The following is a 180,793-nucleotide window of genomic DNA, read 5'->3' on the forward strand; positions in this document are numbered from 1 at the left end:
GACGCCAATTAAACATAAGCTCTCATTGGCGTGGGCTGCGTATACTACGCTTTTAGCCCGAAGAGTCAAGCATTTATTTTTCAACAAACTGCATAACTCATTAAATCTTCTTACTGGCCAAGCGATGTTTGCATCGTTATTCCCGGTCAGTGGTGGCGCATTATAGGGACTTCTCAGCAGGTGACAAGTGTTTATTTCATAAAACCTTCTGAATGCATAATATTTCAACATTAAGCTTAAAAAACGTAAAATACGCGCCACTTTTAACCGAATAAAGACATTGCAGTTAGGTTTTGTAGGATAAAATAAGAGTGAAACAAGGGTAATTATGCCAGATAGGACCTAAAGCCATGCAACTCAATGCACAACAACAAGCTGCACAACGCAACCTTTCTTATCTATTAGCAGAAAAGATCGGTCAGCGTATTCTCTCTGGAGAATATAAGGCAGGCAGCATCCTGCCAGGGGAGCTCGAGCTTGGAGATATTTATGGTGTCAGCCGTACTGCCGTTCGCGAAGCAGTAAAAATGCTGGCCGCTAAAGGGATGGTATTACCTCGCCCAAGAATTGGTACTCGCGTTATGCCAAGCAGTAACTGGAACTTCTTAGATCAGGAGTTATTAACTTGGTGGCTAACCCGTGAGAACTTCGAGCATGTAAAGGAACACTTTTTAGTTTTACGCAATGCACTGGAACCACAGGCCTGCCTATTAGCGGCGCTCCATGCCTCAGAAGAGCAGAAAGCTGAACTCAATGCATTAATGGAAGAGATGCGCGAATTGAATAACCGCTTTGACCGCGAGCGCTGGATCAAAGTTGACGTTCAATTCCACCAGCTTATCTATAAGGCCAGTGCGAATCCTTTCCTAACATCATTCGCTAACCTATTCAGTTCCGTTTACCAAAGCTATTTCCGCGCAATTACCGGTGATGAAGTGATAAAGCTCAGTCTTCATCAGGCTATTGTTGATGCAATTTTGACAGGAAACAGTATGGATGCATTTATTTCCTGTCAGGCTCTGCTAGGACAAAAACACGACTAACCGGTATACCTATGACAAAAACTGCCCGTAGTATGGCTGGCTTACCTTGGATTGCCGCCATGGCTTTTTTCATGCAAGCCTTAGACGCAACCATTCTGAATACAGCTATTCCCTCTATTGCGCGTAGTTTGGATCGCTCCCCGCTGGTCATGCAATCTGCCATTATCAGCTATACGCTGACGGTTGCGATGTTAATCCCCGTCAGCGGGTGGGTTGCAGATAGATTTGGTACCCGCAAAGTTTTTATCTTCGCGGTTTCTCTGTTCTCACTTGGTTCTCTATCGTGTGCATTATCAGGCTCCCTAGCGATGCTGGTCTGCTCACGCGTGCTTCAAGGTATTGGCGGCGCAATGATGATGCCGGTTGCGCGATTAGCATTACTACGCGCCTACCCTCGCAGTGAGTTATTGCCAGTCTTAAACTTTGTCACGATGCCAGGGCTTATCGGGCCGGTAGTCGGGCCGATGCTCGGTGGCTGGCTAGTCACCGTAGCGACTTGGCATTGGATATTCCTAATCAATATTCCTATTGGTATCGCCGGTATTTTTTACGCCCGCCGCTATATGCCTGACTTCAAGACCCCAACTCGACGCTTTGATTATATTGGCTTCTTAATTTTTGGGCTAAGTCTGGTTTGTCTCTCTACCGGTATGGAGCTTTTTGGCGAAAACGTACTGCCGGTCATCTATGCGTGGCTGATTCTATTTGCTGGTGTTGCTCTACTATTTACCTATGTTCTACATGCTCGCCGCCATCCGCAGCCGCTGATTGATTTACCACTCTTTAAAACTCGGACATTCTCCATTGGCATCGTGGGTAACGTTGCTTCCCGACTGGGTACGGGATGTATCCCGTTCTTAATGCCATTAATGTTGCAGGTTGGTTTTGGGTATTCAGCCATTATTGCTGGCTGCATGATGGCGCCAACGGCGATAGGTTCGATAATTGCTAAATCAACCGTAAACGGTGTATTACGTCGATTTGGCTATCGTAAAACGTTGGTCTGCGTATCGATGATTATTGGGGTGATGATTGCTCAGTTTTCACTGCAAGATCCTGACATGCCATTATGGATGCTGGTTTTGCCGTTATTCTTACTAGGGATGGTGATGTCGACGCAGTTCACATCAATGAACACTATTTCATTGGGCGATTTAACAGATAAAAATGCCAGTGCGGGCAATAGTGTTCTCGCGGTAACCCAACAACTATCAATTAGCTTTGGGGTTGCACTCAGCGCCGCCGTATTGAGATTCTATGACTCTCTATCATTTGGTTCACTCGTCGATCACTTCCACTACACCTTTATTACCATGGGCGTAGTGACTATTCTCTCTGCGCTGATCTTCTTAATGCTGCGCCCTACCGATGGTGATTCCCTTATAAAGGGGCGTAAAGCGCAGCTGCGTAGAAAAAACCGTGACGCTAAATCTGCCCAACAGAATCCCTAACCATTAACTCGGGTGTTAAAACCAGAGTTTGCGGCTCAAGATCAAGATTCATAAGGCGATACAAAAGCGTATCAACTGCTAATTCACCTAGTTCATCTTTGGGCTGGTGAATGGTGGTTAACGGCGGAGAAAGGTATTGCGACATCTCAATATCGTCGTAACCGACCACGGCCACATCGCACCCCACTTTAAGCCCGGCTCGATACAATGCCTGATAGACCCCAACCGCCATGGCATCATTACCCGTGAATACGGCATGTGGCGGTTCTGGTAGAGCAAGCAGTTGATTCATTGCATCAACACCGCCAGAAAATTCAAAATCACTAAATATTACGTACTCATCAGGGATCGCAATGCCTGCCTGCTGCATTTCATAACGATAACCTTCCAAACGCTCCCAAGCCGGCGTTTTATCTTTTGGCCCCGCAATACAAGCAATCTTGGTATATCCACGCTCTAGTAGATGACGTGTCGCAATTTTCCCGCCAAGGAACGAGTTATCTTGGATAACATCATTAGGACCATCAAAAACGGCCCAATCCATCATTACGGTGGGCAGCGATGGATATCGGCTCAGCATTTCGCGCGCCGGACGATAGCTTTCAGTACACATCATCAATAGCCCATCAACTCGCTTTTGTAGCAGAGTTTCAAGACTCTGATTCATACGGGCCAAATCGCCTTCGGTATTACATAAAATCAAACTATAACCGCGCTCGTAACAGCTGCGCTCAACGCCGCGTACAACTTCAGCAAAAAATGGGTTATTGCTGGTTGTCACCAGCATGCCGATGGTTCGAGTTTGATTAAGCTTCAAACTGCGCGCCAATGCAGAAGGGGCGTAGTTAAGCTCTTGTACCGCAGACAACACTTTGTCGCGCACGCTGTCGCTGACAAAGCGGTTGTTATTGATGACATGAGAAACTGTTGAGGTTGATACGCCCGCTAAGCGGGCGACGTCTTTCATGGTGGTCACTCAGAGCTACTCCTAATACCGCGACTCTTAGTGTGACTGGAGAAAAGAATCGATCTCTTTGCGCCAAGGAACGGAAGGTTGAGCACCTTCACGCGTCACAGCGATAGCAGCCGCCGCATGAGCAAAACGCACCGCGGCGTTAATTTCAGTGCCTTCCAGCAAAGCAGTTACTAAAGCACCATTAAATGTATCGCCCGCGGCGATAGTATCAACGGCTTTTACTTTAAACCCTGGAATAGTTTTACCTTGTTGATTTTGGCTTAAAAATACGCCTCGACTGCCCAAGGTAATCAACACGGTCTTAATACCTTTTTGGTGTAGAACTTCGGCGGCCTGCTGAGCGCTCGCATCGTCTTTAATCGCGATACCCGTTAACTTTTCAGCTTCTGTCTCATTGGGCGTGATGACATCGATATTAGAAAGTAAGTCATCAGGCAGTTCGCGAGCAGGTGCCGGATTCAAAATAACCTGCGTATTATGCTTACGCGCTAATTGAGCCGCTGCCATAACCGTTTCCAGTGGCGACTCTAGCTGCATAAGCAATGCATCGGCATCTTCAATCAGCTTTTGATGCTTAGATAAGTAATCAGGCGTTACCGCGGCGTTAGCGCCCGCGCTGATCCCAATCACGTTCTCTCCTTCCTGATTAACAAAAATCAGCGCGACGCCGGTGGTTTCACCGTCAATAGCTTCAATCGCTTGAGTATTGATGCTATCGCTAGAGAGCTGCTGGCGAATACGTTCACCAATGTCATCCTGACCGACGCAGGCAATAAAGGAAATATCGGCACCGCTACGACCGGCAGCTACCGCTTGGTTCGCCCCTTTACCACCAAAAGCCACTTTATACTGCTGACCTAAAACGGTTTCTCCCGGGCGCGGGAAATGCTCGGTATTTAGGATATGATCAGCATTAATACTGCCCAATACCACCAATTTGCCTTTTTGCATCTTGCTCAATCCCTTAAATGTGCGCCACCGCAGGATTGCCTGCAGCGGCGCTATTGTATTACTCGGTAACCAGTTTCAGCTCAACAGGAATATTGGCTGGCACTTTTTCGCCTTTCAATACTTTATCCGCTGTTTCTACGCCAATTACGCCAATTTGCTCAGGCTGTTGGGCAACAGTTGCGCCTAGTTTGCCACGCTGAACCGCTTTGACGCCGTCTGCGGTGCCGTCAAAACCAACCACCAACACATCAGCTTTACCTGCCGTTTGTAGCGCACGCAGTGCGCCTAAGGCCATTTCATCGTTCTGTGCAAACACCGCTTGTACCTGTGGGTGTGCCGTTAGCAAATTCTGCATAACGTTCAGGCCCTTGGTACGGTCAAAGTCAGCAGGCTGACTGGCCAGCATGTTGAATTTGTGTTCTTCCTGAGCTTGTTTGAAGCCTTCGCCACGCTCACGTGCGGCAGACGTTCCTGCAATGCCTTCTAACTGAATAACTTTGGCATTATCACCTAGTTTCTTCGCGATAAACTCACCCGCAGCCTTACCGCCAGCGGTGTTATCAGAAGCGATATGGCTTACCACAACGCCTTTATTCGCAGCACGGTCCAGAGTAATAACCGGAATTTTGGCCTGATTAGCCATCAGAATCGCATTGCCTACCGCATCAGAGTCAGTTGGGTTAATCAGCATCAGCTTGGTGCCACGTACGGTTAAGTCCTGCACGTTAGCCAGTTCTTTCGCCGGGTTATTCTGAGAATCCAAAATCACCAGCTTATAACCTAACTTATCAGCTTCTTTTTGCGCGCCGTCTTTCATGGAAACAAAGAACGGGTTATTCAGCGTGGATACCACCAGCGCGATAGTGTCTTGCGCCATCGCATTTGCGCTCAGAGTTGCACTTAAAGCCGCAGCGGAGATCAGTGTTGCCAGTTTTTTCATATTCATTATCGTCGTTTCCTGTAGGGGAGATTATTTGTTGCTTTTGTTGTCTACCAGAACCGCCAGCAAGATAACCACTGCTTTAACGATCATTTGGTAGTAAGACGAAACACCCAGTAAATTCAGACCATTATTCAGGAAACCTAAGATCAATGCGCCGATCAATGTCCCCATAATGCGGCCTTTACCACCCGCTAAACTGGTTCCTCCCAGCACAACGGCGGCAATAGCATCCAACTCATAGCCTGTACCCGCCGTTGGCTGTGCAGAGGAAAGACGAGCAACCTCGATAACACCGGCCAGAGCAGAGAGCAAACCACACAGCGAATAAACAATAATTTTTACACGGTCAACGCTAATACCTGACAGGCGGGTTGCCGACTCATTGCCACCCAACGCATAGATATAGCGGCCAAGGCGCGTGTGATGCAGCATGTACCATGCCAGAGCGAACACGATCACCATCAACCAGATTGGGGTTGGGATCCCAAGCGGGCGGCCAATACCGAACCAACCAAACAGCTCAGCCGCATCCGAGAAGCCCGTATTTATCGGGCTACCGTTGGTATAGACCATGGTCACACCGCGCAGCAGCAACATCATGACTAACGTCGCGATAAAGGCCTGCACTTTACCTTTGGCGACAATAACGCCCGTGCATCCACCGATAGCGGCGCCAAGCGCTAGGGCAGCAAACACGGCAACAAAGGCATTAACTTCAAGCCCTACGATCGACGCTGCAACGGCACCGGTGATCGCCAGTAACGATCCAACCGATAAATCAATGCCTGATGTCAGGATCACCAGCGTCATCCCCACCGCCATAATGGCGTTGACCGATGTTTGCTGCAAAATGTTGAAGAGGTTATTGAGCGTAAAGAAATTCGGGCTCATTGAGGATACAACCGCAATCAGCACCAGCAGGGCGATCAGCGACTTTTGCTCCAGCAATAATGTTTTTAACTGATCTTTACTAAACCCACCTTGTTTCTGGGTTGTCTGGCTGTTCATCTGCGATTACTCCTGCTTCACGCCGTATTGCTTGCCAACGGCGGCTGCCATCAGCACTTCTTGGGTTGCCTGTTCAATTGAGAATTCTCCACTGAGATGGCCATCATGCATCACCAAAATGCGGTCACTCATACCAAGCACTTCTGGCATTTCAGAGGAGACCAAAATGATGCTTAGCCCTTCTTGTTTGAACTGGTTAATAAGTTGGTAAATCTCTTTCTTAGCCCCGACATCGACGCCACGCGTTGGCTCATCAAGAATCAGCACTTTCGGACGCGTCATCAGCCCGCGAGCAATCGCCACTTTTTGCTGATTACCGCCAGAGAGCAAACCAATTGGCTGATCCATCGACGGCGTTTTCACATTAAACAGGCGCATAAAATCGCTAACGGCTTCTTGCTCTTCAGCATGCTTTAGAGAACCATTAGCTCGGCTGAAATAGCGCAATGCGGTAAGAGACATGTTCTCTTTCACCGACATTCCCAGCACTAAACCATCTCGTTTACGGTCTTCAGAAATATAAACAATGCCGTTTGCCAAACCATCCTGCGGGGAGTGAGTTACCACCTCACGTCCATCAAGCGTGACAAAACCCTGTTTGCGCGGTAATGCACCGTACAGGATTTTCATTAATTCAGTACGCCCTGCGCCCATCAGGCCAGAAACACCGAGAATTTCACCGCGATATAGATCGAAACTGACATTTTCAACGCCAGGCCCATACAGGCTTTTTACCTGCAAACGTAATTCACCGCGTGGCTGATTCAAGCGCGGATACTGTTCTTCTAATTTGCGGCCAACCATCATCTCAATCAGTGAATCTTCTTGTAGCTCACTAACTGGACGCTCGGCAATGAACTGCCCGTCACGGAAAATCGTGACGTCATCGCAAATCTCAAAGATTTCTTTTAGACGATGGGAGATATAGACGATGCCACGACCTTCTGCCTTCAGTTCCCTAATGACTTTAAACAGGGACTCGGTTTCTGTGTCAGTCAGCGCATCGGTAGGCTCATCCATGATGATGACTTTAGATTCAAAGCTCAGCACCTTAGCAATTTCGACCATTTGCTGATCGCCAATGGATAAATCACCCACCAGCCGATGGCTGCTGTAGCTGATATTGAGGCGAGCCAGCAGCTTATCCGCTTCGGCATACATTTTTTTCCAATCAATACAGCCCAAACGATTCACAAACTCACGCCCCAAGAAAATATTCTCGGCAATGGTGAGTTGTGGAATGAGATTGAGCTCCTGATGGATAATGCCGATACCCGCTTCCTGAGAAGATTTAGGGCCGTTAAACGTGACTTCTTTTCCGAGGAAGTTTTGGGTGCCCGCATCTTTTTGATAGATACCGGTGAGAATCTTCATCATGGTGGACTTCCCCGCACCGTTTTCGCCCACTAGCGCCATGACACGCCCGGGATAAACATTTAGCGCAGCGCCTGATAGGGCTTTGACGCCGGGAAAGCTTTTATCAATGCCTTTTAAGGCTAATAACGGTTGCATAGCGGCCTCAGAAGGTTACGCCAGAATAAAGCAGTACATTCGCATACGGAGAACACTCTCCGCTGCGAATCACGGCCTTACTGGTGGAGCTCAGCACTTTAAATTGCTCATGGCTGACATACTCCACCGTGATGGTATTTCCCTGGTGTTGTTCGAGTTGTTTTAAATTAGCTAATAGCTGCTGATGGATTTCGGCGTTTTTGCCCGGCATCTCTTGCGCAATAACCGCTTTTCAACCTGCATTTCTTGTGTAATCACCCCCACAACCTGAAGAAAACTAGGAACACCGTGGGTTAACGCCAAATCGATACGTTGGGTTGAATCAGGGATAGGAAGCCCCGCATCTCCCACCACAATGGCGTCGGTATGACCTAAACGAGAGATGAGATAAGAAATCTCGGAATTGAGTAAGGTGCCTTTTTTCATTTTTTGCTCCACAAGCGAAACGTTTCGCTTGTAAGAATTCTAGGTACAAATGAATGACTGGCAACTAATAAAGTTGATATTTGTGATCGCTATCGAAACGTTTCGATAGCAGAAGCGTTTCAGCGGATTTTGATAATTTATATAAGAAAGGACGGGGAATAAATATGCTGAGATTCGTAGATATTTCGAACGCCTACAATCTTAGCATCTCTATGAAGCTTCTAAAGTAGGCGTCCGATAAGGGGGAACCAGAGCGTTCCCCCTTAACCCGCGCTCTTTATCCGAGATGGCATTTTCGCGCCGGGTCGGCATGCGCCATTCCTTGGCGCCTCCTCCCCTAGCGGCAACGTCCTGTTGCCGCTGCTCTGTCTACGATTTTATTCAAAGACATTTCACTAATCTGCCTAAATTTCCACCTGCGTTCCAAGCTCAATAACTCGGTTTGGCGGGATCTCAAATTGGTCAGCAGCCTGAAGCGCATTTCGGCTTAATGCCATAAACAGTTTGCCACGCGCTTTCAGATACCAAGGTCGTTTGCCTAAGATCAGCGACTCATGTGACATGAAGAACGATGTTTCCATCATCCGACATGGCAGACCTTCGAGCCCGCAACGATGGAAGATTTCCTCCACGTTTGGCGTTTCTTTAAAACCATAGCTAGCAACGACGCGCCAGAAAGTAGGGGAAAGCTGTTCAATGGTGACACGACGAACGTTGTGTACATAAGGCGCATCTTCCGTGCGAAGCGTCAGCAAGATCACTCGCTCATGTAGCACCTTGTTATGCTTCAAGTTATGTAGCAATGCGAAAGGAATAACGTTCATCGCACGCGACATATATACCGCCGTTCCCTGCACGCGTACCGGTGGTGATTTCTCTAACGATGCGATCATCGCTTCCAGAGAATTACCATGTTCATGCAAACGGCGTAGCAGACGGAAACGCTCACTTTTCCATGTTGTCATGATGATAAACATCACCAGTCCAAGGGCTAGTGGCAGCCAACCACCGGAGAAGAACTTCAGGGCATTGGCGGTAAATAGCGGTATATCCATGCATAGCAATCCAACAATCAGGATCATCACCACGAAGCGGTTCCAGTGCCAGTTTTTTACCGCCACGGTACAGCTGAGAATACTGGTTAATACCATGGTTCCGGTTACCGCAATACCGTAGGCTGCAGCCAGATTGCTGGAGTGTTCAAAGCTGGCAATCACAATCACCACAGAGATATACAACGCCCAGTTAATCGCAGGAATATATATCTGCCCAGCTTCCATATCCGACGTATGAATGATTCGCATAGGCGGCAGATAACCTAAACGAACAGCTTGGCGAGTTAATGAGAATACGCCAGAAATAACGGCCTGTGAGGCAATAACTGTCGCAAAAGTTGCCAAGACAAGAAGCGGAATCAGTGCCCAATCTGGTGCTAACAAGAAGAACGGGTTTTTGATCGCTTCTGGGTTTTTCAGCAGTAATGCGCCTTGCCCAAAATAATTCAGGATCAGTGATGGAATAACAAAGAAAAACCATGCCAAACGGATAGGCTTCTTACCGAAGTGGCCCATATCGGCATACAGCGCTTCAACGCCGGTAATCGACAGCACGACCGCCCCCAGCGCAAAGAACGCCATGGAACGATGTTCAACGAAGAACCCAATCGCCCATTTAGGGTTTAATGCTGTCAACACTGCAGGATTATCCATGATGCTGCGCGCACCAAGAATGGCTAGTGTCAGGAACCACAGCACCATCACCGGCGCAAACAGTTTGCCGATGCTTCCCGTTCCATGTTTTTGAATGAAAAACAGGATGGTAAGAACGAATATAGAGAGAGGGACGATGTAAGGATCAAGCGACGGCGCCGCTATCTCGAGGCCTTCTATCGCTGACATCACTGAAATTGCAGGCGTAATAACCACTTCCCCATAGAAGAAGCTGCCGCCTATTAACCCCAAGATCACTAAAATCGCAGTCACTTTAGGCGCAGTATTACGCCCGGCTAATGACATCAGGGTTAATATCCCACCTTCACCTGCGTTATCTGCTCGCATGACGAAAGTCAGGTATTTAAGGGATACAATGAGGATCTGCATCCAGAAAATCAGTGAGAGAAAACCAAATACAATTTCTGGTTCAACATTAAAACCGTAGTGACCAGAAAAACACTCGCGTAAGGTATATAAAGGACTTGTACCTATATCGCCATACACCACGCCGATAGCGGCTAGTGTAACTGTCGTTAATGAACGTTTATGCTCTGAACTCATAACTTGTTTCTTTTGCTGGAACATCTATAAGCGATGCGCGTACTGACAGACCGAGCGCTCATAAAAAACGCACAGTATGCATAAATCAGCACAATTTCCTACTATTTAGATTAAAGGAAATATGACTGAGCCTTTGAAAACCGGCGTATAACAAGCTTAGAAAGCTTTAAAAAAATCAACAAGCTAAGCTATGAAATAAAGCTGGTCAACGCTCCAAGAAGTCGATAAAACAAAACAATCCTTGTTATGAATGGGACTATTATGACGCAATCTAGCCAATTGGCCGAACGTATTTCGCGACTAAGCCATGCTTTGGAAAACGGACTTTACGAACGACAAGAAGCCATCCGGCTCTGTTTACTCGCCGCCCTATGCGGTGAAAGCGTATTTTTACTCGGCCCCCCGGGGATTGCAAAAAGCCTTATTGCTCGCCGTTTAAAATTTGCATTTCGCCATGCACGCGCCTTCGAATATCTCATGACCCGCTTCTCCACCCCTGAAGAGGTGTTTGGTCCATTGTCGATTCAGGCTCTGAAAGACGAGGGTCGTTACCTACGCTTAACCCATGGTTATTTACCCGAAGCTGAAATTGTTTTCTTGGATGAAATTTGGAAAGCAGGCCCAGCTATCCTAAACACGCTTCTAACCGCCATTAACGAGCGCCGTTTTAGAAATGGCGACAGTGAAGACGCGATTCCAATGCGCCTGTTAGTCACAGCTTCGAATGAATTACCTGAATCAGATAGTAGCCTAGAAGCGCTCTATGACCGTATGCTTATTCGTTTATGGCTAGATAAGGTACAAGAGAAACAGAACTTCCGTGCCTTAATCACCAGCAGCCAAGACGAAAACGCAAACCCAGTACCTGAAGCATTAAGCATTTCAGACGAAGAGTTTCATGCTTGGCAGCCACAAATCGGCAAAATCGCACTCTCGACCCACTGCTTTGAGCTCATTTATCAACTGCGCCAACGAATCAATATATTAGACGATGCACCATACATCTCTGATCGTCGTTGGAAAAAAGCGCTACGTCTTCTTCAAGCCTGCGCCTTCTTTAGTGGTCGCACCGAACTGGCACCGCTTGACCTAATTTTGCTGAAAGATTGCTTATGGCATGATTTCGCCTCTCGCCAAATGCTTAACCAGCAGATTCAACAAATGTTGACCGATCAGGCTTATCAACAACAAAGCCTGCTGCTACAGCTACAGCAAACGGAAGCAAGCTGGCTTCAGTCTCAACAAGAACAAAGCCAGCAACAGGCCATGACGCTACCGGTGAAAACGGGGTTATTTAACCGCAAACAGGCGCACTCTCTGCCGGATGATTTCCCCGTCGGCAAAGTCACCTTAATGCTGTTCAAGCCGTTAAAAATTCATGACATGTTGGTAACCCATATCGTCACCGACTCAGGGGATCTCTCTCGCTGGTTGCAAAAAGGTGGAGAGTTCCGCGCCAAACTTAACGGCATTGGTTTTGCTTTACCGATTGATATCACTCTTGATGATAAACACCAGCTACAAATACGGGATGTTAGCTATCAAACCACCATGCTTTCATTGCCAGGTAAAAAGAATGGAGATATTCCTGCCGATATTCAGGAGAAAATCCAACAGATCGAAAATACGTTGAGCGAGCAGCGACGCCTTTTTGCCTCTCACCAGCCTTGCCTATTTGTAAGCAGCGATTGGCTAGCCCAGATTGAAGCTAGTCTGGCGAGCATTGATGAAAAACTGCGTACGCTGAAAGCGACACTGAAAGGCGGGTAATATGCCAACTCTTGAAGCAGTTGAAGCCTTTTTGGTGGTCAATGAAAACGAACTGATGCAGGATTTTCTCATTGGTTTGATGGCCGCCCCACAGCTGGCAGTTTTCTTTGAGAAATTCCCGCGCTTACGTTCGATCCTTGAAGGTGAGCTCCCAAGTTGGCGTAATCGGCTAGAAAGGAGGATCAAAGAAACCTCCGTGCCGGAAGATCTCGCGCATGAGTTCACGCTTTATCAGCATCAGTTAGGTCTTCAGAGCGCAGATTTTTTTCAGCAGCTCTCCGAGACGCTAGCCATATTGCGTGACCATGAATCCCCTTTTATCTATGAGGCTGAAGCACTTTGCCCCGATGGCGCTACGCCGCGCAGCATTAGTTTTCAAACGCTGTTCTTGCAGCGTTGGCGATTAAGCCTGATAGCCAGAACCCTAACGCTTCATCATCAGGTTTTAGATGAGGAACGTGAGCTGTTGCAGGCCGAATTACAGCAGCGTATGCAAATCAGCGGGGCGCTGGAACCGGTGTTAGTCGATAACGAAAACGCGGCCGGCAAGCTATGGGACTTAAGTAAAGGGGAGTTACACCACGGCGATTATCAGCTCATGGTGCAATATGGCGATTTCTTAGCTCAGCAGCCTGAATTGAAAAAACTGGCTGAGCAGCTCGGCCGCAGCCGCGCATCAACCGCTGAAGATAACCAAAGCACCGAGCAAGAAGTGGCTCGAGTGATGGTACGTGAGCCCGCCATCATGCCTGAAGAAGTCAGCGGAATTCACCAAAGCGATGATATTTTGCGTCTCCTACCGACTGAGCTCTCGATGTTAGATATGGAAGAGCTGGAATTTGAGTTCTACCGTCGATTGCTGGAGAAACGCCTACTCAGCTACCGTTTACAAGGTGATGTTTGGCGTGAACAAGAATTTCAGCGTCCGATCACCTATCAAAAAACCCATCAGCAACCGCGTGGCCCTTTTATCGTCTGTGTGGACACATCGGGATCTATGGGAGGGTTTAACGAACAGTGTGCCAAAGCCTTCTGTTTGGCGCTGCTGCGAGTGGCGCTTGCCGACAATCGCCGCTGCTACATCATGCTATTTTCCAGCAGCGTGGTGCAGTATGAACTCACCGCAGATTCAGGCATCGATCAGGCTATCCGATTCTTATCACAGCGCTTTCGTGGCGGGACTGATTTAGCCCAATGTTTATCGTACACAGTGGCGATGATGAAACAATCGGCGTGGAAACAGGCTGATGCAGTGGTTATCTCTGATTTTATCGCTCAACGATTGCCAGAGGATATGGTGAAACAGGTTCGCCAACTGCAGCAAAACAATAGCCACTGTTTTCACGCAGTGGCTATGTCTGAGCACGGAAAACCCGGCATTATGAAGATCTTTGATCATATCTGGCGCTTTAACACCGGGATCAAAGGGCGCCTGTTACGGCGCTGGAAGCGTTAATGCTTAGAGAAGCGAGTCAATTTGATCGCGAACTTCTGGTGCCCAAACACCGCACTGTACCTGACCGATATGCTGCTGTTTTAGCATCAGCATCACCAAGCGAGACTGACCAATGCCGCCGCCGATAGTCTGTGGCATTTCACCGCGAACCAGCGACTGATGCCATTCAAGCTTCATACGCTCTTCATCATCGGTCAGTGCCAGCTGGCGCTTCAGAGTTTCCGCGTCAACACGGATGCCCATAGAAGAAAGCTCGAACGCATCTTCTAACACTGGGTTCCACACCACGATATCGCCGTTCAAACCAGCAAAACCTTCTTCGCCAATCGACGTCCAGTCATCATAGTCTGGAGCACGAACATCATGCGCTTTGCCGTGCGATAGCTTTCCACCGATACCAATCAAGAATACCGCCCCTAATTCTTTCGCAATGGCACGTTCACGGCCTTTTGCATCCAGATCGGGGAAACGGCGCAGCAGCGTTTCGCTGTGGATAAAATGGATCTCTTCTGGCAAAGAAGGTTCGATACCAAATTCAGCGGCAACTTCTGCCTCAGTTGCTTTCATTGCGGCGTAAATTTTACGTACGGTTTCTTTTAAAAACTCAGGTGTACGCTGGCCATCGCCCATAACGCGTTCCCAATCCCACTGGTCAACGAAAACCGAGTGAATTGGCGTCAGACGGTCTTCATCTGGGCGCAGCGCTTTCATGTGGGTGTATAAGCCTTCACCTGGGCCAAAATCATGCATACCCAAGGTTTTGCGTTTCCACTTAGCCAGAGAATGCACAACTTCAAAAGTATCTTGCGGTAACGTCTTCACTTTTACCTGTACCGCTTTTTCGCTGCCAGACAGGTTATCCTGAGTACCATCACCTAAGCGGCTCAGAATCGGTGCTTGAACTTCAATTAAACCAAGCTGCTTTTCCAGCTGGCGAGAGAAGGAAGATTTCACGAAGCTGATTTGTTGTTGTTTTTGTATAAATTGTTTTTTCATTGCCGTTCTCACATTAACCTGTCTTTGTTAAAACAGATTAAGCAACAGAATGGCATCAAGATTCAATATCCAACAATAAATATTGCCCTTTAGGTTTTATTCCATCATTTTTAACCCGTTTAAAATAACTAATCGCTAAAAAAGAGGTGATAAATTGGCAGAAATTTACCAGATCGATAATCTCGATCGCGGCATTCTTAACGCTTTAATGGAAAATGCGCGCACGCCATACGCTGAATTAGCCAAAGTCTTCAACGTGAGTCCAGGCACTATTCATGTTCGCGTAGAGAAAATGAAGCAGGCGGGAATTATTACCGGAGCCTGTATACAGGTGAGCCCAAAGAAGCTGGGTTACGATGTTTGCTGCTTTATAGGCATCATTTTGAAAAGTGCCAAAGACTATCCGTCGGCATTAGCGCGCTTAGAGAGTTTAGAAGAAGTCGTTGAAGCTTATTACACCACCGGGCACTACAGCATCTTTATTAAGGTCATGACACGATCAATTGATGCACTCCAGCATGTACTTATCAACAAGATCCAGACCATCGACGAGATCCAATCCACAGAAACGCTGATCTCCTTACAGAATCCCATCATGCGCGATATTACGCCCTAAGTTATTTTCTTTCATACCCACATTATCCACAGGTAGATCCCAGCCCTTTCCCGGCGTACAATAGCCGCCTTTATAAAGGTTGGGATCATTATGGCTGATATAACTCTCATCAGTGGCAGCACCTTAGGTAGCGCCGAATATGTTGCTGAGCACCTGGCTGAAAAGCTGGAAGAACAGGGCTATTCAGCAGAGATACTGCACGGTCCTGAACTCGATGAAGTTCCCTTGCAAGGTATTTGGCTGGTGGTAACGTCAACACATGGTGCCGGAGACCTTCCCGATAACCTCCAACCTTTATTCGAACAAATTGAAACTCAGCAACCCGATCTTACTCAGGTTCGCTTTGGTGCTATTGGTCTCGGTAGTAGTGAATACGACACCTTCTGTGGAGGGATCAAAACCGTCGATCGTATATTGATCGCTTTTGGTGCTCAACGGATCGGCGATACGCTGGAGATCGATATTACCAAACACGATATTCCTGAGGATCCCGCTGAGATTTGGCTCACGAAATGGGTCAAAGTTATCAATTAAGCGTACAAATTGTGCGATCGGTATGTGGATAAGTATGCTTAAAAGGGTCTGATAACCGGTAGTTATCCCAATAACAACCGGAGTACGTTTTTCAGCCTGTGTATAAAGTGCCATTTAGATCCCAGCTTATACGGAATGGGATCACCGATCATCCACAACCAATGATCCTCTATAGGATATTGATCTCAATGTCGAAATTAGGCTTATCCACAGAGGATCGCGATCCTAGTAGTAAGATCTAATAAAGAGATCCTTAAATAAAAAGATCTTTTTAATACTTAGTGATTCTCCTACCCGTTTGACCTTCCTCTAAACTTGAGTAGAATCCCCACCCCAAGGCAAAAACGATCGTTCATAGCCTTCCGGTCTTCGCGAGGTGCAGTACCATGTTCTATCCAGATATCTTTGACGTCATCATTATCGGTGGTGGCCATGCAGGCACAGAAGCTGCAATGGCGTCCGCTCGAATGGGGCGACAAACTTTATTATTAACGCATAACATTGATACGCTTGGACAAATGTCTTGTAACCCAGCGATCGGTGGTATCGGAAAGGGACATCTGGTTAAAGAAGTCGATGCGTTAGGCGGCTTAATGGCAACCGCAATTGACCACGGCGGCATTCAGTTTAGGATACTAAACAGCAGCAAAGGACCAGCCGTTAGAGCCACTCGTGCTCAGGCTGACCGTGTTCTGTATCGCCAAGCGGTACGCACTGCGTTGGAAAACCAGCCTAATCTGATGATCTTCCAGCAAGCGGTTGAAGATCTGATTGTCGAGAACGATCGTGTTGTAGGTGCTGTAACCCAAATGGGGTTGAAATTCCGTGCCAAAGCCGTTGTGTTGACCGTCGGAACCTTCCTCGATGGCAAGATTCACATTGGTCTGGAAAATTACAGCGGTGGCCGTGCAGGGGATCCTCCTGCTATCGCCCTTTCTCGTCGTCTACGCGAATTGCCACTGCGCGTTAACCGTTTAAAAACGGGAACACCGCCGCGTATTGATGCCAGAACTATCGATTTCAGCGTATTAGCACCACAGTATGGTGATAATCCATCTCCGGTATTCTCGTTTATGGGGAATGCTTCTCAGCACCCAGAGCAAATGCCGTGTTACATCACGCACACCAACGAACGAACTCATGACGTGATCCGTAATAATTTGGATCGTAGTCCGATGTATGCCGGGATCATTGAAGGGATCGGGCCACGATACTGCCCGTCGATCGAAGACAAAGTTATGCGCTTTGCCGATCGTAATGCTCATCAGATCTTCCTTGAACCTGAAGGACTAACCAGTAACGAAATATATCCAAACGGCATCTCAACCAGTTTGCCATTTGACGTTCAGATGCAAATCGTTCGTTCAATGGAGGGGATGGAAAATGCGCGGATTGTTCGCCCAGGCTATGCCATTGAGTACGATTTCTTCGATCCACGTGATTTGAAACCAACGCTGGAAAGCAAACATATCCAAGGTTTGTTCTTCGCTGGGCAAATCAACGGCACAACCGGCTATGAAGAGGCTGCCGCTCAAGGGCTATTGGCGGGTCTGAATGCGGGACGCTTTGCTAACGAAGATGAAGGTTGGTCACCACGTCGCGATCAGGCGTATCTGGGCGTGCTGGTGGACGACCTGTGTACTTTGGGTACCAAAGAACCGTATCGAATGTTTACCTCGCGCGCGGAGTATCGCTTGATGCTGCGTGAAGATAACGCGGATTTACGTTTAACCGCCATCGGCCGCGAACTTGGTTTAGTGGATGATGCTCGTTGGGCCCACTTCAATCAGAAACTTGAAAATATTGAGCGTGAACGCCAGCGCTTACGTGACATTTGGGTTCATCCAAATGCTGAACACGTTGCTCAACTAAATGAAATCCTAAAAGCGCCTCTTTCTCGTGAAGCTAACGGTGAAGATCTACTGCGTCGTCCTGAGATCGATTATGTCAAACTGACGAAACTTGCTCAGTTTGCGCCTGGATTGGAAGATGAAAAAGCGTCCGAACAGGTTGAGATCCAAGTGAAATACGAAGGCTACATTGCTCGTCAGCAGGAAGAAATTGAAAAACACCTGCGTAACGAAAATACGCTTTTGCCGGCTGACTTAGATTATTCGCTGGTTTCTGGGCTGTCTAATGAAGTCATTGCGAAGCTTAACGATCACAAACCAAGCTCAATTGGTCAGGCATCACGTATTTCAGGAATAACGCCTGCTGCCATCTCAATTTTGCTGATTTGGCTGAAAAAGCAGGGCTTACTGCGACGTAGTGCTTAAATCTGTCTAAAACCGCACCGAACAGTGCGGTTTTTTTATTGCTATGCTTCACTCTGTTCCGATTTAACTGCATCATACTGGGCTTGGCCTTTTAAGGCTGATGCCCATGTCTGACCGAGGATTCTTCAGTGCAAAAACAACTCGATACTCTGCTAGCTAAAGCTGGAATTTCGCTAACCGATCAGCAAAAACAACAGCTATTAGGGTATGTTGGTTTGTTGGATAAGTGGAATAAGGCTTATAACCTGACTTCTGTCCGCGATCCTAAAGAGATGTTAGTACGTCATATTCTCGACAGTATCGTGGTTAACCCTTTCCTGAAAGGCGACCGCTTTATTGATGTTGGGACTGGCCCGGGTCTTCCTGGTATCCCGTTGGCCATCGTTCGTCCTGAGTCTCATTTCACACTTCTCGACAGCTTGGGTAAGCGCGTGCGTTTTCTGCGTCAGGTACAGCATGAGCTGAAGCTGACCAACATCGAACCAGTACAAAGTCGAGTTGAAGAGTTCCCCGCTGAGCCACCGTTTGACGGCGTTATTAGCCGCGCATTTGCCTCACTTCAGGATATGATTTCTTGGTGTCATCATTTGCCAAAGGCAGAGACTGGCCGCTTTTATGCGTTGAAAGGGGTTCGCCCTGATGACGAACTGGCGCAGTTACCTTCTGGGATTGAGCTGGTGTCCGTGGAACGGCTACATGTACCGACTCTTGATGGTGAAAGGCATTTGGTTATTCTTAAGGCAAACTAATTTTGTCTTTTGTCAAAAAAAGTTAAAAAAGTTACGGTTGAGAACTAATCATTGAATAGCTAAATAATTAGCCTGATTTGTTTTTAGTTTTTACTTTTTTTTCACAAATTGCGCGATGAAAAGACGATGTTCTTACCGACCGCACTGTCTGTTTAGCAAACAAATTAATTAAATGCGCTATTTTTAGTTGGATTAAAGGTAGAAATAAACAATTAAAGATGTCTGGTTTGTCAATAATATGTTTATTTCTGGTTTGATAAATGAAACCTAAAGTTTTAAATTTTAACTTTATGATTTTAAATAAATTAAAGCGCTCATTTAGCTAAAACAGAGTAAAGACCACATGGTATATAAGACTTCTCTGTTTTTACTTTTGTGATCTGTGATCGCTCATATATTGTAACGGTGGAATTGTCGGACAAAGTAATGAGATATGATATTCTGACAATTCTTAGCGATTGTCGTAAAAGGTGAAAGTATTTAATTTATTATTCACTTTTTCGCTACTTATCCATTGAATTTGTTGGTGTGCACCGTATAATTTGCTCGTTTTTCTAGCTTGACTCGGCTTCGTAAAGGCAGTTTTATTACGTCACTCAATCAGCATACCCCCAGAGGGGTACGGAGAGAGCAAACGTCATGTCTGTAACGCTTTATAGCGGCAAGGCAGCGCGAAAATTACTGGCTCTGCAGTTACTGACTTTTGTTCTGTTCGGCATCGGCTTTTCGGTTAAAGAGATAAGCTGGGGTTTTTCAGCCGTTCTCGGTGGCTTGTCAGCGTGGTTGCCTAGCGTCGTTTTCATGCTGTTTGCTTTGCGTCATCAAGCTCATACTCCAGCAGGAGGCCGAGTTGCATGGTCTTTTGCTATAGGTGAGGCGTTAAAGGTCGTCAGCACGATTGTTCTTATGATCGTGTCACTGGGGTGGTTTAAGGCGGCGTTATTCCCGCTTGGCCTGACTTATATCGCTGTGTTGGTTGTTCAGATCGTGGCACCAGCAATAATAGGTCGCAATAGCTGATCTGTTGTAAAACGGCCTTAAATTAAAACAGTTACCGTACTTAACTACTTAAAGGGTAAGAGGCATCATGTCTGCAGGAGAAATCTCTACGCCACAAGAGTATATCGGTCACCATCTGACACAGCTTCAGATCGGGACGGGATTCTGGTCGATCAACATTGACTCAATGTTTTTCTCCGTTGTCCTCGGCCTACTCTTCTTGGTTATCTTCCGCAAAGTGGCTAAAAACGCGACTAGCGGTGTTCCGGGTAAATTACAGTGTGCGGTTGAACTGGTTGTCGGCTTCGTCGATAGCAGCGTGCGCGACATGTATCACGGTAAAAGCAAGGTTATTGCCCCTCTGGCTCTGACCGTGTTTGTTTGGGTTTTCCTGATGAACCTGATGGACTTGCTACCAATCGATTTCTTGCCTTACATCGGCGAGCATATCCTTGGTTTACCAGCGCTACGTGTAGTTCCAACGGCTGACGTAAACATTACGTTGTCGATGGCGCTGGGCGTATTTATCCTGATTCTGTTCTACAGCATTAAGATGAAAGGTGTTGGTGGGTTCGTTAAAGAACTGACCATGCAGCCATTCAATCATCCTGTATTTATTCCAATCAACCTTATTCTGGAAGGCGTCAGCCTGTTGTCTAAGCCAGTTTCACTGGGTTTGCGACTGTTCGGTAACATGTATGCCGGCGAGCTGATTTTCATCCTGATTGCCGGTCTGTTGCCGTGGTGGTCACAGTGGGTGCTCAATGTTCCATGGGCTATTTTCCACATCCTGATTATTACGCTGCAAGCCTTTATCTTCATGGTTCTGACGATCGTCTATCTCTCGATGGCGTCTGAAGAGCACTGATATTTTTAATAACACTACTGCGTTTAAACTGAAAGAAACTGGAGACTGTCATGGAAAACCTGAGTATGGATCTGCTGTACATGGCTGCCGCTGTGATGATGGGTTTAGCGGCAATCGGTGCTGCGATCGGTATCGGCATCCTGGGTGGTAAATTCCTGGAAGGCGCTGCACGCCAACCTGACCTGATTCCTCTGCTGCGTACACAGTTCTTTATCGTTATGGGTCTGGTGGATGCTATCCCAATGATCGCTGTTGGTCTGGGTCTGTACGTCATGTTTGCTGTCGCGTAAAAGAGCCTTGGCTCTTCTACCGTAAAGAAACACATACCAATTAACTATTTAAGAGGCATTGTGCTGTGAATCTTAACGCAACAATCCTCGGCCAGGCCATCGCGTTCATTTTGTTCGTGTGGTTCTGCATGAAGTTTGTATGGCCTCCAATTATGGATGCCATCGAGAAGCGTCAAAAAGAAATTGCTGATGGCCTCTCAAGTGCAGAACGTGCGAAGAAAGATTTGGACTTAGCTCAAGCCAATGCGACCGACCAGCTGAAAAAAGCTAAAGCCGACGCTCAGGTGATTATTGAACAAGCGAACAAACGCAAAGCTCAAATCATCGACGAAGCTAAAGTTGAAGCTGAGCAGGAACGTAACAAAATCGTGGCGCAGGCGCAGGCTGAAATCGACGCAGAACGTAAACGCGCTCGTGAAGAGCTGCGTAAGCAAGTTGCTACGTTGGCTATTGCTGGTGCCGAGAAAATTATCGAACGTTCCGTGGATGAAGCTGCTAACAGCGACATCGTTGATAAACTGGTCGCTGAACTGTAAGGAGGGAGGGGCTGATGTCTGAATTTATCACGGTAGCTCGCCCCTACGCCAAAGCAGCTTTTGACTTTGCCGTTGAGCACCAGAACGTAGACCGTTGGCAGCAAATGCTAGCGTTCTGCGCTGAGGTGACCCGCAACGAGAACGTGGCTGAAATGCTTTCTGGTGCATTAGCACCGGAAACATTATCAAACCTGTTCATTGAATTGTGTGGTGATCAGCTCGATGAATCCGGCCAGAACTTTATTAAAGTGATGGCTGAGAACGGACGTTTATTAGTTCTTCCTGAGGTGTTGCAGCAATTTAATACGCTGCGCGATGCGCTGGAGGCCACGGTTGACGTGGAAGTTACTTCAGCAGCAACTTTAAGCGATGAGCAGCTGAATAAAATCAGTGCCGCGATGGAAAAACGTCTGTCACGTAAAGTGAAGCTGAATTGCAAAATTGATAAGTCTGTCATGGCTGGCGTGGTTATTCGCGCTGGCGACCTAGTGATCGACGGCAGTATTCGCAGTCGTCTGGAACGCTTGGCAGACGTCTTGCAGTCTTAAGGGGACTGGAGCATGCAACTGAATTCCACCGAAATCAGCGAACTGATCAAGCAGCGCATTGCTCAGTTCAATGTGGTGAGCGAAGCTCACAACGAAGGTACTATTGTGTCCGTGAGCGACGGTATTATCCGTGTTCATGGTCTGGCGGATGTTATGCAGGGCGAGATGATCGCGCTGCCAGGCAACCGCTACGCTATCGCACTGAACCTAGAGCGCGACTCTGTTGGTGCGGTAGTTATGGGTCCATACGCTGACTTAGCCGAAGGCATGAAAGTTAAGTGTACAGGCCGTATTCTGGAAGTACCGGTTGGTCGTGGCCTGTTGGGCCGCGTGGTTAACACCTTGGGTGAACCTATCGATGGTAAAGGTCCTGTAGACAACGACGGCTTCTCTGCCGTTGAAGCTATCGCACCGGGCGTTATCGAACGTCAATCCGTTGATCAGCCTGTACAGACTGGTTATAAGTCCGTTGATGCCATGATCCCAATCGGTCGTGGTCAGCGTGAACTGGTGATCGGTGACCGTCAGACCGGTAAAACCGCTCTGGCTGTTGACGCCATCATTAACCAGCGTGATTCCGGCATCAAATGTATTTATGTCGCTATCGGTCAGAAAGCTTCGACTATCGCAAACGTGGTTCGCAAACTGGAAGAGCACGGCGCATTGGCTAACACCATTGTTGTTGTTGCATCTGCTTCTGAGTCTGCTGCGCTGCAATATCTGGCTCCGTATGCCGGTTGTGCGATGGGCGAATACTTCCGTGACCGTGGTGAAGACTCGCTCATCATTTATGATGACCTGTCTAAACAAGCGGTTGCTTACCGTCAGATTTCCCTGCTGCTTCGTCGTCCACCAGGTCGTGAAGCATTCCCAGGCGACGTCTTCTACCTCCACTCCCGTTTGCTGGAACGTGCTGCGCGTGTTAACGCCGAGTACGTAGAAGCTTTCACTAAGGGTGAAGTAAAAGGCGCTACCGGTTCACTGACGGCTCTGCCGATCATTGAAACTCAGGCGGGTGACGTTTCTGCGTTCGTTCCGACCAACGTAATTTCGATTACCGATGGTCAGATCTTCTTGGAATCTAACCTGTTTAACGCCGGTATTCGTCCTGCGGTAAACCCGGGTATCTCTGTATCCCGTGTTGGTGGTGCTGCTCAGACCAAGATCATGAAAAAACTGTCCGGTGGTATTCGTACCGCGTTGGCACAGTATCGTGAACTGGCTGCGTTCTCTCAGTTCGCATCCGATCTGGATGATGCAACCCGTAAACAGCTGAACCACGGTCAGAAAGTGACCGAGTTACTGAAACAGAAACAGTATGCACCGATGTCGGTTGCAGAACAGTCTCTGGTTCTGTTTGCAGCTGAACGTGGCTATCTGGAAGACGTTGAACTGGCTAAGATCGGTAGCTTTGAAGCTGCTCTGATGGCTTACGTTGAACGTGAGCACGCTGACCTGATGCAACAAATCAACCAAACTGGTGCTTACAATGACGAGATCGAGGGCAAGCTGAAAGGCATCCTCGATACCTTCAAGGCAACCCAGTCCTGGTAATACCGTTACGGCCTGATGGCTTTCGTTAAAGAATGCTGTCGGGCCGTAAGGTCTTGAGGAGAAGCAGAGATGGCCGGCGCAAAAGAGATACGTAGTAAGATCGCAAGCGTCCAAAACACGCAAAAGATCACTAAAGCGATGGAAATGGTCGCCGCCTCCAAAATGCGTAAAACGCAGGATCGCATGGCGGCCAGCCGTCCTTATGCAGAAACCATGCGCAAAGTGATTGGTCACCTTGCCCTTGGTAATCTGGAATATAAACACCCGTACCTGGAAGAGCGCGATGTTAAGCGCGTTGGGTATCTGGTGGTTTCTACCGACCGTGGTCTGTGTGGTGGCTTGAACATTAACCTGTTCAAAAAACTGCTGACGGATATGAAAAGCTGGAACGAAAAAAGCGTTGAAGTTGATCTTGCGCTGATTGGTTCCAAAGCAGCATCTTTCTTTGGTTCTGTGGGCGGTAATATCGTTGCACAGGTAACCGGTATGGGTGACCACCCTTCCCTTTCTGAATTGATTGGGCCGGTAAAAGTGATGTTGCAGGCTTATGATGAAGGGCGTCTGGACAAACTGTATGTGGTGAGCAACAAGTTCATCAATACCATGTCTCAAGAACCTCAAATCCTTCAGCTGTTGCCGCTGCCACCGTCTGATGATAGCGAGTTGAAGAAGAAATCATGGGATTACCTGTACGAACCCGATCCTAAGGCGCTGCTGGATACCTTGCTGCGTCGTTATGTGGAATCTCAGGTTTATCAGGGCGTCGTGGAAAACCTGGCCAGTGAGCAGGCCGCTCGAATGGTTGCGATGAAAGCCGCAACTGATAACGGCGGTAGCCTGATCAAAGAGCTGCAGTTGGTATACAACAAAGCTCGTCAGGCCAGCATTACCCAAGAGCTCACCGAGATCGTCGGTGGGGCCTCCGCGGTTTAAGCTAGGTTTTACGAATTACGTAGAGGATTCAAGATGGCTACTGGAAAGATTATCCAGGTTATCGGCGCTGTGGTGGACGTCGAGTTCCCGCAAGATGCCGTGCCTAAAGTGTATAACGCACTTGAGGTGAAAGGCGGTGCCACTAAACTGGTACTGGAAGTTCAGCAGCAGCTAGGCGGCGGCGTTGTACGCTGTATCGCTATGGGTACTTCTGACGGTCTGCGTCGCGGACTGGACGTTGTTGACCTGGAGCACCCGATTGAAGTCCCAGTAGGTAAAGCGACCTTAGGCCGCATTATGAACGTACTGGGTGAGCCAATTGATATGAAGGGTGATATCGGCGAAGAAGATCGCTGGGCTATTCACCGTGAAGCTCCAAGCTACGAAGAACTGTCTAACTCGCAAGAACTGCTGGAAACCGGTATCAAGGTAATGGACTTGATTTGTCCGTTCGCTAAGGGCGGTAAAGTCGGTCTGTTCGGTGGTGCGGGTGTTGGTAAAACAGTAAACATGATGGAGCTGATCCGTAACATCGCGATCGAGCACTCAGGTTACTCTGTATTTGCCGGCGTGGGTGAACGTACTCGTGAGGGTAACGACTTCTACCACGAAATGACCGACTCCAACGTATTGGACAAAGTATCACTGGTTTATGGCCAGATGAATGAGCCACCAGGAAACCGTCTGCGCGTTGCGCTGACCGGTCTGACTATGGCTGAGAAGTTCCGTGACGAAGGTCGTGACGTACTGCTGTTCATCGATAACATCTACCGTTATACCTTGGCCGGTACCGAAGTATCTGCACTGCTGGGTCGTATGCCTTCTGCGGTAGGTTATCAGCCAACGCTGGCGGAAGAGATGGGTGTTCTGCAAGAACGTATCACCTCTACCAAAACGGGTTCAATCACCTCTGTTCAGGCCGTTTACGTACCTGCGGATGACTTGACTGACCCATCACCAGCAACCACCTTTGCTCACTTGGATGCAACCGTGGTACTGAGCCGTCAGATCGCTTCTCTGGGTATCTACCCAGCCGTTGACCCGCTGGATTCCACCAGCCGTCAGCTGGATCCACTGGTTGTGGGTCAGGAACACTACGACGTGGCACGTGGCGTGCAGTCTATTCTGCAACGTTATCAGGAACTGAAAGATATCATCGCGATTCTGGGTATGGACGAATTGTCTGAAGAAGACAAATTGGTCGTTGCTCGTGCGCGTAAAATCCAACGTTTCCTGTCACAGCCATTCTTCGTTGCTGAAGTCTTTACCGGTTCTCCGGGCAAGTTCGTCTCGCTGAAAGATACCATTCGTGGTTTCAAAGGCATTCTGGATGGTGATTACGATCATCTGCCAGAGCAGGCGTTCTACATGGTTGGCACCATTGAAGAAGCAGTGGAAAAAGCCAAGAAACTGTAACGCCTTGAGAGGAGGTTGATATGGCTATGACTTACCATCTGGACGTTGTCAGCGCAGAGCAGAAAATGTTTTCTGGGCTGGTACAGAAAATCCAGGTGACAGGTAGTGAAGGTGAGCTAGGGGTTTTCCCTGGTCACGCCCCGCTGCTTACTGCCATTAAGCCTGGCATGGTGCGTATTGTTAAACAGCATGGTGAAGAAGAGTTCATCTACCTGTCCGGCGGTATCCTTGAGGTACAGCCGAGCTCGGTAACCGTGTTGGCAGATACCGCCATTCGTGGTCAAGACCTCGACGAGGCGCGAGCGATGGAATCTAAGCGTAAAGCGGAAGAACACATCAATAACTCGCACGGCGATGTCGACTATGCTCAGGCATCAGCGGAATTGTCCAAAGCGATCGCGAAACTTCGCGTTATCGAATTGACCAAGAAAGCGATGTAAGCAGACTCCAAATAAAAAGCGGCTGAAAAGCCGCTTTTTTTTATTCTGAAAATAAGACTTTCCCCAGAGCAAATCTCGCCTAAACGTTGTGCAATTAACCTATTATTTGTCTCTGTTCGCAGACATATTTTCCCATTCTGCCCGCTGTTATTTATTATGTGTCTATTCCGCAGCCAGCGCGGCTTGCGAAAGTTTTGTGCTGAGAAATATGTAGTAATTCTGTTATCAAACAGGTTTACTTTGCCCATCAATTTGAATGAATCAGGTTGCTTATGTCTAACAGTTCTTTAAGCGTTGTTATTCTTGCCGCAGGCAAGGGTACTCGTATGTATTCCGATCTTCCTAAAGTGCTTCATCCTCTGGCTGGAAAGCCAATGGTTCAGCATGTCATTGATACGGCTTTAAAGTTGGGCGCACAGAACGTGCATCTGGTTTATGGCCACTGTGGGGATCTGCTAAAAGAAAAACTGTCAGACCAACCGCTGAACTGGGTATTACAGGCCGAGCAGCTGGGGACTGGGCATGCGATGCAACAAGCGGCGCCACATTTTTCTGATGATGAAGATGTGCTGATGCTGTATGGCGATGTGCCGCTTATTTCCGGTGAAACGCTGCAACGTCTGTTAGCTGCTAAACCGCAGGGCGGTATTGGTTTGCTGACCGTTAAGCTTGCTAATCCTACTGGCTATGGCCGCATAGTGCGTGAAAACGACAACGTTGTGGGCATCGTTGAACATAAAGATGCCACGGCTGAGCAGCATAAAATCAATGAAATCAACACTGGAATTCTGGTTGCTAGTGGTCGCGATCTAAAACGTTGGCTAGGCAAACTTAACAACAATAATGTTCAGGGTGAATATTACATTACTGACATTATCGCCTTGGCGCATCAGGAAGGTAATCGTATCGAAGCCGTTCATCCTGATCGCTTGAGTGAGGTTGAGGGCGTTAACAACCGTCTGCAGCTGTCTGCTCTGGAGCGTGAATACCAGTCTGAACAGGCACAGAAGCTGTTGTTAGCTGGCGTAATGTTGCTTGATCCTGCCCGTTTCGATCTGCGCGGTGAACTGATCCACGGTCGCGACATCTCCATTGATACCAACGTGATTATCGAAGGTACCGTTAAGCTGGGCGATCGCGTACGTATCGGTACCGGCTGTGTGCTGAAAGACTGCGTTATCGGTGATGATTGCGAAATTAGCCCTTATACCGTGATTGAAAACTCCACTTTAGCGACGGAATGTACCGTGGGGCCATTCGCTCGCCTGCGTCCAGGCGCTGATTTGGCTGAGAAGGCGCATGTTGGCAACTTTGTTGAGATGAAGAAAGCGCGCTTGGGTAAAGGCTCCAAAGCAGGACACCTTTCCTATTTGGGCGATGCGGAAATTGGCGAAAACGTGAACATTGGTGCGGGTACGATTACCTGTAACTACGATGGCGCAAATAAATTTAAGACAATTATCGGCGACGATGTGTTTGTGGGGTCCGATACTCAACTGGTGGCTCCAGTCACCATTGGCAACGGTGTCACTATTGCTGCGGGCACAACCGTAACGAAAAACGTGGCGGAAAACGAGCTGGTTTTAAGCCGCGTTAAGCAAACGCATATCCAAGGCTGGAAGCGCCCGGTAAAGAAATAGTCGCCGAATAATATAGGTTATCCCCGTTAAACACGGTTGATGATTACAACGGTAATCTATTTTGCACTGTGTCTTGTTTACCAAGGCACAGAACAAAATAAGCAGTAAAAAATAATATCCCCACAGGGGAATCGCCCCAATCTCTACAGGCTCGGGGCACCAAATCAGATCGTACGGACATCGACAGAACAGCAAACGAAATGCTGTTCTTGTTATAGGAATCAAACACTATGTGTGGAATTGTTGGCGCAGTTGCGCAGCGTGATATTGCAGAAATCCTGTTAGAAGGTCTGCGTCGTTTAGAATACCGTGGTTATGATTCTGCGGGTCTGGCGGTCGTTGATCATCAGGGGCATATGCAGCGTATCCGCCGCGTCGGAAAGGTGCAGGCTCTCAGTGATGCCGTAGCGGAAAGCCCAATGACCGGGGGAACCGGTATTGCGCATACTCGCTGGGCAACGCACGGTGAACCTACCGAGCACAATGCGCACCCGCATGTTTCTGAACATATTGCCGTGGTACACAACGGTATTATCGAAAACTACGAATCCCTGCGTGCGTTGTTGATTGAGCGTGGCTATCACTTTACGTCTGAAACCGACACCGAAGTGATCGCGCATCTCACCCATTGGGAGCAGCAGCAGGCTGGTGGTTCTCTATTAGAAGTGGTTCAACGCGTTATTCCACAGCTGCGTGGCGCTTACGGCACCGTAGTGATGGATGCACGCCATCCAGATGTGCTGGTCACCGCCCGCTCAGGTAGTCCGCTGGTGATTGGTTGCGGGATGGGAGAAAACTTTATTGCCTCCGATCAGCTGGCACTGCTGCCTGTTACTCGCCGCTTCATCTTTTTGGAAGAGGGCGATATAGCCGAAGTGACGCGCCGTACGGTGAAGATCTTTGATAAAGAAGGCAATGCTGTTGAACGCGCAGAAATTGAATCCAACGTGCAATATGACGCGGGTGACAAAGGTGCATACCGCCACTACATGCAAAAAGAGATCTACGAGCAGCCGTTAGCCATCAAAAATACCCTCGAGGGGCGTTTTAGCCACGGTAAAGTTGATCTGAGCGAACTCGGCGAGAAAGCTGATGCGCTGCTGGCGAAGGTGGAGCACATCCAGATTATCGCCTGTGGGACTTCATACCACTCGGGTATGGTGGCGCGCTATTGGTTTGAATCTCTGGCCGGTGTGCCTTGCGACGTGGAGATTGCTTCTGAATTCCGCTATCGCAAGTCTGCGGTACGTAAAAACAGCCTGATTATTACGTTATCTCAGTCGGGTGAAACTGCGGATACGTTAGCGGCTTTACGTCTGTCTAAAGAGATTGGCTATTTAGGCTCGTTGGCTATCTGTAACGTAGCGAGCTCGTCGCTGGTGCGTGAATCTGATTTGGCTCTGATGACCAAAGCAGGAACGGAAATCGGCGTAGCATCAACCAAAGCGTTTACCACTCAGTTAACCGTTTTGCTGATGCTGGTGGCGCGTATTGGTCGCCTGCATGCGATGCCTGAACAGGTTGAACACGATATCGTTCACGCCCTGCAAGCTCTGCCTGCGCGTATTGAGCAGATGTTATCAATGGATCAAGGCATTGAAGAATTAGCCGAAGATTTCATGGATAAGCAGCATGCGTTGTTCCTTGGCCGTGGCGATCAGTACCCAATTGCAATGGAAGGTGCTCTGAAGCTTAAAGAGATCTCCTATATCCACGCAGAAGCCTATGCGGCAGGTGAACTCAAACACGGACCACTGGCGCTGATTGATGCCGATATGCCGGTGGTTGTGATTGCGCCAAACAACGAACTGTTGGAAAAATTAAAATCCAATATTGAAGAAGTTCGCGCGCGCGGCGGTTTACTGTATGTCTTCGCTGATAAAGACGCAGGCTTCACCGATAGCGAAGGTATGCGCATTATTTCTCTGCCGCACGTAGAAGAGGTGATTGCGCCAATCTTCTATACCGTTCCGCTTCAGCTGCTTTCGTATCACGTGGCGCTGATCAAAGGTACTGATGTCGATCAGCCGCGAAATCTGGCTAAATCGGTAACCGTTGAGTAAAACCGTCTCTAAGCCCCGTTCGCGGGGCTTTTTCATTTTTCCCCGCCAACAAACATTTCATCTGTAATAAAACTGTCATATTCCATACATTTTACTGTCATCAAACTGCCTTATTTTCCCTCCTGCACCATACTTAAACTTGATTGTTCACACTGATGCTGATGAATAACACTCCCCGTGGAGGGAATATGAAGCCGATGCGTTCCTTGGTTGTCACTAAAAAAATGGTTACCTCTAAGACTGTTGCTGCCATTGTTGCTGCAACTTGCTCTCTGACTACAATGTCTGCATTTGCCGCGACCAGCTTGACCGGTGCCGGTGCGACTTTCCCCGCGCCTGTTTATGCTAAGTGGGCAGATACCTATCAGAAAGAAACCGGTAACAAAGTTAACTATCAAGGTATTGGTTCTTCCGGCGGCGTTAAGCAAATTATTGCTAACACCGTTGATTTCGGTGCTTCTGATGCGCCTCTTACCGATGAAAAACTGGCCGCAGACGGCCTGTTCCAGTTCCCAACCGTTATCGGTGGTGTGGTGCTGGCGGTCAATATTCCGGGTTTGAAATCTGGCGAACTAACGCTGGATGGCAAAACTCTGGGTGATATCTATTTGGGCAACATCAAAAAATGGAATGACCCAGCGATCACCAAATTAAATCCAGGCTTAAAACTGCCCGATACCAACATTGCCGTGGTTCGCCGCGCTGATGGCTCTGGTACTTCTTATGTCTTCACCAACTATCTGGCGAAAGTGAACCCAGATTGGAAATCTAAAGTTGGCGCAGGATCTACCGTTAATTGGCCAACCGGTTTGGGCGGCAAGGGTAACGACGGCGTAGCCGCGTTTATCCAGCGTCTGCCAGGTTCCATTGGCTATGTTGAGTATGCTTACGTTAAGCAAAGCAAGCTGGCTTATACCAAGCTGATCTCTGCTGATGGCGACGCTGTTCTGCCAACGGAAGAGAGCTTTAGCAACGCTGCTAAAGGCGCTGACTGGAGCAAATCCTTCGCCCAAGACCTGACCAACCAGAAAGGCGCTAATGCATGGCCTATCAGCTCCACCACCTTCATTCTGGTGCATAAAGATCAGCAGAAACCAGAGCAGGGTGCTGCGGTACTGAAATTCTTTGACTGGGCCTATAAAAATGGCGGCAAAGAAGCCAGCGCTTTGGACTATGCACCACTGCCTAACGCTGTCGTTGAGCAGATCCGTGCAGCATGGAAGACCAACGTAAAAGATAGTTCAGGTAAAGCGCTGTACTAATGTTTCATCCGCTTCCAGAGCTGATGCTTTGGAAGCGGAACACTAGTTTAAGAAGAGAATCACATGGCTGAACATCCGTTACCTAAGCCTTCGTTGCCCAAGAAAGAATCAAAAATAAAACCACCGAGTAAAAACGGTGACGTTATCTTTGGTGCTCTAGTCAAACTAGCAGCGCTGATTACTCTATTGTTGCTGGGCGGCATTATTGTTTCGCTGTTTATCGCGTCGCTGCCGAGCATCCAGAAGTTTGGCTTCGCCTTCCTGTGGTCCAAAGAGTGGGACGCACCAGCGGAGCAGTTCGGTGCCTTAGTACCCATTTACGGCACGATCGTCACCTCAATCATTGCCTTAGTGATTGCCGTACCGGTGAGTTTTGGGATCGCGTTGTTCCTCACTGAACTCGCACCAACTTGGCTGCGCCGCCCGCTGGGTGTTGCGATTGAACTGTTGGCCGCTATTCCGAGCATTGTTTATGGCATGTGGGGGCTGTTTGTTTTTGCTCCGCTGTTTGCCGAATATTTCCAAACGCCGGTGGGCGATGTGCTTTCCGGTATTCCGATTGTGGGTGACCTATTTGCTGGCCCTGCGTTTGGTATCGGTATTTTGGCAGCCGGCGTGATTCTTGCCATCATGATCATTCCTTATATTGCCGCCGTAATGCGTGACGTGTTTGAGCAAACGCCGGTGATGATGAAAGAATCCGCCTACGGCATTGGCTGTACGACGTGGGAAGTGATGAGCCGCATCGTTCTGCCATTTACCAAAAATGGAGTGATTGGCGGCATCATGCTGGGCTTAGGGCGTGCGCTGGGCGAAACCATGGCGGTAACCTTCGTTATTGGTAATACCTACCAGCTCGACAGCGCTTCGCTGTTTATGCCGGGGAACAGTATTACTTCTGCTTTGGCGAACGAGTTTGCTGAGGCTGAGTCAGGACTACATACGGCGGCGTTGATGGAATTAGGCCTGATCCTGTTTGTTATCACGTTCATTGTGTTGGCGTTGTCCAAGCTGATGATTTTACGTCTTGATAAGAATGAGGGACGTTAAGATGGCGATGATTGATATGAATGACGCTCAGGCTTTAGCCAGTTCACGCCGAAAAATGCAGGCATGGCGTCGTCAGAAAAACCGCATTGCGCTGTTTTTGTCGATGGTTACGATGGCCTTTGGGCTGTTCTGGCTAGTGTGGATTTTATTTTCGACGATCACGAAAGGCGTTGATGGCATGTCCATCGCGCTGTTTACCGAAATGACGCCCCCGCCAAACAGTGAGGGCGGTGGTTTGGCTAACGCCATTGCCGGTTCTGGCTTGCTAATCCTGTGGGCTACGGTGATTGGTACTCCGCTAGGCATTATGGCTGGTATCTATTTAGCCGAGTATGGCCGCAAAGGATGGTTGGCGAATTTTATCCGCTTTATTAATGACATCTTGCTCTCTGCGCCGTCTATTGTGGTTGGGCTGTTTGTTTACACCATCGTTGTTGCCAAGGTGCAGCATTTCTCCGGGTGGGCGGGTGTGATTGCGCTAGCGCTGTTGCAGATCCCTATCGTTATTCGTACCACCGAAAACATGCTGAAACTGGTACCTGATAGCCTGCGTGAAGCGGCCTATGCGCTGGGAACACCAAAATGGAAGATGATCTCTGCCATCACGTTAAAAGCATCGGTTTCCGGCATTATCACCGGCGTGCTGTTGGCGATTGCGCGTATTGCTGGTGAAACCGCACCGCTGCTGTTTACATCGCTCTCCAACCAGTTTTGGAGCACCGATATGTCGCAGCCGATTGCCAACCTCCCGGTCACCATATTTAAGTTTGCAATGAGCCCGTTCGCCGAATGGCAAGAGCTGGCTTGGGCTGGGGTGTTACTGATAACCCTATGTGTTCTGCTGCTGAACATTCTGGCGCGCGTCGTTTTTGCTCAGAAGAAGCGCTAAGAAAAAGCATTAATTATTGCAGGCGTTGCTTATCTCTAAGAAAAGCAGCGTCGTGAAAAAGAGAGATTAGAGATGAGTATTGTTACAGACACGACCAACAGCAAAATCCAGGTTCGCGATCTTAACTTCTACTACGGCAAGTTCCACGCGCTGAAGAATATTTCGCTGGATATCGAAAAGAACAAGGTGACGGCGTTTATCGGCCCGTCAGGCTGTGGTAAGTCCACATTGCTGCGTACCTTTAACAAAATGTTCCAGCTCTATCCTGAGCAGCGCGCAGAGGGTGAAATCCTGCTCGATGGGCACAATATTCTGACTGATAACTCAGATATCGCTCTGCTGCGTGCCAAAGTGGGTATGGTATTCCAAAAGCCAACGCCTTTCCCGATGTCAATTTATGACAACATTGCTTTTGGCGTGCGTTTGTTTGAAAAGCTGTCGCGTGCCGAGATGGATGAGCGCGTTCAGTGGGCATTAACCAAAGCGGCGCTGTGGAACGAATCAAAAGATAAGCTTCATCAGAGCGGCTACAGCCTATCTGGTGGACAGCAGCAGCGTTTGTGTATAGCGCGTGGAATCGCTATTCGGCCTGAGGTTTTATTGCTCGATGAGCCTTGTTCTGCGCTGGATCCGATTTCCACCAGCAAAATTGAAGAGCTGATCACTGAACTGAAAGAAGACTACACGGTAGTGATCGTAACGCATAACATGCAGCAGGCTGCCCGTTGCTCAGACCATACTGCGTTTATGTATCTGGGCGAACTGATTGAATTTAGCGATACCGACACCCTGTTTACTTCTCCGGCGCAGAAGCAAACGGAAGATTACATTACTGGCCGTTACGGCTGATTACGGGACTTATCATGGATAATTTAAACCTAAACAAACATATTTCCGGTCAGTTTAACGCCGAGCTGGAGCACATCCGTACTCAGGTGATGACCATGGGTGGGATGGTTGAGCAGCAGCTTTCAGACGCGATTACCGCCATGCACAACCAAGACGGCGAGCTGGCTAAACGCGTTATTGAAGGCGATAAAAAAGTTAACATGATGGAAGTGGCGATCGATGAGGCCTGTGTGAAGATCATCGCTAAGCGCCAGCCCACTGCCAGTGACTTACGTTTGGTTATGGCGATCATCAAAACGATCTCCGAATTAGAACGTATTGGCGACGTAGCCGATAAAATCTGCCGTACGGCGTTAGAGAAATTCTCTCATCAACATCAACCGCTGTTGGTTAGCCTAGAGTCTCTGGGCCGCCATACTGTACAGATGCTGCATGACGTGCTGGATGCGTTCGCCCGCATGGATCTGGACGAAGCAGTACGTATTTATCGTGAAGATAAAAAAGTCGACCAGGAATATGAAGGCATTGTGCGTCAGCTGATGACCTACATGATGGAAGATACGCGCACCATTCCAAGCGTTCTCACCGCGCTGTTCTGTGCGCGCTCCATCGAGCGTATTGGTGACCGCTGTCAGAATATCTGTGAGTTTATTTTCTACTTCGTTAAAGGGCAGGATTTCCGCCACCTTGGCGGTGATGAGTTGGATCAGCTCTTGGCGAAGGATGGGAATAAGCCGACTTGATGTAAGTGAGTGTGTAGATCGTACATATAAATGCGGTATATGGTTTCGTTCGCCATTCTATAAGTAAGTTTCCATGAAACCACTGTTGTAGGCGAACGAGTTGGGTGCGCCAGCGCGCGCACCCAACACCCGCGCGCTCTTATCCGAGATGCCATTTCCGCTCCGGTTTGGTATCGCCCATCCAGGGCGCCCCAAACTCCGCCGGTACATCCCTGTACCGGCGGCTCTCCCTACCAAAACTTAAACAATATAAAAGATAGGCAGGCAAAAATGTCTTTGTCTTGTTAGATGAAATGCATTTTAGAGCCGCCAGCAGGGATGCTGGTGGCAGGTCGAGGGCGTACAGGATGTACGCTCTGAGACCGGTCGGGCAAACGGCTCGGTAAAAAGCGCGTGAGTTGAGAGTCCCCGCGCAACGGGACTCTCATCGGACGCCTACGCCAGTGGCTTCATGGAGACGTCTATGCAGATAGGCGTACGAAACCTTTCACTGTTTGAACATAGAAGGTTTCTTCGCCAGATCAAAATTCCACCCTCTTAAAACAAATTCATCTATCCATATCCTCTAATAGTATTTCCAGTTCTATGTGGGTTAAGCGTAATTTAATCCTGTCGCTAAAAATAAAGCCGCCAAAACATACTTCTGGGCACAATACCTTTAGGAGCTTTTCCATGAAGCAACGCGTTCTCGTTCTGTCCTTGTTAGCCAGCCTTTCCGCTGTTTCTGGTTTGGCTCACGCCGATAAACTCGATGATATTCAAAAAGCTGGCGTTGTACGTATCGCCGTTTTTGATAGCAATCCACCGTTTGGTTATGTCGATCCCCAAACCAAAAAGCTGGTGGGTTATGACGTAGACGTTGCCGATGCCATTGGTAAAGCGTTGGGGGTGAAAGTTGAACTGAGAGCCACTAACCCTGCTAACCGAATTCCACTGTTAGCGTCTAAAAAAGTCGATTTAATCGCTGCGAACTTCACCATTACGCCAGAACGTGCCAAAGAGGTGAATTTCAGCGTGCCGTATTTCCGTACGGGGCAAAAATTCATTGCCCACAAAGGCGTGCTGAAACAGCCTGACGATATTGCCAAGCTGCGTATCGGCGCTGATAAAGGCACCGTGCAGGAAATTACGCTACGCGATAAATACCCAACCGCTAAAGTGATCTCCTACGATGACACGCCGTTGGCGTTTGCTGCGCTGAGAAACGGCAACGTTCAGGCTATTACGCAAGACGATGCCAAATTGGTTGGGTTGTTAGCCAATGTGCCGGAAGCAGCAAAAGCTGATTTTGAAATATCACCTTTCAGCATCACCAAAGAGTATCAAGGCATTGGCTTGCCAAAAGGCGAAGATCGTCTGACGACTAAAGTGAATACCGTGCTGGAAGGTCTGGAGAAAGATGGTCAGGCCGAGAAGATTTACGATCGCTGGTTTGGCCCAGAAACAAAATCTGCCCAGCCACGTGGTGATTTTAAAATTGGCCCTGTTGATATCAGCAAGTCCTAATCAATTCTGAATAAGTGCGGCCGCGCTGCTGTGTCTAGGCGTGGTCGCATTTCCCGTATGACTTGGAATAGCTGTTATCGAGGCAGCTATTCCAAGTGGTTTGGGAATATCGCGATCGGTGAGCATGATGAACGGACAATCTTTTTACGATGTAATTCTGGCACCGCAGTATCTGCATTGGCTGTGGTCTGGGTTTCTGATTACGCTGGTTATTTCTGCGTGTACGGTTGTTCTTGCTACCCTTCTTGGCCTGATATTAGCGGCGTTGCGTGATAGCCCACAGCGCTGGCTGAGTTTGCCCGTTGTGGCCTACAGCTCGGTTTTCCGCAACACGCCGCTGCTAGTTCAGCTCTTTTTCTGGTACTTCGGTGCAGGACAGCTTCTACCTTCCGCTGTGATGCAGTGGCTAAATACGCAGCATGAATGGACGATAGGTGGATGGACTCTCGCATGGCCGTCGTTCGAGTTTTTGGCCGGTTTAGTTGGCCTAACGCTGTATTCCGCAGCGTTTATTTCTGAAGAGATCCGCGCAGGAATTCGCGGTGTGGCAAGCGGGCAAAAACAGGCCTCGCAGGCGCTAGGACTAAGCCTCTGGCAAAGCATGCGTTATGTCGTGCTGCCGCAGGCGGTGAAGATTGCTCTGCCACCGTTGTTAGGCCAGTACATGAATATCATCAAGAACTCGTCATTAACCATGGCCATCGGTGTGGCTGAGCTTTCGTATGCTTCACGGCAGGTGGAGACTGAAACGCTAAAAACATTCCAAGCGTTTGGCGTAGCGACCCTGTTGTACGTTTTAATTATTGCGCTGATGGAAGGCTGGGGAATGTGGTATCAGCAGCGTCGACGGATGCAGGAGCGCTATTAGAATGGATTTCACCGTTATTCACGATAACCTCAGCTATCTGCTGTGGGGGCAGTTTCCTGATGGTCCCTTAGGGGGTGCCGCGTTAACGCTGGTGATAAGCCTGATTGCAGGGTTGATTTCTGCCGTGTTGGGCACGTTGTTGGGGATTTGTTTGGCGATGTCGCGCGGTTGGCTGGGCGCTGCCTTGGCAATGGTGCTGGGATTTTTTCGCGCTATTCCGGTTATCATGCTGATCTTCTGGACTTACTTCCTTCTCCCAATCGTATTTGGCGTTGATATACCCGAGATCACCACGGTAGTTTGCGCGCTAGCATTGATCGCCTCAGCCTATCTGGCGCATGCCGTTGCGGCTGGTATACATGCTGTAGGGCGTGGACAATGGCAGGCAGGGCTTTCTCTGGGGTTAAATCGCTGGCAGGTTTTGGGTAATGTGGTGTTGCCTCAGGCGCTACGCATGATGGTGCCGTCTTTTATTAATCAATGGATTTCATTGATTAAGGATACTTCGCTGGCATATATCGTGGGCGTGAGTGAACTGACGTTCTTAGCTACGCAGGTTAACAACCGCAGCATGGTGTATCCGATGGAAGTGTTTATGTTTGTAGCGGGTGTCTATTTCGTGATGTGTCTTGCGCTAGATGTGGCTGCCAACCAGCTGAGCCGGCGTTTTACGTCGCAAAATATCGTGGTAAAACGCCGCTGGTGGCAGTTGAAACCTGCGTTACCTGCAAGCTAAAACTATTTGGTCAGCGACCAACCACGTTCACGCCATAACTCTGGCAATACGCTGAGATCGTCAAAAGAGGTCACCAGCGGATGCTCAATAACTGGATTATGTGCGTCGCCGCAGTAGTAGAACACTGGGATACCGGCGGCAATGCCCGATTTCACGCCTGATGGTGAATCATCCACTAAAATACACTCTTTAATATCTACGCCCATCTCTTTGGCTGCGTGGAACATCAGGTCTGGGTCGGGCTTCCAGCTCTGGATATCGTAGCCGCTGTAGAGTCGGTCACCAAAATAGTTGAGCATTCCGGTTGAACCCAATGAGTTTTGCATTTTGCTGACAGGTCCGTTGGACGTGGTGCACATGGGAACCGTTATCTGTGACAGCAACGATTCTGCATGGGGAATCGATTTCAGTTCGGTGGCAAACAGACGGGCGACCTCATCGCGGTAAATTTGCTCCATTTCATCACGCTCGGACTCAAAAGCATGTTCTTGTTTGATGCGCTCGATGATCTCGTACAGCTTAACGCCTTTGAATTCCTTGAAAACGCGATCCAATGACAGATGTACCCCGTAGTGGGCGAACATATGAACGTAAGCTTTGCTGCACAGGTATTCACTGTCGACCAGCGTGCCGTCACAGTCGAAGAAAATACAATTGATAGATGTCATTGGGCTTCCTTGTTTTTCATGGCAAACGGCAGCCTAGCGCTGCCGTCGTCAGAGATAAACCAGTGCCCAGTTTAATCACTTAAGGCAGAAAAGCGAGTCTCAGTAAATGCGAAGCGATCGACATCAAATAGCCCTAAGCTGGTTAATTTCAATGAGGGGATGACCGGCAATGACAAAAATGCCATCTGAATAAACGGTTCATTTAGCGTCACACCACAGAGGCGACAGGCATTTTTCAGATGGGTGATATCATCGGCGATCTCTGCCGCAGGTTTGTCACTCATCAAGCCTGCAATAGGCAGCGAAAGATGGCTTTTCACCTCACCTTCATCGACAACGCATAAGCCCCCACCCTGTGAAATCAACTGATTAACGGCGATAGCCATATCGCGCGCATGATGACCGATCACCACGATATTATGGCTATCATGGCTTACGGTTGCTGCCATGGCCCCGCGTATAAGACCAAAGTTTTGCAGCAAACCTAAAGCGGGGGGTTTTTGATGACCGTAACGTTCCATGACCGCAATTTTGCATACGTCGTCGTGATCGAAACGCTCGCCCTGCCAAATAACGGGCAGTTCACAGGTAATCAGTTCATTTGGGATCACCTGTATTGCCCGATAGCGTTCGCCGATTTCCAATGGAAGCGTTAGTGCAGATTCATCAACCGGCGTGCGTTGAATAGTATTTTGCGTCGGTGGCTGGGTTTGCTGGTAACGCTGTTCGCTGGTTGCTGTGAGTTGTTGGCCATCAACCCGCTTTCCTCCGGCAATGACCTGCTGAATTTCAACTTGTTGTACATCATTGAGTATCACGATATCCGCTCTTTTACCTGGGGCAATAAGACCCAGACGTTTTAAGCCGAAATGCCGTGCTGGAGACCAGCTTGCGACGCGGTAGGCAACGTGAACCGGTATGCCATGCTGATTGATTAGGCGATGAATGAGGGCGTTGATATGGCCTTCATGCGCAATTTCCCACGGATTACGATCGTCGGTACAGAGCATGCATTGTGGGCTACTGAACTCATTAATCAGCGGCGCTAGCGTATCCAGATTGCGCGCAGCGGAGCCTTCTCGCATCATGAGCGCCATACCCAGAGACAGTTTTTCGCGCCCTTCCTGCAGCAGTAGAGTTTCGTGGCAGTTTTCTACGCCTGCCGCTAGATACCCGTTAAGGTCTTTGCCGCTGAGCATGGGGCTATGGCCATCAAGGGTTAAATGGCGAAAGGCGTCCAGTTTGTCCATGATGTCGCCGTCTCCAGCAATAACGCCGGGAAAGTTCATCATTTCCGCCAGCCCAAGGACGTGCGAATGATCGCGGTATTTCAGCATTTCATCTAAAGGAAACTCGGCTCCGTTGATGTCGCTTCCCGCAAGCGCTGGTACGCATGAGCTGATTTGTACGAACTGATTTTGTTGAGCCTGTTCCGCACAGCGTAAAAACCATTCCAACCCTTGCTTACCCATCACGTTCACAATCTCATGAGGATCGCAGACGATGCTGGTGACGCCCAGCGGTAAGGTTGCGCTTTCAAACGTTATTGGCGTCATCATGCTAGATTCAATATGCAGGTGAGAATCAATAAATCCCGGTACCGCAATAGCGTTATTGGCGTCAATCCGGCGATGGGCTACGGCACCTGCATAGGCGGGGCCGACGCCGGCAATATTTGCACCGCAAATGACGATCGGACCCAGCAGTTCGCCACCGTTTATCAGATCGAGAATGCGAACATTGTCAATAATGCAGTCAGCTGCTTCATCGCCGCGTGAAACGGCCAGAAGGCGGATCATTTCTTCACGCGAAAGCGATTGCGTATGCTTATTATTTATTCCTTCCATGTTAATTTCCGCTCCTTGAAATTGTTTTTATCATATTGATATTAATCTGTTTTTATTTATATAAACGCATTATATGAGAGCCTAAATAGGTCTACGTGACACCGCTCACTAAAATGACGAGTAAAAAAACATCTAGAAATCTGTGTGACGGGGATCATTATTTAGCTCTTTTGGTATAGGATACTCTCCCAAAGCCAATATCCATCCGGATTTAATAGAATGAATAATTCAACTTCAAACTCTGCTCAAGGGCAGGGGCTGTTTGAGCGTGTCTTCAAATTGCAGGAGCATGGCACCACCGCAAGGACTGAGGTGATCGCCGGTATCACCACGTTTTTGACTATGGTGTATATCGTCTTCGTCAACCCGCAAATCCTCGGCGCTGCCGGCATGGATACACAGGCTGTATTCGTTACCACCTGTCTGATCGCTGCTTTCGGTAGTATCTTCATGGGCCTGCTGGCTAACCTACCGGTAGCGCTGGCTCCTGCTATGGGGCTGAATGCCTTCTTTGCCTTTGTCGTCGTTGGCGCTATGGGGCTGACATGGCAGGTTGGTATGGGCGCTATTTTCTGGGGTGCCGTTGGCCTGTTGCTGCTGACTATTTTCCGCATCCGTTACTGGATGATTGCGAATATCCCAATGAGCCTGCGCGTGGGTATCACCAGCGGTATTGGTTTGTTTATCGCGATGATGGGCCTGAAAAATGCCGGGATCGTTGTGCCGAACAAAGATACGTTGGTTGCCGTTGGAAATCTGACCTCTCACAGCGTTTTGCTGGGGGCTTTGGGTTTCTTTATCATCGCGATTTTGTCATCCCGTAGCTTCCATGCCGCCGTGTTGGTATCCATCGTGGTGACTACGCTTATCGGCTGGGCACTGGGCGATGTGCAGTATTCCGGTTTGTTCTCCATGCCGCCGAACGTGACCAGCGTCGTAGGTCAGGTTGATTTATCTGGGGCGTTAAACATCGGTCTGGCTGGCGTGATTTTCTCCTTCATGCTGGTAAACCTGTTTGACTCATCAGGCACATTGATTGGTGTAACGGATAAAGCAGGGCTGGCAGATAAGAGCGGTAAATTCCCGCGCATGAAACAGGCGTTGTATGTCGATAGCATCAGCTCCGTCGTAGGTTCTTTTATTGGTACGTCATCGGTGACGGCTTATATCGAAAGTACCTCTGGAGTTTCCGTGGGCGGGCGTACAGGCTTAACTGCGGTAGTCGTGGGCATTCTGTTCCTGCTGGTGATTTTCCTTTCGCCGCTGGCGGGAATGGTTCCTGCTTATGCTGCGGCAGGCGCGCTGATTTATGTGGGCGTATTGATGACGTCTAGCCTGTCTCGCGTGAAGTGGGATGATTTGACTGAAGCCGTACCGGCGTTTATCACCGCGGTCATGATGCCGTTTAGCTTCTCGATCACGGAAGGTATCGCGCTTGGCTTTATCTCTTACTGCATTATGAAGTTAGGCACCGGCCGCTGGCGTGAAATCAGCCCATGCGTGGTAATTGTGGCGCTGCTGTTTGTGCTGAAGATTGTATTTGTTGATGCGCATTAATCGCGGTTAAGCCCCTTCTGACATCCCGTTTGCTGGGATTATTAGCCTCTCTCTTCTCAGAGAGAGGCTGGGAAGGGGTTTTTTAGTTCTGCTTACCCATTCACTTCTCTATCAATCAATTCTCTATCAATAACTTATCTATCAACCGACGCGGCGTACATAATCTGCAAATGCAGACAGCTGTTTGCCTAAGAACTCAATGGTTGAAGCATCCGTTAATGTGCCCTTCTGTTCATCCACTTTGCTCTGGATCACGCCGCCCATAAACTCAGGTTTATTCATCACCTGAGAGTCTAAGAATACCAAAATCTGGCGCAGATGATACTGGCAGCGTGCACCGCCAACCGGCCCCATTGAGCTGGTCTGGATTGCCACAGGCTTTCCAGCTAACGGTTGATTTGGCAGACGAGAGATCCAATCGATAGCGTTTTTCAGGCCACCCGGAACAGAGTAGTTATATTCGGGGGTGACGATGATTACGCCATCAGCCTGACGAATTTGCTCGGCAATCGCCTCAATTTGAGCAGGGAAGCCTTCATCCTGTTGGCGATCTGCGTCATAGAGAGGGATATCGCGAATAGAGGGTAAAGCTTCAATGGTTACGCCTTCAGGCGCTAAGCCGGGCAGAGCATTGGCGACGATCCCATTGTAGGAACCTTTACGTAGGCTACCGAGTAAAGTGACAATTTTCAGTGGTTTATCTGACATAAGTTCTCCATTTCTTGATGTAATTTAACCGGATATGTAGAACTCATCTTAGATCAATAATCAATCATAGAGTAGATAAGTTGTTATCAGACTTATCATTTAAGCCGTTTGTATTGGTGCGTTGCTGGTAAAACGCAAATAGGAAGTGGACTCTTTTAGCTCAGCTTGTTTCTCTGCGGTGATATTGAGCAACTGGTTTTCTTCTTGATCCATCAGCCAATAATTGAGCTGTCCTAACGTGGGCGATTTACTGCATGCCCACGCGATCTCGCCCTGTATTGCGCTAATGGTTTCGACCTGCGGCGTTACCGTTGAACGCAGTTTTCCTGCACCCGGTAAAAGGCGTAGCGTTTGTAAACCGCTGGTACCCAGCCCTGAGATCTTAAGAACCGATTCACGAATAGCCCAAAGCTGGGTTGTTGCTTCCAAACGATCGGCTTGTCCATCGATCCAAATTTTTTCGCCGCTGGTAATATATTGCTGCTGAAGGTGAATAAAGCCGCCCTGACGCGCTCGGATAATCTCGACGTCCATGCCGACTTTCCCATTGGTGCCAAGCATCAATGCGATGACACCGCCAGCATACCCCAAGCTAAAATCGGGAAGCGTTGGATCAACAAAGCACGGCCTGCCACTGGGCGCAACGGCCAAGCGAGGCAGTTTTTCATAGCCATAAAGTTGAAACATAAGCTCTGCGAGCAATGCTCGGCCATGTAAAAAACGTTCACGGCGTTTAGGTGAGTAGTGAAGTGAGGTGGTGATCAGATCGTCGGTGAGACGATGTACGTCTAAAGGTTGGTTGGATAAATACCACCAAGCAAAATGATTATCCATAGTCGCTCCCTGATTTACGGATGAATTGGCGGATATACGTAACGTACTAACTATAGCGTAAGCGCTTTCGCTCACGAGATTATTTATCTTCGTCAGATATTTAGTAACTCGATTTTGTGTGAACTGTGCAACAGCGCACTGATTTAACTAACAAATTTAACGCTGGCTATGACCATAAACGGTTATGTTTTGGTAAATATCAAGTAGAACAAGGAGTTGGAATGGTGATGCAAAAGAAGTCTTAAACGGGGTATCGGCCTGCTGGTTTTGGTGGCTCTGATTATCCTTTTACATAACAGCCCTCTAGCCGAAGTGTTATCGCACGTTGAAACGTTACAACAATGGGTGAGTTCGCATGGCTGGTGGGGAGTTTTGGCTTACATATTGTTGTTTGTTATCACTTCGCTATTCCTGTTCCCAGGAAGCGTGTTAGTTATCGCTGGCGGTGTCGTTTTCGGGGTGTTTTACGGAACGCTCATCTCATTATTTGCCGCCACGTTGGCTTCTTCGCTCTCTTTTTTGTTAGCCAGATACTTAGGACGCTCTTGGTTATTACGCCGTTTGGGTGGAAACCAAAAATTTGAGCAGATTGAGCGAGGCATTCAACGCTATGGTGTGGATTTTTTGATTTTTACCCGCCTGATTCCGCTTTTTCCCTACAATATTCAAAATTATGCTTACGGGTTAACGGCGATATCTTTTTGGCGCTACAGCGTAGTTTCTTGCTTAACCCTTCTGCCGGGAACGTTCATATTCACGTTTATGGCCAGTGAATTGGCTGAAAATGGGATTACGCTAAATGTAACGCTAAAACTCTTCTTGTGCGGCGCGCTGTTGTTTGTTTTGACACAGGTAACGCGTAGGGTTTTCAGGAAGCGGTTTAGTAAAAAATAAAACCCGCCACTGGCGGGTTTTTGAACAGAAGTAATCACTTACCAATGCAGAAACTTGAGAAAATGCGGCCCAGTAAATCATCTGAGGTGAATTCGCCGGTAATCTCACTGAGCGCCTGCTGAGCAAGACGTAGCTCTTCAGCCAGTAATTCACCTGCATAAGCGCTTACAAGCTGTTCCTTGCCCTGCTCAAGGTGTTCTGCGGCGGTTTCAAGCGCCTGAAGGTGACGGCGACGAGCTAAGAACCCACCTTCCATATTGCTGGTAAAGCCCATGCTCTGCTTGAGATGGTCGCGCAGAACGTCGATGCCTTCACCGGTTCGCGCAGAGAGTCTAATAAGTGAGTAACCATTTACTTCGCTGAGTCCCAGCGCTTCGCCGGTCATGTCGGCTTTGTTGCGTACTACGGTAATCGGCAATGTTTTTGGCAAACGAGCCATAAACTCAGGCCAGATGCTGGCGGGCTCAATAGCGTCAGTTGTAGTGCCATCAACCATGAACAGTACGCGGTCGGCCTGTTCGATCTCATTCCATGCACGTTCGATACCGATGCGTTCAACTTCGTCGCTGGCTTCGCGTAAACCTGCGGTATCAATGATGTGTAGCGGCATGCCGTCGATATGAATGTGTTCACGTAGGACGTCACGCGTTGTACCCGCGATGTCGGTGACGATAGCGGCTTCGCGTCCTGCAAGTGCGTTTAACAGGCTGGATTTACCGGCGTTCGGGCGGCCAGCAATCACCACTTTCATCCCTTCACGCAGCAAACTTCCCTGACGCGCTTCGGCACGCACGGCCTGCAGCTCTCCCATAATGCCGTTTAGCTGTGCTTCAATTTTACCGTCTGAGAGAAAATCGATCTCTTCGTCGGGGAAGTCGATAGCGGCTTCAACAAAAATACGCAGATGAGTCAGCGCTTCCACCAGCTGATTAACGCGATTGGAGAATGCGCCTTGAAGCGAATTTACCGCTGAGCGTGCAGCCTGTTCGGAGCTGGCATCGATGAGGTCGGCAATTGCTTCGGCCTGCGCTAAATCGAGTTTGTCATTTAGAAATGCGCGCTCAGAGAACTCTCCCGGGCGGGCAATGCGGACTTCTGGCATCTGTAGAATGCGTTTTAGTAGCAGATCGAGGATGACAGGGCCGCCATGGCCTTGCAGTTCAAGAACGTCTTCACCGGTAAAAGAGTTTGGGCCGGGGAAGTACAGCGCGATCCCCTGATCCAGCACGCTGCCGTCTGTATCTTTAAACGGTAGGTAATCCGCATAGCGCGGCTTAGGTAATTTACCCAGCAACGCCATAGCGACTTCTTTAGCCTGACGTCCTGATACGCGCAGAATGCCTACGCCGCCGCGCCCCGGTGGGGTTGCTTGGGCAACGATGGTGTCGGATTGGCTCATAGTCATACTCTCTCGTTACTAAATTGAAATTCGTACCCACCATAGACCTTCATGCTGAGACGACGATAGGTCAATGAGGTCATAAAACAGGGCATAAAAAAAGGCGGTCAATTGACCGCCTTACTCAACTCATATCATCGCGTGGATTATGATTTTTTCTTGTCGCGGCTGTGTAGACCACGTTTCTCAAGACCACGGTAGATCAGCTGTTGCTGGAGGATGGTCACCAGGTTGCTGACGATATAGTACAGCACCAGACCTGATGGGAACCACAAGAAGAACACCGTGAAGATGACCGGCATAAAGGTCATGATCTTTTGCTGCATCGGGTCAGTGACTGTGGTTGGCGACATCTTCTGAATGAAGAACATCGTGATACCCATCAGAATTGGCAAGATGTAGTACGGGTCTTGTGCGGCTAAGTCATGGATCCACAGTGCGAACGGCGCTTGACGCAGTTCCACAGAGCCCATCAGCATGTAATACAGTGCCAAGAAGATAGGCATCTGAATTACCAGCGGGAGACAACCACCCAGCGGGTTAACTTTCTCTGATTTGTACAGCGCCATCATTTCTTGGCTCATGCGCTGTTTGTCGTCACCAATACGCTCACGCATTGCGGCCAGTTTCGGCTGCAGCATACGCATTTTCGCCATGGAGGTGTACTGCGCTTTAGTCAGCGGGTACATGATGCCACGAACGATGAAGGTGATAACGATAATCGAGAAGCCCCAGTTACCGATAAAGCTGTGAATGAACTGCAGCAGCTTAAACAGTGGCTGAGAAATGAACCACAACCATCCGTAGTCTACGGTCAAGTCCAAGTGAGGTGCTACGGCAGCCATATCACTCTGGATTTCAGGACCAACCCACAGGGTTGCGTTCAGGTTTTTCTCGGTGCCAGGAGCAACAACGACAGGTTCAGCTTTAAAGCCAATCGTTGAAAGTCCGTTACCCAGATTAGCGGTGTAGAACTGGTTGGTACCGTTTGTTGCTGGGATCCATGCGGTTGCAAAGTATTGCTGCAACATGGCAACCCAACCGCCTTTAGTGGTGATATTCAGCGGGTCTTTATCAAACGCGTATTTCTGATATTTATCATCGCTTGAAGAATACGCCGCACCACGGAAGGTATGCAGAGCAAAGTTGTTGCTGCCGGTATCTTTGTGTTTTGGCAGGTCGATAGACTGCTTCAACTGACCGAACAGAGTCAGATCCAACGGCTGTGCGCTGGCGTTCTTAACGTTGTAGTCCACGCCAATTGCGTAGTCACCGCGTTTAAGAACGAAGGTCTTGGTATAGACCACGCCGTCTTTCGCCGTGTACGTCAAAGGAATACGCAGCTCGTCCTGACCATTGACCAGTTCGAAGCTGGTTTGATCGGCGGCGTACAGAGGACGGTCACCGTTAGCTGGATTGTCTGGACCATTTTTACCTGTCAGACCGCTTTGAGCCTGATAGATGAAGTTTGGTGTAGTTTCTAACAGCTGGAAAGGCTGGTCAGAACCTAAAGTAGCTGGATACGCCAACAGGTTAGCCTGTTCGATATCACCACCACGGGTGTTAATGGTCAAAGACAGTACATCTGTCTTAACCGTAATCATTTTACCCTGGCCACTTTCTGGCACAGCCTGGCTAGATGCATCGGCTGTCGTGGTGTTCGCGGTCTGTCCTGCGGTCTGAGCGGTTGGCTGCGGATTGTTATCCGTTTGCCATGCTTGCCAGATCATGAAAGACACGAACAGCAGAGCGATGAGGAGTAGATTGCGTTGCGAATCCATCTTAATGTTCTCTGTTATCGTCAGTTTTCGGCGGCACGGGATCATCACCACCTGGGTTCAAGGGGTGGCATTTTAATACGCGTTTCAGTGTCAACCAACTGCCTTTTATCATCCCAAACCTGCTCAATGCCTCAATTCCGTACTGTGAGCAGGTTGGTCTGAAACGACAATGCGGTCCGAGCAGCGGACTAATGAAAAGCTGATACCCGCGTATCAGCTTTATTAGGATACGCGAGCTTGCCGACAATGACGACGCCATAACTTTTCCAAAATCTCTGTCAGCGCCCGATTATCGAGCTCCTGAACCCCTTTTTTAGCAATTACCACAAAATCCATGGCAGGCAGCGAATGTTGGCTTAAACGGAAGCTCTCACGCGTTAGGCGTTTGATCCGGTTACGCTCATGCGCACGCTTGACATATTTTTTGGCGACTGTAAGACCGATGCGGGGATGCCCCAGCGTGTTCATACGGCCGAGTATGGTAATTTGAGGAGTGCCGGCTCGTTGCGGTTGCTGGAAGACGAAATTGAAATGATTGGGAGTTAACAAACGTAACTCCCTAGGAAATGCTAGCTTAACCACAGAGGGTTAGCTTTATTACTTAGAAACGGTCAGACGAGTACGGCCTTTCGCACGACGGCGGGCCAGAACCAGACGACCATTTTTGGTTGCCATACGAGCACGGAAACCGTGTGAACGGTTACGTTTCAATACGGACGGTTGGAAAGTGCGTTTCATAGCGATTTCTACCTAAACTTAAATAATTACTGATCAGTAAACGCGTTTGGCTACTCGGCGTGAGAACGACCGACGCCTCAATCGCATATATAAAGAGGCGGGATTGTAATAATTGTACAGTCCTGAGTCAATTCTCATCGCAAGATAGCTCAACCGAATTTCACTAACGTGAGCCTCAATCACCGTCGCATCCCTAAATAGTCCCTAAGAGATACATAGGTTTGAGGCCTGTAAAAGTGACGAAAAAAAATCACTAAACAGAACTCAGGCGCAACGCGTGGGTGGGAAATTATACGGACTCCCTATCAAAGCGCAAGGATCTAACCAAGATCCTTCTTGATAAAGTGTAGATCCGTGATGATTTTCTCACCCGCAAAATCCGAAAATAGTGGATCTGTGGGCTGTTTAACGCTGGACAAATGGCTTAAAAGCTTAAACTCGCTTTCTGAATCTTGCCTGTGGATAAAAACGATCTAATCTGTGCAGAAGGGGAGGATCTTCTGTGCGTTTTAGGCTATGATCCGCCATTCCGATTGCGATCCAGATCTCTGGTGCGTTGGAGATAACGAAATTTAATACATCGCATTTAAAAGCGATTCGTATGTGATGGTTTGCTTGTGGGTAACCTGTTTATGATCTTTTCATTTATTAAGATCCCAGCATCTTTTGCGCGGAACAGTGCCTTGACGAGGTTCAAACGATCACGTGCGTCAAAAAAAGTCAGTCTAAGTATCCTATTCATTTCTTTTTGATCTTGTTCGAGTGGAGTCCGCCGTGTCACTTTCGCTTTGGCAGCAGTGTCTTGCCCGATTGCAGGATGAGTTACCTGCCACAGAATTTAGTATGTGGATCCGTCCTTTACAGGCGGAACTGAGTGACAACACCCTGGCGCTGTATGCTCCTAACCGTTTTGTATTGGATTGGGTTCGTGACAAATATCTCAACAACATCAACGGATTGTTGAATGATTTTTGTGGCAGCGATGCGCCGGTTTTACGTTTTGAAGTTGGCACCAAACCTGCAATCGCAATTCCGGCACAAAGCCCGGTTACTGCCAGCGTTTCTGCGCCTGTCATTCAGACCGCAGCTCGCAATATTGCACCTATGCGTCCGAGCTGGGATAACTCACCGGCGCAGCCTGAACTGTCTTATCGCTCGAATGTAAATCCTAAGCATACGTTCGATAACTTTGTTGAGGGTAAGTCTAACCAACTGGCCCGCGCGGCGGCGCGTCAGGTGGCTGATAACCCTGGCGGAGCCTATAACCCGTTGTTTTTATACGGTGGCACTGGTTTAGGTAAAACCCACCTTTTGCACGCGGTGGGAAATGGCATTATGGCGCGCAAAGCCAATGCCAAAGTGGTTTACATGCACTCTGAGCGTTTCGTTCAGGATATGGTTAAGGCTCTGCAAAATAACGCGATCGAAGAGTTTAAACGCTACTATCGTTCTGTTGATGCTCTGCTTATCGATGATATTCAATTCTTTGCGAACAAAGAGCGCTCGCAGGAAGAGTTTTTCCATACCTTTAACGCACTGCTTGAAGGCAATCAGCAAATTATCCTGACGTCAGATCGCTATCCAAAAGAGATCAACGGCGTGGAAGATCGCCTGAAATCACGATTTGGCTGGGGATTGACCGTGGCTATCGAGCCGCCGGAATTAGAAACGCGCGTCGCTATTCTGATGAAAAAAGCCGATGAAAATGATATTCGCCTGCCGGGTGAAGTCGCCTTTTTCATCGCCAAGCGTCTACGCTCTAATGTACGTGAGCTCGAGGGCGCACTGAATCGCGTGATTGCCAATGCCAACTTTACCGGTCGCGCAATTACCATCGACTTCGTGCGTGAAGCATTGCGTGATCTGCTCGCCTTGCAGGAAAAATTAGTCACTATCGATAATATTCAGAAGACAGTCGCTGAGTATTATAAAATCAAGGTGGCAGATTTACTGTCTAAACGCCGTTCCCGCTCGGTTGCACGCCCACGCCAGATGGCGATGGCGCTGGCAAAAGAGCTGACCAACCATAGCTTGCCGGAAATCGGTGATGCATTTGGTGGTCGTGACCATACTACGGTCTTGCATGCCTGTCGTAAGATTGAACAGCTGCGTGAAGAAAGCCACGACATCAAAGAAGATTTTTCTAATTTAATCAGAACGTTGTCATCCTAATCAAATAACAGTCATCGTAGCGATATGAAATTTATTGTTGAACGTGAACATCTGCTAAAGCCGTTGCAACAGGTAAGCAGCCCGCTGGGTGGCCGACCAACGTTGCCTATTCTTGGTAATCTGCTGCTGCAGGTTGAAGACGGCCATCTATTGCTGACAGGCACCGACCTTGAAATGGAAATGATCGCCCGTGTTCCTCTTGCTCAAGAGCATGAGACGGGTGCGACAACGGTTCCTGCGCGTAAGTTTTTTGATATTTGCCGTGGCCTACCAGACGGTGCGGAAATCACCGTGATACTGGACGGCGATCGCATGTTGGTTCGCTCTGGACGTAGCCGCTTCTCGCTGTCTACGCTGCCGGCCGCTGACTTCCCTAATCTGGATGATTGGCAGAGCGAGGTGGAGTTTACTCTGCCTCAGGCAACGCTGAAAAAGCTGATTGAAGCGACGCAGTTCTCAATGGCACATCAGGACGTACGCTATTACCTGAACGGTATGCTGTTTGAGACCGAAGGTGAAGAGCTGCGCACCGTCGCGACCGATGGGCACCGACTTGCCGTTTGCTCTATGCCTATTGGCCAGAGTTTGCCAAGTCATTCGGTGATCGTGCCGCGTAAAGGCGTGATGGAACTGTCTCGTTTGTTAGATGGCGGTGAAACACCGCTGCGCCTGCAAATTGGCAGCAATAACATTCGTGCTCACGTTGGTGGCTTTATCTTTACCTCCAAGCTGGTTGATGGGCGTTTCCCTGACTATCGCCGCGTATTGCCGAAGAACCCGGACAAAACGCTGAAAGCAGGCTGTGATGAACTCAAACAGGCGTTTGCGCGTGCGGCGATTTTGTCGAATGAAAAATTCCGCGGTGTTCGCCTTTATGTCAGCCATAACCAGCTGAAAATTACTGCGAATAACCCAGAGCAGGAAGAAGCGGAAGAAATTCTGGATGTGAATTACGAAGGAACCGATTTAGAAATTGGTTTCAACGTCAGTTACGTTCTGGATGTCCTCAACGCACTCAAGTGTGAAGACGTGCATATGCTACTGACTGACTCCGTATCTAGCGTTCAGATTGAAGACGCGGCGAGCCAGTCGGCAGCCTACGTAGTCATGCCAATGCGTTTGTAGCCATGTATCGGGCTATCTTACTTGCCACTTTACGCTTGGGCAGTGCTCGCCATCCTCACGTACTACATGTACGCTCCGGTGGCTGTGCGCTGGCCGCACGTAAATTGGCTGCGACGATAACGCCCTGGAATTGAAATTCGTATGGCTTTAACGCGTCTAACGATCCGCGATTTTCGCAATATTGAATCGGCGGATCTCTCTCCTGCTGAGGGATTCAACTTTCTGGTCGGTGCCAACGGTAGCGGAAAGACCAGCGTGCTCGAGGCTATTTATACGCTTGGGCACGGGCGGGCTTTTCGTAGTTTGCAGGCGGGAAGAGTGATCCGCCACGACCAGAATGAGTTTGTTCTACATGGTCGCATTGATACCGGTGCAGAGCGCGAGCTGTCTGTTGGGCTTAGTAAAAGCCGTGCCGGTGATAGCAAAGTGCGCATTGATGGCAGCGATGGCCACAAAGTGGCGGAGCTAGCGCAGATGTTGCCGATGCAGCTTATCACGCCAGAAGGTTTTACCTTATTGAACGGCGGGCCAAAATTTCGGCGCGCTTTTCTCGACTGGGGCTGCTTTCATAGCGATCCCGGTTTCTTTGTTGCCTGGAGCAACCTCAAGCGACTGCTAAAGCAGCGCAATGCGGCGTTAAGACAGGTAACCCGCTATGGACAATTACGTCCATGGGATCAGGAACTGATCCCGCTGGCAGAACGTATCAGCCAATTGCGAGCGCAATACAGCGCAGCGATTGCCGAAGATATCAGCGCAACATGCGCGCAGTTCTTGCCTGAATTTGCACTGACGTTTTCTTTCCAGCGTGGCTGGGATAAAGAGAGCGATTACGGAGAGTTGCTAGAGCGTCAATTTGAACGCGATAGGGCTCTGACCTATACCGCGGTTGGTCCACACAAGGCAGATTTCCGCATCCGGGCAGAAGGTACACCGGTTGAGGATTTGCTGTCGCGTGGGCAACTGAAGTTACTGATGTGCGCGCTGCGTTTGGCACAGGGTGAATATCTTACCCGCCACAGCGGTCGCCGTTGCCTTTACCTTATCGATGATTTTGCTTCTGAGCTGGATACGGGTCGCAGACGTTTATTAGCCGACCGATTGAAAGCCACTGGCGCACAGGTTTTTGTGAGTGCGGTGAGTGCAGAACAGGTCTCCGATATGGTTGATGAAAAGGGCAAGATGTTCCGCGTGGAACAGGGTAAAATAGCGGTTTAATCACAGTTTTTTAATGAGCGAGAAAGGCTGATGTCAAATACTTATGACTCCTCAAGTATCAAGGTATTAAAAGGGCTGGACGCCGTGCGTAAACGCCCGGGCATGTACATCGGTGATACCGATGACGGCACCGGTCTGCACCATATGGTATTCGAGGTGGTGGACAACGCGATTGACGAGGCGCTCGCTGGCTACTGTAAAGACATTATCGTTACCATCCATAGCGACAACTCTGTGTCGGTACAGGATGATGGCCGTGGTATTCCTACTGGCCTGCACGAAGAAGAAGGTGTGTCTGCTGCCGAAGTTATCATGACCGTGCTGCACGCCGGTGGTAAGTTTGATGATAACTCTTATAAAGTTTCCGGTGGTCTGCACGGCGTTGGTGTTTCCGTGGTTAACGCCCTGTCTGAAAAATTGGAATTGATTATCCGCCGTGAAGGTAAAGTTCACGAGCAGACTTACGCCCACGGCGTTCCTCAATTCCCACTGAAAGTGGTTGGCGATACTGAAATAACGGGCACAACCGTACGTTTCTGGCCAAGCCTGCAGACATTCTCTAACCATACCGAATTCCAGTACGATATTCTGGCTAAGCGTCTGCGTGAGCTCTCCTTCTTGAACTCCGGTGTGTCTATTCGCCTGCGCGACAAACGCGACAACCGTGAAGATCATTTCCACTATGAAGGCGGTATCAAGGCGTTCGTAGAGTATCTGAACAAAAATAAAACCCCGATCCATCCAAACGTGTTCTATTTCTCAACCGTGAAGGATGATATCGGCGTTGAAGTTGCGCTTCAGTGGAACGATGGTTTCCAAGAAAACATCTACTGCTTTACCAACAACATTCCACAGCGTGATGGTGGTACCCATCTGGCCGGTTTCCGTGCTGCGATGACCCGTACCCTGAACAGCTATATGGAAAAAGAAGGCTACAGCAAGAAAGCCAAAGTGAGCGCCACCGGTGACGATGCGCGTGAAGGCTTGATTGCGGTGGTTTCTGTTAAGGTTCCAGATCCTAAGTTCTCATCTCAGACCAAAGACAAACTGGTTTCTTCTGAGGTTAAAACTGCCGTTGAAACGCAGATGAACGAACTGCTGGCTGAGTACCTGCAAGAAAACCCAGGCGATGCCAAAATCGTTGTGGGTAAAATTATTGATGCTGCGCGCGCGCGTGAAGCGGCTCGTAAAGCCCGTGAAATGACGCGTCGTAAAGGTGCGTTGGATTTAGCGGGTCTGCCGGGCAAACTGGCTGACTGTCAGGAACGCGATCCTGCCCACTCTGAACTGTACTTAGTGGAAGGGGACTCTGCGGGCGGCTCTGCAAAACAGGGGCGTAACCGTAAGAATCAGGCAATTCTGCCGCTGAAAGGTAAAATCCTGAACGTTGAGAAAGCGCGTTTCGATAAAATGCTTTCTTCTCAGGAAGTTGCCACGCTGATTACCGCACTAGGCTGTGGTATCGGTCGCGACGAATATAACCCTGACAAGCTGCGTTATCACAGCATCATCATCATGACCGATGCCGACGTCGATGGCTCGCACATTCGTACGCTGCTATTGACCTTCTTCTATCGTCAGATGCCAGAAATTATCGAACGTGGTCATGTATTTATTGCTCAGCCGCCGCTGTATAAAGTGAAGAAAGGCAAGCAAGAACAGTACATTAAAGATGATGACGCGATGGATCAGTATCAGCTCTCTATCGCCTTAGATGGCGCAGAGTTGCACATCAATGCCGATGCGCCAGCGATGTCTAACGAGCATTTAGAGAAGTTGGTGACCGAGCACTATCAGGTTCAAAAACTGATTGGTCGTATGGAGCGTCGTTATCCTAAGGCGTTGCTGAACCAGCTGATTTATCATCCAACTCTGGTAGAGGCCGATCTTGGCGATCAGGCTAAAGTGCAGCAGTGGATTGAATCACTGGTAAATACGCTGAATGAAAAAGAAGTTCACGGCAGCACTTACTCTGCGATTGTGACTGAGAACCGCGAGCGTCAGATGTTTGAGCCGTTGCTGCGTATTCGTACTCACGGGGTTGATACTGATTATCCTCTGGACTTCGAATTCATTCACGGTGCGGAATATCGCCGCATTTGCAACTTGGGTGGTACGCTGCGTGGCTTAATCGAAGAAGATGCGTTTGTTATGCGTGGCGAACGTCGCCAGCCGATTACCAGCTTCGAACAGGCATTGGAATGGTTGGTGAAAGAGTCCCGTCGTGGCCTCGCTATCCAGCGTTACAAAGGTCTGGGTGAAATGAACCCTGAGCAGCTGTGGGAAACCACCATGGATCCACAGAGCCGTCGTATGCTGCGTGTTACCGTAAAAGATGCGGTAGCTGCTGACCAGTTATTCACTACGTTGATGGGCGATGCGGTTGAACCTCGCCGTGCATTTATCGAAGAGAATGCGCTGCGCGCTGCAAACCTCGACTTCTAATTTCTGAAGAACGACAAAAGGGACGATTTATCGTCCCTTTTTTTATGCTTTTGTTCCTCGTTTTTGCCTCGCATAAGCAATGACAACCTGACCTAGATTGATTACCGTTACTCTATTATTCTGACCCGAAGGGAAAATGTGATGTCGATTAAATTGATTGCCATAGATTTGGATGGAACCCTGCTTAATAACGAACGGATGGTTGCTCCTGCGGTGAAACAGGCTATTTTGGCGGCCAAAGCGCAAGGCGTGCATGTGGTGTTAGCAACGGGACGTCCATTTATCGGCGCACAGCAATATCTGCGTGAATTGGAGTTGGATACCGCCGGATGCTACTGCCTTTGCAACAATGGTGGTCTGATTGTTCATGCCGAAAACGGGGAACCTTTATTTGAAACCCTGCTTGATAATGCCGACTATTTATACCTCGAATCGCTATCGCGTCAGGTCGGTTCGCATTTTCACGCGCTCGATCATCACAAGCTCTATACGGCTAACCGTGACGTCAGCAAATATACCGTCCATGAATCGTTTATTACCGGCATTCCTCTGCATTTCTGCCCTGCGGATGAAATGGATAAAAGCATTCGCTTCCCAAAAGTGATGATGATCGACCATCCTGAAGTGCTTGATGCTGCGATTGCTCGCATTCCTGCGCAAGCGTATGAACGCTATACCATGATGAAAAGCAGCCCTTATTTCCTCGAAGTATTGAACAAAGATGCAGATAAAGGGAAAGGCATTGCGCGCTTGGCGCAATATCTGAATATCCCACGAGAAAACGTGATGTGTATTGGCGATCACGGCAATGACTTAGCGATGGTCGAATATGCGGGCGTTGGTGTTGCCATGGGTAACGCTGAGCCAGCAATTAAAGAAGCGGCCCAGTTTGTTACCACGAGTAATCAGGAAGATGGCGTGGCTGTAGCGATCAATAAGTTTGTATTGGGGAAATAAAATACTTATTTAGCCTTCCATAATAATTAAGCCACAGAATGTTGGTTTTGACCTTATCGGCACGTTACCGGACAGCCGAATGAATCATGAAGGTTAGGATTCGCCGACAGGGATGTCGGCGAAAGAACGGAGGAGCCAGGATGGCGATTGCCGTTCGTTCCGTTAAAACCGTAATGATGAAATGAGGGAACCCGCGAAGCGGGCTGGAAGGTGGTGCCAAGCCGAGGTGTTGGAGGGCGGCGATTGGCCCTCCAACTCGGACGCCTGCACAGAGGTCATGTAATACTTGGTGTTATAGGCGTTCGAAACCTTTCACGGAAGCGGTGTAAGCTTATTTTATGCTAACGCCTTCAAATACTTATCCAACACGATGTTTTTTCCGCATAAAACAACCGCGACTTTTTTACCCCGATAATCAGCTGCTAATTTCAGCATTGCCGCTAAGGCAACGCCTGCGGCCCCTTCAATCATCCAGCGATCGGTCACAGCAATAAGTTTCATGGCCTGTTTGAGCTCATCTTCGCTGACCAATACTTTTCGGTTAATCAGCTTTTGGCATAGCTCAAAGGTCACTGCACCCGGCTCAACGCCTCCCGCGGTTCCATCGGATAGCGTACTTTTTTCTTCTACTTCATAGATATGACCGGCTTCCAGATTGCTATACATGCTGGTGGCGTTCTCTGGCCAACACCCGATGATTTCCGTTTGCGGTGAGAGTGTTTTGAGCGCGGTGGCAATTCCTGAAATTAAGCCACCGCCCCCCACGGCAATGAAAACGGCATCTAAATCAGCCTGCTGTTCCGCTATTTCTGCACCACAGGTGCCTTGGCCTGCAATCACCTGCAAATCGTTATAGGGAGAGATATAGGTAAGGTGCTGCTCAGCGGCAGCTGCGCTGGCTGCGAGTTCGGAATTAAGCGCATCACCGGCCACTAAGCGCACATCGCCTCCGAATGCGCGGATGGTATCCAGTTTGATGGCTGCCGCGGATTCAGGTGCGTAGATCGTAGCTTTAATTCCTGCAATTTTTCCTGCTAGAGCAACACCTTGTCCGTGATTTCCGGTGGATGCGGTGATCACGCCCTGCTCTCTCTGCTTATCGCTGAGTAAACGTAGCTTATTGCTGGCACCGCGAAACTTGAAAGAGCCGGTGTGCTGTAAGTGTTCGCACTTTAAATACACCTCACAACCCGTGTGTGAAGAAAGCAAAACGCTGTGATCGAGCGGTGTGACTCGTACCTGCGGGCGCAGTGCCTGATGAGCTTGCATGATGTCTTCAAAGAGAGTCGTCATCGGGTTTCCTTGTGCATTTTCAATGTTGGGTAAGAGAAAAGAAGAGCATGGCTTCAAATTGACCTATTTGGCGCGACAAATAAACCCCGGATTAGCAACGGCGTAAAATGAACTCCGGTTGTCTATTTTGTGATCCAAATTGTAGTACCAGATTGTAATTTAATACTACAGTATGGTTGTGGTTATGCGGTGGTGTTTTTGTTTTGTACTGCATTAGTGCAGTTATTTTATTCACTTGACGGTAAAGTAGGAGGAACGTTACGAGCCTCCAAGTGGAAAAATTATGAACAAGACTGAATTGAGTAAAACCGATCGCATTATTGCTGAGATTGGTCAGCAGATTATCAGTGGGAAGTATGTGCCAGGCTCATCTCTGCCGTCAGAAGCTGAGATGTGTGAGGAATTTCAGACCTCGCGCAACATTATTCGCGAAGTACTTCGAGCGCTTACGGCGAAACGGTTGGTTGAGGTAAAGCGCTATCGCGGTGCTTTTGTGGCTGCGCGTAATCAATGGAACTACTTGGATACTGACGTTCTGCAGTGGGTACTTGCCAATGATTATGACCCTCGTTTGATTAGTGCATTGAGTGAGGTGCGTAACTTGGTCGAACCCTCGATTGCTCGCTGGGCTGCTGAGAGAGCGACCTCCAGCGAACTGGCAGAAATAGAGGCCGCGCTGAATGATATGAACCGGCATCATCAAGATTTTAATGCGTTTAATGAGGCTGATATTCGCTTCCACGAAGCCGTGTTGTCCTCCGTGCACAATCCTGTTTTACAGCAGTTAAATGTGGCAATCAGCTCATTACAAAGAGCGGTTTTTGAGCGTACGTATATGCCTGATGAGGGCAATATGCCGAGAACATTGCGCGAGCATCAGGCTCTTTACGATGCGATTCGCCATCAGAATGCCGATGCAGCAGAGCAGGCGGCGCTTGCAATGATTGCGAGCTCGACGAGGAGATTAAAGGATGAAATATGAATGAAAGTTTTATAGCGATTGATTGGGGGTCGACCAATCTCCGTGCATGGCTTTATAAGCAAGGTTTATGCATGGACTCTCTTAATTCAGAATCTGGCGTGACCCGTTTGCAAGGGCAAACTCCGCAGCAGGTTTTTACTCACTTTATGCAACCATGGTTTCAGGATTATGGCCAGTTACCCACGCTAATGGCTGGAATGGTGGGAAGCAATGCAGGATGGCAAGCGGTTCCTTACCTACATTGCCCTGTTTCTCTGGGTGAAATCGCTCATCATCTTACCTCCGTTCATTCACCGAATATGGCCGATATCCGCATTATTCCTGGGCTATGCATCGATCGTTCTGACAATTCCAATGTGATGCGGGGAGAAGAAACACAGCTTATCGGTGCACACCAAATACACGCATCCTCTCGCTATATTATGCCCGGTACCCATAGCAAATGGGTACATCTGTCGGGTGAATGCGTTGATGACTTCCGTACGGTGATTACCGGCGAACTGCATTATTTGCTGCTACAGCACGGCCTTATCGGCGTGGGTATTGGTGAACAATTTTCCTCTCCAGAGGCGTTCCGCCAAGGAATGGAAATAGGATTCAATGATGCCAATATTTTGCGCTGTTTATTTGAAACACGCGCTGCGCATCTATTAGGAAGAAGAGACAAAAGCACGGTAAGCGATTGGTTATCCGGCGTATTAATTGGCAATGAAGTCGCCCAGATGCAGCAGGATTATGCCTTGAGCTCCCACGATGATATTACGCTGATCGGTAGCCAAAAATTGACCGAACGCTATGCGCAGGCGTTGAAATTCGCCGGTATAAATTACCAAGCGATTGAAGGGGATGTGGCGTTTCAGGCTGGGATAAGGAGTGTTGCAAATGTCTTGGGTTACTAAACTGCCGTTGATTGCCATCTTGCGCGGGATTAAGCCGCAAGAGGTTGAAGCACATATCACCGTGTTAATAGACGCCGGATTTGATGCCATAGAGATCCCGCTAAATTCACCGGAGTGGGAAAAAAGCATCGCACTGGCGGTAACGCTGTTTGGCCATCAAGCGCTGATTGGTGCGGGTACCGTATTAAAACCAGAACACGTTGAGCGCTTACATGCGCTGAACAGCAAGCTGGTTGTGACTCCAAACACTGAACCTGATGTTATCCGCCGTGCGGTTGATTGTCAGATGTTGGTATGTTGTGGATGTGCCACGGCGACAGAAGCGTTTCATGCAATAGACGCAGGTGCTCAGGCGTTAAAGATTTTTCCTTCGGCAGCATTTGGCCCTGATTACGTGAAAGCACTCAAAGCGGTTCTTCCCGCTGAAATTCCCGTATTTGCTGTTGGTGGCGTTACGCCAGAAAACTTACATGAATATCTGAACGCGGGCTGCATTGGTGCGGGATTAGGTGGTGATTTGTATCGTGCAGGGCAGAGCGTAGAGCGAACCGCTCAGCAAGCGAAGGCTTTCGTGAAAGCATATAAGGATGCAGTGCAATGAAAATTACTAAATTAACCACCTACCGTTTGCCGCCTAGATGGATGTTTTTAAAAATAGAAACCGATGAAGGTATCGTTGGTTGGGGCGAGCCCGTCATTGAAGGCAAAGCTAAAAGCGTTGAAGCCGCAGTGCACGAGCTAGGTGAATTTATTATTGGGCAAGATCCTGCGCGAATTAATGATATTTGGCAGATGCTTTACCGTAGTAGTTTTTATCGCGGCGGCCCGATCTTAATGAGCGCTATATCAGGTATTGATCAGGCGTTGTGGGACATAAAAGGCAAAGCATTAGGTGCACCGGTGTACCAACTGCTCGGCGGATTAGTTCGTGACAAAATTAAAGCCTATAGCTGGGTTGGTGGCGATCGGCCATCTGATGTCATTGATGGTATTAAAAAACTTACGGCGGCTGGCTTTGATACCTTTAAGCTCAACGGCTGTGAGGAAATGGGCATTATTGATAACGCCCGTAAAGTGGATGCAGCGGTTGAAGTGGTAGCAGAAATCCGAGCTGAATTTGGCAATCGCATTGAGTTTGGTTTGGATTTTCATGGCCGCGTCGATGCGCCGATGGCAAAAATCCTTATCAAAGAGTTAGAGCCTTATCGCCCTTTATTTATCGAAGAGCCGGTGTTGGCAGAACAAGCTGAATATTATTCCCGTCTAGCTGCTCAAACGCATATCCCAATTGCTGCGGGTGAGCGTATGTATTCACGTTTTGATTTTAAACGTGTATTGGCTGATGGTGGTTTGGCGATTGTACAACCCGACCTTTCTCACGCAGGTGGTATTACCGAATGCTTTAAAATTGCCGCCATGGCTGAGTCCTATGATGTTGCATTAGCGCCGCACTGCCCTCTAGGCCCGATTGCGTTGGCTTCCTGCTTACACTTGGATTTTGTGGCCCGTAATGCCGTGTTACAAGAACAAAGCATGGGAATTCACTACAACCAAGGTGCTGAACTGCTTGATTACGTGGTGAATAAAGAAGACTTCAATATGGTTGATGGCCATTTTTATCCATTAAATAAGCCAGGCCTTGGCGTTGAAATTAATGAAGAAATGGTGATAGAACGTAGTAAAAATGCACCTGATTGGCATAATCCGGTTTGGCGGTATCCCGATGGTGCCATCGCCGAATGGTGATCAGCCTTCGTAATTGAACTTGTATCTGTGTTGGCTGCGTTCGCTTACCCGAATCACTTACTTGAGTAAGCTCATCGGGATGCTCTCACTTGCCGCCTTGATACAAATCCAATTTCATTGGCTGCTCGTTGGCGTTAAATATATAAACAAATAATAAATATTAAACGGCGTATCTTTCTCGCAGGGGATCGTGACGCCTAGAGTCGGCGTTAAATAATTACGCTATTCAAATATAGATACTCCGATATTATAAGTGAGAAGAATATGAGTGATATAACACTGTCTTCTGTTCCTACAAAAAGGCGTTATTTAACGCTATTAATGATTTTTATTACCGTTGTGATTTGTTATGTCGATCGCGCTAATTTGGCCGTTGCTTCTGCGCATATTCAAGCGGAGTTTGGGATTAGCAAATCAGAGATGGGATATATTTTCTCGGCGTTTGCCTGGACATACACTTTATGCCAAATACCGGGCGGGCGCTTTCTCGATCGTATGGGAGCTAAGACAACCTATTTTATCGCGATTATGGGATGGTCTATTGGAACCTTATTCCAAGGTTTTGCCAACGGGTTGGTATCGCTGATAACTCTGCGAGCGGTAACTGGCATGTTTGAAGCTCCTGCTTTTCCAACCAATAACCGCATTGTCACTAGCTGGTTCCCCGAGCAAGAACGAGCTTCTGCGGTAGGATTTTATACGTCTGGCCAATTTGTCGGTTTAGCGTTTTTAACCCCTTTGCTGATTTGGTTACAAGAGGAGACCAGCTGGCACTGGGTGTTCATCGTGACGGGTGCAGTTGGTATTCTTTGGGCTGTGATATGGCGCTTTGTCTATCAGGCCCCACGCAAAAGTAAGTTCGCCAATCAGCTGAGATTGACCATATTGCTAACGGCGGTGGCATGGTTGACGGCGACGTAGCGACTGGAAAAAAAGAGGCTGCACCTTTAACAACGGCAGACTGGAAGTTGGTGTTCCATCGTAAACTTGTGGGGGTTTATATTGGGCAGTTCGCCATTGCTTCAACGCTGTGGTTTTTCCTGACTTGGTTCCCTAATTATCTCACTCAAGAAAAACATATTACCGCGCTGACCGCTGGTTTTATGACAACGGTACCGTTTATGGCTGCTTTTTTGGGGGTGATCCTTTCAGGTATTGTGGCCGATAAGCTACTGAAAAGCGGAAAGTCGATTGGTTTTGCACGAAAAACTCCAATTATCTGTGGCCTGTTGTTATCCACCTGTATTATCGGTGCAAATTATACCAATGATCCTATGTGGATTATGATCCTGATGGCATTAGCATTCTTTGGCAACGGATTCGCATCTATTACATGGTCGCTGATTTCTTCCTTGGCGCCGATGCGTTTGATTGGGCTCACCGGCGGCGTGTTTAATTTTATTGGTGGCTTAGGCGGCATTACCGTTCCATTGGTTGTTGGGTTTCTCGCTCAATATTATGGTTTTGCTCCTTCGTTAACCTATATTGCCTCCGTGGCATTGATTGGAGCTCTCTCATACATATTTTTAGTGGGTGATGTGAAGCGTATAGATTGATATTTAAACTGTATTGCTAATAAGATTTTTCTAAATTTGAATATTTCATTAAGTTTTCTAGCCGACGTGTCGCCTCTAACCTAGATTGGACACTCGGCTGGAACTCGCAATGGAAAAAAATGCAAATTTTGTTATAAAGAAAGTGATGGAAAATAGCCTTAATCTGACGGTTGATATTTTCCTACAGCCAGTTTTTGATCTCTCTAGCTTTAAATGCGTGGGGGCAGAGGTTTTAGTTAGAGGTTTTTATCGTCGCAATATTGTCGCGCCGAATTTATTTATTCATCAGCTAGAAGAGAACGGTGGAATAATAAATTTAGGTGGCTATGTTATTGCTCAGACGTTTAAATATATGTCTGAAGTACTGATCCCTAATAATTTTCTTTATATCCTGAGCGTCAATATTTCGCTTGTGCAACTTAATGAGCAGGGATTTGCTCAAAATGTTATTCAATTGGCTGAAAAGTATAAAATTCCTGCTGATAGGGTGATGCTTGAACTCACTGAAACGCAGGGATACCCCGATATCCATGGGCAACATAATGCTGCTCAGCTGCAAGAGTATGGCTTTCTGCTAGCTTGGGATGATGTGACCAGCGCTGAAGAAGCCGAGCAAAAAATGCAGTTAGTGAAAACAGATTTCATAAAGTTAGATCGTTCTTGTTTTAAGAAAGGTGCGATGGATGAAACGCTTAAATTGATTGATAAGGCACAGTCGCTTGATACCGATGTGGTTGCCGAGGGTATTGAAACCTTTGCGCAAACATCGCTAATGTTAAAACATGGCGTTAGATTGGCTCAGGGATTTTTGTTCTCACGCCCGTTGAACAAAGATGATTTCAACGAGGAATACATCCGCAAGCTTCAGTGATCGAAAACCTCGCTTAGTTTATGCTAATGAGATATGCGTTACCTTGCTTAAGGAATCAATCATGTCTCGCTATGCTGAAAAGCAACTCACATTCGATCCGCGTGGGCACCAGCTCACCAATATTAATGTTTGGACCCCAGACAGTGAGTGGCTGGCATACGATGTACGGCCCAGCGGAGCTTCCTTTACCGGGCTGTGCATTGAGCGTGTGAATGTTCATGATGGACGAGTGGAAGTTGTGTACCGCGCACAGCATGGCGCACATGTTGGCGTGGTGACGGTAAGCCCTCAGCAACCTACACGCTACGTTTTTATTCATGGCCCAGAGCATCCTGATGCCCACTGGCACTATGATTTCCACCATCGGCGCGGCGTGATTGTCAGTGAGCCAGATAGAGAATTAGCTGAAACGCTTGATGCGATGGATATTACCGAGCCTTACACTGCGGGAGCCCTACGCGGTGGAACGCATGTCCATGTTTTTAGCCCAGATGCCACTCGGCTGAGTTTTACCTACAACGATCACGTCATGCATGAAAAAGATATGGCACTCGATCAGCGTAACGTGGGCATCGCCATACCTCTGCATGCGGTCAATGTGCCGAAGCAACATCCACGTGAATATGACGGCAGCCACTTTTGCGTTCTGGTGAGCCAGACTACGCTTAATCCTCAGGCAGGAAGCGATCAGATTTCACGTGCCTATGAAGAGGGATGGATTGGGAATGAAGGATATCTAAAGCCGGATGGAACTCGCCAGCGATGGGCTTTAGCTTTTATCGGCGATACCGTTGGTGATAATGGCGCTAAAGTCCCTGAGATCTTTATCGTCGATCTACCAGAGCAAAATGCAGCCTATTCGCAGGCGGGGGAATACCCGTTGCAAGGCACCGCTGATAGGCTGCCAGCGCCGCCAGCCAATGTATATCAGCGTCGAATTACGTTCACTCATCAGCGCGTTTTCCCTGGACTTGTAACTGTGCCGCGCCATTGGCTGCGTTCTTCACCAAACGGGTCTGAAATTGCGTTCCTCATGCAAGATGATACGGGCGTGGTACAGCTTTGGACTATTTCGCCTAATGGTGGAGAACCACGGCAGATAACCCACGGCAAACATTCAGTGCAGTCGGCATTGAGTTGGCATCCTGATGGGGAGTCGTTATTTTTCGTGATGGATAATAGTGTCGTACGATGCAGCGTACATTCAGGTGCAATCACTCGCCTAACAACGCGCTCTGAGCAACCTCCGTGCGCAGAAGCCGTTGTGGTTTCCCCGGATGGAAACCACGTTGCATTTATGCGAGAAATTGCAGGCTGGCCACAGCTTTTTGTGGTGAACTTAAACGGCTAACGATGCCCAAGTTTGCTGTTTGGGGATGATTTCGATTCTATTCGTACTGCGGAGCTGAATTGTTAGGCGCAGCAGTATTCGGGGCAATATTGCTGACTCCGCTGATTTGCTCGTCGCGCAAAACGCGCGCACGCGGAGAATCGTCTTCTGGATTTGAATCTGAACGATAGTAATCGTAAGGCAGCAGTAGCGTATCAACTACGGCAGAAAACGGCAGATCCAAAGCAAGAAGCGGTGTCATCGCCCAACCGGTATCGTCATCCTTGATCATTTTGACATCATTTTTGGCACCAGAATAATAACCTTGGCTCGGTCCAACACGGGTCATGACGCTGGAACAGCCTCCTGCGAGCAGCGTTGAGCCAGCAAGCAGAGTTATCGTCAAGCATCTAATCCGTTGTCTCATAAATCCATCCCAATAATGGCTGCACTATGCTTAAGCCAGAGTTGTTGAGTTATAGCATCTGTGCCGAGAAACTGACAAAACCATCCATTGGCTCTGTGGCATTTATCTCACTTCACAAAAAATAGCGTGCACGATCGTATCTTGCCTGTTTATGACAGCGATTTGAACAATTCGTGCGCTCTTATAAAAATTAAATTTTTACGCTTGAAAAATTTTGGACCGACTCCATCTTATTAGCAAGCCAATGAGAAATATGCCGTCAGGGTGTTTCGGGCTTAACGATTATATAGTCTGTCCATGATGGAAGATTATTTTTTCCTCGCTGATTTTATTAGGAGGCATATTTTTATGCGCAATTACGATTTATCTCCACTTTATCGCTCCGCTATTGGATTCGACCGCTTATTTAACCTGATTGAGTCAGGTCAAAATCAGTCTAATGGAGGTTACCCTCCTTACAATGTGGAGCTGGTTGATGACAACCACTATCGCATATCTATTGCGGTTGCTGGTTTCGCTGAGCATGAGTTGGATATCACTGCGCAAGCTAATACTCTGATTGTTAAAGGTTCTCACGAACAAACAGACAAAGAACGAACCTATTTATATCAAGGGATCGCTGAGCGTAACTTTGAGCGCAAATTCCAGCTGGCCGAACATATTCAAATTAAAGGTGCCAACTTGGAAAATGGACTGCTATATATCGATTTAGAGCGCATTGTTCCTGAAACATTGCAGCCACGTAAGATTGAAATTAAGTAATTAACTTTAGCTAATAGCTGTTAAAGATCTAACTAAATAGCCTGCCTACGGGGGGCTAATGGTCGGCTGTTATATTTTGATAAAACAGCCGAAAATAATATCTCGCTTCTCAGAAGGAGTTTATATCTATGCGTAATCACGATCTTTCTCCATTACTTCGTCAGTGGATTGGCTTCGATAAACTGGCTAATGCGATGCAAAGTGGACTAGAACCTCAAGGGTTTCCGCCATACAACATCGAGAAAAGTGACGACAACCACTATCGCATCTCTCTGGCATTGGCCGGTTTTAAGCAGAGCGAACTGGATATTGAAGTTGAAGGCCCGCGCTTAACCGTGCGTGGTAATCCAACCCAGCCGGAAAAACCGGTGGAGTATTTACATCAGGGGCTGGTTTATAAGGCGTTCGACTTAACCTTTACCTTGGCTGAACATCTCACCGTAGATGGTGCTAAGTTTGAAAATGGGCTGTTGAATATCGATCTGGTGCGTAATGTGCCGGAAGCGCTGCAGCCTCAGCGTATTGCTATCGGTGGACAAACAACGACTCCTGCACTGGAGCAGACCCAAACTCCAGCAAGCGACGCTGAAACCAATAAGCATCTCTGATCTACCCTCTCTATCATTTTTGGCGCAGGAAACTGCGCCTTTTTTTATTCTGCATCTCAGGTTTTATTCAGAATTATATAAAAAACCGGTGATTTTGCTCGGGTTGTTCGTGCAGGGTGTAGCAGGTATGGTGTCGGTTGTCTTTCCCTAATAATTACCTGTGATTGCTACCATGACTTTTTCTGTTTTTGGCGACAAATTTACCCGCTACGCGGGGATCACCCGTCTGATGGACGATCTGAATGATGGCCTGCGTACGCCGGGCGCCATAATGCTTGGCGGCGGTAATCCGGCTAAAATCCCTCAGATGACGGATTATTTCACTCAACTTTGTGCGGATATGTTGAATGAAGGCAAACTCACTGAGGCGCTGTGTAACTATGATGGTCCACAGGGTAAAGATGCGCTGTTGCAGGCGTTGGCCAAAATGCTACGCGATGAGTTTGGATGGCAAATAGAAGCACAAAATATTGCACTAACAAACGGCAGTCAGAGCGCATTTTTCTACTTATTCAATTTGTATGCTGGGCGTTTTTCCGATGGCTCTCGTCGTCGTGTTTTGTTCCCACTTGCGCCTGAATATATTGGTTATGCTGATGCAGGGTTAGACGAAGATCTGTTTGTTTCAGCTAAACCCACTATCGAGCTATTGCCTGAAGGCCAGTTCAAATATCACGTTGATTTCGACCATCTCAATATTGGCGATGATGTTGGGCTGATTTGCGTTTCTCGTCCGACTAACCCGACGGGGAATGTTTTAACCGATGAAGAGCTTATTCGCCTTGATGCTTTGGCTCAGCAGCGCAACATTCCTCTGTTGATCGATAACGCCTACGGTTTACCGTTCCCTGGAATTATTTTCTCTGATGTGAAGCCGCTGTGGAACCCTAATATTATTCTGTGCATGAGCCTGTCGAAGTTGGGGTTACCGGGTTCTCGCTGCGGTATCGTGATCGCTGATGAAAAGGTGATCAGCGCAATCAGCAATATGAACGGAATAATTAGCCTTTCACCGGGCAGTCTTGGCCCCGCGATGGCGCTTGAAATGATTGAACGTGGCGATTTACTGCGTCTATCTAACGAGGTAATCAAGCCCTTTTATCGCCAGCGTGTAGAGCAGACTATCGAAGTGATTCGCCGCTATTTACCGGAAGAGCGCTGTTTGATTCATAAACCCGAGGGCGCGATTTTCCTGTGGCTATGGTTTATCGATCTACCGATCAGCACGGAGATTTTGTACCAGCGGCTCAAACAGCGCGGGGTATTGATGGTGCCTGGACACTATTTCTTCCCTGGGCTGGAACACGAATGGCCGCATACGCATCAATGCATGCGCATGAACTATGTCCCTGAACCAGAGCAAATCGAGAAAGGTGTACAGATTCTTGCTGAAGAGATAGAACGCGCGCACCAAGAAGATGCCGGTAAGAAGAAACGCTACGACGGCAAACGATAGGTAACCGCGTGATAAAACAAACCCGCTGTTGCGGGGTTTGTTTTAGCTAAGGGTCAAAAAGATTAGAACTCTTTTTTCGCGTAGCCAGTAACCACTTTCAGGCCCATCTCACGGCCTAACGCCGTCATTGGATGAACCACTTCGATACCACGTACGGCCTTTTTCAAAGAGCCCATATCAGCCTGTTCTTTTTTGGTAATTTCACGGCTGAATGGCATCTTTAAAAGCTGCTGTGCTTTAGCGCTGAAATGGCTCGCTTGAACGGCACGTAGGCGCTCGATCTCTGCGTTCAATTTTTCCTGCTCGGCGCGGTTCTCATCCAGCGCGTGCGTAGCTACAGAATCAATCTCTTGTAACAGCAGGCCAGCTTCTTTACGACGCAGGGCGTCCAGCTTGTCGCTCAGGCGTTTAATTTCTGCTTTTTCTTTCATGACATATCTTCCGGTCATCAATACTTTTAGGGATTAGGAGATAGTTTAACAGCTGTCGGCGTCAATGTGGGGATTGCCTGAAAAGAAGACGCCCCAGTCTTGAAAACTGGGGGGATTAGAAGGCTTTCTTATGGCACAAACGAGTCACTAAATCGGTGATGCTGAGCACCAGCGTTGAACGAACCATTTGTTGATAACGCTGCTCCTGCATATTTACCAACTGATCATCAACAACGTCTTCGGGCAGATGAAGCGTGGGCTGCGGAGGGAGTGCGGTCATGCTATGTAGCATGTTAATTGGCCCGAGTATTTCATCATCGGTGAAGCTGTAGATTTTGTTCTCATGCTTTAATTCGTTGTTGAGGGCGAGTAAAAGCTCAACGTCTTCATATTCGTCACGACTAATCACGCCTAGCGCGTAGATAAGCTTTAGCCGCACGGGTAAATCAGCAAGTGGGCCGGTTCCTTCCAGTAGGGGCTCCACTGCATATTTCACCGCATAATCGTCTTTACGAAAGGCTTGAAGAACCAAAAGATCTACCGCTTCGGCGAGCAGCCCAACGGTGGCCTGAATAAAACCTGCTACCGTTTGCCGAGCGTTCAGGCGCTCCAGAATACGGTTTTCAAAAGCTTGGCTTTTATAAAGGTCAGATTCTTCCATTGTTGCCATAGTCGTTGTTTCACTTACCGAATATCGCTGCTTTTCTGGGGCGGCGGCACTCGGAAGTTCCCTTTCTCTTTCAGGTTGTGCACGGTTATGCACGCGATTTAATTTCATTTTACCCTTCTCATTTGGAGCTGCCGCTTCGCCGCAACTCCAATCATATGGGTTACATCATGCTTTGCGCTGCATGGCGTTATACACATTAGCGATCTGTGCGACAAGTTCTGGCTGATCTTCCAGTTCACAAACTTGCATCACGGCGTTACTCACGCCTTTTTCGTTCAGGAGCGTTGCCATTTCTAACGCCTGAGGGTCTTGATCACTGCGGTAGCTTAAGGCAGCAGCAATACCCATGATTAAATTATGGTTGCTAAGGCCGTATTCAAGCGTTCCTCGTAACGGTTTGATAAGGCGGTCGCCAGCGCTAAGCTTACGCAGCGGTTGGCGACCAACACGTTCGACATCATCATGCAGGTAAGGGTTTTCAAATCGCCCAAGAATTTTTTCGATATAGGCCGCATGTTGCTGGGGATCAAAACTGTAGCGCTTGATGAGCACTGCCCCACTTTCTTCCATCGCGCCTTTTACCACGGTACGAATAGCGGGATCGAGAATAGCTTCACGAATAGTTTGATAGCCTGCAAGCTGACCAAGATAAGCAGTGATCGCATGCCCTGTGTTGAGTGTGAAGAGTTTACGCTCAACGTAGGCCATTAAGTTAGCGGTAGACTCCATCCCGGTAATTTGCGGCAGCTGGCCTTTGAACTGTGTGCTATCAACAATCCACTCGCTAAAGGTTTCAACCGTGACCTCCAACGGATCGTCGTTCGCTGCGGCGCTCGGTGGCACGATACGGTCTACCGCAGAATCGACAAAGCCGATGTGTTCTTCCACCCAAGGGTGAAGCTCTACTGGCATCGCCTCGAGGACATGCTGCTTAAGTTGGCTAGTACCACGAACCATATTTTCGCACGCGATGATATTCATTGGCTGCTGGTTACCATTGCTATGACGAACCATTAACCCCTGCGCGAGCGTATGGGCAATCTTGCTAAGAACCTGCGGGCCTACGGCGGTGGTGATGATATCTGCTTGTGCAATTTGTTGAATGGCGTCTGCGCTGTTGCTATGAATGGCGCTTACGCGGTTAACCTGTTCGATGCGTGCGTTTTCACCCACGACGTTAACCTGATAGCTTTGCTGGTGAGCAAGCTGATCGACCAACGGCTGGTTTACGTCAGCAAAAGTGAGTTCTGCCTGCGCATCTGCCAATAATTTACCAATAAAGCCACGACCGATATTTCCTGCACCAAAATGAATTGCTTTCATATTATTGACCTCAAACCTATCCGTAAAAAGGGGGGCGGGGGAGCCCCCAAGAACGGCGTCGACAGCAACGGCACTTTTTTAGGGCCGACTAGCTGCGGTGAACGACGCCGTATAATTGCCTTATGCCGCTTGTTCACCAGACAGAAGATCTAAGATCTCCTGAACACTGGTGGTTTGCGCCAGACGTTCGATTACGCCTTCGTCATCCAGTGCGTTGGTTAAGCGGGCAATGACCTGAATGTGCTCGTTATTACGCGCGGCGATGCCGATAACCAGTCGAGCGACATCGTCTGGTTCGTCACCGAATCGAACGCCGTGAGGGTATTGACATATGACGATCCCGGTGCGTAATACGCGGTCTTTGGCTTCTACGGTGCCGTGTGGAACGGCGATAGATTCTCCTAAATAGGTTGAGGTGAGTGCTTCGCGGGCGAGCATGGCGTCGATGTAATCCGGTTCGACATAGCCGCCAGATACCAGCATTTCACCGGCAAAGCGGATGGCTTGCTCTTTGGTGTCGGCGGTTAAGTTCAGGAAGATATTGGCTGCGCTGAGTTTAAACAGATTCTCTTCGCGGTCGGCTGATTCAAATGAGTCATCGTTAGCGGCAATGATTGTTTGGTTGATCAAGCGATTATCGTTGGCTGCCTGCGGTAGCTTAGCCGCCAGTAAACGGGTTGTAAGATCGGTATACAGGCCGCTATCAAGGAAATTGCTTAATGAAATATGCATCGCCTGTGGTGCGTGGCGCATCGCGCGTTCGGTTAAATCTTGATGAGTGATCACCAGATCAACATCTTCAGGCAGGCTGTTAATCGCGCAGTTCACAACGGAAATATGGCTCAGCCCTGCGTCTTTCACCTTTTTACGCAATACTCCTGCGCCCATAGCGCTTGAGCCCATCCCTGCGTCGCAGGCTACGATGATTTTGCGCACATGATGTAAATCTTTAGACAAATCAAGCGTGGCGCGCATGGCTGGCTGAGGTTCTGCCCCAGTCACTTTTCCACCCGATTTAGACTGTTGTTTCATACCTTGCATACGGCGAGTAGCTTCAGCTAAGCCGTTACTTTCTTCATCACCGACGCGAGCGCGTTTAAGCAACATGGCAGAGGTTAGGAATGAAACCAGCGTTGAAGCCATAATCGACAGCACGACACCGATGAGCGAGGCCTTTGGTGTCATCAGCAAGACTGCGAAAATAGAACCTGGAGATGCAGGGGAGACTAAGCCAGCGTTAAAGAGGGTTAGCGTGAATACGCCGGTCATGCCGCCCAGAATCACGGCCAGAATTAGGCGTGGATTCATTAACACATACGGGAAATAGATTTCGTGGATACCGCCGAAGAAATGGATGATTGCGGCACCGCCAGCAGACTGTTTTGCACTACCTTTACCGAAGAACATGTAAGCCAGTAAAACGCCTAACCCTGGGCCTGGGTTTGCTTCAATCAGGAAGAAAATAGATTTGCCGGTTTCTGTTGCCTGCTGAATACCTAACGGAGAGAAGATTCCGTGATTGATGGCGTTGTTCAGGAACAAGATCTTAGCGGGTTCGACGAAGATAGACGTTAATGGCAGCAGATTGTTCTGCACCATGATATTCACGCCAGCCGCTAATATTTTTGACAGTGACTCTACCAATGGCCCAATCGCCATGAATGCCAGCATCGCCAGCAGCATGCCAATAATGCCTGCGGAGAAGTTGTTTACCAGCATTTCAAAGCCGCTTTTTATTTTGCCGTCAACCCAGCGATCAAAGCGTTTGATTGCCCAGCCACCTAGTGGGCCTGCAATCATTGCGCCCATGAACATTGGCATATCTGCGCCAACAATAACGCCCATGGTGGTAATCGCACCCACGACACCCCCACGTTCACCGCCGATTAAACGGCCACCGGTGTAACCAATCAATAATGGCAGCAAGTAGCTGATCATTGGGCCAACCAGCTTGGCTAAGGTTTCATTTGGCAGCCAGCCGGTAGGAATAAATAAAGCGGTAATCAAACCCCATGCGATGAATGCGCCGATATTGGGCATCACCATATTGCTGAGGAAGCGGCCAAAATTCTGTACCTTGACCTTGATATCTGGTGATAACATAAAACACCCCTCGTGGTGCGCTAAGATGTTGCGCGTCGTAATAGTTGTGGTGGTTTCGCCAAAAACCGTCCTGTCGTTCTGTATGCAAAATCGACTCTATCACGCCGTTTTCATCTCGCGTACCCCGAGGGGGATTTGTGATCTTGATCTCGTAACGCCCCCCTCTATTGGGGTGTTTATGGTGACGTTGATCACATAAGTAAGCTGAAAGTCTGCTACAACGTTAAAATATCGCCCGTTCTGGGTGGTTTTATGTGACGTAAATCACTTAAGTTGTTAGTGGTTTTGTTTTTAAATTGTGATTCTCTTCACAAGTTATTTTGCATCCCATCAGCACGCCATCAACACACCTCAGCTTTTCACCCAACGCGTTGTAAAATTACATGTAGTGTTTTTTGGGTATAAAAAAGGCCCCAGAGGGGCCTGAATTTGGATCAAGAAAGATTAATTCTGGAAAATAGCCGCGCTGCGGTTTTTCGCATTTAACAATTCTTGATGCTTGGCAGCAATTGAGGTCATTAACTGATTGTATTGATCTACCTGCTGCTGGGTTTGTAGCTGGATGCTTTGGTTATCAAAGCGCGCCTGAGTCCCAATGCTTTGCAGGAAATCACCGACCTGAATCAAATCCTGTGACAGGCTTGCAGCCATAGGAATAATTGGCATCACGGCATTCGCCGGATCGGTGACGACTTTGGCAAAGGCTTGATCATAAACTGCTTTTACATCATCAGGCTGTTTTAATGCAGCTCGTGCAGTGTCTGCGGTCGATTTTGCACTTTGGATCTGTTGGCCGAGCAGGTTTAGTGCACCAGCTTCCTGACGCAAATCGTCGCGTTTTAACAGGTAGTCCTGAGGAACACGGATCTGATCGATAGTGGTAAACAGCGGATTTAAGCTGCTATCCATAGAACGGCTGAAATTCTGTGAAAACGTCACTAAAATCGCGTAATCGCTGACATAGTTGCCGAGTTTCTGCTTTTGGTCTTCGCTCAGGGTTGGCACGGTGATGCTGCCACGCATGACGGTATTTTGCAGATAGTCGATGAAAGCTTTACGTTGTTCTTTATCGTTGTCGCCACAGCCAGCTAGTTGAAACGCCATAATGACGGCGAAAATTGGCATCAACCAACGCTGTGCCTGTTTAGTTACTGCAAATGACATGTAATTACTCCTGTAACCACGCGAAAAAATTCGGTCGATATCATTCTGTTGAAATTCTACTCATCAAGTTAGTTTAACCTGATAATTTTGGGATAACAGCCAGAAAGTAAAAAACCCGCCAAAAGGCGGGCTTTATTTTACTCTCGGGATTACTGCAGAACAGAAATATCCGCAACCTGTAGGAACAGATCGCGTAGCTTACTCAGCAGTGTCAGGCGGTTGATGCGTACTTGCTCATCTTCAGCCATAACCATAACCTGTTCGAAGAAGTTATCTACCGGCTCACGCAGCGCGGCCAGTTCTGATAAGGCTTCTTGGTAGCGGCCTTCAGCAAACAGCGGTTCCAACTTATCGCGCAGAACAACTAGATGGGTTGCCAGTTTGATTTCTGCCGCTTCTTTCAATACGGAAGCATGGACATGATCGCCCAGTACTTCGGTTGATTTTGCCAGAATATTGGAAACACGCTTATTGGCTGCAGCCAGTGTTGCGGCTTCAGGCAGTGTGCGGAAGTGGGAAACCGCCTTCACGCGTGCATCAAAGTCAGCTGGTTTGGTTGGACGACGAGCCAGTACCGCCTGAATAGTGTCAACGCTGTGGCCTTCTTCCTGATACCAAGCACGGAAACGGCCCAGCATGAATTCCACTACATCATCAACGACATTCGCGTTAGTCAGCTTCTGTCCGTATAAGCGCGCAGCTTCTTCAGTTAGCGTAACCAAATCCAACGGCAGCTTTTTCTCAACGATAATACGCAGCACACCCAGCGCAGCACGGCGCAGAGCAAACGGGTCTTTATCGCCTTTAGGATGCTGACCAATGCCGAAGATACCGGCAAGGGTATCCATTTTATCGGCAATCGCGACAGAACATGCCACCAGAGAATCTGGCAGTGCATCACCGGCGAAGCGTGGTTGGTACTGTTCGTTCAGGGCAACGGCAACTTCTTCGTTTTCGCCGTCGTGGCGTGCGTAATGCATGCCCATAACGCCCTGTGTATCGGTGAATTCGAAGACCATATTGGTCATCAAATCACACTTGGACAGCAGGCCTGCGCGGGTCGCCAGATTGACGTCAGCGCCGATTTGTTCTGCAACCCAACCAGACAATGCTTCAATGCGGTTGGTTTTGTCGCGCAGCGTTCCCAGCTGTTGCTGGAACAGAACGGTTTCTAGACGAGGCAGATTGTCTTCCAGGCGCTGTTTGCGGTCGGTCTTGAAGAAGAACTCTGCATCGGCTAAACGTGGACGAACAACTTTCTCGTTGCCAGAGATAATCTGCTGTGGGTCTTTAGATTCGATGTTGGTGACGAAAATAAAGTTTGGCAGCAGTTTTCCGGCAGCGTCATACACAGGGAAGTATTTCTGGTCACCCTTCATGGTGTAAACCAGCGCTTCAGCGGGTACGGCGAGGAATTTTTCTTCAAACTTGGCGGTCAACACCACTGGCCATTCAACCAGAGAAGTCACTTCTTCCAGCAGGCTTTCGCTCATATCGGCGACGCCGCCGATTTTCTGCGCAGCTAGCTCAGCGTCACGTTTGATGATGGCTTTACGGGTGGCGTAATCAGCGATGACTTTGCCACGCTCCATCAAGATTTGCGGATATTGCTCGGCGTTATCGATGGTGAACTGTTGTTCGCCCATGAAACGATGGCCGCGGATCACGCGATCGGACTGCACACCAAGAATAGTGGCAGGGATCACTTCGCTACCCAGCAACAGCGTGACGGTATGAACCGGACGCACGAACTGAGTGTCGTTGTCGCCCCAGCGCATCAGTTTTGGAATTGGCAGCTTGCCTAATGCATTGGTCACCAGCGTTGGCAGCAGTTGCTGTGCGCTCTGACCTTTTTGGTGCGCGCGGAATAATAGCCATTCACCTTTGTCGGAGGTCAGACGTTCAGCCTGATCGACGGTGATGCCACAACCACGAGCCCAGCCTTCGGCGGCTTTGGTTGGCTTGCCTTCAGCATCGAATGCCTGAGCAATAGCTGGACCACGTTTTTCAATTTCGCGATCGGGCTGAGATTCATGCAGCGCCGCGACTTTCAGAGCCAAGCGGCGCGGTGCAGCGAACCAAGTCACTTCGCCATGGGTGAGATCTGCGTTATCAAGTTCAGCGGTAAAATTAGCTGCAAAAGATTCTGCCAGAGAGCGTAGCGCTTTCGGTGGCAGCTCTTCGGTGCCGATTTCCACCAGAAAAGTTTGTTGGGTCATGGCTGCCTCAAATATTCTCTAATTTAGAATCGTCGCTTTTTTTACACATTGGGAAGCCCAGCGCCTCACGGGAGGCATAGTAAGCTTCAGCGACCGCTTTGGTCAGGGTACGAATACGCAGAATGTAGCGTTGGCGTTCGGTAACCGAGATCGCCTTGCGCGCGTCCAGCAGGTTAAAGCTGTGTGCGGCTTTCAGAATGCGTTCATACGCTGGCAGAGGCAGAGGTTTTTCCAACTCCAACAACATTTTGGCTTCTTTCTCATACTGCTCGAAGCAGGAGAACAGGAAATCGACGTCTGCGTATTCAAAGTTATACGTGGACTGTTCCACTTCGTTTTGATGGAACACGTCGCCGTAGGTTGTTTTACCCAACGGGCCGTCGCTCCATACCAGATCGTAAACGCTGTCTACGCCCTGAATATACATCGCCAAACGTTCCAGACCGTAGGTGATCTCTCCGGTTACCGGCTTACATTCCAAACCGCCAACCTGCTGGAAGTAAGTGAACTGAGTCACTTCCATGCCGTTAAGCCATACTTCCCAGCCTAAGCCCCATGCGCCCAGCGTTGGGTTTTCCCAGTTGTCTTCAACGAAGCGAATATCGTTCACCAGCGGATCCAATCCCAGCTCTTTCAATGAGCCCAGATACAGTTCCTGAATATTTTCTGGTGATGGCTTAATCACTACCTGAAACTGGTAGTAATGCTGTAAGCGGTTAGGGTTTTCGCCATAGCGGCCATCGGTTGGACGGCGAGATGGTTGCACGTAGGCAGTTGCCATTGGCTCTGGGCCGAGTGCTCGCAGGCAGGTCATTGGGTGTGAGGTGCCAGCGCCAACTTCCATGTCCAGTGGTTGAACAATGGTGCAGCCTTGGCGCGCCCAATAGTCCTGCAGAGTCAGGATCAGCCCCTGAAAGGTCTTGGTATCAAACTTTTGCATATTGGATGAGTTCGCGCGATACAAGTGGATTTATATAGAATGTTGCAGTATACCGCCTGAACGTAAGATATACAGCCCGAATCCCGTCTCAAAGGGTGGGATTTTGCGTGTATTTTGCCATAAAACATGGCAAAGGCTGGGAACATTCTCCGTGAAGGTCGAGTTAAAAGTTGGCGCTAACGCCAATGTTGTACATAAATTGCTCGCTATTATTGAGGCGATTGGTCTGCGATAGCTCGGCAAATGCGGCCATATAATCGGTTAGCGGAATATTGGCACCCACGGTGACATCAACCCAATGAGCTTCTTGATTGGGGATATCCCGGCTAAATAAGTTTTGCGGCGAGCTAAATTCTCCCACCTGTTTATAAGACTCGTTGCTCGATAAACGCTGATAGCTGATTTCAGCATAGGGCGTGAACAATTCTAGATTGGAATCTAACCGCCAGCCCAAAGAGCCCACTTGTTGTTGGGTGGTTGGATTTAACGCCGCAGAGGCCAGCGAATTGCTGCCCACCCAGTGCGTTGAAAACCCAGGTTCAATGGACGTTGAGGCGCGATCGAGCGGCACGATATCGCTCGTGTCACTGTTATTAAAAAAAACATCTTTCAAATCATACGACAAAGCAGGTAATGAGAGCAGGGCGCAACTCACTAAACAAACAGATGCCAGAGGTCTAATCATTGATGCCACTCCATTAAAAGGGAGGCGTTATTCGTTATTATTTTATGGTGCTGCACTCTTAACTATTTGACGAGGTTGCGACTGCGTCAAGGTGGGTTGAAATAAATAGTTAACGCTGCACGAAGCGTTATAGTTGTCTCTCACATTGTCGGCATTGTTGCCCAGTAAACAGCACTAAAACCCCAATGATTCACAAAGGGTTTCTGACAAGGAATAGGATTATGAGCCAGACGTTTGAAGATAAAAAAATTCGCTGTGGTTGGGTCTCATCCGATCCCCTGTATATCAGCTATCACGATAATGAATGGGGGCAGCCCGTCTACGACGATGCTCATTTATTCGAACTACTGTGTCTTGAGGGGCAACAGGCGGGGCTTTCGTGGATAACCGTGCTGAAGAAACGTGAAAACTATCGTAATGCTTTTCATCGCTTCGATCCGCGCAAGGTGGCGGCGATGACGGACGAGGATATCGATGCGCTGATGCAGGACGCTGGTCTTATCCGCCATCGTTTGAAATTAGACGCCATTGTGGTTAACGCCCGTGCCTATATGAAAATGCAGCAAGAGGGTGAGAATTTTTCTCAGTTCCTCTGGTCATTTACCGAAGGCAAGCCGCAGCTTAACCGCCCTGAAACCCTCGCCAATGTTCCTGCAAAAACCGAGATTTCTGACGTGATGTCCAAGGCGCTGAAGAAGAAAGGCTTTAAGTTTATTGGCTCAACCATTTGTTATGCTTTTATGCAAGCCAGCGGCATGGTGAACGATCATGTCAAAACCTGCTTTTGTGGGAAGCACTAAGCCATGATCCGCTCTGCTGTGAAACAAGATATGCCGGCTATTATGGCGTTGTGGCTGGTTAGCACTACCGAGGCGCATCCGTTTATTTCTGCGCAGTATTGGCGTGAAAGCGAAGCCGTGGTGCGTGATACCTATTTACCTAATGCGCTCACGTGGGTGGCTGAAGATAAGGGGGAAATCATCGGGTTTATCAGTGTGCTTGAGCAGCAGTTTATTGGTGCTTTATTCGTGGATAAACGTTATCACGGCAGAGGCGTTGGGCAATTGCTGATGATGCATGTGAAGATGATTTTTCCGCAGCTGATGCTCGAGGTGTATCTGGAGAATCACCGCGCGCTGCGTTTTTATCAGCATGAGGGGTTTCATATTCAAGATACACAGTTCAATGAGGATACACAGCACAAAACGGCCATTATGTTATGGGAGAAAACTCCTAGTGCTTAGCTTGAAGATTAAACAAATCCTGCTATTTGGCGTGTATTTGTCTAATTTATTGGAATTTTAGGAATTGTGACCATTATTTTTTAATGGGAATTTGCTGAAATGCCACCGCCGTAGATCCCGATTCACGGTTTTGAGCATGATTTTTTTGGGTCAGTGGATTACTGGCCTGTTACAGCAAATATCTTGAGCGATTACGCTCTGTGCAAGATGAGGTTCCATAAATGAGTAAAAGCCGTTTCTGTATTGCTGGCGCAGTATGCGCTGCGTTGCTGCTGTCTGGTTGTACAACCAACCCGTATACCGGTGAGTCCGAAGCAGGCAAAGCCGGCGTGGGCGCAGGTTTAGGTGCGCTGGTTGGTGCAGGCGTGGGTGTTCTGTCCTCTTCTAAGCACGATCGCGGTAAAGGCGCACTGATTGGCGCTGCAGCAGGTGCTGCTTTAGGCGGCGGTGCTGGTTACTATATGGACGTTCAAGAGTCGAAACTGCGCGACAAAATGCGTGGTACCGGTGTGAGCGTAACGCGCCAAGGCGACAACATTGTGCTGAATATGCCAAATAATGTGACCTTCGACTCCAGCAGCAGCACCTTGAAACCGGCCGGAGCCAATACCCTGACCGGCGTGGCGATGGTTTTAAAAGAGTATCCTAAGACCGCGGTTAACGTGGTGGGTTATACCGATAGCAGCGGTAGCCAAGATCTGAATATGCGTCTTTCTCAGCAGCGTGCCGACAGCGTTGCAAGTTCTCTGATTGTTCAGGGCGTTGAAGCAAGCCGCGTTCGTACTCAGGGCATGGGCCCTGCGAACCCAATCGCGTCAAATAGCACAGCAGAAGGCAAAGCTCAGAACCGTCGTGTTGAGATTACGTTAAGCCCGATGTAATAGAGCTTAATTCAGGCCACTTAAGAGATCGAGATACACGGGTCTACCACACTGCGGGGCGATCCGGCGGCTTACGCCGCTACGACCCATCGGTGTGCTCCCCCAAAAATCGGGCTTAAGTGTCCAGTATTAATGTAAAACATTTCATCTTTTAGCCTCCTGCTTTGCCTGAGGAGGCTATTTCCTCAACCTTATCTCATCAGTTCCCCTGTGGTTATGCTAAATTTGCCTATCCGTTGAATTTCAGAGGAACACGTCGTGAGCAGTCAGGGAACCCGCGCCACCATCAGTGATGTCGCCAAGGCCGCTAAAACCGGTAAGACTAGCGTTTCGCGCTATTTAAATGGCGAGCAACACCTGCTGTCCGACGATCTCAAACAGCGCATCGAACAAGCCATCCAACGCCTTAATTACCGCCCAAGCCAGATGGCTCGCAGCTTAAAAGGTGGGCAAACGCGCCTTATTGGTATGATCATCGCCGATATCACCAATCCCTATTCTGTGGACGTTTTGCGCGGCGTTGAAGAAGCCTGTCGTGTGCAAGGTTTTACTTTGCTGGTGTGTAATACCAACAACGAAATCAATCAGGAGCAGCATTACCTTGAGCTGTTAAGCAGCTATCGCGTTGAGGGATTAGTGGTTAATGCGGTGGGAATGCGTGAAGAGGCGTTATCTAAGCTACAACAGTCTTTGCTGCCCATGGTGCTGATTGACCGAAAAATACCAGACTTCTCCTGCGATATGGTGGGGTTAGACAATCATCGCGCCGCCACTGAAGCGACTCGGCATTTAATCGAGCAGGGCTTTGAAGCGGTGATGTTTTTAAGTGAGCCGCTGGGTTTGGTTAATACTCGGCTTGAGCGTTTGCATGCTTTTCAAAGCACGATGGCGGAATGCCCTGAGCTGATCGCCTGCCATGCCGAAGTTGTGCTTAACAAGGGTGAACTTCTGGATCAGGCATTGAGCCAGTTTTGTCATCAGCATCGGGGGATGCGTAAAGCCGTGATGTCTGCCAACGGTGCATTAACCCTGCAGGTGGCTCGCTCCCTGCGTCGTTTAGGCCTTAATTGGGGCAGCGATATTGGCTTGCTTGGTTTTGATGAATTGGAGTGGGCAGAGCTGGCAGGGGCGGGAATTACCACGCTTAAGCAGCCGACCTATCAGATCGGCTACGCTGCGCTAGAGCTATTAGTGAACCGCATCCAAGGCGACGCACAGCCTACCGTTGAACAAAAATATCCCGGCGAGCTTATCGTTCGGGGCTCAACGTTGCGTTAGTTAGGCGGGAGTCCCTTTACGTAACAAATAGCGATAGGGCGCTTGCTCGGTTTCTTGCGCAATCAGTTGATGATCCATAAAACGACAAAAACCCGGAATATCACGGGTGGTTGCCGGATCATCCGCGATGATCAGCAATGTTTGCCCATCATCCATATGGCGTACTGTTTTACGCACCATCATCACAGGCTCAGGGCAGCGAAGCCCAAGTGCATCCAGCGTTTTATCAGGATTAGCGAAAAGATCGGTCATGGTTTTTCTCTGAAGGCCGATTTGCGCAATCGTACTGGCGAAGGGCTACGGCTGAGTGAAATTTAAAACGCCTCTAGTTTACCTGCTGAAAAATAGTCTGCAAGAGACGTGAACGTTTGCGTTAAAATTAACCATTGCATGTGGAAATTATCGCGGTATCATCCCTGCCGCATCTCAGATGCACACATTTTCATTGGGTTCCCTCACCCCAATCTCCAAAAAGGCCAAAATATGTTTGATTTTACTCCGCAACAGCGGATGAAAGCCCTTTGCTGGCTTTCTGTTTTTCATGTTCTGATTATTACGTCCAGTAACTATTTGGTGCAGTTGCCGATCTCGATTTTCGGTTTTCACACCACGTGGGGCGCATTTACCTTCCCGTTTATTTTCCTAGCAACAGACCTCACCGTCCGTGTGTTTGGTGCGCCTTTGGCTCGTCGAATTATTCTGGCGGTTATGGCGCCTGCGCTGCTGATTTCATATTGTATTTCAGCGCTGTTCTTTCAGGGAGAATGGCAAGGTTTTGCCGCGTTGGGCGAGTTTAATGTGATGGTGGCGCGTATCGCGACCGCAAGCTTCATGGCCTATGTTCTTGGGCAGATCCTTGACGTGCATGTCTTTAACCGCCTGCGTCAGCGCAGTGCGTGGTGGGTGGCACCGACGGCCTCAACGTTGTTTGGTAATATTAGCGATACTTTGGCATTCTTCTTTATCGCGTTTTACCACAGCACAGACCCGTTCATGGCCGCTAACTGGGTTGAGATCGCGCTGGTGGACTACACGTTTAAATTACTGATTAGTTTGATTTTCTTCCTGCCAATGTACGGCGTCATGTTAAACGTGGTTCTGAAGTATCTCTCAGCTAACCGCCAAGATCCGCATCCACAGTTGAATTAAAAAACGTATCGCGATGCCGAGAAGCGCTTTTTCTCGGTATCGTATATGCTGATGTCCCTGAGCCTCGGAGGATGTCATGCCCGCGATTAACGTCAAACTCGCTACCGTTGAAGATGTTCATCATCTTTATAACCTGCTGCCTGAATTCTCCTCGTTACACAGCCTGCAAGATTTAATTAACCGACTGAATAATAAAGAAACATGTATATTAGTTGCCTATAAAAATGAAAAACCTGTCGGTTTTAAGTTGGGTTATGCGCTTAGCGACACCACTTTCTATAGTTGGTTAGGTGGTGTACTTCCTCACTCTCGCCGCGACGGAATAGCCCAAGTCCTATTGCATACACAGGAAGATTGGGTTTTAAATCATGGCTATCAGCGTATCGAAGTGAAAACCAGAAACTGTTTTCCGGCTATGCTGATAATGCTCATAAAAAATGGCTACCAGTTATCTGAGCTAGAAGTGGCTGACAACATAGCTGATAACCGAGTCCGACTGGTGAAGTGCCTAACGCACGGAACCAATGATAAGTAGCGAAGCTACAATATGTTACTTGCATTTAGTGCACCGATAAGGTGCGATACGTTTATTGGTCAATCGAGACGTTAGGACAATAGAAGGAATTACCATGCGTAATTTAGTGAAGTTTATGGGAGTGGGTTTGCTCGTGGCAGGACTTGCCGCGTGTGATGGCCAGTCGACTGATAACGCCACCTCTGCAGCTAAAGGATCTACACCGGTAGAAGCTAGCGTACCTGCCGGAGAGAACATTAGCCTGCTTAACGGGAAAGTGACCTTTACGCTGCCGGCAGGCTTAACTGACCAAAGCGGTAAGCTAGGCTCTCAATCAAACAGCATGCACGTTTACGCCAATAAGAGCGGCCAGCAGGCGATTATTGTGATTATGGCTCCGCTGCCAGCAGACAGCCTGAGCACATTGAGTGGTCGTTTGGTTGAACAGCAGAAATCTCGTGATCCAAGCCTGAATGTGCTTTCCGATAAGAGCATTGAGGTGAGTGGGCAGCAAGCTCAGGAAGTGAATAGCCTGCAAACGGCTAAAGGCCAAGTCTCCTATTCCAGCATCGTACTGGCTAAAGCTGGCGATCAGTTGATGACCATGCAGGTCTCTCTGCCGGGTGAAAATCAGCAGGAAGCGGCCAATATTGCCAACGGTGTGATTAATACTCTGAAGATTACCGAGTAATTTTCTGTGAAAGCCCTCCCTATGCAGGGAGGGCTGGATGATTAGTTTACTACGCCGTTAACCATCTTCTGTGTCACCTGTTGCCCACTCGCATTCTGCGCGCTTAGCGTGGCGTTTACGCTAGGCTTAAGCGGTGCTTCACCGGTCAGTACGCCTTGTAACCCAAGCTGCATATTGACGTCACCTGTGATCGGCAACGCTGGCCATCCCCATTCAACCAGTTGATCGGCGGGAACCGCTTTCCCCTTAAGATCTAAGCGGAGTTGGCGGCCAGACTGAGTGAGCGACGCGGTCGCTTCCAATATTCCCTTTTGCGATAACGCGCTGAGTTCAGTGGCGCTAATTTGCTGGTCGTTCGCGTTCAAGCTGATCGAAAGCTTTTGCAGATCGACCTTATTAAACGTTGCGCCGCTGGCGTTGAACGTTGCTTGACCGTCCCATAGACCAAACAGGCGGTTATGAACTAAGCGAACGTTGCTGCCGAAGCCGTCCAAAGCGGTAATTTGGAAAGGGAATTCAGGATTGATATCGACAATCAGATTTCGGCTGCTGGAGAACTTGGTCACGATCACATCGTTTAACCAAGCAGGCAGCGGCATTTGCCAGATTTCACGCCAGTTTTGCGGTAGCGTATATTCCAAGCCAACGAGAGTAATTTCATCGAGGGTAAGATGTTGATTACTGCTCAACCAGTTGCCGCTTGCTCGAAGCAAACCGCCTTCCCAGCGAGTACTTAACTGTTTTATTGCCACTCCCGCATTGGAAAGATCGGCGCTAAAGATAGGCTCAACAAAGTGCACATTGCCCACGATGATATCGTTAGCATTAAAGGCGATAGACCCTTTATCACTTTGCCAGCTGCCATTGCTCCACGTTACACCGTTCAATTCTCCGTCTAAATCACTGAGCGCCCAGCCTGCACCTTCCAGCTTGGCATCGGTAATACTCATTTTCCCCAGCGTGATTGCTGGAAGTTGCTTCAGCGGCGCAAAGAAAGCATCGATAGATTGGCTGGTCTGCCAGTGGAGATTGCTTAGGCGTAAGTTATTGATTACCCAACTCCCATCGGCATTGCGTACACCGTCGGCAGTGGCTTGTCCTTGGGCAAATTCAGCGCCCGCGTTGCTTATTGTGAGCTGCCCCTGCTTATCGTTACCTTGGATCAGTACGTTCTGTGCAGGAATATCATTTAGCGTTAACTTGCCAGCGCTGAACTGAAATTGATTGTTTTTGCCAAAAATTTGCCCTGAGACAGGCTGCCACGGCGAAACATAACCGTTGACCTGAGAAGCGCTTACTTTTTGTTGGGGCTCATCTTGTTGCACCTGCATATTGAGCATGCGCAGGCTTTGGGCCTGAATTGGCAGTGCAGTTTGAGCCGTGGCTGAAAGCGTTAGCGATCCATTTTCGAGCGTGACGCTATCGAAATCTTTCGGTTCGGTTAGCTGGCGTACGCTGAGCGATAAACTGATTTTTTCAGCGCGTAGAAAAGGAGGCTGACCAGCGTTAGCGAGCGTGACATCGTGCAAAGTCATTTCTGCGGGGTCGCGAATGTCGTGGTGTATTTTCCCAAGCGACAATCGATATTGAGTATTTTCGTTCACCCACGTGCTGATGTGACGGGCACCCCATGTGGTCTGTGCAATCACATAAGCCACAATACCCAGCGCGATGATTATCGCGAGCAGGATTAAAAGTAGTTTTCCAATAAATTTCACGGCATTAGTCCTTCAGGCCAAAGGTACTTTAGTTTATGCCGTATTAAGTAAGATGGCTCAAGGGATGAAATGTAAACACCAATAAAAAAGGCCGAATGCAGAAACATCCGACCTTTTTTAGCCATTTATGCGGTATTAATCTTCGTGTGGGAAAACCAGATTTAAGACTATGGCAGTAATACCGCCAGCCGCAATGCCTGAGGACAGCAGGGTTTTCATCCAATCCGGCGCGAATTGTAAAATCAACGGCTGCTGAGAAACCCCTAAACCAACGGCTAAAGAGAGCGCCATAATCATAATGGCGCGGCGGTTTAATGGCTCACGTGAGACGATACGAACGCCAGATGCCGCGATAGTGCCGAACATCACGATGGTTGCGCCTCCCAGAACGGGCTCTGGGATATGCTGCACAAAACCTGCCACCGCAGGGAACAGGCCTAACACAATCAGCATGAGGGCGACCACAAAGCCCACATAGCGGCTTGCAACACCGGTTAACTGGATAACGCCGTTATTCTGGCCAAAGCAGGAATTAGGGAAGGTATTAAACACCGCCGACAGCATCGAATTAAGCCCGTTGGCGAGAACGCCGCCTTTAAGTCGCTTCATGTAGAGCGGGCCAGAAACTGGCTGCTCGGATACGTCTGAGGTTGCCGTAATATCGCCGATAGTCTCTAAAGACGTCACCATAAAGACCAGCATCAGCGGGATCAGCAGGTTCCAATCAATGCCCAGGCCATAATAGAGCGGAGTTGGCACCATCAGCAGAGAGGTGGTTTTTTCCATATTGCTGGTGTCTGGCAGCATACCCATCGCCCACGCCAGCGCGTAGCCAACGGCCATGGCGATAACCAATGAAGATACACGCAGATAAGGATTGCGCTGACGGTTAAGCAAAATGATCACCACCAGAACGGAACCGGCCAGCATCAAATTGCTCGGAGCACCGAAGGTGTGGTCGTTCATAGCGCTGTAACCGCCGCCAATAGAAACCAAACCGACCTGAATCAGCGATAAACCGATAATCATTACCACCACACCGGATACCAATGGCGTAATAATTCGGCGTGCTAGGTGCAAGAAACGCGAGAGGATAATCTCGGTGCAAGAAGCTAGCATCAGCGTTCCAAAAAGCGTTGCCATCATAGTCGGAATATCGGCTCCGCCGTTTTTCAACGCCATCCCACCCATAATCAGAGGGCTAACAAAGTTAAAGCTCGTTCCCTGAATAGACAACAAACCCGAACCAACAGGGCCCCAGGTTTTGATTTGCAAGATAGACGCCAGTCCAGAAGCGAATAGCGACATGCTGATAATGTGTTGCGTGTCCTGCGCCGGAAGACCTAACGCCTGACAAATCAGTAGCGCGGGCGTAATAACCGCCACAAACATGGCGAGCAAATGTTGGCAGGCAGCGAAAAGGGTTTGCGGGAGAGGTGGACGGTCTTCGAGACGATATATCAGCTCACTTTTGGCCGGCGCGGTAGCGCTAGGCTTCGCGGTTGAAGAGTGAACTTGGTCGAACTCAGTGGATGGCGTGGTCATAATCCATATTCCAGAAGCAACAATGCACGCATTTTAATGATAGCCGTCACAAAAGCAATCGGTTGCGCACAAATTTACCTAAAAAGGATGAGACTTTTGGATCGCATTATTTGCTAAAGAAACTTGCTCAAGGGTTACGTTTTGCTTTCTAATTAAGCGTTTGTCCCCTTCATTCTTGAAGCGCTCTGCACCAATGCTGCTCCAATTATATTGGGGATGTCGTATTTGAATAACGGTGAGAAAACTATAATTATTTGAAATAAATTAAATTATTACATGGAGTAATAAAATGATTCATCTGGACGTTTACGGTACGCTAGTCGCGGCGACCTTGGTGCTTCTTCTCGGGCGCCAAATGGTACAAAAAATCCCTTTCCTAACGAAATACACTATCCCTGAACCTGTTGCTGGCGGTTTGCTGGTGGCATTGGGTTTTCTGTTGCTTAAGCAAACCACGGGTTTTGAGGTCGGTTTTGACATGTCACTCAAAGATCCGTTGATGCTCGCTTTCTTTGCCACTATCGGTCTTAACGCAAACTTAGCCAGCCTGAAAAAAGGTGGTAAGGCGTTGAGCATTTTTGTTTTTGTGGTTGTGGGATTACTGCTGGTACAAAACGCCATTGGTATTGGCATGGCGAAAATGCTGGGCCTTGATCCCCTGATGGGGCTATTAGCGGGCTCAATTACGTTGTCCGGTGGACACGGTACGGGCGCTGCGTGGAGTAAGGTTTTCAGCGAACGCTACGGGTTTGAGAATGCGACTGAAGTTGCCATGGCATGTGCCACCTTTGGCTTGGTGCTCGGTGGGTTGATTGGTGGGCCTGTTGCTCGCTATTTAGTCAAACATTCATCAACGCCTAACGGAACGCCGGACGATACGGAAGTCCCAACCGCGTTTGAAAAACCCTATAGCGGCCGCATGATCACGTCGCTGGTGTTAATTGAAACACTGGCTTTGATTGCGATCTGTCTAACCGTGGGGCATGTGATTGCTGATTTCCTCCGTGGAACGACGTTCGAGCTGCCAACGTTTGTCTGCGTATTGTTTGTCGGGGTTGTGTTAAGTAATACGATGCATGCGGTTGGTTTCTATCGTGTGTTTGAGCGTGCGGTATCGGTGCTCGGGAACGTGAGTTTATCGCTGTTCTTGGCCATGGCATTGATGAGCCTGAAACTGTGGGAACTTGCCTCGCTGGCGCTACCGATGCTGGCCATTTTGCTGGTTCAAACGCTGGTGATGGCACTGTACGCTATTTTTGTTACCTACCGAATTATGGGCAAAAACTACGATGCAGCGGTGCTAGCCGCAGGCCATTGTGGTTTTGGCTTAGGCGCAACGCCAACGGCGATCGCCAATATGCAGGCTATTACCGATCGTTTCGGTCCGTCGCATTTGGCTTTCCTCGTAGTACCTATGGTTGGCGCGTTCTTTATTGATATCGTTAATGCGATTGTGATCAAGCTGTACCTGATGCTGCCGGTATTTCCTGCGGTGATGGGGTAGTTTTCGGTTATTGCGATCTGACCCCAACCCAACCCTCCCCTTCGCAGGGGAGGGAGCAGTTTGGTGATCTCGATCAGCGCCTTCCCCTGAGTAAGGGGAGGCTGGGAGGGCTTTACACGAGATTATGCGTTGGTATATCGGCTGCGTTCAGGCAGCCAGCGCTCGATAAGTGCCTGCGCATGTTCTGGGTAGTTTTGGTGAATATGGCGTGCAATGCGCTGAACTTCAGGAATAAGCGCTTGATCGCGGAGCAAGTCAGCTACCTTAAACTCTGCACTACCGGTCTGTTTGGTCCCTAATAGCTCACCGGGGCCACGAATTTCTAAGTCTCGTTGAGCAATCACAAAGCCATCATTGCTATCACGTAATACCTGTAGACGTTTCTGCGCGGTTTGGCTCAGCGGCGTTTTATAAAGCAGAACACAGTGTGATGCTACGGCACCGCGCCCGACGCGGCCACGCAGCTGATGTAACTGTGCCAAACCCAATCGCTCAGGGTTTTCAATGATCATCAGGCTGGCGTTAGGCACGTCAACGCCAACTTCGATTACGGTCGTGGCGACCAGCAACTGAGTTTCACCCGCCTTAAATGCACGCATCACCTCCTGTTTTTCTGCCGCTTTCATGCGCCCATGAACTAACGCGACTTTAATTTCAGGCAGGAGCAACTTGAGCTCTTCTGCGGTAGCCTCTGCGGCCTGAGCCTCCAGCATCTCTGATTCTTCAATCAGCGTGCAGACCCAATAAGCCTGTCGGCCCTCTTTTAAACAGGCATTTTTAACGCGCTCAATGACGTCGGTGCGGCGTGAATCTGGAATGGCAACGGTGGTCACCGGCGTTCTGCCTGGCGGCAGCTCATCAATAACTGACGTATCGAGATCGGCGTAGGCGGTCATCGCCAGCGTGCGCGGGATAGGGGTCGCAGTCATGATTAACTGATGAGGATGAAAACCTTGCTCTTCGCCTTTTTCCCATAGGGCAAGACGCTGATGCACGCCAAATCGATGTTGTTCATCAATGATGACCAGCGCTAATCCAGAGAATTGCACCTGATCTTGGAAAATGGCGTGCGTGCCCACGATCATATCGACTTCGCCACTGGCAATAGCTTCCATCTGTGTCTGACGCGCTTTGCCCTTCTGTTTGCCAGCCAGCCAGCCAACTTTTAATCCTAGCGGTTCAAACCACTGACGAAAGTTATTAGCGTGCTGCTCGGCAAGTAGTTCAGTGGGTGCCATTAAGGCAACTTGTTTGCCATGCGCGATAGTTCGCAGTGCGGCAAGTGCGGCAACCAAGGTTTTACCCGATCCTACGTCCCCTTGAACCAAACGCATCATGGGGACAGGCTTCGCCATATCGGCTTCAATATCAGCGACTACGCGCTCTTGCGCACCCGTTGGTTTAAAGGGCAAAGAGGCCAGCATCTGGTTTTTGAGACGGTCATCCACAGAAAGCGGCAGCGCTTTATGGCTTTGCGCTCCGGCTCGTACTGCAAGCATGCTGAGGTTATGAGCCAGCAGTTCTTCTAAAATTAAACGACGCTGCGCGGGATGTTTACCATGCTCTAGATCGGCAAGCTGCATATTTGGCGGTGGACGATGCAGCATACGCAATGCATCTGGCAGACTCATTAACCCTTGGCGCAGTTCATCGGGCAATAGTTCTGCGATGGGCACCGTGTCGAGCAAGGCCAATGCTTGGTCGGTTAGCTTACGCAATGTTGCCTGACGAATACCTTCGGTGGTGGGATAAACCGGCGTAAGGGCTTCTTGCAGCTCAACGTTCTCGGTTTCACCCTGAATTTTATATTCAGGATGGATAATTTCTGCACCTAAGTTACCGCGTTTGATTTCACCGTAGGCTAAAACATGCTTACCGGCAGACAGGCTATTTTTCATCGCAGCGTTAAAGTTGAAGAAGCGCATCGTCAGCATACCGGTGCCATCGCTTATCTGGCTGGTCATCATGCGGCGGCGGCCAAAGCTAATATCGGTGCGCAGCACTTCGCCTTCTACGGTCGCAAAAATGCCGGGTAGAAGATCGTTGATAGCGTACAGACGGGTGCGATCTTCATAGCGCAAAGGCAGGTGCAGCAGCAGATCTTGGATATTCTCCAGACCTATTTTGGCGAGTTTACCTGCTTGGCTGGCGCCAACGCCGGCTAAAGAAGTTAATGCGATAGCATCCAGCAAGCGGCCTTTCATCGTTAGCCTTTAGTTGACTGCATGGCATCCCACCATGCTTGAGGGGCATCGATTTGCCCTTCGTTATCGATACGTGGGCGCGGCAGTTTCTTGCGTTTGGCGACGTTGGCCAACACGGGATATCCACCTTCCCACAGTAAACGCTGTTGGTCTTCTTCGCTCAGCGGGCTGTGTTCGCGTTGATACATGCCTGCATTTTGGCGCTGGCGTTGGGCTTCATACAATATAAGCGCCGAAGCCACTGAAACATTGAGTGACTGAACCATGCCGATCATGGGAATGATAATGTCTTGATCGGCCAAGGCGAGTGCTTCAGCCGTGATCCCGTGTTTCTCTTGCCCCATCAAAATGCAGGTCGGGCGCGTGTAGTCTATTTCACGGAAATCAACGGCGGTGCTGGAGAGATTCGTAGCCAGAATTTGCATGCCTTCAGACTTTAACGTCGAGACAGCGGAGGAGATATCTGGATGCGTTTTTACGGATACCCAGCTGTTGCTGCCTGCTGCGGTAGATACCATGGTACGCATGCTTTTTCCTGGCCATACGGCATGGACCTGATGCACGCCCACGGCGTCAGCCGTGCGGATAACGGCTGAAACGTTATGCGGTTTGTGTACTTGCTCCATACAGACGGTAAGATCCGGCTGTCGGGTGGCAAGCATCTGACAAATCCGCGCATAGCGTTGAGGAGTCATAGAGTTAGTTTCGGTTGCGGTTAACTTTAATCACATCCGGCATGATACGAATTTTACGCATGATATTCGCCAGATGGACGCGATCGCGGGTGGTCAGGCGGATGAAGGCGCTGTATACCCGGCCATCTTTCTCTTCGGTATTCATGCTCTGAATATTTGATGCGGTGGCATTGATTGCAGCCGTCAGATTCGCCAGCGCGCCCTGATGGTTAAACATATCCACTTTGATTTCAGCAATGAATTCCTGCTCAATGTCTTTATCCCACTCCACGGCCATAAACTTCTCTGGCTCTTTTTGATAGCCACGAATATTGCGGCAAGACTCGTGATGAATGACCAGACCTTTACCTGGGCTCACGTGCGCAATAATCGGGTCACCTGGAATTGGACGGCAACATTTGGCAAAGGTGAGTAGCACGCCGTCAGCGCCTTTGATCGGCAGTTTACGGCCTGAACTTGAGCTGCTTTGTTGCGGCTCGCCTAGCAGATTTTTCGCCACCACGACGCTCATGGCATTGCCTAGGCCGACTTCGGCCAGCAGGTCATCCATCGAATGAAGCTTCATGCGATCCAATTCGCGCTGAATATTCTCTGGAGGCAGGTCAGACAGCTTACGCCCGTTGCCGAGCGCGTGATTTAACAGACGGCGGCCAAGGCTTACGGAGTCATCGCGCTTGAGGTTTTTCAACATCTGGCGGATTTTAGCGCGAGCTTTGGAGCTGACGACGAAGTTCAGCCATGCTGCATTTGGGCGAGCGCCCGGTGCAGTAATGATTTCAACGTTTTGCCCGCTGTGCAGCGCCTGAGACAGTGGATATGGCTGTCTATCGACGCGCGCGCCTACGCAGGCGTGGCCGATGTCGGTGTGTACGGCGTAAGCAAAATCGACCGGCGTTGCTCCCGCAGGGAGTTCGACAATGCGACCTTCCGGCGTGAACACATAGATTTCGTCTGGGAATAGATCGGATTTAACGCTCTCAATGAACTCGAAGGAGCTTCCTGCGCTTTGTTGCAGTTCGAGCAGGCTTTGCATCCAGCGTTGTGCACGGATTTGCGCCGTGGTGCTGGATTCGCCTTCTTTATAAGCCCAGTGAGCAGCAACACCCATCTCTGCCATTTGGTCCATGTCTTCGGTGCGAATTTGCACTTCGACAGGAACACCGTGCGGGCCAATCAGCGAGGTATGCAGTGATTGATATCCGTTGGCTTTAGGAATGGCAATATAGTCTTTGACGCGGCCCGGACGCGGCTTGTACAAGCTGTGCGCCTGACCCAAAACGCGGTAGCAGGTGTCCACATCCTTGACGATCACGCGGAAAGCGTAGATATCCATAATGGAGTGAAAACGCTGCTCTTTGAGATGCATCTTGCGATAAATCGAGTACAGATGTTTTTCTCGACCGTTGACGTGACACTCAATCCCCGCTTCGGTGAGACGACCTTCAATCTCAGAAAGAATCTTCTGGATCATCTCTTTACGATTACCACGAGCGGCTTTCACCACTTCTTTGATAACGCGATAGCGGTTTGGATAGAGGGCTTCAAAACCCAGCTCTTCAAGCTCCGTTTTTAGGTGATGGATACCTAAACGATGTGCCAGAGGGCTATAGATTTCCAGCGTTTCACGCGCAATGCGACGACGTTTATCTGGGCGCAAAGAGCCCAGCGTGCGCATGTTGTGCGTGCGGTCGGCGAGTTTAATTAAGATCACGCGAATGTCCTGCACCATCGCCATGATCATCTTACGGAAGTTTTCTGCCTGAGCTTCTTTCTTGTCACGGAATTTCAGCTTATCCAGCTTTGACACACCCTCAACCAGTTCGGCAACGCTTTTGCCAAACAGTTGTTCCATATCTTGATAGGTAGCGGGCGTGTCCTCAATGACGTCGTGCAATAACGCCGCCATCAAGGTTTCGTAGTCGAGGCGCATTTCTGCAAGAATGCAGGCCACCGCGACCGGGTGAGTTATGTAGGGCTCACCGCTGGAGCGTGTCTGTCCCTCGTGCGCATCGCGCGCGACGAGGTATGCCTGTTTAAGGCGCTTGATCTGCTCTTCTGGCAGGTATTTTTGAATCAGCAGATTCAGGCTTTCAAACAGATACAAAGGCAGCTCTTCGTGTTAATTAACGACGGCCTTCAGCAATTGCAGTCACCGCTTGAATTTCTGCGGCTTCTTGCTCTTGCTGTTCCTGGCGCTCACGTACGTCGAGGATCTGGTTGTTGATCAGACCTTCTTCGATTTCGCGCAGGGCGATAACGGTGTACTTATCGTTCTCTTCTGGTACTAACGGATCTTTGCCGCCAGATTGCATTTGGCGTGCCCGACGAGCAGCGACCAACACCAGGTCAAAACGGTTACCAATTTTCTCTACAGCGTCTTGAACAGTTACGCGTGCCATAAATGTGCTACTCCACAGGTGAAGAAATGACTGGGCATGATACTGAAAGAGTCTTCAGTCTGCCAACAATTTGGTTATTAACGCGTCATGTCGCATTTTCTGGCGACCTAAACGCAGGCGTTCAGCGCGGATAATGGTTTTGAGATCGGACAGCGCCAAATCAAAATCATCATTCACGATGAGGTAATCATATTCGGCATAGTGCGTCATCTCGGCAACGGCTTGCGCCATGCGTTTGGCGATGACTTCTTCGCTATCCTGACCACGACCGCGTAAGCGGCGGCCTAACTCATCTTTCGATGGTGGCAGAATAAAAATGCTGCGTGCCTGCGGCATTTTCTTACGAATTTGTTGTGCGCCCTGCCAGTCGATATCAAGGAAGACATCCACGCCGGTCGACAAAATCTGCTCAATCGCTTTACGCGATGTGCCGTAATAGTTGCCAAATACCTCCGCATGTTCAAGGAAGGCATCTTCCCCAATCATCTGGCGGAATTCGTCATGAGAGACGAAATAGTAATGCTCGCCGTGATTTTCGCCAGGACGTTTGGCACGAGTGGTGTGCGAAATCGAAACCTGCGTATCGTACAACGGCTGAGTTTTCAGCAATGCCTGAATCAGGCTGGATTTTCCTGCCCCGCTTGGCGCGGAAACAATATATAGCGTGCCTTGAACCATAGTGGGTCTTATTGATGTCGTTCGTGTTAAAAGAACAAAAGAAAGATACAACTCCCCGTAGTATACACGGCTACTCGCCGTGATGCAGCGCCCACTTTCAGTCTACGGCGTGAATTTATTTGTCATCTCTGCGCATTGCGAGCCCGTTTGCAAAAAAAGTGCAATCTCATGTCAGTTATTAAATCTGTGATGAATCCGTTTCGCAAAGGCCAGCAAGACCGCTGGAATACTGTCCTGCTTGCGTTTTAATGGCTGCAAACAGGAGGTGTCATATGGCATGGAAAATATGGATTGCGCTACTCGTGTGGTTTGTTTCCGGTTTTAACCGAGGTTGGGCTCAGCCTTTTTGTCCACAATGGACTGCCGAACACGGGGCTCATGAGATCAATGCATTGCAAAAACAGATCGCCAAGTGGGATGAAGACTATTTTCTACAGGGCACATCGCCCGTACCTGATGAGATATATGACCAAATGGCTCAGCGGTTGAAAACGTGGAAGCACTGTTTTTCCCAAGCAAATCCAAGCCAAGTGGCGCTTGAACCGCCGAGCTTAGGCAATACGCTTCTTCACCCCGTGGCGCATACGGGGCTGAGTAAGTTAGAGAATGAGCCTGCGGTGCAGAGGTGGTTACAGGGTAAAAAAGGTGTATGGGTGCAGCCGAAAATTGATGGCGTGGCAATTACTCTGCATTACCAAGGCGGGCGTTTAGTCAATATGATCAGCCGTGGCGATGGTCTGAAGGGGCAAGATTGGACTAAGGCGGCGATGGTGATTGCCGCCATCCCTAAAAAGATTGTCGATGAAAACGCCGATGTTGTGTTGCAAGGAGAGCTATTCCTGAAGGTGACCGATCATCAACAGAAAAGAGACGGCGGGATCAATGCTCGGGCCAAAGTAGCTGGGGCCATGCGGCTAAAGATTTTACCTCCCGACACTGCCGCGCAGCTGGATGTTTTCATCTGGGGATACCCCGACGGCGCGGATAATATGCAACAAAGATTAAGCACGTTGACGCAGTTGGGCTTCCCGCTGGCAGAGCAATATACCAATGCGGTAGCCGATGTCGGTGCCGTTGGGTACTGGCGCGACTATTGGTATCAGCACGCATTGCCTTTTGTCACCGATGGTGTGGTGTTGCATATGGATCAACAACCCGTATCATCGTTGTGGCAGCCGTCACCGCCGGGATGGGCCGTGGCATGGAAGTATCCACTGAAATCCCAAGTTGCTGAGGTTAAAGACGTGCAGTTCAGTATTGGGCGCAGTGGGAGAATCAATGCCATCCTGCTGATCGACCCTGTGATGGTTGATGATAAACGTGTTAGCCGTGTGAGCTTAGGTTCCGTGATGCGTTGGCGGCAGTGGGATGTTCAGCCCCATGATCAAATTTCGGTGGTGCTAGCAGGACAGGGGGTTCCCCATTTAGAAAAAGTAATTTGGCGTAGCCCCGACAGAGTTATCATCAATGCACCTGACCAAAATAAATACCATTCATTAAGTTGTTGGCACTACACGCCAGACTGCGAGCAGCAGTTCGTTGCGCGCATAGTTTGGATGGTTCAAACCTTGGGTGTTTCAGGGGGTGGTGAGGTTTTCTGGCGAGAATTGGCGCAGCACGGATTGTTATCAGATGTGGATACAATTTTTAGGCTGACCGAGGCCGATTTAGTTAAGGCTGGTATTGGGGGGAGTCGAGCAAACAAGCTGAGCGACGAGCTAGGAAAAGTGAAAGCGGCTCCAGTAATAACGTGGCTGAAAGCGCTGGGAATGCCAAATACTTTAGCTAACTGTGGCTTAGAAAGCGTCGATTGCCACTTTTCATTGGCTCAAGAAAAGCAATATCAGCGGTTCTGGCATAACGCTGAGTGGCTTAAGCTTGTGGCTCGGTTAAGGCAGCAGGGCGTTGCTGCCTTTAATCAATTTTCTATTAGTGATCGGGCTGCTGATAGTCAAAGACCGGCAGTCCCAAGCGGAAACGCAGCGCCAATAAACGTGCCGTGAAGCCGGCAAATAGTGTAATCATCACCGTGAGATCTTGAGGGATAGATAAATAAAGCAATCCCATATAGAGCCACGCGGCGGCGAAAGAGATCCCCGCATACAGCTCTTTTTGAAACACTAACGGGATGCGGTTACAGAACAGGTCACGTAGGACGCCACCAAAGACACCGGTTACAACGGCAGCGATAGACGCGATGATCGGCCCATGTCCCATCTCTAACGCGACCTGAGCACCGATAATCGAAAACACCACAAGCCCGACGGCATCTAAAACTAAAAAGAGTTTACGTAAATGCGTCATCAACGGTGCAGCCCACGTTGTGACAATGGCGGCAACAGCAACGATAACGATGTTCTCAGGGTGTTTGACCCAGCTCAAAGGATAGTGGCCAAGCAGCATGTCACGTACAGAGCCACCGCCAATGGCTGTGGCAGAAGCAATGATAATAACGCCAAACATATCCATTTGACGGCGGCCAGCGGCGAGTGCGCCAGTCATGGCTTCAGCAGTGATCCCAACAATATAAAGAATACTCAGTAACATGACCCAACAACCTTTTAGAGCTGAAATGAGATAATAGAACATGCAGAGTAGTGACTTGCTGTGACTATCTCGACTGAGTTTTTCTAAAGGGTTAGGTTTCGAATTAATTTAGCTATGTCAAAATATTATCTTAATGCTGAATATATAGGCTTTATTTTATTTTAAATATTAATAATGGATAAGAATTTATAATTCGAAAATCAAACATTATCCCAATACGCGGGTGTCCCAAACTTATGGACAAAGAAATCGATGACAACGCGTACTTTAAGCGGAAGCCGCCGACTCTGCGGATAGAGAGCCGCTAGCTGCTGGGGCTCCAGCCTAGTGGATAAGGGATATTTCTCCATCAAACTCACCAGACGGCCATCTTGTAATGCATCCCCCAATAGCCATGTTGGGAAGACTACGATCCCTAAACCTTGGATTGCTGCGTCTAACAGCGAATCGGCATTATTTCCGGTGAAGGAGCCATGCAGGCTATAGGGAACCCATTGATTCTTAATTTGGAAAAACCATCTCTGCGCACCCGCAAAACCCTTAAATACGATGCAATTGTGATGCTCTAATTCTTCTGGCGTGGTTGGGATCCCAAAGCGATGTAAGTATTCTGGACTCGCGGCGATACGGTAGTTTTGTTGGGCTAGTACTCTGCCTTGTAGATTTGAGTCTGACAAAATACCGATACGAAACAGAAGGTCAGATGCATCTTGCATGGGATCGACAAAATTATCTGTTTGCACCAGTTCAACGCAAAGCTTGGGGTATTTTTCACAGAGCTCAGGAATATAGGGCGCGATATGCAGTCGGCCAAATACCACTGGAGCGTTGATGCGCACAAGCCCTGCAGGCTCAAGCTTCTTTTCCTGTAACGCTTGCTCAGCCTCCTCGAGCTGTTCGAGGACTCGTCGTGCGTACGTCGCCAATAGCCGACCGCTTTCCGTTGCAGTTACCGCGCGGGTGTGGCGATACAACAATTGTTGATTAAGCGCTTGTTCTATAAGCTGCATTTGGCGTGAAATAGACGATGGCGCAACGCCTTCTTTGCGTGCAACCGCCGAAAAACTTCCGTGATCGAGGACGGCAACAAACAATCGTAGTGCTTTTATATTGAGTTCATTGAACGCTTGCATGTTGTGCATATTCCGCAAAGAGGTTTTATCTATGGTGCGTTTTTGTGAATGGTTTTACTAGTGGGCTATTCAGCGGTTTTCCCTCTCCACTAAGGAGAGGGTAGGTACTATGACAATATCAAGATATTACGTTGAATTACTTTAAACCGCTGCGACGGGCGGAAACATTGGCCAGAGCTGACCAATCAAGATTACCGTCGCCTTGAGCGATAGCATCAATGAAGTTATCTCTTAATACGCTAGCGAATGGCATGGGTACGTTTTTCTCTTCGGCAGCTTGTTGTGCCAAGCGAACGTCTTTCAAACCAAGCGTTAGCTTGAAGCCTGCGGGGGTATAGCGTTCTTCGGCGATCATGCCGCCATAGTTTTTGTATACCGGAGCCGAAAACAGCGTACTGGTCAGCATATTGATAAAGTCTTTAGGCTCAATGCCGTGCGCTTTAACCAACGCTGCGGATTCCCCAACGGATTCAATGACGGTAGCAAGCATGAAGTTTGCCGCGAGTTTCACCGTGCTGGCCTGTTCTGGATTATCGCCGAAGTACCAAGTTTTTTGGCCTAATACATCGAATACAGGCTGTACGCGGCGGAGCTGCTCGGGCTCTCCAGCGGCTAAAATATTTAAATTCCCTGCGGCTGCAACGTCTACCCGTCCTAATACGGGGGCTGCAATGTAATGAATGCCTTTTTCTGCGCAGTAGCTTGCCATCTTACGCGTGAGGTCATTAGAAACCGTTGCCATATTGATATAGACCGCCCCCGCTGCTAACGAATCTAATGCGCCCTGAGCGATCATCACATCATGGGTAATCGCATCGTCGGCTAACATCGAAATAACAACTTCACTTCCTGCGATATCAGCAGGGCATTGGCAAAGCCTTGCACCATCGTCAACGAGCGGGTTTGCTGCAGCTGAGCTACGGTTCCATACAGCGACTTCATATCCTGCGTTTAGCAGGTTGTGCGCCATAGGCTGGCCCATAGAGCCTAATCCAAGAAAAGCGATCTTCATGAGTTACTCCTAGTCATTGTCTTCCGGTGTGATTGCAGGTTCCGGCTATTTTTGTATCCCCACCCTAGAGTTTCAGGAAAGGTGAGTCAAATCACTGCATGCTGTGCGTAATTCGCAAAACTGTTTAGCAACTCATGCTGTTTTTCGAAAGATAAAGGTGTCTGATAATGCTCGCCATCAGATTTAGCGACTTTTCGCGAATCGTTTGAATGATGCGGAGTGAGTAATCGATGACACAGCCAGAGCGACGTAAAACAGCGCATTCAGGCTCAATGAACGGCGCCTATATTCCATTGGTCATTATGGCCGGTATGGGGCTTTCTGTTGAAGCCGGATTGCTTGGGCCACTCGGTGAGGCGGTTGGGCACTTATGGGCGACGTTGAGCATATTTGGCGTAGGCGCAGCCCTACTGTTTCTTATCTCGTTATTAACCGGAAAGCCGACAGAGCATCGCTCTTTCAGCTCGCTGCCCCGTTGGCAACTTACTGGCGGTCTTCTGGGACCTGTGTACGTCATTATGTTGACGCTGGCGACGCCGGTGATTGGTGTCGCAATGACGATGATCGCCATTCTGTCGGGTCAGGTGGCGAAAAGCTTATTAATCGATCATTTTGGTTGGTTTGGGATCTCACGTAAACGCGTGGGGGTGCAGCGCCTACTCGCATTAGCGCTCATTGTCGCTGCTTTGATTCTTATCGCTGTGGGGGCGTCACAATGATGGGACATATCATAATGCTGGCGCTGGTGGTTTTGGCTGGCGCAGTTCTGAGCATGCAGGCCGCTATCAATGGCCGACTAGGTGAAAGCGTTGGGGTGATACGCAGCAGCCAACTGACGTTTGTTGTTGGCGCCGTTCTTAGTGGATTGCTGATTTTCTTCTTTGAGCCTTCACATTCACAGACTTTACTCACCGTGCCGAAATGGCAGTTGGCTGGAGCATTATTTGGCATGTTTTATATGTTGGTGATGGTGGCATCAGTACCGAAAATAGGCGTTGCGACAGCGACGGTGGCGGTGATTTGCGGGCAACTGTCGATGGGGATGATGATTGATACTTTTGGATGGTTTGGCAATCAAGCAATCGGCTTTTCCAGCAGTCGTATGGCCGCTTTAGTTTGCCTAGCCTTGGCTCTGGTATTGATTTATCGCAGTAACCAAGCAGAAGAACAATCCACAGAGTGATTGTTTGAGCGATAAAAAAGCCTGGCTCTACGATGGTAGAACCGGGCTTTTGTTTGTTGAAGCTGAGCAAAATTACTCGATGTTTTGGATCTGTTCGCGCATCTGTTCGATCAATACTTTCAGTTCGATAGCGGATGCGGTGACGTCTGCATTGATAGACTTGGATGCCAAAGTATTCGATTCACGGTTGAATTCTTGCATCATAAAGTCGAGACGACGGCCTACGGCTTCTTTCTTTTTAAGAATCACATAGGTTTCTTTGACGTGGGCTTCGAGACGATCCAGCTCTTCTGCAACGTCAACGCGCTGCGCCATCAGAACCAGCTCTTGTTCTAGACGGTTATTTTCCAACTGAACCTGAGCTTCTTCTAGCTTGCTAACCAAACGTTCGCGCTGCCACTGCAGGATTTCAGGCATCTGCTGACGAACCTTAGCCACTTCAGTTGATACGCCTTCCAAACGCTGCTCGATCATCGCTTTTAGGGCATTACCTTCGCGCTCACGGGCATCGATAAAGTCATCAATTGCAGATTCCAGTGCGGCCATCAGCTCGGTGCTGATAACGTCTAGATCTTGTTCGGCGGCAGACATCACGCCCGGCCAGCGCAGAATCTCCAGCGGGTTGATTTCACCCTCATCGCTTTGCATTTTGACCCAGTTCGCGGCTTCAACCAGCTGTTTTGCCAGTTTTTCGTTCAGGATCATAGAGCTTTGTGCGCTAGGGTCGAGCTCAAAACGCAGGTTACATTCGATTTTCCCGCGAGTTAAACGCGTACGCAGTCTTTCGCGCACCACAGGCTCTAGGCTGCGGAACTGTTCCGGCAGGCGAATATAGGTCTCAAGATAGCGCTGGTTAACGGAGCGTAGCTCCCAAGCTGCGCTGCCCCAGTTGCCTTTTATTTCACGGCGGGCGTAGGCTGTCATGCTGCGGATCATTTTGCGTACCTGTAAAAATGAATGATGTCAGGATTATAGCCCCGCACCGTCTGCCATGATAGGCATAAGCTCACGAACATGGCATATCGCTTTGGGTTGATGAGAAGAGGTGGCGGATGAATTTATCGAGAGCCTTTCGTTGGTGGGCTTGCTGCAACTCAAATTAATTTGGGTATAATGCGCAGCCACATTGAAATAAATATAAATGCTAGCCGGAGACAAGCTTATGCGTCCAGAAGGCCGAACTGCCGAACAAATCCGTCCGTTAAAACTGACCCGTAATTACACTAAACACGCTGAAGGGTCTGTGCTGGTGGAGTTTGGTGAAACTAAAGTGTTGTGCAACGCCACCGTTGAGGAAGGAGTTCCGCGCTTTCTAAAAGGTCAGGGACAGGGCTGGGTCACGGCTGAGTATGGTATGTTGCCACGTTCTACCCATAGCCGTATGGCGCGCGAAGCGGCCAAAGGCAAGCAGGGTGGTCGCACCATGGAAATTCAGCGTCTGATTGCGCGTTCTTTACGTGCTGCGGTTGACCTGAAAAAACTGGGTGAGTTTACCATTACGCTGGACTGCGACGTTATTCAAGCCGATGGTGGTACCCGTACTGCATCGATTACCGGTGCCTGTGTGGCATTAGCTGACGCGCTGAACGCCTTAGTCGCCGCAGGTAAACTGAAAGCTAACCCGATGAAGGGTATGGTTGCTGCGGTGTCTGTGGGGATCGTCGATGGTCAGGCAGTGTGCGATCTAGAATATGTTGAAGATTCTGCTGCAGAAACGGACATGAACGTTGTGATGTTGGAAGATGGCCGCATGATTGAGGTGCAGGGCACCGCAGAGGGCGAACCTTTCAGTCATGAAGAACTTCTCCAGCTACTGGCACTCGCCAGAGGCGGGATAGAGGAAATTATCCAAGCGCAGAAAGCGGCGTTGGAAAATTAATTGTTTGAGGCGACTTGTTAGTCGCCTTTTTTATGCCTGCAATTTGGCATGAGAAAAACGGTTGTACCCACGAGTGAATTATTTAATTACCGACAATGAAGGAGATGCACGCATGAAAGCCTATCAGCGCCAGTTTATTGAGTTCGCGCTAAGCAAGCAGGTATTGAAGTTTGGCGAATTTACGCTGAAATCAGGCCGTACCAGCCCATATTTCTTTAACGCTGGCCTGTTTAATACTGGGCGCGATCTGGCATTGTTGGGGCGTTTTTATGCCGAGGCATTGGTTGATAGTGGCATTGATTTTGATTTGCTGTTTGGACCTGCTTATAAAGGCATTCCTATCGCGACCACCACGGCGGTGGCGCTAGCAGAGCATCATGACCGAGATTTACCGTATTGCTTTAACCGCAAAGAAGCCAAATCTCACGGTGAAGGCGGAACTCTGGTGGGTAGCCCGCTGCAGGGCAAAGTTATGCTGGTGGATGATGTGATTACTGCGGGCACCGCAATTCGTGAATCAATGGAAATTATTCAGGCTCACAATGCTAAGTTAGCCGGCGTGCTGATTTCACTCGACCGCCAAGAACGTGGTCGGGCAGATATCTCTGCAATTCAAGAAGTAGAGCGTGATTATGGCTGTAAGGTGATTTCAATTATTACGCTGAAAGATTTGATCAGCTATTTGGAAGAGAAGCCGGAGATGGCTGAATCCTTGGCGTCAGTAAAAGCTTATCGCGAGCAGTACGGCGTTTAAGTGAATCGTTACTAAGAAAAACGGCCACTGATGAGTGGCCGTTTTTTATACGTTTAGGCTACTGAAGTTGGCTTGCCAGCAACGGCCAGCGCAAATCGAATTCTTGCGTTGGGCGATAGCGAAACTCTGAGCGTACAAAACGAGACAGCATACCTTCGCAGAAGGCTAAAAGCTGTCCTGCAAGCAGCGTTTCATCGTGAACAAACCCCTGGCCCTCACGGATTTTTCTCTCTTTTAGCACCTGTCGGATTTGGGCCTCAATACGCTCAAATAGCTGATTGATGCGCCCTTGAAGGCGATCTTGTTCAAACATTAGGGCATGGCCGGTCATGATGCGGGTCAGCCCCGGATTGCGTTCTGCAAATCCCAGAATCAACAGCAGAATAAGACGAAGCCTATTAAAGGTTTCTTTCTCATCCTGCAATATGAGGTTAATGCGGGTGATCAGACTGTCTTCGATAAACTCGATAAGGCTATCGAACATCCGCGTTTTACTAGGAAAATGGCGGTAAAGTGCAGCTTCTGAAACACCCACGTTCGCAGCAAGTTTTGCAGTCGTAATGCGTTGGCTACCGTCGCTGGATTCCAGCATTTGCGCCAGCGCCTGCAAGATTTCCTCGCGACGGTTCCTTTTCGTATTTTCTTTTTCTGCCATGCCAGACAAGATCCTTGCTAAGCGGTGATAACGGGCACACCAAACAGTTAGCCACCTTAGGGCGGCTTATTGGTTTTTTTTGCAGCGTGGTAATCGGCTTATTGGCGACCGGAGTGACCAAAACCACCGGCACCACGTTCGCTCGCGTCGAAAGATTCGACGAGGTTGAAGTCTGCCTGTACAACTGGAACCAGCACCATCTGAGCAATTCTTTCACCAGGTTCAATGGTAAAGGTCGTTTGACCACGGTTCCAGACAGAAACCATTAACTGACCTTGATAGTCAGAATCGATCAAGCCGACTAGATTACCCAACACGATCCCGTGCTTATGACCCAAACCCGAACGAGGCAGAATGATCGCCGCTAGACTAGGGTCTTCAATATGAATTGCCAGTCCGGTTGGTAACAGAGTGGTTTCACCCGGTGCCAAAATGACGGCTTCATCCAAACAAGCGCGTAGGTCTAGACCCGCAGAGCCTGGCGTTGCATAGGTTGGCAATGGGAATTGTTCACCGATGCGCGGATCTAAAATTTTAACGTCTATTTTTTTCTTCATAATGGCTGACAATCTCGTCAATTAAATAGTGGCCCAACAAGGACTTATTGCTGAGTGGCAACTGCTTATCGCCCTGCGGCCAAAAAAGGTGTAAGGCATTGGTATCGGTGTTAAACCCTTGCCCTTCTTGGGAAACATCGTTCGCACAAATCATATCCAGATTTTTACGTGCGAGTTTTTGCTTGGCGTATTCTTCCACATTCTGGGTTTCGGCGGCAAATCCTACGACATAGGGACGATGCTCAGTCAGGGCTGCAACACCAGCCACAATATCAGGGTTTTTCACCAGCTTAAGTGTGATTTCATCACCCTGTTTTTTTATTTTTTCGCCGCAAATTTGCTCGGCGCGATAGTCTGCCACCGCAGCGCAAGAAATGAAAATTTGATGTGCGGGAACCTGAGCAAGTACCTCTGTTTGCATTTCTAATGCGCTTTCCACGTCGATACGCACTACACCTTCAGGTGTTTTTTGATTAACTGGCCCGCTAACCAGCGTGACTTTAGCACCACGTTTTGCGGCAGCCGCTGCGATAGAAAAGCCCATTTTCCCTGAACTATGGTTAGTGATGAAACGTACAGGGTCTAGGGCTTCACGGGTTGGACCCGCGGTGATAAGAATGCTGTATTGCGCGAGATCCTGCTGTTGAGCAAAATGCGCCTGAATCATAGTGACTAGCACCATTGGGTCAAGCATACGACCTGGCCCTACATCACCACAGGCTTGGCTACCGCTGTCTGGTCCCCAGAGCTGTAAACCTCGGCGCTCTAGCGTCTTCAGATTCTCTTGCGTGGCCGCAGCGCGGTACATTTGTTGGTTCATCGCTGGGGCAATCGCAATAGGTGCGGCGGTTGCCAAACATACCGTGCTGAGAAGGTCATTTGCCATTCCAGCGGCAATGCGCGCAATTAAATCAGCGGTTGCCGGTGCGATAACGACCAGTTCAGCCCATTTACCCAGCTCAATATGCCCCATTGACGCTTCAGCAGCAGGATCAAGCAGGTCATCCGATACTGGATAGCCTGAAACGGCCTGTAAGGTTAGCGGGGTGATAAAGGCTTCAGCGCCTTTTGTCATTACCACACGAACTTCTGCGCCACGTTCTCGCAGTCGACGTACGATTTCTGGGCATTTATATGCAGCGATGCCCCCGCTGATGCCTAATACAATGCGTTTGCCTGTCAGTGCAGTCATGGTGTTGTTCCATTCGAGGCAGAAATTAGCGTGATTTTACCATAAGCAGAGAAGATGACATGTGTTGCAGTCGTTGCGATCGTTTTTTGCGCACTTCTTCGCATTGATGGCGTTTGGTACTCGACGCGATTTTAGAAATTGAGATGATGGCTTAAACACATCTTGTGAGTTTTATTTCATGGAAGAGAGCGTTGCAATAGCGTACTGGCCTTCAATGTTGGCCCCAAGAGAGAAGTTATTATCCCTAGGACGTGAATCACTGTCCGATCAGGAACTGCTGGCGATATTTTTACGAACAGGGACGAAAGGGATTAATGTGATGACGCTGTCATCACATTTGATTCGCGAGTTTGGCTCAATTTATAGTCTGATGCAGGCTGATTACGATAGTTTTTGCTCGAAACCGGGTCTCGGTATCTCTCGATATGCGCAGTTGCAGGCGGTGATGGAACTGTCAAAACGGTTTTTGCATCGCCAGCTCACTGAGCAAAGTGTCATCACTCGACCCGAGTTAACGGCGCTATATTTGCAAAATGTGTTCTCTGGATACGAGCGGGAAGCCTTTTTTGTCTTATTTTTAGACAACCAGCATCGCGTAATTCGCTCTGAGGAGATGTTTTCGGGTACTATAAACTGTGTGGATGTATATCCACGCGAAATTGTGCGTGGTGCGCTTAAGGTAAACGCCGTTGCGTTAATCCTCGCACATAATCATCCGTCCGGAATAGCAGAGCCCAGTGCAGCAGATCGTGTGCTCACAGAAAGAGTGGTGAAAGCTTGCGCGTTATTGGATATCCGTGTGCTAGATCATATGGTGATCGGTCACGGCCAGAGCGTATCTTTTGCTGAAAGAGGGTGGCTTTAAGCTTTTTTTCGCGATCCTTAGGGATCTTTGCTGTTCGGGTCTTGAGCACTTACGCTTCAGAGCGTATACTACGCCACCTTTGAGAATCTTGGTTGTAGCGTTAAGAGCCTATCTCAGCAGGTTTCGACCTGACTCAGAGTCTCCTCGGTGAAGTTTGCTGAGATGGGCTCTAAAGCCTGACGAGGCGGCTACTTCCTATACGAAGCTCGAGCTGATTTGATTTTTGGAGAATAGACATGTCCCGAGTCTGCCAAGTTACTGGCAAGCGTCCGGTGGCCGGTAATAACCGTTCCCACGCGATGAACGCAACCAAACGCCGTTTTCTGCCTAACCTGCATTCACACCGCTTTTGGGTTGAAGGCGAGAAGCGCTTTGTAACTCTGCGTGTATCTGCTAAAGGTATGCGTGTTATTGATAAAAAGGGTATCGAAACGGTCTTGGCCGAAATTCGCGCCCGCGGTGAGAAGTATTAAGGAACTGAATCATGGCTAAAGGTATTCGCGAGAAGATCAAGCTGGTTTCGTCTGCTGGTACTGGTCACTTCTACACCACTACCAAGAACAAACGTACCAAACCAGAAAAACTTGAACTGAAAAAGTTTGATCCGGTTGTACGTCAGCATGTGATCTACAAAGAAGCTAAAATTAAATAATTTTAGTGGATTTAAGAAAACCCAGCTTCGGCTGGGTTTTTTTATTCTAAAATGCCCCCACATGATGATTATAGCCGTCATCAGATGGCAAATTGCCTTTGAGTTGGGGAGTAAAATGCCAGAACTACCAGAAGTAGAAACTAGCCGCCGTGGGATCGAACCCTTTTTAGTCGGCCATTCAGTCGAACATCTTGTGGTTCGCCAGCCTAAACTCCGATGGCCAGTCTCTGATGAACTGCTTCGATTAAGCGATAAACCGGTGCTTAGCGTGCAGCGTCGTGCCAAGTATTTGCTGATTGAGTTGGCTGATGGATGGATTATTGTTCATCTTGGTATGTCTGGTAGCGTTCGTATCTTGCCCGCCGATGAACCCCCTCAAAAACATGACCATGTCGATATGATTTTGTCGAGTGGCATGATGCTGCGTTACACCGACCCACGCCGTTTTGGTGCTTGGCTGTGGTGTAGAGATTTAGATTCATCTAACGTGTTGGCCCATCTTGGCCCTGAGCCGCTCAGTGATGAGTTTGACGGTGATTATCTGTATCGGAAGTCACGTAACAAGAAGACCGCCGTAAAGGCGTGGCTGATGGATAATAAGGTGGTTGTGGGAGTCGGAAATATTTATGCTAGTGAGTCACTGTTTACCGCACGCATTAGCCCCGATCGGCCAGCTGGCTCATTAACGAAAAAAGATGCCGATGTGCTTGTGGAAACCATAAAAGCAGTGCTACTACGTTCGATTGAACAGGGTGGTACGACTTTGAAAGACTTTTTGCAGTCTGATGGTAAGCCTGGGTATTTTGCGCAGGAACTACAGGTCTATGGCCGAGCAGGGGAAGCATGTAGGGTGTGCGGCGAGAAAATACTGAGCGGAAAGCACGGGCAGCGCACGACGTTTTTTTGTCCACGCTGCCAGAAGTAGGTGCTAGATGAGTTTTTCACTCAGTGCCTGAGCAATTATTTCAGGCACGAAAGGAGCGATATCTCCACCGTGGCGAGCAACTTCTTTCACCAAAGATGATGAGATAAACGACCACTCTTTGGAGGGCATGAGGAACACGCTTTCCAACGTTGGCATCAAATGACGGTTCATATTTGCGAGCTGCATTTCATATTCAAAATCAGAAACAGCTCTGAGACCACGAACCAAAATATTGGCATTTTGATGCTGAGCAAAATGTGCCATGAGCTCACTAAACCCCAGAACTTCCACATTAGGCAGATGAGCTGTCACCTGCGTTGCTAAGGCGACGCGTTCTTCTAAGCTGAACATCGGTTTTTTGCTTGGGCTAGCTGCAATCGCAAGAATAACGTGATCAAACATGCTAGCGGCACGAGTCACTAAATCTAAATGACCGTTGGTCATCGGATCAAAAGTACCGGGATAGATGGCGCGCTTTTCCATGATTACCGCTCTCAATGATTCTTTACGGGAAGATAAGGTTCAAGCAGGTGTAATAATTTCTGTAATGCACCCTGATTCTGATATAGCACTTCAACAGCGTGGCGACCATAGTAGCTACGGTAGTCTTCATCAGTTAACAGCGTCGTGATCTCTTTTACCAAAGACGCTGCATCTGTCACGGTAATTAAACCATCGGCCTGTTCTAGTCTGGCACAGATATCTTTAAAGTTGATGGTATGAGGGCCCATAAGAACGGGGATCGCATGAGCTGCAGGCTCCAGCGGATTGTGCCCGCCTCGTTCGACTAAGCTTCCCCCCACAAAGGCAAGATCGGCAATGCCGTATAGCAACATCAGTTCGCCCATCGTATCGCCAATCACCACTTGAGTTTTGGCCGAGGGAATTTCGCCGGATGAACGAGTGATGTAGCTTAGACCTGCTTGCTGCGTGAGCTTAATGGCGTCGTTGAAACGCTCAGGGTGACGTGGGACAAGAATGAGTAACAGCTCAGGGAAGTGCTCTAGCAGCTGCTTGTGGGCATCAATCAAAATATCTTCTTCGCCTTCGTGGGTGCTGGTTGCAATCCAAACTTGACGATGAGGTGCCCACTGGCGTCGAAGCGTTACCGCTTTAGCGGCTAGCTGTGGCGTGACAGATATATCGAACTTTAAACTGCCAGTGACGGCTAATTGGGAGGGTTTTAGACCCAAAGAGATAAAACGTTCACCATCTTCTTGGTTTTGCGCAGCTATCAGCGTAATACGACGCAAGATATCACGAATAAAACCGCCGAGTTTTGCATAACCTTTTGCAGAGCGGGCAGACAAACGCGCATTGGCAATAACAAGCGGTATCTGGCGTTTATTGAGCGCAGTAATTAGATTTGGCCAAAGTTCGGTTTCCATGATGAGAACTAACTTCGGATTAACGCGGTCTAGAAAGCGGTTAATTGAACCGGGAAGATCATATGGCAAGTAGACATGCTGAACATCTTTACCAAACGCGGACTGCACGCGTTCGGATCCTGTTGGCGTCATCGTGGTTACTGTGATGGGTAACGTTGGATAGCGATGGCGCAATGCTCTAACTAACGGGATCGCCGCCAGCGTCTCCCCTACGGAAACTGAGTGCAACATGATCCCGCCGGAAAGCATTTTGTTTGAGCAAAAGCCATATCGCTCCGCCCAACGCTTTCTATAGGCAGGAGCTTTACGACCACGCATCCACAATCTGATCCAAATGAGCGGCTGGATTAGGTAAAGCAGTACGGTGTAAAGCGTTTGAAGCATAAGAGGTTTGTATGGTAGGTAAACTTGGTTGGGATTCTAAGTATTTAACTAAGGCAAAGCCATCACTTTTGGTCTTCAACCACCTGAAAAACCGAGAAATCACTTACAACTCATTGTTAATGATGTGGTTTTTATAGGGTTGTATTATTAATTTATAAATTCAATTTGATAGAGAATATTTTGCAGAAGTGCTTTTTCTTTTGTCAAAAATAATTTTGTTATTTGTTTGATTTTAAATGATTTATTGTTTTTTATTGGAAATAAGGAATTCGGCACCCACAATAACTAGTGATACAATAGGAAAATATAAACAGAGAAGATTTTATCAGTGAATTGGTTGCTGTAGAGCCAAGGGCGGTAGCGTGCCTACTCGCAGAGCACCTTTATACATAAGTGTGCGCGTACAGTGTCTTATAACCCGATAGATAAGAGCGGCAAGTGGATAAACAATATAAAAGAATACTCGTCATCAAGCTTAGGTTTCATGGGGACATGCTGCTGACAACACCGGTCATCAGTACGCTGAAACGCAACTATCCAGATGCCAAAATTGATGTCTTATTATATGAAGACACTATGCCAATTCTCTCGGAAAATCCTGAAGTTAATGCGCTTTACGGGATCAAAAATAGAAAAACGTCGGTATTTGAAAAACTAAAAAATGTGGCGAAGACGATTGGTTTGTTAAGGAAGAATAATTACGACTTAGTGATTAACCTGACAGACCAGTGGCCAGTTGCTTTTTTAGTTAAGTGCTTACAGGCAAAAGATAAGATTTCACTGAAGTTTCACCATCGTAAATCGATATTTTGGACAAGTTGTTTTAGTGAGTCGGTCCAACCTGAAGGTACGCATATCGTAGAGCGTAATTTATCGACTCTTACGCCTCTGGGGCTGCCAAAAATCATCACTGCAACAACGATGAGTTATCGACCTGATCATTGGCATACTATCCAGCAACATCTTTCTGAGAACGGTGTTGATAGCCAGCGCTATGTTGTTATTCAGCCAACGGCCCGTCAGATGTTTAAATGCTGGGATGAAGAAAAATTCTCAGAGGTCATTGATTCCTTAGAATCCCGTGGGTATAGCGTGGTGTTAACCTCAGGGCCGAGTGCTGCTGATATTGCCTGCGTAACTAAAATCAAAGAAAACTGCAAAATAAAACCTGTAACAGCGTTGGCCGGTAAAACATCGTTCCCTGAACTCGCGGCTCTGATTGATCATGCTTCTCTGTTTATTGGCGTCGATTCTGCGCCAATGCACATTGCAGCTGCTCTGAAAACGCCGATCATTTGCTTATTTGGTGCTACCGATCATCGGTTCTGGCGCCCGTGGAGTGACAATTTTATTATGTTTTGGGCTGGCGACTATCAGCCCATGCCGACCCGAGACAATCTGGATCGCCACCGAAAATACCTATCCTGTATCCCCGCAAGCGACGTTATTGAGGCTACAGAAAAGCTTCTGAAGGATAACTCAGATGAACTTACGTCTAGGGATAGCGAATGATGAATATTGCGTTCTGTTTATATAAATATTTTCCGTTTGGCGGATTGCAGCGTGATTTCTTACGTATCGCTTTAGCATGTCAGGCTCGTGGACATCATATCCGTGTTTATGCGATGTCTTGGGAAGGCGAACGACCAGCAGATTTCGAATACATCCAAGTACCAACTCGCTCACATTCGAATCATGGTCGAAATAAAGAATATAGTGATTGGGTAATACATGATCTGCAGACCAATCCAGCCGACATCGTAGTAGGTTTCAACAAGATGCCGGGGCTCGATTATTACTATGCCGCAGACGTGTGTTACGCCGAAAAAGTGGCGCAGGAAAAAGGATTTTTCTACCGATTAACTTCTCGCTATAAGCACTATGCGGAATTTGAGCGCGCAGTATTTTCAAATGAGAGTCACGCTGAGCTGCTAATGCTGACCGGCAAGCAAATTGCAGATTTCAAAAAACACTATCAAACTGCGCCCGAGCGCTTTCATATTGTTCCGCCAGGAATATCTTTAGATAGAAAATATGATCATCGTCCAGCCAATATTCGCGAAGATTTTCGGCAGCGCAGTGCTATTGCAGATGATGAATTACTGGTGCTACAGGTGGGTTCTGATTTTAAACGCAAAGGCGTTGATCGAACACTGCGTGCTATTTCTGCATTGCCAACGGCGGTTAAGTCAAAGACAAAGTTAATTGTCGTAGGGCAAGACAAGCCTAAGCGTTATCAAGCACTCGCCGCAAAACTGGGTATTTCATCTCAGGTTCAATTTTACTCTGGTCGAGATGATATCCCTGAATTAATGGCTGCTGCGGATGTGTTAATGCATCCAGCGTATCAAGAGTCAGCGGGCATCGTTTTAATTGAGGCAATTGCGGCTGGGTTGCCGGTTATTACGACAGAGACCTGTGGTTATGCTCATCATGTTGCTAGCGCGGGTTGTGGAGTGGTAATTTCTGAACCATTCGAACAGAAACAGTTAAATGAAGTTTTAGCTCGTGCGCTAGATGATACAAAACTGAGAGAAACATGGTCCGAATACGCTAAATCGTATGCGGATAAAGAAGATCTGTATAGCTTGCCAGAAAGAGCGGCGGATCTCATTTTAGGTGGTAAAAATGATTGAGTTAAAAGAGCCCTTAACCACATTGTGGAAGGGAAAAGATCCTTTTGTTGAAGTGGAGAAACTTCAAGGGGAGGTTTTTCGTGCTTTGGAGACTCGTAAAACGCTTCGTTTTTCTTTAGCAGAGAAATCATATTTTATTAAAATTCACTACGGCACTACGCTAAAGGAAGTTTTGAAGAATCTGATTTCTTTCCGTATTCCTGTATTGGGCGCCGATCGTGAATGGAAAGCGATTCACCGTTTATACCAATTAGATGTTGATACGATGAAAGGCATTGGCTTTGGCCAAACTGGGGTCAACCCACTGACGCGGAAGTCTTTTATTATTACTGAAGATCTAGCTCCAACAATTAGCCTAGAAGATTATTGTGCTGATTGGGAGCAAAATCCGCCCGATTTTCGTATCAAGCGCATGCTGATTAAGCGATTGGCTACGATGGTGAGGAAGATGCACCGTGGTGGTGTAAATCATCGTGATTGTTATATTTGCCATTTTTTACTTCACTTGCCGTTTGATGGTGATGAAAGCCAGCTCAAATTATCGGTTATCGACCTACACCGATCGCAGATTCGCAACAAAGTACCGCAGCGCTGGAGAGATAAAGATCTGATTGGTTTATATTTCTCATCCTCCAATATTGGGCTAAGCAAAAAAGATATTCTTTATTTTCTTAAAGTTTATTTTGATGCTCCATTGCATCAGATATTAGCGCAAGAACGGGAGTTACTAGAAAAGGCGATTGTGAAGTCTGAGAGAATTAAAGAACGTACTATACGTAAATCGCTATGACCGATCTTTTAGTGTATTGATAGGATAAGTGAGAAACTATGTTTTTCCATGAAGAGCACTACATCAAGGATGTCATAACATATACGGGTAATAAACCTGATGATAGCAGTCAATATCAGGATATTGCTTACGGGACGGATAAAAATTTTTTGTTTGGCTGTGCGGTATCAATAACGTCATTTCTTATCAAGAACCCAGAAGTAAAATTTAATTTTCATGTGTTCATCGATTCTTTTTCAGAGAGCGATAGAGAAAAATTTAAAGCTTTAGCTGAGCAATATAAAACAAATATCTCTATTTATCTCGTTAATGCAGATAGTTTAAAATCTCTGCCAGAAAATAAGCTTTGGACATATGCTATTTACTTTAGATTCATTATTGCTGATTATTTTAGTGAAAAGTTAGAGCGAATTACATATATCGATTCTGATGTTGTATGCAATGGTTCAATACAAGAGCTTGTTCATCTTCCTCTGGATGGCAGTGTAGTCGCTGCAGTTACTGAGCGTGATGAAAAGTGGTGGCTCCAACGTTCTGAGGTGTTAGGAAATAGCCTGATCGCCAAAGGGTATTTCAACACTGGTGTATTGGTGATTAACTTACCTGAATGGAAAGCACTTGATGTTAGCACGCAGGCAATGACGTCACTAAACGATAGCGCTATAAGAAGTAAACTGACTTACTACGATCAAGATGTGCTTAATATTATCCTAGCAGGACGCGTGCTATTTTTGGATAAGAAATACAATACACAATTTAGTTTAAATTATGAACTAAAAAAGGACTGTAAAAGCCCTGTTGACGAAAATACAGTGCTAATTCATTACATCGGTCCAACAAAACCTTGGCATGAGTGGGCTCAATACCCGAGTGCGGCTCCATTTTATCAAGCGAAAACGCTCTCCCCTTGGGGCGCAGTATCACTGATAAATCCTCGCAGCAGCAGCCAATTTCGTTACTGCGCTAAACATAAGTTTAACCAGAATAAATCTTTTGAAGGCATCTACTTTTACTTTATGTATTTCGTAAAGAAAATGTTTGGATGAAGTCCAATACCAATATTCGGATATTTTCATGATAGTTAGTAAAAAAATAAAAAATTTCAAAGTCTATATAAAAGACAATAATGAAATTTATGAAAACATATTCAGGGATTTTCTCAATAATAACCTTGATGTCATAAAAGTATTTCGTAGTATTGAAGATACCAAGGTTTCATTAATTAACACTCCCCATGGCAAGTTTGTATTTAAAGTTTTTGCACCACAAGAAAAAAAAGCTGAACGATTTTTCAAGTCTTTCGTTAAAGGTGACTATTATCTAAATTTGTTGCTTCAAACCGATAGAGTCAGAAATGAAGGTGTTACATTCCCGAATGATTTTTATCTCCTAGCGGAAAAGAAAATATTTAATTACGCTAGCGTGTTTATTATGCTGATTGAGTTTGTTGATGGTGTTGAACTGTCGGACGTTGGCGATTTCAATGAAAGCATTCGTGCTGAAATTCATACTAAGATGAATGAATTGCACCAACATAATATGGTTTCTGGCGATCCCCATAAAGGCAATTTCATTTTATCACCAGATGGGATAAGAATTATCGATTTATCAGGCAAAGCGTGTAATGCAAAACGTAAAGCCAAAGATAGAATTGATATGGAAAGACATCTTAATATTGATAATACCGTTAATGACTTTGCTTATTTTTCCGTTGTCTATAAGAACATTTTACGTCAAAAAATAAAATCATTTAAAGCAAAAATAAAAATGTTTTTAGGATTAAAAAAACGTAAGGCCTGAGTTAATTTTATGAATCATCCTCGATACATTTCAAGAAATGATGTAGATATGCTAATGAAAGAGAAAATGCATGAAAATGCAGTTGTTTTTCTTTCAGGTCCAACATCGGTGAATACACCACTTTCATTACTCAATCAATCGGATGTCATAGCGGTAAATGGCTCTGCTCGTTATCTCATTGAAAATGAAATTAAGCCATTTATCTATGTATTAACCGATGACAGATTTTTATTACAAAGAAACGATGACTTTAAGTTTTTTGTTAAAAATAGTCAGCATACTATAGTTAACTGTGATGTATTTGAGAAGGCGAGTTTAGAGGATAAGCAATTTTTGCAAGAAAATTGTCATATCATGAAAATGCTTTATAAAAGAGAGAAGGGTGGTTTTTTCAAGAAGATAAAATTCAAAATTTTGTCAATGAGAAATAAAAATATTTTAATTGACGTGCCACTGTCAAAAAGAAGAAGATTAGTTGGGTTTAGTTTAGATATCAGTGATGGGTATTGTTCTTGTCATACCGTTGCATATGCTGCAATCCAAATTGCCTATAGTTTACGTTATGCAAAAATCATATGCTCTGGCCTAGATTTAGTTGATTCGTGTTCTCGGTTTTATGATAAAAATGGCGAGTCATCAATGCCTTCTGAACTAAGCCGAGATTTGGGGAAAATTATTCCATTCTTTCACTATATGAAAAATAACGTTAAAGATATCAATATATATAATTTGTCAAATAATACGGCAATTGATTATAAAATCATCCCGTATTTAGATGCGAAAGAATAAGTGGTTTTAGTTATTTTTGTTTTGATTTTATTGGAGTCTCATCAGTGAAATTAGGTTCTTTTCACAGAAGAAAAAAAGTTTTTATTAAAGACTTTAAAATTTTCATGATGATGGTTTTATTTTTCCGTTTTAAAAAAAATGTTTTTGAAACGAAAAAAATAAAAAACATCTTAATCATGAGGGATAATAACAAGCTTGGCGATATGATCATATTTACTCCGCTTTTTCGGGAGTGTCATCGGTTAGGCCTAGACGTGTCTGTCGTTACGGGTGACGTATGTGCTGAGTTGCTAAAAGAAAATAAAAACATTAAAAATATATTCGTATGTAAAGAGAAATTCTTTAATATGTTCTTTCTCGCTCTTAAACTGAGAAAGAAAAAATATGATTTAGTTATTGATCCTCTTAATGAAGTACATAGCTATCGCAGTATTATGATGATGCAGGTAATTAATCCCAAGCACATTCTTGGTTTTAATAAAAAGGGAAAATATAAAACATATGATATTAGTTTACCGGAAGATTTATCATTAAATCGACATACATCAGAAAGAATTAAATCAATTCTACAGAAAATAAAACCTGATATAGATCTTGATAAAGTAGATATGTCATATGACTTACCTGTCCCACAGGATGTCGATGCAACGGTAAAACAATACCTAGAACGTTTTAGCGGAAAAACAACGGTGTTGCTAAATCCATTTGGGGCGCTCAAAACGAGAAAATTCAGCGCTACTAAAATTAGTGCAATTGTAGATATTATTAAGAAAAAAATCGAGAATCCCGTCATAATTATCTCTGGGCTTGATTCCGAGATTAGGCATATAACAATAGATGGTGTAGAAAAAACGCCTTTTACTCGATATATACATGCTACATCTTTGGTAAAACAGGTTGATTACATTGTTTCTGTTGATACATCGATAGTTCATGCAGCCACTGCATTCAATAAACCTATCGTAGCTTTCTATCCGATGTCTAAAGCCCGAGTCAATTCACAGCCCTTAACTTGGGGGCCGAACAGTGAACATGCTATTCAGGTATTATCGGATACGCGTAATGTTGAAGATATTCCTGATGATATAATTAGGTATGCTATTGAAAACATGATTTCGATGAGAAACTAAAAGGGCCCGGAAGGGCCCTTTTAGTTTCAGTTCTCTGAGCGGTATTTTTTTGCGTGTAAAGCGAGAAGAATACCGATGATAACGGCGATATTCTCAATTCTTACCGTTTCAAAAGCGCCTCTAATGATAAAGTCGCCCAATAATATGAGCGTCAATATGAGGAACGCATTTTGCGTTAGGCCCTTATTTTCACTGTATCCTTTTATACTCGAAACTAGTGTTGATGCTAACAAGTAATAAAGTGCAGCGAGTCCGATGACACCGCCTGCGAACCAAATAGAAAGCGTTAAGTTATGCGGTCCGATAGATTTTTTAAAACGCCAGTCAGGGTAGCTTGAAGAACGTTCATTATAAACATGATGATAAAGATCGTTGCCAAAGCCATAGCCTTTGATTGGGTTTTCAAGGATAAGATCGAGTGCTGCGCCCTGCGTGCCATTTTCATAACGGCCACTGCTGTCAGTTTGTTGTAGTTTGTGGAATAGTGTTTTGACCTGCTGTGGATCTTTTTGATGAACTGCAAATAGGCCGACGCCGATCACCAGTAGTGCTATCAAAGGTAGCTTCCACTCACGTTTAATAAGCGCCCAAATTAATGCGGGAACTGCTAATGATAGCCAAGTCCCTCGCTGCAGTGTGCCAAGCATGAGAATAGCAAAAATTGCTGCAAGTACGAAGAATAGTATTTTGTACTTCTTATCAGGAATAACCCATAGAGTGAGTATTGCAGGGAAGATAAAAATTAGAGTGTCTGAAATCCTGCGGTGTTCGAAGCTGGTAAATGGAATAATGCCGACTTTATATTCTTCGACATATTGATGAATTTCTGTGCCGGTTAGAATAACTAATGTTGTGATTAGAGCTGCTGTTAGCATAGTTGCTATTTTGCTGTTGTCTTCTTTGTGAAGAACGGCTGCAATCATCACTGATACTAGGAGCATTTTTTCAAAAACTGTATTCAGAGCGCGCTTTAGGCTCAGCGATGGTTCTACGGAAATGGCTATTGCATATATTATTGCTATGCAAAAGATAGTTAAAGATAAAAATAGATTATTCCTGAATATGCGGAATATATTTTTTCTTTGCTTAACAATATAAACTAATCCAGTTATGTATATAGCATAGCTAATTGCATGTTTGTATCGACTTACCCCATCAAAAAAATAGGTCACTATAAATAAAAATATAATAGATCTATTCCATATAGACTGCCAATCGAGATTCCTTCTCTGATTTGGTAGTTCTGAAATCATATATACTCCGAAGATAAAACAGTTCTTATTAAATCTTAACCAAAGCGCTAAATACGGTATTAGCTGACAAATTAGTTAATGATTTATCCTGAGAACAACACGCCACCTGATTTTCTCCATATCCTCCAATCAGCCCCGGATCGGTTGGGCCATAGAGCGTAATATTTGGTCGATCGAGTGCGGCGGCTAGATGACTTAGCCCTGTATCAACAGATACGACAGCTTTCGCCCCCGCGAGGACTTCTGCCACCTGTTCTAACGGTAAGCGTGGCAACACTTCTACATGACTAAAACCTTCAGCTAAGCGCTGTGCGCGTTGGTGCTCATGTTCCGCTCCCCAAGGTAATTTAATCTTCATACCTGTCGGCTCAACCAGAGTGATAAGCTCACGCCAATTTTCTTCTGGCCAGTGCTTATCGTCGCGTGTTGTTGCATGTAAGAACACGAAATACTGTCCATGATCCGCTGGAAGATGATTAAGAAAACGCTGAGAGATAGCGTAGTCACCTCTGCTTTCCGGTTTTGTGTAGCCTAAGCTCAGTGCGAATAACTCACGCGTTCTCTCGACTGCATGCATTTTTTTATTAATGCTGTAGCGGTGGTTGAAGAACCAACTGGCGAAGGGCTCACGGGCGCTTTGACAATCTTGTCCGTGGCGTGGGCCTTTTGCGATGCGGGTGATTAGCGCTGCACTTTTTATCAGCCCTTGGGCATCAATGACAGCATCATAGGTGCGGCGCTGTACTTCTCGTTTAAAATCACAGCGTTCTTGACGTGTATTCGCGCCAAACCAGTTCTTTCTCCAGCGGCGGATAGCCACTGGGATCACGCGATCGACCGCAGGATGCCAGCTTGGTATCTGCGCGAACCCTTCTTCTACCACCCAATCAAATTTAATATCTGGAATGGCATGCATAGCATCTGTCAGTGCTGGTAACGTATGCAGCACATCGCCCATCGATGAGGTTTTGACAATCAAGACATGCATTACTGCTGGGTATCCTTTGGTAGTAACTCGTTCAATGCTTGCATAACAACATCAGGCTGAATATCGATTAGGCTCTGGTGATAGCCTTGATTTGCATCACCTTTACGTATTTTCAAATAACCCGTGATCAAGCGGATAACTTTGGCTCTGTTTGACAGCGGTGGTGTGAAATCTGGGCTGCTAGGGCCATAAAGCGCCACTAATGGCTTATCAAGCGCAGCTGCTACATGCATTAAGCCAGAGTCATTGGTCACAATCGCCTGACATGCCGCAATTAATATCACTGCCTGATCTAAATTTGTTTGCCCTGCGACATTTAAACAATATTCGCGGGCGTCTTCAGTTAGCGCTTGGCAAATCTCTTCACCGGCTTCGTGGTCTTTGGCAGAGCCAAAAAGAGCCACCTGATAGCCTTGCTCAATCAGCTTCTGTGCTAGCGCAGCATAGTGATAGTGCGGCCATCTCTTGGCTGGGCCAAATTCGGCTCCAGGGCAGAAACCAATGATTGGGCGGTGGTCTGTCAGATTAAATGCTGCCGCTGTTTCGGCAATTTCTTCACCTGAAACGCTGAGCGCTGGCCAAAGCAGTGGCTGAGGTAAATCTTGCGCGGATTTTATCTGCTGTGCCGGGTAAGCCAATGCGACATATCGTTCAACCATTAGCGGGAATGCGGCTTTGTCGAGCTGGCGAACATCCGTCAGCAAGCCATAGCGCATTTCACCTTTCCAGCCAGTTCTAGCAGGAATGCGGGCAAAGAATGGGATTAATGCAGATTTGAACGAATTTGGCAGCACGTAGGCGCGATCATAGCCCTTATCACGCAGGCTTTTGCCTAAATGGTAGCGTTCGCCCAGCGCAAAAGAGCCATGCCCTAAGGGCATGGCAATCGCTTCGTTAACTTCTGGCATTCGCGCTAACAAAGGACGGCACCAGTTAGGTGCCATCACGTCAATTTTAGCGTCAGGATGTTCGGCCTTCAGGGTTCGATACAAGCTCTGCGACATCATCATGTCGCCTACCCATGAAGGGCCGATAACCAGTATTTTCATACCGTGTTTCATTCCTTACGGTTGTGGAGCCGTGTTTAGGCTTTGTTATTCAGCCACGCAAGATATTCGCTCACGCCTTCAGCAACGGTTTTAAACGGCTTGTCGTAACCAGCCGCACGCAATTTGGTGGTATCGGCTTTGGTGAAGCCCTGATAGCGACCTTTCAGTTTTTCAGGGAAAGGAATATAGCTGATGCTGCCTTTCTGATGATAGGCAACAACCGCGTCAGCGACGGCTTGGAATGATTCAGCACGGCCAGTACCACAGTTAAAGATGCCAGAGATACCTTTCTGCCAGAACCACAGGTTTACGTCAGCAACGTCGCCCACATAGATGAAGTCACGTTTGAAATCATCGCTGCCTTCAAACAGTTTCGGATCTTCACCGTTGTTGATTTGGTTATTTAGATGGAAAGCAACGCTTGCCATGCTGCCTTTATGGCCTTCACGTGGGCCATAGACGTTGAAGTAGCGGAAGCCACAAATCTGAGATTCTGCCTCTGGCAGGATCTGGCGAACATACTGATCGAACAGGAATTTTGAGTAGCCATAAACGTTTAATGGGCCTTCGAATTCGCGTTCTTCGGTAAATTGCTCAGTTAAGCCATAAGTGGCGGCGGAAGATGCATACAAGAATGGGATCTGGCGTTCTAAACAGAAATGCAGAAGCTCTTTGGAGTACTGATAGTTGTTATCCATCATATACTTGCCATCCCACTCGGTTGTGGATGAGCATGCACCTTCATGGAAAACGGCTTCGATATCGCCGAAATCATCCCCAGCAACAACGCTGGCAATGAAGTCTTCTTTATCCATGTAGTCGGTAATTTCTAAATCGACTAAATTAACAAATTTAGTGCCATCTTTAAGGTTATCGACCACGAGAATGTCGCTATAGCCTTTATTATTCAGTGCCTTAACGATGTTGCTGCCGATCATGCCAGCGCCGCCGGTTACAATAATCATGAGATTTACCTTTAAATAAACGAAACAGTGGCGCACAACGCCCCACGTTATATGACCTCATAATAGCATTTCATGCTTAAGCATTCAGCGTATAGGGCATGAATCTGAATCAAAAGCATCTGAATTAGACCTCATACTGTCATGAGTAGTGCATGGCGGCTCATTCATAACTGAAAGTAATTATTTCTCTTATCCACGCCACAGCGTGATATATGCTGCATTTTTCACATTCTGTGAGTTACAAACTCGTTTCAATTGCAACAAGACAGTAATATGTTTCACAAACTTGCCCATCCAGGAGATAACACCATGTCTGCGGATTTTTACCAGCAGCTAACTCAGCAATTAGAAACGACCCGTTCCGAAGGTCTGTATAAAAATGAACGTATTATTACTTCTGCGCAGCAGGCTGATATTGCAGTTGCCGATGGTCGTCGTGTCATTAATTTCTGTGCAAACAACTATTTAGGTTTGGCTAACCACCCTGCGCTGATTAAAGCAGCGAAAGAAGGCATGGATTCTCATGGCTTTGGCATGGCATCGGTGCGTTTTATTTGTGGTACTCAAGACAGCCATAAGCAGCTAGAACAGCGATTGGCTGAGTTTTTAGGTATGGAAGACTCCATTTTATATTCTTCCTGTTTTGATGCTAATGGTGGACTATTCGAAACGCTGTTAGGTCCTGAAGACGCCATTATTTCTGATGCGTTGAACCATGCTTCTATTATTGATGGCGTGCGCCTGTGTAAGGCCAAGCGCTATCGCTATGCCAATAACGATATGGCTGAACTGCGTGCTCAGTTAGAAATGGCGAAAGCCGATGGCGCTCGCCATATTATGATTGCGACCGACGGCGTGTTCTCAATGGATGGCGTTATTGCCGATCTGAAATCGGTGTGTGATTTAGCCGATGAATATGGCGCGTTGGTGATGGTTGATGATTCCCATGCGGTTGGCTTCGTTGGTGAAAATGGCCGCGGCACCCATGAATACTGTGAAGTGATGGGGCGTGTAGACATTATCACCGGTACTTTGGGCAAAGCATTAGGCGGTGCATCCGGCGGCTACACGGCTGGGCGCAAAGAAGTGATCGAATGGCTGCGCCAGCGTTCGCGTCCATACCTTTTCTCCAACTCTTTAGCGCCTGCCATCGTTGCCGCATCAATCAAAGTCCTTGAGCTATTGGCTGATGGCGATGAGCTGCGCAACCGTCTGTGGAGCAACGCTCGTTTGTTCCGTGAAAAAATGAGCGCGGCGGGTTTCACTTTAGCAGGTGCCGATCACGCCATCATCCCTGTGATGTTGGGTGATGCCAAACTGGCGCAAGAATTTGCCAATGAATTGCTGAAAGAAGGTATCTATGTGACAGGATTCTTCTTCCCTGTTGTTCCTAAAGGTCAGGCGCGTATCCGTACTCAAATGTCTGCTGACCATACCCCAGAACAAATTGAACGCGCAGTCGCGGCCTTTATTCGTATCGGCAAGCAGCTGGGTGTGATTGCGTAAGGAACTCATCGTTATGAAAGCATTGTCAAAATTGAAGGCGGAAGAAGGGATTTGGATGACCGATGTGCCTAAGCCAGAGCTTGGGCATAACGACATCATGATTAAAATCCGTAAAACGGCGATTTGTGGCACTGACGTCCATATTTACAACTGGGATGAATGGTCGCAAAAAACCATTCCGGTTCCGATGGTCGTTGGCCATGAATATGTGGGCGAGATTGTTGCGATCGGGCAAGAAGTCACCGGCTATAAAATTGGCGAACGTGTTTCTGGTGAGGGGCATATTACCTGTGGTCATTGTCGCAATTGTCGCGGTGGCCGCACGCATCTATGTCGAAACACCACCGGCGTGGGTGTTAACCGCACTGGCGCATTTGCTGAGTATTTAGTTATTCCGGCATTTAACGCGTTCAAAATCCCAGACAATATTCCCGATGAGTTAGCGGCTATTTTTGACCCGTTTGGCAATGCTGTTCATACCGCGCTTTCATTTGATTTAGTGGGTGAAGACGTCTTAGTTTCCGGCGCAGGGCCGATTGGCATTATGGCGGCGGCGGTGTGTAAACACGTTGGCGCGCGTAATGTCGTGATTACCGACGTTAATGAATATCGTCTGGATCTGGCTCGTAAAATGGGCGTGACCCGCGCAGTGAATGTGAGTAAAGAAAATCTCACTGATGTGATGAATGAGCTTGGAATGACCGAAGGTTTTGACGTCGGCTTGGAGATGTCTGGAGCACCGCCAGCGTTCCGTGCGATGCTGAGCACCATGAATCACGGTGGCAAAATTGCGATGCTGGGGATCCCGCCATCAGATATGGCCATTGATTGGAATCAGGTGATTTTTAAAGGGCTGTTCATCAAGGGCATTTATGGCCGCGAGATGTTTGAAACATGGTACAAGATGGCAGCGTTACTGCAGTCAGGGTTGGATCTGAGTCCAATCATCACTCACCAGTTTGGTATTGATGATTTCCAAAAAGGCTTTGATGCTATGCGTTCAGGCCAATCAGGCAAGGTCGTTCTGAGCTGGGATTAAGATCTTTATATGAGTAAAAGCCCCAAATAGGGCAATGCCGTTCGTTTAAGAGCTCGAGATACAGGGGGCTAGCACACCGCGGGGCGCTCCGGCAGCTAAAGCTGCTACGACCCCATCGGTGTACTTCCCCTAAAATCACGCTTAAGTGAACTGTATTACCCAAACAGGGGCTTTTTTTATTAGTTAGATAGCGGCTCTTCAGCGGTTTTTCTCAGTTGGTGGTAGTCCAATTTCTGGTAGCGATTGTCGAGAACGGTAGAGTCGCCAGCGAACTTCTCAATGACGGCGTTAATATTGGTGAATGCTCCTCGCTGCGCATCGGTAATCCCTAGCCATGTTGCAACGAGGATATCGTTGTAGCGGGTTGAGAAAACTGCGTTTACTTGCCCTGTTTCATCTTTATCGCGTGGTGTTAATGCTGGGCTATACCATATAAACATCGGCACATGATAAGCCTCCTGACTAGGTGTTATGCCGCCATGGAAATAAGGCGCACTTTGTCTTGGAGCTCGTTCTAATGCATGGTCAGAGAAATAAAGCACCGAGGCCTTATGTTGTTTTAACAAGCTAAATATTTCGCCCAAGAGGCTATCTGTGTATCGAACAGAATTATCGTAGCAAGCATCTATATCATTAGATTTATCAAATACGGTTTCGTTTGCGGGATATCTTTTACATGCTGGTTCATGACTACCATATAAGTGCAGAACAATGAGTTTTTTATCGTGCGCTGGTTTTTGTAATGCCGTTTTTAGGTGAGGCAGCAACTCTTTGTCATAGCCTTTAATATACAGTTTATCTTCCGCATTCATGGCAATGCCTGCAACAGAAGAGCCATAGTTACCAAAGGCTGTTTGTGCACTTAGCCATGTAGTATGGAAGCCCGCTTGGTTAGCTAAACTAATAATATTATCTGAATAATTTTTAAGATCATGATTATTAATATTGTCTGCGCTCAGCGCCATAGGAACGGCAACAGATGTAAATGGCACGCCGCTGATAGCGTGATTAAACAGTTTTAAGTACGACTTTTGCGCTTCTAGCTGTGGCGTAGTTGGCTTTTGGTAGCCGTAAATACTCATATTTTTAGCGCGCTCTGATTCACCAATAATCAATACATAGGTATCAATACCGGTATCTTTAACGCTAAGACTATAGTGTGGTGCCGCGCCGCTGATATTTTTCAAGATTTGGCTTTCCTGCATAGCCGTCAGGAAATAACTCAGGTTAAAGAAAGGCATGTAGGTTGTGAATCGGGCGGCAACTTTAAGTTCTGCGCTAGCACCTTCATTAACAGGGCGCTTTTTAACGAACTTCATCGAAGAGACGAGTGCAATAGCGCATATCACTATCAGTAGAATTCCCGTTATTTTTTTGGAGATCATTTTTCCTTTAGCAGGACGGATCGCCAAAATAAACAAGATAAGTAATGCTAGGCAGATAATCACAAAGCGAATATAGACACCAAGCATAGCCAGCATCTCAACTGGGTTGCTTTCAAGCGTGCTAACAGCAAAGCCATCGTTAAACGGCGTTTTGAAAGTAAACCAAGAGTAGAGGCTAAGGCTGATATCTGATGAGCAGAGAAACAGAAACGGTAAGGCCAATATGATCCGCAGAGTCGTTGACCGAATCGCTTTAAGGAATAATAGCGACAACGTGAACGTCACAATGCGATAAGACATGTGAATGTTGGGGGCCATCAGTATATTGATAATACTGAAAATAATTACGCTAATAATTAGCAGTAGATACTCTTTCCCAAAGAGTAAATAAGGTGTCTTTTTATACATTTTAGTTTGGTAATTAATTCATAATCCGCAATGCAACATTATGCCGGATTATGAATTAATTTAATACTGACGCAATTACAGCCAGTAATTCCAGCGTGACTGTATAAATTTTATCGGAGCTGAGTTTACTATGCTGGTGCTAATGGCATCAAACATGGCGGTAGCATACACCTTCTCTGGCGATTTTTTGCCGATGCATTGTTTAACACCACGGAATGGGTTGTGTGGTTTTTGCTGTGTCGGCAGCGGATTTTTATCTGGTACGGAAGCGCCATTAAGCAGTGAGCTAGGACGAACCAATACAATATCTGCCGGTAATGACGGCAGCATTTGTTGTAATACGCGTACAGTTGACGGATGCGGATGGCCGATGGCTATTGCAGACCCACTTTTCCGCGCGATTTGGATGGCGCGATTAAATTGTTGGCGGATAGCGGCTTCGTTTTGAGAATCATCAAGAAAGACTCTACGCTTAATGACCTTAATCCCGGTACCAGCAGAGGCGTTTGTCACTTGGCTATTGCCGATCGTCATGCTGTCGAGAAAATAAAGAAAATGATACTGCTCCAGCGTGCGCATGACTTTCTGCATCCCCTGCAGATTTGACGTCATCAGGCTGCCCATATGGTTGTTCATCCCAACGGCATAGGGCACGGCGTTTACTGATTGGCGGATGATGCGCTGGATTTCTGCTTCGCTCATTGAGGGCTGCAATGTATCTTTTTCTAATGGCTGTTTGCTAATCGGCGCCATTGGTAGGTGAATCAAAATCTCACGACCTTGAGCATGAGCCTTGTTTGCCATTTCACGTGCATGAGGTGCGGTGGGCAAAACGGCAACCGAGATAGCCAAAGGCATTTGCAGAATTTTATTTTCTTCTTGTGGGCGATAGCCAAAATCGTCGATGACGATGGCTAATTTTCCAGCATAGGCAGATACCGTGCTACAGGTGAAAATAAGCAGTGCGGAGGTGACAGCATTGAAAAATCGCAATGTGTTTTCCCTTGTTGTTGCAGGAGCGGTAACTGCGGGTGAATGAGAGCTCTTGGGGCTAACGTCCAAGCCACGGTAGTGGGTTGACGGCTTGGCCTTGACGGCGGATTTCAAAGTAAAGAGCGGGTTGACCTTGGCCACCGCTATTACCGACCAGCGCGATAGGTTGTCCTGCACGAACCTGTGCGCCGACGTTAACCAAAGCGCTTTGGTTATAGCCGTACAGGCTCATATCGCCTTTGCCGTGTTCAACCACGACGACTAGACCATAACCTTGCAGCCAATCGGCAAGCAGGACACGACCATCCGCAATGGCTTTAACTTCACTGCCTTCGGATGCGGCAATAACCATTCCTTTCCAGCGGAGTTCGCCCTGTAGCGTTTCGCCGAAACTGTGGATGGTTCGGCCACGAACGGGCCACATAGCCTGGCCATTACCGCGGCCTAAACCACCGGTACGCGCTATCAGTGAACGCTCGCTTTCCGTTGGCTTATATTTATACGTCGTGCCTTTTTTCTTCGCCTGCTCTTCTTTAGCCTTCATTTGAGCTTGGAGCTTGGCGGCTTCGCGCGCCTCACGTTCGGCGCGGGCTTTAGCTTCACGCTCGGCTTTGGCGATCTGATCGCGCAAGCGTGATTCGTTCGCTTTCATTTCGGAGAGCTGTTGTTGATCTTTCGCCAGCGAGCTTTCCAATGATGACAGGGTTTTTTGGCGCTGAATTCGGGCAGATTCTAGCTGTTGCTGCGCTTGCTGCTGGGTAACCAGAATCGCTTTCTGCTGATTTTGTGCGGCTTCCAGCTCTTTCTTTTCGCTGGCTAAGTCGGTACGAGTCTGGTTTAGCTTATCGATATTTTTTTGGCGTGCTTCATTGAGATAACCAAAGTAAGCCAAAATACGTTCGCCGCGCTGGCTTTCTTCACCACTCAGTAAAACCTGAATACCGGTATGTTTGCCTAAACGGAAAGCCATGTCGAGCTGATGCTCGAGCAGCTTTAGGTGTTTGTTTTCTTGTGACTGAAGCTTTTTAATCGAGGCGGTCAGCTTGGTTACATTTGCATTCAGCGTTGCCAGTTCAGATTGCGTTTCTCGGAGAGAACGGCTCGCCTGAGCAATGATTTTTTCCTGCGCTTTAAGCTGATCTTGTAGCGAACTACGTTGTTGCTGCTGCTGTTTGACGGCTTTTTCTTTTTCAGCAATGTCTTGCTGAATAGATTTTAGCTGCTGTTTGTTGTCATCAGCGGCCAGAGCGGGGAATGAAGAAAACCATGCGCCAGCATAGATTACGCTGGCACACAGTATCGGTAACATGCGAAACGCTGAGGGAGTAGGCGATAAACAGGTTGGTTTATCGCCGATGTTTTTACCCGCTTTGAGCGTTAAGGCTACCTTTGATTCATGAAATTGATCTTTTCCCCTCATGGGGATCGATTATTCCACGATGAACAGCGGCTTACCAGTCATCTCTTTAGGCACTTCCATGTCCATCATCGTCAGCATGGTTGCTGCGATGTCAGACAATTTCCCGCCTTCAACGGCTTTAGCTGGTTTGCCAACGTAGATTAATGGCACTGGCAGGTTGGTGTGAGCGGTATACGCAGCACCTGTCACCTGATCGCGCATCAGCTCAGCGTTACCGTGGTCTGCCGTGATCAGCAACTGACCGCCAACGTTTTGTACGGCTTCGACTACCTGGCCTACACACTGATCCAGAGTTTCAATGGCTTTTACTGCGGCATCGTAAATACCGGTGTGGCCAACCATGTCGCCGTTAGGGTAGTTACAGATAATCGCATCATATTTACCGCTGTTGATAGCGCCAACCAGTTTTTCGGTCAGTTCAGCAGAGCTCATTTCTGGCTGCAGATCGTAAGTCGCTACTTTTGGCGAGTTGATCAGGATGCGGTCTTCGCCTTTGAATGGCTCTTCCACGCCGCCATTGTAGAAGAAGGTCACGTGAGCATATTTTTCAGTTTCAGAAATACGCAGCTGGGTTTTGTCATGCTTCATCAACCATTCACCGAAGGTGTTTGCCAGTGAAGATGGTGGGTAAGCACATGCCGCTTTGATGTCAGCCGCATATTCAGTCAACATCACGAAGTTGCTGAAGTTAACCACTTTGTTGCGTTTGAAACCGTCAAAGTCAGCGTTGACGAAGGTGCGAGTGATTTGGCGAGCACGGTCAGCACGGAAGTTCATAAAGATCAGCGCGTCGCCGTCGTTCATGGAAGCATCTGCTTCACCCGCCGCTTGGATTACGGTTGGTTTAACAAATTCGTCGTTTTCGTCGCGAGCGTAAGCCGCTTCAAGGCCGGCAACCGCATTTTCAGCAGTGTATTCGCCTTTCGCTTCGGTCAGCAGATCGTAAGCTAACTGAACGCGGTCCCAACGGTTATCACGGTCCATTGCATAGTAACGACCAACTATGGACGCGATGCGGCCTTTGCCCAGCTCGGCAAATTTCTCAGTGAATCGTTTCAGTGTATTTTCAGCACTACGCGGTGGGGTGTCACGTCCATCCAAGAATGCGTGCAGGTAGATAGCTTCTGCACCGCGCTTGGCGGCCAACTCGACCATAGCAAGAATGTGTTCTTCGTGGCTATGAACGCCACCAGGAGACATCAGACCCATGATGTGAACAGCTTTGCCCAGAGATACGGCTTTATCAACTGCACCAACCAGAACTTCATTGGCAAAGAAGTCGCCGTCTTTGATTTCTTTGTCCAAACGAGTCAGATCTTGATAAACGATGCGGCCTGCGCCAAGGTTTACGTGACCAACTTCAGAGTTACCCATCTGGCCGTCAGGCAGACCTACATCCAAACCGGAAGCTGAAATCAGGGTGTGCGGATACTCTTTCCACAGACGATCCATGACGGGACGTTTTGCGTTAAGAATCGCGTTATCTTGGGTTTCTTCGCGGTAACCATAACCGTCTAGAATTACCAGTACCATTGGTTTTTTGGCGCTCGACATTGCAACAACCTCGTTTCTTTATAAGTTCAAAGTTTGAGTTCAAAATACGTTCAAGTGTGAATAGCCGTTTAGGTTAAAACGGAATCACTCACACGCCCGCAGAGCGGTGCCTAAGCAAAGGCCGAATAACATACACGGCTATTTGCACTCAAAGTAGTGTAATTTTACTACAGTCTGTGGTGAATTGAGCGCAGAAAGATCAAATGATCGTTTCTGTACCTTGTTTCAAGCAGGTAAATCCTGTCTGAATCATGAAAAATTTCGGGTTATGCCGCAGATTCGTTTTTAGTAACAGGTCTTCTGGCTGTAATTGACGCACTGCGCAGGTATACTCTGACTCTTTGATTTTATCCCTTAACTGACGGGAGTAGTTACACCCCATGCAAATGCAAGAGATTATGCAATTTGTGAGTGCCCATCCCATACTTAGCGTAGCGTGGATTGTTCTGTTTGTAGCAGTACTGGTCACCACCTTTAAAAGCCGTTTCTCCAAAGTAAAAGAAATTACTCGTGGTGAAGCCACTCTTCTGATTAACAAAGAAGATGCCGTTGTTGTTGATACCCGTACTCGCGAAGATTTCCGCAAGGGTCATCTGGCAAACTCTCTGAATCTGACGCCTAGCGACCTGAAAAATGGCAGCTTTGGTGAATTAGAGAAACATAAAGCTCAGCCGGTTATCGTGGTTTGTGCCAATGGCATGAGCTCTCGTGAATCGGGTGAGCATTTAGTGAAAGCGGGCTTTGAGCGTGTTTATACGTTGAAAGACGGCATCGCAGGCTGGAGCAGTGACAATCTGCCTTTAGCTCGCGGTAAATAATCTGCAAGGAATTCATCATGGCAAACATTGAGATCTATACCAAAGCGACCTGTCCTTTCTGTCATCGTGCGAAAGCGTTGTTGCAGTCAAAAGGCGCTCAGTTTAATGAAATTGCTATTGATAACGATCCGAAAAAGCGTGAAGAAATGATTGAGCGCAGTGGTCGTACAACCGTGCCACAAATTTTTATTGATGGGCAGCACATTGGTGGCTGTGACGATTTACACGCGCTGGATGCAAAAGGCGGCCTCGACCCGTTGCTGTAACCCGTGCGGTATTCGCCCCATAATTCCCATTTATGGATATTAACTTAAAAGGTATTAACGCTATGTCAGAACAAAACAACTCAGAGATGTCTTTCCAGATCCAACGTGTATACACCAAAGATATCTCTTTCGAAGCTCCAAATGCGCCCGCTGTATTCCAGAAAGATTGGCAGCCAGAAGTTAAACTGGATCTGGATACTGCATCCACTCAGCTGGCTGACGGCGTATTTGAAGTGGTGTTGCGCGTGACGGTAACGGCAACTCTGGGCGAAGAAACTGCATTCCTGTGTGAAGTTCAGCAGGCTGGTATCTTCACTATTTCTGGCATCGAAGGAACTCAGATGGCGCATTGCCTGGGTGCTTACTGCCCGAACATCCTGTTCCCATATGCACGTGAATGCATCACCAGCCTAGTTTCTCGTGGTACTTTCCCACAGCTGAACTTGGCTCCAGTGAACTTCGATGCACTGTTCATGAATTATCTGCAGCAGGCTGAAGGCGCAGAAGGTGCTGAACAGCAGCCTCAGGATGCCTAATGAATAACCCTACGGCTTCAATGACCGTCATCGGTGCCGGCTCGTACGGCACCGCTTTGGCAATTACGCTGGCGCGTAATGGGCATCAAGTGGTGTTATGGGGTCACGACCCTAAACATATCAAAGCACTGGATGCTGCGCGTTGTAATCAGGCATTCCTGCCTGATGTTCCTTTCCCTGATACGCTGACGCTGGAAACCGATCTTGCGAAGGCAATGGCTGCAAGCCGTGATGTGCTGGTCGTTGTGCCGAGCCATGTGTTTGGTGAAGTGTTGCGTCAACTGAAGCCATACCTGCGTGCTGATTCACGAATCGTTTGGGCAACCAAGGGATTAGAAGCAGAAACAGGTCGTTTGCTACAAGATGTTGCTCGTGAAGCGCTTGGCCCTGACATTCCTTTAGCTACGCTATCAGGCCCAACGTTTGCCAAAGAACTGGCCGCGGGCTTGCCGACGGCAATTGCGCTGTCATCTACCGACGCACAGTTCACCGACGATTTACAGCAGCTACTACACTGCGGCAAAAGCTTCCGTGTTTATAGCAACCCTGATTTCATCGGTGTACAGCTAGGTGGTGCGGTAAAAAACGTGATTGCCATTGGCGCAGGCATGTCTGACGGCATCGGCTTTGGTGCGAACGCCAGAACTGCATTGATCACGCGTGGGTTGACCGAAATGAGTCGTCTTGGCGTTGCGCTGGGTGCCGATCCAACCACCTTTATGGGGATGTCTGGATTGGGTGACTTAGTGTTGACCTGTACTGACAACCAGTCTCGTAACCGCCGTTTTGGGATTATGCTCGGACAGGGTGTTGGTGTGCAGGAAGCGCAGGATAAGATCGGCCAAGTGGTTGAAGGTTATCGAAATACTAAAGAAGTGATGGCTTTGGCCCAGCGCTTTGGTGTGGAGATGCCAATCACTGAGCAAATCTATCAAGTGCTTTATTGCCATAAAGATGCTCGTGAAGCGGCGTTGACGCTGTTAGGTCGAGCACGCAAAGACGAAAAAACCAGCCGTTAGAGATCAAGTTTTTAACATCAAGGCTTGACCATGCTACGGCTGGTCTGATTAATTGTTGTCTGAATTATAACTATAGCTGATATAGTAACGGCAGCAATTAAATTGATTGAAGGGAGTGTTGTATGTCGATAGAAGAACTAGAACAAATCTGGCAATGCATCAAAACCGAGGCGCGTGGTTTAGCCGAGTGTGAGCCGATGCTGGCTAGTTTCTATCACGCAACACTCCTTAAGCATGAAAATTTGGGCAGTGCGCTGAGCTATATTTTGGCGAATAAACTGGCCAATGCCATTATGCCTGCTATCGCTATTCGTGAAGTGGTGGAAGAGGCGTATCGCGCCGATACCAATATGACAGATTACGCGGCGCGCGATATTCTCGCTGTTCGCCAGCGAGATCCTGCGGTAGACAAATACTCCACGCCATTGCTTTACCTGAAAGGTTTTCATGCCTTGCAGGCCTACCGCATTGGTCATTGGTTATGGTCGCAAGATCGCAAAGCACTAGCCATTTACCTGCAAAATCAAATCTCGGTTGTTTTTGGCGTTGATATTCATCCTGCTGCGCGTATTGGCTGTGGGATCATGCTCGATCATGCGACGGGTATTGTGATCGGCGAAACGGCCGTGGTTGAAAACGACGTGTCTATTCTGCAATCCGTAACACTGGGTGGTACGGGTAAAGAAGGGGGCGATCGTCATCCGAAGATCCGTGAAGGCGTTATGATCGGCGCGGGCGCTAAAATTCTGGGTAATATCGAAGTGGGCCGCGGAGCCAAGATTGGTGCGGGTTCAGTGGTTCTACATCCTATTCCTGCTCATACCACGGCGGCGGGCGTGCCTGCGCGCATCGTAGGGCGTCCTGAAAGTGAAAAACCGTCTATGGATATGGATCAGTTGTTTAATGGTTCACACGATGGTTTTGAGTTCGGCGACGGAATTTAACGACAGGTTCATTTCATTCTACGGGGCAGACACTCGCCTGCCTCGCATATCACAGTAAAACTCACTCTTTGAGCAAAGCCCCTTCGTAGCCTAATTGACGCCATGCTTCGTAAACCACCACTGAAACTGCGTTAGACAGGTTCATGCTGCGGCTGCTGGCGAGCATCGGGATGCGGATCTTCTGCTGTGCAGGAAGTGCATCCAAAATGTAGGCGGGTAGGCCACGTGTTTCTGGGCCAAACACCAGATAATCTCCGGCCTGATAGTTCACCGCGCTGTGTGCTGGAGTACCTTTAGTGGTCAATGCAAACAGGCGTTCTGGCTTTTCGCTATCGAGAAATGCTTGATAGTCATGGTGTTTCTTCAGCGTAGCAAATTCGTGATAGTCCAAACCTGCGCGGCGTAAGCGTTTGTCATCCCATGTGAAGCCTAAAGGCTCAATGAGGTGCAAGCTAAAGCCAGTATTGGCGCAAAGACGGATGATATTGCCGGTATTCGGTGGGATTTCAGGTTCAAATAAAACGATATTAAGCATGTAATGCGCCCCCAAGGTCAGGGGGCGCATTATACTCCAAACTTATCGCGTATAAAGCGGAAGCCAAAGCGTTAGGCGTAAACCGCCCAGCGGGCTGTCTTCGGCTTTCACCCAGCCATTATGCTGTTCAACGACGGTTTCTACGATGGCGAGACCCAAGCCTGTTCCTCCCGATTCACGATCGCGCGCTTCATCAGTGCGGTAGAACGGCCGGAAAATTTGTTCGCGATCTTCTGGTGCAACGCCTGGACCATCATCATCAACGTGGATGGTGATGCCCTGATTGTCGCAGCTAAACGTCACCGCAATCTGATGATGAGAGTAGCGCAACGCGTTACGCACGATATTTTCAACCGCGCTATCCAGAGCTGCATGGCTGCCAAATAGCGGCCAAGGTCCTGGAGGGCTGATTATCTCTAGCGTTTTCCCAACCTGCTCAGCCTCAAACTTCGCGTTGTCCAACACGTCATCCCAGAGCTCATCGGCTTTTAAATGTTCGCGTTCTAGCTCGGTTTTATGCTGATTACGTGATAGCGCCAGCAGGTCGTTAATCATGCTGTCGAGGCGGTGTGCCTCCATCTCAATGCGTGAAAGTTCGTTGTATTCACCATGGCGGCGGCGCATCAGCGCAGTAGCAAGCTGCAAGCGCGTGAGCGGCGTTCTTAGCTCATGCGAAATATCAGAGATCAAACGCTGCTGTGCATTGACCATGCGCTCGAGCGCGCTGACCATTTGGTTAAAGCTGGCGCCTGTGGCTAAGAATTCCTGTGGGCCAGCCTCCAGTTCCGGATGCTGTTTTAGGTTACCGCTGGCAACATCATCGGCGGCGTTTTTAAGCTTACGAGCGGGGCTTGCGAGGCTCCAAGCGAGCCAAAGCAGCAGCGGCGAGCTGATAAGCATGGTGACAAGCAGCAGCAGCAGTGGTCGGTCAAACATCAGGTTGATGAAATCAGACTGAGGGCTGCTTGCGGGGCGAACCAGATAGAGCTGGTAGTTATCTTCGCCATCACGAATAGGGAATGGCCCGAGCATTTCGAGTCGGCCATATTTTTTCTTTTTCGGCTGGTCTGCGTTATCAGACTGGCCGATAAAGTTACGTACAATCTGCATTTCATTGCGTTGTGCGCCAATAACGCGCCCTTCGCTTGTCACCAGCAGAAGGCGTTGACCCGGAGGTGACCATTTATCAATGGCGCGAAACAAACGGCGCCACCACATCAAGTCATTCGCCGGATCGACAGCCAACTCTGCTTCTACGTGCTGCTCCAGCATAATGCCTTGACGGCGTTCACTGTCCAGTAATGAGGTTAGCTGGCGTGAGTCAAGCTTTGGCAGCATTAGCACCACCATCAGCACCAACGCCAGCGTTAACCAGAAAATGGCAAAGATACGTGCCGTAAGGCTATTAATCATGAAACAGACACCATCAGATAACCGCGACCACGCAGCGTTTTGAACCAAGGCTGACCATCTTTACGCTCTGGCAGCTTACGGCGCAGGTTAGAAATATGCATATCAATCGCGCGGTCAAAAGGTGTCAGACGTTTGCCGAGCACTTCTTGGCTTAAATGCTCACGTGACACTACCTGGCCCAAATGCTGTGCCAGCAAGTAGAGCAGGGTAAATTCAGTGCCGGTGAGCTCTAAGGTTTCCCCATCAAAGCTGGCTTCCTGACGTCCTGGATTAAGCAGCAGATGATCGACCTCTAGCGTTGGCGCATTGCTTTCGTTGCTTTGCTGCTGTTCATTCCAGTTGGAGCGACGCAGAATCGCACGAATACGCGCAACCAGTTCACGATCGTTAAATGGTTTTGGCAGATAGTCATCTGCACCAAGCTCAAGACCCAATACTCGGTCCAGTTCGCTACCGCGAGCCGTGAGCATAATTACCGGCGTTTGATGATGTTGGCGCACTTCTTTCAAAGTATCGATACCGTTTTTCTTTGGCATCATTACGTCGAGCAATAATAAATCAATGCTGGAATCTAAAAGTTCCAGAGCCTGTTCGCCATCGTGCGCTACCACGACGCTAAAACCTTCTAAATCAAGTAGTTCTTGTAAAAGTGACGTCAGTTCGCGATCGTCATCAACCAGTAAAATTTTATTCATAGGTGTTTACCTCCTGACGCAAAATACGACAACAAGTGCCGCTATTCCATGACTTTACTTAGTTTTACATGCACTGACGCTAGTTTTCAGGCCTCGAGTTACACTGATTCTCGTTGATTCACATAAGCGAGCCAAAGCAAAGGAGTAGATGATGCGTAAAGTAACCTCGTTAGCCATGACTTTGATGCTTGCGATGGCCTCTACCGCAGCATTTGCCGATGGCACTCAACAAAACGGTATGTTGTATCAAAGTATGGATCATAACCGCATGTTTGACGGTGTGAATCTTACCGAACATCAGCGTCAACAAATGCGCGATTTGATGCAACTAGCGCGACATGATTTACCCCGCGTTGATATAGCGGAGGCTGAAGCCATGCATAATCTGGTAACGGCAGAAAAGTTCGATGAAGCCGCAGTGCGGCAGTTAGCCGAAAAAATGGCTCAGGAGAGTATAAACCGTCAGGTTGAAATGGCGAAAATTCGCAACCAGATGTACAACCTGCTGACTCCCGAGCAAAAGGCCCAGTTAAATGAGCGTTACCAGCAGCGTATTGCCAGTTGGCAGCAGCAGGTAGCGACCATGCAGAATACTTCAGCCCTGAAGTTAGGTACGAAAGAGTAGCACCCTGTTTTTCCTTGCCATAGACACCATCCCTGTCTTCCCCACCTTACGGTGGGGTTTTTTTTGTCTGTGATTTAACGATCGTATCGCGCCATTTTCCAACAGGCTTTTTTTTGTCATTAATTCGCTATACTGAACAGCCCTAATCGTTAAAGGAAATTTTCATGGACCAGCAGTATGCACGGTTAGTCAAAACCGCTGCGCTGGGAGCCACGGTTACTGCCACCGCTCTCCTCATTATTAAAACACTTGCCTGGTGGCATACTGGCTCGGTGAGCCTATTGGCGTCGCTGGTGGATTCCGTGGTGGATATCGCGGCCTCTCTGACAAATCTGTTTGTGGTTCGCTATTCTCTTCAGCCCGCCGATGAAGAGCACACGTTTGGTCACGGGAAAGCCGAGTCGTTGGCTGCTCTGGCCCAAAGCATGTTTATTTCTGGTTCCGCGTTGTTCCTATTCCTCACCGGATTCCAGCACCTTATCAATCCTGAACCCATGACCGATCCAGGCTTGGGGATTGGGGTAACAATTATCGCTTTAGCTTGTACGATAGCATTGGTCACTTTCCAGCGTTGGGTTGTGCGCAAAACGCGCAGTCAGGCGGTGCGTGCCGATATGCTCCATTATCAGTCTGATGTGATGATGAACGGTGCGATTCTTGTTTCTCTGGGGCTGAGCTGGTATGGCTTTACCCGCGCGGACTCCCTGTTTGCGTTGGGGATTGGGGTTTATATCCTGTATAGCGCGCTGCGTATGGGATATGAAGCGGTCCAGTCTTTGTTGGATCGGGCTTTGGATGACGATGAAAGGCAGGCGATCGTTGATATTGTGCACGCTTGGCCGGGCGTCAGCGGCGTGCATGATCTAAGAACCCGTCAGTCTGGGCCGACTCGTTTTATTCAGTTACATATTGAGATGGACGACAACCTGCCTTTAATTCAGGCTCATGGCATTGCTGAACAGGTTGAGCAGGCGATTTTGCAACGTTTTCCTGGTTCGGACGTGATTATTCATCAAGACCCATGTTCGGTGGTGCCTGATGGACGAAAAGGGCATTGGGAGCTCTAATCACGGCTAAACTATAAGAAATAATGTTATTAGTGTGGTGAGTTTCTAAATTTATTCTTTAAATGCTTGGGAATTTTTTTACCACAAACTAGACTGACCTGAATCAATTCAGCTGGATAACTTTGATATAATATTCAGCAGTAGCAGCGATAAACGTTCATTTTTTATACCTGTGTCCTGTACCACATATAATAACGTTTAGCGCGATGGCGAAAACAATTCTTAAGAATAGCATCTACAAGCTCAGAGGTAGTCATGATCAAGAAAATCGGTGTATTGACGAGTGGCGGTGACGCTCCAGGTATGAACGCTGCGATCCGTGGTGTTGTACGTGCAGCGTTGGCGAAAGGGTTAGAAGTCTACGGTATTGAGGACGGCTACCTTGGCTTGTACGAAGGTCGAATGAAGCAGCTGGATCGCTCAAGTGTTTCAGACATGATTAACCGCGGTGGCACTTTCTTGGGTTCCGCGCGTTTCCCTGAATTCCGTGACGACAAAGTGCGTGAGAAAGCCGTTGATAACATGCGTAAAGTTGGTTTAGACGCATTGGTCGTTATCGGCGGTGATGGTTCGTACATGGGCGCGAAGCGCATCACTGAAATGGGTTTCCCTTGCATTGGTTTGCCGGGCACCATTGATAACGACGTAGCCGGTACCGACTACACCATCGGTTACTTCACCGCGTTAGAAACCGTGGTTGAAGCGATTGACCGTCTGCGTGATACCTCTTCTTCTCACCAGCGTATCTCTATCGTTGAAGTGATGGGTCGCTACTGTGGCGATTTGACTCTGGCGGCGGCGATTGCCGGTGGCTGTGAATTCATCGTTCTGCCAGAAGTTGAGTTCAAACGCGAAGATCTGGTTAACGAAATCAAAGCGGGCATCATCAAAGGTAAAAAACACGCGATTGTGGCTATCACCGAGCATATCTGTGATATCGATGAACTGGCGAAACACATCGAGCAAGAGACCGGTCGTGAAACTCGTGCAACCGTACTGGGCCACATTCAGCGCGGCGGTGCGCCGGTTGCTTATGACCGTATTCTGGCTTCCCGCATGGGTGCGTACTCCATTGAGCTGCTGTTGCAGGGTTATGGCGGCCGTTGCGTTGGTATTCAGAACGAAAAACTGGTTCACCATGACATCATCGACGCTGTGGAAAACATGAAGCGTCCGTTCAAAGGTGACTGGTTAGAAACAGCGAAAGTACTGTACTAATCGTTTCACAAATCTCGTTTCACAAATCGACAGTGAACCTGATTCAAAAGCCCCTTTTTGGGGCTTTTTGCTTATCCTGACTAATAAACCCTCTGAGTAAAACTCTTTTTATTATTCCTTGAAGATATAACTGTATCTTTTTTATTCTTTAATCATTTCTCGGGTTTCTGGCAGGCTCTATCTTAACTTCTTGGGGACAAAGTTTTGGAGAGCGGTGATGCATAAATTCGGGATTGGGCTGTCGTTACTGCTGGTGGCTACCGGTGCGCTGGCAAAAGATATTCAGTTGCTAAACGTTTCTTACGATCCAACGCGAGAGCTTTATCAACAATACAACGAGGCTTTCAGCAAACATTATAAGCAAGAAACGGGCGATAATGTGACGATCAGACAGTCTCATGGTGGCTCGGGTAAGCAGGCGACTTCGGTCATCAACGGCATCGAGGCCGATGTTGTCACGCTCGCGCTGGCTTATGACGTTGACGCCATCGCTGAACGCGGTCGCATCGATAAAAACTGGATTAAACGCCTGCCAGATAACTCTGCACCTTACACTTCGACCATTGTATTTTTGGTACGTAAAGGAAATCCCAAGCAGATCCACGACTGGAATGATTTAATCAAGCCGGGCGTTGCCATTATTACTCCTAATCCAAAAACCTCCGGCGGCGCTCGTTGGAACTATTTAGGCGCATGGGGTTATGCATTGCAGAACAACAACAACGATCAGGCAAAAGCTAAAGAGTTCGTGAAAGCGTTGTATAAGAACGTAGAGGTGCTGGATTCTGGCGCGCGTGGCGCAACCAATACCTTTGTTGAGCGTGGCATCGGCGATGTGCTGATTGCATGGGAAAATGAAGCGTTGTTGGCGCAGCATGAGCTGGGTAAAGATCAGTTTGAAATCGTGACGCCAAGCGTTTCTATTCTTGCAGAGCCAACGGTATCGGTTGTCGATAAAGTGGTTGATAAGCGCGGTACACGTCAGGTTGCTGATGAATATCTGAAGTATCTGTATTCACCGGAGGGGCAAACTATTGCCGCGAAGAACTACTACCGCCCACGCGATGAGGCAGTTGCCAAACAATACAGCCAGCAGTTCCCACAGCTGAAGCTGTTTACCGTTGACCAAGTCTTTGGCGGCTGGCAGAAAGCGCAGAAAGAGCACTTTTCAACCGGTGGCGAGTTTGATCAAATCTCGCAGCGATAAAATGTTAGATATAAAAAAACCCCGGATGTCCGGGGTTTTTGCATTTAAAGTGCAAAAAAGCGATTAGGCTTTTTTCGCTTCAGCTGCTGCTTTAACGATAACTGCGAAAGCGTCAGCTTTCAGAGATGCACCGCCAACCAGCGCGCCATCGATGTCTGGCTGGGTGAACAGCTCAGCAGCGTTAGCGGCATTCACAGAACCACCGTACTGAATGATCACTTCTTCAGCGGCTTCAGCGTTGTGTTTAGCGATATGATCGCGGATGAATTTGTGAACGGCCTGAGCCTGTGCTGGAGTTGCAGATTTGCCAGTACCGATTGCCCATACTGGTTCGTAAGCGATGACTGCACCTTTGAACACCTGAGCGCCCATGGTTTTCAGCACAGCGTCTAACTGACGCGCACAAACTTCCTGAGTTTTACCTGCTTCGTTTTCTGCGTCGGTTTCACCGATGCACAGAACAGGGATTAAACCTGCTTCTTTAACCGCTGCGAATTTCTCAGCAATGAACTCGTCGCTTTCTTTGTGGTAAGTACGACGTTCTGAATGGCCGATAATGATGTATTTAGCACCAACATCTTTCAGCATCTGAGCAGAGGTTTCACCAGTGAATGCGCCAGAAGCGTTGATGCCAACGTCTTGCGCACCCAGAGCGATACGAGAACCCGCCAGAGTATGTGCAGCCTGATCCAGATAGATAGTTGGTGGCGCGATAGCAACGTCACAGTTGGCCACTTCGCTCAGTTCGTTACGCAGCGCGAGGATCAGTTCGTTGACCATGTGGTGGCTGCCGTTGAGTTTCCAGTTGCCCATGACTAATGGTTGACGCATTTTCATTTCTCCAATTCGGGAACACATAATCGTAAAAGTCTGCCTTACGGCATTGTCTGTAAATCAGTATAGAAAGCTCGCGACTAAGAAGTTTTGTTTTCCATCATGAAATACGAAAGGATGCGATTAAGTTGCATTATCTGATAACGACAGCTTAATCGGTTCAACAGCGAAAGTAATACCTTTTTCTGCGCTATCTGACACCACATAGCGCAATGCCCCATCATTTTGGGCGAAATAGAGCTGACCTTTCCCTTTATTCAACAGCGAGGAGACCTTAGCGGTGCACTGATCAAAGGACAGTGTAGGCGAAAAATGACGCATGATGGCGGCCATATAATTTACAGCCAGCGCGCGTGATGCTTTGTCTTTGTCATCCGGCTTCACTGCTTTTTTATCCTCAGCTTTGCCGCTCTCTTTTTCGTTTTTTACTGGGGCGGGTGGGACATAGGTAATCTGTAAGCTTTTAATCTTGCCGGTGCCTTTTTCCAGCACCACCGAAGAGTAGAGCTCGTCGTTGATTTTGCTCGCCGCGCGGGTAATGGCTATTTCTTCATTTTTAACACTGATAGCACGGTATTCATTGATGATGAGCGTCGGATTTTCAACGTTGTACTTAGACCTGAACTCAACCAGCGTTAAATCAAACGTGGGCGCATTGGGGAGCAGATAAGGCGCCGCAGGGAGCTCGTCACTCAGGGAGTGCTTTTCATCTGATGCCGCATGGGTAGAAAAACTGATGGTGGAGGCCCATAGAAGCAGTATCGGTAAGAAGAAAACTTTGTTGGATGTGTAGCAACTCATTTTTTTCATTGTTGGTCTGATTTTCCAATCCACTATTCTGAATGCTGGTAATACACACGCCTGATACCTGATTAAAGCGTTTTAGGAGGGTGATTGTCAAAATTGTGTGCAAAATTCCCCGATGACTAATCGAGATAAGGTAGACTTTGTCGCCATTAGGTTTAATTACGTAGGTAACGTCGGAAAATGACCATTCAAAAATGGTGTTTCTCTTTTAACGGACGAATCGGGCGGCGCGATTTCTGGATTTGGATGGGATTGTGGGCGCTGCTTTTAGTGATTATTTTTTCCATTGCGGGAAGCGGTTGGGTTTCACTGCAAACGGCGGCATTTGGCTTAGTATTTTCTCTTTGGCCAACGGCTGCGGTGCTGGTGAAGCGTTTGCACGATCGTAATAAATCAGGCTGGTGGGCGCTTTTAGTGGTACTGGCATGGATGTTAGCCGCCGGAAATTGGAGCATGCTGGCCGAGATCTGGCAGTGGGGCGTTGGGCGTTTTATTCCTACGCTAATTGGCGTGATGGTGCTGATTGATTGCGGCTCATTCGTGGGAACAGAAGGCGATAACCGTTTTGGCCCAGAGCCTACGCCTGTCGATTTTAAGAACGCGGGGCGTTAAACCAAGAAAAGTGCCGGATAGTTTATCCGGCACTCGATCGTAGCGCGATTACCAGTAATGCTCGCTGGTAATATGGCCAGGTTTACGGCGTAGATGCTTACGCATCCCACGCGTTTCCTTCAAGACCTGCTGGGTATCGCGCACCATCTGCGGATTGCCGCACAGCATCATATGGCTAGTGTCGGCATCAATTTTCAGCCCAACTGCGGCTTCCAGCGAGCCATCCTCAATTAACGCAGGAACTCGACCCTGCAGCGAACTCGCAGCATTCTCACGGCTCACCACGGTTTGAATCCGCAGTTTACCGTTATAACGCTGCTCAAGTTGTTGCATCAGCGGTAAATAGCTTAGGTCTTGCGCTAGACGAGCCGCATGAACCAAAACGATATTTTCAAAGCGTTCTAGGTCTTTGCCTTCCTGCAGAATCGACAGATACGGCCCCAGTGCGGTTCCTGTTGCGAGCATCCACAGCGTATTGCAGTCAGGCACCTCTTCCAGAACAAAGAAGCCTGCGGCCTCTTCTGTCACCTGTAAAGTATCTCCGGCCTGCAGACTATGTAGGCGAGGGCTGAGCTTGCCATCAGGCACGGTCACCAGATAAAACTCTAAGTTACTATCGCTCGGCGCGTTGACGTAAGAGTAAGCGCGTTGCACGCGCTCACCGTTGATATCTAAGCCGAGTTTGGCAAACTGGCCAGCCGTAAAGGCTTTGACCGGTGCTTGCACCTGTATGCTGAACAGATTATCTGTCCAGTGTTGAACTTGAGTAATGGTTCCCGTTACCCATTCTGCCATGGTTACAACTCCCGAGGTGTAATGCGATATGCACAGCGGCGTGAGTTGGAAATAATATGCTCGACTCGGTCAATTTCATAGTTCGGCCCTAAAAGACGATGCAATAAACTCAGCTCTGAGTTGCATAAGTTACCGCAGTTGTGGGCTGCAACGCCAATCGGACAGTGGTTTTCGATCAGGACGACGGCATCGTCTTCGACTTCCAACTCGGCCATATAACCATCGTTTTGGCGCAGGCGAGCTAAGGCCTGAAAGCGTTCCTCTCCTTCAGGATGCTTTTCAAGTTCGGTCGCGTAACGATTGAAGAGAGAGTCTTCGCGCACGTTAATGAGTTTGTCGACGCCTTCATCACCAAATAATTGCTGTGCAGCGCCAAGTAGCACGCGTGACAAGTCTTGATGACGGTCTGGGAATTGGCCGTGGCCCTTGGTGGTTAATGACCAATAACGCGTTGGGCGACCCACCTTGGTTCTGGCCTCTTCATAACAGACAAGCTCACGTTGCTCGAGCTGCTGTAAATGCTGGCGAATGCCCATAGTCGTGATAGCAATTCTATCTGCGAGCATTTTGGCTGATTGAGGGCCTAGGCTCTTCAACTGCAGCATAATCAGTTCTGGTGTCTTCATGACTCAAATCCTTTTGGAAAGTGGGTATATAGTTTAATAACTTATAAATCGCTATTAAATGATTAATATTCTCTATTTTTAATCTCGTCGCAGAAAGAACATAGGGCTGTAACTTTTTCTTTACGAGTTAGGTACTTTTATACGCCAAATCACCTCAGAATAAAGAACCTAACTCTCTCGTTTATTTAAACCAATCTGTTAGATTATGCGCCGATCTATGGATTTAACTTCCTGACTTTCACCAAGTGAATAGTTGATTATACTAATTTAATGCGTCGGCAAGCGTAAGATAATGAGAAAGCTCGAAAATTTTCATCTGTTAGTGATGTTGATTCTATTAGTCGCCGTTGGTCAGATGGCGCAAACCATTTATGTGCCTTCTATTGCCGATATGGCGCGCGATTTAGGCGTGCGTAGCGGTGCGGTACAGGGCGTGATGGCTGCTTATTTACTGACCTATGGTGGATCGCAGTTGATCTACGGCCCGATATCCGATCGAGTAGGGCGCCGTCCCGTTATTCTGCTCGGTATGGGGATTTTCATCGCAGGTGCGCTGTGGGCATTGCTGTCTACCAATTTGGACATGCTGATCATGGCGAGTGCCTTGCAAGGTATGGGGACTGGTGTTGCCGGTGTGATGGCACGAACCATGCCACGCGATCTTTACGAAGGGCCTTCTCTACGTTATGCCAATAGTCTATTAAACATGGGTATTCTGGTCAGTCCGCTGTTGGCGCCGGTAATCGGTGGCATGTTGGATTCGGTATTAGGCTGGCGTGCTTGCTATGGGTTTCTGCTGCTGCTTTGCGTTTGCGTCATGTTTTCGATGTATCGCTTTCTGCCAGAAACGCGCCCTGCCAACGCGCCGCGTAAGAATATGCTTGCTAGCTATAAGATGTTGCTGACCAACGGCTCGTTTGGTTGCTATCTGATTATGTTGGTCGGTGGACTGGCCGGGGTGGCTGTTTTTGAAGCTTGTTCTGGCGTCTTAATGGGCGGCGTATTAGAGCTTAGCGGTATTGTCGTCAGCATTCTGTTTATTCTGCCTATTCCAGCGGCCTTCTTTGGCGCTTGGTACGCTGGACGTCAGGGAAAAAGCTTCTCTACGTTGATGTGGCATTCGGTGATTAGCTGTTTGGTTGCTGGGTTTATGATGTGGATACCGGGTTGGTTTGGCATTATGAATATCTGGACGCTGGTTGTGCCTGCGGCGCTGTTCTTCTTTGGTGCCGGAATGCTGTTCCCATTGGCTACCACCGGTGCTATGGAGCCATTCCCATTCTTGGCCGGTGCGGCGGGTGCTTTAGTCGGGGGACTGCAAAACGTGGGTTCTGGCGCTATGGCGTGGTTTTCAGCACTGCTGCCTCAGACGGGGCAATTCAGCCTAGGTATGTTAATGACGGCGATGGGCGTGATGATCCTGCTTTGCTGGCTGCCGCTGGCGCATAAAATGCAGCAGCAAGGGCATATGGCGTAGTCGTTGAAATAACATCGTTCAGCCTCCTCAAGAACGGGAGGCTGAACGAGCGAAACTAGATAATCAATTCGCAGATCTTCGGATCTTTACGGTCCAGATAATGCGTTGAGCGAATGCGGCGAATGGTGCGCGACTTACCACGAATCAGCAGCGTTTCCGTTGTCGCCATATTGCCTTTACGATAAATCCCTTCCAGCAAATCGCCCTTAGTGATCCCCGTTGCGGAGAACACCACGTTATCGTTACGCGCCATTTCATCCAGACGTAGTACTTTGCCGGCTTCAATACCCATTTCAGCGCAGCGCTTCAGCTCCTGCTCGCCTAAAGCACGGTTTTCCGGCGTATCGCCTTTTACGTCGTGACGTGCCAGCAGGCGTCCATGCATATCGCCATCCAGAGCACGAATAACGGCGGCTGATACCACGCCTTCAGGTGCACCGCCAATGCCATACATCACATCGACTTCGCTTTCAGGCATGCAGGTCAGAATTGAAGCGGCAACATCGCCGTCTGGAATGGCAAAAACTTTAACGCCCATCGCCTGCATTTCCGCAATAACGGCATCATGGCGAGGTTTTGCCAGCGTGATGACGGTTAGTTCATGCAGGGGTTTTGCCAATTTTTCAGCGACTAAACGTAGGTTTTCGGCCAATGGGCGATTTAAATCGATAGCGCCTTTAGCTTGGGGCCCAACGACTAGCTTTTCCATATACATATCTGGCGCGCGTAAAAACGTACCTTTATCACCGACAGCTATCACGGCGAGCGCATTTGATTGCCCCATGGCCGTCATGCGAGTGCCTTCAATAGGATCTACCGCGATATCAACCTGATCGCCGCTGCCGGTACCGACACGCTCGCCGATATATAACATTGGCGCTTCATCGATCTCGCCTTCGCCGATGACGATTTCCCCGTCGATATCGACCTGATTGAGCATAATACGCATCGCATTTACGGCAGCGCCGTCGGCGGCATTTTTGTCACCACGACCTAACCATTTATAACCTGCCAGTGCTGCGGCTTCTGTGACGCGGGAGAACTCGATGGCTAATTCACGTTTCATTGTAGATCCGTATTGGTTACTGAAAGTTTGAAGGATAAAGACGGGAGGGGATTTTAGCACAAGGTGAGTGGGGGAATTGGAAAACGATTACCGCTGCTTTATATCTCCATGTTAGATCTGTGAAGGGTTTCGTCCGCCAATTAGCAAATTTGTTTCCATGAAACCGCCGGCGTAGGCGTCCGATGAGAGCCCCGTTGCGCGGGGGCTCTCAACTCGCGCGCTTTTTACCGAGCTGTTTGCCCGACCGGTCTCGGAGCGCACATCCTGTGCGCCCTCAACCTGCCACCAGCATCCCTGCTAGCGGCTCTAAAATGCATTCTTTCAACGTGAAAAAGACAAAAGACATTTTGTCTTCTTATCTTTTAATTGTTTAAGCCTTGGTAGAGAGAGCCGACGGTACAGGGATGTACCGGCGGAGTTTGGGGCGCCCGGGATGGGAGATACCAAACCGGAGCGGAGATGGCATCTCTGATAAAAGCGCGAGGATTGAAGGGGCGCGCGCTGGCGCCCCTCATCGGTCGCCTACGCCAGCGGTTGCAGAAAAACACAACGGCTAGCGGGCGAACGAAACCTTACACCTTAGTTATATACATAACTGGCGAGCTCAATATCAATCGTGCTCTTCCCACGCTTGAGCTCGCGCCACCGCTTTTTTCCAGCCGCTGTAACGGTAGTTACGTTCCACGGTTTCAATACTTGGGCGGAATTCGCGCTCGATAGTTGCCTTGCTGCGCAGTTCTTCCAGATCGCTCCAGAAACCAACGGCTAGGCCAGCCAGATAAGCGGCACCCAACGCGGTGACTTCTAGCACCGCAGGGCGCTCAACACGCGTACCAAGGATGTCAGACTGGAACTGCATCAGGAAGTTGTTGGCAACGGCACCACCGTCCACACGTAGCGCTTTCAGGCGAGTACCGGAGTCTGCCTGCATGGCGTCCAGCACATCACGAGTTTGATAGGCGATAGATTCCAACGTTGCACGAATGATGTGGTTGCCGTTGACGCCGCGGGTTAGACCGAAGATAGCGCCACGCGCATACGGGTCCCAATACGGTGCGCCCAAACCGGTGAAGGCCGGAACAACGTACACGCCGTTACTGTCTTTCACTTTCGTAGCAAAGTATTCAGAGTCGGCTGCATCGTTGATAAGTTTCATCTCATCGCGTAGCCATTGAATAGATGCACCACCGATAAATACCGCACCTTCCAGCGCATAGTTAACTTCACCGCGTGGGCCACAGGCGATGGTCGTCAATAGACCGTGCTTAGAAGGAACCGCTTCTTTACCCGTATTCATCAGGAGGAAGCAGCCAGTACCATAGGTATTTTTCGCCATGCCTTCCTGAACACACAGCTGGCCATAAAGTGCCGCCTGCTGGTCACCCGCGATGCCCGCGATTGGAATACGTGTTCCGCCTTTACCACCGATGTTGGTTTGCCCATAGATTTCTGACGATGGGCGTACGGTTGGCAGCATTTCGCGAGGGATATCCAGCGCTTCCAGCATGCGATCATCCCACTCAAGCGTGTGGATGTTGAACATCATGGTACGCGAGGCGTTGGTGTAATCGGTGACGTGAACACGTCCCTGCGTCATTTTCCATACCAGCCATGTATCCACGGTACCGAACAGCAGCTCGCCGCGCTTTGCACGCTCACGCGAACCTTCAACGTGATCCAGAATCCATTTTACTTTGGTACCGGAGAAATACGGGTCAACCACTAAGCCTGTATTGTGGCGAATGTACTCTTCCATACCTGCTTTTTTCAGCTTTTCGCAAATGTCAGCGGTACGGCGGCATTGCCAGACGATAGCGTTATAAATTGGCTTACCGGTTTCTTTTTCCCACACGATGGTGGTTTCACGCTGGTTGGTGATACCGATACCGGCGATTTGATCTGAACTAATATCTGCCTTCGCAAGAACTTCGACCAGAGTAGAACTTTGCGTCGCCCAAATCTCCATTGGGTCATGTTCAACCCATCCTGCTTTTGGATAGATTTGCTCAAATTCACGCTGAGAGACGCTGATGATATTAGCGTCATGATCCAGTACCACGGCACGAGAGCTGGTGGTTCCTTGGTCGAGCGCGACGATGTATTTTTTTTCGGTCGTCATAACATTAATCCTGCGTTGATGAACTGAAAACGACATGGTGTCTCAAAGAGATGAAAACCGGCGCAGACATTGCCAACGCCGGTGAATGACTAAGCCTTACGCTGTTCGGGTTTCGCTGCTGGCTCATCTTCTAACTTGCACACGTCACATGGCAAGTGGCGGCCAATCAATGAGCGGTAACCGAAGGCACCAATACATGCACCGACGATTGGGCCAAAGATAGGTACTAAGAAGTATGGAATATCACGGGCACCCGTAAAGGCCACTTCACCCCATCCTGCCAGATAGGCAAAGATTTTAGGGCCAAAGTCACGCGCTGGATTTAGGGCAAATCCGGTTAGTGGCCCCATGGATGCACCGATAACCGCAATCAGGATACCGATCAACAGCGGCGCTAATGGGCCACGCTGAATACCGTTACCGTCATCGGTAAGGGCGAGGATCAAGCACATCAGAATGGCAGTAATCACGGTTTCAACCAAGAATGCTTGTCCCACCGAGATATGTGGATTTGGATAGGTTGAGAATACGCCCGCCTGATCTAAGCTGGCTACGCTGCCGCGAACGATGTGGTTGGCTTGTTCGAAATCGACAAACAGGTTGTGATATAAGCCATACACTAACGCTGCTGCGCAAAATGCACCTGCGATCTGCGCGATGATATAAGGCACAACCTTACGTTTATCGAAGCAGGCAAATAGCCATAACGCGATGGTCACTGCAGGGTTAAGGTGTGCACCGGAGATCGCAGCGGTCAGGTAAATGGCCATAGCAACACCTAGGCCCCAAATGACGCTTATTTCCCACTGACCAAAACTTGCGCCCGCCAGCTTGAGTGCGGCTACGCAGCCACATCCAAAAAATATCAGCAACGCGGTGCCGAGAAATTCAGCGATGCATTGCCCTTTTAACGTTGAACTAGCTGTTTGGCTCATGACTTGATGTCCTAACGACGAATTATTGTAGGGAGTAAGGGTCAGCCCTTATCTATTTTTTCTGGGCCTGATGTAAATTTATCGTTAACGAGCAAAAACGAGAAATAGCGAAATCAAAATGTGTGTGCTTCGTCATAAAAATGAGTGAAGCCGCGCATTTAGTGCTCTTTTAGCGATATTTTTTTGTGATCTGACCACTGACACAGATCATGGTGACACGATTTTGTAAAATAATTGTGAAATCAACGTCGTAGTGAAAAATGCTTTTTTTAGGGATTTGCTGATAGGCAGAAGGTGCGAATTTGTTACAGACTGCACTTTGCCTCAGTATCGCGCTAGACAGTAGAGAATGGGGTACATACAATCGGAGTTGAAACGAATTTATTGCGCAGTGGCTTGCGCGCCTTGGGGTGACAGCAGCCGTTGTGTTTATGGGCGCAACTATATTTTCGCAGTGGGTGCTAAAGAAACGCACTCACTACAGCAGATGTACGCCTGGCTATGATAAGGGGACAGAAGAATGTCATTTGAAGTATTTGAAAAATTGGAAGCAAAAGTTCAGCAGGCGATTGATACCATTACGCTGTTGCAGATGGAAATCGAAGAGCTGAAAGAACAGAACACTCAACTGAATCAAGAAGTTCAGCAAGCCGCTGGCTCTCGTGAGTCTTTGGTGCGTGAAAACGAACAGCTTAAAGAAGAACAAACTGCATGGCAGGAGCGCCTGCGCTCTTTGTTAGGCCGCATGGATGAAGTTAACTAAGTTATCTTTGTTCATGGTTTAGATATAAAAAAGGCGCTCAATGAGCGCCTTTTCTCACAAAGAAAGCGATGGATTATTCAAGATCCAACGGTTCTTCGGAAAGAATAATACCGGTGTTATCAGCATACAGATGATCGCCGGAGAAGAAGGTCACGCCGCCGAAGTTGACGCGAATATCGCTTTCGCCGATGCCTTCTCCATCTGCGCCAGCAGGAATCGCCGCCATTGCTTGAATACCGATATCCAGCTCCTCAAGGTCATCGACCTGACGAACGGCACCGTAAACTACAATGCCTTCCCACTCATTTTGAGTAGCAAGACGAGCCAGTTCCGCGTTGATTAAAGCACGACGCACAGAGCCGCCGCCGTCGATGACCATCACGCGTCCACGCCCGTTTTCTTCCAGCAGTTCATAGAGCAGGCCGTTATCCTCAAAGCATTTCACCGTAGTGATCTGCCCGCCAAACGAAGTACGCCCACCAAAGTTGGAGAACAACGGTTCTACTACATTCACATCTTCATGATAAATGTCGCATAGTTCGGAAGTATCGTATTTCATAGGATTAACGTCTGTTTGCCGCAGGGAGGTCTAGTATATCCCCTTATGCATGTTGTTTGCAAAAACACCAATTGTTAAATATGGCTAAACGCGGCGCTGGCGCACGTTTTGCGCGCCAGCGAAAAGAAGGGAATTAGCTGAGCACGGTGCCGATGGCGAATAAGACGTTGGCTAGTAAGGCACTTTTCACCATGTTTTCTAGCATTGGTCGCATTGCTTCTGGCGTGCGGTGCGTGAAAACGTAGCGGCCATGCTTATACAGCATGGGGATAGCGAGAACGAACAGCCAGCCAAAGGCGCTTTTGAGATTTACCAAGGCGAACAGTGCTAGGCATACTACGGCGCCAACCAGTAAAGCGACGTGGTAGACGCGTGCCTTGATGGGCCCGAGACGCACGGCAAGCGTGTTTTTGCCATTCATCGCATCGTTTTCGATATCGCGCAGGTTATTGATATTCAAAACCGCAGTGGCTAAGAAGCCACAGGCGGTGGCAGGCAGCATGACGACGCTGTCAAAAGTCCCCGCCTGCAAATAGTACGTGCCTGCTACGCTGAGCCAGCCAAAGAACACCAGCACAGAAATATCGCCTAAGCCCATATAGCCATAAGGACGAGTACCTACGGTGTAAGTAATAGCGGCGACGATGGCCATTAAACCTAAAGCCAAAAATCCGATGATATCTTGTGGCTTCTGGCAGGCGACGGCAATTAATGCGATACCGGATAAAATGGTGATGACTACGGTAATGCCTAGCGCACGTTTCATCTGCGCTTGGGTAATTACGCCTTTTTGCATACCGCGTAGTGGCCCAATTCGCTCTTCGGTATCGCTGCCTTTCACGGCATCGCCATAGTCATTGGCGAGGTTGGAGAGTATTTGCAGCATCGCCGCCGTCAGCAGCGCAAGCAGTGCAATTTCGACCTTAAAGGTATGTTGCCAAGCTGCAATGGCAGAACCTGTGACAATGGATGCCAAAGCCAGCGGCAAGGTACGCAGGCGCAAACTTTCCAACCAGGCGCGTGGCCTGCTAATCGTTGTTGATGAACTCATTATTCGCTTCAGTCGCTCAGGGGATCCCATCGTGAAATATTCGGGTGAGGGTTCCAGTTAAGGTCGGTAATCTACCATATTTTATCAAATGGATATTGTATACCCGTTATCCGTGATGCTGCCTTGGCGTTAGCCGTGTCGTGCAATGCCAATAGTTTAGGGTATAGACGTAAAAAAGGGAGGCCAAAGCCTCCCTTTTACGACAACCGATAGGGACGGTTCTTAAAACGAATTATAGAATAAACCGGCTCAGATCTTCATCTGCAACGAGCTCATCAAGATGATTACGTACATATTCCGCATCAATCGTCACTGTTTGACCGCTCATTTCGCTGGCTTCGAAGGAAATTTCTTCGACCAGACGTTCCAGAATGGTATGTAAGCGACGCGCACCGATATTTTCTGCGCTTTCGTTAACTCGCCATGCCGCTTCAGCAATATGGCGTACGCCGTCAGCGGTAAAGTTAATGCTCAGACCTTCAGTTGCCATTAACGCCTGATACTGCTCTGTCAGGGACGCGCTTGGCTCAGTCAGGATACGTTCGAAGTCTTCTGTCGTCAGCGCCTGTAGTTCAACGCGAATTGGCAGACGGCCCTGAAGTTCTGGGATCAGATCCGATGGGCTGGATACCTGGAATGCACCAGAAGCAATAAACAGAATGTGATCGGTTTTCACCATGCCGTGCTTGGTGGATACGGTGCAGCCTTCAATCAGAGGCAACAGGTCACGTTGAACCCCTTCGCGGGAAACGTCTGGGCCTGAGGATTCACCGCGTTTACAGATTTTGTCGATCTCATCGATAAATACGATACCGTTTTGCTCAACGGCGTGAATCGCCTGCTCTTTCAGCTCTTCTGGATTAACCAGTTTTGCGGCTTCTTCTTCAATCAGTAGCTTGAACGCTTCTTTGATTTTGATTTTGCGCGCTTTCTGCTTTTGCCCACCCAGATTTTGGAACATGGACTGCAGCTGGTTGGTCATTTCTTCCATGCCAGGAGGAGCCATGATTTCAACGCCAACCGGTGAAGCGGCTAATTCTAATTCGATTTCTTTATCATCAAGCTGACCTTCACGCAGTTTCTTGCGGAAGCTCTGGCGCGCAGCGGATGGCTCGGCGCTTTGCTCAGCCTGACCCCAGTTGTTTTTTGCTGGTGGGATCAAGACGTCCAGAATACGCTCTTCGGCCATTTCTTCGGCGCGATAGCGGTTCTTTTCGATGGACTGCATGCGCACCATTTTCATGGCAGAGTCAGTTAAATCGCGGATGATAGAGTCAACTTCTTTACCCACATAGCCCACTTCTGTGAACTTGGTGGCTTCAACCTTGATGAACGGTGCGTTGGCTAATTTAGCCAGACGGCGGGCGATTTCGGTTTTACCGACGCCGGTTGGGCCGATCATCAGAATATTTTTTGGTGTCACTTCATGACGCAGCTCATCGTTGAGCTGCATACGACGCCAGCGGTTACGCAGGGCAATTGCCACGGCGCGTTTTGCCGAGTGTTGGCCAATGATGTAGCTGTCGAGTTCGCTGACAATTTCGCGTGGGGTCATCTCAGACATGTTTGGAGTCCTTACGCTTTGGAGTCTAATTCTTCAATGGTGTGGAACTGATTGGTGTAGATGCAGATATCACCAGCTATACCCAGCGCTTTATCAACGATTTCGCGGGCACTCAGTTCTGTGTTTTCTAGCAATGCGCGAGAGGCTGCCTGAGCATACGGGCCGCCGGAACCTATCGCGATTAAATCATTTTCAGGCTGAATAACGTCACCGTTGCCGGTGATGATGAGGGAGGCGTTTTCATCCGCGACGGCCAGCAGCGCTTCGAGTTTGCGCAGCATGCGGTCGGTGCGCCAGTCTTTGGCAAGCTCAACGGCGGCTTTAACCAAATGTCCCTGATGCAGTTCCAGTTTACGTTCAAAGAGTTCGAACAGGGTGAAGGCATCTGCGGTGCCGCCAGCAAATCCGGCAATAACACGGTCGTTATAGAGACGACGCACTTTACGAACATTACCTTTCATCACGGTATTGCCCATGGTCGCCTGACCATCACCACCGATCACCACTTTACCGTTGCGGCGTACGCTTACTATTGTTGTCACGAGCAGACCCCCGTAGCTGACGAAATAAGAACCCCACACTTTTGTGTGGGGGCATTGTCAGATAGATGGGGGGGATATTTTGCTTTTCAACCCCCGACGGAGAGGGCAATACAGCCAGACATTCCATCACCCTTCAATCGTTGCAGCATTTTGTCTGCTGAAGCGCGGCTGGTGTATGGGCCTAACAGAACGCGATTCCAGCCACCGCCAGCGGTAATACGGCTTTCAACGCCGCCGAAGGCAAGCTGGGCTCTGACTGATTCGGCCTGATCGGTGCTGCGGAATGAGCCACATTGCACCATCCATTTCTGCGTGTTTTCTTTTTCAGGTGCTTTCTCTGGCGCTTTTTCTGTTTTGGTCTCTTTTGCTGGCGCAGGTTGTTCTGCCACGCTGGTTACCGGAGCCGGTTTTTCTTTATGCGGCTGTTGAACCGGTGGCTGAGTCGTTTGCACTGGCGGTGCTGTACGCACAGGACGTGTCGGTTCAGCGGTGGTTTGGCGAGGCTGAGAAGCGGCCGTATTTTGCTGAGAGAACGGATTGCGCGGCTGTGAATTAGTGACCGGCTGTTGTTGCTGGATATAGGTTTGATCCGGCATCCGGCTATTTTGTGGCGCACGACGTGCGATCTGCGTTTGATCGTTATACGGCACTTCAGACAACTGAGTTGGCTGTTGACGCATATCAGACTGCATTTGGTCAAGAAGCTGGCGCTGTTCTGCGGTTAGCTGTGGCTGCTGCGTAGGTGCAGTGGCTGCGCTACTGGTGGGATCTGTAGGCGTAGCAACGCCAACCTGACGATTCTCAAGTTCTTTGATGTAACGCCAGCGCTCTTCCGGTTTAGGAGGAAGTCCATTACCCGCATGTTTTGCCTGCGTCGGTAACAGTTCATCACTGTCTGGCTTATGGTGAGTCAGGAAATAAAGGCCGGCAGCGAAAGTCACTAAAACCCCCAAGGCGATAACCACCATGGTTTTAGATATACCCCGAGATGATTTTTTCTTTTTCCGGGTATTGGTTTTGCGCTTCGCTCCTGATGAGCGGCCCCGGCTCACATAGTCTCTTTGTGCCACTGTCTTTTCGCTACATCGTGATTTTGAATTAAGAGCGCCATGTTACTGAACTCATCCCAATTTAACTAGCGTTTCGGCGCAGATGTACTTCCTCTGACGATAAATTCGCTGTCTAACAGTCTTGAACCGCTAACCACGGAGCGACTGTGAAGCTGTTCTAACAGTAATAACATCGCTTCTCGGCCAATTTGGTAGCGTGGTTGAGAAACGGTGGTCAGCGGAGGATCGCAGTACTGTGCCTGCTTTATATCGTCAAAACCGACTAGAGAAACGTCATCGGGTACGCGTAATCCCATGCGCTTGGCTTGAGAAAGCGCGCCAATTGCCATCACATCACTATGGCAGAAAATAGCCGTTGGTGGCTGTGGCAGCGACATCAGAGCATGCATGGCCTGTGCGCCAGCCTCATAGGTAAAGTCGCCGCGCTCAACAAAACTTTTCTCTTCCGCAATACCACAACGGCGTAATGCCTGAATATAGCCACGCAGGCGATATTTACTCAGTGGCATACTTTCAGGGCCAGCAATACAGGCAATACGATGATGACCAAGCTCATGTAGATATAGCACCGCCTCAAAGGCAGCGGTGAGGTTGTCGATATGGACAGTAGGAAGTTCAAGTTCTGGAGCGAACTCGTTGGCCATCACCATCGGTGGCAAATTTTTCTGTTCTTCTTTGCTGGCATCAAAAGGAACGTTCGAGCCGAGCAGCAGCATGCCGTCGATTTGTTTGGTGATGATGAGGTTGACGAAGGTTTTTTCCTGCTGCTGTTGCTGAGCGCAGTCGCCTAGCAAGACTAAATATCCATGCTCGGCGGCGGTGCGTTCCACGCCCTGAATCACTTCGGCAAAAAAAGGATCGCAGATATCAGGCACAATCACCAGAATCGTGCGCGATTCATTTCGTTTTGAACTACGGGCCAGCGCATGCGGAGAGTAACCAACGGCTAATACAGCCTGTTCAACTTTTTGTCGGGTGGATGCAGAGACTTTCTCGGGGTTCATCAATGTTCGTGAAACGGTGGCCGTTGAGACACCGGCGTGTTCAGCCACATCTTTCATGGTGGCAGCAGACATGCTTTGCTTCTCTTCCAACGCTGTTCTCCTTGCGTCTGGCGAAACGCCGACGCGGCGAGTGTTGCTCGTCCTGTTTTACTGAATGAAAACCAGCTTCCTTGCGTCATCCCAAATTTATTGCCTGGAATGCTCATACCAGTTCATGAATTACCATATGGATCACATTTTAAACAGAATGCACCCTGCTGTTGTTACCTAATTTGCATGAGAAATGTGACCTAGATAGATTTTTTAGATCGGGATCGCAAATCATCATTTTTATCTCTCTGTCTGATGGTCTTTCTCATCAAGACAGATCAGTTATCGGTAGGGTCAACGTCCACTGTCCATTTTACTTTTTTCACCGTTGGCAATGTGCCAATTAGTGGCAGTGTGCTTTTAACAATTTTCTGTAAACGAGCACGAGACGGATGCTGAAGCAGCAACTGCCAGCGGAATCTCCCTCCGCGTTTGGGTTGCAGAGCGGGAACTGGCCCCAGTATCCAAAATGATTCATCACGCAGCGGGCTAGCTTCTAATAAATTTCTTAATTGCTGCAAAAACTGAGGTGCATTTTGGTTATCGTGATCGTCGGCGCGTACCATGATGTGGCTGGTGTATGGGGGAAGAAATACGCTTTTGCGCTCTTTTAAGGCCTGTTCGGCAAACGCGTCATAGCCTTGATTAAGCAAGGTAAGTAGTAAAGGATGCTCTGGGTGATGGGTTTGTAATATCACTTCGCCCTGTTTCCCTGCACGGCCTGCGCGCCCTGATACCTGCGTATAGAGCTGAGCAAAGCGTTCTGCGGAGTGAAAATCAGCGGAAAACAGTGCACCGTCTACGTCAAGCAAAGCAACCAGCGTGACGTTAGGAAAGTGATGGCCTTTCGCCAGCATTTGGGTACCGATCAAAATACGAGCACCGCCGCGGTGTACTTCAGCTAATTGTTGCTCTAATGCGCCTTTGCGGCTGGTGGTATCGCGGTCAATGCGGGTAATCGGCGTATCAGGGAAAAGCGCCGTGAGCTCGGTTTCTAATTGCTCTGTTCCTAGCCCAACAGGCACCAAATTGGTGGTGCCACACTGCGGGCACTGGCGTGGGATTGGCTTTTGGCTGTCGCAATGGTGGCAGCGCAAATGGTGTTGCTGCTGATGCAGCGTGTAGTAATGATCGCATCGCTGACATTCGGCAATCCAGCCACATTCGTGGCACAGCAGCGCTGGAGCAAAACCTCGGCGGTTTAAAAATAAAATCACCTGATTGCCTGCATCAACGTGCTGTTTCATTCGTTGTAGCAAGGGTTGTGCAAGACCTGCTTTTAGCGGCAGGCCTTTTAAATCGAGCAAGTGCTGGGTAGCAGGCTTTGCGTTTCCCGCTCGCTGCGTGAGGCGTAAGCGGCGGTATTTCCCTAACTCAACGTTATGCAACGTCTCTAAAGCGGGTGTAGCCGAACCAAGTACGATGGGAATATCTTCCTGATGTGCACGGAATACGGCTAAATCACGTGCGTGGTAGCGCCAGCCTTCCTGCTGCTTATAAGAACCATCGTGTTCTTCATCAATAATGATCACGCCTAAGCGAGCAAAGGGCGTAAATAGCGCTGAGCGCGTCCCGATAACGATGGCGCTTTCGCCGTTGCGCGCGCGCAGCCAAGCGGCGAGGCGTTCGCTGTCGTTTAAACCAGAGTGAAGAACGTCGACCGGTGCGTTGAAACGTTCTCTGAAACGGGCAATGGTTTGCGGGGTGAGTCCTATTTCAGGTACTAAAACCAGCGCTTGGCGGCCCTGTGCCAGAATATTTTCGATGACGCTTAAGTAAACTTCGGTTTTACCAGAACCCGTGACGCCCGCCAGCAGCCATGCGCTGAACTGGTTGTCTTCACTACGAATCGCGCCCACGGCGGTGGCTTGCTCGGTGTTGAGCTTTAGGCGTTCACCGTTTACCGCGTAGTTTTTGCGCCAGTCTTGAAGCTCTGGCGACTCAGCGCGTAATTCGGCTAGCCCTTTGGCTTTGATGCTTTGCAACGCGGCATCGGTTAGGTCGCATTCAACCACCTGATGGCGGTACAGAGGGCGCTGCAACAACATGGCGAGTGCCTGTTGCTGTTTGGGGGCGCGTTTGAGCGATTCAGGCAAGGTTGCTTTACCCTGTTCCGTGATCACCCACTGCCAGAGCTGTCCATGCTGGGCGGGTTTCCCCTGACGTAGCATCACCGGTAGCGCATGAAATAAAACCTCGCCGATCGGGTAATGATAATAGTCTGCCGCCCAGCGCAGCATGTGCCACATGCGTGAGGAAAATAGCGATTCATCGTCAATGATATGGTGAATCGACTTTAAATTTTCGAGCGGCAGTTCGCTGTGCTCGCTAACCCCGGTGATAATGCCGATCATTTTACGCTGTCCAAAAGGCACACTGACCCGCACACCCACGGCAGGTTTCACCCCTGCGGGCAGAAGGTAATCGAAGGTGCGTGGCAATGGAACGGGTAAAGCTACGTGAGCGACCGACATGTTTTATCCTGCTTCTAAATGTATGCGTAGTTTACATGCAGGGTGGGGGGAGTGGATCAGTTTAATTGATATCGCTGCTTTTACGTGTCGTAATAGAAGATGAATAAAGCCACTTGCAATTCGATTGCGGTGGATGTTTTATCTCTGTATAATTCGCCGCCTTTGATAGTCTTTTTTATCAAACCAAATTTATCAACCACGCGTGGTGTCTGGCGGAATAGGGCTGGATAGCGACGCGGCCTTAACTGAGGTTATCCCATGAAACAAGGTATCCACCCGAACTACGTTGCAATCACTGCAACTTGCTCTTGCGGCAACGTGATTAAAACTCATTCTACCGCAGGTCACGACCTGAACCTGGACGTATGTGGTAACTGCCACCCGTTCTATACTGGCAAGCAGCGTGATGTTGCTACCGGTGGTCGTGTTGACCGCTTCAACAAGCGTTTCAGCGTACCAGGCACTAAGAAGTAATTCTTTTTGCTCAAGAAAAAGGCACCTAAGGGTGCCTTTTTTGTTGCCTGAAATTCAGTGAAAGAGGCGCAATAATAAAAAAAGCCTCTTCGAGAAGAGGCTTTTTCACTTTTACTGATGACCTACTACTGATTACCTACCTGATCGCCATACGGCAATTTATCGTAATCGTGCAGACCTTTTTTCACATACGGGTTGCCGATCCAACGTGTTGTTTCCACGAAGCTCGGATTGACCAAGCTTCTCTCAGGATTAAACAGGTCGTATTTCAAACCGGCCATGTCAGACCATGTATGAATCAGCTCAGAGCTGCTGTATTTACGATCGGTCATGGAAGCAAAGTCACGCGGATGCGCTTGCTGCCAGCTTGGTGATGTCCACAGAATGAACGGGATGCTGTACATATGGCGTGTTGGCGCCGCTTCGTTGCGTCCCTGAATATTGTGTGGTGGAGTGTCATACACTTCCTCACCGTGGTCAGAGAAATACAGCAGGAAACCGTTAGGTTTCGTTGCCGAGTAATCTTTGATCAGGCTAGAAACCACGAAGTCGTTGTACAGGTTAGCGTTGTCATACTCGTTATAAGAGTCAATCTGATCTTGGCTTAAACCTGGTGGTACGCCTTCAGCGTTATTAAACTTATCAAATCCTTCTGGATAGCGGAATTTGTAGTTAATGTGCGTACCCAGCAGATGTACCACGATAAATTTCTTCGGCGCAGGATCGGCCATCACTTCTTTAAATGGCTTCAGCACGTCGCCGTCGTATTGGCGGGCACTCTGCGTACGCTGCTGGTTCAGGTAAAACTGCTTATCTGTCTGCTGAGAGAACAGGGTTAGCATGGTATTGCGCTTGGTCATGGTTTGCTGGTTAGTGATCCAGAAGGTTTTGTAGCCAGCCTGCTTCATCATGTTCATCAATGAAGGTTGGGTTAGATACAGATCTGGATTCTTCTCGTTAGCGAACGTCAGAGCCTGCTGCAAAATCTCGATGGTATAAGGACGAGAAGTTACCACGTCGTTGAACACGGTTAGATTCTTGTCAGTTTTATGAATTTCATCCAGCTGTGGCGTGGTTTCACGCGGATAGCCGTACAGGCTCATATGGCCGCGCTGAGTTGATTCACCAATCACCAGAACCAACGTACGTGGCGCACTGCCGCTGGTATCTGTGAGGTTTGCGAGCGGAGGCAATGCGCTGTTTTCTTTCATCAGCGCCTGCAGACTCGCAAGCTGGTTACGATATTCGAAATAGCCGGTGATCATTTGCCATGGAGCCGCAGGCTCCATACGTGACGTCAGACTCGGTAAAGAATCTACAAACGAACGTTTCTTGATCACCATGTTATAGGCCAGCGGATTAACGATCAGGCCATAGAAGATCGCGGCTGGAATAACATAACGCCAGAATGATGGGATATACACCGGGCGTACGCGAGTCCATAAGAACGCGCAGACAACGGTATAAGCCAGCAATAGGAGCGCAAGATGAAGGCTGAAATATTGACTGAAGTACTCTCCGGCTTCGCTGGTATTCGATTCAAACATCACAAACAGGACGCTTTGGGAAAACTCTTGTCCGTAGATGATGTAATAGCCCAAGGAGCACAGAGAGGCTGCCCATAAAATAATGCCAATAACCGCAGCAATAATGCGGGTTTTATTTGGGAATAAAAATACAGGAATTAGCCAAAGGGAGCTGTACAGCAGAGAATCTCGAATGCCGTTGGAGCCACTGTATCCAGTTACGAGGATTACAGCCTGAAGAACTGTAGAGAAAAACCAAAAGAACAACAGAAGCCAGAATAACGCTTTCCAGCTGAATGCCTTATCGGCGTTTGAAGATGAAATCATATTATTTCAGCCTATCAGAGAATATCACCGCGGGGATGTTAATCATCTAACCTTAAAGGAACCTTAGTTTTTATTAACGGATTAAGTAAACCGCAATAAACATGTGTCTCAGAATTAACGAACAACGAGTAAGCGCTGCAATAAAACCGGACGATACTAGCAATATTATTTTTTCGTAACAATAGATGCTAATTTTTAATAAAAGTTCGTTATGTATTGTGATTTTTCATTGAAGGAAAGTATTACGTACAGTTGTTTGGCGAGGACTTGAATGATCTGAGGGGGCGCTAGAAGAAAAACGCGCTACCTAAAGAGATAGCGCGTCTATTGTCAGGGGGAGATTAGCCTGTATTGCGCATACCGGCTGCAACGCCTGCGATGGTGACCATCAGCGCTTGTTCAACGTTGGCATCCGGCTCCGGCAGCGAGCGTGAACGGTGTAACAATTCAGCCTGCAAGACGTTTAACGGATCGGTATACACATTCCGTAGCGCAATGGACTCTGCGATCCACGGTAGGTCTTCCATCAAGTGATCGTCATTGGCGATGGTGAGTACCACTTTGATATCTTTCGAGAGTTGATCGCGTAGCTGTTTGCCTAGCGGCCACAGTTTTTCGTCAACCAAGCGCTGATCGTAGTATTCAGCCAGCCATAAATCTGATTTCGCAAACACCATTTCTAGCATCCCAATGCGGGTTGAGAAGAAAGGCCAATCGCGGCACATGGTTTCCAGCGTTGACTGTTTTCCTTCGTCAACGGCGGCTTGTAGCGCGGCACCCGCACCCAGCCACGCTGGCAACATTAAACGGTTTTGCGTCCACGCGAAGATCCATGGAATGGCGCGCAGGCTCTCAACGCCGCCGTTTGGTTTGCGTTTGGCAGGACGAGAACCTAAAGGCAGTTTGCCGAGTTCAAGTTCAGGCGTTGCAGAACGGAAGTAAGGTACGAAGTCCTTATTTTCACGGACGTAGCCACGATACATATCACAGGAGACGTCTGACAACTCATCCATCAAATCGCGCCATTCCTGTTTTGGTGCCGGTGGTGGCAACAGGTTAGCTTCTAGAATAGCGTTGGTGTACAGCGATAGGCTGCTGATAGTGACCTGTGGTAAACCGAGTTTGAAGCGGATCATTTCGCCTTGCTCGGTGACACGCAGGCCGCCTTTCAAGCTGCCCGGTGGTTGTGAAAGCAGAGCTGCATGAGCCGGTGCACCACCGCGACCGATTGAACCGCCGCGCCCGTGGAACAGGGTTAATGCCACGCCCGCTTTTTCACATACGTTAACTAACGCTTCTTGAGCGCGGTATTGCGCCCATGATGCCGCCATCACGCCCGCATCTTTTGCTGAGTCAGAGTAGCCGATCATCACCATCTGCTTACCCTGAATAAAGCCGCGATACCAATCGATGCTCAATAGCTGAGTCATCACATCTTCGGCATTATTTAGGTCATCCAGAGTTTCAAACAGCGGAGCAACAGGCAATGCGTAAGGGCAGCCCGCTTCTTTCAATAGCAGATGAACAGCGAGAACGTCGGAAGGGGTGCGCGCCATCGAAATGACATAGGCGGCGATGGAACCCTGAGGTGCTTCTGCTATCACTCGGCAGGTATCAAAGACTTCTTTAGTTTCAGCGCTTGGCTCCCATTGGCGTGGAACCAGTGGGCGTTTGGAGTTGAGCTCGCGCACCAAGAAGGCCTGTTTGTCAGCCTCTGACCAGCTTTCATAGTCGCCGAGGCCTAAATAACGGGTGAGCTCAGCTAAGGCTTCAGAGTGACGAGTGCTTTCTTGACGAACATCCATGCGCACTAGCGGCACGCCGAAGCAGTGAACGCGGCGCAACGTGTCCAGCAACTGGCCATTGGCGATAATACCCATGCCGCAGGCTTTGAGTGATTGGTAGCAAGCGTACAACGGTTCCCAAAGCTGCTCGTTTTTCACCAGCAGATTGTCTGGGCGCGTCGCGCGTTCGCCTTTGATTTTCGCGGCTAGATAAACCTGAGTTTCAGTTAGCTGCGTGCGCAGTTTTTTCATCAGCTCACGGTATGGCTCTTGAACGTCGTCTCCACCGGCCAAAGCACGCAGTTCTGGCGTGCATTCTGTCATCGACAGTTCAGAAACCAGCACGGCGATATCACGCAGGAACAGATCGGTGGCTTTCCAACGACTTAACAATAAGGCGTGGCGTGTGATGTCTGCGGTCACGTTCGGGTTGCCGTCACGGTCGCCGCCCATCCATGCGGTGAAACGCACGGGTACAGCTTCAACCGGTAGCTGGTAACCCAACGAGTTTTCTAGCTGTTCGTTAAACTCGCGTAAGAATGCAGGAACTCCTTCCCATAGGCTATTTTCCACCACTGCATAGCCCCATTTAGCTTCATCAATTGGGGATGGGCGGTTCTTACGAATTTCATCGGTATGCCATGACTGAGCGACTAACTGGCGCAGACGACGCATGATTTGATTGCGTTCGTAGTCGGCCAAATCGCTGTGATCGAGCTGGCTAAGGCAGTTGTTAACCTCAACCAGTTTATGAATCAGGGTACGGCGGGTGATTTCAGTCGGATGAGCGGTGAGAACTAGCTCAATGGAGAGATCGTCTACGGCTTTTTTGATCTGCTCATCGCTGAGGTTGTTATTTTTCAAACGGGTGAAAAGTTGAGCCATCACTTCAGGGTTACTTGCCGCTTCGCCATGAGGGGAAATGCTGTGATATTGTTCGGCGGTATTTGTCAGACTCAGGAATTGGCTAAAGGCGCGGGCAACCGGCAATAGCTCATCATTCGACAAGTTCTGTAGCGTCGTTAAAAGTTCCTGACGGCTTGCATCGTTACCCGCACGTGAGGATTTTGATAATTTACGGATAGTCTCGACGCGGTCCAGAATATTCTCGCCCAGCGCTTCTTTGATGGTGTCGCCGAGCAGCTTCCCTAGCATACTGACGTTACTTCGCATTGCCGAATATTGTTCGTTCATAAGACCCCTGACCCCTCCAATATGTAAATTTCTTTCACCCGAAAGGCGTAGACCGCCTCTTTTATAAAGCCACGTTCCATTGTCTACGTCAATTGTCACAATTTATTGCTAAACGACATGAATTTGGTGATTTAACTGAAATTTAATTACACGGTGACGGGAATTAGTGTTTCTAATAACAGTTACGTTGCAAACGGCGGCAATAGGGTGATATCACCGCCGTTTTCACTGTGAATAATTCATGAAAGCGCAGATCCGCAATTCATCAATTATCGACAAAAATGCTTAACCACTTGGCCGATCAAATCACGAGTGGGCTGGATGAACGACGTTGCTAAGTATTCATCTGGCTGGTGGGCCTGATTGATTGAGCCGGGCCCTAGGACCAGTGTAGGACAAACTTCCTGAATAAATGGCGCCTCGGTGCAATAGTTCACCACTTCCGCACGCTCGCCTAATAATCCCTCGATGACCTGCACCAACGGGGCATGGACAGGGCATTCATATCCAGGGATCGGCACATGCATATGTTCAATGGTCAAACGTCCCGGCCATTTTTCACTGACCGGTGCCAGTGCTTGATTGAGTAACTCGTCGATATCGTTAAGCGTCATGCCCGGTAACGGACGGATATCCATATGCAATTCGCAGCAGGCACAGATTCGGTTAGGGGCATCGCCGCCGTGAATATGCCCAAGGTTCATGGTTGGGTATGGAATGGTAAAAGCATCGTGGTGGAAGCGATCTTTTAGCGTGTTGCGCAGCGTCAGCAGATGGCCGATGGAATCATGCATCAGTTCAATTGCGTTTACGCCGCGAGAAGGATCGCTAGAGTGACCGGATTGTCCCGTGATGCGGATTGCTTCTGATAAGTGTCCTTTGTGCGCGCGCACGGGTTTGAGTGAGGTTGGTTCACCAATGATGGCGCAGTCAGGGCGCAGATGGGTTGTTGCGGCGAAATAACGCGCGCCAGCCATAGTGGCTTCTTCATCGGCGGTAGCCAAAATATAAAGTGGCTTGCTGAGCTGGCTCAAATCTACATCGCGCAGCGTATCCAGAATAAAAGCGAAGAAGCCTTTCATATCTGCGGTGCCGAGTCCGTAAAGCTTATTGTCGTGTTCGGTGAGCGTGAAAGGATCGCGCGTCCAGCGCCCATCATCAAACGGCACGGTATCCGTATGGCCTGCCAGCATTAGCCCGCCATTTCCCTCACCATAGCTGGCGAGGAGATTAAATTTGTTACGTGTATGTGGCACGGCCTGCACTTCAACCCGAAAGCCAAGATCGCTAAACCATCCTGCAAGCAAGTTGATTAATGTTTCATTGCTTTGATCGAGCGCGCTGTCCGTTGCACTAATGGATGGAGTGGCGATCAGGGCACGGTACAGCTCAATAAATGGCGGTAATTTCATATTCACTGTTGACAGCCTTTCGTTAGGATAGTATCAATATTCATGCATTATTTATGAATAAAAATACAATAAGCGCTCGCCGAATGAAACCGTAAAAGTTATGATGAGCAGCGCCAAATGTAATTTTTCCGATCAACAATCTTTCATAAAAACTAAGAAGGTGGAATCGATACATGTCTATGTTAAACGGGTTAATTGTAGGAGCCAGCGGTTATACCGGCGCGGAACTCGCCGCTTATCTGCAGCGCCATCCTCATATGAACATAACCGGTTTAACGGTTTCAGCGCAAAGTGCAGATGCGGGAAAGTTGCTTTCTGATTTGCATCCTCAACTGAAAGGCATTGTTGATTTACCGTTGTTGCCGATGAGCGATGTGGCGGTAATGGCAAAAGATGTTGATGTAGTTTTTCTTGCTACGGCGCATGAAGTAAGCCATGACCTAGCGCCTCAGTTTTTACAGATGGGCTGCGTGGTGTTTGATCTTTCCGGCGCATACCGGGTGAATCAGGCTGATTTTTACCAAAATTATTATGGATTTACGCATCAGCATGCCGACTGGCTCGATAAAGCAGTTTATGGATTGGCGGAGTGGCGTGCCGAAGATATTAAACAGGCGCAACTGGTGGCCGTTCCCGGCTGCTATCCCACGGCGTCACAGCTGGCATTAAAGCCGCTGATTGATGCGGGTCTGCTCGATTTAAACCAATGGCCGGTTATCAACGCCGTTAGCGGTGTGAGTGGTGCAGGGCGTAAAGCCAGTATGACGACCAGTTTTTGCGAAGTGAGTTTGCAGCCTTATGGCATTTTTACTCATCGCCATCAGCCTGAAATAGCGACCCATTTGGGAACTCCGGTGATTTTCACCCCGCACTTAGGCAATTTCCCGCGCGGAATTTTGGCCACTATTACCTGCAAGTTAACCGCAGGTGTAACGGCTGAGCAGATCGGCGCTGCTTACCAGCAGGCCTATGCAGAAAAGCCATTGGTTCGCGTCTATGACAAAGGTGTTCCGGCGATTAAAAACGTGGCGGGAACGCCGTTCTGCGATATCGGTTTTGCGCTTCAGGGTGAGCATCTGATTATTGTGTCTGCCGAAGATAATTTACTGAAAGGCGCTGCGGCTCAAGCGGTGCAATGTATGAACATTCGCTTTGGATTTAATGAAACCCAATCATTGCTGTAACGACAAAACGTTAACTTTAAAAAGAGACTGCTATGAACAATCCATTAATCATCAAGTTAGGTGGCGTACTGCTAGATAGTGAAGAGGCGATGCAACGTTTGTTTCAGGCTTTAGTTGCTTACCGCCAAAGCCATCAGCGACCACTGGTGATTGTTCATGGCGGCGGCTGTTTGGTGGATGACCTCATGAAACAGCTGAATTTACCGGTGGTGAAGAAAAACGGACTGCGTGTAACGCCAGCCGACCAGATTGGCATTATTACCGGTGCGCTCGCTGGCACAGCAAACAAAACGCTGTTGGCCTGCGCCAAGAAACACAAAATTGCTGCGGTGGGTTTGTCATTGGGCGATGGCGATATGGTTGAAGTGAGCCAACTGTCAGAAGAACTCGGCCATGTGGGCAAAGCGAAAGCGGGTTCACCGGCGCTGGTCACGACGCTGTTAGCAACGGGCTACTTACCGATTATTAGCTCGGTTGGGATCACCGCAGAAGGCGAATTGATGAATGTGAATGCCGATCAGGCCGCCACCGCATTGGCGGCAACCTTAGGCGCGGATTTGATTTTGCTGTCAGACGTTAGCGGTATTCTGGATGGCAAAGGGCAACGTATAGAAGAAATGACGGCTGCCAAAGCAGAGCAGCTGATCGTGCAAGGTATTATTACCGATGGAATGATTGTAAAAGTAAACGCTGCGCTTGATGCCGCTCGGTCTCTGGGAAGGCCGGTTGATATTGCAAGCTGGCGCCATGCCGAAAAACTTCCGGCATTGTTTAATGGCGTGCCGGTAGGCACCAGAATTCTCGCGAATTAATTACCCGTCAATTTAGGGTAATAACGACCTAATTTAATTAAAAATTTTAAGTTATTGAGATAAAGGAAAAGACTATGGCAACGCAAGGCATCAGCAAAATCGTTCTGGCTTACTCTGGCGGCTTGGATACGTCGGCAATCATTCCTTGGCTGAAAGAAAATTACGGCGACTGTGAAGTTATCGCATTCGTGGCAGATATCGGCCAAGAGCGTGAAGACTTAGTTGGCGTGGAAGAAAAAGCGCTGCGCTCTGGTGCTTCAGCTTGTTATATCGCCGATCTGCGTGAAGAATTCATCAAAGATTATGTTTACCCAGTGCTGAAAACCGGTGCGCTGTACGAAGGAACCTATTTGTTAGGGACCTCAATGGCGCGCCCGCTGATTGCCAAAGCGCAGGTTGAACTCGCCCTGAAACTCGGCGCAGATGCGCTGTGCCACGGCGCGACCGGTAAAGGCAACGATCAGGTTCGTTTCGAAACCACCTATACCGCGTTGGCTCCACAGCTGAAAGTGGTTGCCCCTTGGCGTGAGTGGGATTTGCGTTCGCGTGAAGCGCTGTTGGACTATCTGAAAGTTCGCGACATTCCAACCACCGCATCGTTGGAAAAAATCTATAGCCGCGATGCTAACGCTTGGCATATTTCCACCGAGGGCGGCGTGCTTGAAAGCCCATGGAATGCCTCTAACCAAGATTGCTGGGTATGGACGAATTCCCCTGAAGATGCGCCAAATGAGTCAGAGCTAGTGACCGTGGGTGTTGAAAACGGCGAAGTGGTTGCGGTTAACGGCAAAAAAATGAGCCCGTTTGCCTGCTTAGAAGCACTGAATGTGTTGGGGGCAAAACATGGTATTGGCCGTATTGATATCGTGGAAAACCGTTTGGTAGGGATCAAATCCCGTGGCTGCTACGAAACCCCAGGGGGCACCATTATGATGGCGGCTCTACGCGGCGTAGAGCAGTTGGTTCTGGATCGTGATTGCTTTAAATGGCGTGAGCAGCTTGGTCAGGAAATGTCCTATGTTGTATACGATGGCCGTTGGTTTGCGCCGCTGCGTGAGTCCATTCAGGCTGCCGCAGACTCCATCGCCAAAGATGTGAATGGTGAAGTTGTGATTAAGTTGTATAAAGGACAGGCAACGGCGATCCAGAAAAAATCTGGCAACAGCCTGTATAACGAAGAATTTGCCACCTTCGGCGAAGATGACGTTTACGATCACAGCCATGCGGGCGGCTTTATTCGCTTGTTCTCGTTGTCATCACGTATTCGTGCGCTGAACGAGAAGAAATAATAGCAGGCCTTCCCCACCCCAACCTCCCCTGTGAAGGGGAGGTTGGGGTGGGGTAATAATGAGTAGAACACTAAAATTCAACGGAGCATCACATGGCACTATGGGGCGGGCGGTTCAGTCAGGCGGCAGACCAGCGGTTTAAGCAATTTAATGACTCACTGCGGTTTGATTACCGATTGGCTGAGCAGGATATTACCGGCTCGGTGGCATGGTCGAAGGCGCTGGTTACCGTGAATGTGTTAACGGTGGAAGAACAGCAGACGCTGGAAGACGCGTTGGGTGTATTGCTGGAAGAGGTTCAGGCGAATCCTAATGCGATTTTGGCCAGCGATGCAGAAGATATTCACAGCTGGGTTGAGACGCAGCTGATTAATAAAGTCGGCGACTTAGGTAAAAAACTGCACACGGGGCGTAGCCGTAACGATCAGGTTGCGACGGATCTGAAACTGTGGTGCAAGAATGAGATCGGCGAGTTGTTACTGGCCGTTCAGCAGTTGCAGCAAGCGTTGGTGGTAACGGCTGAAGCCAATCAGGACGCGGTGATGCCGGGTTATACCCATCTTCAACGTGCACAGCCGGTGACTTTTGCTCACTGGTGCTTGGCGTATGCCGAAATGCTGGCGCGTGACGAAAGCCGTTTGCACGATACGTTGAAACGTTTAGATGTGAGCCCGCTTGGGTGTGGGGCTTTAGCGGGCACAGCTTATCCAATCGATCGTGAACAGTTGGCTGAATGGCTAGGTTTTGCTAGCGCAACGCGTAACAGTTTGGACAGCGTTTCTGACCGCGACCATGTGCTGGAACTGCTTTCTAATGCGTCTATCGGTATGGTGCATCTGTCGCGCTTTGCGGAAGATCTGATCTTTTTCAACAGCGGTGAAGCGAACTTTGTAGAGCTGTCCGATCGCGTGACTTCTGGTTCATCGTTGATGCCACAGAAGAAAAATCCCGATGCATTAGAACTGATTCGCGGCAAATGTGGTCGCGTGCAGGGCGCGTTGACCGGCATGATGATGACGTTGAAAGGCCTGCCTTTGGCCTACAACAAAGATATGCAGGAAGATAAAGAAGGCCTATTCGACGCACTGGATACGTGGATGGACTGTCTGCATATGGCGGCGCTGGTGCTGGATGGTATTCAGGTGAAGCGTCCTCGTTGCCAAGAAGCTGCGGAACAAGGATATGCTAACGCAACAGAATTAGCTGATTACCTTGTGGCGAAAGGCGTTCCGTTCCGTGAAGCCCACCATATTGTGGGTGAAGCGGTAGTGGGAGCGATTAAGCAAGGTAAAGCGTTGGAGGCGTTGAGCCTCAGCGAACTGCAAAAATTCAGCAGCGTGATCGGCGATGACGTTTACCCTATTTTGTCACTGCAATCTTGTCTGGATAAACGCAGTGCCAAAGGTGGTGTTTCTCCGCATCAGGTCGCTCAGGCGATTGCCGAGGCAAAACAGCGCCTGCTTTAGTTCAGCCGTTGTACCAATGAAAAACCGGGCAATGTCCTAATGCCGAACATTTAAGAGCTCGAGATACACGGGGCTAGCACACCGCGGGGCGCTCCGGCAGCTAAAGCTGCTACGACCCCATCGGTGTACTTCCCCTAAAATCATGCTTAAGTGACCAGCATTAGGGCAATGCCCGGTTTTTTTTATCCTAAAAGCTTAGCGCATAGATATCGATTGAGGCTTACGCCTTCTTCATTAGCGAGAATGGCCAAGCGTCGATGTTGTTCAGGAGCCAGACGTAATACCAGCTTGCCGCTATATTTTTTCTCTGCCAGCGCCACGGGCGGAATTTCACCGTTGCTTAACATGTCTGATACCGCGCTGGAAACCAGATCCATAATTCCCTCAAGGGCCTCCAGTTGACTGGCGGCTAACCATGACAGTGACGGGAATTCACTGCACAATCCGACAAATTCGTTATCTTCTTCAGACCACGTAATGCGATATGTGTAGTGCTCAGTAAAGCGATTATGAGTTGTCACGATAGGCCTGCTCCAATTTTTCTATTGCCGCAATTACTTGTCTAATTTGATAACTCTTGGCTTTGCCATTTTTACCGGCCTGAATATTTATTCTGGGGTCGCCTTGCCACGGCATGCGAAAGACTTTGTGGCTTCCACCATTTTGCCGAGGTGGGCCAAACAGCAGAATGCAGACTTTGACCAGCTCATTAAAAGACAGGTTGGTTAAATGTGTACGTAACTCTTCAGCAAGATCGCCAAGCTCCTTCACACCGCCTCCATAATAGTATCGTTATTGATACTAAATCAATCTCATTATTTTGATGAAAGTGAGTGTGTCTGAGTTAGGGAATGGGGCAAGCGGAAGTGATTAAGTTAGGAATGCACTATACAAAAAAACCGGGCAATGCCCGGTTTTGCAGCGAAATTTGCGAAGTTATTCACCCGGACAGCGCATACAGCGCTCGGTCTCGCTACCGCCGATGCGCAGCTTGCTTTGCAAATCACGCAATGCAGTACGTAAGCCTTCTTCTATTACTGGGTGATAGAACGGCATATCCAGCATTTGATCGACGGTCATGCCTTGCTGATGCGCCCATGCCAGCAGATGCGCAATGTGCTCAACTTCCGGTCCCATCATTTCAGCACCTAGGAATTTGCCCGTTCCTTGTTCGCCATAAACATGCAGTAAGCCTTTGTTACGCAGCATGACGCGAGAACGCCCTTGGTTTTCGAAAGAGACTTCGCCAACCTCGAAGCAACCGCAGGCACCATATTTTTGGCTAAGTTCACGATAGGTTGAACCGACCATGGCGATTTGCGGGTCAGAGAACACCACTGAAATCGAACTCCGGCGTAATCCCGGCTTAACGTCTGGGAAGCTACCCGCATTATCACCGGCAATTCGAGCCTGATCGCTGGCTTCGTGTAACAGCGGGAGCTGATTGCTTGCGTCGCCAGCGATAAAGATATGCGGCACGCTGGTTTGCATGGTCAGTCGATCGGCGACCGGAACACCGCGTTCATCAAGCTCAAGTGAGGTGTTTTCGATGGCGAGATTATCAACATTTGGACGGCGGCCGGTGGCTGCCAGCACGTAGTCCACCATGATTTCTTGTGGCTTACCGTCTAAACCCTGATAGCGAATAAACACGCGCTCGCCTTCGCGCTGCATGATCTCGACTTTCACATCGGGATCGAGATAAAACTCTTCGCCTAGAGCGCGGCGAGCATAATCGCGTACATCGCTGTCCGTGAGAGGGCCTACGGCACCGCCGACGCCAAAGACTTTCACTTTCACGCCGAGACGATGAAGCGCTTGGCCGATCTCTAAACCGATAACGCCGGGGCCAAATACTGCAACGGATTCAGGCAAATCGTCCCAGTTGAATACATCATCATTGATAATCAAGCGATCGCCGAGGTCGTTCCACGGAGCCGGCCATGTTGGGCGAGAACCGGTGGCGATAACGATGCGTTTTGCCACGATGCGGGTGTGATCGTCAACTTGTAGGGTATTGTCATCGATAAAACGGGCGTAGCCGAGAATTTTGTCGTTGTCAGGAATACTGATGACGCCTTCCATCACAAAACCCACGAAGCGGTCGCGTTCGTGTTTAACGCGAGCCATGACTTCGCGGCCATCAATTTTTATTTCACCCTGAGGGTGAATGCCAAAACCGGGAGCGCGCTCGATTTGATGCACGGCTTCTGCGGCGGCAATGAGTAATTTGGAAGGCATACAGCCAACGCGAGCACAGGTTGTGCCAAATGGGCCACCTTCGATCATGACAACGCTGGGTGTAGAGAGTTTTGCTGCGCGATAGGCACCTAAGCCTGCTGTACCGCCGCCGATAACGGCCACGTCAACACTGAGTTCTTTCATGAAGCTATCTCCTGAAATCGGAAAAAAAGGCGGGACGAGCCCGCCAAAATGTTGGCTTACTTTTTTATAATAACGACTACTTGCAGGTGATTATGCCTGTTGCAGATAAACTTCTAAGTCATCGCTGCCACCGATATGTTGTCCACCGATGTAAACCTGTGGAACAGTCGCACGGCCAGTCACAGCGCGCAGACTCACGGTGGTAGCGTCTTTACCCAGCACGATTTCTTCGTACTGGATACCGCGGTCTTGCAGCATTTGTTTGGCTTTAGCGCAGTATGGGCAGCCCGGTTTGGTAAACAGGGAAACGGAAGCCTGCACTTTGAAATCGGGTGCTAAATATTTCAGCATGGTATCTGCATCAGATACTTCAAACGGGTCGCCTGGCTTGTTAGGTTCAACAAACATTTTTTCAACCACGCCGTTGCGAACCAGCATGGAATAGCGCCATGAGCGTGGGCCAAAGCCGAGATCGGCTTTTTCGACCAGCATGTTCATGCCTTTGGTAAATTCACCGTTGCCGTCTGGAACGAAAGTGATGTGCTCTGCTTTTTGATCGGCTTTCCATGCATTCATCACGAAGGTGTCATTAACGGAAACGCACAGAATGCTGTCGACGCCTTTTTCATGGAACACTGGAGCCAGCTCGTTGTAACGAGGCAGATGGCTTGATGAACAGGTTGGGGTGAATGCGCCCGGCAGAGAAAACACGATAACGGTTTTGTCTTTGAACAGATCATCGGTAGTTACGTCAATCCACTGGTCGCCCTGACGGGTGTGGAAAGTTACCTGTGGAATTTTCTTACCTTCTTGGCTAGTAAACATGGATTAACCCTTTAATTATTAAATTAAAAATTACTGATGCTGGCGTGTCGCCGTTCGTTGATGGACATTATTCACACTTAGGCTTGATAGTTCTAATCGTTCATTGCTATCTTATTTATCGCCATGAGCTATCATGGCTCGGAGGATAAATATGAATATTCGAGATTTAGAATACCTAGTGGCGTTGTCTGAACATCGTCATTTTCGTCGCGCCGCCGACTCATGCCATGTCAGCCAACCTACGCTGAGTGGCCAAATCCGTAAGTTGGAAGATGAGTTGGGTGTGATGCTTCTGGAGCGAACTAGCCGCAAAGTGCTGTTCACCCAAGCCGGGTTATTACTTGTCGATCAGGCACGTACGGTTCTGCGTGAGGTTAAGGTACTTAAAGAGATGGCCAGCCAGCAGGGTGAGGCGATGTCCGGCCCGCTGCATATCGGATTGATCCCAACGGTTGCGCCTTATTTGCTGCCACAGATTATCCCAACGCTGCACCAAACTTTTCCTAAGCTGGAAATGTATTTGCACGAAGCGCAGACCCACCAATTGTTAGCGCAGCTTGATAGCGGCAAATTGGACTGCGCGATTTTGGCGTTGGTCAAAGAAACAGAGGCATTTATTGAAGTGCCATTGTTTGATGAGCCGATGAAGCTGGCGGTGTATAGCGGCCATCCTCTGGCAGACAAAGATAAAATTGCGATGTCTGAACTGGCCGGCGAGCATTTGTTAATGCTGGAAGACGGGCATTGTCTGCGCGATCAGGCGATGGGATTCTGTTTCCAAGCTGGGGCAGATGAAGATACGCATTTCCGTGCAACTAGCCTAGAAACGCTGCGCAACATGGTTGCCGCTGGGAGCGGTATAACGCTGCTGCCGGCATTAGCGGTTCCACCTGAGCGTGAACGTGACGGCATTTGCTATGTGCAATGTTATAAGCCTGAGCCGAAGCGGACTATCGCGTTAGTTTATCGTCCCGGCTCTCCGCTGCGCGCACGCTATGAACAGCTCGCGGAAGCGATCCGCGAGCATATGCAAGGTGTCATGGCACAGCAGTGCGACGCTTTAAAACAGGCGGTTTAGCCCGTTTAACGCAGCCACACGGTAGGCCTCGGCCATGGTTGGATAGTTGAAGGTGGTATTAACGAAATACTCGATGGTATTACCTTCTCCTTTCTGTTCCATGATCGCTTGGCCGATGTGAATGATCTCCGCCGCGCGTTCGCCAAAGCAGTGGATCCCTAGGATCTGCTTGGTTTCGCGATGGAATAAGATCTTCAAACTTCCCACGCTCATTCCGGCGATTTGTGCGCGAGCCAGATGTTTAAACTGTGCACGGCCCACCTCATACGGCACCTTCATTGCCGTTAGTTCCTGCTCGGTTTTACCCACGGAGCTGATTTCAGGAATGGTGTAAATACCGGTAGGAATATCTTCGACCAGATGTACGTTGGCTTCGCCTTGCATTATGGCCTGAGCAGCGATGCGCCCTTGATCGTAAGCCGCAGAAGCTAAACTTGGATAGCCAATGACATCACCCACGGCGTAGATATGTGAAATGGCCGTTTGGTACATGCTATTGACCTTCAGAAGGCCACGGCCATCGGCTTCAAGCCCGACATTTTCCAGTTTCAGCGCATCGGTATTCCCTGTACGGCCATTGGCGTACAGCAGGCAATCGGCTTTAACTTTTTTACCGGATTTGAGATGCATGATGACGCCATCTTCAACGCCTTCAATCTGCTCGAACTCTTCGTTGTGGCGGATAACAACGCCGTTATTCCAGAAGTGGTAAGAGAGCGCATCTGACATTTCTTGATCGAGAAATGCAAGCAGGCGATCGCGGGTATTCACTAAGTCCACTTTCACGCTTAATCCACGGAAGATCGACGCATATTCGCAGCCGATAACGCCAGCACCATAAATGATGATGTGCTGCGGTTCGTGGTTAAGTTGCAGAATAGAGTCGCTGTCGTAAATGCGTGGATGCTTGAAATCGACGCCAGACGGATGATACGGGCGTGAACCACAGGCGATAATGATGTTGTCGGCGGTTAAGGTATCGCGCGTGCCGTCTGGGTAGCTAACGCTGAGGGTATTGGCATCAATAAATTCGGCGTCACCGGAAAATAATTGACAATGGTTACGCTCGTAGAATCCTTGGCGCATGCGGGTTTGCTGATTAATAACGCTATCGGCATGACGCAAAATATCAGGGAATGTCGATTTAAGAATTCGGGAGTTGTCGCTATAGAGAGGATTTTGGTTAAATTCGATAATGCGGCTAACGGCGTGGCGAAGTGCTTTCGAGGGGATGGTACCCCAGTGGGTGCATCCGCCACCAACGCTAAAATGCCGTTCTATGACGGCAACCCGCGCGCCCTGTTTTACCAGACCCATGGCGGCGCCTTCACCACCGGGACCTGAGCCAATGACTATGGCATCAAAAGAATAGTGCTGTTGCATGTAGGGTAGGCCTTTCTTATACAAAAATACAACGTTACCTTAACATAATAACCGCGCATCCCCAATCATCCCTACGCTTTTCGTGGCAATTCACGCCTTGTTTTTGTCATCCTAGCTATACATGTCACAGGTCATAGAAGCGTGGTTGGGGTAAAGTTTGATATAGTGGCGTTAAACCACCGCGCCAGAATCAAAAATAGCCGAAGGTGGAATAAAGAAACTTACATTTAACCGGATATTAATATGGGCGTCAGAGCGCAACAAAAAGAACGAACTCGTCGTTCACTGATCGAGGCGGCTTTTAATCAGCTAAGCGCTGAGCGGAGCTTTGCGAGTTTGAGCCTGCGTGAAGTATCCCGTGAAGCTGGTATTGCCCCAACGTCTTTCTATCGCCATTTCCGTGACGTGGATGAGTTAGGGTTAACGATGGTGGATGAAAGTGGGTTGATGCTGCGCCAGTTAATGCGTCAGGCCCGTCAGCGTATTGCCAAAGGTGGCAGCGTTATCCGCACATCCGTAGCAACTTTTATGGAATTTATCGGCAATAATCCGAATGCTTTCCGTCTGCTTTTACGGGAACGTTCCGGTACTTCCGCTGCGTTCCGCGCGGCGGTGCAGCGTGAGGTTCAGCACTTTATTGCGGAACTTGCCGATTACCTTGAAATCGAAAATCACATGCCGCGCAGTTTTACTGAAGCACAGGCGGAGGCGATGGTGACTATCGTATTTAGCGCGGGTGCTGAAGCGTTAGATATTGATATGGAGCACCGCCGTTTGTTGGAAGAACGTCTTGTTTTACAGTTGCGGATGATTTCCAAGGGCGCTTATTATTGGTACCGTCGTGAGCAGGAGAAAGCACACATTGCGCATATGCATGAAAATGCAGAGCAGCATGCTCGGGAATAAATTTAAAGCATAGGGTTGGTCATGATTAAAAGTCGTTTAGATGTGGGAACGTTGATTCTGTCATTGGTTGCGGGGCTTTCTATCAGCGGATCTTTTGCCGCACTGTTTAGCTCAGCCGTATCATTTTCGGTATTTCCCCTGCTGGCACTGATTTTATCAGTGTATTGCCTGCATCAGCGCTACCTGAACTGCTCTATGCCTGAAGGTATGCCGATGCTTTCCTCTTCGTGTTTTCTGCTTGGTTTGCTGATGTATAGCGCCATTGTTCGCGTTGAGTACCCAGAAATTGGCTCTAACTTTATGCCAACCCTCCTGTGTATTGTGTTGGTTTTCTGGATTGCCTATCGTATTAAGGCGTTTAAGAAAAATGCCGAGCCTGATAGCGGAAAAGATTTTCACGATCCTGAGTGATGTTGAGCCACTGAGATACCATTCAAATAGAAAAGGCAGCCATTGGCTGCCTTTTCTATTTGAATCGTTTTTAATCGCGTTTTTCCAACAACACGCCGCATTCCATATGATGGGTATAGGGGAACTGATCGAACAGCGCCAAGCGTGTGACCCGATGAGTTTCGTTCAGCGTTTCTAGGTTTGCGCTAAGCGTTTCAGGGTTGCATGAGATATAAAGTATCCGTGGATACGCCTGCACCATGCGCAAGGTGTCGTCATCCAAGCCGCTACGCGGTGGATCGACAAAAATGGTTTCGCACTGATAACCTTTGAGGTCGATACCTTCCAAACGTTTGAACTCACGTACGCCGTTCATCGCCTGAGTAAAATCTTCTGCCGCCATACGAATGATTTGTACATTCTCAATGTGGTTGGCTGCGATGTTGAACTGCGCTGCAGCAACGGAAGGTTTGGCAATTTCTGTTGCGAGCACGCGATTAAAATTACGCGCGAGCGCCAAGGAGAAATTGCCGTTGCCACAGTACAGCTCAAGCAGATCGCCTTTGGAATCCTGTGTAACGTCAAGCGCCCACTCAAGCATCTTAATGTTTACGGCCGCGTTGGGCTGGGTAAAGCTGTTTTCTACCTGACGATAGATCATGTTGCGGCCAGCAACAGGCAGGCATTCATCAACATAGTCTTGATCGAAACAGATTTTGGTTTTGGTGGCGCGGCCAATAAGCTGCAGGTCAAAACCTTGCGCGCGCAGGCGATCGCGAAGCGCTTCAGCCTCTACTTTCCATTCATCATCCAGTTTGCGGTGATAAAGAAGAGAAACCACCACTTTATTGTTCATAGTTGACAGATAGTCAATTTGGAACAATTTAAAGCGCAGAACGTGGTTTGGCTTTAGCTCATCCATCATCACGTTCATCAAACGGTTAATCAGCTCGCTTGCAGCAGGGAACTGATCGACGCGGATGCGTTGTTTGGTTTGTTGATCAAACATGATGTGGTAGAGATCGCCTTCATCATGCCAAACGCGGAATTCAGCGCGCATGCGGTAGTGACTGGCCGGCGAGCGAAATGCCTCAATCTCCGGTGCCGCAAACGGGGTCATCATGTTGGCCAGTCGGGTAATTTTTTCCGTGAGTTGGGCATCATATTGATCGGTTGGCAGCGTGTTCGGCGTCATGGCATTTCTCGTTTGCATAATAATAGAGGGGCGATTGTAGGCGATGGAATGATGATGTCCAGCTCTGTGACTTATTCTACATCCGAATCATAGAAGTCTAGACTTCTGAATACGTTTTCACTTAGCATGGCGGCCCGGTCTCCTGTGGAGAGTGAAAAGGGAATCCGGTGTGAATCCGGAGCTGACGCGCAGCGGTATGGGGAAGTCACGGCGATATTTTGACACTGTCATTACAGATGGGAAGTCATCGCCCGGTGTGTATTCAACAATGCATGTTGATACACAAATCCTAAGCCCGAAGACCTGCCGGTACACGTCGCTTTACGTGGTTTTCGCGAATTAACGCCACGGCTCGCGGCATCCTGCCAATTAAGTTTGGATGCTCTTATATGACTATAAAAAAAAATGCGCTGATGGCAGCTTTGTCTGTCACGGCTTTCTCTGGCTGGGCGCAAGATTCTAACGAAACACCTTCATCATCATCCGCAAATAATAATGACGATGTCATTGTCACCGCTTCCCGTTTTCCTCAGCCAGTTTCCACCGTGCTAGCGCCTAGTGATGTTGTTACTCGAGATGATATCGATCGTTGGCAGGCTAAAACGCTGAATGACGTAATGCGGCGTTTACCCGGCGTCGATATCGCCCAAAATGGCGGTATGGGACAGAGTGCATCGATGTATATCCGTGGGACCAGCGCAAGCCAAGTACTTGTGCTGGTGGATGGCATTCCTATTGCTCGTCCTGGAATTTCAAACACGGCGGATTTCAATCAAATCCCGATTTCGCTGGTTCAACGTGTTGAATATATTCGTGGCCCACGCTCTGCCGTGTATGGTTCGGGTGCAATGGGGGGGGTTATTAACGTCATCACGCAAACCGATAAGGAAGGCGCGCAGATAAATGCAGGTGTCGGTTCTAAAGGATTCCAGCAGTACGATGGGAGCGTGCGTCAAAAAGTCGGTGATAACACCAAAGTCGCGTTGGCGGGCTCTTATGAAAGCACCAAAGGCTTTAATGTGCAGCCGGGTTCAACGTACGAACCCGATCATGATGACGATGGCTATCGCACCAAGACTTTCTGGGGTGGTATAGATCACCAGTTTAGCAACGAGTTTTCTGGTTTTGCTCGTGGCTACGGTTACACCAACAATAGTGACTATGATCTTGGTAGCCCACCGTCGAGCCCCGCTTACAGCGCAAACGAAAGCGAAACCTACAATCACACTTATGATATGGGGCTGCGCTATTTGTCTGGGGCTTATTCATCTCAGTTAACGGGCAGCTACCAAAAAGTAAAAGCTTATAATTACAGCAGTGAATATGGGCGCTATCACGATGGCACCACGCTGGATGATATGGATCAGCGTAATATTCAATGGGGTAATACCTATAGCCTAGAGCATGGGCAGATTAGTGCGGGTGTGGATTGGCAGCAGCAGCGTCTGACTTCTTCAGATATCAGTAAATCTGACAGCTATAAACGTGATGATTCTGGGCTATACCTTACAGGTCAGCAAAAACTGGGAGATGTCACGTTGGAGGCATCTGGACGTGAAGATAAAGATGAACAGTTCGGTTGGCACGGTACTTGGCAAACGGCAGCGGGTTGGGAATTTACGCCGGGCTATCGTGCAACATTGTCTTATGGCACTGGATTCTTGGCGCCGTCATTGGGACAGCAATTTGGTTCAACGCGTTTCGGCATTGATTCCAATCCTAATTTAAAACCTGAAGAGTCGAAGCAGTGGGAAGCAGGTTTAGAAGGGCTGACTGGGCCACTTGATTGGCGTCTGTCTGTGTATCATTACAAAATTGAAAATCTGATTACCTATTATTCCGATCCTGTCACCTATGCGGGCAGCTACGACAACATCGACTCTGCCACGATTAAAGGCGTCGAGTGGACGGGCAGCGTTGATACCGGGATCTTCACGCATCAGGTTACCTTGCAGTATTTAGATCCGCGTAATGATAAAAATGATGAAGTATTAGCGCGTCGCGCCAAACGACAGGCTAAATATCAGCTCGACTGGACCATGTTTAATGTCGATATGGATGTTTCGTATCAATATTATGGTCGCCGTTACGATAACAATACGTCCCAATACAATAATACGCAGCAGGTATTACCAAGCTACAGCACCGTCGATATTTCAGCTTCTTATCCGGTTACGTCTCATCTAACAGTTCGTGGTAGAATCGCCAACCTGTTAGATAAAGATTATGAAACGGCTTATGGCTACCAAACCGCAGGTAGAGAATATTATCTCTCCGGTAGCTACACCTTCTAATGATGTAGCGACTTCTAAACCCACTGCGCTGGTTTTTGACTCCGGCGTGGGTGGGTTATCTGTATATCAAGAGATCCGTGATTTGCTTCCGGATCTCCACTATATATATGCATTCGACAATCAGGGATTCCCCTATGGGGAAAAAGACGAAGCGTTTATTATCGACCGCGTTGTCAAAATCGTTGCCGAAGTGCAAAAGCGTCATCCTCTCTCTATTGTTATCATCGCCTGTAATACCGCAAGCACCATTACGCTCCCCGCATTACGCGAACGCTTCAATTGCCCTATCGTTGGTGTCGTGCCTGCGATAAAACCTGCGGCAAAGCTGACGCGCAACGGCGTTGTTGGTTTGTTAGCGACGAGAGCGACGGTGCAGCGTTCATATACTCACGATCTGATTGCTCGATTTGCGAAAGACTGCAACATCAAAATGCTGGGCTCGGCTGAGCTGGTGGAATTGGCTGAGGCCAAGTTACATGGCGAAGAGATTGATCCTGCGGTGCTAAAGAAAATACTACGACCTTGGCTGTCAATGGCCGAACCGCCAGATACGGTGGTTCTGGGATGTACGCATTTTCCTTTATTGCGCGAAGAACTGGCGGCGGTATTACCCACAGGGACTCGTTTAGTTGATTCAGGTGCCGCAATAGCCCGTCGTGTCGCTTGGCTGATTGCTAATCAGGAAAACGCACTGAGCACGGAAAACGATTTGGCCTATGCAACAGAAACAAATAGCGATACCGATGCGCTTTTACCTGTATTGCATCGTTTAGGTTTCTCAGAACTACGAGAATTGAGTATTTAATCCTCATTTATGTGGTTTTCGGTG

General features: G+C 48.5%; 168 protein-coding genes, 2 pseudogenes and 1 riboswitch. Of the genes and pseudogenes, 92 read left to right on the plus strand and 78 right to left on the minus strand.

The window, feature by feature from the left end; all coding sequences use genetic code 11:
• Positions 1-350 precede the first annotated feature (350 nt).
• Both BN1044_RS07160 and mdtD read left to right on the plus strand, forming a co-directional pair.
• Entirely contained in the window at positions 351-1,043 is a 693-nt protein-coding gene (locus BN1044_RS07160) for a FadR/GntR family transcriptional regulator (protein WP_072308121.1), read from the plus strand.
• Positions 1,044-1,054: 11 nt separating this feature from the next.
• A complete protein-coding gene (gene mdtD / locus BN1044_RS07165; protein WP_072308122.1) occupies positions 1,055-2,494 on the plus strand; it encodes a multidrug transporter subunit MdtD in 1,440 nt (479 codons plus the stop codon).
• On the opposite strand, the gene rbsR is transcribed toward mdtD, so the two are convergent.
• From rbsR to kup, 7 genes and pseudogenes are all read right to left on the minus strand, one after another.
• A complete protein-coding gene (gene rbsR, locus BN1044_RS07170) occupies positions 2,469-3,470 on the minus strand; it encodes a ribose operon transcriptional repressor RbsR (protein WP_072308123.1) in 1,002 nt (333 codons plus the stop codon). The two genes, mdtD and rbsR, sit on opposite strands and share 26 nt — an antisense overlap.
• 27 nt (positions 3,471-3,497) lie before the next feature.
• Positions 3,498-4,421 carry a ribokinase gene (gene rbsK / locus BN1044_RS07175; protein ID WP_072308124.1) on the minus strand — a complete coding sequence of 308 codons (924 nt, stop codon included), beginning with the start codon at positions 4,419-4,421 and terminating at the stop codon, positions 3,498-3,500.
• Between the two features lie 58 nt (positions 4,422-4,479).
• Entirely contained in the window at positions 4,480-5,367 is an 888-nt protein-coding gene (gene rbsB / locus BN1044_RS07180) for a ribose ABC transporter substrate-binding protein RbsB (protein ID WP_072308125.1), read from the minus strand.
• Positions 5,368-5,391: 24 nt separating this feature from the next.
• Positions 5,392-6,372 (minus strand): ribose ABC transporter permease, encoded by a 981-nt coding sequence (gene rbsC, locus BN1044_RS07185; RefSeq protein WP_072308126.1) that lies wholly within the window; start codon positions 6,370-6,372, stop codon positions 5,392-5,394.
• A gap of 6 nt (positions 6,373-6,378) precedes the next feature.
• Positions 6,379-7,884 carry a ribose ABC transporter ATP-binding protein RbsA gene (gene rbsA, locus BN1044_RS07190; RefSeq protein ID WP_072308127.1) on the minus strand — a complete coding sequence of 502 codons (1,506 nt, stop codon included), beginning with the start codon at positions 7,882-7,884 and terminating at the stop codon, positions 6,379-6,381.
• A gap of 73 nt (positions 7,885-7,957) precedes the next feature.
• Positions 7,958-8,310 (minus strand): annotated as a pseudogene (rbsD, locus tag BN1044_RS07195) (D-ribose pyranase); the annotation flags it as partial.
• 404 nt (positions 8,311-8,714) lie between these two features.
• Entirely contained in the window at positions 8,715-10,583 is a 1,869-nt protein-coding gene (gene kup, locus BN1044_RS07200; protein ID WP_072308128.1) for a low affinity potassium transporter Kup, read from the minus strand.
• 261 nt (positions 10,584-10,844) lie between these two features.
• Between kup and ravA the strand changes: the two genes are divergently transcribed.
• Both ravA and viaA read left to right on the plus strand, forming a co-directional pair.
• Complete coding sequence (ravA, locus tag BN1044_RS07205) at positions 10,845-12,353, plus strand: ATPase RavA (RefSeq protein WP_072308129.1); 1,509 nt, start codon at positions 10,845-10,847, stop codon at positions 12,351-12,353.
• A gap of 1 nt (position 12,354) precedes the next feature.
• Positions 12,355-13,809, plus strand: coding sequence for an ATPase RavA stimulator ViaA (gene viaA, locus BN1044_RS07210; protein WP_072308130.1), 1,455 nt, complete (start codon positions 12,355-12,357; stop codon positions 13,807-13,809).
• Between the two features lie 3 nt (positions 13,810-13,812).
• Here viaA and asnA read toward each other — a convergent pair whose 3' ends face one another.
• Positions 13,813-14,805, minus strand: coding sequence for an aspartate--ammonia ligase (gene asnA, locus BN1044_RS07215; protein ID WP_025797412.1), 993 nt, complete (start codon positions 14,803-14,805; stop codon positions 13,813-13,815).
• A 154-nt stretch (positions 14,806-14,959) separates the two neighbouring features.
• Between asnA and asnC the strand changes: the two genes are divergently transcribed.
• From asnC to BN1044_RS07330, 23 genes are all read left to right on the plus strand, one after another.
• A complete protein-coding gene (asnC, locus tag BN1044_RS07220) occupies positions 14,960-15,421 on the plus strand; it encodes a transcriptional regulator AsnC (protein ID WP_004093884.1) in 462 nt (153 codons plus the stop codon).
• A 90-nt stretch (positions 15,422-15,511) separates the two neighbouring features.
• On the plus strand, positions 15,512-15,955 hold the full coding sequence (gene mioC / locus BN1044_RS07225) for an FMN-binding protein MioC (RefSeq protein WP_072308131.1): 444 nt from the start codon (positions 15,512-15,514) through the stop codon (positions 15,953-15,955).
• Between the two features lie 386 nt (positions 15,956-16,341).
• Positions 16,342-18,231 carry a tRNA uridine-5-carboxymethylaminomethyl(34) synthesis enzyme MnmG gene (mnmG, locus tag BN1044_RS07230; RefSeq protein WP_072308132.1) on the plus strand — a complete coding sequence of 630 codons (1,890 nt, stop codon included), beginning with the start codon at positions 16,342-16,344 and terminating at the stop codon, positions 18,229-18,231.
• Positions 18,232-18,359: 128 nt separating this feature from the next.
• On the plus strand, positions 18,360-18,980 hold the full coding sequence (gene rsmG, locus BN1044_RS07235) for a 16S rRNA (guanine(527)-N(7))-methyltransferase RsmG (protein WP_061553086.1): 621 nt from the start codon (positions 18,360-18,362) through the stop codon (positions 18,978-18,980).
• Between the two features lie 639 nt (positions 18,981-19,619).
• Positions 19,620-20,000: a F0F1 ATP synthase subunit I gene (gene atpI / locus BN1044_RS07240; RefSeq protein ID WP_072308133.1), complete on the plus strand. Its 381-nt coding sequence runs from the start codon at positions 19,620-19,622 to the stop codon at positions 19,998-20,000.
• Positions 20,001-20,067: 67 nt separating this feature from the next.
• The gene (atpB, locus tag BN1044_RS07245; protein ID WP_046459649.1) at positions 20,068-20,847 is read left to right on the plus strand and encodes a F0F1 ATP synthase subunit A; all 780 of its coding nucleotides are present in this window, start codon (positions 20,068-20,070) and stop codon (positions 20,845-20,847) included.
• Between the two features lie 50 nt (positions 20,848-20,897).
• Positions 20,898-21,137 carry a F0F1 ATP synthase subunit C gene (gene atpE / locus BN1044_RS07250; RefSeq protein WP_004093904.1) on the plus strand — a complete coding sequence of 80 codons (240 nt, stop codon included), beginning with the start codon at positions 20,898-20,900 and terminating at the stop codon, positions 21,135-21,137.
• 65 nt (positions 21,138-21,202) lie between these two features.
• Positions 21,203-21,673: a F0F1 ATP synthase subunit B gene (gene atpF / locus BN1044_RS07255; protein ID WP_072308134.1), complete on the plus strand. Its 471-nt coding sequence runs from the start codon at positions 21,203-21,205 to the stop codon at positions 21,671-21,673.
• Positions 21,674-21,687: 14 nt separating this feature from the next.
• Positions 21,688-22,221, plus strand: a complete 534-nt coding sequence (gene atpH, locus BN1044_RS07260; RefSeq protein WP_025797389.1) for a F0F1 ATP synthase subunit delta — start codon at positions 21,688-21,690, stop codon at positions 22,219-22,221.
• A 12-nt stretch (positions 22,222-22,233) separates the two neighbouring features.
• Entirely contained in the window at positions 22,234-23,775 is a 1,542-nt protein-coding gene (gene atpA / locus BN1044_RS07265; protein WP_072308135.1) for a F0F1 ATP synthase subunit alpha, read from the plus strand.
• 69 nt (positions 23,776-23,844) lie between these two features.
• On the plus strand, positions 23,845-24,708 hold the full coding sequence (gene atpG, locus BN1044_RS07270) for a F0F1 ATP synthase subunit gamma (RefSeq protein ID WP_025797385.1): 864 nt from the start codon (positions 23,845-23,847) through the stop codon (positions 24,706-24,708).
• A gap of 33 nt (positions 24,709-24,741) precedes the next feature.
• Positions 24,742-26,124: a F0F1 ATP synthase subunit beta gene (gene atpD / locus BN1044_RS07275; RefSeq protein ID WP_072308136.1), complete on the plus strand. Its 1,383-nt coding sequence runs from the start codon at positions 24,742-24,744 to the stop codon at positions 26,122-26,124.
• Between the two features lie 20 nt (positions 26,125-26,144).
• Entirely contained in the window at positions 26,145-26,564 is a 420-nt protein-coding gene (locus BN1044_RS07280) for a F0F1 ATP synthase subunit epsilon (RefSeq protein ID WP_004093913.1), read from the plus strand.
• A gap of 272 nt (positions 26,565-26,836) precedes the next feature.
• On the plus strand, positions 26,837-28,204 hold the full coding sequence (gene glmU / locus BN1044_RS07285) for a bifunctional UDP-N-acetylglucosamine diphosphorylase/glucosamine-1-phosphate N-acetyltransferase GlmU (protein ID WP_072308137.1): 1,368 nt from the start codon (positions 26,837-26,839) through the stop codon (positions 28,202-28,204).
• Positions 28,205-28,434: 230 nt separating this feature from the next.
• Positions 28,435-30,267, plus strand: a complete 1,833-nt coding sequence (gene glmS / locus BN1044_RS07290; protein ID WP_072308138.1) for a glutamine--fructose-6-phosphate transaminase (isomerizing) — start codon at positions 28,435-28,437, stop codon at positions 30,265-30,267.
• A 224-nt stretch (positions 30,268-30,491) separates the two neighbouring features.
• Complete coding sequence (pstS, locus tag BN1044_RS07295; RefSeq protein ID WP_175421594.1) at positions 30,492-31,529, plus strand: phosphate ABC transporter substrate-binding protein PstS; 1,038 nt, start codon at positions 30,492-30,494, stop codon at positions 31,527-31,529.
• A gap of 63 nt (positions 31,530-31,592) precedes the next feature.
• Complete coding sequence (pstC, locus tag BN1044_RS07300) at positions 31,593-32,579, plus strand: phosphate ABC transporter permease PstC (protein ID WP_072308140.1); 987 nt, start codon at positions 31,593-31,595, stop codon at positions 32,577-32,579.
• A gap of 1 nt (position 32,580) precedes the next feature.
• A complete protein-coding gene (gene pstA / locus BN1044_RS07305; protein WP_040045286.1) occupies positions 32,581-33,468 on the plus strand; it encodes a phosphate ABC transporter permease PstA in 888 nt (295 codons plus the stop codon).
• A 72-nt stretch (positions 33,469-33,540) separates the two neighbouring features.
• A complete protein-coding gene (gene pstB / locus BN1044_RS07310) occupies positions 33,541-34,317 on the plus strand; it encodes a phosphate ABC transporter ATP-binding protein PstB (RefSeq protein ID WP_025797376.1) in 777 nt (258 codons plus the stop codon).
• A 14-nt stretch (positions 34,318-34,331) separates the two neighbouring features.
• Positions 34,332-35,060: a phosphate signaling complex protein PhoU gene (gene phoU / locus BN1044_RS07315; protein ID WP_025797374.1), complete on the plus strand. Its 729-nt coding sequence runs from the start codon at positions 34,332-34,334 to the stop codon at positions 35,058-35,060.
• Positions 35,061-35,732: 672 nt separating this feature from the next.
• Positions 35,733-36,566, plus strand: a complete 834-nt coding sequence (locus BN1044_RS07320; protein WP_025797372.1) for an ABC transporter substrate-binding protein — start codon at positions 35,733-35,735, stop codon at positions 36,564-36,566.
• A gap of 127 nt (positions 36,567-36,693) precedes the next feature.
• Positions 36,694-37,434: an amino acid ABC transporter permease gene (locus tag BN1044_RS07325; RefSeq protein ID WP_072308141.1), complete on the plus strand. Its 741-nt coding sequence runs from the start codon at positions 36,694-36,696 to the stop codon at positions 37,432-37,434.
• Between the two features lies 1 nt (position 37,435).
• Entirely contained in the window at positions 37,436-38,170 is a 735-nt protein-coding gene (locus tag BN1044_RS07330) for an amino acid ABC transporter permease (protein ID WP_072308142.1), read from the plus strand.
• A 2-nt stretch (positions 38,171-38,172) separates the two neighbouring features.
• Here BN1044_RS07330 and yieH read toward each other — a convergent pair whose 3' ends face one another.
• Both yieH and adeD read right to left on the minus strand, forming a co-directional pair.
• Positions 38,173-38,838 (minus strand): 6-phosphogluconate phosphatase, encoded by a 666-nt coding sequence (gene yieH, locus BN1044_RS07335; protein ID WP_072308143.1) that lies wholly within the window; start codon positions 38,836-38,838, stop codon positions 38,173-38,175.
• Positions 38,839-38,909: 71 nt separating this feature from the next.
• Positions 38,910-40,685, minus strand: a complete 1,776-nt coding sequence (gene adeD, locus BN1044_RS07340; RefSeq protein ID WP_072308144.1) for an adenine deaminase — start codon at positions 40,683-40,685, stop codon at positions 38,910-38,912.
• A gap of 219 nt (positions 40,686-40,904) precedes the next feature.
• On the opposite strand from adeD, the gene BN1044_RS07345 reads away from it, so the two are divergent.
• Complete coding sequence (locus BN1044_RS07345) at positions 40,905-42,242, plus strand: NCS2 family permease (protein WP_040045281.1); 1,338 nt, start codon at positions 40,905-40,907, stop codon at positions 42,240-42,242.
• Positions 42,243-42,383: 141 nt separating this feature from the next.
• Here BN1044_RS07345 and BN1044_RS07350 read toward each other — a convergent pair whose 3' ends face one another.
• Positions 42,384-42,950 carry an NADPH-dependent FMN reductase gene (locus BN1044_RS07350; RefSeq protein ID WP_072308145.1) on the minus strand — a complete coding sequence of 189 codons (567 nt, stop codon included), beginning with the start codon at positions 42,948-42,950 and terminating at the stop codon, positions 42,384-42,386.
• Between the two features lie 99 nt (positions 42,951-43,049).
• On the minus strand, positions 43,050-43,784 hold the full coding sequence (locus BN1044_RS07355) for a 4'-phosphopantetheinyl transferase family protein (protein ID WP_072308146.1): 735 nt from the start codon (positions 43,782-43,784) through the stop codon (positions 43,050-43,052).
• A gap of 276 nt (positions 43,785-44,060) precedes the next feature.
• On the opposite strand from BN1044_RS07355, the gene BN1044_RS07360 reads away from it, so the two are divergent.
• Positions 44,061-44,678 (plus strand): TVP38/TMEM64 family protein, encoded by a 618-nt coding sequence (locus BN1044_RS07360; protein WP_072308234.1) that lies wholly within the window; start codon positions 44,061-44,063, stop codon positions 44,676-44,678.
• Positions 44,679-44,712: 34 nt separating this feature from the next.
• Here the strand turns inward: BN1044_RS07360 and mnmE are convergent, their stop codons facing one another.
• The 5 genes from mnmE to rpmH form a co-directional block, all read right to left on the minus strand.
• Positions 44,713-46,077, minus strand: coding sequence for a tRNA uridine-5-carboxymethylaminomethyl(34) synthesis GTPase MnmE (gene mnmE / locus BN1044_RS07365; protein WP_072308235.1), 1,365 nt, complete (start codon positions 46,075-46,077; stop codon positions 44,713-44,715).
• Positions 46,078-46,223: 146 nt separating this feature from the next.
• Positions 46,224-47,858, minus strand: a complete 1,635-nt coding sequence (yidC, locus tag BN1044_RS07370) for a membrane protein insertase YidC (RefSeq protein ID WP_072308147.1) — start codon at positions 47,856-47,858, stop codon at positions 46,224-46,226.
• Between the two features lies 1 nt (position 47,859).
• The gene (yidD, locus tag BN1044_RS07375) at positions 47,860-48,117 is read right to left on the minus strand and encodes a membrane protein insertion efficiency factor YidD (RefSeq protein ID WP_008815724.1); all 258 of its coding nucleotides are present in this window, start codon (positions 48,115-48,117) and stop codon (positions 47,860-47,862) included.
• Positions 48,081-48,440 carry a ribonuclease P protein component gene (gene rnpA / locus BN1044_RS07380; RefSeq protein ID WP_004093963.1) on the minus strand — a complete coding sequence of 120 codons (360 nt, stop codon included), beginning with the start codon at positions 48,438-48,440 and terminating at the stop codon, positions 48,081-48,083. The genes yidD and rnpA overlap by 37 nt, the downstream gene beginning before the upstream one ends.
• Positions 48,441-48,455: 15 nt before the next feature.
• Positions 48,456-48,596: a 50S ribosomal protein L34 gene (gene rpmH, locus BN1044_RS07385; RefSeq protein ID WP_025797346.1), complete on the minus strand. Its 141-nt coding sequence runs from the start codon at positions 48,594-48,596 to the stop codon at positions 48,456-48,458.
• A 774-nt stretch (positions 48,597-49,370) separates the two neighbouring features.
• On the opposite strand from rpmH, the gene dnaA reads away from it, so the two are divergent.
• The 5 genes from dnaA (at position 49,371) to yidA (ending at position 56,513) form a co-directional block, all read left to right on the plus strand.
• Complete coding sequence (dnaA, locus tag BN1044_RS07390; protein ID WP_139130914.1) at positions 49,371-50,768, plus strand: chromosomal replication initiator protein DnaA; 1,398 nt, start codon at positions 49,371-49,373, stop codon at positions 50,766-50,768.
• Between the two features lie 24 nt (positions 50,769-50,792).
• On the plus strand, positions 50,793-51,893 hold the full coding sequence (dnaN, locus tag BN1044_RS07395) for a DNA polymerase III subunit beta (protein WP_072308149.1): 1,101 nt from the start codon (positions 50,793-50,795) through the stop codon (positions 51,891-51,893).
• A gap of 141 nt (positions 51,894-52,034) precedes the next feature.
• Complete coding sequence (gene recF / locus BN1044_RS07400; RefSeq protein ID WP_025797341.1) at positions 52,035-53,111, plus strand: DNA replication/repair protein RecF; 1,077 nt, start codon at positions 52,035-52,037, stop codon at positions 53,109-53,111.
• Positions 53,112-53,141: 30 nt separating this feature from the next.
• Positions 53,142-55,556: a DNA topoisomerase (ATP-hydrolyzing) subunit B gene (gene gyrB, locus BN1044_RS07405; RefSeq protein WP_072308150.1), complete on the plus strand. Its 2,415-nt coding sequence runs from the start codon at positions 53,142-53,144 to the stop codon at positions 55,554-55,556.
• A 141-nt stretch (positions 55,557-55,697) separates the two neighbouring features.
• Positions 55,698-56,513, plus strand: a complete 816-nt coding sequence (gene yidA / locus BN1044_RS07410; RefSeq protein ID WP_072308151.1) for a sugar-phosphatase — start codon at positions 55,698-55,700, stop codon at positions 56,511-56,513.
• Between the two features lie 336 nt (positions 56,514-56,849).
• Here yidA and BN1044_RS07420 read toward each other — a convergent pair whose 3' ends face one another.
• Positions 56,850-57,806, minus strand: coding sequence for a threonine/serine dehydratase (locus tag BN1044_RS07420; RefSeq protein ID WP_072308152.1), 957 nt, complete (start codon positions 57,804-57,806; stop codon positions 56,850-56,852).
• Positions 57,807-58,089: 283 nt separating this feature from the next.
• Between BN1044_RS07420 and BN1044_RS07425 the strand changes: the two genes are divergently transcribed.
• The 7 genes and pseudogenes from BN1044_RS07425 to BN1044_RS07455 all read left to right on the plus strand — a co-directional run bounded on the left by BN1044_RS07425 (position 58,090) and on the right by BN1044_RS07455 (position 65,211).
• Entirely contained in the window at positions 58,090-58,788 is a 699-nt protein-coding gene (locus tag BN1044_RS07425) for a FadR/GntR family transcriptional regulator (protein ID WP_072308153.1), read from the plus strand.
• Positions 58,785-59,687 (plus strand): 2-dehydro-3-deoxygalactonokinase, encoded by a 903-nt coding sequence (locus tag BN1044_RS07430; protein WP_072308154.1) that lies wholly within the window; start codon positions 58,785-58,787, stop codon positions 59,685-59,687. Before BN1044_RS07425 ends, BN1044_RS07430 begins: the two co-directional genes overlap by 4 nt.
• Positions 59,671-60,288, plus strand: coding sequence for a 2-dehydro-3-deoxy-6-phosphogalactonate aldolase (locus BN1044_RS07435; protein WP_072308155.1), 618 nt, complete (start codon positions 59,671-59,673; stop codon positions 60,286-60,288). The genes BN1044_RS07430 and BN1044_RS07435 overlap by 17 nt, the downstream gene beginning before the upstream one ends.
• The gene (gene dgoD / locus BN1044_RS07440; protein WP_072308156.1) at positions 60,285-61,433 is read left to right on the plus strand and encodes a galactonate dehydratase; all 1,149 of its coding nucleotides are present in this window, start codon (positions 60,285-60,287) and stop codon (positions 61,431-61,433) included. Before BN1044_RS07435 ends, dgoD begins: the two co-directional genes overlap by 4 nt.
• A 264-nt stretch (positions 61,434-61,697) precedes the next feature.
• Positions 61,698-62,989 (plus strand): annotated as a pseudogene (locus BN1044_RS07445) (MFS transporter).
• 109 nt (positions 62,990-63,098) lie between these two features.
• Complete coding sequence (locus BN1044_RS07450; protein ID WP_072308157.1) at positions 63,099-63,860, plus strand: EAL domain-containing protein; 762 nt, start codon at positions 63,099-63,101, stop codon at positions 63,858-63,860.
• Between the two features lie 61 nt (positions 63,861-63,921).
• Positions 63,922-65,211 carry a YidR family protein gene (locus BN1044_RS07455; RefSeq protein WP_072308158.1) on the plus strand — a complete coding sequence of 430 codons (1,290 nt, stop codon included), beginning with the start codon at positions 63,922-63,924 and terminating at the stop codon, positions 65,209-65,211.
• A 37-nt stretch (positions 65,212-65,248) separates the two neighbouring features.
• Here BN1044_RS07455 and BN1044_RS07460 read toward each other — a convergent pair whose 3' ends face one another.
• Positions 65,249-65,617, minus strand: coding sequence for a YceK/YidQ family lipoprotein (locus BN1044_RS07460; protein WP_072308159.1), 369 nt, complete (start codon positions 65,615-65,617; stop codon positions 65,249-65,251).
• Between the two features lie 348 nt (positions 65,618-65,965).
• Here BN1044_RS07460 and ibpA point away from each other — a divergent pair, with 348 nt between their 5' ends.
• The 3 genes from ibpA (at position 65,966) to BN1044_RS07475 (ending at position 68,443) form a co-directional block, all read left to right on the plus strand.
• A complete protein-coding gene (ibpA, locus tag BN1044_RS07465) occupies positions 65,966-66,379 on the plus strand; it encodes a small heat shock chaperone IbpA (protein WP_072308160.1) in 414 nt (137 codons plus the stop codon).
• 128 nt (positions 66,380-66,507) lie between these two features.
• Positions 66,508-66,987: a small heat shock chaperone IbpB gene (gene ibpB / locus BN1044_RS07470; protein WP_072308161.1), complete on the plus strand. Its 480-nt coding sequence runs from the start codon at positions 66,508-66,510 to the stop codon at positions 66,985-66,987.
• Positions 66,988-67,159: 172 nt separating this feature from the next.
• Positions 67,160-68,443: a valine--pyruvate transaminase gene (locus BN1044_RS07475; RefSeq protein WP_072308162.1), complete on the plus strand. Its 1,284-nt coding sequence runs from the start codon at positions 67,160-67,162 to the stop codon at positions 68,441-68,443.
• Positions 68,444-68,505: 62 nt separating this feature from the next.
• Here BN1044_RS07475 and BN1044_RS07480 read toward each other — a convergent pair whose 3' ends face one another.
• The 8 genes from BN1044_RS07480 to BN1044_RS07515 form a co-directional block, all read right to left on the minus strand.
• On the minus strand, positions 68,506-68,874 hold the full coding sequence (locus tag BN1044_RS07480; protein WP_072308163.1) for a YibL family ribosome-associated protein: 369 nt from the start codon (positions 68,872-68,874) through the stop codon (positions 68,506-68,508).
• Positions 68,875-68,989: 115 nt separating this feature from the next.
• Positions 68,990-69,544: an MltR family transcriptional regulator gene (locus tag BN1044_RS07485; RefSeq protein WP_247650299.1), complete on the minus strand. Its 555-nt coding sequence runs from the start codon at positions 69,542-69,544 to the stop codon at positions 68,990-68,992.
• 165 nt (positions 69,545-69,709) lie between these two features.
• The gene (locus tag BN1044_RS07490; protein WP_072308165.1) at positions 69,710-70,867 is read right to left on the minus strand and encodes a mannitol-1-phosphate 5-dehydrogenase; all 1,158 of its coding nucleotides are present in this window, start codon (positions 70,865-70,867) and stop codon (positions 69,710-69,712) included.
• A gap of 120 nt (positions 70,868-70,987) precedes the next feature.
• Positions 70,988-72,970, minus strand: a complete 1,983-nt coding sequence (locus BN1044_RS07495; protein WP_072308166.1) for a PTS mannitol transporter subunit IICBA — start codon at positions 72,968-72,970, stop codon at positions 70,988-70,990.
• A gap of 444 nt (positions 72,971-73,414) precedes the next feature.
• Positions 73,415-74,134, minus strand: a complete 720-nt coding sequence (locus BN1044_RS07500; RefSeq protein ID WP_043490008.1) for a DUF3053 domain-containing protein — start codon at positions 74,132-74,134, stop codon at positions 73,415-73,417.
• 149 nt (positions 74,135-74,283) lie between these two features.
• Positions 74,284-76,353 (minus strand): glycine--tRNA ligase subunit beta, encoded by a 2,070-nt coding sequence (gene glyS / locus BN1044_RS07505; protein ID WP_072308167.1) that lies wholly within the window; start codon positions 76,351-76,353, stop codon positions 74,284-74,286.
• A gap of 7 nt (positions 76,354-76,360) precedes the next feature.
• Positions 76,361-77,293 carry a glycine--tRNA ligase subunit alpha gene (gene glyQ, locus BN1044_RS07510; protein ID WP_004094047.1) on the minus strand — a complete coding sequence of 311 codons (933 nt, stop codon included), beginning with the start codon at positions 77,291-77,293 and terminating at the stop codon, positions 76,361-76,363.
• Positions 77,294-77,456: 163 nt separating this feature from the next.
• Complete coding sequence (locus BN1044_RS07515) at positions 77,457-77,978, minus strand: autotransporter domain-containing protein (protein ID WP_072308168.1); 522 nt, start codon at positions 77,976-77,978, stop codon at positions 77,457-77,459.
• Between the two features lie 221 nt (positions 77,979-78,199).
• Here BN1044_RS07515 and BN1044_RS07520 point away from each other — a divergent pair, with 221 nt between their 5' ends.
• The 4 genes from BN1044_RS07520 (at position 78,200) to BN1044_RS07535 (ending at position 81,381) form a co-directional block, all read left to right on the plus strand.
• Positions 78,200-78,778 carry a DNA-3-methyladenine glycosylase I gene (locus BN1044_RS07520; protein WP_072308169.1) on the plus strand — a complete coding sequence of 193 codons (579 nt, stop codon included), beginning with the start codon at positions 78,200-78,202 and terminating at the stop codon, positions 78,776-78,778.
• 3 nt (positions 78,779-78,781) lie between these two features.
• Entirely contained in the window at positions 78,782-79,222 is a 441-nt protein-coding gene (locus BN1044_RS07525; RefSeq protein WP_072308170.1) for an N-acetyltransferase, read from the plus strand.
• Between the two features lie 221 nt (positions 79,223-79,443).
• Positions 79,444-80,103 (plus strand): OmpA family lipoprotein, encoded by a 660-nt coding sequence (locus BN1044_RS07530; RefSeq protein WP_072308171.1) that lies wholly within the window; start codon positions 79,444-79,446, stop codon positions 80,101-80,103.
• A gap of 258 nt (positions 80,104-80,361) precedes the next feature.
• Entirely contained in the window at positions 80,362-81,381 is a 1,020-nt protein-coding gene (locus BN1044_RS07535) for a LacI family DNA-binding transcriptional regulator (RefSeq protein ID WP_046457310.1), read from the plus strand.
• On the opposite strand, the gene tusA is transcribed toward BN1044_RS07535, so the two are convergent.
• Complete coding sequence (gene tusA, locus BN1044_RS07540; protein WP_040045256.1) at positions 81,382-81,633, minus strand: sulfurtransferase TusA; 252 nt, start codon at positions 81,631-81,633, stop codon at positions 81,382-81,384.
• A 231-nt stretch (positions 81,634-81,864) separates the two neighbouring features.
• Between tusA and BN1044_RS07545 the strand changes: the two genes are divergently transcribed.
• The 3 genes from BN1044_RS07545 (at position 81,865) to BN1044_RS07555 (ending at position 83,735) form a co-directional block, all read left to right on the plus strand.
• Positions 81,865-82,530 (plus strand): 7-cyano-7-deazaguanine/7-aminomethyl-7-deazaguanine transporter, encoded by a 666-nt coding sequence (locus tag BN1044_RS07545; RefSeq protein WP_025797284.1) that lies wholly within the window; start codon positions 81,865-81,867, stop codon positions 82,528-82,530.
• 76 nt (positions 82,531-82,606) lie between these two features.
• Positions 82,607-83,065 (plus strand): GNAT family N-acetyltransferase, encoded by a 459-nt coding sequence (locus BN1044_RS07550; RefSeq protein ID WP_072308172.1) that lies wholly within the window; start codon positions 82,607-82,609, stop codon positions 83,063-83,065.
• Positions 83,066-83,159: 94 nt separating this feature from the next.
• Positions 83,160-83,735, plus strand: a complete 576-nt coding sequence (locus BN1044_RS07555) for a DcrB family lipoprotein (protein WP_072308173.1) — start codon at positions 83,160-83,162, stop codon at positions 83,733-83,735.
• A gap of 41 nt (positions 83,736-83,776) precedes the next feature.
• Here BN1044_RS07555 and BN1044_RS07560 read toward each other — a convergent pair whose 3' ends face one another.
• Together BN1044_RS07560 and BN1044_RS07565 are read right to left on the minus strand one after the other, a co-directional pair.
• Positions 83,777-85,453, minus strand: a complete 1,677-nt coding sequence (locus BN1044_RS07560) for an AsmA family protein (protein WP_072308174.1) — start codon at positions 85,451-85,453, stop codon at positions 83,777-83,779.
• 135 nt (positions 85,454-85,588) lie between these two features.
• On the minus strand, positions 85,589-86,998 hold the full coding sequence (locus tag BN1044_RS07565) for a nucleobase:cation symporter-2 family protein (RefSeq protein WP_072308175.1): 1,410 nt from the start codon (positions 86,996-86,998) through the stop codon (positions 85,589-85,591).
• Between the two features lie 289 nt (positions 86,999-87,287).
• On the opposite strand from BN1044_RS07565, the gene gltS reads away from it, so the two are divergent.
• The gene (gltS, locus tag BN1044_RS07570; protein ID WP_072308176.1) at positions 87,288-88,502 is read left to right on the plus strand and encodes a sodium/glutamate symporter; all 1,215 of its coding nucleotides are present in this window, start codon (positions 87,288-87,290) and stop codon (positions 88,500-88,502) included.
• Between the two features lie 122 nt (positions 88,503-88,624).
• Here the strand turns inward: gltS and recG are convergent, their stop codons facing one another.
• From recG to gmk, 5 genes are read right to left on the minus strand one after another with little or no spacing between them, the layout of a single operon-like run.
• Positions 88,625-90,706, minus strand: a complete 2,082-nt coding sequence (gene recG / locus BN1044_RS07575; protein WP_072308177.1) for an ATP-dependent DNA helicase RecG — start codon at positions 90,704-90,706, stop codon at positions 88,625-88,627.
• Between the two features lie 2 nt (positions 90,707-90,708).
• The gene (trmH, locus tag BN1044_RS07580) at positions 90,709-91,401 is read right to left on the minus strand and encodes a tRNA (guanosine(18)-2'-O)-methyltransferase TrmH (protein ID WP_025797270.1); all 693 of its coding nucleotides are present in this window, start codon (positions 91,399-91,401) and stop codon (positions 90,709-90,711) included.
• Between the two features lie 4 nt (positions 91,402-91,405).
• Complete coding sequence (gene spoT, locus BN1044_RS07585) at positions 91,406-93,505, minus strand: bifunctional GTP diphosphokinase/guanosine-3',5'-bis pyrophosphate 3'-pyrophosphohydrolase (RefSeq protein WP_046457304.1); 2,100 nt, start codon at positions 93,503-93,505, stop codon at positions 91,406-91,408.
• 19 nt (positions 93,506-93,524) lie between these two features.
• Entirely contained in the window at positions 93,525-93,800 is a 276-nt protein-coding gene (gene rpoZ, locus BN1044_RS07590; RefSeq protein ID WP_004094076.1) for a DNA-directed RNA polymerase subunit omega, read from the minus strand.
• 54 nt (positions 93,801-93,854) lie between these two features.
• The gene (gene gmk, locus BN1044_RS07595; RefSeq protein WP_072308178.1) at positions 93,855-94,478 is read right to left on the minus strand and encodes a guanylate kinase; all 624 of its coding nucleotides are present in this window, start codon (positions 94,476-94,478) and stop codon (positions 93,855-93,857) included.
• Between the two features lie 272 nt (positions 94,479-94,750).
• Here gmk and ligB point away from each other — a divergent pair, with 272 nt between their 5' ends.
• Complete coding sequence (ligB, locus tag BN1044_RS07600; RefSeq protein ID WP_072308179.1) at positions 94,751-96,481, plus strand: NAD-dependent DNA ligase LigB; 1,731 nt, start codon at positions 94,751-94,753, stop codon at positions 96,479-96,481.
• On the opposite strand, the gene BN1044_RS07605 is transcribed toward ligB, so the two are convergent.
• The 3 genes from BN1044_RS07605 to BN1044_RS07615 all read right to left on the minus strand — a co-directional run bounded on the left by BN1044_RS07605 (position 96,408) and on the right by BN1044_RS07615 (position 99,170).
• The gene (locus tag BN1044_RS07605) at positions 96,408-97,025 is read right to left on the minus strand and encodes a trimeric intracellular cation channel family protein (RefSeq protein ID WP_072308180.1); all 618 of its coding nucleotides are present in this window, start codon (positions 97,023-97,025) and stop codon (positions 96,408-96,410) included. The genes ligB and BN1044_RS07605 overlap by 74 nt on opposite strands.
• Positions 97,026-97,225: 200 nt before the next feature.
• The gene (locus tag BN1044_RS07610) at positions 97,226-98,158 is read right to left on the minus strand and encodes a LysR family transcriptional regulator (protein ID WP_072308181.1); all 933 of its coding nucleotides are present in this window, start codon (positions 98,156-98,158) and stop codon (positions 97,226-97,228) included.
• Positions 98,159-98,294: 136 nt separating this feature from the next.
• Positions 98,295-99,170 carry an NAD(P)-dependent oxidoreductase gene (locus BN1044_RS07615; protein WP_072308182.1) on the minus strand — a complete coding sequence of 292 codons (876 nt, stop codon included), beginning with the start codon at positions 99,168-99,170 and terminating at the stop codon, positions 98,295-98,297.
• A gap of 272 nt (positions 99,171-99,442) precedes the next feature.
• Between BN1044_RS07615 and BN1044_RS07620 the strand changes: the two genes are divergently transcribed.
• Together BN1044_RS07620 and BN1044_RS07625 are read left to right on the plus strand one after the other, a co-directional pair.
• The gene (locus BN1044_RS07620) at positions 99,443-99,889 is read left to right on the plus strand and encodes a DMT family transporter (protein ID WP_139130916.1); all 447 of its coding nucleotides are present in this window, start codon (positions 99,443-99,445) and stop codon (positions 99,887-99,889) included.
• Positions 99,886-100,353, plus strand: a complete 468-nt coding sequence (locus BN1044_RS07625; protein WP_072308184.1) for a DMT family transporter — start codon at positions 99,886-99,888, stop codon at positions 100,351-100,353. Before BN1044_RS07620 ends, BN1044_RS07625 begins: the two co-directional genes overlap by 4 nt.
• A 72-nt stretch (positions 100,354-100,425) precedes the next feature.
• Here BN1044_RS07625 and BN1044_RS07630 read toward each other — a convergent pair whose 3' ends face one another.
• Entirely contained in the window at positions 100,426-101,289 is an 864-nt protein-coding gene (locus BN1044_RS07630) for a YicC/YloC family endoribonuclease (RefSeq protein WP_072308185.1), read from the minus strand.
• A gap of 226 nt (positions 101,290-101,515) precedes the next feature.
• Here BN1044_RS07630 and rph point away from each other — a divergent pair, with 226 nt between their 5' ends.
• A complete protein-coding gene (gene rph / locus BN1044_RS07635; protein WP_043490059.1) occupies positions 101,516-102,232 on the plus strand; it encodes a ribonuclease PH in 717 nt (238 codons plus the stop codon).
• Between the two features lie 112 nt (positions 102,233-102,344).
• Entirely contained in the window at positions 102,345-102,986 is a 642-nt protein-coding gene (pyrE, locus tag BN1044_RS07640; protein ID WP_040045244.1) for an orotate phosphoribosyltransferase, read from the plus strand.
• Positions 102,987-103,044: 58 nt separating this feature from the next.
• On the opposite strand, the gene slmA is transcribed toward pyrE, so the two are convergent.
• The 3 genes from slmA to coaBC form a co-directional block, all read right to left on the minus strand.
• Positions 103,045-103,641 (minus strand): nucleoid occlusion factor SlmA, encoded by a 597-nt coding sequence (gene slmA, locus BN1044_RS07645; protein ID WP_043490061.1) that lies wholly within the window; start codon positions 103,639-103,641, stop codon positions 103,045-103,047.
• A 98-nt stretch (positions 103,642-103,739) separates the two neighbouring features.
• Positions 103,740-104,198: a dUTP diphosphatase gene (gene dut, locus BN1044_RS07650; RefSeq protein WP_043490063.1), complete on the minus strand. Its 459-nt coding sequence runs from the start codon at positions 104,196-104,198 to the stop codon at positions 103,740-103,742.
• On the minus strand, positions 104,176-105,390 hold the full coding sequence (gene coaBC, locus BN1044_RS07655; RefSeq protein WP_072308186.1) for a bifunctional phosphopantothenoylcysteine decarboxylase/phosphopantothenate--cysteine ligase CoaBC: 1,215 nt from the start codon (positions 105,388-105,390) through the stop codon (positions 104,176-104,178). Before coaBC ends, dut begins: the two co-directional genes overlap by 23 nt.
• 178 nt (positions 105,391-105,568) lie before the next feature.
• Between coaBC and radC the strand changes: the two genes are divergently transcribed.
• The 4 genes from radC to mutM all read left to right on the plus strand — a co-directional run bounded on the left by radC (position 105,569) and on the right by mutM (position 107,832).
• Complete coding sequence (gene radC / locus BN1044_RS07660; protein WP_072308187.1) at positions 105,569-106,255, plus strand: RadC family protein; 687 nt, start codon at positions 105,569-105,571, stop codon at positions 106,253-106,255.
• A 236-nt stretch (positions 106,256-106,491) separates the two neighbouring features.
• Positions 106,492-106,728 carry a 50S ribosomal protein L28 gene (gene rpmB, locus BN1044_RS07665; protein ID WP_008815765.1) on the plus strand — a complete coding sequence of 79 codons (237 nt, stop codon included), beginning with the start codon at positions 106,492-106,494 and terminating at the stop codon, positions 106,726-106,728.
• A gap of 11 nt (positions 106,729-106,739) precedes the next feature.
• Entirely contained in the window at positions 106,740-106,907 is a 168-nt protein-coding gene (rpmG, locus tag BN1044_RS07670) for a 50S ribosomal protein L33 (RefSeq protein ID WP_001051798.1), read from the plus strand.
• Between the two features lie 115 nt (positions 106,908-107,022).
• A complete protein-coding gene (gene mutM / locus BN1044_RS07675) occupies positions 107,023-107,832 on the plus strand; it encodes a bifunctional DNA-formamidopyrimidine glycosylase/DNA-(apurinic or apyrimidinic site) lyase (RefSeq protein WP_072308188.1) in 810 nt (269 codons plus the stop codon).
• A gap of 3 nt (positions 107,833-107,835) precedes the next feature.
• On the opposite strand, the gene coaD is transcribed toward mutM, so the two are convergent.
• Entirely contained in the window at positions 107,836-108,315 is a 480-nt protein-coding gene (gene coaD / locus BN1044_RS07680) for a pantetheine-phosphate adenylyltransferase (RefSeq protein WP_072308189.1), read from the minus strand.
• An 11-nt stretch (positions 108,316-108,326) separates the two neighbouring features.
• Positions 108,327-109,604: a lipid IV(A) 3-deoxy-D-manno-octulosonic acid transferase gene (gene waaA / locus BN1044_RS07685; RefSeq protein WP_072308190.1), complete on the minus strand. Its 1,278-nt coding sequence runs from the start codon at positions 109,602-109,604 to the stop codon at positions 108,327-108,329.
• Positions 109,605-110,042: 438 nt separating this feature from the next.
• On the opposite strand from waaA, the gene rfaQ reads away from it, so the two are divergent.
• Genes rfaQ through BN1044_RS07720 form a run of 7 tightly spaced genes read left to right on the plus strand, consistent with a single transcriptional unit; the run spans position 110,043 to position 116,749 of the window.
• On the plus strand, positions 110,043-111,116 hold the full coding sequence (gene rfaQ / locus BN1044_RS07690) for a lipopolysaccharide core heptosyltransferase RfaQ (protein ID WP_072308191.1): 1,074 nt from the start codon (positions 110,043-110,045) through the stop codon (positions 111,114-111,116).
• Positions 111,116-112,240: a glycosyltransferase family 4 protein gene (locus tag BN1044_RS07695; protein WP_072308236.1), complete on the plus strand. Its 1,125-nt coding sequence runs from the start codon at positions 111,116-111,118 to the stop codon at positions 112,238-112,240. The genes rfaQ and BN1044_RS07695 overlap by 1 nt, the downstream gene beginning before the upstream one ends.
• Entirely contained in the window at positions 112,233-113,030 is a 798-nt protein-coding gene (gene rfaP, locus BN1044_RS07700; protein WP_072308192.1) for a lipopolysaccharide core heptose(I) kinase RfaP, read from the plus strand. The genes BN1044_RS07695 and rfaP overlap by 8 nt, the downstream gene beginning before the upstream one ends.
• Before the next feature lie 38 nt (positions 113,031-113,068).
• Positions 113,069-114,076 carry a lipopolysaccharide 3-alpha-galactosyltransferase gene (gene waaO, locus BN1044_RS07705; RefSeq protein WP_072308193.1) on the plus strand — a complete coding sequence of 336 codons (1,008 nt, stop codon included), beginning with the start codon at positions 113,069-113,071 and terminating at the stop codon, positions 114,074-114,076.
• A 28-nt stretch (positions 114,077-114,104) separates the two neighbouring features.
• The gene (gene rfaY, locus BN1044_RS07710) at positions 114,105-114,830 is read left to right on the plus strand and encodes a lipopolysaccharide core heptose(II) kinase RfaY (RefSeq protein WP_072308194.1); all 726 of its coding nucleotides are present in this window, start codon (positions 114,105-114,107) and stop codon (positions 114,828-114,830) included.
• Between the two features lie 9 nt (positions 114,831-114,839).
• A complete protein-coding gene (gene waaZ / locus BN1044_RS07715) occupies positions 114,840-115,619 on the plus strand; it encodes a 3-deoxy-D-manno-oct-2-ulosonate III transferase WaaZ (protein ID WP_072308195.1) in 780 nt (259 codons plus the stop codon).
• Positions 115,620-115,663: 44 nt separating this feature from the next.
• Entirely contained in the window at positions 115,664-116,749 is a 1,086-nt protein-coding gene (locus BN1044_RS07720; protein ID WP_072308196.1) for a glycosyltransferase family 9 protein, read from the plus strand.
• Positions 116,750-116,775: 26 nt separating this feature from the next.
• On the opposite strand, the gene rfaL is transcribed toward BN1044_RS07720, so the two are convergent.
• The 4 genes from rfaL to rfaD are packed head-to-tail and all read right to left on the minus strand — an operon-like array spanning position 116,776 to position 121,004.
• A complete protein-coding gene (gene rfaL / locus BN1044_RS07725) occupies positions 116,776-118,002 on the minus strand; it encodes an O-antigen ligase RfaL (RefSeq protein ID WP_072308197.1) in 1,227 nt (408 codons plus the stop codon).
• Positions 118,003-118,030: 28 nt separating this feature from the next.
• A complete protein-coding gene (rfaC, locus tag BN1044_RS07730; RefSeq protein WP_072308198.1) occupies positions 118,031-118,990 on the minus strand; it encodes a lipopolysaccharide heptosyltransferase RfaC in 960 nt (319 codons plus the stop codon).
• The gene (rfaF, locus tag BN1044_RS07735; protein ID WP_072308199.1) at positions 118,990-120,039 is read right to left on the minus strand and encodes an ADP-heptose--LPS heptosyltransferase RfaF; all 1,050 of its coding nucleotides are present in this window, start codon (positions 120,037-120,039) and stop codon (positions 118,990-118,992) included. The genes rfaC and rfaF overlap by 1 nt, the downstream gene beginning before the upstream one ends.
• Positions 120,040-120,074: 35 nt before the next feature.
• Entirely contained in the window at positions 120,075-121,004 is a 930-nt protein-coding gene (gene rfaD / locus BN1044_RS07740; protein ID WP_072308200.1) for an ADP-glyceromanno-heptose 6-epimerase, read from the minus strand.
• Positions 121,005-121,313: 309 nt separating this feature from the next.
• Between rfaD and kbl the strand changes: the two genes are divergently transcribed.
• Complete coding sequence (kbl, locus tag BN1044_RS07745; RefSeq protein ID WP_072308201.1) at positions 121,314-122,510, plus strand: glycine C-acetyltransferase; 1,197 nt, start codon at positions 121,314-121,316, stop codon at positions 122,508-122,510.
• A gap of 13 nt (positions 122,511-122,523) precedes the next feature.
• Positions 122,524-123,549, plus strand: a complete 1,026-nt coding sequence (gene tdh / locus BN1044_RS07750) for an L-threonine 3-dehydrogenase (RefSeq protein ID WP_025801499.1) — start codon at positions 122,524-122,526, stop codon at positions 123,547-123,549.
• A 179-nt stretch (positions 123,550-123,728) separates the two neighbouring features.
• Here the strand turns inward: tdh and BN1044_RS07755 are convergent, their stop codons facing one another.
• The 4 genes from BN1044_RS07755 to gpmM all read right to left on the minus strand — a co-directional run bounded on the left by BN1044_RS07755 (position 123,729) and on the right by gpmM (position 129,309).
• Positions 123,729-125,342, minus strand: coding sequence for a phosphoethanolamine transferase (locus BN1044_RS07755; RefSeq protein WP_072308202.1), 1,614 nt, complete (start codon positions 125,340-125,342; stop codon positions 123,729-123,731).
• Between the two features lie 75 nt (positions 125,343-125,417).
• Positions 125,418-126,335, minus strand: coding sequence for a divergent polysaccharide deacetylase family protein (locus BN1044_RS07760; protein ID WP_072308203.1), 918 nt, complete (start codon positions 126,333-126,335; stop codon positions 125,418-125,420).
• A gap of 58 nt (positions 126,336-126,393) precedes the next feature.
• Complete coding sequence (gene envC / locus BN1044_RS07765; RefSeq protein ID WP_072308204.1) at positions 126,394-127,755, minus strand: murein hydrolase activator EnvC; 1,362 nt, start codon at positions 127,753-127,755, stop codon at positions 126,394-126,396.
• Positions 127,756-127,764: 9 nt separating this feature from the next.
• Positions 127,765-129,309: a 2,3-bisphosphoglycerate-independent phosphoglycerate mutase gene (gpmM, locus tag BN1044_RS07770; RefSeq protein WP_072308205.1), complete on the minus strand. Its 1,545-nt coding sequence runs from the start codon at positions 129,307-129,309 to the stop codon at positions 127,765-127,767.
• 386 nt (positions 129,310-129,695) lie between these two features.
• Between gpmM and BN1044_RS07775 the strand changes: the two genes are divergently transcribed.
• The 5 genes from BN1044_RS07775 to cysE all read left to right on the plus strand — a co-directional run bounded on the left by BN1044_RS07775 (position 129,696) and on the right by cysE (position 132,892).
• A complete protein-coding gene (locus BN1044_RS07775) occupies positions 129,696-130,127 on the plus strand; it encodes a rhodanese-like domain-containing protein (RefSeq protein WP_072308237.1) in 432 nt (143 codons plus the stop codon).
• Positions 130,128-130,144: 17 nt separating this feature from the next.
• On the plus strand, positions 130,145-130,393 hold the full coding sequence (gene grxC / locus BN1044_RS07780) for a glutaredoxin 3 (RefSeq protein ID WP_025801494.1): 249 nt from the start codon (positions 130,145-130,147) through the stop codon (positions 130,391-130,393).
• Between the two features lie 62 nt (positions 130,394-130,455).
• Positions 130,456-130,929 carry a protein-export chaperone SecB gene (secB, locus tag BN1044_RS07785; RefSeq protein WP_025801493.1) on the plus strand — a complete coding sequence of 158 codons (474 nt, stop codon included), beginning with the start codon at positions 130,456-130,458 and terminating at the stop codon, positions 130,927-130,929.
• Positions 130,929-131,948 carry an NAD(P)H-dependent glycerol-3-phosphate dehydrogenase gene (gene gpsA, locus BN1044_RS07790; protein WP_072308206.1) on the plus strand — a complete coding sequence of 340 codons (1,020 nt, stop codon included), beginning with the start codon at positions 130,929-130,931 and terminating at the stop codon, positions 131,946-131,948. The genes secB and gpsA overlap by 1 nt, the downstream gene beginning before the upstream one ends.
• A gap of 122 nt (positions 131,949-132,070) precedes the next feature.
• Positions 132,071-132,892, plus strand: a complete 822-nt coding sequence (gene cysE / locus BN1044_RS07795) for a serine O-acetyltransferase (protein WP_040045225.1) — start codon at positions 132,071-132,073, stop codon at positions 132,890-132,892.
• A 61-nt stretch (positions 132,893-132,953) separates the two neighbouring features.
• On the opposite strand, the gene trmL is transcribed toward cysE, so the two are convergent.
• From trmL to cpxR, 3 genes are read right to left on the minus strand one after another with little or no spacing between them, the layout of a single operon-like run.
• Positions 132,954-133,427, minus strand: a complete 474-nt coding sequence (trmL, locus tag BN1044_RS07800; RefSeq protein ID WP_072308238.1) for a tRNA (uridine(34)/cytosine(34)/5-carboxymethylaminomethyluridine(34)-2'-O)-methyltransferase TrmL — start codon at positions 133,425-133,427, stop codon at positions 132,954-132,956.
• A gap of 42 nt (positions 133,428-133,469) precedes the next feature.
• Positions 133,470-134,840 carry an envelope stress sensor histidine kinase CpxA gene (gene cpxA / locus BN1044_RS07805; RefSeq protein WP_025801489.1) on the minus strand — a complete coding sequence of 457 codons (1,371 nt, stop codon included), beginning with the start codon at positions 134,838-134,840 and terminating at the stop codon, positions 133,470-133,472.
• Entirely contained in the window at positions 134,837-135,535 is a 699-nt protein-coding gene (gene cpxR, locus BN1044_RS07810) for an envelope stress response regulator transcription factor CpxR (protein ID WP_025801488.1), read from the minus strand. Before cpxR ends, cpxA begins: the two co-directional genes overlap by 4 nt.
• A 151-nt stretch (positions 135,536-135,686) precedes the next feature.
• Between cpxR and cpxP the strand changes: the two genes are divergently transcribed.
• The 4 genes from cpxP (at position 135,687) to BN1044_RS07830 (ending at position 139,652) form a co-directional block, all read left to right on the plus strand.
• Positions 135,687-136,160 carry a cell-envelope stress modulator CpxP gene (cpxP, locus tag BN1044_RS07815; RefSeq protein ID WP_025801487.1) on the plus strand — a complete coding sequence of 158 codons (474 nt, stop codon included), beginning with the start codon at positions 135,687-135,689 and terminating at the stop codon, positions 136,158-136,160.
• A 164-nt stretch (positions 136,161-136,324) separates the two neighbouring features.
• Positions 136,325-137,227 (plus strand): CDF family cation-efflux transporter FieF, encoded by a 903-nt coding sequence (gene fieF, locus BN1044_RS07820; RefSeq protein WP_072308207.1) that lies wholly within the window; start codon positions 136,325-136,327, stop codon positions 137,225-137,227.
• Between the two features lie 255 nt (positions 137,228-137,482).
• The gene (gene pfkA / locus BN1044_RS07825) at positions 137,483-138,445 is read left to right on the plus strand and encodes a 6-phosphofructokinase (protein ID WP_025801484.1); all 963 of its coding nucleotides are present in this window, start codon (positions 137,483-137,485) and stop codon (positions 138,443-138,445) included.
• A gap of 217 nt (positions 138,446-138,662) precedes the next feature.
• On the plus strand, positions 138,663-139,652 hold the full coding sequence (locus BN1044_RS07830) for a sulfate ABC transporter substrate-binding protein (protein WP_072308208.1): 990 nt from the start codon (positions 138,663-138,665) through the stop codon (positions 139,650-139,652).
• Between the two features lie 63 nt (positions 139,653-139,715).
• Here the strand turns inward: BN1044_RS07830 and tpiA are convergent, their stop codons facing one another.
• Complete coding sequence (gene tpiA / locus BN1044_RS07835; RefSeq protein ID WP_025801482.1) at positions 139,716-140,483, minus strand: triose-phosphate isomerase; 768 nt, start codon at positions 140,481-140,483, stop codon at positions 139,716-139,718.
• A gap of 126 nt (positions 140,484-140,609) precedes the next feature.
• Positions 140,610-141,296 (minus strand): DUF1454 family protein, encoded by a 687-nt coding sequence (locus BN1044_RS07840; protein WP_072308209.1) that lies wholly within the window; start codon positions 141,294-141,296, stop codon positions 140,610-140,612.
• 177 nt (positions 141,297-141,473) lie between these two features.
• On the opposite strand from BN1044_RS07840, the gene BN1044_RS07845 reads away from it, so the two are divergent.
• Positions 141,474-141,905 carry a DUF805 domain-containing protein gene (locus BN1044_RS07845; RefSeq protein WP_072308210.1) on the plus strand — a complete coding sequence of 144 codons (432 nt, stop codon included), beginning with the start codon at positions 141,474-141,476 and terminating at the stop codon, positions 141,903-141,905.
• Between the two features lie 48 nt (positions 141,906-141,953).
• On the opposite strand, the gene fpr is transcribed toward BN1044_RS07845, so the two are convergent.
• Together fpr and BN1044_RS07855 are read right to left on the minus strand one after the other, a co-directional pair.
• Positions 141,954-142,700, minus strand: coding sequence for a ferredoxin--NADP(+) reductase (gene fpr / locus BN1044_RS07850; protein WP_072308211.1), 747 nt, complete (start codon positions 142,698-142,700; stop codon positions 141,954-141,956).
• A 2-nt stretch (positions 142,701-142,702) separates the two neighbouring features.
• The gene (locus BN1044_RS07855; RefSeq protein WP_072308212.1) at positions 142,703-143,326 is read right to left on the minus strand and encodes a helix-turn-helix transcriptional regulator; all 624 of its coding nucleotides are present in this window, start codon (positions 143,324-143,326) and stop codon (positions 142,703-142,705) included.
• A gap of 292 nt (positions 143,327-143,618) precedes the next feature.
• Between BN1044_RS07855 and emrD the strand changes: the two genes are divergently transcribed.
• Positions 143,619-144,803 carry a multidrug efflux MFS transporter EmrD gene (gene emrD / locus BN1044_RS07860; protein WP_072308213.1) on the plus strand — a complete coding sequence of 395 codons (1,185 nt, stop codon included), beginning with the start codon at positions 143,619-143,621 and terminating at the stop codon, positions 144,801-144,803.
• A gap of 55 nt (positions 144,804-144,858) precedes the next feature.
• On the opposite strand, the gene glpX is transcribed toward emrD, so the two are convergent.
• The 3 genes from glpX to BN1044_RS07875 all read right to left on the minus strand — a co-directional run bounded on the left by glpX (position 144,859) and on the right by BN1044_RS07875 (position 148,923).
• On the minus strand, positions 144,859-145,869 hold the full coding sequence (glpX, locus tag BN1044_RS07865; RefSeq protein WP_072308214.1) for a class II fructose-bisphosphatase: 1,011 nt from the start codon (positions 145,867-145,869) through the stop codon (positions 144,859-144,861).
• Positions 145,870-146,479: 610 nt separating this feature from the next.
• Entirely contained in the window at positions 146,480-147,988 is a 1,509-nt protein-coding gene (glpK, locus tag BN1044_RS07870) for a glycerol kinase GlpK (protein ID WP_072308215.1), read from the minus strand.
• Positions 147,989-148,077: 89 nt separating this feature from the next.
• Entirely contained in the window at positions 148,078-148,923 is an 846-nt protein-coding gene (locus tag BN1044_RS07875; protein ID WP_025801472.1) for an MIP/aquaporin family protein, read from the minus strand.
• Between the two features lie 520 nt (positions 148,924-149,443).
• Between BN1044_RS07875 and zapB the strand changes: the two genes are divergently transcribed.
• On the plus strand, positions 149,444-149,686 hold the full coding sequence (zapB, locus tag BN1044_RS07880) for a cell division protein ZapB (RefSeq protein ID WP_025801471.1): 243 nt from the start codon (positions 149,444-149,446) through the stop codon (positions 149,684-149,686).
• Positions 149,687-149,759: 73 nt separating this feature from the next.
• Here the strand turns inward: zapB and rraA are convergent, their stop codons facing one another.
• The 7 genes from rraA to priA form a co-directional block, all read right to left on the minus strand.
• Complete coding sequence (rraA, locus tag BN1044_RS07885) at positions 149,760-150,245, minus strand: ribonuclease E activity regulator RraA (protein ID WP_004094220.1); 486 nt, start codon at positions 150,243-150,245, stop codon at positions 149,760-149,762.
• Between the two features lie 133 nt (positions 150,246-150,378).
• Positions 150,379-151,296, minus strand: a complete 918-nt coding sequence (locus BN1044_RS07890) for a 1,4-dihydroxy-2-naphthoate polyprenyltransferase (RefSeq protein ID WP_072308216.1) — start codon at positions 151,294-151,296, stop codon at positions 150,379-150,381.
• Positions 151,297-151,528: 232 nt separating this feature from the next.
• A complete protein-coding gene (gene hslU, locus BN1044_RS07895) occupies positions 151,529-152,860 on the minus strand; it encodes an HslU--HslV peptidase ATPase subunit (RefSeq protein ID WP_072308217.1) in 1,332 nt (443 codons plus the stop codon).
• Positions 152,861-152,871: 11 nt separating this feature from the next.
• Entirely contained in the window at positions 152,872-153,402 is a 531-nt protein-coding gene (hslV, locus tag BN1044_RS07900) for an ATP-dependent protease subunit HslV (RefSeq protein WP_025801467.1), read from the minus strand.
• 86 nt (positions 153,403-153,488) lie between these two features.
• Positions 153,489-154,472, minus strand: a complete 984-nt coding sequence (gene ftsN / locus BN1044_RS07905; RefSeq protein ID WP_072308218.1) for a cell division protein FtsN — start codon at positions 154,470-154,472, stop codon at positions 153,489-153,491.
• 65 nt (positions 154,473-154,537) lie between these two features.
• Positions 154,538-155,566 (minus strand): DNA-binding transcriptional regulator CytR, encoded by a 1,029-nt coding sequence (cytR, locus tag BN1044_RS07910; RefSeq protein WP_072308219.1) that lies wholly within the window; start codon positions 155,564-155,566, stop codon positions 154,538-154,540.
• A gap of 278 nt (positions 155,567-155,844) precedes the next feature.
• Positions 155,845-158,040 carry a primosomal protein N' gene (gene priA / locus BN1044_RS07915; protein ID WP_072308220.1) on the minus strand — a complete coding sequence of 732 codons (2,196 nt, stop codon included), beginning with the start codon at positions 158,038-158,040 and terminating at the stop codon, positions 155,845-155,847.
• Between the two features lie 258 nt (positions 158,041-158,298).
• On the opposite strand from priA, the gene rpmE reads away from it, so the two are divergent.
• On the plus strand, positions 158,299-158,514 hold the full coding sequence (gene rpmE, locus BN1044_RS07920; protein ID WP_025801463.1) for a 50S ribosomal protein L31: 216 nt from the start codon (positions 158,299-158,301) through the stop codon (positions 158,512-158,514).
• Positions 158,515-158,639: 125 nt separating this feature from the next.
• Here the strand turns inward: rpmE and BN1044_RS07925 are convergent, their stop codons facing one another.
• From BN1044_RS07925 to argE, 3 genes are all read right to left on the minus strand, one after another.
• The gene (locus tag BN1044_RS07925) at positions 158,640-160,367 is read right to left on the minus strand and encodes a phosphoethanolamine transferase CptA (RefSeq protein WP_072308221.1); all 1,728 of its coding nucleotides are present in this window, start codon (positions 160,365-160,367) and stop codon (positions 158,640-158,642) included.
• Positions 160,368-160,708: 341 nt separating this feature from the next.
• Entirely contained in the window at positions 160,709-163,345 is a 2,637-nt protein-coding gene (gene ppc / locus BN1044_RS07930) for a phosphoenolpyruvate carboxylase (RefSeq protein ID WP_025801461.1), read from the minus strand.
• Between the two features lie 269 nt (positions 163,346-163,614).
• The gene (gene argE, locus BN1044_RS07935; protein WP_139130915.1) at positions 163,615-164,763 is read right to left on the minus strand and encodes an acetylornithine deacetylase; all 1,149 of its coding nucleotides are present in this window, start codon (positions 164,761-164,763) and stop codon (positions 163,615-163,617) included.
• A gap of 173 nt (positions 164,764-164,936) precedes the next feature.
• Between argE and argC the strand changes: the two genes are divergently transcribed.
• The 4 genes from argC to argH all read left to right on the plus strand — a co-directional run bounded on the left by argC (position 164,937) and on the right by argH (position 169,508).
• Positions 164,937-165,941, plus strand: coding sequence for an N-acetyl-gamma-glutamyl-phosphate reductase (gene argC, locus BN1044_RS07940; RefSeq protein WP_072308239.1), 1,005 nt, complete (start codon positions 164,937-164,939; stop codon positions 165,939-165,941).
• Between the two features lie 32 nt (positions 165,942-165,973).
• Complete coding sequence (argB, locus tag BN1044_RS07945) at positions 165,974-166,753, plus strand: acetylglutamate kinase (RefSeq protein WP_025801458.1); 780 nt, start codon at positions 165,974-165,976, stop codon at positions 166,751-166,753.
• A 74-nt stretch (positions 166,754-166,827) separates the two neighbouring features.
• A complete protein-coding gene (locus BN1044_RS07950) occupies positions 166,828-168,042 on the plus strand; it encodes an argininosuccinate synthase (protein WP_072308223.1) in 1,215 nt (404 codons plus the stop codon).
• A 92-nt stretch (positions 168,043-168,134) separates the two neighbouring features.
• Complete coding sequence (argH, locus tag BN1044_RS07955) at positions 168,135-169,508, plus strand: argininosuccinate lyase (protein WP_072308224.1); 1,374 nt, start codon at positions 168,135-168,137, stop codon at positions 169,506-169,508.
• 182 nt (positions 169,509-169,690) lie between these two features.
• Here argH and BN1044_RS07960 read toward each other — a convergent pair whose 3' ends face one another.
• The 4 genes from BN1044_RS07960 to BN1044_RS07975 form a co-directional block, all read right to left on the minus strand.
• A complete protein-coding gene (locus BN1044_RS07960) occupies positions 169,691-170,029 on the minus strand; it encodes a type II toxin-antitoxin system HicB family antitoxin (protein ID WP_072308225.1) in 339 nt (112 codons plus the stop codon).
• On the minus strand, positions 170,016-170,279 hold the full coding sequence (locus BN1044_RS07965; protein ID WP_072308226.1) for a toxin HicA: 264 nt from the start codon (positions 170,277-170,279) through the stop codon (positions 170,016-170,018). Before BN1044_RS07965 ends, BN1044_RS07960 begins: the two co-directional genes overlap by 14 nt.
• A gap of 165 nt (positions 170,280-170,444) precedes the next feature.
• Positions 170,445-171,893 carry a dihydrolipoyl dehydrogenase gene (locus tag BN1044_RS07970; protein WP_072308227.1) on the minus strand — a complete coding sequence of 483 codons (1,449 nt, stop codon included), beginning with the start codon at positions 171,891-171,893 and terminating at the stop codon, positions 170,445-170,447.
• 90 nt (positions 171,894-171,983) lie between these two features.
• The gene (locus BN1044_RS07975; RefSeq protein ID WP_025801454.1) at positions 171,984-172,718 is read right to left on the minus strand and encodes a glutathione peroxidase; all 735 of its coding nucleotides are present in this window, start codon (positions 172,716-172,718) and stop codon (positions 171,984-171,986) included.
• A gap of 151 nt (positions 172,719-172,869) precedes the next feature.
• Here BN1044_RS07975 and oxyR point away from each other — a divergent pair, with 151 nt between their 5' ends.
• The gene (gene oxyR, locus BN1044_RS07980) at positions 172,870-173,796 is read left to right on the plus strand and encodes a DNA-binding transcriptional regulator OxyR (RefSeq protein WP_072308228.1); all 927 of its coding nucleotides are present in this window, start codon (positions 172,870-172,872) and stop codon (positions 173,794-173,796) included.
• On the opposite strand, the gene sthA is transcribed toward oxyR, so the two are convergent.
• Positions 173,779-175,179: a Si-specific NAD(P)(+) transhydrogenase gene (gene sthA, locus BN1044_RS07985; RefSeq protein WP_025801452.1), complete on the minus strand. Its 1,401-nt coding sequence runs from the start codon at positions 175,177-175,179 to the stop codon at positions 173,779-173,781. The genes oxyR and sthA overlap by 18 nt on opposite strands.
• A gap of 243 nt (positions 175,180-175,422) precedes the next feature.
• Here sthA and fabR point away from each other — a divergent pair, with 243 nt between their 5' ends.
• Complete coding sequence (fabR, locus tag BN1044_RS07990; protein WP_072308229.1) at positions 175,423-176,085, plus strand: HTH-type transcriptional repressor FabR; 663 nt, start codon at positions 175,423-175,425, stop codon at positions 176,083-176,085.
• A 21-nt stretch (positions 176,086-176,106) separates the two neighbouring features.
• Positions 176,107-176,496 carry a YijD family membrane protein gene (locus tag BN1044_RS07995; RefSeq protein WP_072308230.1) on the plus strand — a complete coding sequence of 130 codons (390 nt, stop codon included), beginning with the start codon at positions 176,107-176,109 and terminating at the stop codon, positions 176,494-176,496.
• Between the two features lie 70 nt (positions 176,497-176,566).
• On the opposite strand, the gene trmA is transcribed toward BN1044_RS07995, so the two are convergent.
• Positions 176,567-177,670: a tRNA (uridine(54)-C5)-methyltransferase TrmA gene (trmA, locus tag BN1044_RS08000; RefSeq protein ID WP_072308231.1), complete on the minus strand. Its 1,104-nt coding sequence runs from the start codon at positions 177,668-177,670 to the stop codon at positions 176,567-176,569.
• Positions 177,671-177,788: 118 nt separating this feature from the next.
• Positions 177,789-177,995: riboswitch (cobalamin riboswitch) on the plus strand.
• 64 nt (positions 177,996-178,059) lie between these two features.
• Between trmA and btuB the strand changes: the two genes are divergently transcribed.
• On the plus strand, positions 178,060-179,964 hold the full coding sequence (gene btuB, locus BN1044_RS08005) for a TonB-dependent vitamin B12 receptor BtuB (RefSeq protein WP_072308232.1): 1,905 nt from the start codon (positions 178,060-178,062) through the stop codon (positions 179,962-179,964).
• Positions 179,909-180,769 carry a glutamate racemase gene (murI, locus tag BN1044_RS08010; RefSeq protein ID WP_072308233.1) on the plus strand — a complete coding sequence of 287 codons (861 nt, stop codon included), beginning with the start codon at positions 179,909-179,911 and terminating at the stop codon, positions 180,767-180,769. The genes btuB and murI overlap by 56 nt, the downstream gene beginning before the upstream one ends.
• Positions 180,770-180,793: the final 24 nt, after the last annotated feature.

Origin of the sequence: Hafnia alvei (genome assembly GCF_900095695.1) — a bacterium.
Lineage (GTDB): Bacteria > Pseudomonadota > Gammaproteobacteria > Enterobacterales > Enterobacteriaceae > Hafnia > Hafnia alvei_B.

What these genes read in the sequence shown, in the direction of transcription:
- BN1044_RS07160 (WP_072308121.1), top strand. Translation starts at nt 351, where the DNA reads ATGCAACTCAATGCACAACAACAAGCTGCACAACGCAACCTTTCTTAT.
- mdtD (WP_072308122.1), top strand. Translation starts at nt 1,055, where the DNA reads ATGACAAAAACTGCCCGTAGTATGGCTGGCTTACCTTGGATTGCCGCC.
- rbsK (WP_072308124.1), bottom strand. Translation starts at nt 4,421, where the DNA reads ATGCAAAAAGGCAAATTGGTGGTATTGGGCAGTATTAATGCTGATCAT.
- rbsB (WP_072308125.1), bottom strand. Translation starts at nt 5,367, where the DNA reads ATGAATATGAAAAAACTGGCAACACTGATCTCCGCTGCGGCTTTAAGT.
- rbsC (WP_072308126.1), bottom strand. Translation starts at nt 6,372, where the DNA reads ATGAACAGCCAGACAACCCAGAAACAAGGTGGGTTTAGTAAAGATCAG.
- rbsA (WP_072308127.1), bottom strand. Translation starts at nt 7,884, where the DNA reads ATGCAACCGTTATTAGCCTTAAAAGGCATTGATAAAAGCTTTCCCGGC.
- kup (WP_072308128.1), bottom strand. Translation starts at nt 10,583, where the DNA reads ATGAGTTCAGAGCATAAACGTTCATTAACGACAGTTACACTAGCCGCT.
- ravA (WP_072308129.1), top strand. Translation starts at nt 10,845, where the DNA reads ATGACGCAATCTAGCCAATTGGCCGAACGTATTTCGCGACTAAGCCAT.
- viaA (WP_072308130.1), top strand. Translation starts at nt 12,355, where the DNA reads ATGCCAACTCTTGAAGCAGTTGAAGCCTTTTTGGTGGTCAATGAAAAC.
- asnA (WP_025797412.1), bottom strand. Translation starts at nt 14,805, where the DNA reads ATGAAAAAACAATTTATACAAAAACAACAACAAATCAGCTTCGTGAAA.
- mioC (WP_072308131.1), top strand. Translation starts at nt 15,512, where the DNA reads ATGGCTGATATAACTCTCATCAGTGGCAGCACCTTAGGTAGCGCCGAA.
- mnmG (WP_072308132.1), top strand. Translation starts at nt 16,342, where the DNA reads ATGTTCTATCCAGATATCTTTGACGTCATCATTATCGGTGGTGGCCAT.
- atpI (WP_072308133.1), top strand. Translation starts at nt 19,620, where the DNA reads ATGTCTGTAACGCTTTATAGCGGCAAGGCAGCGCGAAAATTACTGGCT.
- atpB (WP_046459649.1), top strand. Translation starts at nt 20,068, where the DNA reads ATGTCTGCAGGAGAAATCTCTACGCCACAAGAGTATATCGGTCACCAT.
- atpE (WP_004093904.1), top strand. Translation starts at nt 20,898, where the DNA reads ATGGAAAACCTGAGTATGGATCTGCTGTACATGGCTGCCGCTGTGATG.
- atpH (WP_025797389.1), top strand. Translation starts at nt 21,688, where the DNA reads ATGTCTGAATTTATCACGGTAGCTCGCCCCTACGCCAAAGCAGCTTTT.
- atpA (WP_072308135.1), top strand. Translation starts at nt 22,234, where the DNA reads ATGCAACTGAATTCCACCGAAATCAGCGAACTGATCAAGCAGCGCATT.
- atpG (WP_025797385.1), top strand. Translation starts at nt 23,845, where the DNA reads ATGGCCGGCGCAAAAGAGATACGTAGTAAGATCGCAAGCGTCCAAAAC.
- atpD (WP_072308136.1), top strand. Translation starts at nt 24,742, where the DNA reads ATGGCTACTGGAAAGATTATCCAGGTTATCGGCGCTGTGGTGGACGTC.
- BN1044_RS07280 (WP_004093913.1), top strand. Translation starts at nt 26,145, where the DNA reads ATGGCTATGACTTACCATCTGGACGTTGTCAGCGCAGAGCAGAAAATG.
- glmU (WP_072308137.1), top strand. Translation starts at nt 26,837, where the DNA reads ATGTCTAACAGTTCTTTAAGCGTTGTTATTCTTGCCGCAGGCAAGGGT.
- glmS (WP_072308138.1), top strand. Translation starts at nt 28,435, where the DNA reads ATGTGTGGAATTGTTGGCGCAGTTGCGCAGCGTGATATTGCAGAAATC.
- pstS (WP_175421594.1), top strand. Translation starts at nt 30,492, where the DNA reads ATGGTTACCTCTAAGACTGTTGCTGCCATTGTTGCTGCAACTTGCTCT.
- pstC (WP_072308140.1), top strand. Translation starts at nt 31,593, where the DNA reads ATGGCTGAACATCCGTTACCTAAGCCTTCGTTGCCCAAGAAAGAATCA.
- pstA (WP_040045286.1), top strand. Translation starts at nt 32,581, where the DNA reads ATGGCGATGATTGATATGAATGACGCTCAGGCTTTAGCCAGTTCACGC.
- pstB (WP_025797376.1), top strand. Translation starts at nt 33,541, where the DNA reads ATGAGTATTGTTACAGACACGACCAACAGCAAAATCCAGGTTCGCGAT.
- phoU (WP_025797374.1), top strand. Translation starts at nt 34,332, where the DNA reads ATGGATAATTTAAACCTAAACAAACATATTTCCGGTCAGTTTAACGCC.
- BN1044_RS07320 (WP_025797372.1), top strand. Translation starts at nt 35,733, where the DNA reads ATGAAGCAACGCGTTCTCGTTCTGTCCTTGTTAGCCAGCCTTTCCGCT.
- BN1044_RS07325 (WP_072308141.1), top strand. Translation starts at nt 36,694, where the DNA reads ATGAACGGACAATCTTTTTACGATGTAATTCTGGCACCGCAGTATCTG.
- BN1044_RS07330 (WP_072308142.1), top strand. Translation starts at nt 37,436, where the DNA reads ATGGATTTCACCGTTATTCACGATAACCTCAGCTATCTGCTGTGGGGG.
- yieH (WP_072308143.1), bottom strand. Translation starts at nt 38,838, where the DNA reads ATGACATCTATCAATTGTATTTTCTTCGACTGTGACGGCACGCTGGTC.
- adeD (WP_072308144.1), bottom strand. Translation starts at nt 40,685, where the DNA reads ATGGAAGGAATAAATAATAAGCATACGCAATCGCTTTCGCGTGAAGAA.
- BN1044_RS07345 (WP_040045281.1), top strand. Translation starts at nt 40,905, where the DNA reads ATGAATAATTCAACTTCAAACTCTGCTCAAGGGCAGGGGCTGTTTGAG.
- BN1044_RS07350 (WP_072308145.1), bottom strand. Translation starts at nt 42,950, where the DNA reads ATGTCAGATAAACCACTGAAAATTGTCACTTTACTCGGTAGCCTACGT.
- BN1044_RS07355 (WP_072308146.1), bottom strand. Translation starts at nt 43,784, where the DNA reads ATGGATAATCATTTTGCTTGGTGGTATTTATCCAACCAACCTTTAGAC.
- mnmE (WP_072308235.1), bottom strand. Translation starts at nt 46,077, where the DNA reads ATGAGCCAATCCGACACCATCGTTGCCCAAGCAACCCCACCGGGGCGC.
- yidC (WP_072308147.1), bottom strand. Translation starts at nt 47,858, where the DNA reads ATGGATTCGCAACGCAATCTACTCCTCATCGCTCTGCTGTTCGTGTCT.
- yidD (WP_008815724.1), bottom strand. Translation starts at nt 48,117, where the DNA reads ATGGCGTCGTCATTGTCGGCAAGCTCGCGTATCCTAATAAAGCTGATA.
- rpmH (WP_025797346.1), bottom strand. Translation starts at nt 48,596, where the DNA reads ATGAAACGCACTTTCCAACCGTCCGTATTGAAACGTAACCGTTCACAC.
- dnaN (WP_072308149.1), top strand. Translation starts at nt 50,793, where the DNA reads ATGAAATTTATTGTTGAACGTGAACATCTGCTAAAGCCGTTGCAACAG.
- recF (WP_025797341.1), top strand. Translation starts at nt 52,035, where the DNA reads ATGGCTTTAACGCGTCTAACGATCCGCGATTTTCGCAATATTGAATCG.
- gyrB (WP_072308150.1), top strand. Translation starts at nt 53,142, where the DNA reads ATGTCAAATACTTATGACTCCTCAAGTATCAAGGTATTAAAAGGGCTG.
- yidA (WP_072308151.1), top strand. Translation starts at nt 55,698, where the DNA reads ATGTCGATTAAATTGATTGCCATAGATTTGGATGGAACCCTGCTTAAT.
- BN1044_RS07420 (WP_072308152.1), bottom strand. Translation starts at nt 57,806, where the DNA reads ATGACGACTCTCTTTGAAGACATCATGCAAGCTCATCAGGCACTGCGC.
- BN1044_RS07425 (WP_072308153.1), top strand. Translation starts at nt 58,090, where the DNA reads ATGAACAAGACTGAATTGAGTAAAACCGATCGCATTATTGCTGAGATT.
- BN1044_RS07430 (WP_072308154.1), top strand. Translation starts at nt 58,785, where the DNA reads ATGAATGAAAGTTTTATAGCGATTGATTGGGGGTCGACCAATCTCCGT.
- BN1044_RS07435 (WP_072308155.1), top strand. Translation starts at nt 59,671, where the DNA reads ATGTCTTGGGTTACTAAACTGCCGTTGATTGCCATCTTGCGCGGGATT.
- dgoD (WP_072308156.1), top strand. Translation starts at nt 60,285, where the DNA reads ATGAAAATTACTAAATTAACCACCTACCGTTTGCCGCCTAGATGGATG.
- BN1044_RS07450 (WP_072308157.1), top strand. Translation starts at nt 63,099, where the DNA reads ATGGAAAAAAATGCAAATTTTGTTATAAAGAAAGTGATGGAAAATAGC.
- BN1044_RS07455 (WP_072308158.1), top strand. Translation starts at nt 63,922, where the DNA reads ATGTCTCGCTATGCTGAAAAGCAACTCACATTCGATCCGCGTGGGCAC.
- BN1044_RS07460 (WP_072308159.1), bottom strand. Translation starts at nt 65,617, where the DNA reads ATGAGACAACGGATTAGATGCTTGACGATAACTCTGCTTGCTGGCTCA.
- ibpA (WP_072308160.1), top strand. Translation starts at nt 65,966, where the DNA reads ATGCGCAATTACGATTTATCTCCACTTTATCGCTCCGCTATTGGATTC.
- ibpB (WP_072308161.1), top strand. Translation starts at nt 66,508, where the DNA reads ATGCGTAATCACGATCTTTCTCCATTACTTCGTCAGTGGATTGGCTTC.
- BN1044_RS07475 (WP_072308162.1), top strand. Translation starts at nt 67,160, where the DNA reads ATGACTTTTTCTGTTTTTGGCGACAAATTTACCCGCTACGCGGGGATC.
- BN1044_RS07480 (WP_072308163.1), bottom strand. Translation starts at nt 68,874, where the DNA reads ATGAAAGAAAAAGCAGAAATTAAACGCCTGAGCGACAAGCTGGACGCC.
- BN1044_RS07485 (WP_247650299.1), bottom strand. Translation starts at nt 69,544, where the DNA reads ATGGCAACAATGGAAGAATCTGACCTTTATAAAAGCCAAGCTTTTGAA.
- BN1044_RS07490 (WP_072308165.1), bottom strand. Translation starts at nt 70,867, where the DNA reads ATGAAAGCAATTCATTTTGGTGCAGGAAATATCGGTCGTGGCTTTATT.
- BN1044_RS07495 (WP_072308166.1), bottom strand. Translation starts at nt 72,970, where the DNA reads ATGTTATCACCAGATATCAAGGTCAAGGTACAGAATTTTGGCCGCTTC.
- BN1044_RS07500 (WP_043490008.1), bottom strand. Translation starts at nt 74,134, where the DNA reads ATGTCATTTGCAGTAACTAAACAGGCACAGCGTTGGTTGATGCCAATT.
- glyS (WP_072308167.1), bottom strand. Translation starts at nt 76,353, where the DNA reads ATGACCCAACAAACTTTTCTGGTGGAAATCGGCACCGAAGAGCTGCCA.
- glyQ (WP_004094047.1), bottom strand. Translation starts at nt 77,293, where the DNA reads ATGCAAAAGTTTGATACCAAGACCTTTCAGGGGCTGATCCTGACTCTG.
- BN1044_RS07515 (WP_072308168.1), bottom strand. Translation starts at nt 77,978, where the DNA reads ATGATTAGACCTCTGGCATCTGTTTGTTTAGTGAGTTGCGCCCTGCTC.
- BN1044_RS07520 (WP_072308169.1), top strand. Translation starts at nt 78,200, where the DNA reads ATGAGCCAGACGTTTGAAGATAAAAAAATTCGCTGTGGTTGGGTCTCA.
- BN1044_RS07525 (WP_072308170.1), top strand. Translation starts at nt 78,782, where the DNA reads ATGATCCGCTCTGCTGTGAAACAAGATATGCCGGCTATTATGGCGTTG.
- BN1044_RS07530 (WP_072308171.1), top strand. Translation starts at nt 79,444, where the DNA reads ATGAGTAAAAGCCGTTTCTGTATTGCTGGCGCAGTATGCGCTGCGTTG.
- tusA (WP_040045256.1), bottom strand. Translation starts at nt 81,633, where the DNA reads ATGACCGATCTTTTCGCTAATCCTGATAAAACGCTGGATGCACTTGGG.
- BN1044_RS07545 (WP_025797284.1), top strand. Translation starts at nt 81,865, where the DNA reads ATGTTTGATTTTACTCCGCAACAGCGGATGAAAGCCCTTTGCTGGCTT.
- BN1044_RS07550 (WP_072308172.1), top strand. Translation starts at nt 82,607, where the DNA reads ATGCCCGCGATTAACGTCAAACTCGCTACCGTTGAAGATGTTCATCAT.
- BN1044_RS07555 (WP_072308173.1), top strand. Translation starts at nt 83,160, where the DNA reads ATGCGTAATTTAGTGAAGTTTATGGGAGTGGGTTTGCTCGTGGCAGGA.
- BN1044_RS07565 (WP_072308175.1), bottom strand. Translation starts at nt 86,998, where the DNA reads ATGACCACGCCATCCACTGAGTTCGACCAAGTTCACTCTTCAACCGCG.
- gltS (WP_072308176.1), top strand. Translation starts at nt 87,288, where the DNA reads ATGATTCATCTGGACGTTTACGGTACGCTAGTCGCGGCGACCTTGGTG.
- recG (WP_072308177.1), bottom strand. Translation starts at nt 90,706, where the DNA reads ATGAAAGGCCGCTTGCTGGATGCTATCGCATTAACTTCTTTAGCCGGC.
- trmH (WP_025797270.1), bottom strand. Translation starts at nt 91,401, where the DNA reads ATGACTCCTCAACGCTATGCGCGGATTTGTCAGATGCTTGCCACCCGA.
- rpoZ (WP_004094076.1), bottom strand. Translation starts at nt 93,800, where the DNA reads ATGGCACGCGTAACTGTTCAAGACGCTGTAGAGAAAATTGGTAACCGT.
- gmk (WP_072308178.1), bottom strand. Translation starts at nt 94,478, where the DNA reads ATGGTTCAAGGCACGCTATATATTGTTTCCGCGCCAAGCGGGGCAGGA.
- ligB (WP_072308179.1), top strand. Translation starts at nt 94,751, where the DNA reads ATGGCATGGAAAATATGGATTGCGCTACTCGTGTGGTTTGTTTCCGGT.
- BN1044_RS07605 (WP_072308180.1), bottom strand. Translation starts at nt 97,025, where the DNA reads ATGTTACTGAGTATTCTTTATATTGTTGGGATCACTGCTGAAGCCATG.
- BN1044_RS07610 (WP_072308181.1), bottom strand. Translation starts at nt 98,158, where the DNA reads ATGCAAGCGTTCAATGAACTCAATATAAAAGCACTACGATTGTTTGTT.
- BN1044_RS07615 (WP_072308182.1), bottom strand. Translation starts at nt 99,170, where the DNA reads ATGAAGATCGCTTTTCTTGGATTAGGCTCTATGGGCCAGCCTATGGCG.
- BN1044_RS07620 (WP_139130916.1), top strand. Translation starts at nt 99,443, where the DNA reads ATGAACGGCGCCTATATTCCATTGGTCATTATGGCCGGTATGGGGCTT.
- BN1044_RS07625 (WP_072308184.1), top strand. Translation starts at nt 99,886, where the DNA reads ATGATGGGACATATCATAATGCTGGCGCTGGTGGTTTTGGCTGGCGCA.
- BN1044_RS07630 (WP_072308185.1), bottom strand. Translation starts at nt 101,289, where the DNA reads ATGATCCGCAGCATGACAGCCTACGCCCGCCGTGAAATAAAAGGCAAC.
- rph (WP_043490059.1), top strand. Translation starts at nt 101,516, where the DNA reads ATGCGTCCAGAAGGCCGAACTGCCGAACAAATCCGTCCGTTAAAACTG.
- pyrE (WP_040045244.1), top strand. Translation starts at nt 102,345, where the DNA reads ATGAAAGCCTATCAGCGCCAGTTTATTGAGTTCGCGCTAAGCAAGCAG.
- slmA (WP_043490061.1), bottom strand. Translation starts at nt 103,641, where the DNA reads ATGGCAGAAAAAGAAAATACGAAAAGGAACCGTCGCGAGGAAATCTTG.
- dut (WP_043490063.1), bottom strand. Translation starts at nt 104,198, where the DNA reads ATGAAGAAAAAAATAGACGTTAAAATTTTAGATCCGCGCATCGGTGAA.
- coaBC (WP_072308186.1), bottom strand. Translation starts at nt 105,390, where the DNA reads ATGACTGCACTGACAGGCAAACGCATTGTATTAGGCATCAGCGGGGGC.
- radC (WP_072308187.1), top strand. Translation starts at nt 105,569, where the DNA reads ATGGAAGAGAGCGTTGCAATAGCGTACTGGCCTTCAATGTTGGCCCCA.
- rpmB (WP_008815765.1), top strand. Translation starts at nt 106,492, where the DNA reads ATGTCCCGAGTCTGCCAAGTTACTGGCAAGCGTCCGGTGGCCGGTAAT.
- rpmG (WP_001051798.1), top strand. Translation starts at nt 106,740, where the DNA reads ATGGCTAAAGGTATTCGCGAGAAGATCAAGCTGGTTTCGTCTGCTGGT.
- mutM (WP_072308188.1), top strand. Translation starts at nt 107,023, where the DNA reads ATGCCAGAACTACCAGAAGTAGAAACTAGCCGCCGTGGGATCGAACCC.
- coaD (WP_072308189.1), bottom strand. Translation starts at nt 108,315, where the DNA reads ATGGAAAAGCGCGCCATCTATCCCGGTACTTTTGATCCGATGACCAAC.
- waaA (WP_072308190.1), bottom strand. Translation starts at nt 109,604, where the DNA reads ATGCTTCAAACGCTTTACACCGTACTGCTTTACCTAATCCAGCCGCTC.
- BN1044_RS07695 (WP_072308236.1), top strand. Translation starts at nt 111,116, where the DNA reads ATGAATATTGCGTTCTGTTTATATAAATATTTTCCGTTTGGCGGATTG.
- rfaP (WP_072308192.1), top strand. Translation starts at nt 112,233, where the DNA reads ATGATTGAGTTAAAAGAGCCCTTAACCACATTGTGGAAGGGAAAAGAT.
- waaO (WP_072308193.1), top strand. Translation starts at nt 113,069, where the DNA reads ATGTTTTTCCATGAAGAGCACTACATCAAGGATGTCATAACATATACG.
- rfaY (WP_072308194.1), top strand. Translation starts at nt 114,105, where the DNA reads ATGATAGTTAGTAAAAAAATAAAAAATTTCAAAGTCTATATAAAAGAC.
- waaZ (WP_072308195.1), top strand. Translation starts at nt 114,840, where the DNA reads ATGAATCATCCTCGATACATTTCAAGAAATGATGTAGATATGCTAATG.
- rfaL (WP_072308197.1), bottom strand. Translation starts at nt 118,002, where the DNA reads ATGATTTCAGAACTACCAAATCAGAGAAGGAATCTCGATTGGCAGTCT.
- rfaC (WP_072308198.1), bottom strand. Translation starts at nt 118,990, where the DNA reads ATGCATGTCTTGATTGTCAAAACCTCATCGATGGGCGATGTGCTGCAT.
- rfaF (WP_072308199.1), bottom strand. Translation starts at nt 120,039, where the DNA reads ATGAAAATACTGGTTATCGGCCCTTCATGGGTAGGCGACATGATGATG.
- rfaD (WP_072308200.1), bottom strand. Translation starts at nt 121,004, where the DNA reads ATGATTATTGTAACCGGCGGCGCTGGCATGATCGGCAGCAACATCGTT.
- kbl (WP_072308201.1), top strand. Translation starts at nt 121,314, where the DNA reads ATGTCTGCGGATTTTTACCAGCAGCTAACTCAGCAATTAGAAACGACC.
- tdh (WP_025801499.1), top strand. Translation starts at nt 122,524, where the DNA reads ATGAAAGCATTGTCAAAATTGAAGGCGGAAGAAGGGATTTGGATGACC.
- BN1044_RS07755 (WP_072308202.1), bottom strand. Translation starts at nt 125,342, where the DNA reads ATGTATAAAAAGACACCTTATTTACTCTTTGGGAAAGAGTATCTACTG.
- envC (WP_072308204.1), bottom strand. Translation starts at nt 127,755, where the DNA reads ATGAGGGGAAAAGATCAATTTCATGAATCAAAGGTAGCCTTAACGCTC.
- gpmM (WP_072308205.1), bottom strand. Translation starts at nt 129,309, where the DNA reads ATGTCGAGCGCCAAAAAACCAATGGTACTGGTAATTCTAGACGGTTAT.
- BN1044_RS07775 (WP_072308237.1), top strand. Translation starts at nt 129,696, where the DNA reads ATGCAAGAGATTATGCAATTTGTGAGTGCCCATCCCATACTTAGCGTA.
- grxC (WP_025801494.1), top strand. Translation starts at nt 130,145, where the DNA reads ATGGCAAACATTGAGATCTATACCAAAGCGACCTGTCCTTTCTGTCAT.
- secB (WP_025801493.1), top strand. Translation starts at nt 130,456, where the DNA reads ATGTCAGAACAAAACAACTCAGAGATGTCTTTCCAGATCCAACGTGTA.
- gpsA (WP_072308206.1), top strand. Translation starts at nt 130,929, where the DNA reads ATGAATAACCCTACGGCTTCAATGACCGTCATCGGTGCCGGCTCGTAC.
- cysE (WP_040045225.1), top strand. Translation starts at nt 132,071, where the DNA reads ATGTCGATAGAAGAACTAGAACAAATCTGGCAATGCATCAAAACCGAG.
- trmL (WP_072308238.1), bottom strand. Translation starts at nt 133,427, where the DNA reads ATGCTTAATATCGTTTTATTTGAACCTGAAATCCCACCGAATACCGGC.
- cpxA (WP_025801489.1), bottom strand. Translation starts at nt 134,840, where the DNA reads ATGATTAATAGCCTTACGGCACGTATCTTTGCCATTTTCTGGTTAACG.
- cpxR (WP_025801488.1), bottom strand. Translation starts at nt 135,535, where the DNA reads ATGAATAAAATTTTACTGGTTGATGACGATCGCGAACTGACGTCACTT.
- cpxP (WP_025801487.1), top strand. Translation starts at nt 135,687, where the DNA reads ATGCGTAAAGTAACCTCGTTAGCCATGACTTTGATGCTTGCGATGGCC.
- fieF (WP_072308207.1), top strand. Translation starts at nt 136,325, where the DNA reads ATGGACCAGCAGTATGCACGGTTAGTCAAAACCGCTGCGCTGGGAGCC.
- pfkA (WP_025801484.1), top strand. Translation starts at nt 137,483, where the DNA reads ATGATCAAGAAAATCGGTGTATTGACGAGTGGCGGTGACGCTCCAGGT.
- BN1044_RS07830 (WP_072308208.1), top strand. Translation starts at nt 138,663, where the DNA reads ATGCATAAATTCGGGATTGGGCTGTCGTTACTGCTGGTGGCTACCGGT.
- tpiA (WP_025801482.1), bottom strand. Translation starts at nt 140,483, where the DNA reads ATGCGTCAACCATTAGTCATGGGCAACTGGAAACTCAACGGCAGCCAC.
- BN1044_RS07840 (WP_072308209.1), bottom strand. Translation starts at nt 141,296, where the DNA reads ATGAAAAAAATGAGTTGCTACACATCCAACAAAGTTTTCTTCTTACCG.
- BN1044_RS07845 (WP_072308210.1), top strand. Translation starts at nt 141,474, where the DNA reads ATGACCATTCAAAAATGGTGTTTCTCTTTTAACGGACGAATCGGGCGG.
- fpr (WP_072308211.1), bottom strand. Translation starts at nt 142,700, where the DNA reads ATGGCAGAATGGGTAACGGGAACCATTACTCAAGTTCAACACTGGACA.
- BN1044_RS07855 (WP_072308212.1), bottom strand. Translation starts at nt 143,326, where the DNA reads ATGAAGACACCAGAACTGATTATGCTGCAGTTGAAGAGCCTAGGCCCT.
- emrD (WP_072308213.1), top strand. Translation starts at nt 143,619, where the DNA reads ATGAGAAAGCTCGAAAATTTTCATCTGTTAGTGATGTTGATTCTATTA.
- glpX (WP_072308214.1), bottom strand. Translation starts at nt 145,869, where the DNA reads ATGAAACGTGAATTAGCCATCGAGTTCTCCCGCGTCACAGAAGCCGCA.
- glpK (WP_072308215.1), bottom strand. Translation starts at nt 147,988, where the DNA reads ATGACGACCGAAAAAAAATACATCGTCGCGCTCGACCAAGGAACCACC.
- BN1044_RS07875 (WP_025801472.1), bottom strand. Translation starts at nt 148,923, where the DNA reads ATGAGCCAAACAGCTAGTTCAACGTTAAAAGGGCAATGCATCGCTGAA.
- zapB (WP_025801471.1), top strand. Translation starts at nt 149,444, where the DNA reads ATGTCATTTGAAGTATTTGAAAAATTGGAAGCAAAAGTTCAGCAGGCG.
- rraA (WP_004094220.1), bottom strand. Translation starts at nt 150,245, where the DNA reads ATGAAATACGATACTTCCGAACTATGCGACATTTATCATGAAGATGTG.
- BN1044_RS07890 (WP_072308216.1), bottom strand. Translation starts at nt 151,296, where the DNA reads ATGAGTTCATCAACAACGATTAGCAGGCCACGCGCCTGGTTGGAAAGT.
- hslU (WP_072308217.1), bottom strand. Translation starts at nt 152,860, where the DNA reads ATGTCTGAGATGACCCCACGCGAAATTGTCAGCGAACTCGACAGCTAC.
- priA (WP_072308220.1), bottom strand. Translation starts at nt 158,040, where the DNA reads ATGTCGGTCGCTCACGTAGCTTTACCCGTTCCATTGCCACGCACCTTC.
- rpmE (WP_025801463.1), top strand. Translation starts at nt 158,299, where the DNA reads ATGAAACAAGGTATCCACCCGAACTACGTTGCAATCACTGCAACTTGC.
- BN1044_RS07925 (WP_072308221.1), bottom strand. Translation starts at nt 160,367, where the DNA reads ATGATTTCATCTTCAAACGCCGATAAGGCATTCAGCTGGAAAGCGTTA.
- ppc (WP_025801461.1), bottom strand. Translation starts at nt 163,345, where the DNA reads ATGAACGAACAATATTCGGCAATGCGAAGTAACGTCAGTATGCTAGGG.
- argC (WP_072308239.1), top strand. Translation starts at nt 164,937, where the DNA reads ATGTTAAACGGGTTAATTGTAGGAGCCAGCGGTTATACCGGCGCGGAA.
- argB (WP_025801458.1), top strand. Translation starts at nt 165,974, where the DNA reads ATGAACAATCCATTAATCATCAAGTTAGGTGGCGTACTGCTAGATAGT.
- BN1044_RS07950 (WP_072308223.1), top strand. Translation starts at nt 166,828, where the DNA reads ATGGCAACGCAAGGCATCAGCAAAATCGTTCTGGCTTACTCTGGCGGC.
- argH (WP_072308224.1), top strand. Translation starts at nt 168,135, where the DNA reads ATGGCACTATGGGGCGGGCGGTTCAGTCAGGCGGCAGACCAGCGGTTT.
- BN1044_RS07970 (WP_072308227.1), bottom strand. Translation starts at nt 171,893, where the DNA reads ATGAAAGAACTCAGTGTTGACGTGGCCGTTATCGGCGGCGGTACAGCA.
- BN1044_RS07975 (WP_025801454.1), bottom strand. Translation starts at nt 172,718, where the DNA reads ATGTTTACTAGCCAAGAAGGTAAGAAAATTCCACAGGTAACTTTCCAC.
- oxyR (WP_072308228.1), top strand. Translation starts at nt 172,870, where the DNA reads ATGAATATTCGAGATTTAGAATACCTAGTGGCGTTGTCTGAACATCGT.
- sthA (WP_025801452.1), bottom strand. Translation starts at nt 175,179, where the DNA reads ATGCAACAGCACTATTCTTTTGATGCCATAGTCATTGGCTCAGGTCCC.
- fabR (WP_072308229.1), top strand. Translation starts at nt 175,423, where the DNA reads ATGGGCGTCAGAGCGCAACAAAAAGAACGAACTCGTCGTTCACTGATC.
- BN1044_RS07995 (WP_072308230.1), top strand. Translation starts at nt 176,107, where the DNA reads ATGATTAAAAGTCGTTTAGATGTGGGAACGTTGATTCTGTCATTGGTT.
- trmA (WP_072308231.1), bottom strand. Translation starts at nt 177,670, where the DNA reads ATGACGCCGAACACGCTGCCAACCGATCAATATGATGCCCAACTCACG.
- btuB (WP_072308232.1), top strand. Translation starts at nt 178,060, where the DNA reads ATGACTATAAAAAAAAATGCGCTGATGGCAGCTTTGTCTGTCACGGCT.
- murI (WP_072308233.1), top strand. Translation starts at nt 179,909, where the DNA reads ATGGCTACCAAACCGCAGGTAGAGAATATTATCTCTCCGGTAGCTACA.